The organism is Vibrio scophthalmi (assembly GCF_040869025.1).
GTDB lineage: Bacteria > Pseudomonadota > Gammaproteobacteria > Enterobacterales > Vibrionaceae > Vibrio > Vibrio scophthalmi.
This window is the reverse complement of the sequence record NZ_CP134271.1, coordinates 2939699-3170384: the sequence shown is the minus strand read 5'-3', so window position 1 is coordinate 3170384 and position 230686 is coordinate 2939699. Positions and strand designations below refer to the sequence as shown.

Below are 230686 nucleotides of genomic sequence, written 5' to 3'. Positions count from 1 at the left end.
GCGCCAGAAGATAATGAACTGCAATGGCAGGACGTCACTCTGAGTGCGCAGTTTGGAGCTCAAACCGCGAATGTGAGTGTTGATAGTAATAATGGCCAAGTGGGGATTGATAATGGCGCTCCGCACAATGGTCCTACGGGTCAAATTCAATATGACCGTGAAAGCGGCACATCCGAAAAATTAAGCGTTAAACTTGATGCGCCAGCTACCTCAGGCAGCTTTACCATTTCTCGTTTATTTGCCAATGAAGGTGAAGGGAATGACAACCATGAAGCAGGTAGCTGGATTGCGTATTTAGATGGTGTTGCCGTTGCTAGTGGTTACTTTGATGGTGCTGATTTAGGTCGAGGAAATAAAGGTGAATTCCAGATAGAGACGAATGGTTATGCGTTTGATGAAGTCGTGTTCTCTGCGACCGAATACAGCGAAGGTGTCCAAACTGAAAGCGCAGAAGGTAAACAGGATTCGTCAGATTACTTTTTGGCGGGCATTGAAGTTGAAGCTAAGGATGGCTTTACTATTATTCGTGGTACCACACTCACCATCCCAGCCGAGTTGTTGCTTAATAATGCACACGATCTTGAAGGGGACAAGCTTAGCATTGGTGACATTTCCGTTCCTTATGCGGCGGGCGGGGTAAAGATTGTCGATGGTAATATCGAGTTTTATTCTCGTAGTGCGTATAAGGGTGATACCGTAATTTCGGTCGAAATCGTTGATGAACATGGCGGTAGCACGGTTGCTGAGATTCCGGTAAGTCTTAAAGGGGCACCACATGCAGCGGAGGTTATATCCGAAGATCTAACTGCTATTGCGGTTAACGGGGATGAATACTCACAGCTTGAAGTTGCCTTCGACAAAGTGACTTTAGAGCCGAGTTTGTATCAATTGGATTTCTCTTTCATCAATGGCCAAATTGATGCTGCAAATGACCTTTTGTTTACTAATGGCGTCAAAGTGATCTCGCAAGACAGCTCAAGTTTTATTTTGGAGATCCCTGAAGGAATAAAAGATTTCGATATCTATGTCGATGTGGATAAATTGCCTGCAGGAAGTGATGCCACCATTGTTGCTGCAGAGACGTTAAGTTCAACAAAGAGCGCGACAGATGGCAATGATATTATTGTCGGAGAAGCGAGTGATGATCAACTAGAAGGTAAAGCAGGTGATGATTTGCTGGTTGCGCGCGCTGGTGATGACACTTTACAGGGCGGCCTTGGCGAAGATACTTTAATTGGCGGATTAGGTGCGGATATTTTAACCGGTGGCGATGAAGCAGATATTTTTAAATGGCTTGATTTTGAATCATCATCAACAACAAATATCGATACTGTTACTGATTTTGAGTTGGGCACTGACAAGTTAGATTTGACCGAATTACTTGGCAATGAACCTTCTATGCAAGATATGTTGGATAATATCGTGATTGAAAAGGGTAGTAATCTTGATATTACGCTTTCTGATGGTGATGGTAGTGCGATTAAGATCTCGCTTGAAAATAGTAACAATCAATTTGACTCTATCGATTCAGGCCCTATCACTGGCGATAATTTGAAAGTGTTAGTGGATTCATTATTCGTTAATCTACCCGATTAAACCTAAATTAAGCACTAAAGGGCCTTACGGCCCTTTTTTTATGGATGAATGTGAATTACAGGTATTAGAAAAGTGTGAGTGATCTTCTGCGAAATATGGTTAGGAATTATTCAAATTGTCTTAAATACGAGATGTTAAATTGGTTAATAATAGTGTGGTTAATAAGCTATGTAAGCCGACGAACGTAATAATTCAAAGCTTCCATATCATTCGAATAAGCACAAATTGCTAACATCGACTTGTCATGGATTAAGAACGATAGCGGATATACGTGCACTAGGTAATCAAAGGACGGCAAAGTGATTAGTCAATCAGATCAAAACAATGACCAACTCAACACCTTGGTAAAAACAGCCAGCAACAATAACGCGATGCAACAAAGTGCTGAGGGATCCCCTCATAATTTCCCCAAAGCACAACCATGTTTGAATAGATTTTGAGCAAGCAGGGTTGCAGCCGCGAGCAAGTCTTCCCTCGTTATTGTGTAGCCAGAATGCCGCAAAACTTCCATCCCTAAGCGCACTGTTGAGAGTACATTTCGATTTTTGACAGTGTTAGCTTGGAAGTGCTTATCCCAACCTTGTTTCTGACCATGAACTCCAGCAAGCCAAAATGTCAGTTGAAGCATTAGGGCGATTAGCAGCATGATATCAAAGCGCTCTGAGCTGCTAGTTCGGCTATGACGGAGGCCTAAACCGTAGGCTGGGCTTTTCAAGTCTCGGAAGGTTTCTTCAATTTGCATACGCTTCGAGTAGAGCCTAACAAGTTGCTTTGGTGTTCGGATTTCAACGGGCAAGTTAGTCGCTAAAACCCATGGTTCTTTTGTCGAAGCGGAGTAGATTTTAGGTGACGGATGATGACAATTAGTCCGTGTCGAACGCTGATTTTTTCGGCCTTTAGGACGTGATTTATACAGTGCAATTTGACATGAAATTGGGTTGCTCTTAGTCAACCTCTTATAGCCTAAAGTCTTTGAGCGACTTGAGGATATGCTATGTAAGTTGCTGATAGGTTGCCAGTTTTCCGCACCTAAATCTGCATATTGCACTTTCCCTCTGACTCGACTTAACCAGTACCAACCTAGCTTTTCAACGGATTTATACCATGGCACTTTAAAGCCAGCATCACTGACAATGAGCGGTGTAGTGTTACTCGGTAGAATGCTTGCAAGGTCGGCTAGAAATTGGTCATGAGCCTTCTTTGAACATTGCTCTGAAAGCGGAAAGGCTTTCTCATAAAGAGTAATAGAACGACCATGTAGTGCCACCGAAGCCCGCAATACCATAAGCCGTTTTTGCTCACGAATATCAGACCAGTCAACAAGAACAATGGGCATCGAATTACCTGAACAGATAAAGCTGGCATGCCAACGGTATACAGCGAGTCGCTCTTTGTGCAAGTGACGATTACCTAACAATCTGTCGATTCGTTTGATGTTATGTTTTGTTCTGGCTTTCGTTGGCAGGTTACGACCAAGTTCGGTAAGAGTGAGCGTTTTACATTCAAGTAATGCGTGGCAAGCCAGCGTTAAACTGTTGAGTCGTTTTAAGTGCAATTCAGGGCAGAATTGGTAAAGAGAGTCGTGTAAAATATCGAGTTCGCACATCTTGTTGTCTGGTTATTGATTTTTCTCAGAACCATTTGATCACATGACAAGATGTGCATCTACCTTAAATTTATGATTTTTATCAAAATCATTAGGGGATTCCTCAGAACAAAGTGTGAATCAGCCACCTATCGCAGTCAATGACCCAGTCAGTTATACCTTAGTTCAAGGTGATATGACGCTTGATTCAAGCATCAATGGTGCGGGTTGGGATGAAGTCACACTTTCTGGATCGTACAAAGGTGAGCAAGTCGAAATAAAGATTGATGATGAAGATCGCGTTGGCGTGACGGAAGGCGCTCCATGGGCGGGGCCATCTGGTCAAGTGCAGTATGATCGCGTTGAAGGTGAATCAGAAAAGCTAAGCGTCAAATTTGATAAACCAGCGACGAGCGGTAAATTTGCGACAACGAATTTGTATGAAAATGAAGGTGAAGGTCAGAACAACCACGAATTTGGCGTTTGGATTGCCTACTTAGATGGTAAACCCGTTGCAAGTGGTTCATTTGAAGGCTCATACAAAGGTGGAAAAACACTGTTTGAGATCGACACCGATGGTAAAGCGTTTGATGAAGTTGTATTTCAAGCAACAGAGTACACAAATGGTGTCCAGGGTGATACGACCAACGACTCTTCAGATTTCTTTTTAGCCGGTATAGAAGTTTCATCGGAAGGTGCCTATGCAGTCAATCAAGGGGATGTTCTCAAAATTCCGCTAAGCGAATTACTTGCTAATGACTACGACTTCGATGGTGATACATTGACGATTACTTACGTCAACGGTGAGCAGCACGGCGTTGCGACTATTGTCGGTGATATGGTTGAATTTGATTTAGACGATAGCTTTGTCGGTAAGACACAGTTCACTTATCAAATTGATGATGGCAATGGTGGTGTGGATTCGGCGAAGGTCAATGTGATTGTTAATCCGTTACCTGAGCCAGCAGAAGTGACCGGAATCGTGGGCTCTGCAGTCAATGAGGGTGAATCATTGGTCTACATGGTCGAGTTAGATAAAGTCACTCTCGAAGAAGCCATATTCAACTATTCATTTACCCCTGAAAATGGCGCAAGTATTTATGATGTTGACTTAACTAAAGTCACATTTTCTCATGGCGTGACAGTGAATGAGTTTGGTCAGCTTGTTGTTCCCGCAGGTGTGCCCCAGTTTGAAGTCTATTTACCGACAGTTGACGATATTGAATATGAGCCAACAGAGAGCTTCCGCCTAACTATTGAGAACGAAACAGCGCTGGGCGACATCCTTAATGATGGTGATACTGCTATTATTGACGTGGTTTCAGACGGTGATCGCGTTGATACCGTGCACTATATGCAAGGTCACGGTAAATACCTATGGTCAGGGTCTGCGGCTGAAATCGGTCAATCTCAAATTTATCAACTCGGTGAGTATGATCAACAGAATGGATTGATGATAGATGTCGGTGATGCCGGTGATGATGTCTTTATGGGCGCAGGTAATGACTACATTAAACTCGGTGATAGTCACGCACGTTTAGATGAAAATGCCCATTCGCAAGCAAATCAATTGGATGCACAAACTAAGATTGGTAACTTCATGTCTGGCTCTGATGATGATCAATTGTTAGCCGCGGCTTGGGGTGAAGATAGTGCTCTGAATACTTCAACGGTGAGCAACGCCTATATAGATGTTGCGCATGCTGGTGGCGGTGATGATTTCGTTCATGGCCAAAATGGCGCAGATGCGATATTTGGTGGTTCAGGTAATGACACTCTACTAGGTGGCGAGGGAGTCGATGGCCTACGTGGTGGTTCAGGAAACGATACGCTTGATGGTGGTATTGGTGAAGATATTCTGATCGGCGGTACTGGCAATGATATCCTAACTGGTGGACTGGATGCGGATATCTTTAAATGGGTAGATCAAGGAGCTGAGTCTCGCAATGACCAGGATCTCATCAAAGATTTTGAAGTGGGTACTGATAAGCTTGATATTTCAGAACTGCTGGGTGATGTGGATTCAATGCAAGATTTGCTGGAGAACATTTCAATCGAAAAAGTTTCTCGTCAAGATGTAGAGATCGTCATTAACAACGGCGACGACGTTGATATTTCCATTACCCTTGAAGGAGTCGGTTCAGAGTTTGGCGGGTACAACAAAGGACCACAAACCGGTGACGCCATCGCTCCTATTCTCGACAATTTGTTTATTAACCTGCCAGACTAACCTCGTTCAATACTCTTTTGGACAGGTTAATCCGCAATAAAAAAGGGCCGTTAGGCCCTTTTTTGTATCATGATTATGATCGTTATATTGCGTTCAACAACGCTCGACTACAGCACTTTACAGGCGAAACCTTTTAGGTAGAAACCTTCTGGGTACGCAGTGTCAGTAGGGTGGTCCGCAGCTTGTTCGAAACGCTCAACAAACTTAACTTGGCGGCCTGCATCAAGCGCGGCATCGGCGATAATTTTCTGAAATAGACCTTGGTCCATCAAACCTGAGCACGAATAAGTCAACAATGTGCCACCTGGATTTAGGATCTGCATGGCAAGCATATTGATATCTTTGTAACCACGACAAGCGCCATTTAGTTGCGCTTTGCTCTCTGCAAATTTCGGCGGGTCCATGATAACAACGTCAAACTTAGTACCTTGATCACGGTATTCGCGTAGTAGTTTAAATACATCAGCGTTTAGAAAAACAGCGCGCTTCTTAGAGATATCAAACTCGTTTAGCTCGGCATTGAACTTCGCAGTGTCAAGTGCTGGTTGTGAAACGTCAGCATTGATAACACGTTTTGCTCCGCCTTTTAGGGCGTATAAGCCAAAACCGCCAGTATAAGAAAAGCAGTTTAATACGTCCTTGTTCTTTACATATTTCATCGCTTGCTGGCGGCTATCTCGTTGGTCTAGGTAGAAACCTGTTTTATGACCACCAACGATATCAACACTGATCTTGACGCCATTTTCTTCAATAACAACGGACTTAGGAGGCTCTTGGCCGTGAAGTACACCTGTCGTCTCTGCTAAACCTTCTTTCTTACGAACGGCCACATCTGAACGCTCATAAATATTGATGTCTGGAAAAACTTCGAGGAGAGCTTCAACCAGTGTCGCTTTATTGTATTCCGCGCCAGCGCTTAATAGCTGGCAAACCAAATAGTCTTGGTAGCGGTCGATGGTAATGCCCGGTAGGCCGTCAGATTCAGCGGCGATTAAACGGTAACCCGTTAAACCATCACGTTCGATGATGTCTTCGCGAAGCAGTTGAGCGTCACGAATACGTTTAACAAAAAACGCTTTATCAATAGGGGTATTCTCAAAGCTCCATACACGAGCACGAATTTGAGAATTTGGTGAATATGCCGCTTTAGCTAGCCATTGGCCGTTGTCGGCAAATACATCTACCGTTTCACCAAGTTCAGGTGAACCTTCTACTTTGTTAATGCCACGGGAAAACACCCACGGGTGCATGCGACGAAGAGATTTGTCGCGGCCTTTAACGAGGTAAATTGCTGGGGTCATGGGTTCACTCAATTGGTTGTTCACAAAGGGGGAGTATTGTCGGGGAAGCGTCAGTGAAAAGCAAATAAAAGAGCCGCTTGAAGCGGCTCTTATTGGGTGGGTTTGCGTTAGGTTAGGCTTTTATGCCCCTAAGCATCTCTTCCATGGTGGTACTTTGGCTGCGCAGTTGTTCAATATGCGCTTTAGATGCGTTGATCATCCCACTCACCGTACTAGATTGATGTCTAATTTCATCCACACTGGCAGCAATATTATCAGCCACGACACCTTGTTGTTCGGCAGCGGTTGCAATTTGTGTTGAGCTATCGGAGATTGTTTGGTTTTTATCCGCTAATTCACCGATTTCGACGTTTACCTCAGCCATTAGTTGTTGACCTTGGTTCGCGCTCATCACGGTAGTTTCCATCAAACGAGTCAGTGATTGGCTATTACGTTGCAGAGCTTCAATCATTGATTGGATCTCAACCGTTGCTTGTTGTGTTCGGCCTGCTAGGGCGCGCACTTCATCAGCGACCACCGCAAAACCGCGACCTTGTTCACCAGCACGCGCAGCCTCGATGGCAGCATTAAGTGCCAGTAAGTTAGTCTGTTCTGAAATGCCATTGATAGCCGTGACCACTTCATCGATTTGAGCTGCATTTGCATCCAGTTCCGCAACAGCTTCAGAGGCCGATTGAATCTCGGATGATAAACTAGAGATAGAAGTCAGAGTGTTCGCAACCTTGACTTGGCCTTGCTGAGCGACGCTTTGGGCTTCACTAGTATTCGCACTAGAATTATGAGCTAAGCTGGCCACTTCACGAATAGTGGAAGCCATTTCTTCTGTCGCGCTCGCCAAGGAGTCTAGGTGCTCTTGTTGATTAGTGGAAACCTGAGAGCTTTCTTGCGTCGCTTGGTTTAATTCAGAGCTGATTTGCTGCATAAGTGCAATGGACTCTTGAATGGAAAGCACCATATTTTGTTCGCGTTCAGCGACTTTATCGATGGTGATGGCAATTTCGCTAAATTCGTCACGGACTTTAAAAAAGTTCATGCGATTTGTGAGTTCACCATCTGCCAGCGTATTTAGGGCTTTGTTCATGGTAAACATCGCACCACCGATAAAGGTCATGATGTAGTAAACCGATAGAGCCATAATTGAAAGCGTGGCGATGATAATGCCAATTTGCATTGATGAAAGAGCGGACCATACATTCTGCTCATGAGTTGCGATCAGGTTGAATTCGCCGCCGTTCACAGCAATGGAACCTTCACCGTAGCCAAATGCAATGTTGTTAGAGCCCGCGATCAGGTTAGCCACTTGCTCTTTTGTTAATTGGCCTGTTTCAATGATGTTTCCAATCAAAGTGAGCTCATCGTGATAAAGGTTATCAACCATTGACTGAGAGGCGCTATCAAGAACTAAAGTTAAGATGAGCAGGGCCGCGATAGGCAGCAAAAAGAGTAAGTAAAATTTTTCTTGAAGCTTTAGATGAATGAGATATTTATCAATCCAACGAAACGGTATTTCTTTCATAATTATAATTCCTTCGATAGACGCAAGGGGAGAGTTTGTAGAGTAATTGCACTATATCACTGTGACATAAAAGGAGGTACAAAAATGACAGTTAAATGTATGAAATTTAAGGTGTGTGGCAGAGTTCAGGGCGTAGGTTTTCGCTACCATACGGCCTATCAAGGTTTAAAGTTGGGGGTAACAGGCTACGCAAAGAATCTGAATGACGGTGATGTTGAAGTGGTGGTTTGTGGCAGTGAACAACAAATTGCAATGATGGAAAAATATCTTCAACAAGGGCCGAGAAGTGCACGTGTCGATTCGTTAGTCAAAGAAGAATTAGAATATAAACCGTATAACGGATTTGTAACCCTGTAGCCGACTTGCACGATTAGTCGAGCTACAGGAATGTTCGTATGACTAGAGAGCCGCTATTACAAACATTTTGCCGGTTTAGGCAAGCCAGCTAATTTTGTCGCTTGCTTTGCCGGGCCTTCTTTAAAGAGTTTAAATAGGTACTTACTGTTACCTTTCTCTTCTCCATGTGCCTTAGCCATCGCTTTAACCAGCATTCTTACCGCAGGAGAGGTATTAAATTCAAGGTAGAAACCTCGTACAAAGTGTACAACTTCAAGATGCTCGGCAGTCAGCGTTATGCCTTCTTGTTCTGCTAAGATCTCTATCATTCCTTCTTCCCATTGGTTGTGATCCAATAGGTAGCCTTGAGCATCTGTTTCAATTTGTATGCCGTTATATTCGAACATTTTAGAAATCCAGTCGATTAGGTCAGAAATAGGGTAGCTCAGCAGAAGAGTTTGCTCAATAAAAAAGCCCGATGGCAATACACCATCGGGCTTTTTTTAAACAACGGTGACTAATTAGTCGTCGTTCATGATGCCTAGGATGCTTAGTAGGCTGGTGAACAAGTTCAGAATGTTTAGGTACATTGAGATTGTTGCACTCACGTAGTTTGTCTCTTCACCGCGAACGATACGGCTTGTGTCAAACAAGATAAAACCAGAGAACACAAGAGCAGACATGCTGCTGATAGCCAGTTGACCCATGGTTGAACCAACGAAAATGTTGATGATTGCCGCCACGATGACAATGATAAGACCAGCCATTAGGAAGTTACGCATGAAAGAGAAGTCTTTCTTACTGGTGATGGTGTATGCCGATAGGCCTAGGAATACCATACCCGTTAAACCAAGTGCTTGTGCGATGATCGATGGGCCATTGGCAATTGATGCGTAGTAAGACAACATTGGACCTAGAGCACCACCCATTAGTGTGGTGAAGACGAATGTCCAAACGATGCCCATAGAAGAGTTGATGCTCTTAGGCAGAACAAAAAATAGAATACCGATCGCAGCGACTTGCATCACAATTGCCATGATTGGCGAAATGCCCATTGCCATGGTTGCCATCGCAGCAACAGCACTTGTTACTAATGTCATTGATAGCAAGAAGTAGGTGTTCTTGAGTGTTTTATTGATCTCAAGTGTATTGGTTGCACTTGTTGATCGGGTAAACATAGGGCTGTTCATAATCTTCCTCGATATGGGTTTTATGCTTATAGCTACATTTATGAGGGTGTTGGCCGAAAAGATCAAGCCTCAAGTGAGCTGCAATTAAAATAATAATAAAATTTAGGCGTTTATGTACGATTCAAGTTGTAACACAATTTAACTAACCTCTCGTCCAATAGCGAGAAAACACGATTGTAGCACACGATTTATATGAACTAGGGCATCTTTATAGGAAATGCCAACACAAGCAGGTGAGTATCAATACTCGGAAAAATAAAGACTCTAAGGGGAGCCCTTAGAGTCTGGTTAGTCTTATTGGTCGTGATAACGATGGTTTCGTAACAGTTTAATGATGGAGTATCTGCGCTAAGAAGTTCTGCGTTCGATCGGACTGCGGGTTTTCGAAGAAATCGATAGGGTTGTTCTCTTCGATAATTTCCCCTGCATCCATGAAGATCACTCGATCGGCGACCTCTTTAGCAAAGCCCATTTCGTGTGTAACACAAAGCATAGTCATCCCCTCATCGGCCAGCTCAACCATAACGTCTAGTACTTCACGTACCATCTCAGGATCAAGCGCTGAAGTCGGTTCATCAAATAGCATTACTTGTGGGTTCATACATAAAGAACGAGCAATCGCCACGCGTTGTTGTTGCCCACCTGAAAGTTGACCGGGATACTTGTCGGCTTGATCTGGGATCTTCACCCGTTCTAAGTATTGCATCGCGACTCTTTCCGCTTCTTCTTTCGGCATTTTTTTTACCCAGATAGGGGCCAAGGTGCAGTTTTCTAAGACCGTAAGGTGGGGGAACAAGTTAAAATGCTGAAAACACATGCCAACTTCACGGCGTACCGCTTCGATGTTTTTCAAGTCTTCGGTTAGTTCCGTCCCTGAAACGTAAATATGGCCGCGCTGGTGCTCTTCAAGGCGATTGATGCAGCGAATCATGGTCGACTTACCTGAGCCTGAGGGGCCACAGATTACGATTTTTTCACCTTTCTTGACCGTTAAATTGATATTTTTCAGAACGTGGAATTCACCGTACCATTTGTTCATGTCGTCAATTTCGATCATGTAATCTTGTTGTTGCGTCATATTACTTCCTTATTCGCTATCGTTTGTGGCCGGTGTGCAGTTTGTTTTCAAGCCATATCGAGTAACGAGACATGCCAAAACAAAATACCCAGAACACTAACGCGACAAAAACATAACTTTCGGTAGCAAAACCCAACCACTCGGGGTCGGTATTTGCGGCTTGGCCGATTCCTAGTACGTCGAACATACCGATGATTAACACCAAACTGGTGTCTTTAAATAGGCCAATAAATGTATTCACAATCGATGGGATAGTGATTTTCAGTGCTTGAGGCAGAATAATCAGCCCCATCTTCTTCCAATAAGACAGCCCAAGAGCATCGGCAGCTTCATACTGTCCTTTGGGAATCGCCTGCAAGCCGCCACGCACCACTTCGGCCATATAGGCAGAACTAAATAACACCACACCAATCAGTGCACGGATTAATTTATCCGTCTCAGAGCCTTCTGCGAGAAACAGCGGTAACATTACCGAAGCCATGAAAAGCACTGTGATGAGGGGTACACCACGCCAAACCTCGATATATACCGTACATATACTGCGAATGATCGGCATTTCCGAACGGCGACCTAAGGCGAGTGCAACACCAATAGGAAGCGATACCACAATACCCACCAAGGCAATGATGAGGGTGACCAGCAAGCCGCCCCATTTGTGCGTATCGACGACCTCTAGCCCAAATACGCCGCCATAAAGCAAGCCAGCGGCAAGGAACGGGTAAACGTTAACAAAAAATAGCCAAATCCAAGTGCGTTTCGGCGTTCGTTCATAAGCTAGCAGTGCGGTAAAGATCGCTAAAGTCGCGTAGAACAGCTGTGGTCGCCAGAGCTCAGCTTGTGGGTAAAAGCCAAACATGAACTGATCCCAGCGAACGCTGATAAAGACCCAACATGCGCCAACACGTGAGCAGTCGTCACGGGTGGACCCTAACCAATCGGCATCAATCAACGCCCATTGCACCGCAGACCAAATGCCGACAAAGGCAAAATAGCCAAGAATGATGGTGACAATGGAGTTGATAGGGCTGTTGAATAAGTTACGTCGTAACCAACCAACCACACCCACTGTGTTTGAGGGTGGCGGAAGGTCAGGTTGAAATTGATGTGTACTCATATTATCTCTCCACCAAAGCGACTTTACGGTTGTAGACATTCATCAGCGCAGAAGTAAGAAGACTGAGAGAGAGATAAACCGCCATCGTCATCGCGATAATTTCAATTGCTTGACCGGTTTGGTTGAGTGTTGTACCTGCAAAAACCGACACCAGATCTGGGTAACCGATCGCCATTGCTAACGATGAGTTCTTGGTCAAATTGAGGTATTGGCTGGTCAGTGGTGGAATAATAATCCGTAATGCCTGAGGAATGACGACCAGTTTTAATGTTTTAGAGCGGGGTAAACCGAGCGACATCGCAGCTTCCGTTTGCCCATGACTCACCGCATTGATACCTGAACGAACAATCTCGGCAATGAACGAAGCGGTATAGATACTTAGCGCGAGTAGCAGGGCGGCAAGTTCCGGAATAATACTGATGCCACCACGGAAGTTAAATCCTTTAAGTTCAGGGTATTCGGCTGAAATCGGTGTGCCACTCAAAAAATAGGCAACAATAGGCAATAGAACACACAGACCAAGGACAATTCGTACCATGGGAGTTTGACGACCAGTGAGCTTTTGGCGATTTTTGGCCCATGTATTGATAGCGATAGAAGCGACAATACCGATAACGAGTGTGACAAAAATAATCGATGATCCCGACTCAAAGATAGGAGAAGGGAGATATAGGCCACGAACATTAAGAAAGACCGCATCGGCAAGATTTAAACTCTGTCTCGGTGAGGGCAGTGCTTGTAGAACGGCAAAATACCAAAAGAAGATTTGTAGTAACAAGGGAATGTTACGGAATACTTCGATGTAAACAGCGGCTAAGCGGCTGACTAACCAGTTAGAAGAAAGTCGGGCAATACCAATAGCAAAACCAAGTATGGTCGCCAAGATTATACCAAGAACCGAGACCATTGCAGTGTTGAGCAGACCGATAATAAAGGTTCGGCCATAAGAGTAGGTTTCATCATATTCAATCAGTGTTAGGCCAATCCCAAAGCCTGCCTCTTGATTGAGGAAATCGAAACCAGTGGCGATACCACGTGATTCAAGATTACTTAGTGCATTGTTAACTATGGTGTAAAAGAAAAAGCCAAGTGCGCCTACAGCGATGATCTGAAACACGACCGAGCGAAAAGTGGGATTATAAATAAGGCTGGTAGCGGAGTGTTTTGCTTTTGGCGCCTCGATTTGTGTAGGTTTCATACAGCAGTAACCTCTAATCCATCGAATGTAATAAAAGGGCGGGAGACCCGCCCAATATCGTCATGCCTTTTAGATAAGTCTTTGCAAAGAAGTGCTTATCCGGTTTGGCATTGTTTGTTGTGACTATCGGATTGGTGGCGCGTACATGAAGCCGCCTGCATTCCATAGTGCGTTGACACCACGAGAGATTTGCAGTGGAGAGTCTTCACCCACTGAGCGTTCGAAGCTTTCACCGTAGTTACCCACTTGCTTGATAATTTGGTAACCCCAATCATCATTCAAGCCAAGGCCTTTACCTTTAGGGCCATCTACGCCAAGAATACGCTTAATGTTTGGATCAGAGGATTTCAGCATTTTGTCTGCGTTTTCAGAGGAAATGCCGTACTCTTCTGCGTTGATCATAGTATTTAGCGTCCATTTAGCGACGTTAAACCATTTGTCATCACCTTGACGAACCACAGGTCCTAGCGGTTCTTTAGAGATGATATCGGGTAGAACCACCGCTGAACTTGGGTCTGCTAAATTTAAGCGCAGTGCATAAAGACCAGATTGGTCTGTCGTGAGAACATCACAACGCCCAGCATCAAAACCTTTTGAGGTTTGAGCGGCGGTATCAAATACCACTGGGTTGTAGCTCATGCCATTATTACGGAAGTAATCGGCAAGATTTAACTCCGTGGTAGTACCGGATTGAACGCAGACAGCGGCCCCATCAAGCTCTTTGGCATTAGTGACGCCAAGATCTTTCTTCACCATGAAGCCTTGGCCATCGTAGTAGTTTACGCCGACAAAGTTGAGGCCGAGTGACGTGTCACGATGCAGAGTCCAAGTTGTGTTGCGTGATAGAACGTCAATTTCACCCGATTGGAGTGCAGTAAAACGCTCTTTGGCGGTTAATGGTACATATTTCACTTTTGTTTTATCACCCAGAACTGCAGCGGCAAGTGCTTGGCAGTATTCAACATCAATACCTTCCCATTCGCCTTTAGAGTTAGGGTTAGAAAAGCCCGGCAAGCCGGTACTTACGCCGCAAGTGAGAAATCCTTGCTTCTTAACTTTATCTAGTGTGCTATCTGCTGCAAGTGCTTGAGTTGACAGTAAAGCGGTAGATGCAACTGCGACTGAAGCAAGAAGGGTTAGTTTTTTAGCCATGTTTATACTTCCTGTATGTTCCATGTTAAACAGGCAATGCCTGAAATAACGTAAAAAACGTCATGTATTGTTATCAGTGTTATTGAAAATTGTGAAATTTCACAACATATCAATTCAACCAGTTATAAGCCTAGGTAAGGATTCGATGTTTCTCAAATGTATAATTTAAATAGTATTTTGACTAAAATCACAAACTAAGACATCTCTCATTATGTTTAAATGTTAAATTTATGTAAATTATACTTAAGTGTAATTTGACTAAAGTTGTCGTCAAGTTCGCGTGTAACTCGCAGTTGTTGCGTAAAATCAGTATGATATAACCGTCCTACTTGACGATATTGTGGTGTTGGCAAGCTTATTCTCTACAATCAACTTGCTTCTCTAGGCGGATGAGTGGTGATTACTTGTCATGAAGCTGAATCTTCAAACAGAATCTTTAAGTAGTTCTACGCCTGGTTCGAATGGGAGTCCCTAGCGTAATATGAGTCTTATTATTTCTATCGAGTAGATCAGGATCTGCTTAATGGGGAAGGTCACATTCGACATTGAGTGTCAGGGAGTCCGATGCAATATTTTCCAATTTTTTTAGATTTGAAAGCAAAGCCCGTATTGGTTGTGGGTGGTGGTGAGGTTGCGTGTCGCAAAGTGGATAGTTTGGTACGTGCCGGTGCAATGGTTACCATCGTTTCGCCAGCCATTGATGATTATTTGAAAAGCTTAGTCGCACAAGATGAGTGTCATTGGATTCAAAATTTCTATTCTAAAGATCAACTGAGCCGTCGCTATGTGCAAGTATGGGCGACGACAGACAACCCAGACCTTAATCACCAAGTTCATCATGATGCCAAGCAACTAGGCTTGCTAGTCAACGTGGTTGATGATCTACCGTATTGTGATTTTATTACGCCTTCGATGATCAATCGTGGTCGTATTCAAGTTGCAATTTCGAGCGGTGGTGCGTCGCCGGTTCTAGTTCGCAATATCCGTCAGAAACTAGAAGCGCAGTTGCCGCAAAACCTCAATGTCCAAGCGGATTTTGCCGCGTCAAAGCGCAATGACATCAAGCAAGCACTACCTGATGTTGAATCGAGAAGAAAGTTTTGGGAGCGTTTTTTTGAGCAGCCTGAAGTGGAAGTCGCGACCTCTTATCAAGCGCTTGAAGCTTGTTATCGCCAGCTGATTGACCAGCCTGTAACAGATGTTGGACAAGTCTCTTGGATTGAGTTTGGAAATGATGTTGAATTGTTATCGTTAAAAGCACTACGTTTGATGCAACAAGCGGAGTTGGTGCTGTATGCTCAAGAGTGCCCATTTGTTTTTGTCGACTCGGTACGACGTGACGCTGAGAGAGTCGCTTTTGATGATGAAGTGGCGTTATCTCCAATGCTTACTAAGGCGCAACAGCAACAGTTGCGAGTGGTGGTTCTGATCCCGCAGGCATCGACCAAGTTCAGTTTGCTAATAAAGCAAGCACTGCATTTAAAGCTCGCCAGCCAATAAAACAAAACCCGCCAAATGGCGGGTTTTTAAATCAAATACTGTTATCAAAGTCTACGACGAAGTTAGTCGCGGAAGTTCTCAAACTGGAATGGTTGACCAAGTTCTGCGCCACGGATGTGTGCAATAGCGGTTTGTAGGTCGTCACGCTTTTTGCCAGTAACACGTACTTTGTCACCTTGGATAGATGCTTGTACTTTTAACTTGGCGTCTTTCAACGACTTGACTACTTTTTTTGCTGTTGGTGTATCAATGCCTTGTTTGAACACGATAATTTGATGCCAGCGACGACCGGTTGCTTCAGGCTCTTTTGATTCTAGAGCACCCGCATCGATACCACGTTTAGCAAGGTGGCCGCGAAGCATTTCGCGCATTTGCTTAAGCTGAAAATCACCTTCAGCACTCAGTTTTACTGTTTCATCTTTTTGTAGCTCAAATTCAGCATCAACGTTTCTAAAATCAAAACGAGTCGTAAGCTCTCGTGATGCGTTGTCTACCGCATTACGTAATTCAACGGTATCAATCTCAGAAACAATATCAAAAGATGGCATGTAGATGTCCTCTAAGTAAATTTATGGGCGTGCTTTTACTGCGTTCGCCAATAGTTCCAACATGTTCGCTGTGTCTTCCCAACTTAAACATGGATCGGTAATAGACTTGCCGTAGGTAAGGGCAGTCAGGTCATCCATAGGTTGGTTGCCTTCGACAATAAAACTTTCCGCCATAATGCCGGCGATGAAAGTACTACCAGATTTGATTTGCTCGCAGATGTCTTTAGCGACATCGATTTGTTTGCGATGCTCTTTCTGGCAGTTTGCATGGCTGAAATCTACCACAAGTCGTTGTGGTAAATCGAATTCTTCTAGTTGTTTGCAAGCGGCTTCAACCGATTTTGCGTCAAAGTTCGTTCCTTGCTCACCACCACGTAAAATGACGTGTCCAAATGGATTACCGCTGGTGCGATAAACTGTCATTCGACCATTTTTATCAGGGGAATAGAAATAATGTGACGCTTTTGAAGCACGAATTGCATCTATGGCAATCTTAATATTACCATTCGTGCCATTTTTGAAGCCGACTGGGCAAGACAATGCCGATGCCATCTCTCGGTGGATTTGTGATTCCGTGGTACGTGCGCCAATGGCACCCCAAGTGATCAAATCAGAAATGTATTGGCCAGTGACCATATCAAGAAACTCGGTTGCGGTCGCTAAGCCAAGCTTGTTGATATCGAGCAATAGTTTACGAGCTTTGTGCAAACCAGTTTCTAACGCGTATGAACCATCTAAGTTAGGATCGGTAATCAGACCTTTCCAACCTACGACAGTGCGCGGCTTTTCAAAATACGTGCGCATCACAACAAAGAGTTCATCTTTGTATAGCTCTTGAATTGCTGCGAGTCGATTAGCGTAATCAAGCGCCGCTTCAGTATCGTGAACAGAACATGGGCCGACAATTACCAGCAAACGGTGTTTGTCTTGGCCATTAAGAATGCGTTCAATTTGGCGGCGAGAATGAGCTATGCGATCTGCAACGTCGTCCGTGATTGGGTAAGCGTTACTCAACTCTACTGGAGCTGGCATTGGTCCCAATGGTTGGGTTCTTAGTTCGTCGGTTTTAAGTGGCATACCACAGCCTATTCTTTTATTGCGAAGCGGTAAAGATAACGGAAACGCAATAAGGAATAAACCTATTATACAAATTCTTAAGCTTTAACTTATAACGAAGTAAATAAAGTAACCATAACGGGGTGACAATGTAACCTTTAAATGGTGGTAAATCTCATAATTGTTAATGCAATGTTGACTTTAAGCGGCGCTGACATTTAATTAAGACATATTGAAACACATCAGACCAGTCAGTTGTGAGGATTATGATGATTTCGCCACTACGTAAAGCGAACCTATATCTCAAATTATTTGGCTTTTTCAAAGTGCCGCTGATTTTCTATTGTAGGCCGAACATTATTAGCCTTGATGAGAACAGAGTTGAAGTTGTTATTCCGTTCAAAAGGCGTAACAAAAATCATCTCAATAGTCTTTATTTTGGTGTATTGGCGGTTGGGGCTGATGTGGCGGGTGGCTTTATGGCGATGAGCAAAAGTCAGGCTCGAGGGGAGCGAATATCATTGGCGTTTAAATCAGTACAAGCGGATTTTTTAAAGCGCCCAGAAGCCGACGTGCTGTTTACTTGTCAAGATGGTGCGCTGATAGATGAAATGTTGGATCAAGCGATTGCAACCGGAGAGCGAATCAATCAACCCGTTACGATTATCGCCACTTGCCCAACACTGCATGGTGATGAGCCAATGGCGATATTTCAATTAACACTGTCTATAAAAAAGAGCGCACGTTAAGGTAGCGGAATGTTCGGGTCGACGTCGATTTTTTCAATCGCCACGATTTTTGAACGATTCATAACGATTTTCCAACGGAAATAACGTGGTTTGCCGTCATAACGATTTTCTCGCGCGATTAGGTTGATCAGATGACGCTTCTCTACCGATTCACGGCTGACTTGTCCATTATTCAATAGATAGACTTTGTTTGAACCTTTATCCATTAAGCGGGTAAGAGGGCGCATACTGATCATCATAGATTCACGCGTTTCTTCATAACCACTCATGAACTTAGATGTGGCCATTTCGACATGTGAACGATAATGCAAAATCTGTTCTTCACGCTGTGCGGTACGCTTTTTACGGACAAATTGAATGCGATCAGGCAGTTTATTCAATTGAGTGTAATCGAGCCATTCGGTCTTTTGCCCAACCGTCTTATTGGTGGTTGGGTCGATGTAACGGCGACGCCATTTCGGTTTACCCTTACGGAACCAGCGCCATAAAACATCACGTAAGTCATCTTTAAAGATCTCGCGTAATGCATAAACAAAAGACATCGCGATGATAAATGACGCGGTGATCTCCCCCCAGTAATCACGAGCAAGAATTGCGGTGCTGGTAACGAAAACCATCACAAAGCCGGTTGCGATCCCTTTAACTACGCGCTTCATGTTTTTACCCAGTGACGTCGTGCGTTCTTTGAGAACGATCGGATGTTCGATCAAACGGCGTAGTAAGCGCATTTTATTACTCATTCGCGTGACATCGTCACGTGTGGTAGCAGAGTTATAATTATTAAGCTTACGGTGGGCTTTCTCTTTTTCGACGATGATAATTAAACGCTCTTTTAAGGTTTTATATTCACCATCACGAGACATGTGGGCAACCAGTGAGAGAAACTTTTGCTCGGTGTACCAAGAGAGATAGTTATCAATATTGGCGTAGTAGCGTTTTAAGTTCTCTTCATATGGAATGGCTCGGCGCAGTTTTTTTAATATGTCAATCGCCAGCTCGATAACCGCATCAATCTCTTCATCGGTGACGGATTCACGATCGTGTTTGTTGAGTTCGCTAACCGCTTTATCTAATGCAATCACATATTGATAGGCGAACAAACTCAAGCTGACACGATATTGTGTTGAAGATAGGCGACCACGTTTTGCTAAGCGACTGTGTACCAATGGCAACAGGGTTTTATCACTGTAGTACGCGCGTTTTTGCACAATCGATTCGTAGTAGAATTCGGTTTCTTTTAATACGTCAGGACTGAGTCCCAACTCACCAGGCACGAAAAAATAGAGGTCAAGATCGGCCTTCTTGCTGGACGCCATCGAGTGGGAAATCTTGAGGGTGATGCCGTCTAGCTTATCAACGGTAATCAAGAGAAAGCTCCGAGAGGAAAAAAGTTCTAATTATCTGGCGCAAGCATATCAGAGTTTCGCTATAATCGCCCCCAATTAAGTGTTACAGAGAAAAAATACGATGATTAATGTAGGTCAAATAAACCACCTAGAAGTTGTCAAAAAAGCAGAGTTTGGTGTCTTTCTTGATGCAGGTGAGTACGGCACCACTATGCTACCAAATCGCCTTGCGCCGGAAGGAATTGAAGTAGGTCAGTTTATTGATGCATTTTTGTATTTTGATTCTGACAACCATATCGCTGCGACGACTGAAACACCGATTGCTCAAGTGGGCCAGTGGGGTTTGATGAAAATCCAAGGTGTGAACAGCACCGGTGCTTTTGCAAGCTGGGGCGTAAAAGATAAAGATCTTCTTATCCCATACAGTGAGCAGCGTGGCCGTTTGGTTGAAGGTCAATCGATTTTGGTGTACGTCTACACAGACAAAGCGTCAGGCCGTATTGTTGGCACGACCAAATTTAACAAGTGGCTTGATAAAACACCGGCAAACTACGAAGCAAACCAGCAAGTTGACCTTCTGATTGCAGAACGTAGTGAGCTAGGTTACAAAGCGATTGTGAACGGTGAACACTGGGGCATGATCTTCAGTTCTGATGTGTTCGGCAAACTGTTTGTTGGCAAGGAATTAAAAGGTTACGTGAAAGCGGTTCGTGCAGACGGCAAAATCGATTTGTCTTTGCAAAAAATTGGTGTCGCTAAGATGGATGACTTGAGTACTCGTATTATCGAGCTACTTGAAAAGAAAGACGGCTTTCTTCCGCTTAATGATAAATCGACACCTGAAGCGATCTTTTCAGCGTTTCGTACCAGTAAAGGCACCTTTAAGAAAACCATCGGTGGTCTTTATAAAGCGGGTAAAATTATCATCGAAAAAGATGGCATTCGCTTAAGCTAAAGCATCCCTCTAAAAGAAAAGGCCCAGATCTTATCCCGATCCGGGCCTAGGGGAAGGGCTCTTTTCTGAGCCTGCGCTAACTGCTTGATATTAAATGTCTATTGATAGAGTTAATTGTAGTGCATTATTCCGTTTTAGCGAGTTTTGGCTGGAATTTGCTACTAACTTCACCCCAATTAAAACAGGTTTTTATCGCGCACTAATTCACGTGGTAAACCATTTTTCACGCGATTACCGACCCATTTTCCTAGTCCAATCACATCGTTAGCGTAAGTTACGATCACTTCGCCTTTACTAGGCTGTGCCTCTGGTCTCACATCACGTCCCATAAACCATTCACGAGCGTCATCAATCGAAAGTGCTACGCAATTAGCTTCACTGCCGGTTGCAAGCGTGGTGGCAACTTGATGCTGCCAGCGATAACCTTTTTTATGCGCTTCAGCGATTTTGATCCCCATTCGAGAGAATTTGAATTCACTTAGCATCGGTTCGAGTGCTGCTGGGAAAAGCCATACATCGTTGTCACGCAACCAAACCTGCGTTTGTGCTGGTAGTTCAATGTTTAAGGCGTCAAACAATTGAGTGGCAATATCTTGCCGAGTTTTGTCATTGGCTTTGCTAAATGGGAACTTACCAAGGCGCTTTTTAACTTCAGGTGCCGAAGCTGAGCCCAGTTTACGAATTCGGGCGACAAAGAAGCCTTCGCAGTCATAGACCTGTGGGAAAATATGCAGGAAGCCTTCTTCTGTGATGGCCTTTTCTGCCTCAGGGAAGAGATCTTTTAAGCTATCAAACGCAACTAAATCACCAAATGTGTCTTTGAGGTGGTGACAAACTTGTTGGTTCTCTTCGATACTCAGGGTACAAGTTGAGTAAACCATTACACCACCTGGTTTAAGGGCATGGAATGCACTTTCAATCAGGTCTTTCTGTGTATCAGAGATGGAAATGACAGACGCTTTGTTCCAGTTTTTCATTGCGTCAGCATCTTTACGTACCGTGCCTTCACCAGAACAAGGCGCGTCGATTAACACTGCGTCGAAGTGCTCTGGTAACCAAGCTCCAAATACACGACCATCATAATTGCTAAGTGCCGTATTTCTTACGCCACAACGTTCGATGTTGGCATGCAGTACTTTGACTCGGCTTGCTGAAAACTCGTTAGCAATCAATACACCATCGTTGTTCATACAGGCTGCAACTTGAGTGGTTTTTGATCCTGGCGCAGCCGCCATATCCAAAACGGCACTGTATGATGCTTCACCCATAAAAAGTGCAGAGACAGGCATCATTGAGCTGGCTTCTTGAATATAGAACAATCCTGTCATGTGTTCAGCGGTATTACCAAGTGGCACAACCGATTCATCGGCTTCAATCCAAAAACCTTCGTCACACCATGGCACCGGGTATAATTGCCAGCCTTTGCTCGCAGCGCGCTGTTTAAACTCTTCAACGGAGAGTTTCAACGTGTTTACGCGAACACTTTTGCGTAGTGGGCGTTGGCAAGCGGCGATAAAGTCTGCCATCGTTAGATGGCTAGGAAGAATCGCTGCCATTTCAGCAAGAAACTCTTCAGGTAGATATACGTTCTGATGCAATGTTCTATCTCGACGGGGAAAAATTAGCGCGATTATAACCTTTACTATATGGCTGCGCGAGCATCAGCGGGGGATAGCAACACAATTGCAGGTAGCGTGATGAAAAAAAACGCAGCGTAGGCTGCGTTTTAATCAAGTCGGGTTAGGGTTTAGGAATTGCAGTACGCCACTGCTTCCAGCCTTCTTCAGGTTGAGGATAGAGGTAGAAAGCTTGTCCTTGTTTCGCGATGGCTTGTAGTTGCTTTTGCTCAGGCGTCGCAAATGTGATGCCGCCGCGAACTAAACTATCAAATGTACCTGCTTTAATGTTCGCCCCGGTAATGCCGATTGATACATCGACCCCTGAGGTATTCCAAAATACGCTATTTTGACGAACCAAATAGGCATATTCTGCATCAATATTGATGGTGGTGATCACGCGATCAGCAAACTCGCCAAGCTCAACACTGACGACATGGCCAACTTCCATTTCGCGATAAAGCACCGGTGTACCTTCTGTGACAGAGCCACGAGTCTCGCTCTGTAGTGTAAAGCGAACACCATTGACGGTTTGCGCTTGCTGATGTAATTCAAACTGATCGGCCTGTGCACCTTTGCCAACCGAGACATTGATTGATTGGCTAAGAATGCTTTCAAGGTTTTTCACTCCAGCTAAGCCAAGCTCTGCTTGAGGTACCCAGAAATACGCGCCTTGGCGTGCGACTTGTAAAGCGTATTCAGGCAAGATACGAGCTTTGACTATCACATCATTCTGGTTGAAGTCGGGTAGCACATCGACGACTTCTCCGACTTTGATGCTGTTGTATTTGATCGCAGTACCAACTTTCACGTTGCTACTGCCTGAGGCTGTTAAAGTAATCGCGTAGCCAGATTTACGCGCGCTCTTAAAGTTCTTGTAGAGCAGCCATTGCTCATCGTGACGATTTTCAATTCCTGGCAGTGAATCAAAAGCAATGCCACCTTTGATCAGGGTTTTGATTGGGTCGGCCTTAATACTAACACCCGCTAAACTGGCATCGACTTCAATACCAGAGCGATTCCAAAAAACGGTTTGTGGTGTTAGCAGATGTTTGTATTGGTTTTCAATACTGACGGTCACGCGTACATGGTCATTATTGAGCTTAAAGTCTGACACACTACCCACTTGCAAGTTGCGGTAGAGTAGAGGGCTACCCTTTGAAATGGCGGGTAATTCATCAGCAACTAAAACTAACTTGTGTGACCCAGATAAGTTGTATTTGGCTAACTCCGCTAATGAGCGATTTTGATACAGCTTGTATTCAGAGTTGGTCTTTTGCTTACCTTCACTCACAAAGCTGATTGAACCTGCTAATAACTGCTTTGCTGGCGGAACGGTAATGTTCAAGCCAGACTCGGTTAACTCCGCGCTAGCACTGCCAGTGACGAAAAAGCGATTTTGCGACTTAATCAATGTTTCGTAACGCTTATCGACGAGGACATCAAATCGTACCAGTTCCTGATCAAGCTGCACGCGGGTAACCTCACCAACGGCAATGCCGCGATAAAGAACCTTAGCCCCTTGATCTAAACCATATGAGTTATCGGCGGTGAGTTGTATTGCTATAGATTTTGCTTGCTGTTTGTTGAATTCATTTTTACGGATGGCGGTAAAATCTCGCGCTTTGACCCCTTCACCCGGTACGATCGTTAAAAAGTTACCTTTCACTAAGTTACCGAGGTTTTCTACTCCAGACAGAGAGACTTCAGCTTCTTCAAGAATGAAACGGCTACCTTCGGTTAGCATATCGCTAAACGCAGGTTGGATTGCCGCCGAAGCGATGATCTGCTGTTGGTCTTTGTTAAGCTGCAAGTCGGTAATTTGACCAACTTCTAAGCCGCGGTACATGATAGGGGCGCCCGACGGGCTAATTTTATTGTCATCCGGTAACACGATATCAATCGGAATACCGCGACCAGCCGTTTTCAAATCTGGGTAAAGTTTAAATTGTTGATTGTTTTTTACTTGTTCGCCTCGATCTGGTGAATCCACCGCAATTGAGCCGCCAATGAGCGCAGCTAAGCTTTCTAAACGAACATCGACACCAGAGAATCCGATGCTGGCACCAATACCACTCACATTCCAAAAGCGACTTTCATCGGTGATGATGGTGCGGTATTCGTCTTTAATCGAAGCTTGAATAATGACGTTTTTGTTTTCTTTATCAAGCTGATAAGCGTACACCTCACCAATAGGGATCTTACGGTAGACGATTTGAGAGCCGATCGAAATACCACCTAAATCTCGAGCTTTTAACCGGATGTTTAACCCTTCACTGGCATAGAGATCTGCCGGAGCGCTGTCGAGCGCAACGAAGTCAGTCTCAAATTTTCCTTTCTGCTCACTCGGCTGAATCGCTATGTAGTTACCCGAAACCAAAGCGTCTAAACCTGAAATGCCAGAGAGAGTTGCCGTCGGTTTGACCATCCAAAAGCGGGTTTTATCAGAGAGCAACTTGGTCGCTTCTGGGTAAATATCCGCTTCCACATAGATACTTTGCAGATCTTCACTCAAATTGATTGAGCGAACCATACCCACTTCTAAGCCTTGATAACGAACCGTTGTACGGCCTGCAATCAGTCCTTGCGCATCAGAAAAGTGAATTTTCACCTTTTGCCCAGCATCGTGGACCGCCTTAAAGACCAACCATCCTGCTAATAACATGGTGATAATAGGCAAAATCCATAAGGGGGAAATACCCTTATTGCGCTTCACATCGGGAGAATAAGAAGGTTGCGAAGACGTAGAATTACTCATTCAAAGACTCTTGTTGTTTAGGCTCGTTTTGTAAAGAATCAGCGCGTGCACTGTCGTTAACAGTGCGTTGGTCGCGATAATTGTCCCATATAAATCTCGGGTCGAAGCTATCCGCTGCTAACATGGTTAGTACCACAACAAAACCAAAAGCAACAGCACCATAACCCGGTGTAAAGTCAAGGAGTTGACCTCGGTCAACTAAGGTCATCATGATCGAAATAACAAACAGGTCCATCATTGACCATTTACCAATCCACTTAACGATAAAATAGACCATCATGCGTTGGCGATGAAATATGCTGCGTTTAAACTTGATTGCCAGCAGTATGTAAGTAAGGCTCAAAATCTTTGCGACAGGAACGACGATACTGGCGATAAAGATAATCGCTGCGATCCCCGTCATACCATTTTTAATCAACGCCGCCACGCCAGAAAAGATCGTATCTTCTAAACGTTTACCATTGGTCAGCAGCACCGAAATTGGCATTAAGTTCGCAGGAAATATGGCAATGGATGCCGCGAGCAATAGCGCTGCCGTCTTTTGCAGTGAATCAGGTTTGCGATGATGTAGAGGGCTATGACAGCGAACACAGGATGCATTTTCAGGTTGCGAGAGGTGACAACTGGTGCAGTGAATCGTTTTGTGTTCGAAATTAAATTGCGCCTCTTGTTGATAGGCTTCCCAATAGCGACGGATGCTAACGCGGCTGACTAGGAGTACCGTCGACAGCTGCAATAAAATCAGACCGAATAGACCATAGCCAACGAAAATATCGGAATAATCTTGCAGTTTAAAACACGAGATAGCAACACTGATCAGAAAGACATCAATCATCACCCAGTGCTTAAGATGCTGAATAATCCATAGTGAATACTTGAGCAGTTTAAAATGATGGTATTTGAGCGCCACGTGAGCGAATACCACCGAGCTGCAAACCAATAGCGGTGCGATTGAACTACAGAAGAAGACTAGGGCAGAGAGAAAGATAAAGCCCTCGTTGAACAACGAGAATACCCCTGATGGTAAGGTCGCTGGGATCATTTGGCCAAAAAGGCGAATACTAATGAAGTTAAAGAAATGAGAAGGAATAAAAAGCAGCAAGCAGGTTATCGCCACCGCCAGATTCCCTGAAAGCGATGGTCGACCGCCACGATAAAGTTGAGTATGACAGCGAGGACAATAGGCACTTTTACCCAATTTTACGTCAACCACATCGACAGGTAGTTCACAGCCCTGACAAAGACGCACTTTATTCGGTGCGCATTGATGAGCGAGAGGGCTCATTTGAGCCCCCATAGGGAAAGTGTCGCGCGTTTAACCGTGCGACTGTATCGCGCCATAAAGGGTTTGATATAAGCCTTGTTGTTCAACTAACTCTCCGTGCGTCCCAAACTGGGTCACTTGACCATCTTCTAAAACGTAGATGAGATCTGCTTGTTTTACCGCGGATAAACGGTGCGCAACAATTAAGGTTGTGCGGCCGCTTAAAAATTCTGTTAAAGCTCGGTGTAATGCCGCTTCAGTCGCGGTATCCAACGCCGATGTTGCTTCATCAAGAATGACGAATTTAGGATCGCTCAGTACCATACGTGCAATCGCCAAACGTTGGCGTTGGCCGCCAGATAAACGAATACCGTTGCGACCCACTTGGGTTTCGAGCCCTTGGCTAAGTTGCGAGATGACATCTTGCATTTGTGCTATCTCGAGTGCTTGCCAAAGTTGAGTGTCACTATAGTGACCACCAAGCGTGAGATTATGCCTCAAGCTGTCATTAAATAGTATAGGTTGCTGTAAAACCACGGCTATTTGATCACGAATTACATCAAAACTAATGTCATCGGTGGTTCGATGATTAAATTTTATGTGACCGGAGTCTTGTCTATAAACACCAATCAGCAATTGTATCAAGGTGGATTTACCGCCACCACTTGCACCAACCAACGCGACTTTTTTGCCGGCTGGAATATGCAAAGAAAGATTATTGAGTACTTTTGTCTCTTCATTATAGGAGAAAGTTACGTCTTCTATTGATACGTCGACTTCTTGCCCTTCGACAAATGGATTGACCTTACTCACTGGGCGATATTCTTCTTCTAGTTGAAGCAGGGTATTGATGCGGGCCAATGCCGCTTTGGCGCTATACCAAGAGAACTGAATGCCAAGTAACTCTTGAACGGGGCCGAGCATAAACCACAGGTAACCGAATACCGCAAAAATCTGACCAATGGTTAAATCACTAAATAGCACCATTAGCATCGCGACGGCGCGAAATAGTTCGAAGCCGAGTAAGAATAATAAGAAGGAGAGTCGTCCTGCCGCTTCTGATTGCCATGCGTATTTGTCGGCGTCGAGGCGAACTTGATTTGCTTGCAGTTTAAGCTCGGTTAAAAATTCTCGTTCTTTGTTGGCCGCACGCAATTGATAGATTCCATCTAACGTTTCCACCAGACGATTCTGAAAACGCTCAAAAGATTGATTCTCACGTTTTTTGAGGTGTTTTACTTTGCTGCCTAGCTTACGTGAGAAGTAGATCACGATAGGATTGACCAACAGAATAAATAGCCCCAGACGCCAATCTAACCAAAGTAAAACGCCAGCGGTGCCGAGCACCGTTAACAAGCTAATAATAAATTTACTTAACGTCGAACCGATAAATTGATCGATGGTTTCTATATCGGTGACTAAGTGGGCATTGATGCCACCGCTGCCTTGCGTTTCGTATTGACGAATACTAATGCGACCAAGTTTATCAATCATCTTGCTGCGCATTTGATAAGTGATGGTTTTTGATACCAAGGTAAACTGACGGCTCTGCAGAATATTGAGCGCCTGGCTACCACTGCGCATTAGCACAATGAGAAATAGCGTAAAGAAGATATATCCGGTTGGCGTTTGAATAGCGGCGGGTAGCACCTCATTCATTAATGCCAAGCCTTCTCCTGGCTTGTTTAACAATACCTCATCAACCATCAAAGGCATAAGAAGCGGGATAGGAACACTAATGAGGGTAGCAATAATGGCGACAAGGTTCGCAACAAGCAATTTTGACTTGTTGTTTTTTACTTGAGTTATAAGCCAAGAACGGCTAATAGTGTTAGCGTCTGCTGTCATTTAAGTGATAATGCTTATTATTAATAGTTATGGCAATTGTACGTAGAATCGAAGTAGAAGTCTCATGTTTTCAAATAGAAAAAACACTCGGTAGATAATATGAAAATAGAACATTACCAGCGTCTAACCAAGCAAGCGTTGGCATTACTGGAAACAGAAAGCAATTTTATCGCGAATTTGTCGAATCTGAGTGCATTACTCAATATGGAATTGACCGATCTCAATTGGGTCGGCTTTTATCTTCTCGAACAAGACGAATTGGTTTTGGGACCATTTCAAGGAAAACCGGCTTGTGTGCGAATTCCACTTGGTCGAGGAGTGTGTGGTACCGCGGCGGCAACAAACACGGTGCAACGCGTTTATGATGTTCATCAATTCGACGGACACATCGCTTGTGATGCAGCAAGTAACTCAGAGATTGTGATTCCTTTCTCAATTAATGGTAAAATAGCCGGAGTTTTAGATATCGATAGTCCAAATATTGGTCGATTCAGCGAAGAAGACGAGCAAGGTTTGACATTTTTGATGGCTGAAGTAGAAAACCTGCTCAATTCACACGCTATCAAGGCATAAATTAGCGTTAGAGTGTGGTTTTTCGCTTTCAGGTCACTATAATACCTGAAATATTTATCTTAATGATGCTCGCGGAACGTCCGCATGAACCAGGAACCCCCATGGAAAACACTGAAAAGTTAAAAAACAGCAAAGAAATCATTGCATACGTTGCTGAATGTTTCCCTAAGTGCTTTACTTTAGAAGGTGAAGCAAAACCACTCAAAATTGGTATTTTTCAAGATCTTGCGGATCGTCTATCTGATGACCCGAAAGTAAGTAAAACTCAGCTTCGCGCAGCGTTAAGACAGTACACTTCATCATGGCGTTACCTGCACGGTGCTAAACCAGGTGCAGTACGCGTTGACCTAGATGGCAACCCATGTGGTGAGCTAGACGAAGAGCACGTTGAACACGCTAAAGCAGCGCTAGCTGAAAGCAAAGCAAAAGTGCAAGCTCGTAAGAAAGAGCAAGCGCAAAAAGCTCGTGAAGAAGCAAAAGCGAAAGCGAAGCCAGCAGGCAAGAAGCCTCAGCAAGCGCGTCGCCCACAAGCGAATAAAGCGCCAAAAGCTCAAGCACCAGTAGAAACACGTGCACTAAACGCTGACGAAGTACGCGTTGGTAATGAAGTAAACGTGAACATGGGCAAAGGAAACATGGCAGCGACTATCGTTGAAATCAATAAGGAAGATGTGCGAGTTCAACTGTCTAACGGCCTACAAATGGTTGTGAAAGCGGAGCACCTTCGCGCATAAAGGAGAGTCTCCTACGCATGAAATGCCGTTTAAATATTTCTCTGATTGCTGCTAGCTTATTGCTAGCAGCTAATCCAGCAGCCGCTCTCGAAGCGAATATCGAAATCACTGATTTACCTGTCCTTGTACCTGAAACTCAGCATAAGACGGCAAGTAAACGTGTTACTTCTCGATTTACTCGTTCTCATTACAAACATTTCACTCTTGACGACACATTCTCGCAAGCGATCTTCGATCGTTATCTAGAATTGCTCGACTACAACAAGAACATCTTCACTCAAGCGGATATTGATAAGTTCTCTGCTTGGGATAAATCTCTCGATGATCAATTGAAGTCTGGTGATAACCAGATTGCTTTCGATATTTACAATCAATCGATCAAGCGTCGTTATGAGCGTTTTGAATACGCATTATCACTGCTTGATAAAGAGATGGATTTTAATGTTGATGAATCAATCGAACTTGACCGTAGTGAGGCGACTTGGCCAAAAACCACGGCTGAGATTGATGAGTTGTGGCGTAAGCGCGTTAAGTACGATGCTTTGAACCTGAAGTTAACAGGTAAAAGCTGGGATGAGATCAAAGAGGTTTTAGGTAAACGTTATAACAACGCGCTCAAACGCCTAAGTCAAACTCACAACGAAGATGCATTTCAAATTTATATGAATGCCTTTGCGCGTGAAGTTGATCCCCATACCAGTTACTTGTCGCCTCGCAATGCCGATCAATTCCAACAGGAAATGAATTTATCCCTTGAAGGGATCGGTGCCGTTCTGCAAATGACAGATGACTACACCATTATTCGTTCTTTAGTGGCTGGTGGCCCAGCTGCGAAAAGTAAACAAATAGGTGAAGGTGATCGTATCGTCAGCGTTGGTCAAGACGGCGAAGAGATGGTAGATGTGATTGGTTGGCGTCTTGATGATGTCGTTCAGTTGATCAAAGGGCCGAAAGGTACGACGGTTAAACTGGAAGTCTTACCAGAAGGTAAAGATGCCAAGAGCCAAATTATCTCGATTGTTCGAGATAAAGTTCGCTTAGAAGATCGCGCGGTAAAATCTGAAATTATCGAGCAAGATGGTAAGAAAATTGGCGTGTTAGAAGTGCCAAGTTTCTACGTCGGCCTTGCGAAAGATACTGACAAGTTACTTGTGGATCTTAAAGCGAAGAAGGTTGACGGGATTATCGTTGATTTGCGCAATAACGGTGGTGGTGCATTAACGGAAGCCACGGCACTGTCTGGTTTATTTATTACCAGTGGTCCGGTGGTTCAAGTACGTGATAGCTACGGTCGTGTTAGTGTAAACAATGACACTGATGATGTGATCAGTTACGAAGGTCCATTAATGGTCTTAGTTAATCGCTATAGTGCATCGGCTTCTGAAATCTTTGCCGCCGCAATGCAAGATTATGGTCGAGGAATTGTGGTTGGAGAGAACTCTTTTGGTAAAGGTACTGTTCAACAACACCGTTCATTGAACCATATCTACGATCTGTTTGATAAAGAGTTGGGTTACGTTCAATACACCATACAAAAATTCTACCGAATTGATGGTGGTAGCACTCAGAACAAAGGTGTCGTTCCTGATATCGCATACCCAACGCCAATCGATCCGGCAGAAACGGGCGAGAGTGTCGAGGATAATGCTTTACCATGGGATAGCATCGACAAAGCGAATTATAAAAAGTTACAGAGTAACGAAAATATTATCGCTAAGTTAGATGCCCAACACCAAACCCGTATTGCCAATGATCTCGAGTTCGGATTTATTGCTCAAGACATCGAACGCTACAATGCTGAAAAAGAAGATAACGCCCTTTCTTTAAATGAGAAAGAACGTCAACGGATCAGTGATGAAGCAGATGTTTTACGCTTAACTCGAGTCAATGAGCGCCAAGCAGCCGCAGGCTTAAAGCCTTATAAGACTTTGGATGATATTCCGAAGGATTATGAAGCGCCAGACGCATATTTAGACGAATCTGTCGCGATTATGGTTGATATGATCCAATAATTAACGACATGAATATAAAAGCGAGCATTAAGCTCGCTTTTTTTGTGCCTATAAATAACGTGATCTAGATCAAAAAATTTAGCTTTATAGCTCAGTTGCTCCTACGCTTAAAATAAAAGCGAGGGGAAGCGTTATGAAATTATTAGGGATTTTACTTGCGTGTTTCAGTTTGACTGTATGGGGAGCTCCTGCGAAGGATAGTGATGCACTCAGTTATTTCGATCATCCATTTCTTCTCGGAGATTGGTACTTGGTTAATCCTAATCCTGAAGATTCACAAGAGAACTTTTTGGCGATTAAACTGACCCTCGATTCAAAATACAACTTCACAATTGATATTCAAAAAAGAGATTACAGTGTCGATCATTGGGAAGGGATGTACACCGCCAATGACGATACGATAATTCTTGGCCTTCATACTGACCAGCCTCAGGTTTATCAATACTCGGGAAACCACAATCTATTGAACCTCAACGGCGTCGTCTTTACCAAAGCGTTGTCCAATTCTCTTGCGGGGATGTGGTCGAGCGAGCATCTTGCGGGATACGATTTGGAAGAGAATGATGTTAACCGTATGGATTTAGTGCTGCAACCCGATTTCATTTTCCAGTTTAAAGTCAGTAATAAAGAGGGAGATGAAGCCATCCACCAAGGTGTTTATTATACCGAGGGTGAGAATCTCGTACTGCTTTATGAAAATGGTGAACATAGTACCCGTTATAAATTGAATCAAGATACCTTGACGATTGAAACTGAAGAAGGGGAAATGTTCGCGGTACTGAATCGGATTCGATAACTCTAGCGAGCGACCAGCGATTAGACAATCTGTTGGCATCGCAAACAAATTACAGTAAAAAAACGAGGCAATTATAGAGAATGCCTCGTTTTTTTGTTTTCAGAGTTGTAAGCTAACTGAACAAAAATATTCATTAGAAGGATTTAGTCATGGCTCATACTCCTCAAGCCAAATACCGTAAAGACTATCAGTCACCATCTCACACCATCACCGATATTGACCTGACTTTTGAGTTGCACGATACCGCAACGATTGTCACTGCCGTATCGCAAGTAAAACAACGAGCAGAGAGCACGACTCTTGAGTTGGATGGCGACGGTTTGGTTTTAAAGAGCCTAGAGGTTAATGGTCAAGTTTGGGATAAGTTCGAGCAAGTCGATGACGGACTGCATATCCATCAATTGCCAAGTGAGTTTACGTTAACGATCGTGACAGAAGTCAATCCTGAAGCGAACACCTTACTTGAGGGTTTATACAAATCGGGTGGCGCGTATTGCACTCAATGTGAAGCAGAAGGTTTCCGTCGTATTACATTCTACCTTGACCGTCCTGATGTTTTGGCGAAATACACCACCAAAGTAATCGCGGATAAAACTCAGTACCCATTCCTATTGAGTAATGGTAATCGTATCGCACAAGGTGACTTAGACGGTGGACGTCACTGGGTGCAATGGCAAGATCCACATCCGAAACCATCTTACTTATTTGCTTTAGTCGCCGGTGATTTTGATGTGTTGCGCGATCAATACAAAACACAATCAGGCCGACAAGTTGAGTTGGAAATTTTTGTCGACAAAGGCAACTTGGAACGTGCAAATCATGCAATGGTGTCATTAATCAATTCAATGAAGTGGGACGAGCAACGTTTCAATCTAGAGTACGATCTTGATATTTATATGATTGTTGCCGTTGATTTCTTCAACATGGGGGCAATGGAAAACAAAGGCTTGAACGTTTTCAACTCTAAATTCGTTTTAGCAAATGACCAAACAGCGACTGACACTGATTATCTTGGCATTGAAGCGGTCATCGGCCATGAATATTTCCACAACTGGACGGGTAACCGCGTGACTTGTCGCGATTGGTTCCAATTAAGTTTGAAAGAAGGCTTAACGGTTTTCCGTGACCAAGAGTTTTCGTCCGATCTTGGCTCGCGAGCGGTTAACCGCATTGGCAATGTGCGCATTATTCGTGGCCCTCAATTTGCCGAAGATGCGAGTCCAATGTCTCACCCGATCCGACCTGAGAAAGTGATCGAGATGAACAACTTCTACACCTTAACGGTATATGAAAAGGGCAGTGAAGTTATTCGCATGTACCATACCTTATTGGGTGAAGAAGGATTCCAAAAAGGGATGAAGCTTTACTTTGAGCGCCACGATGGCACGGCTGCAACTTGCGAAGATTTTGTTTCTGCTATGGAAGATGCAACAGGTGTTGACCTGACTCAATTCCGCCTGTGGTACAGTCAATCGGGTACGCCAACGGTTCGCGTTTCTAGCCAGTATGATCAATCAGCCAAAACCTATGCGTTAACGATTGAACAATCAACCGAAGCGACACAAGATCAAAAAGAGAAACAAGCGCTGCATATTCCTTTTGATATCGAGCTCTACACGCCACAAGGCGATGTGATTGAGTTACGCTGTAACGGTAAAAAAGTACATCATGTCTTGAACGTTACCCAAGATAAACAAACCTTTGTGTTTGAGAACGTATCAGAAAAACCAGTACCTTCATTACTGCGAGAGTTTTCAGCACCAGTGATATTGGAATACGATTATAGTGATGAAGAACTGACGTTCTTAATGGTTCATGCACGCAATGAGTTTGCCCGTTGGGATGCTGGCCAAATGTTGTTGGCAAAATATATTCGCCATAACGTTGAAGTCGTGCAGCAAGGCGGTGATGTTGAATTGCCTGAAGCCGTGATCGATGCCTTCCGTGGTGTACTACTCAGCCAAGAGTTAGAGCCAGCATTCATCGCTGAAGTGCTATCGTTGCCAAGTCATAACGAAGTTTCGGGTTGGTATAAAACTGTTGATGTTGATGCTATCGCTCACGTGTTAAAGGCCATCAAGCAGCAATTGGCGATTGCATTGCAAGATGAGCTCAGTGCGATTTACTTTAGCTTAGTTCAAGATGAATACACCATTGATCACGCTGCGATAGGTCAACGTGCATTGCGTAATACGGCTTTGTCCTACTTAGCGTTAACCGATCAAGGTAATACATTGGCTGAACAGCAATACACGAATGCAAATAACATGACAGATACCATGGCAGCGATGAGCGCGGCTAACTCTGCGCAACTTGCCTGTCGCGAAACTTTGATGGCGGATTACAGTGCGAAATGGAAACATGATGGCCTAGTGATGGACAAATGGTTTGCGCTACAAGGTACTAATCCAGCGGATGATGTACTCACTGTAATTAAGCAAACTATGAAACATGAAGCGTTTAGTTTGAAAAACCCTAACCGTACCCGTAGTTTAATCGGTTCATTTTTGAATATGAACCCGGTGCATTTTCACGCTAAAGATGGCTCTGGCTATCAGTTTGCTGGTGAGATTTTGCGTGAATTGAATAGTAGTAACCCACAAGTTGCTTCGCGATTAATTGATCCATTATTAAAACTGGGTAAGTATGACGAGCAAAGACAAGCGATGATTCGTGCCGAACTCGAACAACTCAAAGCGATGGATAATCTCGCCAAAGACTTGTTTGAAAAGGTAAGTAAAGCGCTTGATGCTTAGAATTTGTTCATGCATTAGCATTAATTGAATATTCCATAACCAAACAGTACCACTTTTACGTGGTACTGTTTATTTATACAGTTATATGAATTATTACCATTTCCGATTAGATATCCCATACCAAACTTATGTTGCCCATTATAGCGGAGCGGCAACCTCTATCTTAGTCGTAACGGAGACAGGATTACGTATCCAATTGCCAGCGTCTCGCTTTAGACCTTTCCTTACGCAATTAGGTCTTAAAGGTCGTTTTCGATTAACAACTGACCAAAATAATAAGTTTGTTAAGTTAGAAGTTCTGTGATGCACTGATTTATTAGAAGTTTAAACATAACTGCAATCACATTATTAAACATTTCCTCTATTGCTGAATACAAAACATTAACCTTCCCACAGCAATGTCGATACAATAAAACAGCATCAAACGTATAAAGCACTATGCTTAAACTAGCTATGCTCAACTAGCCAGTTATGAACTAGCAATGGTGCCTTATGACATCCCTACAAAATACAATTCTAATAGTGGAGTGTGATTATGACCGCGCGTGACACTTTAATGCCGGTGCTGCTTGAAAAAGTCTATCAACTGATTCAAGACAAACTCGACCTTGCTCAGCGACCTTTAGTAACCCAGCTTGCTCAACACTTTTTTAGTAATATTGCCCATGACGATTTGATAGAACGAAATGAATCAGATCTTTATGGTGCGGTTGTTAGCCTTTGGCACCATATCAATGATAAACAGGCGAATGAATTTTCGGTTCGCGTATTCAATCCAACTGTCAGTCGCCAAGGCTGGAAATCGACGCACACTATTGTGGAAATTGTGGTACACGATAGCCCATTTTTGGTTGATTCGGTAAAAATGGCATTGAACCGCCTCGATCTTGCATCACACTTAATGCTTCATGGACCAACTCAAGTACAACATTCTAAGCATGGTGATATCGTCGGGATCAATAATGGTGAGGGTGAAATGTACTCACTTTTCCATATCGAAGTTGACCGCTTAAGCGATAAGGAAGCAATGAGCTCATTAAAACAAGAGCTCATTAGTATCTTGAGCGATACCGAGTTGGTTGTCGCTGATTGGAAAAAGATGGTCGACAAACTTAAACAAGTGACGGATCAAGTAGAGAAGCAACAGGGCAAGTTTGAGATCGAACGTGATCATTATGATGAGACGATCAAATTTCTCCGCTGGTTAGGGGATCATAACTTTACCTTTATGGGGTACAAAGAATATGACCTTGTGAATGGCGAAAATGAGATTGAACTGTGCCCAACGCAAGAGAAAGGTCTCGGCTTATTTTCCAATCCTCGTCACGTACGCAGTGTTAAGCTTTCTGATTTTCCAGATTCCGCACGCTTAGAAGCTCAAAAGCCGTTTTTACTCATCATTACAAAAGGCAATACGCCTTCGCGTATACATCGACCGGCTTATACAGACTATATTGGCATTAAGAAATTTGATAAAGATGGCAAAGTGATTGGTGAACACCGCTTTACTGGTCTTTATACCTCTGCGGTTTATAACCAGAGTGTGGCTGGTATTCCGTTGATTAGAGAAAAAGTCGATCGCATCTTAACGGCTAGTCGTTACCGTCAAGGTTCATACTCCTACAAAGCACTACACAATATTCTAGAGAATTACCCGCGCGACGAATTGTTGCAAGCCCGCGAAGAAGAGTTACTCGAAGTCGGGATGGGCGTCGTACAGATGCAAGACCGAGATATGCTACGTCTGTTTGTTCGACGAGATCCTTTTGGTCGCTTTTTTAGCTGTATGGTGTATGTGGCAAAAGATCGATATAACACCGAGCTTCGTCGTCAGACTCAACGTATTTTCAAACAGTATTTTGGCTGTGAACAAGAAGTGGAATTTACCACTTACTTCTCAGAGAGCCCGTTGGCGAGAACTCACTATATCGTTCGGGTAGATAACAACAATATGGATATTGATGTCAAAGCAATAGAACGGAACTTGATGGAAGCCTCATCGACTTGGGATGACCGTTTGTCAGAAGCGATCATTGCTAACTACGGAGAGAGTAAAGGGCTGCCACTTTCCAAAGAATATATGCGAGCATTTCCACGTTCATATAAAGAAGATGTGATGCCGGGTTCGTCGGTGGCAGACATTGAACGTTTAGAGTCACTCAGTGATGATCATAAATTGGGTATGCTGTTTTACCGCCCACAAGAATTAACCAAAGATTCCAAAGCAGTACGCTTAAAACTCTATCATCGTGATGAACCAATCCATCTCTCTGATGTGATGCCGATGCTCGAAAATCTCGGTTTGCGGGTGATTGGTGAATCACCTTATGAAGTAAGAAAGGCCAATGGACAAGTCTACTGGATCTTAGATTTTTCGATGCTTCATAAGAGTGATAGGAGCGTTGATCTTCGTGAAGCGCGCGATCGTTTCCAACAAGCTTTCTCTGCTGTATGGCATGGCGACTTAGAGAGCGATGGATTTAACCATCTGGTACTGGGTGCATCATTAACCGGACGTGAAATCTCCATTCTCCGCGCTTATGCACGCTATATGCGTCAGGTCGGTTTTCCGTTCAGTCAACAATACATCGAAGATACACTGACTCATCATCCGGATCTTGCCAGTGATCTAGTGAAGTTATTCAAAAAACGCTTTGATCCAAAGGCGAAAAATAGTGGAAAAGCGCAAGCCGACATTATCGCAAAGATCACCGATAAGTTAGATTTGGTCGAAAGCTTAGATGACGATCGTATCATTCGTCGTTATATGGAAATGATCAGTGCCACACTACGAACTAACTATTATCAGCTCGATGAGAATAAGCAACCGAAACCATGGTTAGCATTGAAACTTAAACCGCGTGATATACCAGAGATCCCGCAGCCGGTGCCAGCATTTGAAATCTTTGTCTACGCGCCAGATATTGAAGGTGTGCACCTACGTGGTGGTAAAGTGGCCCGTGGTGGTTTGCGTTGGTCAGATCGACAAGAAGATTTTCGCACTGAAATTCTTGGCTTGGTAAAAGCACAACAAGTTAAAAATACGGTTATCGTCCCTGTGGGCGCTAAAGGTGGGTTTGTTTGTAAACGTCAGCCTAATCTCACTTCACGTGATGAAATTTTTGCTGAAGGTCAACGCTGCTATAAACGTTTTATCCGAGCACTATTAGATGTTTCCGATAACATCATTGAAGGAGAAGTGATTCCGCCAGCAAATGTCGTTCGTCATGATGAAGATGATCCCTATTTGGTTGTAGCAGCAGATAAAGGCACAGCGACGTTCTCGGATCTCGCAAACTCAGTCTCGGCAGAGTATAACTTCTGGTTAGGTGATGCCTTTGCTTCCGGCGGTTCAAATGGTTATGACCATAAAGCTATGGGGATTACTGCTAAAGGTGGCTGGGAATCGGTTAAGCGTCATTTCCGTGAAATGGGCATTAATTGTCAAACCACCGATTTTACGGCGATTGGTATTGGTGACATGGCGGGAGATGTTTTTGGTAATGGCATGCTGCTATCGAAACATACCCAAATGGTCGCAGCGTTTAACCATATGCACATCTTTATTGACCCAACACCCGATTCAGCAAGTAGTTGGCAAGAGCGCGAACGTCTATTTAATTTGCCGCGTTCGAGTTGGGAAGACTATAACCCGAAATTGATCTCTAAAGGTGGTGGCATTTTCTCTCGCCGAGCTAAATCCATTACGTTGACGCCGGAAATTCAAAAACTGCTTGGTACGAAGAAAGCATCATTGGCACCGAATGATCTGATTAAGATGATCTTGACGATGCAGGTTGATCTACTGTGGAACGGCGGAATAGGAACTTATGTCAAAGCCGCGACGGAAACCCATACCGATGTGGGTGATCGCGCCAATGACATGCTGCGTATCGATGGCCGCGATCTACGCGCCAAAATTGTTGGTGAAGGTGGTAACTTAGGTATGACTCAGTTAGGGCGAATTGAATTTGCTTTGGCTGGTGGGCGTGTGAATACCGATTTTGTTGATAATGTCGGTGGTGTAGATTGTTCCGATAACGAAGTGAACATAAAGATCTTTTTGAATGGTCTTGTCGCGAATGGCGATATGACGATCAAACAGCGCAATACGATCTTAGAATCGATGGAAGATGAGGTAGGAGAGATCGTATTAGAAGATGCTTATTGCCAAGCCGAAACGATTTCTGTGACCGAGCATCAAGGGGTTTCCTTAGTCAAAGAGCAGATACGTTTTATTCATACCTTAGAGAAAGCAGGACATTTGGATCGTGCACTCGAATACATTCCGGATGATGAAACGTTATTGGAGAGGGAAAAACAAGGTTTAGCCCTGACCAGACCTGAGATTTCCGTGCTTATTGCTTACGGTAAAATGGTGTTGAAAGAAGAATTGGTCCATGAAGATATCGCTAACGACCGTTATCATGCCGAACAGCTGGTTCAATACTTCCCAACTAAGTTACGACGTAACTATGAAAAAGCAATGGCCGATCACCCATTACGTCGTGAAATTATCGCCACTTCTTTAGCTAACCAAATGGTTAATGAAATGGGATGCAATTTTGCGACCCGCTTACAGGAAGAAACCGGGGCAAATGTTGTCGATATTGCTAATGCTTACGCCGCTTCCAGAGAAATCTTCGGTTTAGCGGAAGTCATGAAGCAATTACGTGAACTTGATAACACGGCATCCACATCAGCTCAGTATGAAATGATGTTTTATGTCCGTCGTACGCTACGTCGATTGTCTCGTTGGTTACTTCGCAATCGTAGTGGTAAACAATCAGTAACAGCGTTGATTGAGTTGTACCAAGCTGATGTATCAAAAGTGAAAGTCTCTCTAGATAGTTTACTGGTTGAAAATGAGGTTAGGGAACATAACGATGTTGCGGATGTCTGGGTTAAACAAGGCATTTGTTCAGAGTTAGCCAATTATGTGGCGCGTTTATCAAGCTTATACTCAGTACTGGATATATCCACAGTGTCTCGTGAAAAGGGCATTTCTATTGAGAAAACCGCGAAACTGTACTTTAACTTAGGTGATAGATTGTCATTGCATTGGTTCTTGAAACAAATCAATGGTCAAGCGGTAGACAATCATTGGCAAGCATTAGCACGAGCAGCCTTTAGGGAAGATCTCGATTGGCAGCAACGTCAACTTACCGGACAAGTTTTAAGTTGCGGTTGCCACCCCGAAGAGATCGACGAAATTCAAGCATTAGAAGATTGGATTAGCTCTAATGAAGTCTCTTTACATCGTTGGGAGAACATTCTGAATGAGTTTAAAGTGGGTTCAGTGCATGAATTTGCAAAATTCTCGGTCGCATTGCGGGAATTAATGCTTTTAAATTTGAATTGTTCTTCAAATGAGTAAATAATAAGTCCCCGTTTATACGGGGCTTTTTTCTTTCGGAGGCACAATGCTTTACCGTCTAGCCAGGACTGGCTTTTTTCAACTTGATGCCGAAAAGGCACATGATCTTGCAATCGAAAACTTCAAACGTTTCAACGGCACTCCACTCGATCTCTTCTATCGTCAACAACTTCCACACCGTCCAGTAGAATGTATGGGGCTTACTTTCCGTAACCCTGTTGGTCTTGCGGCTGGTCTGGATAAAAATGGCGAATGTATTGAAGCATTCGATGCAATGGGCTTTGGCTTCATTGAAGTGGGAACGGTCACTCCGCGTCCACAATCTGGTAATGATAAACCTCGTCTTTTCCGTCTGCTTGATGCAGAAGGTATTATCAACCGTATGGGTTTTAACAACCTAGGTGTTGATCATCTGATTGAGAATGTTAAGAAAGCAAAATTTGATTGCGTACTTGGCATCAACATCGGTAAGAACAAGGACACACCAATTGAAAAGGGCACAGAAGATTATTTGATCTGTATGGAGAAGGTTTACCAATATGCAGGCTATATCGCTGTAAACATCTCATCACCAAATACTCCGGGACTACGTTCTCTACAGTATGGTGAAGCTTTAGATGAACTACTTTCTTCATTAAAAGCAAAACAAGCTGAACTTGCTGAGAAACATAATAAGTACGTTCCGCTCGCTCTAAAAATTGCCCCAGATCTGAGCGATGATGAAATCAGTCAAATTTGTCAGTCATTGATTGCGAATGGTATTGATGGTGTCATTGCAACCAATACCACATTAGATCGTTCAATTGTTGAAGGCATGAAAAATGCCAATGAAGCAGGGGGCTTAAGTGGTCGTCCTGTACAATTGCGTAGTACCGAAGTTGTTCGTCGTCTTCATCAAGAGTTGGGCGATAAACTGCCAATTATTGGGGTGGGCGGTGTTGATTCTTTTGTCGCGGCGAAAGAGAAAATGATGGCGGGTGCAAAACTGGTGCAAGTTTACACTGGATTTATTTACCATGGTCCAGGTCTCGTTAAAGAGATCGTCAAAAATATCTAATCAGTCGTGACGCTGTCACAATAAATTACTGATTCACATAAGTTCTATCGAAGAGGAAGTGAGAAATCATTTCCTCTTTTTTTTTCTCTGTCTGAGCATACACTTTGGCTAAATGTTGGAAGGTAATTAAGCGTTTTACCTAAATTAACCCAAACATAGAGATTGGACGATGCTTAAACCCAGTGACAAATGGACTTGGTACTATGATGATGCTGATCAGCACTTGATGCTCGATCTCGGCAATGAAATGGTATTCAAAACAAACCTTTCTCGTAAGTTGATTGTTGAGTGTGCAGTAGGCGTCAATGAATTTTCGGTTGATGATGCTTCTGCTTACCAAACTTATAAAGAACAGATTGCTCACCTAGAACTCTCTGAACCAAGGCAAGCACAGTTGGCATTGTACTGTGTTGCAGCAAAACGCTTCCACAAACCGGTACAACCGAAAAGCTGGTTCTTTGACAGCTTGTCTGATGGCTCTTGTACTCCGGTTGAAGGTGACTTCGTTAGATTAGAAAATAGCCATGGCCACGGTGCTTTTATCGTTTTAGAAGTGGGTGAGTGCGCCAGTCTTTGTGCGTCAATTAATTTGGACGAATTCAACCTTAATGGTGTCAAATCGATTCAATATGGCGAAGCGATAAAAGTAATGCATGACCGTATGCAAATCATTAGTCATCAGTTCCTTACACAACCAATGAGATTAGTGGGGTAGCTTCCCTCAATACCATACGTTTTTCTCGTGTAGATAGTTCTCCTTAGAGATAGTTTCGTTCCTTTTAGTATCATTTCTCGTCGGCCAAGTGCCGACTTTTTTTGTTTCTATTGTGCGAACAATAGAGAACCCCCTCCATTTAATGCGCTAATTACCCTCCAATCGGGTTGATTTCGTTGTGATAAATCTTCCAAAAATTGCGCAAATTAGACATTTTTTGTGCAGCAATTATTTCCTCTTAAGTCATCGCTAAATAGAAAATTCCCCAATTAGGCGGTTTTAGTAACTAAATTACAGCTACAAATGACAGGTGGTATAGACCAGAATTGGTGTGAATAAGCATTCACTATCGCTGAGAGCGCTGACTGTTGGTCAAAGATTTTGAGAGGCTGTTGGTAGTGTAAAAATTCGGGATGTTTATTTACGGCTGGTGGAATGATGAGCGTCTGAAGGTTTTTGAGTGAGAAAAATGCGAATCAATTAACGAAATGTGCGCTGTGTCGGGTATAATGAGAGGTCATTTCAAACAAACATTAGAACACTATGCATCAATATCTTGCGGTAACTTCAAACGGGTTAGAGAACCTGTTGGTAGAAGAACTTACAAAACTAGGCATAACCAATGCAAAACCAGTGCAGGCTGGGGTGAGATTCAAAGCAACTAACGAACAGATCTATCGTTGTTGTTTATGGAGTCGCCTTGCATCACGTTTTGTCCGTATTTTGTCTGAATTTACCTGTCAGGATGACATGGACTTGTACCTAGCGGCTTCGGCTGTGAACTGGGTAAATCATTTCCATAGCTCCAAAAAATTGGTTGTTGATTTCAACGGTACCAACAATGAAATTCGTAACAGCCAATACGGCGCAATGAAAGTAAAAGATGCGATAGTGGATTGCTTTACTAAGAAGAGCCTTCCTAGACCGTCGATCAGTAAAGATCTTGCTGATCTTCGTATTCATGTTCGTCTTCATAAAGATAAAGCGATTCTTGGTATCGATATGGTTGGTCGCGGTTTGCACCAGCGTGGTTACCGTGAAGAAGCTGGTCGTGCGCCTTTGCGTGAAACCCTAGCGGCGGCGGTTATCCTGCGCAGTGGCTGGAATGCGAGTAAGAACTTCCTCGACCCAATGTGCGGTTCAGGTACGCTAGTGATTGAAGCGGCAATGATGGCGGCTAATATGGCGCCAGGTGTGAACCGTAAGACTTGGGGCTTTGAGTCACTAGAAGATTTTGATGCTGACACTTGGATGGAACTGAAGTCTGAAGCGAGTGTACAAGCACGTCGTGGCGTCAATAAACTTGACACTAAATTCTTTGGCTTCGACAACGATGAACGCGTATTAAAAACCGCACGTGATAACGCGCGCCGTGCTGGTGTTGCTGATATCGTGAGCTTTGAAGTAGGTGATGCTGCACTGCTTAAGAAACCACAAGAGTTTGGTGAGGGCGTGATTGTTTGTAACCCACCTTACGGTGAGCGTTTGGGCACTCATCCTGGTCTGATTGCACTGTACACCGCATTCGGTGCGCAGCTTAAATCTGAATTTGGCGGTTGCCAAGCATCAATCTTCTCTGGTTCTGATGAGTTGCTAAGTTGTTTGCGTATGCGTGCAGATAAGCAGTTCAAATTGAATAATGGTGCGTTACCGTGTCACCAAAAGAACTACCAAATCTCGGCTCGCGTAGTAGAAGCGGGTAGTGACAATGTCACTGAAACCGTGATTGCACCAGACTTTGCTAACCGCCTGAAAAAGAACATTGGCAAAATTGCTAAATGGGCACGCAAAGAAGAGTTAGATTGCTACCGTATTTATGATGCGGATCTGCCTGAATACAATGTCGCGATCGATGTTTACCTTGATCAACTGGTTATTCAAGAGTACGCAGCGCCAAAAGATGTTCCTGAAGAAAAAGCGAAACGTCGCCTGACGGATATCATCCGTGCATCTATCCAAGTGACCGGTACCAATGCGAACAAAGTGGTACTCAAAACACGTGAAAAGCAAAAAGGTCGTTCACAGTATCAAAAGCTGTCTCAACAGTCTGAAAAGCTGGAAGTAAACGAGTACGGTGCGAAGCTTATCGTTAACCTACACGATTACCTAGACACTGGCTTATTCTTGGATCATAAATTGACTCGTCGTCGCCTCGGGGAAATGGCAGCAGGTAAAGATTTCCTTAACCTGTTTGCTTACACTGGTTCGGCAACGGTACACGCAGCCAATGGCGGTGCGCGTTCAACGACTACTGTCGACATGTCTAATACCTACCTAGAGTGGGCAAAAGAGAACATGCAGCTAAACGGCCAAGTTGGCCGCCAGCATCAATATGTTCAAGCGGATTGCCTGCAGTGGTTAGAAAAAGCAACCACCAGTTACGATCTTATCTTCATTGATCCACCAACGTTTTCTAACTCAAAACGTATGGAACAATCGTTTGATGTTCAACGTGACCACATTCAGTTAATGAAAAACCTGAAGCGTTTGCTTAAACCACAAGGCACGATCGTATTCTCGAACAACAAACGTCAGTTCAAAATGGATCTTGAGCAACTTGAAGAACTGGGCTTACAAGCGAAGAACATTTCCGCACAGACGTTGCCTTTGGACTTCTCTCGTAACAAGCATATCCATAACTGCTGGCTTGTTACCCACAAAGACGTATAACACTATAAGGGCAAGGGATTGATTACACTTTATAGTACTGAAGGATGCCATCTCTGTGAGATGGCATTTGAGTTAACACAGCAACTTGATATTGAAGTTGCTGTTGTTGATATCGCCTTCGACGATGAGCTATTCTCTCGTTACGGGGTCACGATTCCCGTCCTCAATTATCAAGGCAATGAACTCAATTGGCCTTTCGATTCACCACAATTACAAATTTGGTTAGACAATAATGGCATTACTTACAATAAATAATGGCTCGCTAGCATTTGGCGACCACCCATTGCTCGACAAAGCAGATTTTGCCCTACAAGAAAACGAACGCGTCTGTCTTGTGGGTCGAAACGGTGCTGGTAAATCAACTCTAATGAAGGTGATTGCGGGCGATGTATTGATGGATGATGGCAAACTAACCATTACCCAAGATGTGGTTGTTTCACGCTTGGAACAAGATCCACCGCGTAATGAAGAAGGCACCGTATTCGATTACGTATCTGGTGGCTTAGCTGAAGTGGGTGAGTTCTTAAAAGAATACCACGACATTTTGGATTTGATCGCGGTTGATCCAAGCGAAAAGAACATTAATAAACTGTCTCGTGTTCAAGAGAAACTTGATCACTTAAACGCGTGGCGTTTTGAAGATCGTATTAACAATGTGCTTGAGTCCCTTAAGCTTGATGCTCACACGAAACTAACGGATTTGTCCGGTGGTTGGCAGCGTAAAGCGGCACTTGCGCGTGCGCTGGTTCGCGATCCTGATGTATTGCTACTCGACGAACCAACCAACCACTTAGATGTGACTACGATTGAATGGTTAGAGAACTTCCTCAAAGATTTCCGTGGTTCGATCATTTTCATTTCCCACGACCGTGCATTTATCAAGTCGATGGCGACTCGTATTATCGATCTCGATCGTGGTCAACTAGCCTCATTCCCAGGTAATTACGATCAGTATCTTGTCGATAAAGAAGAGATGCTGCGCGTACAAGAAATGCAAAATGCTGAATTTGATAAAAAGCTCGCTCAAGAAGAAGTGTGGATTCGTCAAGGCATCAAAGCTCGCCGTACTCGTAACGAAGGTCGTGTACGCGCCCTGAAAGCACTCCGTGAAGAGCGTTCAAACCGCCGTGAAGTGCAGGGCAAAGCGGTTATTCAAATCGACGACGCGAGCCGTTCAGGTAAGATCGTTTTCGAAGCGGAAAACTTGCATTATGCGATTGATGGTAAGCAGATCGTTTCAGATTTCTCTTTCAACATTATGCGCGGTGATCGCATTGCACTTATCGGCGCCAACGGTTGTGGTAAGAGTACACTGTTGAAACTGCTGCTTGGCAACCTTGAAGCCGACTCTGGTCGTCTGCACTGTGGCACCAAATTAGAAGTTGCGTACTTCGATCAATATCGCGAAATTCTGGACCCAGAAAAATCAGTGATCGATAACTTGGCCGACGGTAAGCAAGAAGTCACTGTTAATGGTAAACCTCGCCACGCATTAAGTTACTTACAAGATTTCCTATTTGCACCTCACCGTGCGCGTACCCCTGTTAAAGCGCTATCAGGCGGCGAGAAAAACCGTCTTTTATTGGCTCGTATCTTCCTTAAACCAAATAACTTGCTGATTCTTGATGAACCAACCAACGATTTAGATATCGAAACGTTGGAACTTTTAGAAGATTTGCTTGCCAACTATCAGGGTACATTGTTGTTGGTTAGCCACGATCGTCAGTTTGTGGACAACACGGTAATGACCAGTTGGATTTTTGAAGGCAACGGTAAAATTGAAGAATTTGTGGGTGGCTACCATGATGCGCAGCAACAACGTTCACAAGTTTTGAAATCACGAACGCCTGAAAAACCAGCAAAAGCAAAGCCGGTAGTTGAGGCAAGTCTCAAATCCGCTCCTGTAACGGCTAAGCCGAAGAAGTTATCCTATAAACTACAGCGCGAACTTGAAACTCTGCCAGCACAGCTTGAGCAGTTGGAAGAAGAGATTGAGCAGATGCAACAGACGGTGAACAGCAGTGACTTTTTCGCACAGCCCGTTGAGCAAACTCAAACAGTATTAGATAAGCTGGCTGCTTTAGAGCAGGAGCTTGAAATTGCTTTCGAACGATGGGAAGAGCTCGAAGCAATGCAACAGGAAAGTTAAGGTTTACATGAGAAGTAACGTATTTAAAATTTCAGCCATTGCCGCGACGATTGCGGCATCTTTCGGCGCACAGGCAGCTTTGTATAACGTCGTTGAGATTAACGAATCAGCAACAGACGCTTATGGATTGGGTGGGTATAAAACCGAGTATCATGGTACTTCCGTTGAATCTGTAACGGTTCCTGGTGGTAACCCTCTTGGTTGTTTCGATAATACTTATTCTTGTCCGGATTCTAAAATTTCTGCTGAAACGCGCAATTGGCCAGCAGGCCTTAGTTACCGTGAAGAAGTCCCTTTCGCGATGGACAATGGCTTTGATTATTCTATTTACGATCGAGATGATTTTGAAAATTACTGCGATGGTCAGTTAGGATACGCAACTTGTGATACGTGGGCTAATAAGCAGTCTGAAGGTTACGAGAAAGAACGTACAGATAGTCTATACACAAACTCGATTGCTTTTATTGAAGGACAAGATGCAGTTTCTGCTGAAAATGCGGTCATCAATAGCATTTCTTCGGATGGTTTGCCTGTTGGTAATAAACGTGTCGGCACGGTAAGGAATCAAGCATTTTCGAGTGTGGCGTTAACCGGTCTGGGAACCACTCCAGCTATTGTTGCGACTCATGCCTGGAAAACAGATGGCACCTATACAGTCGGAAGCGTTTCCAGAGAGAAAGGAAATGATGAAGGTACTTGGTTTTATTCAAAAGCCGTAATTTGGAATAACTCATTAGCCACGGAGTTGAATTTTGCTAATGGCGGGCATGATATCTCCGACAACCGTTTAAGTCAGGCAAGCATTCGAGACTTTACGATCGATAACGGTATGTTTTATGGCGTTGGTTATAATACTTATGGAGACCAACGTATGGATGCGACGATTTACTCTGTCGATGTGGCCAATATCGCCGATGCAGATAAAATAACAAGTACTCCAGTCTCTGGCGCAACGAGTGGTTCGGATTACATATTTACTAATTCAGTTGTGTCGTCAATCAACCAAAATAAGGTTGCCGTAGGGAGTGCTAAGTTATCTAAAGGAAACCCTTTAGATGGAGCTGCCGCCAACCGACTATTTTTTGTTGAGGATGTGACAGTTCCAACAGCGACTTATTTCGCGGGAGCATTATTTGCAAACAAAGGTGGTACCATCGGGGCTATCAATAATTTTAACGAAGTGGTTGGTAGTGTAGACATTACTTCTGGTCGTGAAATTGATGGTACACCACGTGTTCAGCGTGGATTTATTAACCCATATATCGCAGGTCTTACCGGAAACAATGAGCTTCGAGCGGATGTTTTTAAAAAGCAAGCTTGGTTACTTGATGATTTAACTAATGGTATTGACGAGAATAATGAGTTTCGCGTAATTAATGCGAGTGATATTAACGATGCCGGTGTTATCTCTGCAACGGCGTTGAAATGTGACGGTGGTTACGACACAACGGATATTGATTCATACTGTAAAAATGGTGAATTTGGTGTGGAGAAAGTGGTTGCTGTTAAATTGATTCCTATTGCAGAAGAGTCAGCACGAGATATTCAAGCTCGTGGCTTTAGAACGACAAAAGTAGAGCGCTCAGGCGCTTCACTAGGCTGGCTAGCGCTTGGTCTGTTAACTCTGCTTGGTTTCCGAAGAAAATAGTTTATCAAAATGTAAATGAGGGCACAGGTTCACACTTTTGGACCTGTGCTTTTTTTATACCTTGAGAAAGTGCCGTTTTTGATCGATTCTTTAATAGTGGTGTAATCAAAGCGCCACAATGTTAGTAGTAGTACGGTAGCAAAAACATATTGTATGAGGACGACACTATGAAGAGACAAAAGCGTGACCGCCTAGAACGAGCGCAATCTCAAGGATACAAAGCTGGCCTAAATGGCCGTTCAACGGAAAACTGTCCGTATCAACAGATGGATGCTCGATCTTACTGGCTTGGTGGTTGGCGTGACGCCAGAGATGATAAAATGTCTGGTTTGTATAAATAGACCCTCTCTTCACATACACTAAGGAACTGAGCCCCGAAAGGGGCTTTATAATATATGCTTAGCGCACTATAACTAAAGAGTTATTAAACAAAAAAGCGACTCAACTGAATCGCTTTAAAAACTTAATTACTTAGAATGCAGACGTATCTTGGAAAAGACCGACTTTTAAATCTTTCGCAACGTAAATCTCTTTACCATCAACAAGCACACGGCCATCCGCTAAACCCATCACCAAGCGACGGTTTACTACGCGTTTCATGTGAATTTCATAAGTCACTTTCTTCGCTGTTGGTAAGATCTGTCCCGTGAACTTAACTTCACCAACACCCAATGCACGGCCTTTGCCTTTGCCGCCAACCCAACCAAGGTAGAAACCAACCAACTGCCACATTGCATCCAAACCAAGACAGCCAGGCATTACAGGGTCACCAGGGAAGTGGCAATCAAAGAACCACAAATCTGGCGTGATATCGAGTTCTGCTAAGATCAGGCCTTTACCAAAATCACCTTCGGTTTCAGACATTTTGGCGATGCGATCCATCATTAGCATGTTTGGTGCAGGAAGTTGAGGATAGCCTTCACCAAATAGCGTACCTTGACTTGACGCTAGAAGATCTTCGCGATTGTACGATTCACGTTTGTTTTGCATTATCAATTACTCCAATTTTTGATACCTGCATATTAGAGAACACGTGTACGCCAAACAAGTCCGATCAGTACTAAGCAAACCAGTTCTTTACACGCTCTAACAGCGAAATAGGATGAACATCTCTTTCAAAGTTTTCAATACGTTGCGCAATCATGCTGATGACACTTTCCTCATCGTCACCGCGGAATGGTTTACCCATGATGATTGGAATCGCTTGATCAACAGTTTCGACAGACCATATATGAAATTCGTTATTCTTGATGCTCTCAACCACATCTTTGTGAAGTGCGAGATGTTTTAAATTGGTTTTCGGTAGGATCACACCTTGGCTACCCGTAAAACCTTGGTGTTTGCAGACGTGGTAGAAGCCTTCAATCTTCTCATTTAAACCGCCAACCGCTTGCACTTTACCAAACTGATCGACTGCGCCGGTGACGGCAATCTGCTGATTGATTGGGTACTCCGATAGCGCACTCACAAATGAACACAATTCAGCTAACGTTGCACTGTCACCATCAACTTCGCAGTAAGACTGTTCAAAAACAACCGAAGCAGAGTAGGGTAATGGTTCTTCTAATTTCAGAGCACTTGCCACGAATGCTTGCATGATCATCATGCCTTTTGCGTGAAGATTGCCACCGAGTTCCGCTTTACGTTCAACATCCGAAATATCGCCGTCACCGAAGTGAATGACACAGGAAATACGAGCCGGCTCACCGTAGGATTGCGGGTGTCCTGGGATATCAATCACGGTTAGGCCATTCACTTGACCAACACATTCACCTTGCGTTTCAATAATGACTTGCCCATCGAGAATATCCGAACGAGCACGTTCAGGTAGATAAGCTTCACGATAGTATTTGGCTTCGAATGCGCGATCGATATCAGACTCATCGAGTTGAGAGGTTGTGACGTCAAGACTCGCTTCATGGAACAAGCCTAAATACCACATAATATCCAGTGGCATATAACGCTGATCTTCAGTAAATCGTGCGCCAGCGGTCATTAAGCGATGAATCGCATCAGCCGTCAGCGTTGGAAAGTGAAATTTGTCGGCGATCCAGTTTAAGTGCCCAAGATAAGACTCAATGGTTTCTGTACTTAAACCAATTTCAAGCTCAAGTTCGCTGTATAAAGCTAAGCCTGAATACAGTTCAGGCTCTAGGTACTCAAAATCAGCAATCTGTGCGCGATCACCGGTTAGGATGATTTTACAGTGTGTCTCATATGCAGGTTCACTGATTGCAGGTTTTGATGGGTTGCTGTTAATGGTTTGAGCATGGTTTGCTAACAATGCAGATCGTAAAGCAGGCCAACAGGCAGGATTCGCGAGTAGTACATTGATTGGCATGACTAAAAAACCATCTGCGGCTTTTTCGAGTAATCCTTGTTTTTTTACGATGACATTACCGTCATGATCAGCACTGTAACTGCCAAACAAAGTTTTAGTATCCAGAGATTCTGTAACTAAAACCGATTTGTCCGTTTTGCTCATGACGATTTGTTGAATCTGCTCACGATAGAATGAATTATCAGGCACATTGAGGACTAACAATCGACTTAAGCCAGGTAACCGTGTGAATGTTTCGATAGTTTTCGAAAGTCTAGGCTGCACTTCACCAAGGTTAATGAGAGGTAGAGAAGGCATGTTCTCTATATAGGCGTTATATTCACTATACTGTGGCGTGACGGCTTGCCATTTTTCTTGGATCATTCGATACATTCAGTTACTTAGAAAGGAGACAAATTATATAGAAAAAGCGCATAAGGTTATAGCGAATCCTAATATTATTCCTGCTTATCGTTTCAAGATCTGAGTCGATATTTATACAGTTGGTGATTGAGTCTATCGCAGCTATGGGTTACGCTGTCACCCATATCGTGATTGGGTGATTAAAAATGAAATATCAACAACTTGAAAATTTAGAATGCGGATGGAAGTGGAAGTATCTCATTAAAAAATGGAAGGATGGGGATAAAATCACCCGCCACATCGATAGCAGTGAAGATAAGCACGCAGTGGAAGAATTGCGTCTACTAGAGCATGAACCAACCAAAGTGCTCGAATGGATTGAAGAGAACATGGCTCTTGATCTCGACAACAAGCTTAAACAAGCCATTCGTGCTAAGCGTAAACGTCACTTTAATGCAGAGCAGATCCACACCAAGAAAAAATCCATTGATCTTGATTATCGCGTTTGGGAAAAGCTTTCTTATCGCGCTGGAGAGTTAGGCTGTACGTTATCAGATGCGATTGAATATCTATTGTCAGAAGCATCACGTAGTGAAAAAGCATCTAAAACTGTTTCTAGTTTAAAACAAGATTTAAGCAAATTGTTGTCAGACTAAAGGAGTGTAGCCGATGGTATACGTTGTTATTATTGCCGCTGTTATCATTTTTTGGCTCGTCGCATTCGATAGACCGGTACTCAAAGTCACCTTTAAAGCGGGTCACATTGAGCAGTTTAAGGGCCATTTCCCAGCAAAGTTTCAACATAATGTCGTTGAAATTGCGGAAAAACAGCCATTTGATGGTGTACTTAAAGTATACCGCCAACGTGCCGGTCATAAATTAGCATTTTCTAAGTCAGTACCCAAAAAGGTACAACAGCGAATCCGCAATGTTTTTCCCCATCAAGGTTTTACATCAAAAGGGAATAAGAAAGCCTAATTTTCAATTTAGTACCGATATTTACCACGATAAAGAACGTAATTTGCGCACCATAGAAAAGCCTTATCATTTGGTTTTATGTTAAATATGGTGCGCGCGCATCTCCATTTTAACCCATCAAGATTGCCTCAACATTTCGTATAGCGGTAGAAGTGCTATCGCTATACATACTCTTTGAATAATCTGACACAAAATATCACGACGTGACCGTGTAACACTTTTATGTACCGAGAATAACAGGATGATTATATGCTCGTTATTTCCGTAGATTTGAACCGTAACAACAAGTTAAGCCATCAAGCGTAACTCATATGACGCGATGTAAGTACAAAGAACATAACGCAAACAGTAGATCAGTGTTAGTTCTACAAGCCATTTGTTAAGTGATGATAAAGGACACCGAAAGAAACCAAGATTAAAGCAAACACATGTGACGCTAATTGTCTAACAAGACATACAGATCCAATCAGAAGGAAAAGACGAATCACCATTTTTCGTTGTGCAATCAGCTTAGATGAACAGACGCAGCCATCAACACATAAATTAGAAACATCAAGCTTGTAGGCAGCAAGATCCAAAGTAGCCACCAGAAAATCAGATTGCCTCAAAGTTACATTTTTAAGCGCATAAAATTTAAATGCACAACAGTAGTCAGTAAAGTGATCTAAGGGATTGAAAATTAAGAAATACAGAAATGAAGAGGCATAGAATAAGCGTAATTTTCTTATTTCTAAGCAGACCGATATCTAATTTCTTGGCGCCGATACAGGCCACAAGAATGAATCAGAAGTTGTATTGTTAGGTTGTTATGTGGATTGCAACGATAATCCAAGCATATTGGAAAGCGTTGTAAAAAGTCTCACAGGCTTAAATTATCAAGCATGTCAATGGCTAGCGGCGCATTAGCTTTGGTGTTTTACACCCCTAAAGAAGCCCTAGCTCAGTGCGCATTATGTATATTATGTTAAATATGATGTTCAAGATACGAAATATATCATCACGATACCTCTCTTATTCCGCCTATTTCAGTCATTTGATTAAACATAATCTATTTACCATAAAATACTTAATAAACACATTTATTATCTATCGATATAAATGTGTCATTAAGATCAAAGCTTCGTATTTTCTATGATTTAGTGCTCTTTAGTTGCCTTGTACAACAAATTCTATATGCGTTGTTTCGTCATTCTCTTTGCTCCTGACTGTGATATTCCGCAGCAAACTGTTGTTGAGTTGCCAAGTATTTTTGGCCGCTTTTAGCGCTATTGCACCATCAATTTCCCAAGAGTCATTAGGCGTTACAATTTTAATTTCTTGCGGGCTAAATTGAGCGAAAAATTGGGCATCGTTAACATAAAATGCACACGGTTGTTGCAATTTACAACTCGTCTTTTTCTCCGCTTCATAATTAAAAGTTCTCCAAAAAAAAGCAACGATTAGCACCGTTAACATGATGATTATTTGAACAAAACGTCCTTTTGTCAGCTTTTGTGCAGCCATTATTGGGTCTTCTCCGTGTAACAAGCTTCAAAGTTTTTAAATAAATAAGCAAATCCAGACTGTGAGTAAGGTTACCCCTCTGTCATTAAAATGTTAATTGCAGTATAGTTTCCTCCTGAAAATGCCACTTTTTTTAAAAAGCGCAAAGATTATTTAACCACTTTAAGCAGTATGGTTTTTCTGAGTGGTTTGGGTGGCATTACGACATGAGTCGTGTTGGAAGTAAAGTGTAGTAATAATAGAATTGGAAGCATGCAAATATGAGCCAGGAAAAGCAGCTTGAACAAGCCTACAACTATACCGTCGTTCGTCAGTTTACCTTAGTGACCATTCTTTGGGGTATTGTCGGCATGGCAGTTGGGGTTTTGATTGCCGCTCAGTTAGTATGGCCACAGTTAAACTTTGATACACCGTGGCTGACGTATAGTCGATTACGTCCACTGCATACTAATGCGGTAATTTTTGCGTTTGGTACCAGCGCCCTTTTCGCAACGTCCTATTATGTTGTGCAGCGTACCTGTCAAACGCGTTTATTTGGAGGTCCTCTCGTTCCGTTCACCTTTTGGGGTTGGCAAGCTATTATTTTAGCCGCCGCGATCACTTTGCCTTTGGGTTATACCTCAGGTAAAGAGTACGCAGAACTTGAATGGCCTATTGATATTGCAATCGCTGTTGTATGGGTTTCATACGCGATTGTCTTTTTTGGTACGTTGATCAAACGTAATACCTCACATATTTATGTGGCAAACTGGTTTTTCGGTGCTTTCATTATCACTGTTGCCGTGCTGCACATTGTTAACAGTATGGCCATCCCAGTCTCGGCTGGTAAGTCATATTCGATTTATGCTGGAGCCGTCGATGCGATGATTCAGTGGTGGTATGGCCATAATGCGGTAGGTTTCCTCTTAACAGCAGGTTTCCTTGGCATGATGTACTACTTCGTGCCAAAACAAGCTGAGCGCCCTGTTTACTCTTACCGTTTATCGATCGTACACTTTTGGGCACTAGTTTCACTCTACATTTGGGCTGGCCCGCACCACCTTCACTATACCGCACTGCCTGACTGGACTCAGTCATTGGGTATGGTGATGTCATTGGTTCTGTTTGCTCCATCTTGGGGTGGCATGATCAACGGTATCATGACGCTATCTGGTGCATGGCATAAGCTTCGCTACGATCCAATTCTACGTTTCTTGATTGTCTCTCTCTCTTTCTATGGCATGTCGACTTTTGAAGGTCCGATGATGTCAATCAAGACGGTTAACGCATTATCGCACTATACCGACTGGACAATCGGCCACGTTCACTCAGGCGCTTTAGGTTGGGTTGCAATGGTATCAATCGGTTCGGTTTATCACTTGATCCCTCGCCTATTTAACCAAGAACGCATGTATTCAGTGAGCATGATTAATGCACACTTCTGGCTTGCAACCATTGGTACGGTACTTTATATCGTCGCCATGTGGATCTCTGGTGTGATGCAAGGTCTGATGTGGCGTGCAGTCAACTCTGACGGTACGTTGACCTACAGTTTTGTTGAGTCTGTTCAAGCGTCTTACCCGTTCTACGCGGTACGTTTCATTGGTGGTTTTATCTTCTTGGCGGGTATGTTCTTAATGGCATACAACACCTATAAGACTGTGACTGCACCAAACGATAGCCTCAAAGCTATCCCGCAACCGGCATAAGGAGATTTAGGAATGAGCAATAATTCTAACAATCGCCATGAAGTTGTTGAACGTAACGTCGGCTTGCTAGCGATTTTGATTGTTTTTGCTATCAGCTTAGGGGCTTTAGTAGAGATCACTCCGTTGATTTTCCAAAAGCAAACCACTGAACCAGTAGAAAATCTACGCGCCTATAGCGCGTTAGAAATGGAAGGACGTGATGTTTATATTCGTGAAGGTTGTAACGTATGTCACAGCCAAATGATTCGTCCTTTCCGTTCTGAAACCGAACGTTATGGTCACTACTCTGTTGCTGGTGAGAGCGTTTATGAGCATCCATTTTTGTGGGGTTCTAAGCGTACCGGCCCAGATCTTGCCCGCGTTGGTGGTCGTTATTCTGATGAATGGCACCGTGTTCACTTGATTGATCCGCGTGAATTGGTTCCTGAATCAAATATGCCAGGCTTCCCTTGGTTGGAAGAAAACGGTCTAGATGGCGAATTAACCAAGAAAAAACTTGAGTTATTCCGCAATCAGTTTGGCGTTCCTTACACCGATGAACAAATTGCTAACGCACCGAAAGATGTAGAAGGAAAAACAGAGATGGATGCCATCATTGCTTACCTTCAGTCTCTTGGTCATGCAATGAAGTAAGGAGCTGATCATGGAAATAGGTACTATTCACAGTATTTGGACCATCGTTCTTTTTGTGAGTTTTCTGGGTGTGGTTTGGTGGGCTTTCGGTAAAAAACGTAAAGCTCGCTTTGAGGAAGATGCCAACCTTGTATTCGCTGACGAAGAGCAAACGCCGACGAAAGGACAAGGAGAGACCAAATAATGGATACGTTTTGGAGTCTTTGGATAATCATAATCACAGTAGGCACTTTGCTTGGCTGTGCTGCACTACTCTATTGGTGTCTTAAAGACAAAATGGGGGTTGAAGAAGGTGCAGATATGGGCCATGAATACGATGGTATTCGTGAACTCAATAACCCGCTACCGAAATGGTGGACTTACCTTTTTGTAAGTACATTTGTTTTTGCCGCTATTTACTTAGCACTCTACCCAGGCTTAGGTAGCTATAAAGGTCTGTTAGGTTGGACTAGTTCAAACCAACTTGTTCAAAGTGTTGAACAATCAAAGCAATTGATTAAAGAAGCACAAGAAAACAAGCAGCTCGATCAGTATGCGAAAGAGCTTGGTGATGCTGACGAGTACTTTGGTGAAGCGTTTCGTGGCTTAGCTTATGTAGAAGGAACTGATGAACTCAAATCGATTCCTGATATCGCCGCCGATCCTGAAGCGGTTAAAGTTGGACAACGTTTGTTCTTACAAAACTGTTCTCAATGTCATGGTTCGGATGCTCGTGGCCAAAAAGGCTTTCCAAATCTGACTGACGGTGCTTGGCTATATGGTGGTGAACCGCATGCAATTGTGAACACCATTATGAATGGTCGTGTCGGTATGATGGCAGCTTGGAAAGATGTACTCGGTGATGACGGTGTTAAAGAAGTTGTCAGCTATACGTTGAGTCTATCTGGACGTTCGGTCAATGCGAAAGAAGCGGCAGCCGGTAAAGCACGTTTCGTCGTTTGTGCTGCGTGTCACGGTACCGATGGTAAGGGAAACCCTACTCTTGGCGCTCCTGACCTAACCGATCAATACTGGTTGTTTGGTGGTACTCGTGATGATGTCACGCAAACCGTTATGTATGGCCGCTCAGGTGTAATGCCTGCTTGGAAAGACATCCTTGGTGAAGATAAAGTTCAACTAGTCTCTGCCTATGTTTGGAGTCTATCTAACGGCGACAATAAGTAACATTTCAATAACAGCCCCTAGTCTTAGGGGCTGACTTTTCTTAAAGTAAAGACATTCCAATTTTTTGTGAGAACTTTTTTATGGTAAAGCCTTGGTATAAGCAGTTTTGGCCGTGGTTTCTAATCCTTCTTCCTCTAACCGTCATTATCTGGTCAGTGATTAGAATTGTCATATTGTCCAACCATTCAGTCTCTTTGGTTACTGAGGATTACTATAAAAAAGGCAAAGGTATCAATATCGACCTCTCCAAGATTAAAGTAGCAAAAAAATTAGCGATCAATGCCTCGGCTTTATCCGATGGTAATGCGATTGTGTTAACGCTGGACAAGGGGACGCTTGAGCATTTTCCGGCGATACATGCCACCTTTGCTCACCGCACTTTACCTGATCGCGACTTTAACCAAATGCTAACGGCGAATGCGAGTGGTGAATACCACATCCTGTTGGAAGAGCCGCTACAAGGCCCTTGGTTTATCGAGCTTACTCCGCACGATAAACAATGGCTGGTTCAAGGACGAGTTACCTTCCCTTCAGCTACTCCAACACAACTAATGAACTGATAAAATCTATGTGCCAATCGTGTTACCACTGCGGTGAAGAAGTACCAGTCAACACGGACTACAAAGTAGAGATTCTCGGACAAATACGTGATATGTGTTGTCCGGGCTGTGAGACTGTCGCCCAAACCATTATGGATAGTGGTTTGGTCTCTTATTATCAATATCGAACTGCCCCTGCAGAAAAAGCCAACTTGGTCCCAGAGCAATTACAGGCACTGGTGCATTATGATAACCAAGAAGTGCAAAACGAATTTGTCCGCAATAGCGATAAACACTCTGAAGTGACATTGTCACTCGATGGTATTTCTTGCGCGGCTTGTGCATGGTTGATTGAAAAGCAGCTTTCGCATACCGAAGGCGTTGTTCAAATACGCGTTAACACAACCACGAATCGAGCTATCCTCGCTTGGGATAACTCAAAAGCAAAACTCAGTGAATTGCTGGCAGTGATTCATCAACTAGGCTACAAAGCAGCGCCGTTTGAGGCGGATCAACAAGAAGCGGCTTATCACCGCATGATGAAGCAATACCTCTATCGATTGGGTATCGCAGGGCTTGCGACGATGCAAGTTATGATGCTGGCGGTTGCCCTTTATCTCGAAGTTTTTGGTGATTTAGACCCCGAATTTCGCAATTATTTTCGTTGGGTAAGCTTGATTTTTGCCACTCCGGTCATGCTCTACTCTGCGTTGCCTTTCTATCTTAATGCATGGCGCAGTATTAGAAGCAAAACGCTCGGAATGGATGTCCCTGTCTCCATTGCGATGATTTTTGCCTATGTAGCCAGCCTCGTCGCTACCGTAACCGAACAAGGTGAAGTGTTCTTCGAATCAATTTCAATGTTCGCGTTTTTCTTGCTCGTTGGTCGCTTCTTAGAGATGCGCGCACGCAGAAAAGCGGCAGCTGCAAGCGGAAACCTATTAAAACTTATCCCGGCGATGGCGACGACCCTTGAGGGTGAACAAACACCGGTAAAGACATTACAAGTAGGTGACAAAATTCGCGTCTTGCCCGGAGAGCATATCCCAGCGGATGGTATTATCACGCAAGGCCGTGTGCATATTGACGAATCGATGTTAACGGGAGAGTCTATCCCAGTGGTAAAAATCATCGGTGACCATGTTTATGCTGGCACGCTTAATGGCGAAGAAGCATTCGTCCTTGAAGTGCGCTCGAGCAAAGCCGATTCAATGATTTCAAACATTGTACGCCTGCAAGATGAAGCTCAGCTATCTAAACCTAAGATCGCTGAAATTGCCGATGTGGTGGCGCGTTACTTTGTCGCAGTTTTGCTTGTTATTGCTGCCGCGACTTGGTTCTACTGGCAACAAAACCAACCTGATGATGCGTTTTGGATCATGCTTGCAGTGCTTGTGGCTACCTGCCCTTGCGCTCTTTCTCTAGCGACACCTACCGCACTGACATGTGCGACATCACGAATGGGTAATCTTGGGATCTTACTGCGTAAAGGTCATGTCTTTGAGACCTTATGTAAGGTCAATCACCTTATCATTGATAAAACGGGCACATTGACCCATGGCGACATTGAAATCAATAGTGTGCGTGTGTTTGGGCAACAATCAAAAAGTACCACACTCTCTCTAGCCGCAGCACTTGAAGCACACGCCAATCATCCTCTTGCACGCGCGTTTCGTCCTTATCTTGATGCAAATGTCATAATCGACGAGATAGAAAATGTGATTGGTTTCGGTATTCAAGGTTGTTATCAGGGTAAATCGATCAAAATTGGCAGTGCTGAATTTGTCTTGTCATCTCAAGATAAAGCCGAGCCGAATGCTATATACCTCTCGATTGCCAACGAACATGTTGCCACTTTCTATTATCAAGACCCAATTCGCCAAGAAGCCGTTGCCTTTGTTAAGCAATTTAGATCTGCCGGCATCAAAGTGACGCTGCTCACGGGCGATTCGAAAGCCAATGCTGAGCTTGTTGCACAACAAATCGATATTGATGATGTAGTCTCGGAAGCAAAGCCTCAGGATAAACTTGATTACTTACACAGTTGTCGCGATGACGATATCACCATGATGGTGGGTGATGGTATTAACGATGCCCCGACTCTAGCGGGCGCTCATCTTTCTGTTGCGATGGGAGGCGGTACCGATGTTGCCAAAGCGTCTGCGGATATGGTGCTACTGGGTGACAAGCTCGACCGAATTTTGCAAGCGCGTGAGTTAGCTCTTAAAACCCGACGAATTATCGCAGAAAACCTCGCTTGGTCATTAGGATATAATTTATTAATCTTACCTCTCGCTGTTGCGGGGTTAGTTGCCCCCTATTTTGCCGTAGTCGGCATGTCGGCGAGTTCCATCATCGTTGTTTCTAATTCACTGCGATTACTAAAAGAGTCCCATAAGGAACAAGGTTAAGAACTATGGAAAGCCTCTATATATTAATTCCGATTGCGATCGTCTTGGTTTGTGTCGCGGTGGGTATATTTCTTTGGGCGGTTAAAAGTGAACAGTTCGAGGATTTAGAGCGTCAAGGACACAATATCCTTTTTGATGAAGATGAAAAGGATCAGCCTAAAAAATGAGTGCTGATTTCGTCGCCGCCTTTATGATTGGTCTAATTGGTTCCGGTCACTGCATGGGTATGTGTGGTGGTGTGGCATCCCTGCTGTCAATGGGAAATGGACAACCATCTAAGATCATTCCGCTGTTTTATAATTTGGGCCGAATCTCCAGTTACGCATTATTCGGTGGTTTAATCGGTGGCGCGGTTTCCACCATTGCAGAAGTGGCCAGCCTTAACCATAGCTTTGCGTGGTTACGTCTTCTTGCGGCACTATTTATGGTTTTGCTCGCTTGCTATATTGGTCGTTGGTGGCAAGGCCTACTCATCGTTGAGAATCTGGGGAAGAAGTTGTGGCAATACATCTCACCGATGAGTAAAAAACTGTTACCCATTAGCAATCCGTACCAAGCTGGCGCCTTTGGCTTTTTATGGGGATGGCTACCCTGTGGCTTAGTTTATTCCACTCTAACTTGGGCGGTGGTTTCTGGAAGTAGCCTTAATGGCGCGTTGATTATGGCGGCGTTTGGCTTGGGAACTTTACCCGCGATGCTGATGGTTGGTTATGGGTCAACGTATTTACACAAACTGCAACAATCTACGGTTTTTCGAAACATCGCCGCGATCACAATATTGGGTTATGGGCTATATACTGCATATGGTGCGATGCGTTTACTGGCTTAGAGTTGATAGATTACTGTTTTTAAGCATCTTTTTTCACTACCTTTTATCCTTTAGCGGTGATAAAATATTGATGTATATCAAATAGTGAAAGGTTGTTATGATTTCTGAAAAGCCTGCAAAACGCATTCAATCCGGTGGTTGTGCTATCCACTGTCAAGATTGCAGCATTAGTCAGCTATGCATTCCGTTTACGCTAAATGAGAGCGAGTTAGACCAACTTGATCAGATCATTGAGCGTAAAAAGCCAATTCAAAAAGGCCAAGAACTATTTAAAGCTGGCGACGAATTGAAGTCGCTGTATGCGATTCGTTCAGGAACCATTAAGAGCTACACCATTACAGAGCAAGGTGACGAGCAAATTACCGCCTTCCATTTGGCTGGTGATCTCGTTGGGTTTGATGCCATTACCGATGATAGCCACCCAAGCTTCGCACAAGCGCTTGAAACATCAATGGTTTGTGAGATCCCTTACGAAATTCTTGATGACTTGTCTGGTAAGATGCCAAAACTACGTCAACAAATCATGCGATTGATGAGTAGTGAAATAAAAGGCGATCAAGAAATGATCCTGTTACTTTCGAAGAAAAACGCGGAAGAACGATTGGCAGCATTTTTGTATAACCTTTCAACGCGCTTTTCACAGCGTGGCTTTAGTCCAAGAGAATTTCGCCTTACCATGACTCGTGGTGACATCGGTAACTATTTGGGTCTGACGGTAGAGACGATCAGTCGCCTACTTGGCCGATTCCAAAAGTCAGAAATCTTGAGCGTTAAAGGTAAATACATCACTATTCTTGATCACGACGCCCTAATGCAACTGGCTGGCGTTTCGACAGAATCGTAATAACTTCAATGATGTAGCTCTAAACTGAGCTACATCATAAAATCCCAATCTCGACACAACTTTTCCTAATAATTCCCTCTCAACTGCGCTAAAGTAATCTTGTCGGCCCAAGTGACTTAGGTATAAGTCTCCTCAGCTTTAAGGAGTTTGCTATGAGTATCTATAATAACATCCTAGTCGTTGCCAATATTAATAGCGATGATCAACCAGCGCTCGCGCGAGCAATGCAATTAGCTGCCAAAAGCCGCTCTCGCAGCCGTATTACGTTTTTCTTGTCAATCTACGACTTCTCTTACGACATGACTTCCATGCTCTCTATGGATGAGCGTGATGCTATGCGTCGTGGCGTAATCCATCAACGTGAACAGTGGATGCGTAGTGTTGCTGAACCATATATCAATGAAGATATTGATTTTGACGTGCGTGTGGTATGGCACAACCGCCCTTACGAAGCGATTATCGCGGAAGTTTATGCAGGCAGTCATGACATTGTGATCAAAGGTACGCGTAAACATGACGTGCTCGAGTCCGTGATCTTTACCCCAACTGATTGGCACTTATTGCGTAAATGCCCTGCTCCAGTTTTGCTGGTTAAAAATGCCGATTGGCCAGCGGATGCAAGTATTATTGCCTCTGTTCATGTTGGTTCAGAAAACGACACCCATTTAGGTCTCAATGATCTTATGGTTGAACAATTGACCTGTTTGACCGAGCGATTAGGCGCTAAACCTTATTTGATTAATGCCTACCCAGTCACGCCTGCCAATATTACCATTGAGCTACCAGAGTTTGATCCAACGACGTATACCGACGCTGTGCGCGGACATCACTTAACGGCGATGAAAGCATTGCGTCAAAAACATGGTTACGACGATGAACAAACGATAGTAGAGCAAGGCTTGCCTGAAGATATCATTCCGCAAGCTGCCAAAGAGCTTAATGCCGCAATGGTCATCATTGGCACAACTGGCCGTACCGGCCTTTCAGCGGTGTTCATTGGTAATACGGCTGAACATGTTATTGATAAAATTAATTGCGATGTTCTTGCGCTCAAACCTGAAGGTTACATCAGCCCTCTCGACCCTACGACCGCAATCTAAACACACCCATCCCCTCCAACGTGAGGGGATTTTTCTATCTTCACCAACAATAGCACTAGCATCTCAATTATTTATCCGTATCATACGCCCTTCATACCGATTTGAGCCTCATAGAGGCACAATGCAGGTATCGTTTTGTATTCAGATTACCGGATAAGACTGCGAACTAATGACCGAGCAAAATCAAGAGCGCACCAAGGCTCAACAATATAACTTCAACAAACTACAAAAGCGTATTCGCCGTAACACTGGCCAAGCGATCCAAGACTTCAACATGATTGAAGATGGCGACCGCATTATGGTTTGTCTATCAGGCGGTAAAGATAGCTTTACGATGTTGGAAATACTGATGAGCCTACAAAAAAGTGCTCCGATCTCGTTTTCGCTGGTAGCGGTTAACCTTGACCAAAAACAACCAGGTTTCCCAAGCCACATTTTACCTGAATACCTTGAATCACTAGGTGTTGAGTACAAAATTGTTGAAGAAGACACATACTCGATTGTTCAAGACAAGATCCCAGAAGGCAAGACCACTTGTTCTCTGTGTTCTCGTCTACGTCGTGGTATTTTGTATCGCACCGCGAAAGAGCTAGGTGCAACTAAGATTGCACTAGGTCATCACCGCGATGATATTCTGGAAACCTTGTTCTTAAACATGTTCCATGGCGGTAAATTAAAAGGTATGCCACCTAAGCTGGTATCAGATAACGGCGAGCACGTGGTTATTCGTCCATTGGCGTACTGTCGTGAAAAAGACATCATTAAGTATTCTGAGATGCGTGATTACCCAATCATTCCATGTAACTTGTGTGGTTCTCAGCCAAATCTACAGCGTCAAAACATTAAGCTCATGCTTAATGACTGGGATAAGCGTTTCCCTGGTCGCATCGAATCGATGTTCCGTGCGATGCAAAATGTGGTGCCAAGCCACCTTGCTGACTACAATCTATTTGATTTTAAAGCTATTGACCGTGATTCAGGCGTTATTAACGGCGGGGATATTGGCTTTGATAAAGAAGAGATGCCAGTACAAAACTTTGCTGACGAAGATAGCGTGCAGGAATTTGATCCTAGTTTGAAGTTAGATGTAACCAATATCTAAACTTTAAAAACTACGGGGTTAAAATTACAAAGGGTCGCTGATTGCGACCCTTTTTACGTTGTGACTATTGGTTTTGAATATCTTACTAGCCATGTAGGCCGCTGACGATAGAGTGATATTAGCTCTCTAGTTTGCTTTGGTGAGATAAGGTAAAACTCGTAAAGTTTCTTGCGGTAAGGTAAAGGAACCTCCTTCACCAATCTCATTCAATGTAATTTGAATTTTCCCATCGACCACTGGCTTTTGTTTGCCGTTGGAGAATTGAACTGTTGAATTCAAGTTGTTGGCGAATTCTAATGTGACTCCTTCGACCTCTGGGGTAAACCAACTTGCAAACATTCCGCCTAACTGTTCTAGGATGGATTGCATTTGTGGTAATAGCGCTTCAATTTGGCTGTATGCAACCTCACCAGAAAACGCCTGCTTGGTCATGACGACCATTGAAAAGTCACACTGTCTATCCTGAGGAGTGTCAACATAAACTAGTGGGTTAGCCTGACGTAAGTGACTATCGAGTGGTACCAATACTTCTTGAGCAGGTGAAATGACAAGATCTTCGTAATGTTCTTCTTTTTCCATCCAGGCTTTTTCGATTTTACATAGCTGCTTAGAAGCGGCATCGAGAAAAAAGAAGCCGACTTTGACATCCTCATGGCCTTCTTTGTCGTTTTGCTTCATGTGTGTATAAAGCTTTGAATAGGTAAATCGGTATTCTTGAGCTTGGCTTGGTAAAGATACAGCGCTAAACAGCGCTGCAGAAATCAGTGTGAGCGTTACTTTCTTCATTATTGTGTGAGATCGTTATAGTCTGTCCAGAACTCATCATTGTGACGGATCATCGTCTGTAAGTCCTTGACGTATGCCTCACCTCGCTCAGAGTATTTCAATAAACCGTTAGTCAAAGCAATCGCGGCCTGGGTATCAATCAAGCTCTGTTCGCCCTGTTGACGGTCAAAACGGATCTCACGCAGATCGTAATAGGCTCTATTGCGGTTAACGTTCATAAAATAGCGGTGAATCGATTCTTGTACCGAATCAAAACTAGCAACTTCATGTGACGCATCATCGTTACGTTGTAACGGAATGAGACCACAACCTTTGCTGTAACACCACTGGCCAAAATAATTATTTGCATTGGTTGCAAAACGCGAAGTGCCCCACGCTGATTCATTTGCCGCTTGAGTCATAACCAAAGATTCAGGTAACACATTAACACGGTGCAACATCTTATCGAGCCAAGCTACTGTAATGCCTTCCGTCGTTACCTCTACATCGTATAGCTTACCTAAACGCTTAGCGTAATTGTTGTCTTCGCTCGTTAACGAACCTTGCGCAAAGCGTTGAGCGACTCTCGTTAAACGGGCTCGCTCTTTTTGCACACGTTGGTTTTCAAGCTCAACGCCCGGTCTCAAGTAATCAAAAAAGGCTTGTTTCTTCTCGACAACATTGTCAAATGATGCAAAATTTGGTGCTGAGCCGACTGCTTGACCAACAAAAAGGATTTGGTTGGTCGTCCCTTGCTCAACGTCCACTGTCGGATATTCAAATCGAAACCAACCAAAGACTCCAAGACCAAAAGCCGCGGAAATTACGGCTATTTCTAACTTATGCATTAAACACCTGTGGATTGTTGTCATCATCATCTTTCGGGCGTTCAGTTGCAACTATCCTTAGCTTAATACCAAACATATTACGGTAGAGAATACCTTTCACATGGAAGAAAAATGGTAGAACGAAGATCAGCCCTAGCCCATAAAACATCGCACCTGCAATAAACATCAGCATCAACATAATGTAGATGCCTGCAAGAACGAAAATCTTCTTATTTACTGCGCGTAGTGATAGCAGCAATGATTGCATTGGTGGGATTTTCTTTTCACAAATCAGTAAAATAGAGTTACTAAACGCTAATGATAAGTAAAATGAAACAAACGGCAAAATCATGCTGGCAACGCCTTGCAGCATCAAGCTAAACAGCGTCGCTAAAATAACGGGAATAGTAAATTGTAACCCTTTCCCAATGTGACGAGGCTTGGTATTCAAGCCAGCAGAGTGGCTCATTGCCATTAAGCAAATGCCCGCGTAAATCGGCGCACTAATCACTTCATAACTAAAGTTTGCGATAAAAAGCGCTTGTACAATGTCGGGGCTAAACGCCGCTGGGTCAGCCATCGCTTTAAACAGCAATGATGGGTCACCTAGTTGCAGTTTCAGTGCGATGTAGAAAATCGCTAACTGTACAAACATCAAAATGATGATGGCTGGAGAGAACGATAAGAAGTTCTTAATCGTACACTCCCAAGCTTCACGAAATACTTCTCCGGCTTTCAAGTCGTACTGGCCGGTGATTGCGCGTTCTACGCTCCCGCCCAAGTTAAAGTCTTTCTCAATATCATTGTTCATTGTTTAATCCGGTGTTTTCTTCGTTATATCGGCTGACGATTGCTGAGCAAAATACCGCGGATACTGTTCTTGTAGCAAATATAACGCTGTAACCAAAAATTGCGGTGGTGGACATTATACGCAAAGCGGCCCAACACTCACATCGAATCTGCTTTCTACTCTTGCTTTATTGCCTATTTGGCTGATAATTAACCCGCAAAGCCAAAAAAAGCGCATCATTCGCTGGCGATCACGCCGCAAACTGCCGAATGCTTTAAATAAGCAAATCGTATAAAAACAGTATGGTAAATAATGTTTACTTTTACCTGTAAAATTTTTTAGGCCGTTAGGTAAGAAAATGCTTTGAATTCACACTTTTGGTGATTATGATGCGCGCCTCTATTTGTGTAACTACAGGCCATTGACGGAAATGAGTTTAAAATGGCCGATGTGGGAGAAAAACAGACGTTGAACAAACAAACAGCAGAGCAACCGGTTATCCGTTTAACTGGTATTAGTAAGAGTTTCGATGACAAGGAGATCATCGGTAATCTTAACCTTGATGTTAACCACGGTGAATTTTTAACAATTCTTGGTCCATCAGGTTGTGGTAAAACCACCGTTCTTAGGATGATCGCAGGTTTTGAAACCGCGGATAATGGTAGCATTATCTTAGATGGCCAGAACGTTACTGAAGTTCCTGCTGAGCAGAGACATGTCAACACTGTGTTCCAGAGTTACGCGCTATTCCCTCATATGACCGTATATGAGAATGTTGCGTTTGGCTTGCGCATGCAGAAAGTTCCTAATGCTGAGATTGAACCTCGCGTTATGGAAGCATTGCGTATGGTTCGCCTAGAAAAAATGGCGCAACGTAAGCCGCACCAACTCTCTGGTGGTCAACAACAACGTATTGCGATTGCGCGCGCTGTTGTGAACAAACCTAAAGTACTGCTTCTTGATGAATCGCTATCAGCACTGGATTACAAACTACGTAAACAGATGCAAATCGAACTTAAGCAGCTACAGCGTCAACTTGGTATTACCTTTATCTTCGTTACTCACGACCAAGAAGAAGCGTTGTCGATGTCTGACCGTATCATTGTGATGCGTGATGGCGTGATCGAACAAGACGGTTCTCCACGTGAAATTTATGAAGAGCCGAAGAACCTATTCGTTGCTCGCTTCATCGGTGAAATCAACGTATTCAACACTACGATGCTAGAACGCATCGACGACAAGCGTATTCGTGCGCAAATCGAAGGTGTTGAGTCTGTGGTTTACTACGAGAAAGAAGCAAACGCCGGTGACAAACTGCAAGTGCTACTCCGCCCAGAAGATCTTCGTATTGAAGAGATCAAAGAGTCTGAGCAAGAAGGCATTGTGGGTTATGTAACTGAACGTACCTACAAAGGTATGACGCTTGATTCTGTGATTGAACTTGAATCTGGCATGCGTGTAATGGTTAGTGAATTCTTCAACGAAGATGATCCAGATGTGGATCACTCACTAGGCCAAAAGGTGGCAATTACCTGGGTTGAAAGCTGGGAGGTGGTACTAAATGATGAGCAAGAAATTTAATCTTCAGAATGCGATCATCACACTGATTGTTACGTGGTTAGCACTGTTTGTACTAATCCCGAACTTAATGATCATTGGTACCAGTTTCCTAACCCGTGATGAAGCAAACCTAATCGACATGACGTTTACATTGGACAACTATATTCGTTTAGTTGACCCTCTGTATGCCAAAGTGCTGATGCACTCTTTTTACATGGCGATTGTTGCAACCCTATTGTGTTTAGTGATTGGTTACCCATTCGCTTATATCGTCGCGAAGATGCCACACAAATGGCGTCCGTTTATGTTGTTTCTGGTTATCGTACCGTTTTGGACTAACTCGCTGATCCGTACTTACGGCCTTAAAATCGTGTTAGGCACACAAGGTATCTTGAATAAGTCTCTGATGGCGATGGAAATCATCGATAAGCCATTACGACTTATGTATACAGAAACGGCTGTAATGATTGGCTTGGTGTACATCTTATTGCCATTTATGATTTTACCGCTTTACAGTGCGATCGAAAAACTCGACAACACTTACCTTGAAGCGGCAAAAGATTTAGGTGCTAACAAATTCCAAACTATCACTCGCGTGATTCTGCCACTTACGATGCCTGGCATCATCGGTGGTTGTTTATTGGTACTGCTCCCTGCCCTTGGTATGTTCTACATCTCAGATCTTTTGGGCGGTGCGAAGAACCTTCTAATTGGTAACGTGATTAAGAGCCAAGTACTGAACGCGCGTGATTGGCCATTTGGCGCAGCAACCAGTATTGCGTTAACTGTTGCAATGGCGATTATGCTTTATGCCTACTACAGAGCGGGTAAATTGTTGAACAAGAAAGTGGAGCTAGACTAATGGGACGTACAGTTAGATTTAGCTTTATGGCGCTGGTATATGCATTTCTATACTTGCCAATCATCGTTTTAATCGTTAACTCATTCAATGCTAACCGTTTTGGCATGAAATGGGGTGGATTCACCACTAAGTGGTACGAGACGTTAGTTAACAACGACAGTTTAATGCAGGCTGCTTGGCACTCTTTAAACGTGGCGGTGTTTTCTGCAACAGCTGCTACAATTATTGGTAGCTTAACGGCGGTTGCTCTATTCCGTTACTCTTTCAAGGGTAAAGGCCTAGTAAATGGCATGCTGTTCGTTGTGATGATGTCACCTGATATCGTTATGGCGATCTCGCTGCTGGCGTTGTTCCTCGTTATGGGCGCGCAACTTGGATTCTTAACCCTGCTTGTGGCACACATTACCTTCTGTTTGCCATTCGTAGTGGTTACGGTTTACAGCCGTCTTAACGGTTTCGATGTAAAAATGTTGGAAGCGGCAAAAGACTTGGGCGCAAGTGAATGGGTCATTCTAAAGCAGATCATCCTACCCCTTGCTAAGCCAGCGGTAGCAGCTGGTTGGTTGCTCAGTTTTACCTTGTCTCTTGATGACGTAATCATCAGTTCATTTGTAACTGGTCCAACATATGAAATTTTGCCATTGAAGATCTACTCAATGGTCAAAGTGGGCATCTCTCCAGAGGTGAATGCCCTAGCAACAGTCATGCTGATTGTCTCTTTAGCTCTTGTAGTAACTTCGCAGTTGCTTGCACGAGAAAAAGTAAAGTAGAATCGCAGGCTTTTCACGAAACAGAATGGCAAAGCCATTCTGTTTTTATATAGACGCTCGATATAACGAGCAACGTTTGGTTTGGAGACTAACGTCGATGAAAAAATGGGCTACTCTATTAGCTGGTAGTGCATGTGCGCTTTCACTGTTCTCTGGTTCAGTTGCAGCGGACGAAAACAAAGAATTGGTATTTATGAACTGGGGTCCTTACATTAATAGTAATATCCTAGAACAATTTACCGAAGAAACTGGCATCAAGGTTATCTACTCGACTTATGAGTCGAATGAAACTTTGTACGCGAAGCTAAAGACCCATAACCAAGGTTATGATCTTGTCGTTCCTTCTACGTATTTCGTTGCGAAAATGCGTGATGAAGGCATGCTACAAAAGATCGACAAGTCAAAGCTGACTAACTTGAAAAATCTAGATGCTAACTACCTAGATAAACCATTTGATCCAAACAACGACTACTCTATTCCACACGTTGTTGCGATCACAGGTCTTGCAGTTAATACCGATATGTACGATCCAAACGACTTCCAAAGCTGGGCTGATCTATGGAACCCTGAGCTTGAAGGTCAAGTAATGCTAATGGACGATACTCGTGAAGTATTCCACATTGCACTGCGCAAATTGGGCTACTCTGGTAACTCAACAGATCCAAAACAAATCGACGAAGCATACGCTGAACTTCAAAAGTTAATGCCAAACGTTCTACTGTTCAACTCTGACAACCCAGGCGCTCCTTACATGTCTGGTGAAGTTGGTGTTGGTATGCTTTGGAACGGGTCTGCTGCGGCGGCGCAAAAAGAAGGTCTACCACTTAAACTTGTGTTCCCTAAAGAAGGCGGTATCGGTTGGGTAGATAACTTTGCAATCTCTTCTGGTGCGAAAAACGTAGAAGCAGCTCATAAGATGATCGACTTCCTACTTCGTCCAGAAATCGCTGAGCAGATTTCTAGCGACACGGGTTACCTAACAGCTGTTAAAGCGTCTAACGACAAGTTCCAAGACGTTGCACCGCTGTTCCCATCTCAAGAAGATCTTGACCGCGTAGAATGGCAAGACTCTGTAGGTGATTTGACTGTGAAGTACGAAGATTACTTCCTTAAGCTTAAAGCTGGTCAATAATCCAGATTGAAACAATAAAATAGGCAGCATTCGCTGCCTATTTTTATTTTGTGCTGATATAATCACGCCTGCTAATTTTCTCATTTAGCAATAAACAACTTTTTATACTCAATACTACTCAGAGGATGTTATCAGGATTGATAATGTGCTGATTTAGTAGGATAAAACGGAAATATAATGAAAAGTAAAATCTATGCAGGCGCATTATGCGCAGCTAGCCTATTCGCCACCTCAGCGATGGCTGCTGATCAAGAACTTTACTTCTACAACTGGTCTGAATACATTCCAAACGAAGTTCTTGAAGACTTTACAAAAGAAACTGGTATCAAGGTAATCTACTCTACGTACGAATCTAACGAAAGTATGTACGCGAAGTTGAAAACTCAAGGTGCTGGCTATGACTTGGTAGTACCGTCTACTTATTTTGTATCAAAGATGCGCAAAGAAGGCATGTTACAAAAAATTGACCAGTCAAAGCTGTCACACTTCGCAGATCTAGATACAAACTTCTTAAACAAACCTTTTGACCCAAACAATAGCTACTCTATCCCTTACATCTGGGGGGCGACCGGTATTGGTATCAACTCAGACATGCTAGACAAATCATCTGTATCAAAATGGGGGGATTTCTGGGACAGCAAATGGGAAGGTCAATTAATGCTGATGGACGATTCACGTGAAGTGTTCCATATTGCATTAACTAAACTAGGTTACTCACCAAACACGACGAACCCTGACGAGATCAAAGCCGCTTACGAAGAGCTTAAAAAGCTAATGCCTAACGTATTAGTATTTAACTCAGACTTCCCTGCTAACCCATACCTTGCCGGTGAAGTTTCACTAGGCATGCTTTGGAATGGCTCTGCTTACATGGCTCGTCAAGAAGGTGGCAAGATCGACATCATTTGGCCAGAAAAAGGCGCTATCTTCTGGATGGACAGCCTAGCAATCCCAGCAGGTGCAAAAAACGCGGGCGCGGCACACAAGATGATCGACTTCCTACTACGTCCTGAGAATGCAGCTAAAATCGCACTAGAGATTGGTTACCCTACTCCAGTGAAAACAGCTCACCAGCTACTTCCAGAAGATTTTGCAAACGATCCAAGCATCTTCCCTCCACAAGAAGTAATGGATACCGGCGTATGGCAAGATGAAGTCGGTGAAGCAAGTGTGCTTTACGACGAATACTTCCAAAAACTAAAGGTTGATAACTAATCTTGTTTATTGGATAAAAAAGAAAAGCGGCTTGAAGCCGCTTTTTTTATTTGAATGCAAATCATCGATCTTAAGACATCGCTACACGATGCGAACAATACCTTATATCACGCTCTTAATATCTGAGACTGCAAGTAGCTCTTCAACTAAGCGCGGCACTTCCACACTCGCTTTACCATAACGCTTTTCTTCAAACTCACTTTCAACTGCACTGGGTTCTAAATTGATTTCGATGGTGTGTGCGCCATGCATACGTGCATCGTGAACAAAACCCGCAGCGGGATAGACAACACCGGATGTGCCAATTGAAATGAACAGATCAGCCTTTTCTATCGCCGCGTAAATGTCACCCATTCTTAACGGCATTTCACCAAACCAAACAATGTGAGGTCGCATCTGTGCTGGGATCTGGCAACAATGACACAGCTCGCCAGTTTCAATGTTGCCCGTATGCTCAATCACTTGATTCGATTCACTGCAGCGTGCCTTCAATAACTCGCCATGCATATGGATAATATTTTGGCTACCACCACGCTCATGCAAGTTATCAATATTTTGCGTAATCACCGTTACAGAGCCATCTAACTGTTGTTCTAACTGGCCTAAAGCGATATGAGCGGCGTTGGGTGTCACGCCCTCACCTTGCAGCTTTTTGCGGCGTTGATTATAGAAGTCCTGGACTAAATCAGGATCACGCTCAAACCCTTCCGGAGTCGCCACGTCTTCTATACGATGATTTTCCCATAGGCCATCTTGGGCACGAAACGTTTGAATTCCAGACTCGGCTGAGATACCTGCACCAGTTAGTACTACAATATTTCTATAAGGGAAATTCATAACCATTCCTTGTCATTCTTTTTCTTAAGCTTAACACTGAAAGAATAACTACAGTAGTAATATGGATTAGACCATGGTCGTATGAATTCAGGTTTGATTTGATTTTTGTGAGGATAAACAATGATAAAAGCATCTCTAGTGCTACTAATGCTGATTAGCTTAGCGGGCTGTCAACTGACCAAAGTTGAAGGTGAAATTGATGATGTTGAAGTAAAAGTAAGTACAAAAGACAGTGATAAGCGCCATGACGGCGACTACAAATTCTGCCCACCTGGACAAGCTAAAAAAGGCAATTGCTAAGAGTGGCATAATCTGACGTACTGCCACTCTTTTTAGACATATAACTAAGAGGTCAAAATTCGTTTAGTCTTCATTGGTAGACGAAATCTTATGAATCGATAGGTCGGCCCCATTAAACTCTTCTTCTTCCGACAATCGCAAACCAGTTACGGCGTTGATCGCACCATAAACTGCAAGTGCACCTAGTACAGCAACGCCGATGCCTAACGCCGTTCCTAACAGTTGTACTGTCAAGCTAACACCACCTAACCCTCCGAATGCCGTTTGGCCAAAGATGCCCGCAGCAATTCCACCCCACGCACCGCACACACCATGTAGGGGCCAAACACCAAGTACATCATCGATCTTGGTTTTATTCTGCAGGTAGGTAAATAGATAAACAAACAACACGCCAGCAACCATCCCCGTAGCCAAAGCACCAATAGGATGCATTAGATCTGAACCAGCACAGACTGCCACCAAGCCGGCTAGTGGGCCATTATGAATAAAGCCAGGGTCATTTTTACCCGCGATTAATGACGCAACGATACCGCCAACCATCGCCATTAATGAGTTCATCGCCACAAGTCCACTAATGCCTTCCAGCGTTTGCGCTGACATAACATTAAAGCCAAACCAGCCCACCGAAAGAATCCATGCACCTAGCGCCAAAAATGGGATATTTGAAGGTACGAAGTTGGTGTGCTTACCAGCGCGAATCCGGCCTTTACGCATGCCTAAGAAAATGACTGCAACGAGAGCAATCCAGCCACCGACCCCATGCACCACGACCGAGCCGGCAAAATCATGAAATGCAGCACTAAACTCAGCTTCAAACCAAGCCTGCACGCCAAAGTTACCATTCCAAATCATGCCTTCAAAGAATGGGTAAACCAATCCAACGGTAAAAAATGTCGCAATTAACACCGGATAAAAGCGCGCACGTTCAGCAATACCACCTGAAACGATCGCAGGAATAGCCGCGGCAAAGGTAAGTAAAAAGAAAAACTTAACCAACTCGTAACCGTTACCTTGAGATAACGTTTCTGCATCAGCAAAAAAAGTGCCTCCATAGGCGACCCAATAACCGATAAAGAAATAAGCGAGTGCGGAAATGCCGAAATCGGCGATAATTTTAACCAAGGCGTTGACCTGATTTTTTTGGCGCACCGTTCCCACTTCAAGAAACGCAAAGCCTGCATGCATCAAAAAAACCATAATCGCGCCAAGTAATAAAAATAGCGTATCAGAACTTTGAGTCAGTGTTTGTACAGCGCCATTTACTTGGCTGGCAGTTACACTCATTATTTTTCTCCATCATTTAATCACGCACTAATCCTGTGCAAACTAAACCTGTTTCACCAAACTGGTAACAATAGGTAGTTAGTGACAAACAGAGCAAATTGTATTCCAATTGTTAACAAGGATACCCTTAACTTAAATAATCCATTTATATCAAAGTATTAGCCTAGTTGGCGTAACAATACTGAACCTTTTAGAATACTATGCATGCACTGTTATGGTGAGATGACACTAAGATGGTGCACGTAGTTTGTGCATTGATGGAATGTTTTAGCATGGTTAAGATCATGAGAAGCATGTGAAACGTACTTAGACAAAGAGATAAAAAGATGAATAGCCACATGGACGAATTCAATATGTCGGCATAAAAAAAGCCAGTCTAATTAGACTGGCTTTTACTATTTACCGCTAGATCTATCGTTTACAGGTTTGGACCTGTTGATGGACGATGTAGCTGGTTATTTTTCAGTTGACGCATACCTTGTAGCATACGCTTAAACCAAACAAGAATCGCTAAGCCCGCCAATACCATGCCAATGATAGGGATTACGTAAGCAACCTTATCCAGCAAGTTACTGTGGTACCAGTAATCCTCAATACCCGCTAACACACCATTTGTCGTCGCCACGGTAACAATTAATACGACAAAGAACGTTAGGAAAAGAAAGAAGTTACGGATCAAACCATAGTAATGTGAATTAATCACTTCACCATCTTCATTTTTATCCAAACGATAACCTGCGTAAACAATCGCCATTACACCAGAAATCAAAAAGGTAAATGGTGTTAGAAAGCTAAGGAAATACGCGACCCAAATACCATTATGATGCTTGTTCATCGCTCTTCGCTCCTTTTGCTAGTCCATTGTCCTGCTGTGACGCTGCATCTGGCATCGCTTCGTTCGATTTCACTTCAGCATACCAAAGGTCATGGTGCTCTTTTGCCCACGTTTCATCAACTTCACCGGTTACCATACCTTCAAGTGCACCTTCCATACCGAATAGACCGATATAGATGTGGAAGATAAAGCCACAGATCAAGATAAGAGCCGATAGCATATGTACAAGGTTAGAAATTTCCATATCACGACGAGTTTGGTCGAAAATTGGGAAATCCAGCACCAAGCCACTTAATGCAACCGTTGCACCAAAGACAATCAACAACCAGTAAATCGCCTTCTCACCACCATTTGAGAAACCAGCAGATGGATGCGTACCTTTATGTTTACCAACCATGCCGCCCATTTTCATGAACCAACGCATGTCTGTCATATTCGGTATAGATTTACGCCACCATTTCAGCAGAACAAACGTCAACAGAATAAAGAACAGTGGACCAACATAGTTATGGTATTGTTTTGCCAACATAATGACAAAACCCCAGAACTCAGTAGGGACATATGGTTTGAGGAAGTGCTTACCGTATACCAGCATCAGACCGCTAAAGGCCAATGTTAAGAAGGTAAACGCCATACTCCAGTGCAATGCACGATCCCAGCGTGACCAACGCTTCATCTTTTTGCCAGTGCGCGGCTTGCTTAGCATCAATGGGCCAACGAAAACGTAAGCCATGATAACCATCATAATACTACCGAAGATGGCAACTGCGCCGGCTGGCGACATCCACTTCTCTTTCAGTACATACCATGTCGCACCCGGCGTACTGATCAGAACGCCATGCTCTGGTGATTTAGAGGTGGTATACCCTGCCTCACCCGCACGTACTTCCTTCCAAAAATCAGCGCCCGCAAGCTGTGTCATCTCTGTTTGATCTACTGGCGCTGACTCTTTCGCTGCCGCAGGCAGAGATAGAGCCAACGTCAGTGCTGCCAAAAATGGCAGCACAAAAAGAGATAGACGTTTAAATATAGGGGTCATATCTCTCTCCAGAGTTAACTTTTAGTCGCATCGTAAGAAAGATCGTTGCCGTCTGTCCAACCTGCGTTTTTCGCGCCACGTTCAACAACGCGCTGACGGAAGATGTCTGAAATTTTTTCAGCATCACCGGCAAGCAGTGCTTTCGTTGAACATAGTGAAGCACACATCGGTAATTTACCTTCTGCAATACGGTTAGAACCGTATAGCGCACGCTCTTTTTCAGAACCTGGTTCAGTGTTTGGACCACCGGCACAGAAAGTACACTTATCCATTTTACCACGCTCACCAAACGATTCTTGTTTAGGGAACTGAGGCGCGCCAAATGGGCAAGCAAATAGACAGTAACCACAACCGATACAAAGATCTTTATTGTGTAATACGATGCCATCTTCTGTGTGTTCGAAACAGTCCGCCGGACAAACTGCCATACAAGGCGCATCTGAACAGTGCATACATGCTACAGAGATAGAGTTTTCACCCGGCTCACCATCATTTAGGGTAACAACGCGACGGCGTTGGATACCCCATGGCACAGCTTCAGTATTTGCATTCTTACATGCAGTGACACAACCGTTACATTCGATACAGCGTTTGGTGTCACAAAGGAATTTCATTCTAGCCATTTTGGGAGTCCTTACGCTTTGCGAATATTACAGAGAGTCACTTTAGTTTCTTGCATCAAAGTGACAGGGTCATAACCGTAAGTGGTCGCCGTGTTGGCCGCCTCGCCAATTACGTAAGGAGCTGAACCTTCAGGATATTTATCAAGAAGACTCTCACCTTCGAATTTACCACCGAAGTGGAATGGCAAGAATGCAAGACCAGGCATAACACGAGGCGTTACCATCGCTTTCACCTTAATACGGCCTTTCTCTGCACCTTCAACCCAAACGTCATCGCCATCTTTGATGCCAAGGTCATTTGCGTCTTTAAGGTTAATTTCAACAAACATTTCTTGTTGAAGCTCTGCAAGCCATGGGTTAGAACGCGTTTCTTCACCACCACCTTCGTACTCAACCAAACGGCCAGAAGTTAGGATAATCGGGTATTCTTTCGATTTATCTTGTTCTTGGATTGATTTGAACAATGTTGGCAAGCGGAAAATCGCTTCTTTATCGTCCCACGTTGAATATTCAGCAAGAAGATCACGACGTGGCGTGTACAGTGGTTCACGGTGTAGAGGAACACGGTCCGGGAACGTCCATACGATTGCACGTGCTTTCGCGTTACCAAATGGGATACAACCGTGCTTAATCGCAACACGTTGAATACCACCTGAAAGATCGGTCTTCCAGTTTTTACCTTCAGCAGCGGCTTTCTCTTCTGCTGTTAGGTCATCCCACCAACCAAGCTGTTTTAGTAGCTTATCGGTAAATTCAGGGTAACCATCTTTGATTTCACAACCTTTTGAGTAGCTATCTACTGCAAGTAGGCTCTGACCTTCAAATTCAACACCAAAACGCGTACGGAAGTTACCGCCACCCTCTGCAACCGTCTTCGACGTATCGTAAAGAATGTGCGTACCAGGGTGTTTCATTTCAGGCGTACCCCAACATGGCCAAGGTAGACCGTAAGTCTCGCCATTTGCTGGGCCACCTACCGCTTCAAGCGTTGTGAAGTCGAAGGTGTGCCAGTTTTGTTGGTGCTCCTTCAAGCGTTCAGGGCTTTGACCTGTGTAACCAATTGTCCACATACCTTTGTTAAATTCGCGGGTAATGTCTTCAATAACAGGTTGATTTTTTTCAACTTTAATGTTCTTAAACAGCTGCTCAGAAATGCCTAGCTTTTGTGAAAGCAGGTACATAATTTCGTGGTCAGGTTTAGAATCAAACAATGGTTGGATCACTTGATCACGCCATTGGATTGAACGGTTTGACGCCGTCACACTACCGTGAGTTTCAAACTGAGTCGTCGCAGGAAGCAGGTAAACACCGTCAGTACGATCGTTCATTACTGCTGCTACTGTTGGATATGGGTCAACAACAACCATCATATCTAACTTCTGCATCGCTTTTTTCATCTCAGTACCACGGGTCTGAGAGTTAACAGCGTGGCCCCAGTAGAACATGGCACGAATGTTTTCGCGTTGACGGATCTTATCTTTATTCTCTAGAACGCCATCAACCCAACGAGAGACAGGAATACCTGCACTGTTCATTGGTTTTTGACCTGCGTAAGAGTTGTTGTCGAAGCGGCCGTGAACCCAGTTATAATCTAGATCCCACACTTTCGACCAGTGACGCCAAGCGCCTTCAGATAGACCGTAGTAACCTGGTAGCGTGTCAGATAGTACGCCAAGGTCAGTTGCGCCCTGTACGTTATCGTGACCACGGAAAATGTTTGCACCGCCACCTGATTTACCCATGTTACCCAGTGCAAGCTCAAGCACACAGTAAGCACGAGTGTTGTTGTTACCCGTGGTATGCTGAGTACCACCCATACACCAAACAACACAGCCAGGACGGTTTTCAGAAAGCAGTTTCGCCGTTTCGAATACTTGAGCTTCCGCTACGCCAGTAACACGCTCAACTTCTGCTGGAGTCCATTTCGCCACTTCTGCACGAATTTCATCCATACCGAATACACGTTGGTAGATAAACTCTTTATCTTCCCAATTATTCGCAAATACGTGCCATAGCACACCCCATACGAAGGCAACGTCAGTACCTGGACGAAGTGATACATAATGGTCAGCTTTCGCAGCTGTACGCGTGCGACGCGGATCAGCAACAACGATCTTACAGTTGTTCTTCTCTTTCGCGATTAAGATATGCTGCATGGCAACTGGGTGCGCTTCTGCTGGGTTTGAACCGATGAAAAGCATCGATTTACAGTTGTGCATATCATTGAATGAGTTTGTCATCGCACCGTAACCCCAAGTGTTTGCAACACCGGCTACTGTGGTTGAGTGACAAATACGCGCTTGGTGGTCAACGTTGTTGGTACCCCAAAGCGACGCCATTTTACGATACAGGTATGCCTGTTCGTTGTTGTGCTTTGCACTGCCCAAGAAGTAAACTGAGTCAGGGCCAGATTCTTCACGAATCTTAAGTGCCTGCTGGCTGATCTCTTCTAGTGCTTGTTCCCACGAAAGCTTCTTCCACTTACCGTTTTCAAGCTTCATTGGGTATTTAAGACGACGCTCACCATGGCCATGCTCGCGCAATGCTGCGCCTTTTGCACAGTGACCACCAGCGTTAAATGGGTGATCGAAGGCTGGCTCTTGGTCAGTCCATACGCCATTTTGAACTTCAGCGTAAACACCACAACCCACAGAACAGTGTGAACAGATAGTACGCTTCTGCTCTACTTTTGCTTCTGGATCGACAGTTTTCGCTTCTGCCTTTTTCATCATACCTGGTGCAAATAAACTTGCGCCAACTACCGCGCCACCAGCCGCTAATGAAGAATTTCTCATAAACGTACGGCGTGATACACCAAGTTGATTTTGCTCTTTGCTCACCGTATCGGAGCGTTTCACTAATTTCATGCGCTAAGCTCCAAATTACAGTGAGTCGTAATAATCGCGAACATGCTGAGTTTCACGATAACCGGTCTTCTTTTCGTCAGATTTAATTTCTACAGTTTCTGCTGCAGTTGCCACTTTGGTTGTACCAGCGACAACTGCACCAGCGACGGCAGCAGTCGTTAAGCCTTTCAGGAGATCCCTGCGGCTTGTATTAATATCATTATTATCTTTCATTATTGCTTCCTTACCCTCAGGTAGTTTTTTTGGGGGCTTACCGCCCCTCTTATCGATGGTATTACTCGTACTCAGTTACGTTTTTTACATCAATTTTTAAATGCTTGTTGCTCTTGGTATTCTTACTAAACTGCACTTGCTCTAGGGTGCCAAATGCACGCAGCAATGCCGCAACAGAACGATAAAAGTCTGCACTCTTTGCGCCTTCTATTTGCTGTGCGAACGCGTCATACCAAGCCGCGATATGTTTGTTAAAAAAGGCTTGCTGAAGTGCTAAGTCTTCTTCAGTCAGCATTGCCATGACTTCGCACAATGCTGAAATATGATCTTCTGGCTCTTTGATTTGATCTTCACGCTCAAAACCAAGCAACTCAAGATCGTGGCGGATATCAGCTAATGGTTTCTCCATTAATGACCCCGTCATATGCCAAGAACCGAATAGAACCGCTTCACCACGGCCAATGCCAATAAATAGATTTTGGTATTCATCGTCTAATGCTTCACGGTCAGCATTTTTCGCCGCTTCTTGGAGTGCCAACCACGCTTTTTGCATCGCACTTTCACTTTGCTCAACGTCTAAAGCAGCAAGAAACTCAATCAATTCTTCGCTTGGTGCTTGACGAAATAACGTAGCGAGCAAAAGATAAATATCGCTGCGTAGTGATTGTTGTTCGTTAGTGTTTTCCACGCACAGCTCCTAGTATTTCAATTGGTTAGTTGGATCTTTCGCCATGCTTTCAAACATGTCGATCACACGACAGTCTTCACACATAGCAATACGACCAATGGCCGCTTCGTTATCAAAATGTGAGTGACCGCGTAACTTTGATTGCAACATATCAATCATAGACTGAGGTGCAAACGGTTTGTGACAACGTGTACATTCCGCCGCTTTCTCTTGATGAATAATAGTCGCTTTTTGACGAGACTCTTTATCCCAGTTGAAGCGAGGGGTTAAAGTCAGAACGTTTTCAGGACATGCTTTTTCGCATAAACCACATTGAATACAGTCTTGCTCAACAAACTTAAGTGATGGCGATTGACCATCAGTATGCAATGCACGTGTTGGACAAACCGCCACGCAACTCATACAAAGCGTACAATCTTTACTTTCACATTCCACGCTACCGTATGGCGCGTTTGCTGAAAGCTCTACAACGTTCTCTACTGGAATACGAGAAATCGCTAAAGCATCAAGCGCTGTGAATAGACGTTGACGTTTATTCCCTTCCAAATCCCCTAATGCAAGATCAAATGAATCTGTACATAGTGTTGGAGGTCCTTCACGAAGTGATTCTAGATATAGGATATCGATACACTCTTTCTGAATACCAAGTTGACTCAGTAGCTCTTGAGCCATTGAGACTTCATTATTCAAAATACGAATGATGGTTGGCGGCATAAAACGACTCGCCGCAAACAGTACTTGGGTTGCACCATTAACAAGCGCCGCAAACCAAGTATCAATACCAATAGATGGCAACTCTTCAACTACGATTGGGATAACGTTATCTGGTAGCGCTCTAAGCGCCATGACGTTGTAACTTTCATGGCGAGAACTACAAATCAGAACGATCGGATCTTGACCGCCCGCTTTTTCATAATTCGCTAAGGTGCGCTCAATGAATTTTTGCGTGTCTTCAGGATTGGGTAGCGCGTAATGAATTGCTTCTGTTGGACAAGCTGTCGCACAAGTCCCCACACCTTGACAAAGGTATGGGTTAATCTCGATATGGTGACCGCTTTTATCATCGCCTTGACTGGTTAGAGCGCCAGCTGGACAAGCATCAACACAACGCTCACAACCTTTTACACCACGAGAGCTGTGTGCACATAGGTCAGTATCAAGACGGAAAAATTTTGGTTTATCGAAGGTGCCCATTAAGGTTGGGATCTCTTCAAGCGCATCAGCCAGTTTTGGATAGCCGCGACCAACTGGGTAATAGCCAGGAACAGGCACTTCTTCGTTCATACAACTATTTAGACAAAGGTCCAAAACCACATCAAAACAATCGTGACCAATAGCGACTTCCGCCAAGTTACTGCGAAGTAAGTTGTTCTCGATAATCACCTCAAAGGTGCCTAGAAAACCCATTACTTCAACTGAATTAGCATAATAAAGTTGGCTATGCGTTCCTTTTTCACCATCAGTAGAAAGAAGCGTCAGGCTTTTCATTTGCGACAACTGTTGCGCCGCACTTTCAATGATGGTCGTAGGACCAACGATAAGCGTATTACCACCACTTTCATAACTGACCGTTGGTGGGATCAGATTGGTTAACTCGACGGTGTTATCAAACGCATAAAGTCTCGCCTTACCGTTTGCAGTTGTTGCTTGTTCTAATAGTTGTTTTAGCATCGCTCAGTTCCAAGGTTTAAGCAGATGAATTTAACTTCGTTTATCACGACGAAATTTTTCTTTCTACTTAATAGCAAATGCCGTACCAACTTTTATTTTAATCAATATCAATAACTTAAAGATAAAAATGAGACATAAGCATACAAAAAAAGCCCAGTGAGACAATTTGTCCCACTGGGCTTTTTGTTCTGTTAGTCAAAATGTACCTATTTTCAGTGTGGTATATTTTGTCTCAACAGATAGAGGCCGTTTGTTTCGTCTCGCTTTTCATCTAGCGCAATGCTAACAGAATCCGATTATCTAATTGCTCTTATCTTCGGTTTCATTGTGAGCGCTCCAAGCGTGAGAGTGACTATCCCCATCTATAGAAGTATCCGGTCTATTCGCTGTTACGAGAGGATCTACCTCTTCTTTGTCTACGCCCTCATCCAGCGACTGTTCATGCTCGTCATTGTCTTCTGTCGCAAAGTCTTCTTTCTCTGTCGATTGAATAACGTCTGCTTCTTCTGTGTCTTCAGAATCTATTAACGCCGCTTCTTCCTCTTCCGGCTTCTCTTTTACCCAATCACGTAATGTCTCTGCAACACCCTGTGACAAGGCTTTTAGGTTACTGTAATCCTCATCATAGTCATCTAAACCATCACGAATATTAAACTCTTCAGACATAAACAACTTACGCATCGCAGCTTTCTTGGCGCTCTCTTCTACTTGAGAAACCAGCAAATTGGCCAGCGACATTTTCTCAGGATCTTGCTCCTCTGCTGAAGCGACCTCTTGCTCTACTTCGCTATTAGGCAAATCCTGTTCGGCTTCTGACGACAATGCTTCTGGTGCATCACCAACATCAACTGAAGAATCGTCTGCGGCAGGTTCAACCTCTAAGGCTGATGCTTCAATTGGTTCTTGTTCGCTTGGTTCATCGGTCTCTTTGTTGAGTTTACGTTGAGACCAACGGCTAAAAAAGTTAGTTGCCATTTGAACGTCCTGCACCTTTACGTTTCTTACGTCGTGTTTCTAGTAGTTCACCATGTCGACCAATAAAGGCCTCCATCCACGCTTGGATAGGTAAAGGCATGTCATTCGACAACACCAAATAGTCACCATCCATAAATTGCGCTGCGACGCTCTGAGACGCCGTTAACGTAACAACGTTCACTTCGTCATTACCGTTGAAGTTATCAAGTATTAAGAACAGTTTCGGCTGCTGTGAACTAAGGTTGAAACGGTAATCGGTGCGCTCATCGCGATGCAGTTGCAATAGCGTCAGGCGATCACTTTGTTGTTCAGGTTTAATATTAAACCCCACCAATTCTTGCTGTGTGGTGGTCCACATACCGGTTTTGATTTCACGAGCAACCAAATCGCATTCGACTGGCCAAATATCGTCAGTTTTCTCAAGCGTTAAAATGGACATAGTTCACCTTTGTTTATCGTTATACTGCCAACTCATGCGTTGCTTAAGCAATATTTGTTCCCGTTACCTCAAGATGAAACAACTAAATACCCTCTCGCTTTGATATTACGCCGTGTTGAGCGTCTTAGCGTAATGAAAATCCGCACAATTAGCATTAGAATAAATTCTAGCTGATGACGGCTTAACCTGACAATCTCACACAAATTGCCCTCATCGCATTCATTTAATCATAAATGGGGTACAGTAATTGCTTAAATGAAAGCATAAGTACGTCAAATTTACGCTTGTAATGACTTTTATCCACCTTGTCTGACATCAGTGTTCAGGCCAGTGATTAGCAATAGGAACTACCGTGGTTAAACCAAATATAATTAAAACCAGTGAAAATCCACTACAAACCATTGAAGTAGAAGTGTATGACGAATACGGTGAAAAACTGACTAAACAGATCGCCTGCGAGCGCCCTCTTACTGTAATGCTTAATTGGCGTGAAGTGGTTACGTTGATGACGCTTGGTTCGCGCCCAGAGTCTCTTGTGCTTGGTTACTTAAAGAATCAAAGTTTCCTGTCTGATCCTGCTGCTTTAGAGTCAGTGATCATTGATTGGGAAACCAATTCAGCCGCCGTGATCACCAAAGAAAATACCGAACATATTGAAAGCGCACTCAAGAAAAAAACCGTTACCTCAGGTTGTGGCCAGGGCACCATGTACGGCAACGTGATGAAGCAGCTTGAAAATTACCAAGTACCGCAAACGCCAATCAAACAGTCAGAGATCTATACTGCGCTAGAAGCCTTAACGCATTATAACGACACCTACAAAAAAGCCGGTGCCGTGCATGGTTGTGCTATTTGCCATGGCGATCAAGTCTTGTCGTTTGTTGAAGATGTAGGCCGTCATAACGCCGTTGATACCCTAGCGGGCGAAATGTGGATTAATCAAGACAATGGCGATGGTAAAATTTTCTATACCACCGGCCGTTTAACTTCTGAAATGGTGATCAAAGTGGCACAGATGGGGATTCCTGTGTTGTTGTCGCGTTCCGGTGTGACACAAATGGGACTCGATTTAGCACAAAAATTTGGTATCACCACCATTGCACGTGCGAAAGGCTTACGCTTCCAAGTCTTTACCGGTGCAGACAAAATTACCTTTGATGTCAAAGGTCAAAGCGACGAATAACCTCCCTATTTTGAACGTATTCCAACAAAAACCCCAGTAAAGCTGGGGCTTTTTGATTTCTCTTACGAGTTGCAAAACCTTTCTGCACTGCTATTAGTTTAATATCCGCTTAACACAAATTTCACTGCCACAGTGAGCCATAAAACAAAGCGGTCCTTAAACGTCATCAGCTAGGGAGGTGTCTATGTCTCACTCACCAAGTATTTTGCGCGCTCTAAATGGAATTAGCATTCGTGCTAAATTGATATTACTCAATGCCATATTGATTCTAGGGGTCATCAGCTATGGCCTATTCGAACAATACAGTCTCAACAACCTACATGAATTAGAACTTGCCTCGGTTGAAAACACTGCAGCTGAAGTGGATCTTCTCACTTTACGCCGCCACGAAAAGGATTTTCTCGCTCGTCACGAACTTAAATATCACACTCGCTTTAATGAGACATTTACTCGCCTAATGACACGTTTGAATGACCTCGAATCCCGCATCAAACAGCATGGCCTTCAACTCAACGACCGCATGACGGTTATTCGCGATACGCTTACCGGTTATCAAAGCAAATTTACTCAGTTGGTCAATCAAATTGAAGCTATCGATTCACAAAGTAATCCCAACTCGCTGATTGCTAAGTTGCAAACCGCCCGTGAGGCGCTCAAAAAGAGCGTTGTTTCACTCGATAACCTACAAGCTAAGGTTGCCCTATCATCAGTACTTGAGAATGACTTTAAGTATTTAGGAAAACCCAGTGAACAAGCCGAGTTAGATTTGTCGCAACATCTGCAACGTTTCCATCAAACTTATGCTCGTCATCCTTCTTTGAGCATTGCTTTTGATGACTATCAACAAGCATTGGTTAACTTGTTCAATAGTTACAATACGCTTGGCCTTACACCGAGTGAAGGCTTGAGAGGTGAACTACGTAGTAACATTCATCAAACAGAAGCAGAGATTCTCGCCTTGCAAACTGAAATTGAAATCGCAATTAACGAGGCTTCTGATAAAACAAAAATGCAATTACACCTTTTTGGTGCAGGTCTCGCCTTTGTCATTTCCGCTCTGCTAATGATGATTGGCCGCAGTGTGCTGAATCGGATACGAGACATTAATTTCATGATGCGTGATATCGCCAGTGGCAACGGTGACTTAACCGCGAGAATGAATGCTGAAGGCAACGATGAACTCGCGCAATTAGCCAACTCGTTTGACAGCTTTATTTCCAAATTACATGGGTTAATCAAAGATGTGGCGAACGTAAAGAATGTTCTTAACCAAAGCTCTCTTGAAAGTGAGCAAGCAGCGTCGAACAGCATTAATAATGCCGAGCAGCAGAAGGCTGAGTCTGAATCTGTCGCAACCGCGGTTAATGAACTAGTACAAACCAGCAATGAAATCACCAGTAATATAGAACACGCTGCCAGTAATGCCTCGCGCATGAAAGAAGAGTCACATCGAGCACTCGAAATCACCCACAATGCAAGTGGCAGTATGCAGAATCTCGCCAACGACATCGCCAACTCTCAAAGCTTGATTGAGCAGTTAGAAGAGCAAAGTCGCGAGATCAATTCAGTGATCTCGACCATTCAAGGCATTGCTGAACAAACCAACCTACTCGCGTTAAATGCTGCGATTGAAGCGGCACGTGCTGGTGAGTATGGACGTGGTTTTGCGGTGGTGGCCGATGAAGTTCGTGACCTTTCGATGAAGACGGATAACTCTACCCGCCAAATTGAATCGACCATCAGTAATCTTACCGACCGTATCCATAGTACAGTGCGCATCATGTCGGACAGCCAACTGCAAGCTGAGTCGACCAAGCAAGACACTTTATTGGTCGTCGACGCAATTGATAGCGTGAATCAGCAAATTGAAGATTTGTTTAATATGAATGCGCAAATCGCGACCGCCTCTGAAGAGCAATCGATGGTATCAGCTGAAATTGATCGTAACATCACTCAAATTGCCAACCTTGCCAATGATACGCACCGCGAAGTTCAAGGTTCGGTTACTTGTAGTAAACAGGTCAGTGAAGTGAGCTTAAAACTGGATGCGATTGTGGCTCAATTTCGCTATTAACCGAACCCTTTTGATGCGACATATTGGTTTTGATTAATCGCTTAGCTTATCTGCTAGGTAAAATTGGGTAATATTCACAAATTCACATAACTACGCAGCAAGTAAGCAAAAACCCCGGGTTAGTAATTCTAACTCGGGGTTTTTATGCATTTTTTTGTTTAGCCTTGCTAGACAGCAAGGCTAATAAAATGTCATTTATGCATCGATACCACGGTGTTTTTGGTATTCTGCATAAGTTCCACGGAAATCGTGGATCTTACCATCACGGATCTCAAGGATACGAGTTGCTAGTGAGTCTACGAAGATACGGTCGTGCGATACAAAGAACAAAGTGCCTTTGTATTCTTCAAGAGCCGTGTTTAGCGCTTCAATCGATTCCATATCCATGTGGTTGGTTGGTTCATCCATTAGCAGCATGTTCGGTTTGTGCATCATTAGCTTACCAAGCAGCATACGACCTTGCTCACCACCAGACAGTACTTTTACTGACTTCTTGATGTCATCTTGGCCAAACAACATACGACCTAGGAAACCACGAACGACTTGCTCGTCGTCGCCTTCTTGGCGCCATTGCCCCATCCAATCCGTTAGGTTTAGATCTTCTGCAAAATCATGAGCATGATCCTGCGCGTAGTAACCAATGTTGGCATTTTCAGACCATTTGAACTCACCGCTGCGTGGTTCTAATACACCAGCGAGTGTGTTCAATAGCGTTGTTTTACCCACGCCGTTCTCACCGATGATCGCAACACGCTCACCCACTTCGAAAATTGCATCAAAGTTGCTGAACAGATCTTCATCAAAGCCTTGTGTCAAACCTTCCACGTTCAGTGCGTTACGGAATAGTTCTTTAGACTGTTCAAAACGAATGAATGGGTTTTGACGGCTTGATGCTTTAACTTCATCAAGTTGAATCTTATCAATTTGTTTTGCACGTGATGTTGCTTGTTTTGCTTTCGATGCGTTTGCAGAGAAACGTGCAACGAACGTTTGCAGTTCAGCAATTTGTGCTTTTTTCTTCGCGTTGTCAGACAGTAGACGTGTACGTGCTTGCGTTGCCGCTGTCATGTACTCATCGTAGTTACCTGGGTAAACGCGCAATTCACCGTAATCCAAGTCAGCCATGTGGGTACATACTGAGTTTAGGAAGTGACGGTCATGCGAGATGATGATCATGGTGCAGTTACGTTGGTTTAGTGTATCTTCCAACCAACCGATTGTGTCCATGTCCAAGTTGTTCGTTGGTTCGTCTAGTAGCATGATGTGTGGGTCAGCAAATAGAACCTGAGCCAATAGTACACGCAGTTTCCAACCAGGAGCGACTTCGCTCATTAGGCCGAAATGTTGCTCTAGAGGAATACCTACTGCAAGAAGAAGTTCGCCTGCTTTAGACTCAGCCATGTAGCCGTCCATTTCAGCAAATTCAACTTCAAGATCGGCCACTTTCATACCGTCTTCTTCACTCATTTCTGGCAAAGAGTAGATACGGTCACGCTCTTGTTTTACTGCCCAAAGCTCTTTGTAGCCCATGATCACAGTGTCGATTACTGTGAATTCTTCATAAGCAAACTGATCCTGGTTTAGCTTTGCTACACGCTCGTTTGGATCGTAGCTTACGTTACCTGCGCTTTGCTCTAACTCGCCGCTCAGGATTTTCATAAAGGTCGATTTACCACAGCCGTTCGCGCCGATAAGACCGTAACGGTTCCCCTCGCCAAACTTAACCGAGATGTTTTCAAAAAGTGGCTTAGCGCCAAACTGCATGGTGATATTCGCTGTGGAGATCAAAACCTGTATCCTAATTCGTCAAAAAACCGCGCAACGTTACTTATAAAGTCCTCTAACTGCAAGTGTTGATTTCAGTTTCGCCTCATTTAAGAGCCGACCCGTTCTTCGAACCACACTTTAAAGAACTCAATAAACTTATGTACCTTTACTGGGGTATGTTCTCGCTCGGGATAAACAAGACTCACTGTAAGTGCACCATCATCATATTGTGGCAGCAAAACCTCGATTTGTGGCCAGTAGCGGTGCTTTTTTCTGACACTCCTCTGACATTTGTCATTAGTTAGCCAATAAACTTCGTTCCCCTCCTTTGTCTAGCGGAAGTACCTATTCCGTTAAAACAACTACAATAATTCCTAGATAATTAATTTAAGAGATAACTATGCGTTTTTATTTACGCTGTTTGTTGTTCATCAGTCTGGTAATGGCTTGGCCAGCGCTGGCGAACAATGACTATGGCTTTCAATCTCAACCTCAACGTTCGCCAGTAGCTGATGAGATTGCTCAACAAATTTCAGCCCTGCCAGAACCTTTGTTTATGTCAGGCAAAGACAAACGCCAAGTAAATATCTTGCTGGCGAAAGTATTGCGTGTCCAACGCGAGCAAATTGCAACTTTTGACAAGCAGTTGGTGGCTCACCGTAAAGACAGTTCTCCACAAACATGGTCTGATATTCAGAACAGTTACTTTACCTTGACTAGCTTAAACCAAAGTAAAGAAGCGTTGTTGGCGCTGACGAATCCTGCTAATCGAGATCGACTTACTGGTTTTGGCCCATACGGTGTGACGCAATTTAAACAAGAATGGCAACTGACAAAGCTCAATGCGGAATACATCGTTTATTTCCAAATTCGCAGTTTTAAAGCACTGATTAAAGACATCTTCATCTCGCCAATTCCTGTCATTTGGGCAGCATTCAAGGTCTTGTTTATCTACTTTGGCTTAGTATGGTGGTTGGCAAACAGCAAACGATTGATCGATCTCTTTCGCGTTAGCCAATTGGAGAACAATAATAAGCCGCCATTTTGGGTTCGAATTGTTTGGTACATTAGCCGCGCACATCGTGCGATCGCGTGGTTAATTGCGATTACGCTATCGTTACGCGTACTTTCACAGATCCCTAGCCTACAGCATTTGATCTTCCTTGAGATATTCACTTGGTGGGTGCTCGGTGGTTCCATCGCCATCAGCTTTATTTTGGAGTTTGCCTACCGCAACAGCCGCACCTCATCACGCGCGGTGATCGCTTTACGCCTGTCAACCATTCGTCGTTACGTGTGGAGCATCATCATTGCCGGTGTGATCATGCAGATTTCAATTCGCACCTTAGGTAAAGGCACCATTTATAGCTGGATCTACAGTGCGCTGTTTTTCTGGTTTGTATTAGTTACTATCTCAATTTTACGCTTATGGCGTGAAAAGGTATTTGAGTCACTCAACGACTATTCTGATCGCCCGGTTTGGGTTACTTGGGCGATCAATCGTCAACATACCGTGGTGGTCAATATTGCCGCAACGGCAATTGGGGTTGTTTGGCTGACGATAGAAAGTGCCAAACATCGTTTAATGTCATTGCTTTCACGCTCTACATTATTTAGCCAGGCTTTGGCTTACCTATTCCGTATCGAAGTAGCAAAACAGTCCGACATCGATAAATGTCAGCATCATCTTGTGCGTATTAAAGGTGAACAGGTATTCGAGTACGTACTGCCGGGTAGTATGGACAGCACACTCATCGATTATGCGACTGACGAAGTTAAACAGCTTTCCCGCTACCTGATGTCGGATAATCCGGCGATCTGTGTTGTTTCTGGAGAGCGCGGCATTGGTTCGACAACGCTGCTTAACAGCATGCTAAATAAAGTATCTAACGCAGAACCGATTTATTTAAGCTGCCCATATTCCGGTTATAGCGGCCTTCTAGCCCAGTTAGCGCTCAGTCTTGGCCTTGATGAAGAATCGAGTGAGATCCAGATCCTCGCTTATCTGCGTAAAAGTGAGACCACTTACCTCATTGCAATAGATAATGCCCATCGCCTCGTCAAACCAATGGTTGGCGGCTTGAGCGATTTGATCCGCGTGACGAACTTATTGCGTCGTTCAAAGAAGAATCACCGTGTGGTGCTATCGATTGTGAAATCAAGCTGGCGCTTTGTCGACCGCGCTCGTGGTGAACGATTATTGTTTGATTTGGTCTGCTTCCTTCCTCGCTGGAATGAAAAACAGATTGGTCAACTGCTTGATAGCCGCATCAACAAGGATCTTGAAAAGCCATTATCGTTTGAAGGGCTCGTCGTACCTAAGCAATGGGACCAAGACGAAATGAGTGAAGAAGAGCGTGCGAAACAAGGTTTCTACCGTATTCTTTGGCACTATTCAGATGGCAACCCAACGGTTGCATTGCGCTTCTTCCGTCTGTCTATCAATCGTAACAAAGAAACTGATCAAGCGGTCGTTCGTCTATTCCACGCGCCTGAATCACAAGAACTAGAGAACATGCCAAAGCCGATGCTCGCGGTTCTGCGATCTATAGTACAACTTGAAATCGCCTCGCCAGAAATCTTATCCGATTGTACTCAGCTGAGTATTGCTGAAATCACGGGTATTTTGCGCTACTTCCAAAGCCGTGGTTACATCGAGTGGAGTGAAGATCAAGCGCGAGTCTCGGATCACTGGTTCCGTCACATTACGAACGTTCTCGACCGTCAACATCTTTTGGTGAAGTAGTATGAAAAGATTAATAATCCTACTGTTTATTGGCTTTGCTGCCTTACCGTGTTTTGCAACGGAAGAAATCGCTAATGTAGAAAACATATCTAAGATCGCCAGCCTAGTACGTTGGAGTGGTGTGTTCTTCTCGTTGTTCGTGATTGCTGGTGCATGGCTATTGCTCAAATTCATGAGTTCAATGGTTGAAAGCTTCGGTAGTCAATTTGTTCAATACCGTATGTTGCTGCAAAAACTGCAATCCTTTACTCAGTTCTTTATCTACATGAGTACGGGTATTGTGGTGTTTATGATGAGCTTCCGCATCAACGACCAAATACTCGCATTGATTGGTGGTACGTTAGCCGTTTCGGTCGGTTTTGCATTAAAAGACCTGGCCGCTTCGTTCATCGCCGGTATCACAGTAATGGTTGATCGCCCATTCCAAGTTGGTGACCGCGTCACCTTTGAAGGCAATTACGGTGATATCATTACCATTGGTCTACGTTCAGTACGTATGCGCACATTAACCGATGACATCATCACCATTCCGAACAACAAATTCTTAAATGAAGTGGTGGTCAGCGGTAACTACGGCGCACTCGATATGCAAGTAGTGATCCCCTTCTACGTCGGTATGAATGAAGACATTACCCTCGCCCGTGATTTGATCCAAGAAGCGGCGTCGTCAAGTCGTTATATTCACCTACCTAAACCGGTGACCGTATTAGTGAAACAAACCATCACTGATAACTACTTAGCAATTCAGTTAACTTGTAAAGCATATGTCGTCGATACCGCATATGAGAAGTTGTTTGAAACCGACATTACTTTGCGCGTAATGAAAGAGTTTAGAAAACACAATATCAACCCACCGAAAATTGCCGTTAACGCCAGTTAATCTCGTTTTATTGGAATAAAAAAAGCGCCTAATTTGGCGCTTTTTTCTTATCATGATTTTATCTTACGGAACATTACAATCTTAGTGATTATGTTCACCGTCTGCGTGATCACATTGGGTTGGCTCGTAACGAGTTGCCAATACACGTTGAGAGAGTTTTTTCGCAGGCATCGCAAATGCTTGGGTTTTTGCTAACGCTGTATGCTCATCACCACCTTGAACGGTATAGACAGGTTCTTGTGTTGGCGCAGCAATGGTCAGGGTATCAAGTACTTCACCATCACAAACAACACTCGCGGCCTTCGGATTGTCAGAACGCGCTACGTTGACATGGAACTTATTCATATTGTCCGCATTACGGCGATTGTTCTTCAGAGCATACTTATCGACGTCGCCGTTGGCCATTTCGACCTCTAATGCACAGTTCGCAGTAAGGCTTGTGCTGTCAGCTGCGTAAACATAACCGTATGAACCATGAAGAGCTGGGAAGATAAAGCTTTCTAGTTGCTTCGACGGATCGTAATAACCCACTAATGTCGTCACAGGGACACCATATTGAGTTGGCTTGATCGCTTGATATTGTTCAAAGCTTGCATCTTTCACCCATGTTTGACCATCAGAGACAAACACCAAACGACTGCCGTAAGGAACAACCATCGACTCACCGTTAATGGTCAAGTTCGAGTGATAACCCGCATCTGAGTTAAAGGTAAAGATCTTACCTTTATTGATCGAACTGGCTTCAGGAACCGACATATCACGTGCCCAGTGCCCATTCCAAGTTGACAACTCAACTTTGTCAAAGTTACCGAATAGAGCGGCAATTCGCTCCGCGTTTGCTTCCCATGGCGCAACACTGGTGATTTCTAGAGTATCAACACGGTGTGTGTATTCCTCCATGCTCTCAGTCTCTTCATTCCACTTTTTAAAGCCCGTTGAAGACGTTTGATCAAACACGGCTTTGCTCTCTAAGTTCTTTTGAATAAAGAACATCGAGTAAGGCGTGTATAGGGTAAAGCGCTGTTGGTTATACATCGCCCAACCGCCCGCCATTGAGTCGCTACCAAAACGGAACATGTCATTAAAGGCAGGAACACATTGTCCATCTAGACAGCTTTCGCCACCGTTGTTTTGTGGTGCAAAGTTTGGAATAAACACATCACGAGAGGAATCCCAACCCCAAGTTGAGTTACTCATATTAGCTGGTTTATGAATTGACCCTTCAAAACCACCAGGATAATGACCTAAACCGTAGTTATGCCCAACTTCATGGCTGAACTCATTGCCAATTGAGCTGTCAAGCGTAACCATGCCGCCACCACCAGAGCCACCATGTGTCACTACACCATTGCTATAGACACCACGAGTATTATGAGCGGTTAGCTGAGCGGCAAAATAAGGATGTTCGCCCTCGCCTACACCAGCGGTAGAATTGATGCCGTAGTTTGCATTGTTAATACCAATTGAGAATAGCTCTTTACCAATGCGCTGACGCATGGTGCCACCATGCCAACCACCTTCGCTTGGATCATGGTCGGTCAGTAACGTACCATCTGGTAACATCACTTCCAGCAGATGAACCGGTTCATACTCACTCACCACCATTTTGCTCAACGGCGCGGTTTCAAAGTATTCACGTTGTGCTTGTTTGTCTTGTTGGAAATCAAAACGCTCACGAGGCTCAACCAACATGCCGACATCGATAGTATGGAGAAGTAGCTCGGTAGGTGCGCCGACTTTAATGCCCGTTAAACTGCCAGATTTACCATTATTCGCGAAGGTTAGATTCAGGCCTGGCGCAAGCCATTCTTTTGGTAGCTCTGCAGACCAATAACCATCAGCATAGCCAATTTCATTAAAGATCAAATCATCTTCGAGTACCCATGCACCGTTAACGTTCTTAAATACGGTCGTCGTACCATTTGTAATCGTGCGTGTACGGTCTTGGTAGTAACTTACATTCGAGTTGTAGCCAGCGCTTGATTGGAAGATAAATGTTTTACCATCCAGTTCTGGGTTGTTTTGTTCTAAAGCAATATCGCGGATCCAGTGACCATTCCACGTATTAAGTTTTACTACATCATGCTCAGCTAAAGCAGCAGAAATAGCCGCGCTAGAAACCTCACGAACCGCGAAGATCGCCGCTTCATCATAACTAAAGTCAATATCTGTCGAGCTCATTTCAGGAATCGCAAGCACGTTACGAGCCAGCAACTCAGGTGCGCGCATATCCAATGAACCTAAAACTTCACCCTGACGATTTTTCGCCGTAACAGTGACTTGAGAGCGAGACTCAAATGCCGTGTCTGGTTTGAACATTACTTTGGTATTTCGCTCACCCACCAGATGCATGCGTTTTTCATCACTTGCTGGTTTCGCTGGAATAATGTGTACTTGCGCGAATAAAACCGCACCGTTCAATTCACCGGTAAGCATGTTTTCAAGCTGATTATTATTGAAGAAGATTGACGGTTTTTGAACAACAGGAGTACATTCAGAATTATCAAGAATAGTGGTTAGAGGGCGTTCCCAAATGTAATTCCCTTCGTTATCTTTTGACCCACGACCTGCCGCATACAGAGCAAAAGTACATTTTTCCCAGTTTGGCGCGTCGTAGCCTTCCGGGAATAAGTCAAAACCACCCGCGTAACCCCAGTATTGCCAATGTTTAGGAATAAAGTCGAAAACCGTTTGGAACTCTGACTCAATATCAAACAGATCAAACATGACGTTACCATCAAAGTTGATGCGCAGGTTTTTGCCTTTGTATTGCAAGTACTGGTACTCGCCTTGTTGAATAACATTTTCTGGTTGAGCAGCCAATAGCGCTAACTCTTCCATTTTGGTCATAATTTTAACGCTGGCTTGCTCTAATGTTAACTCTGCCGCGTTCGCATTCGTCGCCAATATAGACGCAACCATAAGCCCTAATAGTCTTTTTTTCATATCTAGTCTCTGTTTTAATTATTGTTTACTTGTGAAAGTTGAGATTCACAATCAGATACGAAGAGGCCCCTTCGACTAGAATTTTAGAGCGTTTATTCCAAGACAAGCCAATGACAGTTTTGTTAACTTAGATCTCTATTCCAAATGATTCGTACTCAATGATTGAATAAGTGATTTATTGCCAAATTAAATGACTTTGTAATAATTCATATAAAATATAAATAAAAGTAGCCAAGGATTTAGACGATTGTTCTTTATACCGAATGCGAGCAATTTACAGCCAACAAAAAAATGACATAAAAAAAGCACCTAATTAAGGTGCTTTTCAATCAGTAACGATCTTTAACTGCGAGTGGAAATAAGCAAATGCGTTTCAGCTTTATTCGGTAAACGAATAGTAAATCGACTGCCTTCTCCCCACTCAGAGGTTGCCGTCAATTCGCCGCCTGTTTGGCTCAAAATACTCTGTGAGACTGAAAGTCCTAAGCCGGTGCCTTCACGTTTAGTGGTATAAAATGGCGAGAAAATACGCTTGAGATTTTCAGGCTTAATGCCGCAACCTTCATCTTCAATGTGAATCAAGGCACCTTTGGCGACACCCCCTTCACACCAATCTTCACTAATAACGGTTAAGCGACCTTTTCCTTGCATGGCATGAATCGCATTCATCTGCAGGTTAACTAAAATTTGCAACAGTTGATGGCGATTGATCTCAACCGAGGTGTGAGCGTGCAAGTCGGTGACAAATTCAATATCCCGTTTCTTACTGCCCGTTTTAACCAGCGTAATACTCTCTTCGATGATTGGATTCACATGCTGCCAAGTCACTTCATCTTGCACGCCACCTTGGCGACTATATTGCAGCAAGCTACGGGTAATGTTTCGAATACGGTCAATTTGCGCATGGATCGCTTCTAACTCATCTTTGACGCGTTCAGATTCTTCACCTAATTCAAATTGAATTAACTCCACGTTGCCGAGGATCACCGCGCTCGGATTATTAATCTCATGAGCAATACCTGCGGTTAACTCCCCTAACGCAGCCAGCTTTTCATGCACCACTAACTTATCGCGAGTCTGATGCAGCAGCTGAATATGCAATTCCAGTTCAGTGGTCTTCTCTTCCAAACTGGCCGTGCGTTGCTGAATTTTTTCTTCCAACTCAACGGCGGCATTTTTAAGTTCGTTTTTACGCTGACGTAGCAAATCCAACATATTATCGAACTGTTTCGCCAACTGTGCCAATTCATGCTCATCATCGAGACCGAGTGGCCCAATACGTGTGTCTTTGCCCAGTTGAATCATTTTCACTACACGGTGAATGTGCTCAATCGGGTTGAACAAATCTCGCGAGCCACGATAAACCATCAATCCTGACACCAGTAATAAGAATACCGTCGTAATGCTGATCTCGGCAATGTTGGTCATATAGGCTTTAAGAAATGGCCAAATCAGATAGCCGGTGTAGAGCATGCCGATGACATTGTCTTCACGATCAAGAATCGGTTCATAAGCGGTGATATACCAAGCATCATAAACATACGCTCGATTGACCCACTGGTCGCCATTAATCAACACGGCTTCACGCACAACATCAGAGACTGGAGTGCCGATAGCACGGCCTAATCCGCCATTGCTATCAAGCGGCACATTGGTACTGACACGAAGATCATCCAAAAACAGTGTCAGCGTACCAATTGGACGTAAGCTATCTTCACGACTGGAGTAAATCAGATCGCGAATTTGATCGACCAACACTGTGCTGTTGTTAAGCAGCAAGCCACCATCAAGAAAACCGACCAATTGACCGCTGTTATCTTCCACCGGGATCACTGTACGGCTCACCAATCCGCGATTCTCAATCTCCTGGCTGTCTAAAATCGGCACTTGTGCACGTTTAGCTAAATCGCTATCGAGCGCATTCAGTTCTTGCTCAGATAATAGGTCAAAGAAGGATTCACCTTGCGTCGTATCTAGGTAACGAAATTGATTGCTTAGATCATCAACCCTATGTAAACAAAGAAAATCTAAGCTGTAACGTTTCTTTTGTTCTGCAATCCATTGTTGCAGTTCATCTTCACTTACGTTGCTTTCTAACTTAATACGAAAATCGTAAGATTCTGCAAAAGCTTTAACATGATTCGCCTGTTTTTGCTGGATCAGCTCGATACTGTTATTTGCGACGCCCAAACGCTCGGAAACATCAAGCAAGGCACTTTGCCATGTATAATGAATCGACCAATAAATGGTGATACAAATTAACGCCAGCAGGGTGAGAAAGATGGGCGCGGAGGTGAGGATCATCAAGCGGTAGCGAACCATACTTTTAAAACGGTAGCGCCACTTTGCAATCAATCCCGTGCGCGAAGCACCGCCATTATTGGCCATAGCCCATATCCTCTGCTTCCCACTCTTTAAATTTGCGCTCTAAGGTTTTGCGTGCCACGCCTAAATCGCGTGACGCAGCCGACTTGTTACCATCATGAAAATCCACTAACTGTTGAATGTGTGATTTTTCAACTTCTTTAAGAGACCATGAGTTAGGGTAACCTTTGCCCTGCGCTTTTTGTGGCTCAGCCACTTCTATTAACTCTGAACCAGAAGATACCGTAACTGAAATACTCGGTTGAACTTGGCTGCCCGCCAGTTCTCGCCAGTAATGCGCGGGTGGCTTAGCCAGAAGAATACAGCGTTCAATCAGGTTTTTTAATTCACGAATATTGCCCGGCCAATCGTAATTTTGCATCGCCTCAATGTCTTCATGTGCCCACTTAGGATCAGCGATACCCAACTCCATAGAGAGCATTTTGGTAAAATGAGGCACCAATTCACACAAATCGGATTTACGCTCACGCAGTGGCGCAACATCAATTTTTAGCACATTAAGGCGATAAAACAGATCTTCACGGAAGCGTCCGCACTTCACTTCTTCTTGCAAGTTACGGTTAGTTGCCGCGACAACGCGTACATCAACACTGACTTCTTTCTCACCACCAACCGGACGAATCGTACGCTGTTCCAACACACGCAGCAGTGCCGATTGCATTGCCAGTGGCATTTCACCAATTTCATCCAAAAACAGCGTGCCGCCACTCGCGACACGGAACAAACCCTCACGGCTTTTCTTCGCGCCGGTAAAGGCGCCCATGGTATGACCGAACAGCTCACTTTCCAATAATTCAGGGGCAATTGCACCACAGTTAATAGGTACAAAAGGCCCTTTACGGCCACTGGCCTCATGAACGCCGCGTGCCACCAGTTCTTTACCAGTCCCCGACTCGCCTTCGATCAATACTGAAGCGCGTGAGGGTGCAAACTGGCTAATCAACTGCTTGAGTTGACGGGTTTTATCGGAAGTGCCTGCGATCTCAGTGGTGATATGACGTTTGACATCCCGATGCAGCGCATATTGCAAACGCTCATTCAAGCGCTTATCCATACAGCGTTGTACTGATTGCAGCATTTGGCTCAGATTAAAAGGCTTGAGGATGAAGTCGGTCGCCCCCAGTTTGAGTGCTGAGATCGCCGTTTCCAGATCGGCATAACCGGTCATGAAGATCACATCGGCTCTGCGCTCTTCATCATTAAACGCTTCTTCCCACTCAATACCTGAGCGTCCGGGTAAGTTAATGTCTAAAATAATAAGGTCATAGTGATTAGCAATACGTAAGGTTTCTGCTTGCTCGATGCTGCCAGCAGTATCCACTTTCGAAAACCATTTACTGAGCGCTTTTTGTAAAATCGCCTGCATACCAGCCTCGTCATCGACAACCAGAACTGAAAATGCTTGATATTGAGAGAGTTTGTTTGCATCTAAAGAAGTAGACATAGGTTTTCTCGGTTAAAATCACAGTCATTGGGACAGAGTGTACCAAGGTTTTATCACTGGGATCGAGCAATAGTGCGACAAATTGTCCCAAAGCCCCTTTTTGTCCACAAAATCAACCTAATCTGCTTGAAAAACAGGCTGAAATCTTGGCATTTAGTTTGCTTAAGGCATAGCAGCCAATTTTTGGCTATCGCCATTCGTAGGTAGTGAAATTGACGCCTAACGGCAAACAATATGGAAAACATTACAATGAAAGCAACAATCAGTTATACCTTAGCAGCAGCGTCACTTGTTTTATTTAGCCACACCGCAAGCGCAGCGGACGAACAACCACATATTCGTTTAGCAACCACCACCAGTACATACCATTCTGGCTTACTCGATTACATCTTGCCTGAGTTTGAAAAAGACACTGGCTACAAAGTGGATGTGATCGCGGCAGGCACCGGTAAATCCCTTAAAATGGGTGAAAACGGTGATGTTGATTTGGTGATGACTCACGCACCGAAAGCGGAAGCCAGCTTCGTTGATCATGGCTACGGTGTGTTACCGCGTAAATTGATGTACAACGACTTCGTGATTGTGGGCCCTGAAGCTGATCCTGCAAAAGTTGCACAGCAAAAAGATGTCTTCGACGTATTTAAAAACATTGCAAAAACCAACTCTACTTTCGTTTCTCGTGGCGATGACTCTGGTACGCACAAGAAAGAAAAAGGCATCTGGGAACAAACTAAAATTGAACCTAACTTTGGTGGTTACCGCTCGGTAGGTCAAGGCATGGGCCCAACACTAAACATGGCGTCAGAAATGCAAGGTTACACTATGACTGACCGTGGCACTTGGCTGGCTTACCAAAATAAATTGGCTCTTGATATCTTGTTCCAAGGTGACAAAAACCTATTTAACCCTTACCAAGTCATCCTTGTTAACCCTGAGCGCTATCCAACGATCAACTACCAAGGCGCGAAAGTATTCAGCGATTGGCTAGTCAACCCACGTGGCCAAGAGTTAATTAATAACTTTACCATCAATGGTAAGCACCTATTTGTCGCTAACGCGAACGAGAAATAATCATTCATGAGTCTCTGGCAAACTACACTAGACGCGCTGGCACTTTTGGTCGCCTTTGATCCTGACCTGCTAGCCATTGTTGCGGTCTCATTTAATGTCTCTTTGACTGCGATATCTCTGGTGTTGTTGCCAGCGATTCTGTTCTCGTTCATCCTTGCTTACACGGATTTTCGTGGCAAATGGTTCTTTCTATCGATTATCAATACTCTGCAAGCCGTCCCAACCGTGGTGATTGGCTTGCTGCTTTACATGTTGCTGTCTCGCGCAGGCCCACTTGGTGATTGGCAAATGCTCTTCACCCAAAAGGCGATGGTGTTCGGCCAAATGCTGATTTGCTTCCCTGTTTTGGTTGCCATGATGCATGGCTCACTTCAATCAAGTGACCGTCGTGCTGTAGAAACGGCGATCACACTGGGTGCCTCACCATGTCGCGTCGCGGCGACTATGATTTGGGAAACTCGCTTTCCTCTTCTTGCTGCAACAATTACGGCTTTTTCTCGCATCGTGACCGAGGTCGGTTGTTCGATGATGGTTGGTGGTAATATCATGGGCGTAACGCGCAACATTCCAACCGCAATCTCGATGGAAAGCCATAAAGGTGCATTCGCTCAGGGCGTTGCACTGGGAATAGTATTACTCTCGCTGGCACTGCTGCTAAACTTTATGTTAGGTAGCATGCGCGGTCGTGGCTATTTGAGAAACTAAGGGCGCTGTATGACAATAAAAATAACTGCACAACAGCTCTCAATGCGATTTAAGAATCGAGTGCTGTTTCATATTCCTGAATTATCGATTGGTCCAAATGACGCAATTTACTTAAAAGGTGATAACGGCGTAGGTAAAACCACTTTACTGAAAATTTTATCCGGCCTACTCAAGCCAACCACTGGAAAAGTCATCGCGCCACACGACAGTTTTATTCAACGTATATCGGCTCGAAGTGGCCGCCGTGACGTGGTGTATTTACACCAAGCCCCTTACCTTTTTGATGGTTCTGTCTATCAAAACGTCGCTTACGGTATTCGCTATCAAAAAATGTCATCGCAAGACAAACGTGCTGCGGTGATCTTTGCACTGCGCAAAGTCGGCTTAGAAACCCTTGCCGACGAACATATTTCTGTCCTTTCTGGCGGAGAAAAACAACGCGTCGCGATGGCGAGAGCGTGGATTCTTACCCCTTCAATCCTATTGATGGATGAACCGAGTGCCTCGTTAGATCAAGAATCCATTGACCGCTTAGTATTGTTGGCGAAAGATTTGCTCGAAAAAGGCTCCAGTATTGTCATCACCAGCCACCAAAAGAACGCCTTAACCGATTTATGCCGTAAACAGTGGTGGATAAAAGAATCAACTCTGATAGAGTCACCGCTGCTACAGATCATCACTGATGAAAAACAAGAGAGCGACTATGCTACATCCAACGCAAACTAGTTGGGTTATTTTGGCTGGCGGTCAAGCCAGCCGCATGGGTGGCAAAGATAAAGGTCTTATCGAACTAAATAATAAGCCGCTTATACAGCACGTTATTGAACGCTTGTCACCACAGACCCCTAGCATCTTAATTAACGCGAACCGCAATCAAAGCCAATATCAATGCTTTGGTCCCGTGTTTAGCGACCATTTTGCTGATTACCCAGGCCCAATGGGTGGTATTCATGCCGGCCTAGTGCACGCCGATACCGATTGGGTCGGTTTTGTCCCTTGCGACAGCCCACAAATCAACCATGATTTGGTGGCCCGTTTCTGCGCACAAGTGACACCAGAAAGCGACATCTTGGTCGCCCACGATGGTGACCATCAGCAACCGGTATTTACTCTCTATCATAAACGCGTATTACCTAAACTGACGGCGTTTTTAGAGCGTGGCGATCGTAAAATCATCCTACTCTACAAAGAATGCAACACCTCATATGTAGACTTTAGCGACTCGCCAAACTGTTTTGTTAATCTAAATACGCCGCAAGAACTGGCTCAATTTGGGACTCTAGAATCATGACAGCACGCCACTTAATTCCTGTAATTGGTTTTGCCGCCTACTCAGGCACAGGCAAAACGACCCTCATTGAAGCGCTTTTGCCTAAGTTGACCGAAGCCGGTTTACGTATTGGTATGCTCAAGCATGCTCACCATAATTTCGATGTTGATCAGCCGGGTAAAGATAGCTACCGCCTACGTAAAGCGGGCGCAAGCCAAATGCTCATCTCATCGCGTAATCGCTACGCATTGATGACAGAAACACCAGAAGAAGAATCAGAATTTCATTTTCTGCTTAGCCGTTTCGATCAACAAAAGCTTGATGTGATCCTAGTGGAGGGTTGCAAAAACATCGCCTTCCCAAAAATTGAACTGCACCGCGACGAAGTGGGCAAGCCATGGCTTTATCCAAGTGATGACAACATCATCGCCATCGCCGCAGACAGCAAAGTGACTGACAGCGAACTACCACAAATGGACATCAACGATCTTGATGCCATTACTCAGTTTATTCTCAACTTTGTTGCCTCAAATGGAAAATCATGTTGTGACAACGTATGCGACAAACAAATCGATAAGCCTGCGTCCTCATGCTGCGATATATTGTCCCCTGCTTTTCTTTCGGTAACTCAAGGCCAAGAGAAAATCTTATCGCTGGTCAATGAAGTCACAGAGGCTGAATCGTGCCCGATTGAAGCAAGTTACAACCGAGTGCTGGCTATCGATGTTGCCTCGCCAGTCAATGTGCCGCAATACACCAATTCAGCCATGGATGGTTTTGCCATTCGTGGCGATGATATTGTCAACGACGAGGCTGAAACTCCAAGCTATCACGTTGTTGCTGAAGTGATGGCAGGCCACGCATACCAAGGTGAATTGCAACCAGGCCAAGCAGTAAAAATTATGACTGGCGCCCCAATGCCAGCAGGTGCTGATACCGTTATTATGCGTGAACAAGCGCAAACCAACGGTGACCACGTCACGTTCCCTGAAGCATTCATCAAACGTGGACAAAATGTCCGTCAAGCGGGTGAAGACTTAGCGCAAGGTAGCGACGTGTTTAGCAAAGGCACGCGCATCGAATCCGCTGAAATGGGCATGCTCGCTTCCCTTGGTTTTGGTCAAGCTCAAGTAGCACGCCAATTAAAAGTTGGCTTGTTCTCCACCGGTGACGAAGTCCAAGCGCCGGGCACTGAACAAAAGCCCAATACGATTTACGATTCAAATCGTTTTACCATCATGGGTATGTTGCAAAAACTGGGTTGCGAAGTCATCGACTACGGTATCTTAGAAGATAACGAACAAGTGATGATTGATGCGATCGAAAAAGCCAGCCAGCAAACAGATGTGATCATTACATCAGGTGGTGTATCGGTGGGTGATGCAGACTACGTGAAACTGGCACTTGATAAACTTGGTCAAATCGATTTTTGGCGTATCAATATGCGTCCGGGCCGTCCACTCGCTTTTGGTCAGGTAAACGACAAACCTTTCTTTGGCTTGCCGGGTAACCCTGTTGCCGTGATGGTGTCGTTTATCAACTTTGTTGAGCCGGCTTTGCGTAAAATGCAAGGTGAGCGCAACTGGCAACCACTGAAAGTGAATGCGATCGCTACTGAGGATTTGCGCTCACGCCAAGGTCGTACTGAATATAGCCGCGGTGTATTCCAGATCGATCCAGCAGGTCGCCTAACAGTGCACACTACCGGTAAACAAGGTTCGGGTATTTTACGATCAATGAGTGAAGCAAATTGTCTTATCGAAATTTCACCGGCGGTTGATACAGTAAAAGTCGGAGAAAGCGTGACAATCATCCCACTTCAAGGCAGAATCTAGCCCATTCAAGGCCAGCCTACTCTGCTGGCCTTCCTATTTAGCGAATTAGAAGCAGTAACACTATGGCTCGTACAATTATTTATACTTACAAAGACGAAGAGAAAGAACTGCTTTTCTCTTATCAGCAACACCACAATATCCATGAAGCGGTTGCAGAGGCTGAAGGCATTGATATTACTGATTTCCTAAAAATGGAAATCCAACTTGAACTGATCTCTGATACCAAAGCGGTACGTAACTATCGTGACAACCACTTTAAGAAATTAGGCTTTGGTAAAATTACCCTCAAGCCAAAAGAAAACTTGGGTGTGGGTAAAAAGCACAAGTAATCACTCTGTGCGGATGCAAGAAAAGCACTAATGAAGAAAAGGGCTTCCAACTGGAAGCCCTTTTGCATTTTGATCAGCAGTAATTAGCAATTACTTGATGTTCAAGAATGCCGCGCCGCGAACGCCGCCTGAATCACCATGTTTCGCTTTTACAATCTTAGGACACTTCGCCACAGAAAGCAGATGTTTCGGAATACGCTTTGGCATTTCATCGTAGATCATATCGAAGTTTGATAGACCGCCACCAAGAACCACGACGTGTGGATCATTTGCAGTAAACAGGTTAGCAAAACAGATCGCCAAGAGCTCCATAAAGCGTTCAACGTGTTCAACGGCTTTAGGTTCGCCTTCTGCTTGTGCTTTAATGATCTCAATCGCTTTCTTCTCTTCACCAAAGTAGTGAGCGTACAGCAATTCAAAACCACGACCAGAAAGGTAATTATCGATACAACCTTTCTTGTCACAGCCACAATCAAGTAGTGGTGCATTCTCGCCAAGGTGGAACCATGCATCGATAGGTAGGCGCATATGGCCCATTTCACCTGCGACGTGGTTACGACCTGAGAATACTTGGCCATCGTAAATCAAACCACCGCCAAAACCAGTACCAAGGATCAACCCCATCACCGATGGCGAATCTTTTAATTCTTCATCCCACGCTTCAGAAAGCGCAAAACAGTTCGCGTCGTTGTCGACTTTAACAGTACGACCAATTTTCGCTTCAAGATCTTTACGCAGCAACTTACCTTTCGCTGCAGGAATATTTACCGTTAGGATCGCACCAGTATCAGCATCTTCCATGCCAGGCAAACCAAGGCCAATCTTACCTTCGCAGTTGAACTCTTGATCATATTTGTTTACCAAGCCCGCAATCGCGTCAAGTAGTGCTTGGTAATCGCTGGTTGGCGTAGGCACGCGCTCTGTCGCAACACGTTCTAATTTCTCATTGAATGCGCCAAACTCAATCTTGGTGCCACCCACGTCAAAGCCGTAGTACATTGTATTCACTCCCAGAATATAATTTATAAAATCCAAAACTTGGGTCATTATCCATAAGGCAGTAGTCACAATCCGTGACCTATGACCATTTATAAATCAATTGAACAGGGTTTAACCAACCAAATCAATTGTCTAACTCTGGATTTGCGGCAAGGTAGTGTTTTAAGGCAGGACGCGTTAAATCAGGCTTGATTCGCGTTTTGCTTAATAAATAGGTTTCTCGGAAGACCGCAAACCACTCATCGAGCATTTTTGATGCCTGTTGCTCACCCAGTTGTTCCAGTACTAATACCGCAACTTCTGCCGTCGAAAGATGCTGTTCATTTTCGGACTTACGCATCATATATTGCGATAACACTTGTGGCTGAATCGATAAAACTGGCAAATGCTGCAGGTAGGTCGACTTGCGGAATATTTTGCGTGCTTCACGCCAGCTACCATCTAGCAAAATCATCAACGGTTTCTTGCCTTGGCAAAACTGCTGTGCCGGTTGTTCAATCAAGCGCGATTTCACATCAACGTATTCGTCTGGAAAGACAATAAACGGCTGATAGTTTTCATCTTGCAACAACGCAATCATCTCAGGTGCCGGCTCGGTGCGATTCCATTGATATACATAGCCTTCTTTCACTGCGTCTAAGATCAAGCGGCCGGTGTTACTTGGCTTAAAGACTTCACTTTCCGAAACGATCAGCATCACCGCCACATCGGTGTCGATGTCTGGTTGATAGGCACAAACACAGTACTTAGTAGCCACTTGGCAGTAGTCACAACGGACCACTTTGCTGCCTCTGGCATTGAATACTCGTGTTGCTACTGCTTGTCTATGGAGGAAAAGACGATGAAATGCGTGGATTCTCATTCGGATTCATTGATAATAATATTCGGGCGACAAATTCTACTCGCCATGGCGTCAGTTGCAAGTTGAAAGCGTAAGGATACTTAATGCAAAACCCAGATATGATTCGGCTGAGCTTTTTTCTGTCCACTTTAGTACTGTGTGGTTTGTGGGAATGGCTTGTGCCACGCAAAGCGCTCACTCAAAGCAAAGGACAGCGTTGGCTTAACAATATTGGTCTAATCGGTTTTAACTCGCTCTGTTTGAACCTCTTTATGCCTCTGCTTGCGCTTGAGGCGGCTTTGTGGGCTCAGCAAGCCAACATAGGGCTATTTCATTGGCTGTCCCTACCCGCTTGGCTTGGGGTGGTAATTTCTGTCGTGCTACTGGATTTAGCCATTTATGTTCAACATGTCATTTTTCATGCTGTACCATGGTTATGGCGCTTGCATCGGATGCACCATGCCGATCAGGATATTGATGTCACCACCGGCGCCCGCTTTCACCCCATTGAAATGATCATCTCGATGTGGATAAAAATCGCCATCGTGGTTTCATTTGGCATTTCACCGCTGGCCGTATTGCTATTTGAGGTCATCCTCAACGTTAGCGCGATGTTTAATCACAGCAACGCCAAACTGCAACTCAATCTCGATAAGGTGTTACGCAAGGCGATCGTCACCCCAGATATGCACCGCGTACATCACTCTGTGATCGTTAAAGAAACGCACTCTAACTTCGGTTTTTTCTTGTCGATTTGGGATCGTCTTTTCGGTACTTATCGCGCCCAACCTGAATTAGGTCATGACAAGGTGAAAATTGGTGTACCCGAGTTCCGCACCTCACGGGAACAGTGGTTAGATAAGATGCTAACGCAGCCATTTCGTCGCCAATAGGGTTGAGAGTTGAGAGAAAGCGAGAGTGCGAGAATCGAGATTTTAGAAGCGAGAAGCGTAGCGGTCTCGCCTCTCGATTCAATCGCCGCTCTACCTTAAACGATATTTATGCAGCATCTGTTGTTGATCTTTGGCGATCTGTGCCACTTGCTGCGCGTTTTCTAACATCGCCTCTAGCTGAGTCTTAGTATCATCGCCTTGATGAGAAACTTGAGTGATTGCGCGGCTCACTTCTGCAGTTGCGCGTTGTTGCTGCTCGGTTGCCACTGAGATCTGTTCAAAACGAGAACGGATCAGTCCTACAGAATGTTCAATATCATTAAATGCACTTTTCACTTGCTGGCTTGATTCCAATGCAGACACCATCTCTTTGCGAGTACCCTCTACCGCAAGACGCGACTGATCTGCGGCTGCCACCAGCTCATTCATATTATGGCGAATATTGCTGGTTTGATCGGAGGTATCACGTGCCAACTTACGCACTTCATCAGCAACCACAGCAAAGCCTCGACCTTGCTCTCCCGCCCTCGCCGCTTCAATAGCCGCGTTGAGTGCCAGTAAGTTAGTATTTTCAGCGATGCCAGAAATCAAATCGACCATTTCGCAAATTCGCTTCACACGGCTATCAAGTGCAATCATTGATTGTTCATTAGTATCTAACGTTTGCTCTAAAGCCTTCAATCGTACACGGTTATCCTCTATCGCAACCACACCTTGCGTTGAATACTGTTCCGCAATTTTCGATTCATCGTGTGACTCATTGGTGACCGTCGCAATTTCTTTTATCGAAGCTTCTAGTTGAGTAATTGTGGTCACCATCTCTGTCAACGCATCGTTTTGGGCTTCTAAGCTATGATTAGATGAGTCTGCCGCATCGTGACTCAATTGAGCCGTTTGATACAGTATTTCACAGTTGCTCGTTACGGAGTTTAGCGATTCACTTGTTGTATCAATAAGGCGATTCAAGCGAGCGGATACCTGTTGTATTTCGTCAGGTCCTTGCTGATTCACGCGCTGACGAAAGTCTTGCTCTGAGACGCGGTTCAATTGTTCTAATACTTGGTTCAGACCGCCCTTTAACCATCGACGTAAAGCAATCCACAACGTCACTATCACCACAGCACTCACACTACAAGCAAGTAACAACGTATTGGATAACGAGGATATGGTGTTCTTAACCACAAACTGACTTTTTGCTATCAATGATTCTGCTGAAGAGGATATTTGATTAAGGGTGTCAATTATCTGTAGTGCCAAAGCTCTGAGGAATCCCCTAATGATTTTGATAAAAATCATAAATTTAAGGTAGATGCACATCTTGTCATGTGATCAAATGGTTCTGAGAAAAATCAATAACCAGACAACAAGATGTGCGAACTCGATATTTTACACGACTCTCTTTACCAATTCTGCCCTGAATTGCACTTAAAACGACTCAACAGTTTAACGCTGGCTTGCCACGCATTACTTGAATGTAAAACGCTCACTCTTACCGAACTTGGTCGTAACCTGCCAACGAAAGCCAGAACAAAACATAACATCAAACGAATCGACAGATTGTTAGGTAATCGTCACTTGCACAAAGAGCGACTCGCTGTATACCGTTGGCATGCCAGCTTTATCTGTTCAGGTAATTCGATGCCCATTGTTCTTGTTGACTGGTCTGATATTCGTGAGCAAAAACGGCTTATGGTATTGCGGGCTTCGGTGGCACTACATGGTCGTTCTATTACTCTTTATGAGAAAGCCTTTCCGCTTTCAGAGCAATGTTCAAAGAAGGCTCATGACCAATTTCTAGCCGACCTTGCAAGCATTCTACCGAGTAACACTACACCGCTCATTGTCAGTGATGCTGGCTTTAAAGTGCCATGGTATAAATCCGTTGAAAAGCTAGGTTGGTACTGGTTAAGTCGAGTCAGAGGGAAAGTGCAATATGCAGATTTAGGTGCGGAAAACTGGCAACCTATCAGCAACTTACATAGCATATCCTCAAGTCGCTCAAAGACTTTAGGCTATAAGAGGTTGACTAAGAGCAACCCAATTTCATGTCAAATTGCACTGTATAAATCACGTCCTAAAGGCCGAAAAAATCAGCGTTCGACACGGACTAATTGTCATCATCCGTCACCTAAAATCTACTCCGCTTCGACAAAAGAACCATGGGTTTTAGCGACTAACTTGCCCGTTGAAATCCGAACACCAAAGCAACTTGTTAGGCTCTACTCGAAGCGTATGCAAATTGAAGAAACCTTCCGAGACTTGAAAAGCCCAGCCTACGGTTTAGGCCTCCGTCATAGCCGAACTAGCAGCTCAGAGCGCTTTGATATCATGCTGCTAATCGCCCTAATGCTTCAACTGACATTTTGGCTTGCTGGAGTTCATGGTCAGAAACAAGGTTGGGATAAGCACTTCCAAGCTAACACTGTCAAAAATCGAAATGTACTCTCAACAGTGCGCTTAGGGATGGAAGTTTTGCGGCATTCTGGCTACACAATAACGAGGGAAGACTTGCTCGCGGCTGCAACCCTGCTTGCTCAAAATCTATTCAAACATGGTTGTGCTTTGGGGAAATTATGAGGGGATCCCTCAGGCCAAAGCTTGTGCTTGTGCGGTTTGCTTATTTTGCTGCTTAACCAGTTCTAACTTAGCTAAGATCTCTTTTAATACACCGTCGTCTCTGAAACCGGTATTCACCATATCGTAAGGCGCTGTCAGGCTTGCAAATTCGGCAATGTCCGGATGCCACTGTGCAAAATCATCATAAGCCAAATTGATACCCGCGATCCGATTACGCATCTCTTTGTATTCTTGCTCTGCTTTGGTTAAATCGGTTTGCATCATCAGCATCAAGAACGTTCCTTCCATCGAGCTTGCACTGGCAATGAAGCGATTCGCCGCATCGGTCGATTCTGGGTTATCGAGAGAGAGAAATGATGATATACGATTCATTTCAGGCCCAATCGAACTAAGCCCGTAACGAAACGCAGCAACATCGGCATCAATACCAACTTGCATTGCCAACAACTTTCGCTGCGTCGCGATCACCGACATGGTATGACGATTGAGCTTATCGAGCGAATCGCGCAGTAGAATTTTCTGTGACTCCGAAATAGCTTGATTAAAGTTGTGAGAAATATCAAAAACTTCTTTTCTTTGCTGCTGACTATAGTGGATTAATTGGCGAATTTTAGCTTCAATTGCAGCAAGTTGTTTTTCTGATGATGACTGCGTACTGAAGCTAAGCTGCTTCGTCTGTTCAAGGAGAGATTGGGTTAATTTCGCGTTTGCAGACGAGAGTGGAAGCGCTCGGTCTGATAAGGTTGTAAAGTGATGCTCCACTTCTTGCAAACCTTTGTTATTCACAATCGTTATGCCAATCATCAAAACCAAAAAGCCAACAAATAAGGCGGTGAGAGATTGAATTAGAGAAAGGGTCCATCGGGCGTTATTAAATAAAGTCATTGCATCCTAGCACTGGGTTGTTAATCAATTGTTCCAATGCAGTTTATGGCTTAACTATTACAGTAAAATTTCACTTTAAGGCGGATAAAACTCGCAATGATCAAATTAGTCTCTGTTATTCGCCACCACAGTATTAAGTTATTAGTTGCCTCCTCGGTGGCCTTGACGGGTTGCAGTTCTTCGCCATCACAATCTGAGCTAAGCCCCGATATCACGGCCTACCATCAGCAATTAAAAAGTGAATTCCTGGATGTATTTCAAATATGGAAAGGCACACCTTACCGCCTAGGAGGCAGTAGTTTAAAGGGCGTTGATTGCTCGGCCTTCGTGCAAACCGCCTATCAAAGAGCCGCGCAACTTAACTTGCCAAGAACCACAAAATATCAAGTTCAAGTGGGCGAAGAGATAGCATACGAACAAGCCAATATCGGTGATTTGGTGTTCTTTAAAACCTCACGAACAACACGTCATGTCGGTGTGTACTTAGGTCAAAACCAATTCATGCATGCATCGACTTCAAAAGGGGTGATTATTTCTCGGATGGATAACCCATATTGGGCGGGGAATTTTTGGCAATTCAGGCGAGTAACATCCCCGCCTGCACTTTAAATCAAATTGAATCTAATCTATCAGCGGCGTTAGTCGTATTTTGCGACGGCGCTGTCGAACAGGTTTTTAACCAATGCAACATACTCATCAAGGAAGGCAATCTGTTCATTTGTCGCGGCTTTGGTCCACATACCCGCTAACACTTCACCGAGATCTGCCACTACTGAATCAGCTTCTTTGAGCAACTTAAAGCGAACACTCGAATGCAATTCTGGGTTCTGTTCAAAGATCGCCATAATGTTACTCGCCACCATATCAGTCACGACATCTTCGACGCTCTCTTTGCCCGTATCGCCATCTTCTGTGGAAAATACGTCGAGATTGGATGCGAGATGCTCAACTAGGGCTAAATAACCATCAGTATCAACAACCATTTTATCTCCATCTAATTATTGTTTTCTATATCTATACTACGGGAATTAGGCGCACATTAACAATTATCGACGTAACGATATGATATTTAGAGCCCAAAACAACGATGCAACCTATTTGATTGATGATTTATTCCGCGATTTATCGCCATGTGATGACCTGGCTTCACGTAACATGGCTTTGTAAGCGGAATACCAGCGCATCTACAACATTGTAATCGTTCAGTTCCAGTAACATGTGAAGCTGGATCATAAATCGTACTTTTCATCTTGCCATCACAGTATCAGCCAAAGCGAAAACAAAAATTGCACTAACGAAACAGAATCTTGCTTAGCATTATAACAACGATACTGTTCACATTTTAGCAAGTAGGCTGCTTAATTCTCTTCAAATTATTGAATTCTTTGCTTTGTAAGTCGGAATTGATCACGTCAGTAACCTACACTGTAACCTGAAATTAGATGATTTAGGGGCAGGCTATGTGGCAAGCAATATCCGAGCAGTTATCTGAAACATTGATGTTTTCATTTGTAATTCGCGAAAAAACAAAGCTTTCCGGTGGCGATATCAGCGAAAGTTATATGATCAGTGACGGTGAGCAGCGTTACTTTATCAAAATCAATCAGCGTGAATTTTTAGCCAAGTACGAAGCTGAAGCAGAAAATATTCAATGCTTACGCGAAACCAGTACGGTATTTGCCCCTGAATTAGTTCATCTCGGCAAATCGAAACATCATGCCTTCTTAATCTTAAATTATCTCCCCACCAAACCGCTTGATAACGGCGAAGCGAGTTTCACTTTTGGGCAACAACTCGCGGCATTGCATCAATGGGGCGAGCAAAAAGAATATGGCTTTGATTCTGATAATTACCTTGGCAACACCCTACAACCCAATAAATGGGATCGTAAATGGTCACGATTTTTTGCCGAGCAGCGAATTGGTTGGCAATTGCAGCTGATCAAGGAAAAAGGCGTCTTACTGGTTGATATCGCTGAATTTACCCAAAAAATTCAAGCTATTCTGGCGCATCATCACCCTCGCCCTTCACTGCTTCATGGTGATCTTTGGAGTGGTAACGTCGCTAATTCAGCCGCAGGCCCAATTTGCTATGACCCTGCAAGCTATTGGGGTGATCGAGAATGTGATATCGCGATGACAGAGTTATTTGGTGGATTCAAACCCGAATTCTATCAAGGGTATCAAAGTGTTATGCCTTTAGATCAACACTATGCCGAGCGAAAACCCATTTATAACCTTTACCATGTACTCAACCACTACAATTTGTTTGGTGGTCATTACCTCGATGAAGCACAACAACTCATTGACCAGGTGAATGATTATTAGCTTTATTATACAAGGAGTTACATTTGTGTGGTGTGCGTGATTGCAAGTATTTAGATCACAGCTATCGAAATAAAGAACGGTTATCTGTGATTTTTATGCCAACAATCAAATTTTGCACTTAATTCACGCCCATTACTAACTTATCGCCGTAGTATTAATTTATGGCAATGATTCGTGATAGCCATATCGTCACAAGTGGTAATGAAGAGGTAAGTCTATGCGTAATTTCACCGAGAAACAGGTTGTCTGCCCACACTGTGGCCACTCAATTGGCATTACTCTCGACGCATCAAATGGTAATCAGGATTTCTTCGATGATTGCTCGGCATGCTGTAATGCTATTCATTTCAATCTCACCGTTAACGAACAGATGGATCGCATCGACTTAACCGTTGATGCTGACGACGAACAGATATTCTAGCCCAATCAAAAAAGAGCGCAGATGCGCTCTTTTTTGATCAATGCGTTTATCTCGCATGGGCTGATTTCATATTAATTAATCGCCCCAATCTAAACTTCAGTTGCGAGACGAGCGGCCAATACGCGCTCAACGGTATCAACAATCGCTTGAGTTTGTGGGTCAACTTCTACGTTAATGCTATCCCCCACTTTACGCGAACCAAATAAGGTACGTTGTAACGTTTCTGGAATGAGGTGAACGCTAAAGCGATTCTCCTCTACCTCGCCAATAGTCAACGAGCAACCATCCAAACCAATATAACCTTTCGGTAGGACATATTTCATCGCCTCACTTGGCATGTCGAACCATACAGTGCGGTTATTCGGTGTATCAATCACTTCACTCACCTTAGCGGTCAATGCAATATGGCCAGACATACTGTGCCCACCGATTTCATCACCAAACTTAGCCGCGCGTTCTACGTTGACGTAATCACCGACATTGAGTAAGCCCAAATTGGTCAGTTGCAACGTTGCCTGCATTAAGTCAAAGCTAACATTCGCCCCATCAATATTCGTCACGGTAAGGCAACAACCGTTGTGAGCCACTGAAGCACCAATTGACAGGTTTGCACCAAGTACATGCTCAAGCTCTATTACGTGCGTTTGAAAATCTTGTTTCTTCTCGATCGAAACCACTTTTGCCATGCCTTGTACTATACCGGTAAACATGGTTATCTCCTTGGTCGGTAACAATTTTAAATCTCGCGAATCTATACACTCTAAAGCAAGCTCGTGCATTGGTAAATCTGCACACGCAATGAAGCAATTACCGCCAACCAAGCTTGAGCCATCGATCGTGTATTTATCGCGCTTTATACCCGTGAACATTGCTTAATTGACGTAAAAACCCCAACAGAGAAATAACACCTATGTTATTGAGTTTAATTGGGTTTAAATTAACTACTCCATCCTCAATATAACTCTGAATTGTTATTTACTAAAAACTAATTAAAAAGCCGCGACGAATCGCTTAGTTTCGGTATAATGCGCGTGATTTTTAAGCACAACAACGCCCATACCAGTCTGACAAATCGCGGTATATAAAGCGCACTCATACCTAGGCTGTTTATTTACTTTTTCTGTAAAAAACCGCCAGTGACGCCCGAAACCCGACTTAGCACCGCCTGCAGTCTCAAGCGCAATTTGGCAGATTCGTATCAAAACCCACTCGTTGGGGGATGAGTTGTGTACCCCCTTTTGGAGTTCTTTTCGTGCATCGTTATAAACAAGAAGCTAACACACTGATTAAGTTAGCAACCCCGGTATTGATCGCCTCTGTTGCACAAACTGGGATGGGTTTCGTCGACACTGTAATGGCTGGTGGCGTCAGTGCTATCGATATGGCTGCAGTTTCTATCGCCTCAAGTATTTGGCTTCCGTCTATTTTATTCGGTGTTGGCTTACTGATGGCCTTGGTGCCTATCGTCGCGCAATTAAATGGTTCAGGAAAAGTCGATCAAATCCCATTCCAAATCCAACACGGTTTTGTCATGGCGCTATTGATCTCAATCCCGATTATTGGTGTGTTATTCCAAACGCAGTCAATTCTGGATCTCATGGACGTTGATGTCACCATGTCAGTAAAAACGGTTGGCTACATGCATGCGGTGATGTTTGCAGTTCCCGCGTTCTTAATGTTTCAAGCATTACGTAGCCTAACCGATGGTTTATCACTCACTAAACCAGCGATGTTTATCGGATTTGTTGGCTTACTGTGTAACATTCCACTGAACTGGATTTTCGTATACGGCAAATTTGGCGCGCCGGAACTGGGCGGTGTAGGCTGTGGTGTGGCAACCGCTATTGTATATTGGATTATGTTTGGCTTAATGCTGCTTTATGTTTTGACGGCAAAACGCGTCGCTTACATAAAGCTGTTTAAGCAGTTCCACAAACCGGAACTAAAGGCGCTTATTCGTCTATTTAAACTCGGTTTTCCTGTTGCAGCTGCGTTATTTTTTGAAGTGACTCTGTTTGCTATTGTCGCATTGCTTGTTGCCCCACTAGGGCCAATGATTGTTGCTGCTCACCAAGTGGCAATCAACTTCTCATCACTGATCTTTATGTTACCGATGAGTGTGGGCGCTGCAACGAGTATTCGTGTCGGCTACCGCCTTGGCGAACGCAGTACCGATGGTGCAAAAGTCGCATCACGAGTTGGTTTATTGGTCGCGCTAGCGATGTCGTTAACCACGGCACTACTTACGGTTCTATTCCGTGAACAAATAGCGCTGCTCTACACAGATAACCGTCAAGTTATTGATCTAGCGATGCAATTATTGCTACTGGCGGCGATTTATCAATGTATGGACGCAATCCAAGTCGTTGCTGCAGGTGCATTGCGTGGCTACAAAGATATGGCAGCGATCTTTAACCGTACCTTTATCGCGTATTGGATTATCGGCTTACCATCGGGCTACATCTTAGGTATGACCGATTGGATCGTCGAACCAATGGGCGCTCATGGATTCTGGATTGGCTTTATTATTGGCCTTTCTTCTGGTGCGCTTATGCTGGGTTCTCGACTACGCTGGATGCACAAGCAAACAGACGACGTTCAATTGAGTTTCTCTGAGCGTTAATCCGGATTTTTGCTCCAGAATACAAAAGGTCAGCTTATGCTGACCTTTTTCATATTGATAAACGAAACGTTAGTCGTCAGCACCACATTTAGCACACTGATCATAGGTACGCTCACCTTCACTGATCACGATATAACCGCTCACGCAGCTTTCGCATAGCGCCAACTTTGGATAGGCATCTTTGGCTTTTTTAGCATTGATATCGCCTTCAACTGTGTAGTGTTTTCTCATTTTATACCCAAGCAATATATCGAAACTTTATCCCATTATACCGCTTGATGTTGCACATCGAAAATAACCATTTCACTCTCGATCATTACAAAGCCCGTTCACATAGCAACAGCTAATTAAAACAATACAAATCAATCACACTGATTATCTTTCAACTAACAAATAGAAATTTAAAAGTGATAAAACCTACATAAGCACCAATTAGCCTATCATTTATCAATGGTAGCGCTGTTTCTCATAGTGGTTTTAAGCTACTGTATTTGCAGTTAATAAACAGCACATTACGCCTCATGAACCAATTCGATAAAAATAAAATTATCACCCTCGATATCCAAGAACCTCAGCAAATCAAAGCGGCACTCATCCAATATCAAGCGATGCTGATCAGCGGCGAAGCCTTTAAAGAAGAGCAGTTTGATGTCGAGTTTAGACACAGCAACGCAGGTAAAGTGCGTCGTTTACAAACCAGTGATGCCGGTAGCAACTTTGGTTTATTAAAATCGGCCTTAATTAAAGGCCAAGGCGGTAGCGAAAGGTATCTAAACGAAGAGATCACCGATCAATCCGAAGTTTACATTTCAGAGCCTATTCTTTTTGCGGCCGCATTGCAGTACCCAGAACTTAAAGAGACCATCGTTGCAACGGTCAAAGCCATCGTGGATTACAGCCGTCGCGTTAACGACACAGACGAGATCTGGATTGACGACACGGACGTATTCGGTGTTGAAGCCGTTTATATGCTGGCAAAAACAGATCTACAATACCTCTACCTACTCGGACAGTTTTTCTTCCCGTACTGGGATGAAGACCATACCGGTGATTGCATTAACTATTTAGCGGAATTTTTGGCTGAACTTGGCTGGCACCCTGAAGTAATCAAAGCCTATATATGGTGTGACAACGCAAGCTTTCGCTTAGGCATGTTTATGAACAACCCCTATAGCGATACCCCAACCCACCAATCGCTAGGCGAATACCTAACTGAAAACCCATGCCAATATGGCACTTTTAAACAAAGTGTCATCGAACGTTTTCAAGCGGAACTGGTACTGCTGTATTCCTACGATGAACATAGTGATGAGGAAGAAGATCTCAGCGGTTGCAATCCCGTCGTGTGGCTATATGAAACGCTCTTTCCACGCCGTCGTCATTTTTACGATGACGATCTTGAAGATGCCTTTATGCAACAGCCCTTTATGGGCAGTACGTTAGAAAATGAGGCCTATGATCTACAAGGAATGGTAAAAGGGCAAGTTGACGGTCTACTAGTCAAACCCGCTGAAAGTGCACTAAGAAAACGTGCCCGTTATAAAGCCTATCAAGAGCGAGACGAACATCGTTATGACCTCAACTACGGCACTGAAGTACTAAAACCACTGATTCTTGCGATGCCGCAAGGTGATCGCTTATGGCTCTATATCGAAAGCGGCACCGAGCGCGATGCGCTTGATGCTATCAATGAAATTGAATTGATCCCTCTGGCTAAAGCACATGCGCCGCTCATGTTTGAACACATTGACGATCAGCTCTGTTCATGGCAGTACAACAACCGCGGAATTCTTGATGAAATAGAGAATATTCTCGATTTGGCTCGCGACGATCTACTCACCGACCACTTTGGGGATGAATCAACGATTGAACTCGCTAACGGCCTAACCACGACTCTAACGGTGACACTCGATAGCGATATCACACTGCTTGCTGCGCGCCGAGAACAATATCTTCGCATCATCGATGTCTTCTACCGCGCGCTCGGTAAACGTGAATTCAACGAATATATGATGGAATCACTCACCGAAGAAGACGAGCCACTGCTGTCACGCCAAGATTATTATCGTCGCTATAGCCAACTTGACGAGGCTGTCATCAACGGTTCAGTCAATGAAACAACAACCGCCACAACGACTGCCACGAACAGAATACTGAGTGCACTTGAAGGATTAGACCCCGCGCTCGCGCGTGACGTGCAATCTATTTTTGGCACTTTTATCGATCGAGACGAAATTCTCTACAAACTTCACTTTCAACGTGTAGATGGCGTGCTGCGCACCTCCCGAGAACTGTGCCATCCCAAACTTTGGGCAGACTGTGAGCTCGCTGATATGGGGTTTTTCGCTCTCGCAAGCTATCAGTTATTCAACGATTTCAACCAGCGTATTGGGGATGACGTTACTGAAGCACTATTCAATTTCCTCAACGAGCAACACATTTGGCAGATGGCGGCGGCGAAAATCATAAGATCATGCCGAGTTCGCGATGATCACCACTTTCCTAACTCTGGTTTAGTCGATGCTGATATCACGCGTATTAAAGCGTATTTCACCGCCGATAAACCAGAAGATGATCAAGCCGAGCTACTTGCTCTAATAACCCCTCACTTATACCGTGATGATGTCAATCGTGGTGAGCTTCACGTCAACAAATTCAGTGAGTATCAACCTGGCTACACGTTATTTCATGATCGCGATGACGATTTCCAACGCTTTACTCTGATTGCCTTCTGGTTGCGACAACTACCACTTCCGTTGCGCGTTCAAGCGGATCGCCTATGGCGATTCTTGATCGCTCTCGCGCCAGTACGCGTTGCGCGTAACATCATGCGTGCTCACTCTGATGAGCCGTGGGACGTCACCATCAACAACCCCCTTGATGAAATTGACGTAACAGAGCGGTTAGAAAAAGCGGGCATCAAGTCAGGTCAATTAAATGCCTACGAAATGAGCCGTCACTTCCACGATAACAAGTGCTATCAGCAATGGTTGGATGCTTATAGTGAGATAACCAGCACCGCAACCGGTATGTTTGGCAGTATTGATCGTAAAAAAGCTGAAGCGATGTGTGAAGGCCTAAAGTACATTAATGAACATACTAAAATCGGCTTTCTGCATGATGTATCACTCAAATACCCTGAGGTTAGTTTAGATATTGAGCATGATTTCAAACGTGCATTAAAATTGATGGTGCGTTTGAATATTCGATCATGGGAAAACGCGCTAGCATATGAATATGGTCAAGCTTGCCTCTACGTTGGCGATGGCGATGACGCGCCGGAAAATCTACTCAAACCTATCGCGTCAGATCAGCATACAGTGCACGACAAACCTTGCTATGTCGACGGTTGCTCTTGGTTAAAGAGCACAGTACTGCAACAATGTGGTGAGCAAAATATCATTCTAATGGCCGATCATGAAGTGCCACTAGACAGCTACCAACACTCATTGCCGCGCGGTACGTTACTGATTTTCAATTCAGAAGTAGAAAATAAAACTCTACTGGCACGCATTGCTGAACTGCAAGATACCACTGCGCGTATCGAGCATTTATGCGAACAAACATGGGCCTACCTGGAAGGCGAGATCGACTATGACAGTATCGCTAATTTGTATAATGCTCACCTCGCAATGGATGGTTTCCGCCCTAGCCTAGACGAATATCGTTTATACAGTATGAACCAGTTTATTTGGACGCTAGATAAACCGCGCCGTAATAGATTGGCTAAACTACTGCTTAACCAAGATTGCCACGGCTTTAAAGTGCTGGATGAAAACTATGAAAAGTGTTGGTTACTACACAGGCTCGAACAAGGTGAAATCGATTTTAATGAGTACTTTGAAAAAGTACGTGAAAGCCAACGCTTAAGAGAAACCAGCGAAGAAGCCATGCAGTTTATGTTGAATTGGCTAATCGAAATTGGCGTGAACCTAGCTCATATTACACGTTTCTGTATCAAACATACTCAGTTTGATGTGTGTTGCGAGTTTATTCAAAACCACGCGCGCGGCATTTACGACCACAAAGATCAAGGTAGTTTTGCCCAAACCTTAGCTTATCTTTACGCCGGACGTCGCGCGCAGTTGCCTGAGATATTAAGTCGCGCCAATGACGCCTCTCAATTGATTGAGCCCCTCACGAAAGATAAGTCACGCTTAGTAAAAGAAGCGGTGATGAAATTTATGGTTCATTAATCAACGCTTATAGCCCCACTCTAGGGTAACTAAGAGTGGGGATTATAGGCTTAATAATCATAGTATTATCGTTTCTAACGCGAGCAAGGACATTCATTCATGCCTATTGAACAGTACTCTTTTTGGGACTATTTCATCTTGATCGTAGGTGGAGTCTTGGTTCTCTTTTACCTTATTTACCTACCTTACAGTGTAATTAAAAGCAAAAAAGCCATTAATCAATTAGCCGAGACAAAACCAAATCGGCAGTTGACGTTAAAAGAACAACAAGTCTTATACTTAATCTATGGTAAGAAGCTACCCATAGGCCCCGTCTTCAACATCGAAGGTTATAGCTCCGTATTGATGAGTAAAAAATGGGATGATTATCGTGAATTTCTCATCGGGCCATATCGAGTTTTTGGATCTCACCTAAAACCATTTTTACAAGATCAGGGCAATGTAAAAGCCGAAATCTATATTCACCAAAAAAAATCCTATTTACTCAGCGCCAATGATAAAACCATCATCGAGCACTTTGCTGCGCAATGGCAAGTACGATTCGCCCCTACCGGAGTTGCGGATAAACTCGATATTGAGATTGTTGGTAGCCGAGCGAGCACAACAGAAGAGCGACAACAACTCAAGATCCTCGCAATAAAACCTAAGCGTTTATTCAGGTCATTGGGCGTGTTTTTCTTCTCTTTTTTTTCCTTTGTCATCTTTTGTTTTGGACTACAAACAACACCCTATTTTTCAAGTATCTTGCCTGTATGCGCACTGCCCGTTTTACTCTTCGTGTACCGATATTATAGAAAATGTCCGTTTGACCACTCTGATGAGAAAACCGTTAGATTGGCGCAAGGTATTGTTGTTGGAAATGAAGGCAGAAAAGTTTGGTTTAGTGGCAGTGCGGAGCACGCGCCTGAAGATCCGGCGCTTTGCTTTATCATTCCAACGGAAAGAGAGCGAATCTCTTTAGCGTCAGGACAACGTGTTCAATTTGGCTTTATTCCTAGCCCAGCGGTCACACCATATTTACACGTTGAAACCACAGAGGAAGATTACCATCCACGTATCGTCTTTATTGATGGTGCGTTTGACGCTGGCAAAGAATTTAATGAAACGCCTTTTATTGCATGGCGCTATCCCTATTTCGCGCTATTGCTGGGTTTGAATCCGTTACTAGTAAGCGTGCCGATATTGCTCAATAGTGAACGATCTGCGGATTACTTTGCACACTGGGCTTTCTACCTTCATTTAGCCTTAGGCTTTTTCTGGCTAATGATCGGCTGTGGCATGTTGCTATATCGTTATTGGATTTACCGACGATCTAAACATCACCTATAGCTTATGACCTGCCACCATAAACGAATTACTTTATTCATCATGGCGCAACAGAAGACGTTAAAGAAGAGTAGAAAGACAAGAGAAGAATTGTCTCAGCTAACTCTATTAGCTCGAAAATCAAGATGATACGCTAAGCCTATTAAGTCGTAATTGAACTGCTGATCTCGTTACGCTATAGTCATCGCGATCTAACGTGGCTTATAGCTGACACACTGACATTATCAATAATAAGTGTCTTATTTTCAGTTGGTTATCTTCTGTTCGCTCTGCTGTTTTCGATAACAACACGGCGTTATTCTTTGCAGTGTATTGCTAATCACTGTGATATTTTTGGTATTTAAAACATGACGATTGATACGCTCGTTGCCTTTGCTGGCATCGTTTTCTTATTGGCAATAATCCCAGGCCCCAACGCGCTTCTTATTTTGTACACATCTCTGACGCAAGGTAAACGCTTCGCTGTTGTCAATACATTAGGCGTAAGCGTGGGATTCTTAATTCATGCGTTTATTTCAGCACAAGGCCTAAGCCTGTTGTTATCACAATCCGCAATGGCCTTTAGCATTTTCAAGTGGCTAGGTGTTGCCTATTTATTTTGGCTGGGTATCAACAATGTCAAAGCGGCCTTAAACCAGTCAGAGCTTAAAATTGACCCAAAAAAAGCGACATTAACCCCTTCATTATCAAGCAGTTTTATCAAGGGTCTATTAACCAATTTACTCAACCCAAAGATTGTGTTGTTCTATTTATCCATCTTTCCTCAGTTTGTGTCACCACAACATCTCTTAGAGCAAAGTATGCTGTTAGGTCTCACTCAAGCGATGGTTGTTTCTAGTTGGTTCTTAGTTGTAATTCTGTTTGCGAGTAAACTGAAAGCGATGCTTACCACACCGAAAGTAACCAAATGGCTTAACTATGTCAGCGGCGGGCTTTTTGTGAGTTTTGGTGTGAGTTTGGCAAGCGCTAGATTGTAGTATTTGGTTATTTGTTCAGGCTAACAATAAGTGTAGGAAAAATGGTTCAGCGACGGCTTTAAGAGCGAGTAATGTTAGTCGTCGGTGAGCTTGCGGCCGCTGAGTTTTTGATTCAATACTTGTATCAACAGTCCTGTGAAGAAAAAGCCTGAGGCTGTAAGCGACATCAGGCGTAAACTATTGTTTCCTTTTGCTCTGCTGAACCAATATTTCATGCCACGCGGTATTACCATCTCGCTTGCTCACATCATACTCTGAGCAGAATTGTGAGATAGTCATATTGTTGTCACCTGTTGCCAGCTTTAGCGCTAACTCCACTTGCTGAAGTTTACTTTGAAGACGCAAAATCTGTCCTGCATTCGGGCTTTTTTCTTTCGCGTACTTTAATGCTGCATGCTTACGCTCTGCCGCCCCAGCTCGACGATCGGCCTCTCCAAGGAGAAACTTGAGTTGAGCGATACTTTTTCCCTTTTTGAACGCTGGGCTGATTAACTCCACACACTCATCAAAGGATGGGTCATAAACGTACGGATCAATTTTATGAGCTTGTTGGCGCATCCACTCTAGCGCGAGTTTTTCATCTGACATAATGTAATCTTAACGAAAAAAAATCGTCCTTATACTATCGCTTATTGGCAAACGGCTGCAATACCAGATTGTTGATACCGTCACCTCTACCAAAGAGATTGACTCTTTCGCTGACATCGTTTTTGCTGAGATTACTCTATTTCGCTCATAGCGAATTTAATCTCTTCTGATGAAAAGCCTTTACGAGATAACATTGCATAGGCTTTGCTGCGCTCTTTATGACAAGTTAAATCGTAGGATTTCTTTTCAAGTTGTTCTAAACATGCAGAGTAAAAATCGATCTGTTCCGAGCTAATCAGTTTTTCTACCAACGCATCAAGCGCCGTGATATCTATTTTACGCTGACGCAACTCCTGACGAATCACCGTCATCCCCTTACCTTTTCGCGCGTACTTCAACACTTCTTTCTCTAAATCGGCCTTTTCCGCTTTGATCTCAAGGTTAGTTTGCAACTGTTCAAAACAAGCGTGTTGCTTTATCGCCTCGTTGACTTGAGCGTAGCTAAAGCCCCTTTTTTGCAGCGCTGCGCTAAGCTTTTCTTTGCTGATGCTAAATTCTTGGTAGTAACTATTGATGCGTTCATTCAAAATCGCTTGCTCATCAATATTGAGGTCTTCTTTTACCTTGGTAATCATGGCCTTGATAAGGGTATCGTTGAGCCCTTTCTTTTTCAGCTTTTCAAGAATATATCCGCTGCCATATTCACTCGAAAATGCTCGTTCGGCGAATTTTATCGCAAACTCATTGTCGGATTTTAGGTAACCAAAACCACGTAGTTTCTCTAACGTATCGGCAATCCAATCTTCGTTATCGGTTTTTACTCGCAGTTTTGCCAATAATTCACTTTCGGTCAGATCCTTTTGTCCCAAGTGCCATAGCGCGGAATTCATTACGCTTTCTACGCGAGTCGCTTTTCTTATCTTCTTTTCTTCTGGATACACTTGCAGCCTCTTTTTCTTGGTATGACTAAATGAATCGCAATGGCAATCGCCATTACAATTCGCGCAGCTACAATGGAATACGTACTCACTCTTAGACCGTCAAGCACGAGATTTGTAAAACGATAGTGCAATCTTTCAGTGGTACATGCAACTAAAGCAATAACGTTTACTCTGCATCCATAGCTTTTCGTTACTTTTCTTGATTCTCTTTGTTTTTATTGTCAAATTTTAGTTCCATCACTCGGTAAACTGTATTAACCTTTTTCCGTCCATCTTGATGGGCAAAAATCATAACTGTAATTCTCAGGGCAGGGTGAAAGTCCCTACCGGCGGTATATCTTTTTTAGATGAGCCCGCGAGCGCTCGATGTTTCGAGGTCAGCAGATCTGGTGAGATGCCAGAGCCGACGGTCATAGTCCGGATGAGAGAGAATAAGAGACACACTAGATCGCCAGCAGGTTTCCCCCTGTTGCGAACTGGTGCATTTTGCATTGTGTTCTATCCCTCCAAATTAGCCCTGATTCTGGTATCAATATAGGAATTAACCATGAATCAGACATCACTACTCGCCGAATTTGGCAACCCAATTACTCGTGTAAATAAAGCGATTCAAGCACTTAAAAATGGCCAAGGTGTCATGCTACTGGATGATGAAGATCGTGAGAATGAAGGCGACATCATTTATTCAGCTGAGCATTTAACCCCGCAACAAATGGCATTAATGATCCGTGAATGTAGCGGTATTGTTTGCCTATGTTTGACCGAAGAGCACGCCAATCAGTTAGAATTGCCGCCGATGGTGATCAACAATGATAGTGCGAACCAAACTGCCTTTACAGTTTCCATTGAAGCCAAACTAGGCGTGACCACCGGTGTTTCAGCGCAAGATCGCACCACCACGGTGAAAACGGCCATAGCAGCCAATGCCAAAGCCAGCGATCTCGCTCGCCCCGGCCATGTTTTCCCTCTTCGCGCACGTGATGGCGGTGTATTAACTCGCCGTGGCCATACCGAAGGCACCATTGACTTGATGAAACTGGCCGATCTCCAGCCTGCCGGTCTGTTGTGCGAATTAACCAATCCAGATGGTACTATGGCGAAAACACCAGAAATCGTTACGTTCGCTAAGGCGCACGGCATGCCAGTGTTAACGATTGAAGATATCGTTCAATATCGCAGCCAGAACCTGAAAATGTCTGCGTAATCGAAGCTTATTTTTGTGAGGGCAGGTTCGCCCCTGCCCTCTAGTGAAGCAACAAGCAATACATAGAACAAACACTTACTGCTCATTCTTTACCTAAAAATAATTTAAAATAACGCTGGCTATTTAAATTTAAAGATGTATATTAGCCGCTGCTCTGAACATAGAGTTGTTAACGTATAGTAAGACTTCCAGCGACATCCCTAGCAAGATTCTCCTGTATCTCCTTAGTTCTATCCAATAATAGCTACAACCAGTGCACAAATTTCGTATAGAAATTTCCGGGACAATATAACCATTAAACTTGATCGACTCTTGGTATCAATCATGTAATTTCATGATGACAAGTCTTGGTTTAATAACATTGTTGTTCGCGAAGGTTTAAAGGGCCACTTTAAGGCCAGATAGCATCTTTTTATATCAGCCAGACTAACACTCTTAACTGACATGTGACTGCAATCCAGTCGATGCATTAGATCCTCAACCCTGTCATCAAATGACGGGTTCAGCAAACCTTTCTAAAAATTTCTTATTGAACAATTTTTATTTATTTCTCTTGGGTAATCTCAAGCGAAAACTCATTACATATAAGGTATATATTATGGCTCGTTCTCTTGGACGTAAAAGATTTTGGTTTCAACAAAAACGCTCTGACTCAACTTTAAAAACAGGTACTCATATTGCTAATTACATTTAATATATTTGAAAATAACACATCATGGAATGCGACAATTCATCAACTCAATAGTGATATTTTGAAGCGCCATGTACTCACGAACGGAAAAGTAAATGATTTAAATCTTAACTTTTCTTATTGCGAAGAGTCTTCTATGGGTAGCATTACCAATAAAGATGATATTCAACTTGGGGAATTTATTGTATTTTCCTGATAGGTTAAGCATTCACACTTCAACTTATCGACTCCTTCTTCAGACCATCCTCTCGTCTGTAGAACTTAGGTAAACACTGACTTATCATTGCTTTTTTCATTAATAAAGCACTGAGAGAACAAGGGCAAAGCCACAAAGCGTTACAATAAACACGAAGACGACGCTGCTAGATCTACGGATTATATGACTTAGCCCTTAACCCTTTCTCTATTCTCTATTCTCTATTCTCTATTCTCTATTCTCCCAACAAATAAAAAAGCCGACCATTTCTGATCAGCTTCTGTCATTTTCTACTATTTGTAACTGTAATGATTAACGTACAATCATTTGCTCGCGACCAGGGCCAACAGAAACCATTTTCACTGGTACACCCATTAACTCTTCAATACGCAATACATATTTTTGTGCTGCAATTGGTAACTGTTCAAATTGGCGACAACCGGTAATATCTTCACTCCAGCTTTCCATTTTCTCGTAAATTGGAGCGAGCGCTGCAGTTTGAGGCCAAATTGGATTCTCACTGTGATCACCTTCATAAGCCACACAGATCTTAAGATCGTTAAGGCCAGTTAGACAGTCCACTTTAGTCAATGCAATTTCAGTTGCCGCTTGTAACTCAACGCCGTTTTTCGTTGCCACGGCATCAAAGTAACCCATATCACGTGGGCGACCTGTTGTTGCACCAAACTCACCGGCTAGTTCACGGAATGCATCTTGCTCTTCCATTGCGGTAATTAGCGTACCAGTGCCGACAGATGAGCTAAATGCTTTAGCAACCGCGATAACGCGTTCAGGGCGAAGAGCTGGCAAACCGCCGCCAATACCTGCATACATAGATACGCAGTTAGATGATGTTGTCCATGGGTACTCGCCGTAAACAAGGTCACGACCAGCACCAAGCTGAGCTTCAAACAATAGCGTTTTGTCTTCAGCTTGCAAATCTTTAAGTGGTAGCGTTACGTTGCAGATAGAATCACGCCAAGGAGCAGACACGTCTAGCAACCAATCCGCCATTTCTTGAGCCGTTTGCTCAAATTTGAAAGTTGGGTATAGAGCGCGTAGTTGAGGCAGTTTCCAATCCAGCATAAATTGGATGCGTTCTACCAAAACTTCTGGTTGTTTCAACCAACCAACTAAGATGCCCTTCTTCATCACACGGTCACCGTAGCAAGGAGCAATACCTTGGCGAGTAGAACCGTATGCACCGTCACCTAGGCGAAGCTCTTCTAAAGTATCTTCTTCTGCGTGTAGTGGTAGACATAGCGTTGCACGATCTGAAATGCACAGATTTACTTTTACGCCAGATTGCTCAACTTCTGCGATTTCAGCAGATAACAATGCCGGACTAATAACCATACCAGGGCCTAAAACGCCGATACAGTCTGGGTTAAATACGCCACTTGGTAGCTGATGCAGTTTGAATGTACCAAAGTCATTAACCACAGTGTGACCTGCGTTATTACCACCTTGGAAACGAATGCTTGCGGATGCTTGGTCTGCCAAATAATCCACGATTCGGCCTTTACCTTCATCACCCCAGTTTGCACCAACAACAACAATAGACGACATAATTAACTCTCCTTAAAAGCGATGTACTTATCCTAATCTGCGACTAAAAATAAGAAAAATTAATAATCGTTATAACCTTAATAAGAATCTCATATGGGGTTATACTCATCGCTCTAAATCAGTTTCTCTTCACCAGGTAACTATTTCAACTTAAACGAGGCTCGCGATGTTAGATCTCAATTGGCTCAATACCTTTGTAACTTTGGCTCGTTTAGAGCACTTTGGCAAAACAGCCACTGAGCTGCATATGACCCAACCCAACGTCAGTCTGCACATCAAGCAACTAGAGCAAACAACTCGCGTTAAGTTAATAGAACGTAATCCTTTTCGACTGACACAAGCAGGAGAGCGCTTGCTCAATAGCGCACAAAACACCTTAATGGAATTGCAGGTGTGTCAGGCAGATCTCAATGCGATCAATGATTTATGCCAAGGGACATTAACGATTGCCGCCAGTGATATTATCTCGCGATTGTTACTTATCTCCCCTTTCCAGTCGTTCAAAAAAGAGTTTCCCGGCATCGATCTTTCCTTGTTAAATACCACCTCTTCTCAAGCCGCAGAGCTGGTGAAAAGCGCCAAAGCGGATTTAGGTTTTGTGATGGCACAAAAAGAGAGCCAACCTCTACATTTTACCGAGCTACAGCAAGTGAAATGGTGCGCGCTTGGTGATGGACTGCAAGCATGGCAACAAGGTTTAGTATCAGCGAATCTTGAAGAACCTACACTGATTCTGCTCGGTCATGATACCCGTACGCGCGATCTACTCGACCTTGCGTTACCAACGTTAAACCTACCAAATTATCGGGTAATGGAAGTGGGCAGCGTTGATGCACAAATCGATTGGGCAGAAGCTGGCTTTGGTGTCGCGATTGTTCCGGAGTTTTCACTGCATCCGAAACTGAACCTAAAAACCACCGTTACGCCACTACCTCAATTTCCGACGACCAGCCTTGGCTATATCGTGCGCCAAAATCAGGTATTATCGCGAGCAATCAAACAGCTGTTAAATTGGGTGAGTGAAGAAATTGTTAGGGCGCAGAACGTAAAATAGCCGCACCATTTAACGAAAATGGCACATTTTTCAGGCTATGGTTGCCCATAATAAGTTTGTGACATGAGCGATTTTGTTACCAAAGTTGTCACTTTGTCGCGCCCTAGCGCGTCGCAAGATTGGCAAGATGACTGATTTAATTACAGTTTATCATTTATATGTACCGCACAGTTCTCACCCAAGGCAGGTTAACGACAAAAACAATTACCCTGCTCCAACCACTTCCCCCTCGAAGTTAGTTAGAATGGCGCGTTGCTAAGCGCAGCCCGTTTAAGATCCTTGATTGTTTAAATCGCAGCCCTTTCGGTTAATTGGTTCAAACAGTTCAACGCACAGCGTATGCGTTGTATTGATATCTAGCCTGCCTAGATCTCTAACTCGGTATCACGTCCATTTTGTCAAAGCGAAAAAAGAAATTCTTGAATGCCGAAACTAAATCTAAACCGCGTGAAAAATTGCTCTGTTTTCTCTGATATCGAACGCTACCAAAAAGTACCATTCGCATTAGAGCCTAAATTCGATAAGCCAACCAAGAAACTCTGCCTCAGTGCAGGCCTATCGGATAAGCATCTTGTGCGCCGCTGGCAAGTGTTAGAGTCAATGACCGATAAAACACTGCTGCTTGATCCTTTCACGCAAAGTCACTATCAAGAATACTCACACAATATCGAGCACTTTATTGGCACCGTAAATATTCCGGTGGGCATTGCAGGGCCTCTGCGTATTAATGGTTTACATGCCAATGATGACTTTTTAATCCCTCTCGCAACCACAGAAGCGGCCTTAGTTGCCTCATATAATCGAGGCGCCAATCTGATCACGGCGGCTGGCGGCGTCAGTACACTGCTGATTAATGAAGGGGTGAGCCGCACACCTGTATTTGCTTTTCAATCTTTGTCCCAAGCCGCGCAATTTGTTAGTTGGGTGGTTACTCAGTACGATATTTTTCGTAACGTGGCACAATCAACCACGACGCATGGCAAGCTAAAAGACATCAACGTCAACATTGAAGGCAACCACGTTTATTTGCTGTTTGAGTTTCTTACCGGTGACGCTTCTGGCCAAAACATGGTAACGATTGCTACACATAAAGTGTTTCGTTACATTCTCGATCAAAGCCCTATCACGCCTGTTGAAGCGTTTTTGGATGGCAATTTATCGGGCGATAAAAAGGCCAATGCTTACACCTTGCGCTCTGTGCGTGGTAAGAAAGTCTCCGCCGATATTACTATTCCAGCGGAATTGATTAAAAAGCATCTCAGCACAACCCCAGAAAGCATGGTCAAATTTGGCAAGATGAACACCGTTGGCGGCTTGTTAAGTGGCGCCATAGGCATCAACGCTCATTACGCCAACGCATTAAGTGCGCTTTATATTGCGTGCGGTCAAGATGCCGCCTGCGTTGCTGAATCCGCGATTGGAATTACCCGTTTTGATGTTGATCCTAACGGTGATCTTTATGCTTCCGTTACCTTGCCGAACATCATGGTGGGTACGGTTGGTGGAGGAACCGGCTTACCAACACAAAAAGCCTGTCTTGATATATTAGGCTTATACGGTAATGGCAAAGCCAAGGCACTAGCCGAAGTCGCTGCCGCGTTATGTTTAGCGGGTGAACTTTCGATTGTCGGGGCTTTTTGTGCAGACCATTTTTGCCGAGCGCACCACAAACTGGCACGTAAAGCTTCTGCATAATCCCCGATTGTTAAGCGTCCTACCGACGCCACGCACTGTTGCTTATCAAAGCCGCAAGTGATTTCAGACTCGATGCTGAAATCCTATTGCTCAGTTTTGATAAGCAAGTTCCCAGCGCAAAACTGCCTTGTTTTCGATACACTAAACTCAATACCTGATGTTCATCTTTTGGCTAGAGCCAATAAGGTACAAGCCGTGCTCACTGATAAAACCCTTACCTTTGCCACCGCCAATCTATTCAACTTCATTGAACCGCCTGGGGCATTTTATGATTTTGAAAATATTTACGAACGTGACGCATGGCGAGAAAAGTGCCGATGGACGCTCGATCAAATCAAGCAGTTAGATGCTGACATTATCGGCCTACAAGAAGTGTTCAGTATTGACGCAGCTAAATCCTTACTGGCTGAAATCGGTTATCAATACTTTGCCTCTGTCGATCACCCTCATATTGAAAGTGATTATATTTACTCTAAACCTGTTGTGGCATTGGCGTCTCGATACCCTATAAGCAAAGTATTTGCCGCAACGCCACCAACGTTTATCGAACATAGCTACCTCACCCAAATACCGGAATTTAGCCGTAAGCCACTCTGTACTGTCGTTGATGTACCTGATATTGGTGAAGTGGCGGTGTATGTTTGTCATTTAAAATCACAGCGACCAACAGATAGCTCTGACAGTGACAATGCTCACTTGCTGGTTGGTCGTTGGCTATCAAGTCAACAACGCGGCTGGGAAGCGGTAATGCTGCGCCTTTTCATTGAGCAGCAGTATAAACAACACCCTATCCCAACGGTATTAATGGGCGATATGAACCAACCATTAGACAGTGATATCACTGGGTTGCTCACCAGTAAAGTTGACCAAAACAGTGAACGTTTGTATTTGCAAGATAGTTGGTTCATCTACCAAGATGCCGCCGTCAAAAAAATACTTACCGACGTTAACGAATTATCAAGTGAGCAGTCGTCCGAGCAAGATCTCCCGACGCTCGAACGTGCCCCAACACACTATCATTTCGCTAAAGGCAATGTATTAGATTACATTTTGCTTTCACAAGAGTTCCAGCAAGATTCACCCTATTCACTCGCCGATGTGAACGACTATAAAGTACTCAACTCGCATCTGATTAATCCAATCTATGAGAATGACAAACAAGCCAGTGACCACGCCTTTGTCGCCATCACGGTGCGTTTTGTGCTGTGACAAGTACCATTTTCTCATATAAGCCGTGATAGGCATTTTTCGTTGTCACACCATACTCATCTTAAAATTTGCTTACAATATGACACAGCTGTAATACATGTTACTTGCGCTACTGAGAGATCGCTCTCCTTTATTCCTCATGATGTTGCGAATGGTCAACAAGATGCGTAGCGTTCGGCCATAAATTGGCCACTCAGCAAGGAACGAACATGAGAATATATGCGATAGGACTAATCACACCATTTGTACTGTCCGGCTGTGGTGGAGATAGCGCCAGCGATGACACTTCCGTAGTGAGTTCAACTTCTAATTTAACTAATTCATCGGCTTGTTTTAATAGCGAGCTTCATCAAATCGATACTGAAGTCATTACAACATATGCCGAAGAAATCGGGCATAGCTCCACAAATGTCACCGAACATACCCGAGTGGCTGGTCCAGTCAGCTACAACGGACACAACAATGTCATTACCATCGAAGAGGTTGGTACGAACAACACCACATATCTAATATTCGATGATTCCGTCAAATCAGTACGAACCCTTGCCCAAAGAGAAAATGGCACTGAAACAAAATACTTGCCCGATGGCATTGTGCTCGAATATGCACTGGACAAGAATGAAACTCGTACCTACCCAACGGTTTCTGTAACCGAAAGCGGTGTCAATGCTGGTACGAAAGACATGACTTTGACGTTTATTAAAAGCGAATCAATTACCGTTCCTGCTGGTACATTTGATACATGCAAATTTCAGTTAACCATCAACGGGACGGAAGCTGATGGCAGTTCATACGAAACCGTTTTTGATCAAAACATTGGCATTGGAAGCGGTATCACCATTCGTGACACATGGACAACTACAACAGATAGCGGTGCGTCATTTTCAGGATCAGACACGCTCATTTCCGCAACTGTAAATGGCAACGCCATTTGATCCCTACAACGCTTTGCTAGTCTTCTTCATAATAGATAAAAGCCGCCTACCAAAATCGGTGGCTTTGCAGCAAAACTTAAATATCGAACCATTTTCACCAAGCGGCTTGCGGTGTAGCTAAACTATTATTCAAATTACATAAATTTCTCTTTTTGATAATAAAAACGATTTCTGTGAATCACTATCCGTTTCTAGGTTGCACTCTTTTCTGTTGCTGGCAAAATAACTTCCACTCTCTGCAGGCCTCATCAGCGCCAAAGAAAAAATAATTCAAAACCTTGTAGATGAAAGGATTTCAAATTATGCCTAGGCTTAACGTAACGACTGTCGCAGCTCACACCTTGTTGGCTTTATCTCCACTAGGCATACTAGCCTCAAATTCGGTCCAAGCAGATGTTGGCAATACGCCAATTATTGGCGGGTTATTTAATTCAGCAGAAGTATTGCAAAATAACATTATCTCAACGCTGTCTTACTCGACACGCTTAACTCGGGACATGACGTTATTCACAGTGGGCGGGGTCACACTAGAAACCTATTTACTCACCTTACCGTTAGATACTAAAACCAAAGCACGCGTGATGGCCCAGCTTGCAAATCCTGCTTATTCGATTCCATTGGGTTATTTTCTCTATCAATTTTATGACCGTTATACTGGCATCGGCAATGAAGATGCTTTTAAAGCCTATCTCCAAACTGTGTATGACGATCGTGCTTTAAAAGGGTTTGAGCATTCTCTCTTTCAAGTCAATGCAGCAGCGGATAAAAACGCAGAGAATAATGTGCTCGCTGAAGCAACCGAGCACAAAAAAGACCAAGCGCACCAAGAAGGCATCAAAGTTGATGGCGATTTTATGGCTGCAATGGTCACGGTTTATGATGCCTTGGTGCAGATTGGCGAATGGCAAGATTTAGATCAACTGCCCGCACAGTACACCTATCTAACCAATAGTGAGCAAGACCTAGCGTTAGTTGCTCAAATTCAACCTATCGTTGTCGGGATTTTGAGCCAAACTTCTAGCACGATGGAAGATGGCGAAATGAAAAATGCACTATTAGCCATCATTGCAGATAATCAACCGGATCAACAAGATAAAACCAACAATAAAGCTCAAGCACTTACCATTACGCTGGTTGATTTTGTCCGTTTAAATGTTCTAAAAGCGTACCGCCAGTTTGTCTATCAAGATGAACGAGCCATCGCGCTCAATCATTGGCTGCAAGATGCCTTTGATCGCCAGCCAAGCAATGCCATCGATTTTTTGCAATCGCAACAGCAGCGCCGTTTAGCGGTACAAATTACCGTAGATGGTTTACAGCAAGGACTGATCGAAGGCTTAGTCGACCCGCAAAAGCCATTTGTTGATGTGGCTTATAAGAACCATATTGAGCACCAAAAGTATGATGCGCCACAAACCGTTTCTAGCCCTGAGCATCAACAAGATATGCGTTTCCTACAAACGCTGGCAGAGCAAACTTACCAAGATCCACACTACCTACCCTTTTTTAAACGCTTATATGCCGACAACTATGCATCGATTGCGCGCGTTGGTATTTCATCAACCCCAACGATAAGTGTGCGTAACTTACCCATCATAAAAACGGGGGCAAAAGTCTCGGGCGAGCAAGGAACCGGTATTCCTAACTTCCATTTTGTTGATAGAGAAGAAGACCGCGCTTATTACTTTTTTGGCAATGATGCGCTGCAGCTTGATCGATTAATGCAAGCAAACAAAGTAAAGACCATGTTTGACCGCCTTAATTATCTAAAAACCCTCAATTGCAACGCGCAATATGATTGGAATGCTCACACCAGCTACGATGCGCTGGTCAATCTTGGTGCAGGTGAAGCTCTGCGTGATTTTGGTGAAAAACGTTGCGTACGTGAACTGCAAGAAAGAGCCAAAGTCGAGCAAAAGTTGACTGAAATACGGACTCAATTGATCAACGATATCAACGACTATCAAGCGATTCCAGTGTGGAGTTTCTACACCAAGCTTTCACGGAAATGGGCGATTGAAAACAGCATAGAGCAGTATGCCAAACTTGATGGTAAAGGGATGCCCGACTACACGTTGATTTACAATCCTTGGCCAGATCATTTCGCTCATTTTGTTGGCCCATTCAGTGATGAAATTATTATGCCAACAGGGGAATTAAACCGACTTGATTATTGGATCACTCAAGTTGAGCAAACATATCAAACGGCCGGCGTTTACTCACGAACATTGTGGGGAATGGCCGGTGATCACGGCCTTGCGCCGGTTTACTACACACTTAATCCAGAAAAAGTGATCTTCCAACCATTAGAGAAGAAGCTTGGCTACGCACTCAATATTGAAAAAATATCGTCTGATGAAGGTGAAGGACCAAAAATCACCAATGCACTCAATTATCCAAGTAACAAAGGGGCTGATGTTGTGGTTGCTTCCACCGCTGGAGGGAACTTTATGCTTGATTTATTTAATTCGCAGCAAGGCTGGAAAACACAGCCCCACTATCGTGAATTAACCCAATGGCAGCCAATTAACCATCAATCGCAAGCAAGTATCGATCTCATCGCAGAAACATTAAACGCATTAGGTGATACGCTTGATTACATGGTGATTCGAGAAAACCAGTGCAACGAAGAGACTTGCGAAGTCAGACTCATCGGAGAGCGCGACGGTGAGCGTGTTGATGAGTTTATTACCAAACAAGGCGACCGCTATTTCTACTCAGCACAGGATACGCAAGCCAGTTTACTCAATGTCCACCAGCTAAACCCTTACCTTGCATTACCGAATTCGCCTGATAAAAGCAAAGCGGAGTTTGAAACCTTTGCTGGTTACTATGGGCAATGTGTTCTGCAGGCAAAAGAAAACGATCCAAGCACATGGTGTAATGAAAGCCAGTGGCGCGAACTGACACGCTACACACCGCGCCCCGACTCAGTAGTGCAATTGGCCAAACTCTATGCAGAATCAAGAGCGGGCACGATCAACCTTTTCCCTAGAGATGGTATAGGTTACAACACCAAAGTTCCCGGCCGTCATGCTGGTGAAAGTTATTTAGAAAAAGATGCGTTTATTGGTTTTTGGGGAACGCCAATTGGTGACAATGTCACGCCACTAATGACCGAAGAGAATGGCTCACTGGCACCCACCCTATTTGAATATCTCACTGGTGAAAAGGTTATCATCAATCAAAATGGCTGGGGGTATCCATCCCTGTTAAACCGTTTGGATATCCAACCGCAGTAAACAGATAGCACTTAGCTGATACCGCAAAGGAATAAACCTGTCCGCTAAAGTAACGCGTGAGATAAGATCTCACGCGTTACTATTCACTATCTATATTAATTTCAACCAACCGCATTTAATCAAAAACGTCCAAGGTATGCCTTGCCAATCAACTGGCTGTCTTGATTACGTAAAAGCCCTGAAATGTGTTCTAATACATCGGTTTTCACACTCTTCAGTGTCCCTTTCATTGCCAATAAATTTGAGCCATGCGTACTATCGATCAATAAATCTTCTAAGTGTAAACTTTCCAGTAACACTTTGATCTCTTGTAGCACCTCATAAGGATTGAGCAAAGTGAACTCACGCTTAGTCACTTGTCTAAACAGCGCCGTGCCTTCCATGGGTACCGTGGTTAAAATTCCCAACAAGTATGGATTCATTTGGTTAATCAACTGCGCTGTTTGTTGTGCATGCTGGCGTGACATATCGCCACTACCACCCAAGCCAATCATCACCATGGCAACCAGTTTGATGCCAGATTCAACGATGTTTTTCCCAGCACACAGCATCTCTTCAGCACTCACTCCCTTACGTACAGATTTTAGAACCTCATCAGAGCCGGATTCAACACCAAGATAGGTCATGGTCAACCCTGCAGCTCTAAGCTGTTTAAACTCTTCTAGTGATTTATCAAGCGTGCTTTGAGGACCGGCATAAGTGCTCACATGGGTTAGTTTTGGGAAAGCGCCATAAAGCTCCGCTAAGATCTCCAACAGCATCTCTGTTGGTAGAGATATCGCATCCCCATCACTTAAAAATACCTTCTCAACATTTTGCCCAAACGCGGCTTTTGCCATTGCAATATCTTGTTTTAAGTCTTCCAATGGCCTCACCCGATAACGGACGTTCTTGTACATAGAGCAGTAGGTGCATTTATTGTATGAACATCCAATCGTGCATTGCAAAATATACGCATCAGCCTCTGGCGGTGGACGGTATATATCACCTTCGTATCTCATCTATTACCTCACGTGAAATCAACTAACACCAACAAAAAAGCCGCCATGATGACGGCTGTTTCATTCATCTTTTAATCGTGTTTATTTCGATAGTTCAACCGCTGTATCAGCAAATATACCCGGCATATCATTCGCTTCACGTTCTGTCTGTCCACCATTTTTTAAAAACGCTGCAATGATCGCCGCTGTTTTTTGCTCTTTCGCTCGCTCTAGGAAATAGCGAAGTTCAAGCTCTGCGCCCGCCTCTTCATCAATAATGGAAGCGGCAATGATTTCTTTATACATCACAATATCACGCACTTCTAAGCGGCTAATTACCCCAAGAGTCGCGGCTAAAAACGCGTCCATTTCTGAGCTGTGTACATATTTAGTAATGATATTCAAATTCTCCGCTTCTTGAGCGGTAAAATCATTGCCTAATAACAGTGCTTGCAGCGCTTTGTTTTTACCCATTCTTCTTGCGTATTGCACAGCCCCTTGTCCACCCGTCGGAATATTGACGTGAATTTCAGGTTGAGCAAACGCGGCATTCTCTGTTCCATAAGCAAGATCACAAGCCATAACAAACTCATCACCGCCCCCACGAGCTACGCCATCAATGACGGCTACAGAGACCTGCTTCATCGCCTTAATGTTTGCGATCATGTGATTAAATTCAATTGAAGCAGCTTGGCCACCTTGTGTTCCGTTAATCACATTCAAATCAAGATGAGCCAAGAAGAAAGAGCTATTCAATGACTTAAATACCACTACCTTTGTTTCTCGGTCGTCTTTTAGTGCCAGTACAAACTCGTTAACTTCATTAATAAGATCAATCGTCAACACGTTTACTGGTGGGTTATCGATCGCGACTGTCGCGATACCATCGTTGTTTGTAATAGTGAGTTTTTTCATCATTATTTCCTCTAAAATAGGTCACCAACGCTTTGTGTTTAGAAGCGTCTAACGGGCTTTACAGCTCGCCTTGTCTCTCTAAGTGCTGCTACTATAACCCGCCTATTTGATGAGAAAAATAAACACAAAAGCACAACATTGGTGCTAAAATTGCACCAGTAATTGCATTTATTCTAGGAGTTTGTGGTGGATATCTCTCATCGTTTGTTGCTACTACTTGACGTAACGGAGCAAGGTTCTTTTACCAATGTAGCCGATAAAAAAAATGTCGACCGCTCTGTCATATCAAAGCAAATAAGTCGTTTAGAGGATGAATTAGGCGTTCGATTACTAAACCGCACTACGCGGTCTTTATCATTAACCGCCGCGGGAAATGAAATGGTTAATCAAGCCAAACAGTTACGGGATCTACTTAATAACACACACCGGTTAGCGCAGAATTATCACTCAGAACCAAGGGGGATCTTACGCATCACCAGCTCTACTATGTTCGGCCGTCAATACGTGCAGGAGGCTATCTCTGCTTTTCAAAAACAGTACCCAGAGGTGAGCTGTGAGTTACGTTTAGAAGATAAGGTTGTCGATATTGTTCAAGAGGGTTTCGATATTGGCTTTCGCATCGGTAAGCCAAAAAACTCGAGTTTAGTATCAAGAAAAATTGCTCGTAGTCGATTGCTGATCGTGGCATCACCCGCGTTTATTCAGCAGCATGGGACGATTGAAACAATAGAAAAACTCGAAGCCCTTCCTGCGACTGTTTATTCTGCGCCTGGATTACACATCGATAAATTTACGTATTTAGACGACAAAGGACGTGAACAACATTTCCAACTTAATGCTGCCTATAAGGTCAATGATGTTGAAATGGTGGTAAAGAGTGCCCTCGCAGGTAATACACTCGCGGTCGTCACTGCGCAGATGATTGAAAACGAAGTGCTTGACGGTAAGCTCATCCCAATCATGACCCATTTAAACATCGAAGACTTTGGGTCATTTTATGCCGTCTACCCGCACCGAGATGCCCCAATAAAAACAAAGCTCTTTATTGATGCTCTCAAGTCAATCGTCGGTGAAGATATTCCCGTTTGGGAACGCAACATTCCTAATTTTGAACATTTATATGGCCGGAAAAGTAGCTGAACAACGAGTAATACAAATCTAAATCAATCATCATCGAGTTCTGATGTATAGATTTGATATTGCTGGTTAACTAAGTGGTAAGCAAAGGTAAGTACTGAGGATTATAAACCCCATGTCTATTACACTCCTCAAATGTCAGTGTTGAGTGAACGACATTTGAGGACAAACTTTAGAATTAATCGTTACTGTTGTCATGACCGCTGTGATCGAAACACTGCCTTGTCACTAACCCCCACTTTTCATCCTGATAAGCGTCTTCAGCATAGTGGCCTGATGTGTAGTCTGTCACCACATCTCGCCAAAATTTAACGGCATGATCTGCGCCAGCAACTTGTTTGATTTCCCATGAACCTTGCAGTTGCGAGAACAGAGTTGAAATAAACTGTTTACCCACTTTGTTCTTTCTAAAATAGGGTACGACATAAAAATCACAAATCTCGAATTCTTGTGGCGACTTATCTTCAATTGCTGTCAGTGCAGCAGGAACGCCGTCAAGATACAGTAAATAGCCGGTTACTTTGCCGCCCAATTGTGGGTATATTTCAAACACACCATTTTCATCCGGTTTATCACCGATAATTTTAGAAAACTCCGCGGCGTAACCTTGATATAGGTTGGCATACACGTGGGTATTGTGACTATCGACTTTGACTATGTTCATCAATAAACCTCTAATTTGATTAAGTGTTACCTACCTCTTCATGCTAGCATGTCTTGTCAGTTTCGATGATGAAAATCCCTGCGATCACAACGCAAATGGTCAATTATTGGCCCTGTAGAACAGGACGATCTATGCACCCTTGGGTTCGAGAAACAATTGCACGGCTCACGCCGATGGCGGATCCTGAAACCGCCTCTGCCATGCAAGCGTATATGCGCAATCAATTTGAATTTCTTGGCATTCAATCCGTACCAAGACGCGCCGCAATGAAAGCGCTATTAAGCTCCTCGCAACGCCCCTCGATTAATGAATTATCGACAGTCATCAATCAACTTTGGCAATTACCAGAGCGAGAGTACCAGATGGTTGCGCTAGATTTACTGATCGCCTCCAAGAAGCGGTTACCCGCCACCATGCTAAACGATTTGCAACGATGGCTAACCACTCAATCATGGTGGGATACGGTCGATCTATTAGCTACGCATATTGCAGGAGAGTTGTTTACTCGTTATCCAGTTGAATCCGCGCCATTTTTGCTGCATTGGCGCGGGTCAGATAACATCTGGTTACGCAGAACGACCTTACTCTTCCAATTAAAATACAAAGCACGTACCGACGATGCTTTGTTATTTTCACTCATCACCGATAACCAAAGTGACACTGAATTTTTCATTCAAAAAGCGATTGGCTGGGCATTGCGTGAATATTCCAAAACCAATCCAGAAGCAGTCACCCATTTTATCGAACAGCAAAACATTCAGGGCCTTGCAAAGCGCGAAGCTCTCAAGTGGTTATCTAAACAAACAAATAGTGATGCCTAATAAGAACCAGCGTTGGCACTGATTAACGTTCACATAGTGGCTATAGCCACTCATAAAGCGCCCCATAAAAGAAAAAGGCGCATCCGTTTTATCTTAACGATGCGCCTTTATATTGTTTCACGATGATAAATTAAGCTTAATTCGCTTCTAATGTAAGAGAAACACTGCTGCTGTCTTGATCGATATTAAAACGGCTATCGAGCAAGAAGACTCTTGATGCATCCACTTTCACCACATCAACCAAATACGCTTTTACCGCTTGAGCACGCTGCTGGGCTAATTTACCAAGCTCACCTTGTTCAACTTCTTGCTTGTTCAACACCAAGTTGTACAAGGCAATATGCCAACGCTGGTTAAGATCTGCATCGGTGAGTTCGACACCCTTCTCATGTTGCTCATCTTCAATACTCTCACGGACATTCTCAGCTTCGTCGCCATATTGAGCTTGATAAAGCGCTTTGAGTGCATCAGAAAGCACGCCTGAAACAGGCATGGTGCTCGCACTCAATTGAGCTGGAAGTTCAGCAACCTCCATTTTTGCCGTATCAGCGAGCAATTGGTTAAACTGCGCTAACTCAAGCGCTTGAGTATCTTTTGCCGCGTCAACAGCACCATCAACACTTAAGGTCAATTTTGGACGTGTTTCTAGCGCTTTACCTAACGTTTGTAACTTCTCCTGCTCTTCAGCAGATAATGAATTTACGCCATAATCAAATACGATAATGTTCAGCTCGTCATCAGAGCCCGCCAGATTGGAGATAAACGAAAATGGCGCTGTCACCGCTTTCGTAATGATGTTGGAAATCGTATTCCAAATAATCGCACCGAGACTAAACTCTGGGTCATCAACATCACCCGAGACTTCTACACCCAAATCAATTACGCCATCGCTGTCTTGTAGCAAAGCAATCGCAAGCTTAATTGGTAGAGAGGTAGCTAAATCACTATCACTTTCTTGACCTAATTGAAGCTGGTCAATCACAACATGATTTGAGCCTTTCAGCTGGTTGTTTTCCAGTTGGTAATTAAGCATCAAAGTCAATTGACCTTTATCGATGTAATGCCCGGCGTACGTGCCTGAATATGGGTTTACGGTCGTGAGTTCGACACTTTTAAAAATGACATCAAGATCAAGGTATGGCTGTGCAAGTAATGGGTTGATTTCCCCCTTCACTTTAACCGGCGCGTACTTGTCAATGTTGCCACTAATATCCACGGTCGCTTTAGTACCCGGCACACTTGATACATGCCCGATCGTACCTTTAAGCTGTTCAATACCCGAAGAAAAGTTAGGCGTTAACGAGTTGTCAGCAAAGAATGCCGAGCCATCACTAAAAGCAATTTTACGTATGGTTAATGCAAAAGGCTTTTGCTGCGAAGTCGTTGTCGATGATGCCTTCGCTTTTGGCTTGTTAACAGGCTTTGATGGCGCTTTCGCGCTAGGCTGATTCGCCGCGGGCACCTGCATTAAGTCGCCAATGTTGGTGCTTCGATCCTTGTTAATCACCACACGAGCATAAGGCTGACTGATACTCAAAGTATCGATATCGAGTTTAGATTGCTGCAAATCAAATTTAAATTTATTGACTGCCAATGCACGCCATTTAACAAACGGCTTTCTTAACTTGTTATCACGAATCGATAGTTGATTAACCTGCACTCCTCCGCTCACCGCCACTTTGCCTGTCGAGTTGGCATTGATTTGCGCTTGAGTGCTGATTTCTCCCTTGGTCAAGGTCGCATTCACGGTGCTAGCTAAATACGGCTGAAACTGAGCCAATTGTAATGATTTGACATTAAGATCCGCCAATACTGCTTGTTGTTTGGCATCCGCCTGACCTTTAAGTGAGATATCGCCTTTGCCATTAACCGATGTGAAGAAATCAAAATCGATCGGCTTAGAGAAATCACTAACAATTTTGCTGGTGGTCAAATTGATCGGTGACAGTACCCATTGGTTGGCTTTCGACGTCGCGATGTTTTCCGTCAGCTTAAGCTGATAATCTTTGAGCTCGACACCGCCTATAGTAACAAGCCAAGCGCTGTTGGCTTCTTGGTTCGTTTTTAGGTTCGCTTCTGACTCAATTGACTGTGGTTTATCGGCACTCTGCTCAGCTTTAATTTGTGAACCTGATTTCTCACTAACTTGCGCAAGTGAATTAGGCATAAACAGCGGAACAAGATCCACGCCTTTTTGATCGACATTCGCCACCACATTCAGACCATCAGATGTAATAGCGCCAATCTCTACAGTTTGCGCGTCGAGGTTCGTCGCAATATCGCTCACCGTGAACTGGTTCAGTGCCACAATCGACTTATCACCCGCGTTAAAGTTGACTTGCTCTAGAGCCAATAAACCTTTGCTGGTCGAGATACTCATCGCATCGTCTGCTTCCGTTTCACCAATGATTTGAGCGATATGATACTGGGATGCAAAGCTCACCTGACCTGATGTCAACTTCGCCGCGAGATCGTTTTCAATAAAGCCCCACAAACGCGGCAATTGAATATGATTGATCGCCACATCACCAACCACTTTGAGCGGTTTTAATTGAACTTGCCCATTAAGCGCTAACGTCGCGGAATCGGCATCAGTAATCCGCAGCTTGTATTGGTTGATTGGTGCCGAATCACTCAACAAACTTTGAGTAGAGAATTCACCGACAGTGACGTCGATATTAGGGTAATGAAGTTGTGTTCCGCTAACTTCATCAAGGAAACGAACATCACCACCAGTCAGTTTAGTTTGCTTAATCTGTACTGGGAATAATGGTGCGTGACGATCAACGACTTCGTCCCCACTCTGTTGTTCTGCTTGCGCTAAATCCGTTGCGCTATCTTTTGCTTCACGATTAGTTGTTGCATCGTTACGCGCAATGGCCGTTAACATATCACTAAAATTAAACAGCAACTCATTTTGATTATCGCGGCGTTCGATGTTGATAAAAGGTTTATCCAGCGTGATATATTCAACCGACACCACGCCATTTAATAGCGACTGCCACATATTGACTTGGCTGCTGGCGTGGTCAAATTTGATAAACGGTGTTTGATCGTGCTCTAAGATAGCAAAGCCTGTGATATCAACCTGCAACGTAAATGGGTTGATAGTAACGTCGGTTAATGTCACCGGACGATCGACCAACTTAGACAACTGTTCAGGTATTTGCTGTTTAGCCACATATGGAACAAGTAAACCAAGGAAAGCGGCATAACATAGGTAAGCACTTAACGTGTACGTACTCCAACGAACAACCCATGGCAAGGTACGAAACTTTGCCAACGCTGCTTTTATTTTGATCGACACGATGACTACTACTCCTACGTCTATATCGACTATTCCCCACACGACTCATTGCGTGAATTCGCACAGACGCACTCACGTATTTCTCGGCATGAGGATTTAGATTTATCTATTGGGCAACACCACCCACTACAATGAGGATGGCATTTTGCAAAATTTTATTCTCCGCCAGTAGGTATGTCTAGAGCGCAACGAAAATACCCATTGGAAAGCCGTGTCGTTTGTCGCAAACATGAGCAGTTTGCAAATACAAAAAAACCACTGCATAACGAGGTTGCAGTGGTTCATAAGTAGCACTTTATCTATCTAGCTGTTTTAAATGAACATTAGTCAAATTAAGACAGATCGATGTCCTTGCTACCAAAAAGCAAGGTAGCAATAAAACCAACTGCATAAGAAATCAGTAGGCCGATGACAAAAATTGCCATACCCGCAAAAATGCCTTCATTCGACGTCATCAGAGGAATAGCGACAATCCCTGATGGTCCGAACACGGTATTCAAACCAACGGGTAAGCCAAAGTACGAAACCAAACCGATGAAAAATCCACCCGCGGCACCACCAATACAGGCCGTCACAAACGGTTTTACACGTGGCAAAGTTACACCGTAAATAAGAGGTTCACCGATACCTAGGATACCCGGAATAATTGCACCACGGATTTGTGTACGCAGTGTTGATTCCTTTTTCGCTTTCCAATACAGCGCCAAAGAGGCACCAACTTGGCCTGCGCCTGCCATAGCAAGAATTGGGAATAGCGAGTTGAAACCTTGAACTTCCATTAAGGCAAAGTAAACCGGAACAAAACCTTGATGGATACCAAACACCACGGAGATAAGGAATAAACCAGCTAACACAGCAGCGCCAAATGGATTATCGTTCAAGTTCAAAAACAGCCACGACATCCCTTTAAATAGCACTCCGCCCACCGGCATGATCACGATAAAGGTAATCGCGCCCATAATAAGTAAAGTCACCACTGATGTCAGGATCATATCCAAATCATCTGGCATAAATCGACGAACCATGCGCTCAACTTGTGCACCAAGAATCGCAGCTAACAACACTCCAATAATGTTACCGCGCGGGTCGATTGCAAAACCAAAGAAATCACTCATGCCCGAGTAGATACCAGAGGTCGCATCTGGGTTATACCCCAATACAAATAGCGAGGCTAAAATTGCGCCATTGACTCCAGAACCGCCAAACGCTTGCTGGGCGTTATAACCAATCAAAATACTTAAGAACGCGAACAAGCCTTTGCCGAAGACCTTCATATAAGAAACAAGGCTTACAATGAATTCACTCGGGTCTTGGCCGATGATCATTGTCTGCTCTATCAGAGTGGCAAAACCGAGCAATAAGCCCGCAGCGATAAAACCTGGGATCAACGGGGTAAAAATGGTGGCGAACTTACTTAAAAAGCGTTGAACCGCACTGGTTTGCTTACTCTTCATTTGCGACTTTTGTTGCTTAGCGATGCTATTGAGATCGTCGTTTTTTATCGACGCTGTCGACGCATTGCTTGAACCACCAAGCGTTAAACTATCCAATATTTCATTGAGCATTTCTGCCGCTTGCTGTGCTTTTCCTGGGCCAAGAATGACTTGTAATTGTTGGTCTGATTCAACCACACCCAAAACACCAGGGATGGCTTTTAAGGTTGATTCATCAACTGCACCGGTGTCCGCTAATGACAGGCGCAAGCGCGTCATGCAGTTGCCGCCTTTTTCAATATTTGCACCGCCGCCGACCGCAGCAATAATGCTTTCTATGGTATTCATTGTAATTTTGGCCATTACAGTATTCCTCACGAACTTCTCAAATCAATCAATGCCGAGAAGCTCAATAGCAAGTAGATAATTTATGTTTTTCAGTTATTGGCTATGCTGTTTGATTAACAAAATACTTAGTTGGATGAGTTGTGACACTCCAATGCAAGACGAATAAATCCATCATTTTGCTCAAGAAGCGTTTTCGCTTGTGCAGCGTCCAGACCGGTTAGAATCATCAGGATGGCGGTTTTGCAATGACGCTGGCACTGCGACAAGGCCAACTCAGCTTCTTGTTCATCAGCCCCCGTCGCTTCCATCACGATATTGGCTTGGCGTTGGATCAATTTGGCGTTGGTCGCTTCAACATCCACCATCAAATTGCCAAACACCTTGCCACTGCGAATCATCGCGCCAGTTGTGATCATATTGAGTACCAACTTCTGCGCTGTCCCCGCTTTCATACGTGACGATCCCGTTACAATTTCAGCGCCAACGACAGGCACGATCGCCACATCAGCAGCCTCAATCATTGGACAAGTTGGATTGCAAACAAGCGATGCAACAAAAGCGCCGACATTTCGAGCGTATTCCATTCCGCCAAGGACATACGGCGTGCGACCGCTGGCAGCAATACCAACAACAACATCTCTTTCAGTCAGGTTTAAATTACGAAGATCGTCGACTGCAAGCTGCGGTGAATCTTCTGCATTCTCTACCGCTTTTAAAATCGCTTTATGACCACCAGCAATGAGGCCCACTACTTGCTCTGCCGGTGTTCCGTAAGTCGGCGGACATTCACTCGCATCAAGAATACCTAAGCGGCCTGATGTACCTGCACCCATGTAAATCAAGCGGCCGCCCACGGTAAATGCGGCTTTCACCGCATCAACCACTTGGGCGATCTCCGGCAAGACTTTTTCCACCGCGAGTGCCACTTTCTGGTCTTCGTTATTGATGACTTTCAGCATCTCTATGGTTGATAACGTATCAATGTTCTGACTACTTTGATTACGGCTTTCCGTGACTAGGTGGCTTAGGTCAATTTTCATATCGTGCTCTTGCGTGTTGGCTTATCAATTTATGCGCTGGATGTTAGTGAATTAATTATTCAAAAACGACGTGCTACGTCACATAATTATTTATTCCAAAATTAGCCATCTGATGGAATAATTTGATAAACCATTCTTAACCACCGTTGTTACAGACGACCAAGACCACAAAATAGAAGGCACTTCAAAAGAAATAACCGTTAGGATTTTTGGAATAATTTATTTCAACCAAATACAGGTAAAGTGATGAGCATCACAAACAAATTGGTATCAAAAAGAACGCAACTCTCGACAAACGGCGTGAAGATTGCTGATTGGGTATTGGCAAATACCGAACAGGCGATGGCATTAACCAGCCAAGAGATCGCTAACGTGATTGGGGTGAGTCAATCGAGCATCGTGAAGTTCACCCAACGTATTGGCTTTAAAGGTTATAGCCAATTCAAACTGGCGTTAGCAGAAGAAGTCAGCCGAAAGCAGACATTACAGGCGGCCCCTCTGCATACCAACATTTCCGTCAATGACTCAACCCGTACCATCATCCAAAAACTGGTTAAAGCCAAAACCGAGGCGATTTTCAAAACCAGCGATGCCCTTGATTGTGAACGCTTTGATGATGCTATTACGCAAATAAACAGCGCGAACAAGGTGCAAATTGTTGGCATGGGCGCATCTGCATTATCGGCAAAGGATCTTGGTTACAAGTTGCTAAAATTAGGTATTTTGGCCATCACCGAAATGGATAGCCACGTACAAATAGGCATGGCAAGAACACTAACGAGCAACGATGTACAAATTGTCTTTTCTTTCCAAGGCAACACCAAAGAGATCAACCTTGCGGCAGAAACCGCCAAGGAAAAAGGCGCAACGGTAATAGCGCTGACGTCACCGCAAAAAAGTGTACTACGCAATATCGCCGATATCTGCCTCGATACTGTGGCTGATGAATCAGCACACCGCGCTTCTTCAATGGCAGCCAGAACCGCTCAACAAGTCATTGCGGATGCGATTTTTATCACCTTAGTCAAACTGCGCGGAGATGATGGTCAAGATATGATTAATGAGATTGCTTCGCAGATTAAGCGACTTTAAATCAAGATTACTCGATGCGAACCCGAACAAAACGGGCAAACTTGGGAATATCATTGCTGGTGTATCCGTTGTGGCGGAAGGTTATTCGGCTGCCCAGCGGTGGTGGCGATTTTCGTAGCTCATCACTAAATCCACTGCCGATATAGAAACGCACACCGGGTTTCCACTCAACCAATACCGCACCCATTTGGCCTTTATACTTCCCCTTCCCCAACTTATAGCCCACCACGATTGCTTCATCGTCTTGATGTAATTTCAATTTGAGCAAATCCGAACTTCTACCCGCTTGGTAACGACTATCGATTCGGCGTAGCATGATCCCTTCACCTTGACGGTTATTAACATTATCAAGGTGACGAAACAGCTCTCGCTCAGAAGAAATCGGCGTATGCTCAACATAATCTACATGCTTCGCCTTCATTTTTTTCACTAGATAGAGAATGTTGTAATAACGCTTTTCGTAATCTCCTGCTGCTTGTGGCATATCAAACAACATAAACTCAATTTTTTGCCATCCTTGCTCAACAGGTTGATGATCAAGCACCGTTTGCTGCACAATATGAAAATTACCACGACCTGCCCACAACTCCCCTTCGAGAGGATAATCAGGCAATGGTTTGGTGAACCAAGCTGGAGCAACGATAGCTCTGCCACTGCGCGTTCTTAGTTGACTCCCATCCCAGAGCGCTCGTATCCCATCCAATTTTTCACTTTGCCAATATTGCGTAATATCGATGCCCTGTTCATAACTCGTAGCCAACAATACAGGCATCATCGACGATGGTTCTAGTGGCGTAATGGCGGCGTGTTCACTCGCGTGACTGCTTAATGAGAACAATAATCCGCTTGCGACGGCGCTCAGAGTGCGTTGCATGTTTTTCTCCGGTTAAGACTATTACTCTCTCACGCTAACGCAAAATATTTGAGACAGAGTATGAATTTAGCGCGCCATTGGTCGCAAACCTATCAGATGATTTTACCCTTGTTGTCACTGCTTCAAACTAATTCTTAATTTGAGAAAACCTCTTTCCAATTTAAGAACTCTCTCAGCACCACTACATAATACCTTGTTTTTATTGAAAATAATTATTGGCACATTCCATGCTCAACTCTACTTAAACCACGAGGAGTACAGCTATGGAACTACGTAAAATTGAAACCAACAACGAGCTTCTAACTTTGGTGATTGACGGCAATTTAGACGCTGATGGTAGCCGTAGTGCCCAACCGCATTTAGATGAAATTATCTCAGATCTTTCTCATCCCGAAGTTGAAATTGACCTCGCTCGCGTAGGCTTTCTCGATTCTTCTGGCGTAGGTGCTATCGTTTACCTATATAAGCGCTTGGTTGAACGTCGTCGCAATATGCGGATTGAAAACGCTACAGGACAACCATTAGAAATCATCAATCTGCTCCGAATCGATCAAGCAATACCGGTAAATTCACAAAAACACTAATAATAATAGGCGGTTGGCATGGTTACTTTTCGTAGATACATAGCCCTAGCTATGTCAATAATCTTGCTAGGTTGCACCAGTTACCCTGAAGATGGACGCGGTGGCCTAGCAGAAAATCATATCGATAATAGTTTCTCGCCGGTCATGCCCGACGAACCGCTTGGCCCTGAACATGGTCTGCGCTTCGATTGGCAGCTGACCAAGCTTCATTTGGATGCATTGATCCGAGAAGGCGCTCGCTGGTGCTTCCCCGCAGCCGTCGTGCAAGCAATCGAAAAACAGAACCGCATCGCTCGTGAGCTCGAGGGTGGCCTGATGCTGGACGCGGCAAACGACATTGTCATTCAACGCAAACGCCTCGGTGAATTAGAACGCCAGCTCGACTATGTTACCTCTCAAGCCAATTGCGTACCTCCAATCAACGAAGATGCATTTCGACTGCAACTTGCCGTCGTCGATGAATTGTTCAACCTACTCAACGTCGACAATCAGTTTGCGTTTAACTCGACAGAAGTAAACCCAAAATACATGGGGCATCTCGCCAGAGCCGCGAACATCTTACGTGAGAATCCAAGCCTAAACCTTTCCGTGACTGGCCATGCTGATGCAACCGGAGACGATCTCTACAACAAAAAACTGGCCATGGACCGCGCACAGCAAGTGAAGCGTTACCTGATTATTTTTGGCCTTAATCCAACCCGAATTACCACCCACTCATTAGGCGACTCGCTCCCTCTATACGACGGCACCACGGAAGGCGTCAAATTAACCAACCGCCGCGTCAGTATTGAAGTTATTGCCACCAAAGAGCTAGCAGAGCAAAATCCACAAGGAGATTATTATGCGTTGGATTAACACCCTGTTTCTCACCCTGAGCCTATTGGCTGGTAATGCATTCGCGAACCAATCCGGTGATCAAGTGGCGCAAGAAAAAGTGCAAATTGGCGACATGATCCAGATAAATTTGCCGGGAGAGAGCTCGTTAAATCGTGGCTTTCAAGTGGATAAACGTGGTCGAATTGATCTACCGGAAGTCGGTACTCTCTACGTGGCAGGTTACAGCGAGAAGCAGCTGTCCGACTCGGTTTTAACCGCGCTGAACGAAGTCTATCGCGATGTTTCTTCCGCCAGCGTTTATATTTCGCAACAACAAATCCTGATTTCAGTGCAAGGCTATGTCACCTCGCCCGGTGAATATACTTTACCCAAGAATGCTAATATTCAAATGGCACTTCACGCTGCGGGGGGTCTCCGTTCCGGCGCTCAACTGGATAACATGCTGCTCAAAAGAGGCAAAGGTAAGCAGAGCTTCAACTACAAAGCCTTCCTCGATTCTGGTGATGAATCGCTGCTACCTCGTCTCAAATCGCTCGATAGCCTTTTTGTCCCGGCCTCACCACTTGTTGGTAACATCGAACAACAGTTTGATGCAGCAAAGCAAGCCAATGCGGGAGACAGTGCCGATAACCGTACCGCAATTAAAGTATTTGGCGAGGTCAATGCGCCAGGTTCGTTTTCTTTCAAACCCAATACCGATTTGGTCGATATTTTAATGCGTGCTGGCGGTGTAACCCGTTATGCCTCGGTAGAGCAAATCCGTGTAATCACCAACAACACACCACAAATGTTTAACCTAAAACGTTATCTCGACAGCGGTGACGAATCACTGCTGCCCAATTTAGCTGAAGGGACGACTATTTTCGTCCCTAAACAAGAAGAAGAGATTAAAGCCGGGGCAAATGTTGTCTACATCATGGGGGAAGTAGCGCATCCCGGCGCCTATGAGGGAAAATCGGGGGCCTCCTTTATGGATATTCTCGCCAACGCTGGTGGCCCAACCCGTTTTGCCGAATCACGTCAAATCCGTCTTATCAAAGCCAACGGTCGCGTGATTAAATTCGACTTAACCGCCTACACCGAAGGATTAAGTGGCCAAGGTCCCCCACCTATTGGTCCTGGTGATGCGATTTTTGTTCCTGAAAAGACCGACATGAATGAAAAATCATGGTTAAAAATCGCTCCTGACCGCGCGGTCAGTGTCATTGGCGAAGTTGTCCGTCCAGGCCGTATTGAGTGGTCAGATGAAATGGACTTAATGGATCTGCTTGCTCACGTTGGCGGCCCCACATTAAGAGCCGACACAACGAAAATCGAGGTGGTTAATGGTGATGGCAAGCTGCACACATTTAATCTCGACGAATTTATTTTAAATGGTGCCCCACCGTATGACCTACCCGTAATTAGTGCGGGTTCTATCGTGCGAATCCACGATTTACCGCAAGATCCCTCTGACAACAAATCCCAATGGGTTCGCCAGAGCTCCGACGCCTCAATTTACGTCTTTGGTCAAGTGAATTCACCGGGCCGCTACCGTTTTACCAAAGAGATGCATTTTCTCGATATTCTTTCAGCTGCCGACGGGCCAACCAAAGATGCCGATATTCACAATATTCGCGTCACACACCGTGACAAAAGCTATTCAAAAGTCAGCAAACTCAATCTATCACTTTATTTTGAAACCGGTGATGAATCGCTGCTCCCCAACATTGTTATGGGTGACACTATTTATATTCCTGAAAAAGACAAAAATTGGCTCGATCAAAGTAAAGAATCAACCGTGCGCATTTTGGGAGCAGTCAACAAACCCGGTCGCTATGTATTTAACGACAACATGACCATCTTGGATGTGCTCGCAGAAGCTGGCGGACCAAATGATAACGCCTATGTAGAAAAAATCTCAGTGGTCAATATGTCTTGCTGCCAACAGCAAGCCCGCACCTTCAACCTGATTGAATTCAGTAAAACTGCGAACATCTATCAGCTGCCTGTTATTCGTGCTGGCGACACTATTTTTGTGCCCGACCGCCGAGATACCTTTCTTGAGAAAGCACGAGTCGGCTTAGAAGATATTCTTCGACTGACCACCACGATTGTACTGATTGGAGCCTTGTAATGATTCCAGCCACACACAATGAAATTGAACAAATCTACTTAGCGGCAGAACAGCAGCAATCTAGGTCAATTTGTGTTACGGCCTGCCATTCTGGTGACGGTGTAACCTCAGTTGCAACCGCATTGGCAGAGCGTTATCTTCTTGCCGGACAATCCACTCTGCTTGTCGATCTAAATTTATTTCGTTCGAATTTCCAGTCTTCACTATTGCCAGGCCAACCAAGTGATAACCCCATCAGTTGGTTAGAACAACTCGACAGCAGGCGTGTGTTTACCGGCATCGTTAAACCCACCCTGCAATCTGATATCGTTAATTATCGTAATCCTCTCTATCTCGAAAAAAAGATCGAAACGTGGTTGCTTGAGTTCGATCGTGTCATCGTCGACACCTCGCCACTATTACAAGTCAATCGCGGCAATATCTCGGCGCAATGTGTCGCACAAGCCTGTCAACATACTTTGCTGGTTGTTCTTGGCGCGCGCACCAGAGAAAACCAACTCAGCATGGCAATGGAGCTGTTGAATCGTAGTGAAAGTACGTTGATTGGTTGCGTGATCAACAGTAAATATCAACCCACTCTTGCACAAGAAATGGTGCGTGAACTCAATCGCTTTAAATGGATACCAAAACGATGGCGGGATAACTGGATCACAAAGTTATTAAACCATGAACTACTCACCTTAATCGCGTAAATTCACGGAGGATAATCACTATGTCATTTCGCTCCAAAACCATTGTCGGCATCGCACTGATCGAGGTGGTATTACTGGTTATCTTGGTGTTCAGCTCGATGCGTTTCCTGTCTCAATCCAACGAACAGCAACTATTACAGCGCGTTACCACCACTTCGCAAATGTTTGCTATTGTGGCAGCGAAACCGTTGATGAATAAGGACATTAACGAGCTTGAGGAGCTCGCTAATCAATTTTTCCTGGTTGAAGATCTCGCCTATATACGCATTGCCGACAACGGCGACGATCTTGTTTGTATAGGGGATAAAACTCTACTTAAACGAGCGATGTCGATCGATTCCAATTTAAACAGCAGCAACGATGGTATTTTTGATACCCGAGTCCCAATAGGTAACGGCAGCGCTTATATCGACATGGGGTTTCGTACCGATGCCATCAGCGCCATGTTGCAACACGCCCGTCAAGCAATCATCTCAATCGCCATTATTGAGGTTATCCTCGTTGCCTTCTTCTCTTACATCTTAGGCAGTTACCTTACTCGCGGGTTAACCCGATTAACCAAAGCGGCAAATACCGTATGTCGCAATGGCCCCGGCTTCCAACTTAACGAACACTCTAAAGATGAACTGGGCGATGTCGCTAGAGCCTTCGATGCCATGTCGACCAAACTTGAACAGAGTTACGGCTCATTGCAACAAGCCCGAGCGGAAGCCGAGCAAGCTTGTGAATCTAAAGGGCGCTTCTTGGCATCAATGTCTCATGAAATTCGCACTCCCATGAATGGAGTACTGGGGGTATTGAACGTATTGGAAGAAACAAAACTCAGTAAAGACCAACGTAAGTTAATCACCACCGCCACGGATTCAGGTCACTTTTTATTGTCAGTGATTAATGACATTCTCGATTTTACCCGCATGGAGTCAAACACTCTGATTCTCGACAACTCACCTTTTGATTTCCGCCGTTGTGTAGAAAGTGTGGTTGACAGTTTTATGCCCTCAGCCAAAAACAATGACCTAATTCTACACTGTTATATTCCCGCTCAAGTGCCTGCAAAGGTTCGAGGCGATGAAAATCGCATTAAGCAGATCTTGCACAACCTAATTGGCAACGCGATTAAATTTACCAAACAAGGGAGTGTCTCGATCAAAATTGATGCGCAATCACTAAATGACGAACGAGTCACTCTGATGTGCAGTGTCACCGACACCGGTATTGGCATCAAAGCCAGTGCGCTGGACTACTTATTTGAAGAGTTCACCATGGTCGATCAAAGCTATTCGCGTATCCATGAAGGCTCAGGGCTAGGATTAGCGATTTGTAAACGCTTAACCCAAATGATGGATGGTCATATGGAGGTCAGCAGTGAGCCCGGTGTAGGTAGCACCTTTACCTTCACTATCGTACTAGAACTTGCTGATGAATTGATTGGCGATGTGGTTCCCACCCAAATAAAAACCACCCCACTTGACCCAAATTTGCGTATTTTGGTCGCGGAAGACAACCGTGCCAATCAACTGGTCATTAAGAGTATGTTTAGCCATGCCGGACTAAATCTTGATATGGTCGAAAATGGCAATCAGGCCGTTGAACAAGTACAAAAGTATCAATACGACCTGATCTTTATGGACATTTCCATGCCAGAAATGGACGGAATGCAAGCCTGCAAAGCCATACGAGCGCTTGATGACCCACATAGCGCTAATATCCCAATTATCGCGCTTACTGCACATGCGCTTACTGGTGACAAAGAAAAATTCTTAGAAGTGGGAATGAACGATTACTTATCAAAACCGGTACGATTATCACAACTAATTGAAAAAATTAATCTATTCTTAAATAGTGAAGATGAAAAATGCGCCGACAAGGAAGTGTTCGCCGCGACAGAAATTGTCGATGAATCATCCCTATCCGCCAGCGATGATAGAAATAAAGGAAACAACGAGGAGAGCCCTGTGAACGAAGAACTCGTGGATGAAGAAATTTTGCAGCAAATGATTCAAGACACCAGCGCTGACGTCTTACCTCTATTGATAGATCATTATGTGGAAGAATCTAAAAAGCGCATCGACACCTTAAACAACGCTTTTATCGAAAGGAATACAGAAGTGATTGAGTTTGAAAGCCACACTTTGGGCAGTTCATCCTTAGCACTTGGCAATCGTGTATTATCGGATCTAGCGCGGAAAATTGAGCGCTTGTGCCTTGAAGGCCATCCCGAACAAGTTTTCGACTATCACCAAGAGTTAATTGAGCTTGCTCAACACTCTTTCGAAGCCATCATTCATAGAAAAACGCTAGGGTTCACCCAAACCGCTGAATAAATCATCGGTTGTGACGTGACAACAAGGAAGTGCCAATGAAATCAAAAGTACTTTTAATCGAAGATTCGACCTCACTGGCAGTGTTGTATCAGCAGTATGTCAAAGACGAGCCTTTTGACCTTTTTCACGTTGAAACAGGCCGTGAAGCGATCGCATTTATTGAGCGCAACGTCCCTCAGTTGGTGATCCTTGATCTCAAGTTACCTGATATGGATGGCCAAGACATTCTCGACTGGATTGTTGAAAATCAAGTGCCAACGTCTGTGATTGTCGCGACCGCGCACGGTTCGGTTGATGTTGCCGTCAACTTGCTACAGAAAGGCGCTAAAGATTTTATAGAAAAACCAATCAAAGCCGACCGTTTGAAAACATCGATTAATCTGCACCTTCAACGTGCCAAACTCGAAGATTTGGTTGAAAACATTGAGAGCAAATTTGATCGCCAACGCTTCCATGGTTTTATTGGTAGTAGCCTACCGATGCAAGGTGTTTATAAAATAATCGACTCTGTAGCCCCAACCACCGCCAGCGTGTTTATTATCGGCGAAAGTGGTACCGGTAAAGAAGTGTGCGCTGAAGCGATTCATAAAGAGAGTAAGCGCCGTGATAAGCCGTTTATCGCAATCAACTGTGGCGCAATTCCTAAAGACTTGATGGAAAGTGAGATTTTTGGTCATCTAAAAGGGGCATTTACCGGTGCAACAACCGATAGAAAAGGTGCAGCGACAGCAGCCAATGGCGGCACGATGTTCCTTGATGAACTATGCGAAATGGACTTGGAAATGCAGAAAAAATTGCTGCGTTTTCTCCAAACAGGCACGTTCACTCCTCTGGGTGCCAACAAGGAACAAAAGGTTGATGTTCGCATTATTTGTGCGACCAACCGCGATCCTCTAGTGGAGGTTGAAGAAGGCCGATTTAGAGAAGATTTATATTACCGCGTACATGTTGTGCCGATTGAAATGCCCCCACTACGCGAGCGCGGTGGTGACATTGCCACGCTTGCCACCCATTTTCTAAAACTGTACGCGAAGCAAGACCAGAAAAAATTCCGCACTATCAATAAAGACGCAGAAGCGATCTTAAAACGTTACGCATGGCCAGGTAACGTGCGTCAATTACAGAACATACTGCGTAATATTGTCGTGCTCAATAACGATGAGCGTTTAGCGGTGGAGCACTTACCGACACAAGTGGTGCAATTACGAAAAGCTGCCAGCGTAACGCGAACGGCCAGTATCGATAATCACCCTTCCCCTGCCGCTCAAGAGCATATTGTGAATGAAACGAATCACACCGCCACGTCACAAAGCGAGAGTTCCAATGTCAGTGAGTCGACCATTCGCCCTATGTGGCAGATTGAACGTGAAGCCATTCAGCAAGCGATTGAACTGTGTGATGGCAACGTGCTCAATGCAGCAGTACTACTCGAACTGAGCCCTTCTACGGTTTACCGTAAAAAACAGGCTTGGGAAACAGAAGATGAACAAAACTTCGTCCAATGAGATTTGGTTAATAGTCGATAGCCGCCAGTTTGGCGGCATCGAAACCCACGTTTTGCAACTGGCTCAAGGGCTAATCGCCCATCAACAAGCGGTAAAAGTTTGGCTGGTGAGCCGCTATTCATCGCCGTCACCTATCTGCACAAAGCTAAAAACACTAGGAATAGACTATGATTATCTCGGCGGTGATGATGCCCCAGCAAGTCATCTAAGCGCGCTTTCCAATCTTATTCACCTACTCAAACAACAACGCCCATTACTGGTTCATGCCCATGGTTATCGTGCGAGTATCCTAAGCAAAATCGCTAAGTTACTCACTCGCAGCCCTCAAATATCCACCTACCATGCCGGTGAAAACCCAAGCGGCCGAGTCAAACTCTATGATTGGCTCGATCGCATCAGTGCCTTTGTATCTGACCAATCGTTAGTCGTTAGCCACGCCATCGCCAATAAAATTCCGACTAGCAGCCACTACCTCAATAACTTTATTGACTGCCAATCCATCTCTTTTCAACATGGCCAATCCATCGCTTTCGTTGGCCGATTAAGTTCAGAAAAAGCACCCGACCGATTTTGTCGTTTGGCCACTAATTTCCCTTCACTCCACTTTGATATTTATGGCACCGGCCCTCTCAAACAACAAATCGACACCATTGCAGGTAAAAACGTTCACTGCCACGGCCATCAAAGTGAAATGGATACTGTCTGGCCAACCATCTCTGTATTGGTGATTTGCTCTGAATTTGAAGGATTACCTATGGTCGCTCTAGAAGCAATGGCTCGCGGTATTGTCATCATCGCTAGCCGAGTAGGTGAACTGCCTAACTTAATTATTAATGGCGAAAACGGCTGGTTAGCCTACGAAGAAGCCACTTTCAGCCAGCAATTGCAGCAGTGGCAATCTCTTAGCGATGAGGGACAGTTAGCAATGCGTGTCAATGCCACCAACACCATTCATCAACATTACTCTCAGCAAGCGGTCATTCCCAAATTGCTAAAAATCTACCATGCTGTTTCAACTCAGTTTGATTCTCAAATTGCGAACTAAACGTTTAATATCGCACCACTCCATTTATTTGAACTAAATTTCAAGCACTTACACTGACAAAGCTATTGGCATCTAGATTGCTCTATTACCACTATGATAACAACAATGTGGCGGGCTAGCGGATGACTGATATAACAAAAATCTTATATGTTCATTATGGTGATAACTGGATTCGAGGCAGTGAGCAGTGTCTGCTCGACCTTATTCTCAATCTCGATCGCCAGCGCTTTGAACCCATCGTGTGGACAAATAACCCGGCACTGTTGCCCTTTCTAGATGCGCAAAACATTGAATACCAATTGGATGATTTTACTTTGCTACTCGGGTGGCAGGAGCCAACCTTTGACTTAAAAAGCTGGGCGTCGTTGGTCAAAAAAGGACAGCGAATGGTCAAGCAGCGCAATATCGCGTTGGTACACATCAATAGTGGCGCGCCGTGCCAGTGGATGGCTGTCGCAGCGCGGTTATGCCATTGCCCAATGGTCACCCATTTACACAGTGACTACTTAAGCCGTGACCGCGTCACGCTCGGCCTGCACATGTCACCCCATATCATCACCGCCAGCAATGCCATATCTCAAAATTTACGCCTTGACGGTTACCCAACCGATCAATTGTCGGTCATACACAACGGCATCAACATCGGCGCCTTACAGCAGCAAAAGACGGTGGATATTCATCAACATCTTAGTTTAAATCCAGACACAAAAATTTTTACCACGGTCGGTTCGCTCATTGAGCGAAAAGGCGTCGACCGTATCATTCAAGCACTCCGTTACCTCACCTTAGAATATCCGAATAGCCATCTGGTCGTGATTGGTGAAGGTGAGCAAAAGCAGCAACTGATTCAACTAACCCATGACATGCATTTAACCGCGCATGTCCATTTCGTTGGCGAACAACACAATGTGGTTGGTTGGCTAAAGGGATCTGATGCGTTTGTTAGTGGTGCCCGCCAAGAAGCCTTTGGTTTGGTTGTCACTGAAGCGGCTATTGCTAAAACCCCTATTATCGCCCCATATGAAGGTGGGATACCCGAGATAGTTCAACATGGCGAAACGGCGCTGCTTTACGTCAATAATGGTTACGCGCCATTACTCAATATGATGCGTTGTATTCACTCTCATCCCACTGAGTGTCTTGAACTAACTAAACGAGCTTATCAAGTCGTCTGCGACCATTTTAATCATCAGCGTTATGTCGATGATATTTGTGCGCTCTATCAGAGCTTGCTTGAGCAGCAACAACCTAGCCGACCTTCTCTACTGAATAGCTTTAAGCCTTTGAAAACGGCGTTTTCTAATCGTCACAAGTCACTTTCTAGCCGCAATAAATAGGAGTTATCTATGACTATGATTCATAACGTGATATTTGACCCTATTCCGTTTAAGGGCGGTTCAAAAATCGCCACGAGTGAAGCCTTAAGGCAATGTGATCGCCAACAAGTCACTTTTACGGTTCTGACCGTTGATCGCGACTTCTGGCAAAACAGCATGTTTGCGAATCAACATCGCGTTAACGTGCTACCTTTGATCGCACTTCCATGGGTAAGTAGACAATATTCAGGTCTATTCTATTGGCTCAATCAATTTTACTTCGCTTTAGCACTGCTCTGTTATTGCATTCGACTGCCTAAAGTCGACCATGTTATAGGGGCGTCAGGTCCCGGCATTGATATGGCGATTTATCTTACGCAATTAGTGCATCGTTTTTCGATTGTTCAACTCATCCATGGCAACGTAGCCACTTCACGCTCAATTGGTTGGTGCTTAACGCGAGCACAACAGATTTTCTATTTACCCTCAGCGCATCAAAGCATGGTGAACGCCTTGCAATGTTATATCCGTCATCATACAAATATCGAAGATGTCGATGCCGTAACGCTATTTCACATCAAGTCGAATCATTTCCACACTTTCGTCAACGGTCTTGCCAAAGAGAATTGGCCTTCCAAAACGATGGCTCAGATCCCAACCTGCTTCTGGTGCGCTTCAACGCTAAAATGGAAAGGGCTCGATCTATTTGTCGATACACTCCGTCAATTGCATGCCACTCATGCCGTGAAAAGCCATATCTGTTTTATCCAACCTAAAGAGATCATGTTGGAGGTCTCGAGTGCCCCCATCGCTCTAAGGCATACAAAATGGTATCAAGACCCCAACAATCTCGATGACATTCGTCGCGGATGTAATATTTTCATTTCGACCAGCACCAAAGAGCCCTTTGGCCTATCGATTTTGGAATCGCTTGCAGCGGGAATGTGCGTCATCATCCCCCAAGACGGTAGCTATTGGGATTTACAGTTAACCGATAAGGTTAACTGCATCAAATACAAAGCTGGCGATCCGTTTGCGCTAAGGCAAGCCATTCTCTCGGTCTATGCAGACCAACACTTATTGCAGGCAACCCAACAAAATGGCATTCAAGTCGCCCAACGCTATCGCGCCCATAAGACCTATTCACAGATCGTTGCAGGCGTGAGTGGTCAGTTAGCCGACAACGAATTAGCCGAGTCCGCATGGCTAGATTATGAGTAGCCCACGTGTGACACCACCATCAGGACAACACGCTAACAAAACAACGAGAATGGGTGCATGGAAAGAAATGCTCCTTTACGGTTCAGCACTACTGATGATGAAAGGCGCCTCACTCATCACTCTGCCATTTATGACCCACTACTTATCGGTTGAACAAATTGGCCAACTTGAGTTACTTGCCACCAGCACAGTGTTGTTTACTTTGCTCGCTTCGCTCTCCATGCATGAAAGTTTGTATCGATTCATCGCGACGGCGGAAGACAAACATCAGCAACGTGAACAAACCAATCGGCTCTACATAACGGCGATTTGCATCTCGTTGCTCGTCGTGACGATATTATTTGGCCTCTATAAAGGGCTCCAACTGTTTGCGCCCTCACTCACCCTCTTTCAATCTTTCACACCGATGCAATGGATATTGATTGCAACTGCGGTGGTATTGGAAAGCGCTCTAGCCATCAGTTTGGCGTGGTTAAGATTACAGGGTCGAGCCGAGGTATTTTTCAAACTTAGCGTGGTTAGTGTAACCTGCCAAGTCAGCTTAATTTTATTGGTCGTCCGTTTTTATCCAAGTGTCACCGCCGTCTTTTGTGTCGGTGTTGCAACGGCATTACTGCAGTGTCTTCTTTTGCACTGCTACCATCGTTTCCACTTTAAACTGCTCACACCCGCACAAATTGCTCATTACTTACGCTATTGCTTGCCAATTATGGGCTCCGCTTTGATTGCCTTCGGTCTAAACGGTGGTGAACGATGGATTGTGGCACAAACACTCAATCTGGAGTTGCTGGGGCAATATGCCATTGCACTTAAATTTGCCCTGGCCGTTGGAATTTTGTTGCAGCCGTTTCATATGTGGTGGATGCCAAAACGGTTTGAGTGCTGGCAAACACAAGGCGCAAAAAAAACAGCACGAAATAGTCAGGCCGGGATTGTTTATGCCTGCTTAGTGTCACTTGGCATAGTGTGGCTAGCAAAATGTTTTATCACTCTCTATTTGCCTAGCCAATATTCACTGGCGGTCTATTTAATCGTGATGACTGTCGCGGCCATGTTGTATAAAGAGTTAGTTGAAATCGTCAATATCGGCTTACTTAAAAGCCAGCAAACTCGCCGTTTACTGCTCATTAATCTCATCATCACCGTGACTACATTGCTGATACTTTTTGTCATCATGTTCGTATTGGACTATCGTTCAATTTGGCTCATTGTCACAATGGTCACACTCGCGCAACTGAGTCGTTTTATCGCTGTTTTTCTCCTCAGTCAATACTGCGCACCACTGCCTTATCATCCCGCGCTAAGTATCGTAATTCTAATTACTTCATTTTTTCTGATTAGCGCCTTTGCTGATATTCCAACGACATTGATGTTTATCCTTGCCTTGGTTCAACCCGCAATTTTATTGCTCGCCGTGCAGCAACTCGGTGTCATTAATCTACCCTATCACGCGGTAAAACTTGCGTGGCAGAGATTTCGCGTATGAATAAAACCCTACCGATGCCTAATTTGGTCACCTTATTGGTTGTTTGCCTGATCTTATCAATCGCGTGGCTGACCAATCCGAGTCCTGCCTTTATTATTGCGCTAGGGCTACTGCCCCTTGGCGCTTTATTTGTCCTCAACCAAACCTTTTGGATGGTGAGCTTGTTTGTGCTGTTCTCTTTTTTTCGCATTCATGAGGCATTCCCAGTAATCTATAACTTACGCGTCCCGCTACTGCTCTCTTTGGGCGCACTAGGTGCACTGTGTTTTCACATTTTCGTCAGCAAACAAATCAAACCTTTTTGGCACCCTTGCCTTGGGTGGTTAATCGCCTTCTGGGCACTCATTTTTATTGGTATCGTCTTCGCTTCAAATCGCGGAGTTGCCTTTGAATATTTCAAAAATGTTTATTGGAAAATCATTGTCATGACGCTGGCTATTTCATGGCTAATCTCCAGTGAATTAAGCCTGAAGCGCATGGCCATCATGATAGTATTAGCAGGTTTGATGATTGCCGGCGTTGCTATTAATAACGCCTTTGGTGGCGTTGGTCTGGTTGAAGGCACTCGAGTCACTATTGGTCGAGATTTAGGATCTATGTTGGGTGATCCTAATGACCTTTCATTGGTATTAATGTTTCCTTTAGCGTTTTCTCTAAGTCTAATGATGACTAAAAATCTCGGCTGGGTTCGACTGCTTGGTGCGTTGTGTACGGTGGCAGCTTTTTACGCTGTGATTGAGACCCAAAGTCGTGGCGGTTTGCTTGGGTGTATCTCAATTTTGGGCGTTTTCGGTTTAAAACATATACGCTCCAAGTTCTTACTTGCATTACTTGGCGTCATCGCCTTCATCGCACTTTTTTACATGGCGGGGATTTCCGACAGAAAATCAGGTGGTAGTGCTGAAGTAGGTGTGGATGAGTCCGCAATGGGTCGCCTATATGCCTGGGAAGCCGCATTTAAGATGGCGTTAGATCGACCATTAACCGGAGTTGGCATCGACAATTTTTATTTCAATTACTTTTATTACTCCTCACACTGGGATGGGTTAAATCATGCCGTGCACAGTACTTGGTTTGGTGTTCTTGCGGAATCTGGCTTCGTGGGATTATTCGTGTTTATCGGTATCATTGTCACAGTAATCAATACCAGCCGAAAAAATTTAAAAGCACTAAAAGAAAGCCAACATACCTTCTCTCCTTATGTGTACGCATCCGCCTTTGCCGTCTATGCCAGCTTAGTCGGCACCATCGTTTCGGGAACCTTTTTAACCCAGGGCTTCAATTGGCCAATCTATATCCTAGCGGGTCTATCTATTGCGTGTCATCGTATTATTCAAAATGATTTTCAAAATGAAAATCAAATCACGACAAAGCACAACAACAATTCAACATGATGATTTATAAGCAATTAATCTTTGGCACATAATATGAATTGTTAATGAAAGCAATGTTTTATAACGAGGTGCTTATGTCAGTTGCGTCACTCAAAATTTGGCTACAAACTCACCCAAACCCACGCTATCAAAGACTGTTTGAGTGGCTAAAACAGGCTCGCGCAACCGGCGTTCCTACGCCACGTTGGTTTAATGTAGCTATGTTTCATTTAGTGCAATTCTTTTCCTTAGTCAGCCAAACCATATTGCGTCTGTTTGTTTATACGCCAGCATTCAAAGGCCGAACCACACAATGTGGTAAACAGCTTTATCTCTACGGCGGAATACCTTTTGTTTCAGGCCCCCTCACGTTACGGATTGGCCATCAGTGTCGAATTTCCGGCCACACAACATTCTCTGGCCGAGTACAAAGCGGTCAACCCGAACTACTGATTGGTAACAATGTCGATGTGGGGTGGCAAAGCACAATAGCGGTCGGAAAAACAATCGTCATTGAAGACAACGTACGCATTGCCTCAGGTGCATTCATCTTCGGCTATTCAGGTCATTCTCTTAATCCCCGACTGCGCGCTCAAGGATCCCCTGATGATGACGCTAACGTTGGCGATATCCTCATCAAACAGAATGCATGGATTGGCACCAATGTGACCATCTGCCCCAATGTCACCATCGGCGAAGGCACGATAGTCGGAACCGGCAGTGTCGTGACCCATGATCTCCCAGATTTTGTTGTTGCTGTCGGTAATCCGGCGCGAGTCGTCCGCCATTTAAAGGAGCAAGACTATGCGTGATATGATTGTTTTTGGTGAAGATTTTGGTGGTCTGCCATCAAGCACTCAACACTTAATCCGACACCTACCTAAAATGAGAAAGATCATCTGGGTCAATTCAATAGGCTTACGTCAACCTAAACTAAACGCCAATGATTGCCGTCGTGCAGTATCTAAGCTGATTGGACAGCCCAAACAAGGCTTTAGTACCCCTTCTCAAGTGCCTGATAATGTTCATATTGTAAACTTGCGTACCATACCTGCTCCCAGCAGTCATATTAGTCGCCAGCTCGCGAAGACGATGATGTTGAATCAACTTCTTCCGATCTTAGCTGAACATCATATTGAGAAACCGATTTTATGGAGTTCATTACCCACCGCAGCCGATCTTTGCGGGCATCTCAATGAATCAGGGGTGATCTACTACTGTGGTGATGATTTTTCAGCGTTGTCAGGTGTTGACCATCACGTGGTTGCCGAACATGAAGAGAAGATGGTTAAAAAAGCCAACCTTGTTCTGGGGGCAAGTGAAGCAATCTGCGCGAAGTTTCCGCATAACAAAACCTTGTTGCTGCCACACGGAGTGGATGTCGACCTATTTAGCCAACCAGCGCCAATTGCGGTGGACTTTCCGCAAAACGGCAAACCTATCGCAGGCTTTTATGGCAGCCTATCAAACTGGTTAGATTATGATTTGATCAATTTTGTCGCATTAAATCTGCCGGGCTGGGACTTTCTTTTTATTGGACCAAATGAAATGCCTTATAACCCACTACCAAAGTTGGCCAATATCCATTATTTAGGTCCTAGACCACACAACCAACTCCCTTGCTACAGCCAGCACTGGCAGGCCAGCTTGTTACCCTTCAAATCTAATAAGCAAATCCAAGCATGTAATCCTCTAAAACTGCTTGAATACCTCGCCGCTGGTGCACCTATTGTCGCTACACCTTTTCCTGCATTAGAGCGATATAGTAAGTACGTCAACGTTGTCGAGAGCGCGCATGAAATGAGCGAAGCGCTTAAAATGACCAACTATGAACCCAAGCATTCAGCAGACATTGTCGCCGATGATAGTTGGCAAGCACGTAGTCAATTTGTTCGCTCACTACTGGATACGCTATGAGCAGCATAACGCTACGTATTGCGGAGATATTAAATGCAGCGTGGCGGCAACGTTACGTTATCGTGTTACCGACATTAATCTTACCTTTTGTTGGTTTAATGGTCGCTAAACTTGCCCCAACGGTGTATGTCTCACACACCAGTATGCTTATCCAAGAAACGGCAAAAATGAACCCATTTTTGGAGGATATTGCTGTTTCAACCATGTTGAAAGAAAGATTAAATGCGCTAAGCACCCTGTTAAAAAGTCGCCACGTTCTCCAATCCGTCGCGGCTGATCAAGGCCTGATCACTCCTGATATGAGTACATTACAACAAGAACGCATTATCCAGCGTTTATCCGCCAACCTCTCTGTCAATCAACCTGGCAAAGATTTCTTGCAGATAGAGTTAACAGCCGAGAAACCAGATGGTATGGCTTCCTTGTTAACCTCAATCAGTGAGCACTTTATTGAACAGCTGCTCGCGCCTGAGCGCTCTTCTATTCGTGACTCAAGTGAGTTCTTAACCATTCACATTGAAAAACGCCGTAGTGAGTTGGACCAAGCCGAAAATGCACTGGCCGAGTACCGAAACAAAAACCTTGCTGTAACTCCTGAAATGCAAAACCAAAGCCTCACCCAGCTGGCGACGCTCAAACAAAACCTAGCGGAGAAGCAAGCTGAACTGGCAGGGGTGGAAAAAAGCTTAGGCTCGCTCGATCAGCAGTTGTCCAAGACAAATCCTGTTATTGGCCGCATTGAAGATCAAATCATCGAAATTCGCAGCGCACTGACTTTACTCCAAGCTAAGTACACCGATAACCACAGCTCCGTACAAGCCAAAAAAAGAGAACTAAAGCGCTTGGAGAGTGAACGCAACTTATTGTTAGAAGTTGAACAACCCAATGTCACCAGTGATCAACTTTGGGATATCGCCAGCAGCAACACCCTCTCTGATATTAATAACATTCAACCCTTATTGGTCACCCAACTTCATAGCTTACAACTTGTACGCAGTCGCTATGAGTCTTTGACAGAAGAAACCAAAAGTCTTGAGTCAATGATTACAGCCATTGAAGAACAAGCCCAAAACTTTGGGGACACAGCACAACAGATGTACCGTTTGAAACGGGATGCTCAGATCAAGCGCCAACTGTATGACGAGTTATTGCAACGTTATGAAATGGCGCAATTAACAGGCTCTCTTGGGGTATTTGAGGAAAACAAACGTGTCAAAATTATCGACCTACCCTATACCCCAAGCGCTCCTGCGAATTTACCGACTCTGATTTACATTCTTGCTGGCTTGATAGCTGGTATCGGGCTTGGTGTAGGGATGGCTTACCTTTTCGAATTATTTGATTCATCTCTGCGTAGATCTGAGCAAGTAGAGGCGATAACGCATGCACCAGTACTGACAACCATTCCTAAAATTGCATTACGATTCTCAAAATAACACCACCGATAAACACCCTACAATAAATTACATAAATAATTGTTTTTATTGACGTTAAATTATGGCACAGAAGATGCAGCAACCATATACGTTGATTAATACGGTGGTAAAACATGAATAAGAATGATGCAAAACAAGCACAGCCAAAATTAACTGTTCATGTCGTGCAACATCTTGCGCCCGGTGGTATTGAGACGTTAGTTCTTGAAATGTTACGCCATGCCGACAAGCAACATCGCATTTTGATTGTTAGCTTGGAAGGTAGCCTTTCCAGAGCAATTCAACGCTGGCCAAGACTAATGCCATTTAAGAATCACCTTATTTTTCTCAATAAACCTCATGGCGTGCAACTGTCAACACTGCTCGTACTGGCGAAACTATTGAAGTTATTGAAACCACAGGTGCTCCACACCCATCATATTGGCCCGTTACTGTATGGTGGCGCAGCAGCAAAAATCGCTCGCATCTCTTGCCATATTCATACCGAGCATGACATATGGCATCTATCAAATCGTAGCAGCGCTCGCCTACAGCGCCTCGCCTTAAATATGGCAAAACCACGTTTAGTTGCCGATGCAGACCGTGTTAGTGCAGGCCTAAGCCGTCAATTCAATTACCCCGATATTACCGTGATCAAAAATGGGATTGATTGCCAGCGCTTCAAACCCGCAAGCCTGACTTTAGCGCGACAAAAATTGGGGCTACCTTTGGCAGATACGATTATTGGCAGCGCAGGACGATTGGAATACGTCAAAGGACACGACATATTGATAAAGGCACTCACCCTTCTGCCGCGAAACATCTCTATCGCCATTGCCGGTATAGGCTCTCAAGCTGAAAAACTCAAAAACCTTGCCCAGCAACTCAATGTGGCAGATCGCATACATTGGCTAGGTTTGGTAGAGGATATGCCACGTTTCTATCAATCACTCGATATGTTCTGCTTACCATCACGTCACGAAGGCTTCCCACTTTCCACTTTAGAAGCACAAGCATGTGACATTGTCACGATTGCAAGCCAAGTCGGGTCAGTCGAAGAAACCATTTGTCCTCACAGCGGCGCTTTATTTGAGGTCGAAAAACCACAAGCGCTCGCAAGACAAACGTTGTCTACCTTAGCCGACATAAAATCTGTGAGCCCTCGTCGATTTGTACTCAATAATAATAATATTCAAACGATGGTCGCGGCTTATCAAAACTTGTCAGTGGAGGTTCGTTAATATGCTCAATACTCTACTCATTGCGCTATTTTTTCTCAGTGCGAGCTTAGTGATTTATCATCACTTCGGCTATCCGCTATTGCTGCGTTGGTATGCCAGAAATGAAACCGCTCGTCAGTTCAACACCCCATTACGTTACTATCAACCTTCGCGTGCCGATCGCGCTCGAGCGACCATTACCATAATTGTACCCGCTTATAATGAACAACACTGGATTGCCGATAAAATTCGCAACCTTGCCTGTCTCGACTATCCACGTGAGCGCTATAACGTCATCATCGCTTGTGACGGCTGCACAGACAACACCGTAGCTATTGCCGAAGAAACCATTCAAGAAGCCATCTGTAGCGAAACGCACTTTGAAATCATCAACTTCACACACAACCGCGGTAAAGTGGCCCTCATCAATCACCTAATGCCGAACATAATCAGTGATATCACCGCGCTAAGCGATGTTTCTGCGTTAATCTCGATTGACGCGCTCCTGCTGGCCGATCATCATTTTCACGATACGAATGTCGGCGTGCTCAATAGCCAATATCAGCTGCTCGCTTCAATCAATCCCAGTGAAGATAAATATTGGCGCTACCAAAGTATGGTTCAGCTTGGTGAAGCCAACCTAGGCGCGAACATTGGTGCACACGGTGCATTTTATTTATTCCGAACTCATCTATTTCAACCACTCGCCGATAACACCATCAATGATGATTTTATTCTGCCAATGGAAATTGTTCGCTTAGGGTACAAAGCGATCTATGAGCCTAACGTGGTAGCGATTGAGCAAGAGACCTCGAGTGCGAATAAAGACTACCAACGTCGCCTGCGTATTTCGGCGGGCAACATGCAACAAGCCATTCATCTCGCGGGGCTATTTATGCCACGCTATCGCGCCATTGCATTTGCGTTTGCCTCAGGAAAAGGACTGAGATTACTGACTCCTTACTTAATGATCACTTGCTTCGTTACCTCGGTATTGCTCGCTACACAACCTATGTTTGCCTTATTCGCCCTCGCACAGATACTGCTCTATGCCATTGCGCTATTTGGTATCCGTTTTCCTCAGCATATATCCAACAAATACTGCCAATTTCTCGCCTATTTTGTCGCGGGGCACTTTGCCAATCTCTATGGTGGACTGCGCTACATCTTCGGACTAGAAAATGGACGCTGGAAACGAGTATAAGGAGTCTGACATGCCGCACATCACTGCTAATTACCCAACTTGGCTCGCTAAGCGCTTGTTTGACCTCTTCGGTGCTTGTTTTGCGTTGTTGCTCCTTGCACCTATACTGCCGTTTATTGCATTGGCGATTAAACTCACTTCCACTGGGCCCGTGTTTTATCACCAACTGCGGGTCGGCAAATCGACACCAGCACAAATGGAGTTGTTCTACATTATTAAGTTTCGCACCATGTATCAAGATGCTGAAACTCGAACTGGCGCAGTATGGGCAACCAAGAATGATCCGAGAATCACCCCTATTGGACGCTTTTTACGTAAAACACGACTGGATGAGATACCGCAACTGTTCAATGTACTACGCGGAGAAATGTCACTTATTGGTCCGCGCCCTGAGCGACCAACTTTTTACAACGAGCTGGAAACTGCGATTCCCTATTTCGCCGACCGTACTTACGGGGTCATGCCGGGTATAACCGGCTTAGCGCAAGTCAACCAAGGCTACGACACTTGCATTGATGATGTCAGACGCAAAGTAGGCTTTGATCACAGCTATGCGTTATCACTGCGTTCAACAAAATCGTGGTTTATGATGGATAGCAAAATTATTTTTAGTACCTTCATCGTGATGTTTAATGGTCGTGGCCAATAAAATCAGCCATATTTTCCTTACTTATGAACACTAATATCTATAAACCGACTCGGCTCGTTCAATTTACTGAGTGAGCTAGCGCACACTTTTCCGCCTTACAAGAATAAAACGCAACCAATCTGCACATAACTCCGCCAAACAGTTCAATTTACTCAAAATTACCCTTGCACCGCCCCAAAACAGTGGGTAATATTCGTCTCGTTCCACAGGAATGCCCGCTTAGCTCAGTTGGTTAGAGTACTTGCATGACATGCAAGGTGTCACTGGTTCGAGTCCAGTAGCGGGCACCATTCTTGTCTTAAACAAGAAAGTTGAACAATACAATTTGCCCGCTTAGCTCAGTTGGTTAGAGTACTTGCATGACATGCAAGGTGTCACTGGTTCGAGTCCAGTAGCGGGCACCAAATTCGTTCTTATGAACAAACAACAAAGCCCACTTCATGTGGGCTTTGTTGTTTCTGCCCTACACTCACTAATCACTTTCTAAACACGCTTTGAGTCACGGACTGATACCTACCACAATAAGTAGTCAAAAATTTGCGCAAGAAACATTGCGAGTGCTAAACACTGACGTCTGGTTATTCTAGTTATCAAATTTTGACAATATTATAAACGAATCAGCCATCGTTTCCTGAATCACTCATTGCGTAAATTTATAGTGATAACAAGACGTTCTATCTTTGATTAATAAAACAAGCAATGTTTATCGTGTCGATTAAGATGTATACTTGAATAAATAATCTTAACAACTACACTTCGGCCTCAATTCTTGATTAAGAACGCAAATGCATAAAAGCTTATCTGACCTATTTCGCAACCACATTAACCCTATCGCTAAACTATTCATGGCGACGATCATTCTTGTGGGCACTGCGTATGCGATTTTTAATGCCGTTCACCTCAAGCAATTGTCAAAGTCTGTAATTACAGACTTTAACCAGATTTATTCTGTCAGTCGTCGTTTCGCCCAGTACTATAACAATACCGATACCATCAATTTGGCCAAAGGTATATACGAGCGTAACGGCGTCAATATCATGGTCAGTAAAGCCGGTGACGTTAAAGTACTTTCAACGGGGATCAATAAGCTTCGCTCGCAACTCGACCCGATCACGCACGACAATATTTGGACTATTGCGATTTTTGAGCATCCCGCTAACTACGGGCACTTCTCACCATTACGTAAAGAGTACCAAGAACGATTTGGCTCGTACCAATCTGACGACGTGATGAAGCGTATTGTTAAACTTGAGCGATTAGAGAACACCTTTGACCAGTTTTATGGTTGTAACATCAAGCTCTCTGAACCTTATCAAGAAGAGGGCACTGAACAGTGGGTACGCACTGTCTATTATCCGGTCTACAACGCACAAAAACTTAATGCACTCTTAGCTATCGATCTCAAAAACGACTATATCGATCTAGTTATCAATCGGTTTAACCAAGAACATTTTACGGTCGCCAATACCAGTGCGGCTTTAACAGCCTACCAACAGCCGATCGAGATTCCATGTACCGATGCTGAACCGATTATGGTTGGATTCAGTGCATGGGATATTCTTCAGCGTACCCTTGCACCCTCACTGCTAATCGCCTTTTTAGTGCACTTTATTGTGGTTTATATTAAAGGCCGTCAACGCCGTATTACACGCGACAAAATGACGGGATTTTATCGCCGAGATTTTTACGAGCCAAGACTCAATAGAGCCCATAACTTCTCAATGCTCATTATTGATATCGACTTTTTTAAGATCATCAATGACACCCACGGTCACAAAAAAGGTGATGAAGTCATTAGTGAAGTGACTCGCCGTATTGCCAGCCAAATTCGCAGTACAGATGCGGCTGTGCGCTGGGGGGGCGAAGAGTTTGTGGTGCTATTTAAAGATATGACCGATGACATGCTTTACGATAAAGCTGAACTTATTCGCGAGCATGTAGCGGATAGCGCGATTTCTGGTATCGATGTAACCATCTCCGTCGGGGGTGTTACGCTTCGTGATAGTGAGTTTAATGAAGCCTATAAACGTGCCGATCACGCCTTATACCAATCAAAACGTGATGGTCGAAATCGTGTCACCATTTACGACGAGAATGCGACTATCCTATAACCTGCCGTCTTACGACACCGGATTGGTTACTATTTAACTGATCAATCCGGCGTTTCTTTCTCCACTTCCGCCAAAGTACAGAAATAGTGCCAATGTCTTGGTTTTATCTTGGTTTTTGACCGCTAGTCTGTACAATCAAAGCACCTTCCTCATAAATGATGATTTACTATGAAATTACTCGTTCGTAACCTCGCTCGTGCGACGACTGAACAAGACATTCGCAAACTGTTTGCTCAGTTTGGCGAAGTTCGTGAATGTACTTTGGTGTTAGACCAAGTATCAGGCCAATCAAAGGGTTTTGCCTTTGTTGAGATGCCAAATGATGAAGAAGCAAACGAAGCACTTGAGAAGCTAAACTTAAAAGAAGTTGCTAAGAGCAAGATTCGTGTAAAAGCCGCACAAAACTAATAAAGAGCCGACAATCAATGTCGGCTTTTTTGACTGCTACTCTCGACTATTAGTATCACTATAAAACGCACTCCCCTACACTTCCCTACTAGATTAGGCACTTCCGATATATTGATTTTGACTAAATCGACCACCTTGTCGTTGAGAAAAATGCACCATGGCGCCGATCAAATTAGCATCATTACCAAATGGTGATGCGATAACATTTGGTTTAACATGGCAATAAGGCATCGCTTGAAGATATTCGTCAAATTTCCGCTCAAGCAGCACCACCAAATCTTCTCGTTGACTGATCGCTCCGCCCAATACAATATATTCTGGGTCGACAGTGTAATGTAAATTATAGAGTCCCATCGCCAAATAATTGATCCAATCAGATACCACCGATCGAATCACTTCATTATCTTGATCATACAACTCAAACACTTTAATACCACTTAGTGAATGACGTGGTAACGATAACGCCTTTTCCGCTTTCACCACCAAAGCATATGTCGATGCTAGATGAGATAAGATCTGTGGACGGCCATTTTCAAAGCCCATAATGGCATAACCAAACTCCCCACCGTGTAACCTGTGCCCTTTTTGAATCTCCCCTTTGGTGACGATCGCCCCACCGACGCCCGAACCAATCACCACTAAACAAAAATGTTCAGAATCTCGACATACCCCAAGCAACTTCTCCGCTAGTGCCGCACAACACGCATCATTTTCCAACTCAACGGGAACGTGATATCGGCGGGTAAACAGCGAAATTACGTCCACACCATGCAGATAGTAAAGTGAGCTTTTGCCATGAATGAAACCCGTTTCAACATCCACTGCGCCACATGCACTCATCGCAATTCCGACGATCGAGTACTTGTCTTGATAATGATGGAAATATGGGTCAAAGTGTTCAAACCATTGCTCGAAGCTAGCAACACGACTTGGTAAGTGAAATTGTTCAATTATCGTCGCGCAGTGATCCATCACAGCACATTTAACTGAACTGCCGCCAAAATCCAACGCGATATAGAATGACAAAGTAAGCTCCTTGAACAACGAATCATCACAACAGTGGCAGGAAAATATCCTATTTACGATATGATGCTCATAATATGAAGATTTCCAATTCAACCGATAGAATATAAACACCACCATACAGTGAACATTAATTTTGATTCTTAATCAAAGCAGAAAAACAATAATTCCTTTTTGTCTACACTCTATTTCTGACCTATTGCAAAGCATCGCAATAAAAAAAATATAAGCGTGATATGCGTAACGTTATAATCTTTGCTCGATAGAAAGCTCACTAAAACTATGAAAAATTAGTAAAAATATTATTATATCTGCGACTCGTTATTCATTGATACGTTTGAAGATATAGAGTGTTCAAAGGGAGTGATCACTGCAATGAATGCGCTTACGGATAGAAAACTACTCTACACAATCAAAACGGTCCCTTTCGCACTTATTATCCTATTTATTATTCTGCTCCTTTCATTGGTAGTTAACGACAGCCAAAAAACCGCACTGCAGTTAGAACAAAACCCTGAGGGATCCCCTCATAATTTCCCCAAAGCACAACCATGTTTGAATAGATTTTGAGCAAGCAGGGTTGCAGCCGCGAGCAAGTCTTCCCTCGTTATTGTGTAGCCAGAATGCCGCAAAACTTCCATCCCTAAGCGCACTGTTGAGAGTACATTTCGATTTTTGACAGTGTTAGCTTGGAAGTGCTTATCCCAACCTTGTTTCTGACCATGAACTCCAGCAAGCCAAAATGTCAGTTGAAGCATTAGGGCGATTAGCAGCATGATATCAAAGCGCTCTGAGCTGCTAGTTCGGCTATGACGGAGGCCTAAACCGTAGGCTGGGCTTTTCAAGTCTCGGAAGGTTTCTTCAATTTGCATACGCTTCGAGTAGAGCCTAACAAGTTGCTTTGGTGTTCGGATTTCAACGGGCAAGTTAGTCGCTAAAACCCATGGTTCTTTTGTCGAAGCGGAGTAGATTTTAGGTGACGGATGATGACAATTAGTCCGTGTCGAACGCTGATTTTTTCGGCCTTTAGGACGTGATTTATACAGTGCAATTTGACATGAAATTGGGTTGCTCTTAGTCAACCTCTTATAGCCTAAAGTCTTTGAGCGACTTGAGGATATGCTATGTAAGTTGCTGATAGGTTGCCAGTTTTCCGCACCTAAATCTGCATATTGCACTTTCCCTCTGACTCGACTTAACCAGTACCAACCTAGCTTTTCAACGGATTTATACCATGGCACTTTAAAGCCAGCATCACTGACAATGAGCGGTGTAGTGTTACTCGGTAGAATGCTTGCAAGGTCGGCTAGAAATTGGTCATGAGCCTTCTTTGAACATTGCTCTGAAAGCGGAAAGGCTTTCTCATAAAGAGTAATAGAACGACCATGTAGTGCCACCGAAGCCCGCAATACCATAAGCCGTTTTTGCTCACGAATATCAGACCAGTCAACAAGAACAATGGGCATCGAATTACCTGAACAGATAAAGCTGGCATGCCAACGGTATACAGCGAGTCGCTCTTTGTGCAAGTGACGATTACCTAACAATCTGTCGATTCGTTTGATGTTATGTTTTGTTCTGGCTTTCGTTGGCAGGTTACGACCAAGTTCGGTAAGAGTGAGCGTTTTACATTCAAGTAATGCGTGGCAAGCCAGCGTTAAACTGTTGAGTCGTTTTAAGTGCAATTCAGGGCAGAATTGGTAAAGAGAGTCGTGTAAAATATCGAGTTCGCACATCTTGTTGTCTGGTTATTGATTTTTCTCAGAACCATTTGATCACATGACAAGATGTGCATCTACCTTAAATTTATGATTTTTATCAAAATCATTAGGGGATTCCTCAGAACAAAACCTCATTGCCACGAACCTACTGAAGCAAAAAGAGACCATTGCCCAACGAGTAGAAAGCACTTATGACCAAGTGCGTTACGAGCGCAGGAAAATAATCACGTCACTCAAATCTCAAGTCAAACATCATGTTGATATCGCCTATCAAGTGGCGATGACCATTTATCAGGAAAACCAAGACAAACCTGAGCAAGACGTTAAGCGAATGATTTCCGAGGCGCTACGCAATGTGCGTTACGACGATGGCAACGGTTACTTTTTTATTTTCCAGACAGATGGTCTCTTTGTCATGCACGCCACAAACCCTAAGCAAGAAGGAAAGCAAGGGTTAGAGATGAGCGATTCTCAAGGCGTTCCATACATTAAAAATTTCATCAATAAATTTACCTCCTCAAACCGCTTGGATGCTTATTATCGTTGGTGGTTTAAAAAGCCAAACCAACCGGATGAATATGAAAAAATTGGTTATGGACGCCTATTTGAACCCTACGGCTGGGTGATTGCTTCAGGGGAATATTTGCAAGATGCTGAATCTCAAGTAAAAGAGAAACTATTGGATTCTATTGCCAATTACCGGTTCGATAGCGATGGTTATTTGTTTGTTCTTAATAAACAAGGAAAAGTGCTCGCACACAAGGACGATAGTTTAATCGGCACTCATCTCGAAAGCGTTGCAGAGCAAGCACAAAGTGTTTTTCAATCAAGCAACACTAATCAAGGTTATCTTGAGTATAAAGCGCCTTACCACCCTAGCGGCCAATTGGAGATGGATAAAGTAAGCTATGTACAATATGACCACGAATGGCAATGGTTGATTGGTACTGGTGTTTATATTGAAGACATTCATCTCAGCATTGCAGACCAACTCAGCCAAATGCGCGAACAAAATGAAAACGAACAGATCAAAGTACTGCTACTTTGCTTAACCCTCGCCCTGGTTCTCATTTTAATGTCGATGTTGTTAAGTAATTATTTAGGCCGACGTTTCAACCAATTTCAGAGCAGAATTGAAAAAGACTTTGCCAAGCTCGCGCAGGGTAAAGAGCAGTTGCGCCATCAAGCCCAACACGATGTGCTCACACACCTCCCTAATCGAGTATTACTAGAACGGAATACTCAGCGAGGCATCGCCTTTAGCCGTTTGCAAGGTAAGATGTTAGCGGTGATGTTTGTCGACCTCGACAACTTCAAACGCGTCAATGATAAATATGGTCATGAAGTGGGTGATGAACTGCTTGTTCAAACAGCAAAGCGTTTCGCTCAACTGGCCGGTAATAATGGTACCGTCGCCCGATTTGGTGGCGATGAGTTTGTATTCAGCATTTCAGCGCTCAATGACCAAGCACAAGCTCTAGCCTTCGCCCAGGACATTCAACAAACGTTAACCTCACCATTTGTTATACACGGCATAGCTCTAGAGTTAAGTGCGTCCATTGGTGTTTCTCTATACCCAAATGATGGTGATCAGCCCCGCGATCTTCTATCCAAAGCCGATATTGTTCTGACTCGTTCTAAAAAACAAGGCAAAGGCAAAATCACCTTCTTTGATGAGAAAATTAGGGCTGAACTGCAAAATCACTTCTTGCTTGAAGATGAATTTCACTCGGCGCTAAAACGTGGGGAATTAGACGTTCATTACCAACCTCAAGTTGACTCTCGTAGTGGAGAGATTATCGGTGCTGAAGCACTATGTCGTTGGTACAGCCCTACTCTTGGCCCTATATCACCACTGGTTTTCATTGATATTGCAGAAAAGAATGACGCCATTATTGAACTGGGTGCATTTGTACTTGATAGAGCGTGTCGTGATGCGAAACAACTTAATCAGCACGCAGAAAGACCGATTACTGTCTCTGTGAATGTTTCACCTAAGCAGCTTCTTCACCCGGGATTTGTTGATTTGGTTTTGGCGACGACTGAGCGCTACCAGGTTAGCAATCATCTGATGGTGTTAGAGTTGACGGAAAATGTCTTTATCGAAGATCTGCAAGCCGTTCAACCGACCTTAAGTGCTTTGCAACAAAAAGGATTTAGCATTGCACTTGATGACTTTGGCACAGGCTTTTCTTCTCTCAGTTATCTCAATGCCCTGTCAATCACCGAGATTAAGATCGACCGCTCATTCATCATTAAAATGATCGACGATCAATCGAGCCTCAACATCGTCAAAACCATCATCGCAATAGCTCGATCAAATGAAATCAACATTGTTGCTGAAGGGGTAGAAACCCTCGCGCAACAAACACTGTTACAACAACTTGGCTGCACCACAATTCAAGGGTACTTCTACTCGAAACCACAACCTTTCGAGCGACTAGTAACCATGACTCAAGCCACCTTGTATACCGAATAGAAACACGACATGCATTGAACATTCGCCGGTATGAAGATCAAGCTACCAATAAAAAACAATTAAATTTCGTCTCATTTATCAGACAAGCGAACAGTGTAGAATTGGCTCTCAATGAATTTATGTCATTTGAAATAGCCGTACAGATGAAAACTTATATACCTTGTACGCGTAACACTCGTGCTCACCATAATAAGCCACATGAGCAAGATAGATAGACACTAGAGACGTGAAACAAGGATGTTAAGTTTTATATTATGAGTTCTTTCGCTAAATTGTTTTTTGGAACCGCAAGCCTTCAATTGCTCAGTCGTGGTTTATCTGTCATTTCCGGGGTTATTTTTGCCCGTTTTCTTGGTGCTGAACAATACGGATTATACACCTACGTATTCTCTATTATTACCGTTGCCGCTTTACCTGTTTTAGCTGGTATACCCAACTTAATGGTTCGCGAAGTCGCCAATTTTCATTTAGAGAAAAATTGGCCACAACTGAATGGCATATTTTGGTGGTCGCGTGGATATGTTTTATCAATCTCCGCGGTTATTTTAGCAGTCATGTCGAGCTTGGTTTATTTCGATTATTTTCAGCCACACGTTGCAGCACTCATTGTAATTGCCATGTGGGCGATTCCACTACGCGGTATTGCAAGCCAACAAGATGCGGTTCTCAATGGTTTTCAAAAACCTATTTTGGCGCAACTGCCCTCCAAATTGCTCGCGCCCTTTTTTACTCTTGCCGTCCTATTGTATTACGTTTTCTTCGATAAACCTTTGTCCTCGATGACACTGGTCACGATAACCATTTTCGCCTCGCTACTCACCTGCACATTGAGCTATCTTTTAGTCCGCTATGTGATTAAAAAATACAGTGAACCTGCTCGCCCTGACTACCTAACCAGATCCTGGTTACGCTCTTTAGTTCCGTTTGCATTGATTACTTTTGTCGTTACCCTAAACGCTGAACTGGCTATTGTCTTACTTGGGTGGTTAGGCGACTTAGAGTCCGTCGCCTATTTTCGTGTTGGGATGCAAGCCGTCACTTTAATCACCATCGTTCTCTCATCGATTAGTGCCGTGTTGATGCCTAACATTGCTCGCTTATACAAAAGTGGCGATATGGAAAACGCGCAGGCGCTGCTTAGCCGTGCAGTAAGACTAACGGTCCTTGTATCACTGCCAATTTTCTTAGTCTTAGTTTTTGCTGGTGATTTACTCATCGAATGGCTATTTGGCGCAGAATACCTCGATGCCTACCCAGCGTTAATTATTCTTTGCGTTGGCCATTTTGTCAGCATGCAACTTGGCCCAGTGGGTTTAGTCTTAAACATGACTCATAACGAAGGCAAAACCGTTCGGTCACTGATCATTACATTAATCATCAACCTTGTACTGCTCTTCAGCCTTGTCCCTCTCTACCAAGAGATCGGTGCTGCCATCGCGATTGCCGCCAGTTTGATAATTTGTAATCTATTGATGACACGTGAAGTTTGGGCGTTAACCAAACTAAAAACTTGGATCAGTTTTTCTCATACTAGAAAATTAGCGGTCGACACTCACTAAATTGGATTGAAAGATCGCTCTACGTTGTCAGTTGCATACACAACGTCAAAAGTGTGATCTTGGTTCAAAACTTCGCTTGCTTCAAATCAGTAAATGAATACCATTGTCGTTGCAATCAAATCAGCCGCATATGTTGGCTAAGGAAATAGACAATGGAAGCGGACATATTTAATCCTTCGCAACAGATCCGCCGTGCAGTTCTTTTCTGGCTGAGCTTACTCTTAACGTTCGCTGCGATTGTTATCGCCTATCTAAACATCACCTTGGGCTCCCCCCAACTCATGTGGGGCTATGACACTTTATTTGCGTTGTTCTCTGGCTACGTTTGTTTCCAAACCTATTACAACCATTGTCGCCAATTGGTGATTGAAATTTACGCCTATGCTCTGATTGGGGCGATAGCACTTGGCGTTGCTCTCCACTCTATCCATCACGGCATGTTGATTTGGGCGTCACTATTTCCTTTGATGTTCTATCTACTGTTGGGCACAAAGAAAGGCGCGATAGCTACGACGATTGGCATCGTACTTGTTTTGTCAGCGGCGGTATTTAAGATGCTGCAATATCACGGTGTTTTTCATCCATACATTTTAGTCAATTTCATACTGTGCTATCTGTGTATTTGGGTAGTTTCACACATTCTTGAAGTGAAACGGGCACACTCTGATAGTTCATTGCAGCAACTCGCCTCACGCGATTCATTAACGGGTGTCTATAATCGTCACGCTTTAGTGCATAACTTTGAACGCTACCGCCGTAACAACATCCAACAGCCAATGGCATTACTGATCCTCGATCTGGATTTTTTTAAACAAGTTAATGACCAATATGGCCATGATGTTGGCGACAAAGTGTTGATACAAGCCGCGGCATTAATTGACAAACACAGTGACGAAAATCCCGTCTATCGTATTGGTGGTGAAGAGTTTTGTGTCGCTCTGCGTAATACGTCGAGCAAAGAAGCTCTATACAAGGCAGAACGAATCAGAAAGGCAATTGAGGACTATCATTTCTTCTCTGCAGAGAAGCCGATTGCTTTGACCGCCAGTATTGGCGTTTATCAATGCGATCCGTTTAATAGCCTAGAAAACGTGCTACATATTGCAGATATGGAACTGTATAAAGCGAAGAAAAATGGACGCAATCAGGTGATGGCATATCAAGACAATGAGCAAGCCATTGCAGAGTCATAATGGCTTGCTCTTCCCGTTCCAGCACAAAGTCAGAACCCGTGTTCAATTTAATCTAGGTCTTCAAACACCACATTGTAGTTTTCGGTATAGGTACAATGAGGCTGGCGACTGCAGGTAAAAAATCGGCGGCCTTTAAAATCACCTTGCGCGGCCGTTTTGATCACCATTGGACTGCCGCAACGTTTACAAAAACGCACTTCTTTATCGGGTTCGATTAAATCAATATGTGCCGCCAACAAACGACGTAACCTACCCACTTGATAACTGTGTTTGACGCTGGTACCAATCAAAGGAATGCCCGCTGATTTACACACATGCATTAAGAGTTTCTGGCGCTCTGCCTTACCCTTACTCAAGGGACTACCATCATCAAGTTCAATCGCTACACGCACCTCTAAACTACGAGGATCACAGACGACATAATCAAAATAGCTCTTGGCAATACGGTTGTTAGCAATAAACCAACTCTTCTTGTCGGTAGCTTTGGGTGCAACCACTTTCGACATCGCGACTTTAGACATCACGACACCATGCTGACCAACCGCAGAAATAAGAGCAGTATAAAATGCAGACTCTTTGCCGTTGAGTAGTGGTCCATTTTTTTTATACGTACTGTCTTTTAACTCATTGGTGTTCAAATAACGTTTCTGGACGAAAAGATAGAAAGCGACAAAAATTAGGACAATAACAGCAACATATTCCATTGCGCGAGCCAAGCTCCAAATAGATTCATTTATGACTTAATTCTAACCCTAAAGCGACTCAGTCAAAATGCTTTATTCGCAGTGGCTTAAATGAGGGTGTGCCAATGATCACAGACAGCGGTTATGAACTATACAAATCCAGTGTAAATCGCCGAATATGCACGCTTTCAATTCATTTGCCAGTGCAAAATCGTTAATTAGTTGTTATTGTCTAACGACAATAAAAAATAAAAATGTGACCTTGATGACTCAAACACCCATCATTGAATTTAGCAACGTTAATAAATGGTTCGGCGAATTCCAAGCGCTAAAAGATATTAATCTCACGGTTGCACCTGGGGAAATTGTCGTCATTTGTGGCCCTTCTGGCTCTGGCAAGTCTACCCTAATTCGCTGTATCAATAACTTAGAGCAGTTTCAGCAAGGCGAAATCCAAGTATTTGGTGAGCACACCATAAGTAAAACCATTAAGCCCGGCAAGATTGGCATGGTCTTTCAACACTTTCATCTTTTCCCGCACTTGACCGTGCTGGAAAACCTGACCCTATCTCCGATTCGCACTCTAAAGCTTTCCAAACCAGCAGCACAACAGCGCGCGCTAAAATATCTCAAGCGAGTCAACATCGAGGAACAAGCCAACAAATACCCTGTTCAGCTTTCCGGCGGACAACAACAACGTGTGGCGATAGCTCGTTCGTTATGTATGGAACCAGATTTACTCTTATTTGATGAACCCACTTCTGCGCTCGATCCTGAAATGATCAATGAAGTGCTCGATGTGATGGTGGAATTAGCACAAAGCGGCATGACCATGATTTGCGTAACCCATGAGATGGGCTTTGCTAAAAAAGTCGCTAATCGAGTGGTGTTTATGGATGAAGGCGAGATCGTTGAAATGAATTCGCCCGTCGCTTTGTTTGAAAATCCACAACATCCACGCACCAAAACCTTCTTAAACCAAATTTTAAGCTACTAAATGATCGTACGAATCGTTAAACCCGTCCTACAAGCCTTGGTGCAAATAGCCTTGATTACGCTGGCGATTGTCTGGCTATTGGATTCAGGTGCGCAAGCAATGGGTTATCAGTGGCAATGGCATCGCGTCCCCGATTACATCATCTTCTATGAAGATGGTGAGTGGTGGCCCGCTGAATTGATTGACGGCTTAGTCGTCACAATCAAAATCTCAGCGATAAGTTTGTGCTTTACCCTTTTAATCGGGCTTTCAACCGCATTATTAAGGTTAAGTGATTCAATTATTGGCCGAGCGATCGCGACTGGCTATGTCGAATTGATCCGCAACACGCCGCTATTGGTGCAAATCTACCTACTTTATTTTGTTTTTGGCCCCGTTATCGGCTTAGACCGCTTTAGCACCGCTGTATTAGCTCTTTCCTTATTTCAAGGCGCGTACACGGCAGAAATCCTCCGCGCGGGGCTAAATAGCATTCCTAAAGGACAGTTTGAGGCAGCCAAAACACTCGGCTTATCACCATTCAACAGTTACAAAGATGTGATTTTGCCGCAGGTGTTACAACGTACCTTGCCTCCGCTGACCAACGAAGTGGTCTCGCTAATCAAAAACTCATCGATTGTCAGTGTGATGGCGATTTTTGATTTGACCACTGAAGCGAGAAACATCGTTTCTGAAACCGCGATGCCGTTTGAAATTTGGTTCTCAGTCGCCGCTATTTATCTTGCTTTAACATTATCACTTTCCGGCTTATCCGCATGGCTAGAAAGTAGACTAGGAGCCAGTTGGCGTAAAATATAAGGAGATAACATGAAGTTATTCAAAGCAACCATCACAGCGTTATTAGGGGTAGCCATCGCGATCCCTTCGTTAGTGAGCGCACAAGAGCAAGCAAATGCGACCTCTAATCTGGAAGCCATCAATGAGCGCGGCACACTACGCGTAGGCATGTCGACCTTTGTCCCTTGGGCAATGCGTAATAAACAAGGTGAATTGATTGGTTTTGAGATTGATGTCGCCAAGCGACTTGCGGCAGATTCTGGCTGGAAAGTGGAATTTGTTCCCACCGCATGGGATGGCATTATTCCCGCGTTGTTAGCCAAAAAATTTGACGTCATCATTGGCGGAATGTCTGTGACACCTGAACGTTCTAAAAGTGTGTTGTTCACTGCACCTTATTCACACTCAGGGGTACAAGTTGCAGCCAATAAAGAACTCGCGGAAGGCTTTACTAAACTTGAAGATTTCGACTCGCGTCGAGTAAAAATTGCCGCTCGTCGCGGTGCTTACACGGTCCAAGTGGCTCGCGAAACGTTTCCTAAAGCGAAAATCCTTCAGTTTGATGACGACTCTCAAGCCTTCCAAGAAGTGCTGAATGGTAATGCGCATGCCGTTATTGCTTCGAGCCCAAAACCGGAACATGAAACAATTAAGCATGCTGACAAACTGTTCTTACCGTTTAGCGAACGCTTATCTCAAGGCAATGAAGCCTTTGCAGTACGTTTAGGCGAAGATGACAAACAAGCCTTTTTCGACCAATGGATTGAGCAACGTACGCAAGATGGTTGGTTAAAAGAGCGTTATGAATATTGGTTCTCAACCTTAGATTGGCAAGATCAAATTGCCCAAGGACAGTAAATCATTGCCATTAAAGGCAACGAACACGGGAAAACAACGCCAATTGAACATCGCGTTCAATTGGCAATCTCAAGCTTGGAGTATATGAGTGAGCAAGCCCCTTCCATCCAAAACCTTATCCACCAAAATCCCTAACGCCATATCGCCTTGGCGCTTTAAGCCATTGGATTGGGTATTGCTGGCACTCTGCTTTGCACTGTTTGCTTGGTTATATCATCGCTCTACCGTCGGGGTTAATTACATTTGGCACTGGCAGAAAGCACTGGATTTACTGTTTACTCCGCGTGCAGATGGCAGCTTACCCTATTTCTTTCAGGGGTTATTCGCGACGTTGCGCCTGAGTTTATGGGGGATTGTTTTTACGGTCGTGGTCGGCGTTGGGTTAGGTTTAGCTAAGTTTTCACAATCCACATGGCTTAATGTGCCAGCGAATGCTTTTATCCAGTTGGTACGTAATATCCCACCGCTGGTTTTTGTCTTCATATTTTACTTTTTTATCTCTAATCAACTTATCCCATTGTTGGGGTTGGAAAACCTGCTACGTAACTATTCAGATGAACTTAATCCTTTTCAGCAGTTTTTCTTTGGCCCTGCCAATCTATGGGAAAACCTCGCCTCTGGTGTGTTATGTATTGGCTTACTCTCTTCCGCTTATATTGGCGAGATAGTACGTGCCGGTTTGCAAGGCGTTGATCAGGGCCAATGGGAAGCCGCCGATTCTCTTGGCATGTCTCGTTGGGCCAAATATCGATATGTTATCGCACCCCAAGTGCTCAAAGCGATTACACCTGCGCTGGCTGGACAAACCATTTCTTTAGTCAAGGATACTTCTATCGTGTCACTCATTTCGATTCAAGAAATGACCTTTGTTGGCACCGAAATGGCTAATTCTTCGGGCTATATTTTTGAGATCTGGCTGATTGTCGGATTGGTCTATTTTCTTATTTGTTTTGGCTTATCGATGTTTTTCCGCTTTGTTGAGCATCGTAGTCGCGCGGGCGAATAAGCCCTACAGACAAGCGTAAAGCAACAGATTGACGAGTTCGATATGACAAAAAGGGAGCCGAAGCTCCCTTTTACTTTTCTAATTCGAATTACGATACCGTTTGATTCGCTCGGCGTAATTGCGAAAGATATTTTATCCAGCTTTTTGACTGACTGCTCGGCTCAATATTATCGGCTTGCTTAGCATGAATCAGAGCTTGCTCTAATTGATTTAACTTGTAGTAAGCACGTGTTTTAGCCAAAGCGACATCCGCCTTACGCCCCTGAACACGATCAAGTACCGTTAATGCTTGCTGATATTGCCCTTCTTGCACCAATAACTGAGCAACATTCCAATGGTATTTCGCGGCTTGTTTGGCTGCCAATTGCCATTGCTTGGTCGCCTTCTGCCATTCTCGTGCTTGTTGCCAGTAACTGGCTTGAGAAACAATCAGATCAAGATCGGTGGTCGCACCTTCTAATTGGGATAGCTCCATAGCCGCTCTCTCAGGAATGCCTCTTTGCGCGTACAGTTGGGCAAGCAAAACACGGTCTTGTTGCGACAATGCTACACCTTGCCCTTTTGCCAACGCTAACGTACTTAATGCTTGTTTGTTCTGGCCTTGCTGCAACTGCAAACTCACTAGTTGACGCCACCAGTTCACTTTGTCCGGTTGCAGTGAGACCAATTTTTCAAGTGTCGGGATAGCGTCATTCCAACGCTTCAGTTGCAGTTGTGCCCCCAACTTTAATGACAGGGGTTGCAGCTCATCTTTGGCTTGGAAACGACGATACTTGTCAATCGCAGGGATAACCGCTTTCCACTGTTCAATCTGGTAATGAGCTTGCGCAATACGCAACCAAATTTGGTCTTCTGTCTGACTCTCAGGAACCTGCTTTGCTAACTGATAGTAATGAGGTAATGAAGCACTAAACTGTTGATCACTGAGCAGTAAATCCGCCAACATTTTCTCAGTTACCCAGGCCTGCTCGTCTTCAAGTTTTTTGCTCTCGACAGCCAACTTAAGCTGCTTAATTGCGGGTTTCGTCTGACCATCTTGCCAGTAAAACACACCAAGCATCCGAGCGACGAACGCTCGATCATAGCTTTTAGACGTTTCAATCTTTCGCAGAGCTTGAATCGCTTCAGCAAACTTCTCGTCTTGCGCCAATTGATTCGCTTTTTGCACTCGGATGGCCGTGTACTGGCTAAGCTCAGCAGCATTGACAACAGACACGCCAACAACACTACTACCGGCCGAAATCGCGATAAAACCTAGCACAGCCGTGAATAATTTACGTATTATCATTTGGCTAACTTAAACTCCAATCGAACAGCTTGACCTAGTTGCGCTAACGCATTGCCATCTTCAACCTTAGGTTGATACTTCCATTTTTTCAGCGCACGAATGGCTTCTTTCTCAAACATACGCTTAGGATTGGCTTCTAACACTTCGATGTCCTGTGGGCGTCCTGTTGGATCAATGGTGAATTTAAGCACCACATAACCTTGAGCCCCGCGTTTAAGCGCGCGCGCAGGATAACGAGGCTCAACACGGTAGAGCGGCATGGCTTGCTGATTGACGCCAAAGTCCCCAAAGGTAGGCGCATTGATCGCTAAACCGTCTATGGTGGTGCTCAGCCCTAACATCGGTTGCATGGCCATTGGTGACACGTTGGTCACTTGATTCTTGGCCTGTGAAACAGGTGCCTGATCTGGGACTTCCGGGGCTTTAGGCTGCTCAGGAACACTACGCTGACGGCGTTGTACGTCTTGTTCGTTTTCCACCATAACCATATTAAAACTTAACGCTTCACTAGGCTCGGGCGCACGGCGATGACCACCATCGACCATCCATGCCATAAAACTAAACAGCGCTAATGCAATCACACCTGCAATGGGTAAAGCAAAAAGAACACGCAACACTACTTTTTCTCCGCCGCTAGCGCGATATTTTTCACGCCCGCGCCTTTCGCTGCATCCATCACTTTAACAACAGTACCGCTATAAGCATGCTCATCGGCTTGGATCACCAATGATGCATCAGGCTTATCGAGTAAAAGATGCTCTAACGTTGCTTGCACACGCTCTACATCCACCACTCGTTTATCAATATAGATATCGTTCGCTGAAGTAATCGCGACAAAAATGCCCGCGTCTTTTTGGCTCACTACATTTGAAGCCTGAGGACGATTCACTTCCACACCAGACTCTCGTACAAACGAGCTGGTGACAATAAAGAAGATCAACATGATAAAGACAATATCGAGCATCGAAGTAAGGTCGATTTGCGCCTCTTCTTGTTTATGTTGGCGTCTACCGAGTCTCATCGCTGACTCCTTAATGATTTTTCTAATTTAATTTCTCGAAGTTGACAAGCTTTCGCCAAACGAGCATGAACAAACATGCCGGCTAGCGCTGCAACCATACCCGCCATGGTAGGTAACGTTGCTAATGAAATACCTGACGCCATCAATTTGGGATTACTGCTGCCTTGCGTCGCCATGACATCAAACACTGAAATCATACCCGTCACAGTGCCAAGCAAACCTAACATTGGGCAAATCGCCACCAGCACTTTGATCATATTAAGGTTTTGATGCAAAGCCATATGTGCTTGTGCAATCCAACTGTCGCGTATGGCATGCGCATACCAAGAACTCTGCTCTTGGCGTTGATGCCATTGATTGAGCCAGTCTTGACGTAATTTTGGGTAATGGACAAGCAAAAAGATCACTCGCTCTACAATCAAAACCCAGCATATCAATACGACCAGCCCTAACCACCAGAGTACCTGACCACCCTGCTCCATAAAGCTTTGCAACGACATAACCCAATCACTGGTTTGAATACCACTGGGCAACCATGAGATTGAAAACAGTTCCATTACGCAGCATTCTCTACAGTGCGTACTGGTGCGCTTGGCAACGCTTTTTCTGCTTGTTCAGCCACAATACCAATACCTTGCTTTTCAAGAATATTACGAATGCTTTCCGCTTGTGAGCTCAACACATTGTGTGCCAGTAACAGAGGCATTGCGGCAATCAGGCCAAGCACTGTCGTCACAAGCGCCATTGAAATACCACCCGCCATGACTTTAGGATCACCGTTACCAAACTGGGTAATGACTTGGAAAGTCTCAATCATACCCGTTACCGTACCTAACAGGCCCAACATTGGCGCCAAAGCAGCCAACAGTTTCAACATTGAAAGGCCCTTTTCAAGTTGCGCTTGTTCATCAACCACAACCTCAAGCAAACGCAATTCAAGTGCTTCAACACTACGATTTTGTTCTTTGTTGTAGACCGCTAAAATTCGGCCTAATGGGTTGTTGCCCGGTACATTTGGCGTTTTTAGTTGCGCACGAATTTTTTGACGAGCCATAGCCAAACTCACACCACGGAATACCGCAATGATCACACCAATAGCCAACAGACCAAGAATGATTTGACCTACTACACCGCCCGCTTGCAGACGATCTTTCAGGCTTGGTTCCAAAGCCAATTGCTCAAGCATGATGCCACGCGACGGGTCAACCACGACATTTTGTAACGCGCCGTTTTGCAGATCACTCACTAACGATAATGTCGGGCCCTTTTCGGGTTGTTTTAAGTACGCTTTAGCTTCTGCTTTTTGACCATTCCATGCCAAGTAGCCGTTGTTACCAACCAAACCAATCGCTCCTAGACGAGCAACATCGACTTGATTCGTTTTACCTTCACCGTCAACAAAGTTCACTTGGCTAAAGCTAATCATGCCACCCGCTTGAACTTGTTCATCTAACGCTTTCCACAAAGCAGTTAATTGAGGCATCGAAGGTAAGCTTGTCGCCGCAATAATTTGTTCAATTTGGGCATTATAAGACTGCGCATCAACACCGGTGACGGATTGATTTAACTCGGTTTGTAGCTCTTTTGCATTTTGACGAACGACACCAAAGACTTCACCAAGGCTGCCAGTTTCAAGGCGTAACTGTTCTTCAAGGCGTGCTAACGCATCCTCGTTTTTGCCAAACGTTTCCGCTAATTTGTCGTTTTGTGTTTGTAGTTGATTGCGCTTAGCATCCAACTTCGCTTTAAGCTCTGCCAGTTCTTTCTCTGTGGCTTTAAAACCCGATTCACGGCTTTGGTTATGTTTAGCTTGTTGACTGTTTTCCACTTTCGCTTGGGTGGCAAAATCACTACTCGCAGAAGTAGTAAAAGAAAGCACGCTCAATGCACAAGCTGAAACGAGTAATTTAAGTTTCATTATTTCGTCTCCGCTAGCAGTGAAACTGGAATGGTAATAAGGCTTGGCGCGGTTTGTTTCGCCGCCATTGCATACGCTTTATCAAGATCAGATTTTGCCGAACTATCAACGATCACCCAATCATTAGCCTGCTTATCCCATGCCCAGAATGTATTGCCGTTTAAGCTTCTGGCGATAAGAGCGATACGCCCAAGGTGTAAAATATCCGCTTCACGCTGTTCACCCGCTAACGTAATTTTCCCTTGGTATAAACCCAGCTTAGTGCCGTAATCCATTTCAATTTGGTACGCTTCCAAAATACGACGATATTTTTCTGCATCACTAATATCAGCACGTGTCATTAAAGTTTGTAGCTTCTCAATTCGCTCAAAACGTTGTTGTTTTTTGATTGGTGCATCGGCTTCAATACGTTGTTGTAATGCCTCTACCATTTGGTACATCAAAGGCACAACACCTTGGCGCGTCACTTTAATTTCTTGTACTTGGGCATCGATGTTCGCCATCTCTTGCTCTTGATTAATAATCAAAGCTGAAAGATGCTTTTGATACACTTCTAAGTTTTTGACTTCTTCTTCAAGCTGTTCAATCTCAGCTTGCAATCTAAGCGTGGTATCAGCGCTGTTATCAATGCGCTTTTGGCTTGCAACAGAGGCAGAGTTAGTTTTATTTTGGATCGCTTGCGCGCTGTCGAGGCTTGAGGCTGAGACTGGGCTAATTGCCGCTGAAATTACAATCGCTAAACTGGTTTTAAATAAGTTCATAGTCTTAAAATGTTCGAGAAATCAACAATCAAGCAAATTTGCTTGACACTTAAATTTTCAAATTCTATTTGATAAATATTATCATTAATATTTGCCAACGGGTAGCCATAATCTGTTGTAAACATTAAACACGTTCTGATTTGAGGCTTACGAAAGACAACGGAAAACACCGCTCAAGCTCGAGCGGTGTTTATTTACATTTCGTTTAATACACGAGGTTTAGAATGTCGCATTTACTGAGACCTTAAAGCGACGTTCGTTGCCATAATGGACGTCAGTCACAACACCATTACTTGTACTCCCCCCCGTTCCCGCAACGTAATCGGTATCAAATAGGTTTTCGATATTGAATCGGAAATCCCAATTGACGTAATCACTATTGATTGAGTGCGAAGCACCAGTATCTACACGAGTGTACCCGTCTAGCTTAACGGTGTTTGCATTATCAGCCCAACGTTCGCCTTGATAGAACAAACCGAAGTTAAAGGCAGTCGCTTCTGTCATTGAATAACGAGTCCATACTGAACCAGACCATTCTGGTACGTTCGCTGGTGCTTTGTCTTGGTACTTATCATGCTTGTCGTAGTTAGCATTTAGATACATACCAGACATCATCAGGAACCAGTTATCCGAGATTTGACCTTGTGACCCAATTTCTGCACCAATATGACGTTGAATACCATTTTGGGTAGTAATGCCGCCTTCAGTAATACTGATGTTGCGTTTTTCAATATCAAACACCGCACCAGTCAGTAATAAACGGCTGTCCATTAACTCCCATTTGGTGCCCATTTCATATTGGCGGCTTTCTTCTGGCTTGCGCTCTGTGATACTTCTGTCGTCGTTAACCACATTACTTACTGGGTTAAAGCTCTCAGAGTAGTTCGCGTAAATGCTACCATTGTATGTTGGGTGATAAATGATGCCCGCTTTTGGCGAGAATGACTCACTGTCATTAGCCCCTTTCACAACTTGGTCTGTGCTCGTTGTGCCATCGGCAAAGTACATGTCGTAACGACCACCAATCAGCGCTTGCCATTGGTCATTGAAAGTGATCAAATCTTGTACATAGAAGCCGTAATAGTTGTTATCACTCTTATATGTAGAGTTATCATTATGGTAATCAAGACCTGGGTTGGCTGGATTATCACCAGCATTTACACCCACAGTGCTGCCTTTCACTCGAAGCTGAGCATAGTCATAGAACTGACCATTCATGCCCATCAACACTTGGTGGTCCACATCTAGTGCCGTAAATTCACCGTGTAGATCAGCATGGAACGCTTTGGTTTTCCATGTGTCATGACGGTCAAATGGGCTCAGCGTGTAGCTACCATCAACCAGAGTCTGATCTGTCGGCTTCGGAGAAGAATCATAACGGTGACGCTTCATTTCTTGCGAGTTGAAGCTAAAGTTTGCACGCCATTGACTGCTTAGGTACACATCTAAATCTGCGCCCCAGTTTTCAACATCGTTATCAATAAATGACCAGTTCGCATCACGAATCATGTCACGACTGCCAATAACATTGCCATTTAGATCTAACCAAGTACCAGTATCCAGAGGTGCTCTGTCACTGGTTTTTTCGTAGTTAAACGACAGTAAGCCCCAGTCTGACAGATCGGCTTCAATCACACCGTAACCGAGGAAGCGATCACGTTCGCGTTCATCACCCGTTGCGTATTTACGGCTTTCAACCGAGTCTTGTTTTACCAACACTGTGCGACCGCGAAGTGAGCCTGACTCGTTGAGCTTACCTGACGCATCAATATGATGGTGAGTACTGCCCAAGTCGTCAAAGTTGGTACCAACATTCACTCGTGGAGCTTCCGTTGGTTTCTTAGAGACCATGTTGATCAAACCGCCCGGAGCGGCACGGCCGTAAAGCAAACTTGAAGGGCCTTTGATCACTTCAATGCTTTCAAGTGTTTCAATCGGCAACATGTAATGAGTAAACAAAGAATGACCATTTCTTAAATAGCCATTGCTTGAAGAAAGTTCAAAGCCACGAAGATAAAACACTTCACGGTTCCATTTTTGTGTACCCGCACTTACACTCGCGTCGTTTTGTAGCGCTTCACCTAAGGTTGTCGCTAATTGCTCATCAAGAACAATCTCAGGGATAACATTAATGGATTGCGCTGTATCAAGCATGCTGGTATCCGTACGCATTGCTCCAGTCGCACTATCCACTTTGTAGTCGTTAAAACTCTGAGCATGAACAACAATCGTTTCGTCTACGGGTGTGTTGCTCTCTTGTGCTAAAACAACGGGGGTATTTAGCGCGAATAATACAGCGCTACAAATGGATGTTACTTTGAAATTCATTTTTATTTCCCTACTCATTTTTATATTTACCGTGACATGAATTAATCACCGTAAATAACAATGATTTTACGAGTCGAAATGTACTGGTAATGATTGGCAACCGTCGTAGGTCTGTTCCTACAACTGATCACTGAAACTATGCGCTACGCGCAAGTTCGACTTGTGCCCTTAAAGCCCGGCTTGAAACGCGGTTTCCTCTACTGGGCACCCTAGTTTCAAGATGTCATTCATTCCAAATCGTTCTAACTCTTAGTAAGTCGATCGGTTTATTTACAGCCCACTGCGACTGCCCTATTGAACGAAAGAGAATATAATTGATAATCACTATCATTTGCATTGAAATTTACATTCTTTGCATTTGTCAGGCAAATATTACATTTCTCCCAAGGGACTGTTAGTTGGTACTTTTCTTTAAGAAACGAACTTTAAGGCAAAAAAAACACGCCGATTGGCGTGCTCTTTTGTGTAGAAATGAACTAATTGGGGAAGAGAAGCTCGATGCGTAAGCCACCATCACTACGATTGGATGCTTGTACTTGGCCATGCATTAAATGCATCGCTTCTTTGACAATGGCAAGGCCAAGCCCATAGCCTCCCGACTTCTTATCACGTGCCGATTCTAACCGCGTAAAAGGTTGAAATATCTCATCCAGCCGGCTGGTCGGAATACCTTTACCATCATCCTGCACCGCCACCACACTGTACTCTTTCTCATCTTGAGTAAGGCTGTAAAGCAATACTTCGATATTGGCTTGCTCGCCCGCATATTTTCCAGCATTGGTGATCAAATTACGCACACAACGTACAACCAAGCGCTCGTCAGCCAACACCTGGCTCTGTGCTTGGCTCGGAATAAAACTCAAACGTTGTTGCGGCCCAATATCGAACTGACTTTGATTTACTTGTGATGCCACATAGCTTTCTAAATCGACCGATTTTAGTTTCACTTCATAGCGCGAGTTTTCAAGTTGACTAAACGTGAGGATCTCGGCGACTAGAGAGTCCATCTCTTCCACTTCCCTTTCCACTCGCTCGACTAAACTGCGATCCTTCTCTGATACTTTGTATTTTAGCAGATGCAAGGCTAGGTTTTGTCGCGCCAGTGGCGTGCGCAGCTCGTGGGATACATCACGTATCAAGCGCTTTTGCTTTTCCGCTAACGAGTGAATTTGAATACTCATCTGATCGAAATCTTCCGCCAGTTCGTTAAACTCACGTGTATTCGATTTTAACTCCGCCACCACATTGACGTTAAAATCCCCTCGAGCAAGACGATGACTCGCCTCTCTTAATCGATCGAGTGGCTGTTGTAACTTACGCGCCAAAATCAGAGAAAAGAGTGCCAAAATAAAGAAAGCGATGACAAATTTACTGATCGCTAAGTAACTAAGAAAGCGATGTGCGGGGTGCAGATGACTTGGTAACTGAACCACCAAGGTATGATCATCAATCAATGGTTGACCAATCAATGGCTTGGCAACTCTATCACCCATCATCTGATCTAACTGACGCAAAAACTTCAGTTTAAAGGCGAAATGGGGATGCATTTTACGGTGCGTGATCGGCTGGTTATTTTTATCCAACACAAACAGATAGTAAGGCTGAGCGCTGAGGAATCCCCTAATGATTTTGATAAAAATCATAAATTTAAGGTAGATGCACATCTTGTCATGTGATCAAATGGTTCTGAGAAAAATCAATAACCAGACAACAAGATGTGCGAACTCGATATTTTACACGACTCTCTTTACCAATTCTGCCCTGAATTGCACTTAAAACGACTCAACAGTTTAACGCTGGCTTGCCACGCATTACTTGAATGTAAAACGCTCACTCTTACCGAACTTGGTCGTAACCTGCCAACGAAAGCCAGAACAAAACATAACATCAAACGAATCGACAGATTGTTAGGTAATCGTCACTTGCACAAAGAGCGACTCGCTGTATACCGTTGGCATGCCAGCTTTATCTGTTCAGGTAATTCGATGCCCATTGTTCTTGTTGACTGGTCTGATATTCGTGAGCAAAAACGGCTTATGGTATTGCGGGCTTCGGTGGCACTACATGGTCGTTCTATTACTCTTTATGAGAAAGCCTTTCCGCTTTCAGAGCAATGTTCAAAGAAGGCTCATGACCAATTTCTAGCCGACCTTGCAAGCATTCTACCGAGTAACACTACACCGCTCATTGTCAGTGATGCTGGCTTTAAAGTGCCATGGTATAAATCCGTTGAAAAGCTAGGTTGGTACTGGTTAAGTCGAGTCAGAGGGAAAGTGCAATATGCAGATTTAGGTGCGGAAAACTGGCAACCTATCAGCAACTTACATAGCATATCCTCAAGTCGCTCAAAGACTTTAGGCTATAAGAGGTTGACTAAGAGCAACCCAATTTCATGTCAAATTGCACTGTATAAATCACGTCCTAAAGGCCGAAAAAATCAGCGTTCGACACGGACTAATTGTCATCATCCGTCACCTAAAATCTACTCCGCTTCGACAAAAGAACCATGGGTTTTAGCGACTAACTTGCCCGTTGAAATCCGAACACCAAAGCAACTTGTTAGGCTCTACTCGAAGCGTATGCAAATTGAAGAAACCTTCCGAGACTTGAAAAGCCCAGCCTACGGTTTAGGCCTCCGTCATAGCCGAACTAGCAGCTCAGAGCGCTTTGATATCATGCTGCTAATCGCCCTAATGCTTCAACTGACATTTTGGCTTGCTGGAGTTCATGGTCAGAAACAAGGTTGGGATAAGCACTTCCAAGCTAACACTGTCAAAAATCGAAATGTACTCTCAACAGTGCGCTTAGGGATGGAAGTTTTGCGGCATTCTGGCTACACAATAACGAGGGAAGACTTGCTCGCGGCTGCAACCCTGCTTGCTCAAAATCTATTCAAACATGGTTGTGCTTTGGGGAAATTATGAGGGGATCCCTCAGGGCTGAGCGTTGGCCCAATCGGCCAACTCGTCCATATCACCATCTTCAATCATTACATTGGCTTGAGCGGCAAGATCGCGTAATTCACTTTTGACCGAATCAGGTAAAACCAATACGGTACGAATCAAAGCCTGCTCTGTGATCCCTTGCAGCAATAAGATGCTCAAGACCACCACTGACATATAACTAAATAGCTGAAATGCCAAACTGCCTTTACGTTTGCCAATCACACGGGCAGATAGCCGACTAAAAAAGGCAGATAGGGTTGAATTCACCATGGGCTCCCGATGACTTACTCAAGAACGCTGGCAACAAAGCTATAGCCTCGCCCACGCACGGTTTTAATATGCTGCTTAGACATCCCCGCTTCGACCAATTTGCGGCGAACATTACTGATGTGCATATCGAGGTTACGATCAAAAGGACTGAGCTCTTTTTTTAGCACTTCGATTTGCAATTGCGCCTTGGAAATCACAACACCTTCGTTTCGCATCAAATAATTAAGTAGATCTGCTTCTGTCCCGGTAAAAGGTAAACCAGAAACAGACTCTGAAAATCCATTTTGATCGGAACAGTAACTTTGACGCTGCTTTTCTAAGCCAACTCGACGAAAAATCGCTTTAATCCGAGTCAACAACTCTGGCACTTTAAACGGTTTAGCGACGTATTGATCCGCCCCCGCTTGGTAACCGTCTAACATTGAAGATTCATCATTAAGCGCTGTAAGCATCAAGATAGGCGTCGCAAAGCGCTGGCAAATTCGGCGCGCCACTTGTAAACCACTTAATTTAGGCAGCATGACATCCAGCAACACCAGATCGACCGGATGCTTTTCAATATATTGCAACGCGCTTTCACCACAGTGAACACACTCTACCTGATAGCCTTCTAACGTGAGAACTTCTGATATCAACTGACACAGTTCAATATCATCATCAACGACCAAAATTTTCGACATTTTTCTTTTTTCGCAGCACTGAAGGATGCGATTCTAAATCGCAACCATTATCAGTACAAGTAATAGTCTCTAAATACTCCGTATTGATATTGCAGAGAAAAGAAAACCCAGCATAGCTGGGTTTTAACTCATTGTTCTAAAATGAATATTTTGAGAAACAAAATGAAGGGTTATGCGCTCGCGAGCCTCAACTCTTTCGCTACTCTTCGTCGTTGCATTGCCACGACCAAGCCAAATAATAGCAAGGCAGGAATCCACATCCACTCTTTGCGAACACGTTCAACGGTAATTCGAACGTCGATGATTTGCTGGTCAAACTGCAAACCGGCCGCTTCAGCAGGGCTAGCAAAGGCCACAATATCGATGAATGTCTTCTCGTCTTGTTGGTAGGTTTCAAGACCTAAAGCATCCAACCGGTCTTGACCACTCTGCCCTTCTGGCACTTCTAGCAGCACCGAGAATTCACGCATTTTACCTACGCTATCTTCACCACTAATGCGCATTCTCAGAACATCACCAGGCTCTAAAGACTCTAACGTTTGTGTCATCACTTTCGGGTTGGTTGATTGGTAAGGATCGACAACTAAATCAACCCAATATCCCGGTCTAAATAAGGTAAAGGCCACCAACAGCAGTAATACGCCTTCATACCATTTGTTACGAGTTAAGAACCATCCCTGCGTGGCAGCGGCAAAAATTAACATCGCCACCGTCGAGACAATAAAGATTGCGATACCATGGGCCCAATCCACATCAATCAATAACAAATCGGTATTAAAGATAAATAGGAATGGCAGCGCAGCAGTTCGTAAGCTGTAATAAAACGCGGTTAAACCGGTTTTGATCGGATCGCCTTTCGAAACCGCAGCCGCCGCAAAGGAAGCTAAGCCAACCGGTGGCGTCACATCAGCCATAATGCCGAAATAAAACACGAATAAGTGCACCGCAATTAACGGAACAATCAGGCCATGTTGTTCACCCAGAGTGACGATCACCGGCGCTAATAGGCTCGAAACGACAATATAGTTCGCTGTTGTTGGCAAGCCCATACCAAGGATCAAGCTAAGTACTGCCGTTAATAGCAACATCAGTAGCAGATTGCCCATCGACAGCATTTCAACCAAGTCAGCCAGTACTAAGCCAACACCGGTTTGAGAGACTGCACCAACAATAATACCGGCAGTCGCGGTAGCGATACCGATACCAATCATATTGCGCGCACCCGCTACCAAGCCTTCACGTAAATCAATACAACCCTCTTTGAAAGAGCCGTAGTTGTGTTTACCGTCTTTGCGCATCCAGTTAAGCAGTGGACGTTGAGTCAAAACGATAACCACCAGAATTACCGATCCCCAAAATGCCGATAAGCCCGGTGACAAACGTTCCACCATCAAACACCAAACAAGCACCACTACAGGTAACAAATAATGCAGCCCCGACAATAGCACTTGACGAGTATTGGGTAATTGGTCCAGCGGCTGGTTTGGATCTTCTGGCGGTAATGGCTCATTATTGGCCGCAATACGCAAGAGTCCTAAATAGGCAATAGCAAGCAACAACGCGACACCTTGCAATGCATACTCACCCAGCGCGGGTTTTAGCCAGCCAAGGCCATAGTAGACCGCCATCGATAAACCGCTGACTAAGGTTACGCCGAACGCAAAGCCCGTCAAACGAGTAAGCCAAGGTTTGGATTGTGCCGTTTCAAGCGGCTGCATGCCCAACTTTAATGCTTCTAGATGAACGATATAGAGCAGTGCAATATAAGAAATCGCCGCTGGAAGAAATGCATGTTTGATGATTTCAACATAAGGAATACCAACGTATTCCACCATCAAAAATGCGGCAGCCCCCATCACTGGCGGCATGATCTGCCCATTGACCGACGAAGCCACTTCCACCGCGCCGGCTTTTTCTGCGCTAAATCCGACTTTTCGCATCATCGGAATGGTAAAGGTGCCTGTCGTCACTACGTTGGCAATTGATGAGCCGGAGATAAGACCCGTAAGACCTGATGCAACGACAGCAGCCTTTGCTGGCCCACCGCGCAAATGGCCCAGCATACTAAAGGCCAGTTGAATAAAGTAATGCCCCGCCCCTGCCCGCTCAAGCAGTGCACCAAAGAGTACAAACAAGAAGACGAAGCTGGTTGAAACGCCAAGCGCAATCCCAAATACACCTTCGGTGGTAATCCATTGGTGGTTCGCCAACGCATCAAGTTGAACACCACGGTGGGATAAGATGCCCGGCATCCAAGGTCCAGCAAGGCTGTAGATGATAAATACGATCGCAATAATAGGCAGAGCTGGACCAAGAACGCGACGCGCCGCTTCTAACAATAAAGGTAAACCAATCAGCGCGGTGACAAAATCACCCGTGGTCAATGTTCCTGGGCGCTGCGCTAAGGCTTCATACATCACAAATAAATAGAGTGACGAAGCGCAGGCAATGAGTCCGAACATGATGTCGGTAACAGGAACACGATCGCGCGGGGAGCGTTTAAACGCGGGGAAAACAAGGAAGGCAAGCAGTAAAGCAAAACCCAAATGGATCGCGCGGGTTTCGGTGTCATTCATCACACCAAAGCCGACAATGAAAGGTAACGGAGACGCAATCCAAAGTTGAAATAGTGACCAAAGCAGTGCCAATGAAGCAATGGATTTTTCCATTATGCCGCCTGGCAGTCGCGCCCCTACATCTTGGGCGATCAACTCTTCAGCCGACGTCGCATCATGTGCTGCGGTAGACATCGGTTTATCCATAGTTATTCTCTAGTTATTTTCAGTACAAAGTAAAAAGACTAAGCCTTACGAAAATCACCGAAGTAAGGCTTAGTTAAAAAGGGGAAACGCTTTTCCATCATGATGCTTGCTCATCAGCATCATGAGGAAGTTTATTGTTGTAGTAATATTTACAGCCAGCCGCGTTCTTTGTAGTAACGCACTGCTCCTTCATGAAGTGGCGCAGAGAGACCAACTTCAATCATTTCACTCTCTTGCAGATCTTTAAATGCTGGATGAAGACGTTTGAAACGGTCGATATTGGAGAAAACCGATTTAACCAGTTGGTAAACGAGTTCAGGATCGGTTTCGGCTGTGGTTGAAAGCACTGCTTTACCACCGATAGAAGGGGTATCATCTGGATTACCACGGTACATGCCACCTGGGATCACCGCTTTTGTAAAGTACGCTTTTTCAGCAAGCAGTTTATCAATTTCAGGCCCAGTCACTGCGACTAATACAGCATCAGTGGTGGTTGAGGCTTCTTGAATCGCGCCATTTGGGTGACCAACAAAGTAGCTCATTGCATCAATGTTGTTATCGCTCATCGCAGACGCTTGCTCAGCAGGTTTTAGATCCGCAACCAAACTAAACACCGACGGCTGCCAACCTTTCACTTCCATTACTTGTTCAAAAGTATCGCGCTGTCCAGAACCAGGGTTACCGATATTGACGCGCTTACCTTTAAGGTCATCTAGTTTGACGATGTCAGCATCTTTGCGCGCTAAAATGGTAAACACTTCACTTTGAAGAGAAAAGACTGCGCGAATATCTTCCATCGGTTGACTATTTTGGAATGGAGCGACACCTTCTAGCGCTTTGTATTGATGGTCAGACTGCATAATACCGAAGTTATATTCACCACTACGCAAGCCATTAACGTTCGCAACACCGCCGCCACTTGCTGGCGCATTACACTTAATGTTGTGATCGTCACCACCTCTGTTTACGAAGCGACAAATAGATTGCCCAGCTACGTAATAAACACCTGTCTGACCACCAGTACCTATGGTGATATATTGTTCTGCCGCTTGAGCATTCCCAATAAATGAGAAACCACTTATTGCCAGCGCACATGTAGAGACAAGAGTTAATCCTTTCATTCGAAAATTCCTTCTAAAGTCCTACTGAAAAATTATGCATCTGCACACATTCCAGTAGTCTTATCAATGACGACTCCGAATCATCTAACCACCCTATAAAATCAAGGTTAAACAACTCAATTAACCGAGCAAGGCAGACTTAAATTATGCAATATGGCCATATAAATAAAATTTAACCCTAACTTACCAAGTCAGTTTGAAACCATTGCACATCACCTTGCCAACAAAAAATTAACACACACCAACACAAAGTTAATCACTCAAAAAAACACCAATTCTCAACAGGCGATAATTTGGAAAATTTAACTGACCACAAATAAAGCTAATTTGGAGAAATAGTAAGCTTAAACACCTGTTTTAAAGGAAGAATTAATAACTAAGCAGTGGATGTCGTACTCTCATTGGTAGAGAAAGTGAACTTTGAACTGGATCATACTTTTTTACACCATTACGGCCTATCTTGACGCTCAATCAGCATCTAGAGTCAACCTAGTGACGTTCTTCACTTCGTGTAGATGAGAAACAGAGTGAATATAATTCAATCTCTGTGATAGACGATTTTTTCTAAGGAAAAGCATATCGACGCTAGTACATTCGATCTAAAATAGAACCAGAATAAAAACAGACAGTAAGGCTATTCTATGACGCTTACCATCGTTGGCCACCGAGGCGTCGCCGGCCAATACCCTGAAAATACGCTTGTGAGTATTCAAGCTGCGATAGACATGGGTCTAGAATGGATTGAAGTGGACATTCAACCGACTAAGGACCATCAATTAGTGGTTTGCCACGATCATACTATTGACCGTTGCAGTAACGGCCATGGGCGTGTAGACAGTTATTCACTAGAGCAGATCCAGCAGTTTGATTTTGGCGCTTGGTTCTCACCTCAGTTTAACTATCAACCGATCCTCACTCTTGAGCAATTATTGCGTTTGATTCAGCCTCTCAATATTGGTTTGAATATCGAGATTAAAGTCGACACGCAAAATTACGCCCCCGTTGTACAAGAATTAAAACGCCAACTAGAGCATTTTTCTTTACCTACCGAACGAGTATTAATCTCTAGCTTTGATCATCAAACGCTAAGAGAAGTACATAAAGCCCAACTCGGTTATCCCATAGCAGTGTTAAGTGAAAAACTATCACAGCGTGATTGGGCACTACTCGAAGAAGTCGATGCTGTCGCGTGTAACCTCAATGCTAAAACCACTAATAAACAGCAAATTGCGACATTACAGCAAGCTGGGTACCAAGTATGGTGTTTCACGGTAAACAACCCAAATCAGCTTAAACATCTACAAAACGTGAATGCCATTTTTAGCGATTTTCCGCAGCGCTTTCTCACTCCTATACAGTAAACCGATTCAAACCACTGTATAAACACCAGTCCCCACTTCCCATCGAAATGTGTTTTTCATCACATTTCGATGGGAACAGACTCTTAGCTAAAAACAAAATAAACCACATAGATTCAATCATTTAAACTCAACTCACCTCTAAACAGAACAATTTCTCTGTATATAAATCAAACATAAGGCTTGACCAATACATGCAAAATTACTACTGTATAAGCATACAGCATGTATATAAGGACAGTTAATATGATTCATACACAAGCTCACAGTCACTCTTACTCGAAGTACAATGTATTGGCGCAACCAACACAGCCAATGAACATCGCTGACTCTGTCTTGAATCGTTTAGCGGGTCTTTCTATGCAACAGCAATGGATATTTTTCACCGCTGAATGCCCTCGCCCAGATCACGCACAGTTCGCGGCATCGAATGTGGTCTGTCAAAAGATCATTCAGTTGAAGTCCTCTAATACTCAGTCTGAGCTAGAGATTGTGATTAAAGCCATTCAATCGGGTAATGCCAGCGCTGTGGTTGCTTCAAATCAAATCGACAGCGTAAATAAATCACTCCTTAAAGATTTAGCACTATCCCATGGCTGTGAAGTCTTTTTCGTCGAGGGCAGAGTAAACCAGTATCACTAATAAGCTTGACGATTTGCAGCATTGCCTTTCGCCTCTCCATGAGAGGCTTTTTCTTTTCCCCAATCACACCCACGCTACTGACATTCAAACCGCGCAATAATGCACAGACAAATTTAGCGATCATTTAGCTCTGGTAGAGATAGAATTTACCCGGTGCAAACTTTTTACGCAAACGATTGCTTTTTATCTGGCGGCCTATGTTAAATGTGGGTATGATGCCAATCAATCGGATAAACTCTCTTTCATGTAAACGATAGGAATGTCTCATGAGCCTCGCAGATCAAGTCCTCGCCGTAAACGACGATCTCCCTATTCGCACTCACAAGCCTGTTCACAGTGGTAAAGTTCGCTCGGTATATTGGTTAACCGAAGCAGACAGCCAACGTCTTATTAAAGAAAAAGGCTATGATGTTGCCCCAGATGCCCCTCTTGCCATTATGGTGATCAGCGATCGCATCTCAGCGTTCGATTGCATTTGGCATGGAGAAGGTGGCCTAAAAGGTGTGCCGGGTAAAGGCGCAGCACTAAACGCCATTTCTAATCATTGGTTTAAGCTGTTTAAAGATAATGGTTTGGCAGACAGTCATATTCTTGATATTCCACATCCATTGGTTTGGATTGTGCAAAAAGCCAAGCCGATCATGATCGAAGCGATTTGTCGTCAATACATCACTGGCTCCATGTGGCGTGCATATAGCAAAGGTGAACGTGAGTTCTGTGGTATTGAGCTTCCTGATGGATTAGAAAAAGACAAAGCCCTGCCAGAATTACTGATGACCCCTTCAACCAAAGGTATTCTTAAAGGTATACCTGGTGTACCTGAAGCCGATGACGTCAACATTACTCGCAAAAACATCGAAGAAAACTTTGCAGCATTTAACTTTAGCAAAGCTGATGACATCGCTTTGTATGAGAAACTGTTGAGCGAAGGTTTTGGGGTGATTAGCAACGCTCTGGCTGAAGTGGAACAAATCTTTGTCGATACAAAGTTCGAGTTTGGCTATGTGCACGATGCCAAAGGCAATGAAAAACTGATCTATATGGATGAAGTCGGTACGCCCGATTCCTCGCGCATTTGGGATAAACAAGCGTATCAACAAGGCAACATTGTCGAGAACTCTAAAGAAGGTTTCCGTCAATTCCTATTGAACCACTTCCCTGACCCAGACATCTTGTTGAATAAAGATCGTATGCCGGAACGTGAAGCATTGGCGCGTAACAATATACTGCCACTTGAGGCTTTAATGGATATCTCAACGACCTACACTGCGATTGCTGAAAAGATTACCGGCAAAGCCATCACGTTAAGTGATAATCCGAAGCAAGAAATTATCGATATTCTTGGCTCTCAGTACGGTTTAATCGATTAGTTCTGTGCTGATGACTCTTCATCATCAAGTTCACTAAGTCGAACCACAACTGAATGATAAACGCGCTGACACTTAAAGCGCGTTTTTTATTGCTCACCGTTTAGCACTTCCCGCGCGAAAGCATTTGAACACACCACGCTTTAAGCGATTGCGTTAAACCTTCTGCCTTCGCTTAAGTTCAGTCTATAATAGCCACTTGTACCGCCTATTTACTGCCCCTTATGGATTTCATTGCCCTTTCTCGTATTAGCCTTAAGCACTTAACCGTGTTGCATGTCATGCTAACCACTCACAGTGTTACTAGCACCGCTAATACGTTATGCGTCACACCATCAAGTGTAAGTAAAACCATGGCGCAATTGCGAGAGCAGTTGAATGACGAACTGTTTTATCGCGATGGTTCGCAGCTCGTCCCAACGCCATTTGCGCTGGGTATTGCCGCACAAATTCATAAAATTTTGGCCAGTATGAATGGCATACTGCATCAAGGCGAATTTAATCCTGCACAGTTCAATGGCTCAATAGCGCTTTCGATGCGTGAAAGCACCTTTGAACTCTTTGCGGGTAAAATCAGCCTGATACGTGAGCAGCTGCCGCAGGCGAATCAAATCAATGTTTATGCTAAAGAACAAATGAGCTTCGATTCGCTGATTCGCGGTCAAGTGGACTTTATGATCTTGCCTCATGATATCAGTCAACCACCGACGACAAGCCGTGAATTGGTATGGCAGCAATTACTCAGTGATGAAATGGTCTGCTTAATGAACCCCGCTCACCCGCTGGTCGAAAAAACATTAACCACCGAAGACTATCTTGCCTACCAACATATTGGCATTCAAGATCGCGATTTGTCTGAGCCTTACTTTGAGCAAAACCTCAAGCAGCAACACGGCACACGAAGAGTCGCGATGTCGGTGGCTGACTTTGGCGCTGCGGCTGTTATGTGTCATCACTCCATGTATCTATTGACGTGCTCTAAAATGTGGGCGCAACATGCGTTTCAAGCAAAGGGATTGGTACAAAAACCACTTCCTTTTGAATATGGTAAAGTTGCTTATAGTTTGGTGTGGAATGAGGTCAGTTTGAACGATCCTGCACTACAATGGTTGCACGCAATATTAGTGGATTAGTCGGGAAGCGATAGGAGTAGTGTGAATAAAAATACGGCATGGTCAGCACCATTCCGCATTTATTCAGTTCGATTGTAGCAGCGTAGCGGTTCAACTAGCTGAAGCTTCTACATATAGATACTTGGCAGTTGTAAGGTATGCGGTACGCGAGATTGCAACGCATGATGAAAACACTCCATCTGCTGCTTACTGCACTTCTCCCACGTCAATGCTTCACCTATCACGCCATGATGTTGGAAAGCATTGAGGCGAATAGTCACTTCCAGCGGCAAGCGATTAATCAACTCGGACACCGCATCAACTTCGCTATCTAAATCGCTTTTACCCGGAATATGCAGTAGACGTAGTTCGTGTAACTTTCCTGCTTCTGCGAGCAACTGAATCGAAGCCATGACCTTGTGATTATCACGTCCAATCAACCACAAATGCGTGTCATTCTGCCACGCTTTAAGATCGATCATCGCGCCATCTAAATAAGGCATGACCCGTTGCCAACCCGTCGCACTCAAATGACCATTGCTATCAATAAAACAACTGAGGTGCTGTAACGTCACATCGGCTTTTATCGCTTTAAAAAGCTCAATGATAAACGGTAATTGTACCGTTGCCTCTCCACCCGAAATCGTAATACCACTGATAAAAAATTGCTGTTTGCGAATGATCGCGAGCATCTGCTCAACAGTGTAATGCTTAACTTTCGGATTCGACTTATTGCCGCAGACATCGACGCATTGATCGCAATGAGTACACTTAGCTTCATCCCAAATCACTTTAGGTTTTAAGCCGTGCAGTTCACTTGTGCTAAACGTCAGCGCCCCTGTAGGGCAACCATCAACGCAGTCACCGCAATGATTGCAGTAATTGATCGTATGAGGGTTATGACAATTGAGGCAATTGAAATTGCAACCTTGAAGGAAAATGACCAGGCGATTGCCTGGTCCATCCACACAAGAGAAATTCAAAATTCGGCTGACTACCGCCTGTTTTTCCATTGCGTCACTCATAAAATCACGAAAGAAATCAACGGTAAGTTGGTGACATTTCCATGCTTACCACACGTGGTGCGCGATCTAAGATACCGGTTCTTTCTGACGCTTCTGCGCCCAACCAAGTGGTGTTGGTACGTGAACCACATTCAGAAAATTTTGCAATGTCAGACAGCTTCACCATATACCCCGTAACACGAATCAAATCATTTGATGCTACGTTAGCAGTGAACTCGCGGTAGCCAAGTGCTAGCGCACCTTTACATAGATTAAACATCGCTTCTGGGTTTGATTTAACCGTTTCATCGATGGTTAAAATATCGCTGATGCCAGAAGTGTAGTATTGGTGATGACCAACCGTTGCTTGCACGTAGCTCACTGGATCTGGCTCAGTACCGTAAGGAATACGTACGCCCGGAGTCACACCTTCATCTAGGCTAATACCGCCTTGTGCGTGTAGTAATGCACGACCTTCTAAGCCAAATTTCACCGGTGAGTTTTCAACAATCTGTGCTAGCTTAGCCGAAATGCGGTGACCCAGTTGGTTTGCAATCTCATCTTGACCATAACGCGCTGAGGTCTCTTCTTTCGTCAGCAGTGCATCCACCGCTTCTGCCATGCCATAAATACCAAACATTGGCGCAAAACGTGACTCTTCAATCAAACCTTCTTTGGTTAGGAAACCTTCGAAGAAGTTAGATTGCTCATGCAGGTAGCTACTACGTGCATCCATCAGTTCAATCATCAAAGCACAGTAGCTTGGTAATACGTTCTCAATAAAGTCATCACTGTCATTCGCTTTCGCTGCAGCTTGTTTTAAGTTCATACGCACTAGCGTATTTGAACCACCAGCAAGTGGTAGTGAGTTGTAGCAACTCACAATGCCGAATTTCTTGTCGCCATACGCTTGAGCGTGCATCGGGTAGTTTGCAATGTGCGGTTTGCTGCACTCACAGATATTTGATGCGGCTTGGCGTAACAAATCATCAGGAGTAATCGCAGGATCGTACATAAAAGTCAGGTTTGGTGCGATTTGCTTTAGCTCTGCGTCTACTTTAAGAATGGTACGACAAATAATATTGTCCGCAGGGCCAATATTCACGTGCATAAACGCATCTGGCAAAGTGCGATCCAGCATGATCCAGAAGCGCTTAAGCTTGGTGTAGATTTGCTCGTCAGTTAGATCGCCTACAAATGGCATCAGTACATCATCAAGCTGACCAAGATATACAGGAATGTTAGTCACTGACGGTACGTGGTGATAGATAATCGTCAGCAGGTTCAGTGCGTCATCAAAATCTTCTGCCGCCGATAGTTCAAGGTATTCAGAACCATTTTGCAAGAACTTCGCGTAATCAGGCAGTACATAACGAGGCTTAAATGGCGCATGACCTTCAAACATGTCACATAAAACACCCTCTTCCATTGCTTTAGCAATTTCATTTGAAATTGGCATATAAGGCAAGTTTGCTTCTGCTTCTAAAGCTAAAAACTGATTCTTTTGCTTAGGGTTAAGGTTCGCATCCGTCACGATTGCGTGAATACGTTGTTGAAAAGCGTTAAGAGAGTTGGACATGGTGTATTCCTTATAATTTTCATGGATTTTAAGTCACGCAGATAATGTCCACAATTGAAATTAAAAGAAAGGAACTTTTCCATTTTGGAAATCAACCTATTGCTTCATCTCTTTAAGCAATCAATAAAAAGCCCGGTGATTAAACCGGGCTTGATTGGTTATAGAATATCTCTTAATTACAACTTAAAGCGGCGAATCTCACTTTCTAGCTCATGAGACAGTTCAGACAATTTCACGGCTTGCTCTGCCGCGATATTGGCCTCTTCCGCCAACTCAAACGAGACGTCACGAATACCAACCGTATTACGAGTAATTTCTGAGGTCACTGATGCTTGCTCTTCAGCCGCTGACGCAATCTGCGTTGCCATATCACTGATAGATTCCACAGTGGTGTGAATTTGCGCCAAACTCACTGCCGCTGCATCCGCATCTGTCACGCTGGTATCAGCCAGCATACGGCTATCACCCATGATATTCACCGCGCGCGCCGTTGTGGCTTGCAGTGTTTCAATCATTTGTTGAATTTCTTGCGTTGAAGAGTGAGTGCGCTGACTCAACACTCGCACTTCATCTGCAACCACTGCAAAACCGCGACCTTGCTCACCCGCGCGCGCCGCTTCAATGGCGGCATTTAATGCCAACAGATTGGTTTGTTCTGCAATTCCTTGAATCGTCGCAAGAATTGAATTAATGCTGTTGCCATGGCTTTCAAGTTCTTGAATAACTTGTGTCGCCACCACCACTTCTTGCGCGAGATTTTGAATCGAACTTTGCGTTTGCGTTACTTGTGTCGAGCCATGCGTACATGCGCCCACAGCTTGCGTAGCATTTTGCGCCGTGTTTTCAGCATTACCGGCAATCTCTTGTGTCGCGGCAGCCATTTCGTTGATTGCCGTCGCGACCATATTGATCTCATCTTGTTGGGTACGAATGCGAATACGACGATCTTCAGCTTGCTTTGCTGTATCGCTCGCTTGACCATTTAGCGCCGTTGAAACACTGCTCAATGTTGTCACCATTTGGTGCATATTGCCGACGAAAGTATTGAAGCTTATCGCCAAACGACCCACTTCATCTTGGCTATGTGGTACAAGACGCTGAGTGAGATCGGCATCACCAGAGGCAATTTCATCTAAGGCTTTGGATACACGCAGAAGATCACGGAATAGGAAGCTAACTAACCATGATACAGCAAAAGCAACAAAGGCAGTGATCACTAGCGCCGTCAAGATAAGCTCTTGCAGCAATTCACTGTGCCCCGCTTGTTCAGTCTCGCGATCCATTTCAATCGCGAACATCCAATCCGTATCTGGAACATTTTTAAAGTAATAGAGCTTCTCTACACCATTTTGTTCGACGATCTCAATATCACCTGCATTCGCTAAGGCTTCGATCGCTGACAACGTTAACTGAGGATCTAAAGAAGTAACCGGTTTAAGCAGCAAGTTCTTGTTCGGGTGGGCCAAAAAGGTGCCATCTTGTTTATCAATCAGCATCGCATGGGCATTTTTACCCGCATCTAAACTAATCACATCATTGATAAGTTGATCGAGCAATACATCTGAAGCGACAACACCAATCTGTTTACCATCAATACGCACAGGCTCTGCGATAGACACCAACAATGCACCGGTAATGGCATCTTGGTATGCCGTGGTGATAATCTGGCGTCCTGCATTATTAGCGTCAATATACCAAGGACGAGTACGTGGATCGTAATCAGCACGATTGCGTTCAGGATGCGAGCGATACATATCTCCAGCAGGCGTACCTAAGAAAATGTCATCAAAACCGCCTGCGATACGTGCTTGTTGCAAAAAGGGAACCACATCCGCTTCAGTACTATAAGCATTAAACGCCGATGTAATATCGCGACGAATACTGATCCAATCGGAAATACCAATTGCGGCGGTATTTGCGAGGCTCTCAGCTCGAGAATACATGCCATTGCGCGTTTGTTGATAAAGTTGGTCAGCAGAAAGCCAAGTCAGTGCACTCGCCATTAGCATGACCGCTAATAGGCTCGCACCAATCAATTTTTGTTTTAGTGACAGGTTCATATGATTTTGCTTCTATTGATGAAAATTTGCGAGGAAGGTAACAGAAAGTCGACATTTGGAATTTTAGACGCAAAAACAGGTAGTTGCACGGAGTATTACAACAAATTGTTTCTATCAACAATTCTGTGAGTTGCTACGCAACCATATCAATATGATAAAACAGGGGGAGAATAAAGAAGAGAGTACAACGCACTGAAATATAGGTTAAAATCCAAAAAACAACTCACTACTACAAGCTGTACGCCTAAGCAGCTAATTTGCGCTGGTGTTTAACCAATCTAACATCTCTTTGCCATAAATAACTTCTGTTTGTAGATGGAGTACTAAAAGAATCGCAAAAGCAGCCGCACACAAAACATTAACTCGCTTAGTGTAGCGTTTTTTATTGTATTCCCCATAAGCAACAATCTGTACCACCACCAGTACAAATGGGTAGGCAATAACGAAAATAATCAGCCATCCCAAATAGATCGACATGGCCATTTCAGTTAGCTGTCCATTAGGCATTATGCTTTCCTGCTAAAAAGTCGCTCATGACAGCGTAACAAATTCAATCCACCCGCGTTGCGAGTCACTTACGCTTTTGACGCTGTCGATAACAAGGTACCCGCGCCGATAAAAACACCACCGGTCACGCGATTAAACAGTTTTGCCCTACCCTTTGCAAACAGCCAATTAGAGGATTTAGCCCCCAACAGGGCATAGATAGCAAGCCAGGAAAATTCCATGACCATAAAGGTGGCGGTAAAAATTATGTATTGAGCCAAAAGTGGTGCGTTTGGGTCGATAAACTGGGGAAACAAAGCAGTAAAAAATAGAATCGCTTTGGGATTACTGCTGCCCACTATAAAGCCGGAAATATAGTGTTTAACTGGCGCTTGCTCTGGCGCCTCTTGCTCTTCACCCAATTGGTACTCTTGCTCTTTGGACAAAATCGCTTTAATACCTAGATATATCAAATACGCAGCCCCGGTGTATTTAATGATGTTAAACGTCAACTCTGATGAGGCGATAACTAAGCCAAGCCCAGTAAATGATAAGGTTAAGATAATCGTGATGGCCGTTAAGCTGCCAAGCGCGGTATAAACACCAATGCGAAAACCTTGCGTGACACCTTTAGTCATGCAAAGTAATGAACTTGGGCCCGGAGAAGCCGTCAAAATAAGAATAGCGACCAGATATAGTGTCCAAGTCTCCAAGCTCATCGACGAACCGAGTTGCAGAAAACTGTTCGATAATGTAAATGATGACATAACTCTCTCCCTGTGAGTTTCCGCATTACTTCCTGTAATACTGATAATCCCTAAATTCAACAAATTTTACCGCGCTTGTCTATAAGACGTAGGTCTATAAACACCCGCCATAAAACGGCTTCATCGAGGCTCTTTCATAATGCTTCTGTCATAGCGTTTCTTTCATAAACGCACACTAAGATATTCCAGACATAAAAAAACCGAGCCCTTGAGCTCGGTTCTTATTTATGCTTTTCAATTACGCTTCAGAATCATCTTCTGCAGTGTCATCTTCAGCTGAATCGTTTAATTCGGTGTTCGTCACTTGCGGTGCTTCTTCCGATGCTGTTGCTTCTACAACTTCACCTTCTTCGCCCTCAAGCAATTCAACTTCGTCAATTTCATCAATGCGTTGCAGACCAACTACATTTTCATCAGCTGCAGTACGGATCAGAGTCACACCTTGGGTATTTCGGCCAACTTGGCTTACTTCCGCAACGCGTGTACGAACCAGCGTACCTGCGTCAGTGATCATCATCATCTCATCGCCTTCCTCAACTTGAACAGCACCAACTACAGGGCCATTACGTTCAGAAACTTTGATAGAAACAACACCTTGCGTTGCACGACCTTTGGTTGGGTACTCAGCAAGTTCCGTACGTTTACCGTAACCATTTTGCGTCACTGTTAGGATGTCACCTTCATTTGAAGGAACAATCAACGACACTACTTGGTCTTCGTCAGCCAGTCTCATACCGCGAACACCCGCAGCAGTACGACCCATAGCACGTACTTTATCTTCGCTAAAGCGAACAACTTTACCTGCTTTCGAGAACAGCATAATGTCGCTTTGACCATCCGTAATATCTACGCCAATCAAAGAGTCATCATCACGTAGGTTCACTGCGATCAAACCATTTGAACGTACGTTAGCGAACTGGTTCAGAGGTGTCTTCTTAACCGTACCGTCACCAGTAGCCATGAAGATAAACTTATCAGCACTGAATTCAGACACAGGTAGAATTGCCGTAATACGTTCACCTTCTTCTAGAGGAAGAATGTTAACGATAGGCTTACCACGAGCAGTACGACTCGCTAGAGGCAATTGGTATACTTTCAGACGGTACGTTTTACCACGAGTAGAGAAACATAGGATGTTATCGTGAGTATTGGCAACAAGCAGACGCTCGATGTAATCCTCTTCCTTCATCTTCGTTGCACTCTTACCTTTACCACCACGACGTTGAGCTTCGTAGTCACTTAGGATTTGGTACTTAACGTAACCTTCATGAGATAGCGTAACCACAACGTCTTCACGTGCAATCAGCTCTTCCATGTCGATGTCATGACTCGCGGCGGTGATTTCTGTACGACGAGCATCGCCGTAAGCTTCACGTACCAACTCAAGCTCTTCACGAATCACTTCCATCAAACGCTCAGTGCTTGCAAGGATATGCATTAGCTCAGCGATTTCTTCTAGTAGTGCTTTGTATTCATCTAGAATCTTCTCGTGCTCTAGACCGGTTAGACGGTGTAGACGAAGTTCTAGAATGGCTTGTGCTTGAGTCTCAGTTAAGAAGTATTGGCCATCACGAATACCGAACTCTGGCTCTAACCAATCTGGACGCGCTGCGTCGTTGCCAGCACTTTCAAGCATCGCTGCTACGTTGCCAAGGTCCCAACCACGAGCAATTAGCCCTGCTTTCGCTTCCGCTGGTGTTGCTGCGTTACGAATCAGCTCGATGATTTCATCGATATTCGCCAGAGCAAGCGCAAGCGCTTCAAGGATATGTGCGCGTTCGCGTGCTTTCTTCAATTCAAAGATAGTACGGCGAGTCACCACTTCACGGCGGTGGTCAACGAAGCACTTCAACATCTCTTTTAGGTTGAATAGCTTAGGCTGACCATGGTCTAGCGCAACCATGTTGATACCGAAAGTCGTTTGCAGCTGAGTTTGAGCGTAAAGGTTGTTTAGAACCACTTCACCGACTGCATCACGCTTACATTCAATAACAATACGCATACCATCTTTATCAGATTCGTCACGTAGTGCACTGATGCCTTCTACTTTCTTGTCTTTAACCAGCTCCGCGATTTTTTCAATCAAGCGAGCTTTGTTCACTTGGTACGGGATTTCACTAACAATAATGGTTTCGCGACCATTTTTCTCAGTTTCGATCTCCGCTTTTGAGCGCATGTAGATCTTACCGCGACCCGTTTTGTATGCATCGACGATGCCTTTACGGCCGCTGATCAAAGCTGCAGTTGGGAAGTCTGGGCCTGGGATGTAATCCATCAGCTCATCAATCGTAATTTCTTCGTTATTGATGTATGCCAAACAGCCGTCAATCACTTCCGTCAGGTTATGCGGAGGAATGTTTGTAGCCATACCTACTGCGATACCGGATGAACCGTTTACCAATAGGTTAGGAATTTTTGTCGGTAGAACCGCTGGGATCTGTTCCGTGCCGTCATAGTTCGGTACGAAATCGACAGTTTCTTTCTCAAGATCCGTCAACAACTCACCGGCGATTTTTGACATACGAACTTCGGTGTAACGCATTGCCGCTGCTGAATCGCCATCGACTGAACCAAAGTTGCCTTGACCGTCAACTAGCATATAGCGTAGTGAGAACGGCTGCGCCATACGAACAATCGATTCGTATACTGCAATATCACCGTGTGGGTGATATTTACCGATTACGTCGCCAACAACACGGGCAGATTTTTTATATGGTTTATTCCAATCGTTGCCTAGTACATTCATCGCGAATAGAACGCGGCGGTGTACTGGTTTTAGGCCATCACGCACATCAGGAAGAGCACGACCCACGATGACTGACATCGCGTAGTCGAGGTATGAACCTCTAAGCTCATCTTCAATGTTTACGGGCGTGATCTCTTTAGCTAAATCGCTCATAGAGCCATTATCCCTCTATTTTCAGATCGTAAATACGATTCGTGTAAGGTGCAAAAATATAACATATAAATCGTCACTTCGGCATCACTTTCCCTCTCCTTTTATCAGGTTGTGAGCTTTGTTGTGATTCAACTGCTGAGAATTTGCACACAGTGCATATATGCCGCTGATTAGTGGTTACATTTTCAGCAGTTTTGGAGAAAACTTGCTTTGACTATGGAGAGGAAGCATTTTGTCGCTATAATGCCAAACGAAGTTTGCCAAATAGATAGATGGATTATGACAAAAACACAAAACGTAGATCCGAGCGAGATCAAAAAGTTTGAAGAGATGGCGTCACGCTGGTGGGATTTAGAGGGGGAATTCAAACCTCTGCACCAAATCAACCCTTTGCGTTTGAACTACGTAATGGAATGCGCAGATGGTCTATTTGGTAAGAAAGTACTTGATGTTGGTTGTGGCGGCGGCATCCTCGCTGAAAGCATGGCGCGTGAAGGTGCTATCGTTACCGGTTTAGATATGGGTAAAGAGCCACTTGAAGTCGCTCGTCTTCACGCGCTTGAAACCGGCACTAAATTAGATTACATCCGTAGCACAATCGAAGACCACGCGGTTGAACATGCCGGTACATACGATGTAGTGACCTGTATGGAAATGCTTGAGCACGTACCAGACCCACTTTCAGTGATTCGATCTTGTGCTGCATTGGTTAAGCCTAACGGCCACGTTTTTTTCTCCACACTAAACCGCAATATCAAATCGTACCTATTCGCGATCGTCGGTGCAGAAAAACTATTGAAAATCGTGCCTGATGGTACTCATGACCACGAAAAATTCATTCGTCCATCTGAGATGATCAAAATGATCGATCAAACGGATCTTATTGAATTAGGCATTACTGGCTTACATTATAACCCAATCACGGGTCGTTATAAGTTAGGCAAGAACGTCGACGTTAATTATATCGTCCACACCTGCAAAACAGACGCTTGATGAACGTTTAACCAATTTGAGGCGGTCGCACAAAATGTCCGCCTTTTTTGAGTTTTTTTGCATGTTTTTCGTGCGATCGATTCCACTTTGTACAGCAACAAAATCACACTCAATTTTTCTCGAAGATCAAGATATTTATTTTTGTTTACGGTTAAGTTTAAACCGATTCAAAAACGGTATTTTTATACCTTCAAATCCGGCCTTATTTCGTGAGTTAGTATCCACTTACTGTTTTTTTTGTTTTTGTCAGTTATCCACAAGTCATCCAAGATCTTCAACTTGAAAATCGTCCCCGATAGCACTATCTTGTAACCCGCAGACAAGATTACCCCTATATCTTGTGTTTGCACTACAATATATAGATAGATTTTGCTCGCAAAGCCGAACACGATTTTACAACAATTACACGAAAATTCGGCTTTAATCAGTTTTGTTAGGGAAAAGAATCAGAATGAACCAACAACTCACCGTCACCAAGCGCGATGGCCGCAAAGAAAATATTGATCTAGAAAAACTTCACCGTGTAATTACATGGGCAGCCGAAGGTCTAGATAACGTTTCAGTTTCACAGGTAGAACTAAAAGCTCACATTCAGTTCTACGACGGCATCACGACCTCTGACATTCACGAGACCATCATTAAGTCTGCAGCCGACTTAATCTCTGAAGAAACGCCAGACTATCAATACCTAGCCGCTCGTCTTGCCGTATTCCACCTACGTAAAAAAGCGTATGGTCAATATGAGCCACCAGCGCTATTCGATCACGTTTCTCGTCTGGTAGAAATGGGCAAGTACGATAGCCACATTCTGGAAGATTACACCAAAGCAGAACTTAATGAGCTTGGTGCTTACCTGCAGCATACACGCGATCTTGACTTTTCATACGCGGCGGTAAAACAGCTCGAAGGTAAATACTTCGTGCAAAACCGTGTCTCTGGCGAAATTTATGAAAGTGCTCAGTTCCTTTATATCTTGGTGTCTGCTTGTTTATTCGCTAATTATCCAAAAGAAACTCGTCTTGACTACGTTAAGCGTTTCTACGATGCGACTTCAACATTCAAAATTTCTTTACCTACACCGATCATGTCTGGTGTACGTACCCCTACTCGTCAGTTCAGCTCATGTGTTCTTATCGAGTGTGGTGATAGCTTAGATTCAATCAACGCAACGGCAAGCTCAATTGTTCGTTACGTTTCTCAACGTGCTGGTATTGGTATCAACGCGGGTCGTATTCGTGCGCTCGGTTCTGAAATCCGTGGCGGTGAAGCATTCCACACTGGTTGTATCCCGTTCTACAAATACTTCCAAACGGCAGTTAAATGCTGTTCTCAAGGTGGTGTTCGTGGTGGTGCTGCGACTGTGTTCTACCCAATGTGGCACGGCGAAGCGCGTTCTTTGATGATTCTAAAGAACAACCGTGGCGTTGAAGAGAACCGTGTTCGTCATATGGACTACGGTGTACAGCTGAACAAGCTGATGTACCAACGTTTAGTTCAAGGCGGCAACATTACCCTATTCTCGCCATCTGACGTTCCGGGCCTATATGATGCGTTCTTCGAAAACCAAGCGGAATTCGAGCGTCTATACGTACAGTACGAAAATGATCCAGCGATCAAAAAAGAGAGCGTAAAAGCGATCGAAATGTTCTCTTTGCTAATGCAAGAGCGTGCATCAACGGGTCGTATCTACATTCAAAACGTAGACCACTGTAATACTCACAGCCCGTTTGATTCAGAAGTCGCACCAATTCGCCAATCAAACCTATGTTTGGAGATTGCACTACCAACCAAACCTTTGGTTAACGTTGAAGATGACTCTGGCGAAATCGCCCTTTGTACTCTTTCAGCCTTCAACCTGGGCAAAATCAACGAACTGGATGATCTGAAAGAATTGTCTGAGCTTGTGGTTCGTGCCCTAGATGCTCTGCTGGATTACCAAGACTACCCGCTACCAGCGGCGTACAAGTCAACCATGAACCGTCGTACCTTAGGTGTGGGTGTTATCAACTACGCATACTACCTAGCGAAAAACGGTGTGAAATACTCAGACGGCAGCGCGAACGGTCTTACTCACCGTACGTTCGAAGCGATTCAATACTACCTATTGAAAGCGTCTGTTGAGCTGGCTAAAGAGCAAGGCAAGTGCCCACTGTTTGATGAAACAAACTATGCGAAAGGCCTATTGCCTATCGACACTTACAAGAAAGATATCGACCTTATCTGTGATGAAGCACTGCATTACGATTGGGATGAACTTCGCCAAGAAATTATGACTCACGGTCTGCGTAACTCTACCCTAACCGCGCTAATGCCATCTGAGACCTCTTCTCAGATCTCTAACGCGACCAACGGTATCGAGCCACCACGTGGTTATGTTTCGGTTAAAGCTTCTAAAGACGGTATCTTGAAGCAGGTTGTACCTGACTTCGTTAACCTAAAAGACAATTACGAGCTACTTTGGAACATCGGTTCTAACGATGGTTACTTACACCTAGTCGGTATCATGCAAAAATTCGTAGACCAAGCGATCTCTGCCAATACCAACTACGACCCAAGCCGTTTTGAAAGCGGTAAAGTGCCGATGACTAAGTTGCTACAAGATTTGCTGACCGCATACAAATATGGTGTGAAGACGCTTTACTACCATAACACTCGCGATGGCGCTAAAGACGATCAGAAAGATGCAGTTCAACCTGTAGAAGAAGATTGTGAAGGCGGCGGCTGTAAGATCTAATCTCAGCTCAGTAACTCTATAGAACATTTATTAATAACGAACATACGCCCCTTGAGATTCGAGGGGCTTAAAAGGAATTGAGGCATCATGGCTTACAGTACTTTTAACCATACAAAAAACGACCAACTAAAAGAACCTATGTTTCTTGGTCAATCGGTTAACGTTGCACGCTACGACCAACAAAAATTTGAAATTTTCGAAAAACTGATCGAAAAACAACTTTCTTTCTTCTGGCGTCCAGAAGAAGTTGATGTATCGAGCGACCGTATTGACTACAACAAGTTACCCGATCATGAAAAACACATTTTCATCTCTAACTTGAAGTACCAAACACTGTTGGATTCGATCCAAGGCCGTAGTCCGAACGTTGCCCTACTCCCGCTGGTATCTTTACCAGAGCTAGAAACTTGGATTGAAACATGGTCGTTCTCTGAAACGATCCACTCACGTTCATACACACATATCATTCGTAACATCGTTAACGATCCAGGTCTTATCTTCGATGACATCGTTGAGAATGAGCACATTCTGAAACGCGCAAAAGACATCGCTCGTTACTACGATGACTTGATCGAAATGACCAATGATTACCACCGTTACGGCGAAGGGACTCATCAAATCAACGGCGAAGAAGTAAAAATCAGCAAGTACGAGCTGAAGAAGAAACTTTACGTTTGTTTGATGTCCGTGAACGCACTAGAAGCGATTCGTTTCTACGTTAGCTTTGCTTGTTCGTTTGCCTTTGCAGAACGTGAACTGATGGAAGGTAACGCAAAAATCATCAAGCTCATTGCTCGTGATGAAGCATTGCACCTAACTGGCACACAGCACATGATTAACATCTTGCGTAATGGCCAAGATGACTTCTCATTCATGCAAGTGGCTGAAGAGTGTAAACAAGAATGTTTTGACTTGTTTAAAGAAGCGGCTGAGCAAGAAAAAGAGTGGGCTGAATACCTATTCAAAGACGGTTCAATGATCGGTTTGAACAAAGACATTCTATGTCAATACGTTGAGTACATCACTAACGTACGCATGAATGCTGTTGGTCTACCAACGGCTTACCCAGAAGCAACCTCTAACCCAATTCCATGGATTAATGCTTGGTTGTCTTCAGATAACGTACAGGTTGCACCACAAGAAGCTGAGATTTCATCTTACCTTGTTGGCCAAATTGAAAGCGATGCGAAAGCTGACGACTTTAAGGATTTCGAACTGTAATGGCTAAAGTCAAAATCAACGGACTGCATACCATCACGACCAACGCATCTAATACTTTATTAGAAACAATGGAAGCGGCTGGCATGGAAGTCGAATACAACTGCCGAGATGGCCATTGCGGTGCTTGCCGCTGCAAGCTAAGCTCAGGTGAAGTTGAATATGTTGGTTTTGCTATGGCTTATACGCAAGAAGATGAAATCTTACCTTGTGTGACAAGAGCCAAAAGTGATGTGGCCTTAGAAGCGGTTGCTTACAAGCTCAAAGAGAAACGTGCTTAACGTTGTTTCTGTTCGACATTATCAATAACAAGGCCAGCGACTGCTGGCCTTGTTATTAATCAAATTTATTATCAATCTATAATCGCTGTATACAGCGTATTGCCAATAGTTCCCACAACGACACCAATTAATCGATATCGACACCTAATAGAAGCTGATCTGCCGTTCCCATTGAGATTGCTTTTCCGGCCACTTCTCGACCGCCATCATCAAATAGCGACAAACGATACCCCATCTCTTGCTGATGCTCGTCTTCCTCAGGAGCACGACGCCAAATCGAATGAGCATCATGATATTTGCGGCTCGATGCCTCTCCTAAGATAACTTTTTGACTTGCCACTTGGTACCACACTAAGATCTTCGACTGTTGATACATGCCACCCTCCTTGTGCATTTTGGCAGAAGAACATTCAGTTTAAGATCAAATGAAAACTTTGCCTGTCGCAAAAAGAAGAATTATTAAATTATCTTTTAAATTCAGACAATTAGAGCTTAGATGATTTTCTTCTAAGCTCTACACAATTGAGGCAGTTTTAGACTGGATTCAACATTGGATCACGTTAGAAACGTGAGTTTAAAACGCTTTGAGGGATATACATTTCTTTTTCACGCGTCAAAGAACTGTATTGGGCAAACATGGTTTTACTCGATAAATAGCGACGCAACATATCAGCGGCGATCGTCGTGATCAGTAAAGCTTGGTCATCACGATTATAAACACGGTTAAACGACAAAGTTTGTCCCCACTCGCCTTCTGGGGTTGCTAAGGCCAAAGTAAAGGTTTTTTCTATCAACTGCCCCGTTACAATCGCAATGTCAGTGGCGCATTTATCTTTGGTTGCTCCTGCCAGAGCGAGAGTTTCCGCTAAAACATCACTTTCATTACCGCCCACGGAAACCTGACCACCCAGCACCCAACCATGGCCACAATACTCAGCGGCTTTTTCATTAGAGTGTAACCAGGTTGCTAAACGGCCCTGCGTTGAACGCTCAGCAACTGAAATAGAAAACTTCTTATCGCTGATCAAATTGCCTACGTGAGCATGCATGGGTTCATCTACGCTCACCACGCTGCCATCAATCAATTTGAAAATCAGCTGCATCAATTTTAGGCGCGTATCCAACTCCCCTTTAGGGCCAAACAATTTGACTTCGATAAACGGTAAATATGAGCGATAACCAAGACTATAACCGGATGGTAATTGCACTTTATCCAGCTTGTCAGATAAAGCAGATTCCGACGTGCCTAAGGTATACAAACGACTGCAATCAAGACCAAGTACATCACGATGCTGTAACTTCATATCTGGGATGATTTGCTCAAGAGTCATACGCTTAAATTCGCTTGGCACACCCGGTGTAAAGTAAAAGTCGCATTCATTGATGCGCATTTTAAAGCCACATGCCGTTCCTATCGGGTTGTCGAGAAGCGTCGAGCCGACTGGCAGCATAGCTTGTTTACGATTGCTTTCTGGCATGCTCATACCACGAGAAGCGAAAAAAGCTTCTAGACGCTCTAACCATTGCGGATAGAGTTCAAGATCCACCTCAGCGGCAACCGCAGCGGCTTCCGTACTGACATCATCACAAGTTGGTCCTAAACCACCATTGACCACTACAATATCGCTGTTAAAACTCAGCATTAACAGTTCTTCCGCAAGTGATCCAAGCGAGTCTCCCACTGTAGAGCGCTTTGTTAATGCGAAACCTTTTTGAAAAAACTGCTCAGACAGCCAAGCTGCGTTGGTATCGACAATATCGCCGTGTAATACCTCTTCGCCGGTGCTTAGCATTGCTATTTTTAACATAACTTTCCTTAAAATAAGAAAATTTAACGACTATCTATTTATATTTTGACAAAAAACCACTATTTTCTATAACGGTATCGTTCAGTAAAATTTCGCTAAATTATTGTTTCTAAGTAGGCGAAATTATTAGATAATTGTGACGATAATCACTAAATATAATAGACGTGGAGTCGTTACGTGCTAAATAAAAACCTCGGTGCTTTGATGTTATCGCTTTCAGCTTGTGCCAATGCTAATGACATAAATGGACACTATGAGTTTTCATATACCGTTGACTCTCAACTCAATGAGCATCTTTATAGCAATAGCTATGGTTATTCACAACCTACAGATGCATTTTCATTAAGTTATGACGACTCACAATTAGATCTCAGTGACCCAGAATTACCAAGATACCTGCAAGTTTCAGATGGCCGTGACTGGCAATACCTTAAAGAACAGACTTATACCGTATTAGGTTTGAGCGTCGTTACCGTCGGTTTGATGACCATGCTACCTGAATCAATCACCAAATGGGATGAAGAAGATCGCGACATCGCCAATCTCGGTAAAAAATGGGCTGATAACGTCAGTGCCGGCCCAGTTTGGGATCGTGATGAGCACGTCCTGAATTATGTGATGCATCCGTATTTTGGTGGCGTCTACTACACCGCTGCGCGACATGCCGGTTTTAACGAGTTTGATTCCTTCCTCTATTCTGCCGTTTTATCGACTTTTTTCTGGGAATACGGTGTCGAAGCATTTGCTGAAGTCCCATCGTGGCAAGATCTCTTTATCACTCCATTTTTTGGTGCTGTAGTCGGCGAATTGATGTTTGAAACTGAGCAAGATATTGTCGCATCCGGTGGCGAAGTGCTTGGTTCCGAAACCATGGGCGACGTAACCCTATTTTTCCTCAATCCTGTCGGCCATATTCATGGTTGGGTTTCTGGTGCTTGGGGTGGCAGTGCTGACTTTCAATTTAGCAGCAAACCTTGGTTTGGTAATCAAGACGCGGCCAAGTTTGCCCTAGATGCCGGTGCCAACTACGACAGTCAGTTCTATGGAATGGAACTCAAGGTGACTTTCTAACTCGTCACTCGAGACAATGATTTTCATATCAAGCGGTTCTACGAACCGCTTTTTTTGTGCTTGATATTTGATATTGGTAAGCCAGATCTCAAATTAGGGCAAAAAATTGACCTAAATCAAACGCTAGAGCGTGTTGGCTTCTACACTGAATATATCGGCAATACGCTCTGTAAGCACAATTTAGAGCGATTGCGCCCCGCTCCGCACAAGCATTTTGGAGGTAAATTATGACGACAACTTTCATTGCTAACTTCGTCGGTAAAGCGACGCCTGCAACGATTAAACAGCTCGCAGCTGTCACACATGAAAATGGCGGCAAGTGGTTAATAAGCAAAGTAAACTTTATTGAAGAGCAAGTCGCAGCTGTGATTAAAGTTGAGCTCCCTACTGAAAATGCACAGATCGTTCAAGATGCGTTCAAGCAACAACCTGATTTACTCGTACAAATTGTTGAGGCAGACAACCTAAAACACAGCGCTGAGCGTATTTTCCAATTGAGACTCGATGCCAATGACCGCGCCGGTATCGTCAATGAGATAACCCAAGTGCTAGATGGCCAAGGGATTAACATTCTCGATATGGATTGCCAACGCGTATTCATCGCCGGTGGTGGCGGTATTAGCTCTAGCCTATTCACCTCAACCATCGCATTGCGCTTGCCAAGTGATGTTGAAATAGCCGATGTCGCCAAAGAGCTCGAATCTCTAAGTGAGGATACTCGAGTCATAGTTGAGCAGTAACTGCCTTCAAACCCAGTGAACAAACCGAGCCAGCAAGTGCTTTACTAATAAAAAACTCAGTAAAATCCGTACCAATTCTATGAAAGGAAGCTATCAGCTTCCTTTTTTTTGCTTAAAATTTGCACTAGATAACACTCCTCTCTTTTTCTGCCCAATATCACATTTTTCCAGCCACTATTTACCTAGAACCTACATTAATAACACTAAAGTGGTAGTTAATTTGCAGTATACGACCCAACAGCCAAAGGAGCGCGCTATGATATCGAAGCTCAATAACATTAAAGTTAGCCATAAACTGACCATCATTATTATTGCCAGTATTATCGGCTCTCTTTGCTTATTATTTATCGCGAGTAAAAGCCTGAAGGACAATTTAATCTCAGAGCGAGAGGCAAGACTCAGTGCCGTAATCGACAGTACTCTCTCACAAATCCGCCACCTAGAACAAACCTTACCTAAAACGACCGCCCAGCGAGAAGCAAAAAACCTGATTCGTGCATTACGCTTTGATGGCAATAATTATCTATTCGTGATGAACGAGCAAAGAAAAGTTCTCGCTCATCCTATTCGGCCCGATCTTGAGGGCCAGCAAATGGGAAATCAGCGTAACGAACGCGAACAGTTCTGGTTTGAAATGGTTGATACTGCGCGAAATGGTGGTTCTGGAGCTGTTACTTACCCTTGGCAAAATCAATCAGGGGCGTCTGCCGACAAACTCTCAATAGTAAAAGGCTACCCTTCTTGGGGATGGATACTTGGCTCAGGAATGCTGCTTGATGACATCAACACTTCTATTCTCTCCCAACTTATCAAGATGGCCATCGCATCACTAACGGTCATCTTCGTCATGGCGACTCTCGGTCTCCTCATTACACGCTCGATTGTTGGGCCAATGGCTAAAATCAATCAAACGATGGCACTGGTTGCAAAAGGAGATTTGACTGCAAAGGTGCCTGTCATTGGCAAGGATGAAATTGGTAAGGTCGCAGAACATATCAACGCCAGTGTTAACGCAGTCAACCACGCACTGGCAGAGTCTGCACAAGGTTCACAAAACGTAGCTCATGTTGCTGCTCAAATAGCGTCTTCTGCCGAGGAAACCAGCCATGCCGTATCAGCACAACAAGATCAACTCACCCAACTCGCCACCGCGATGAATCAAATGAGTGCGACCGTGGCTGACGTTGCGAGCCATGCTGAAGAGACTGCTCATGACACGCGAGATGCGACCTATGAAGCCGGCATGGGTGATAAAGATGTTCACTCCAGCGTCGATTGTATTAAGTCTTTGTCTGATGAGTTGGTACACGCTTCCGATCAAGTCAGCAAACTCAAACGAGGGGTGATGGAAATTGGCGATGTGACTGCTGTGATTAGCGGCATCTCTGAGCAAACCAACTTACTAGCGTTAAACGCGGCGATTGAGGCTGCTCGAGCAGGTGATCAAGGACGTGGCTTTGCTGTTGTTGCCGATGAAGTACGCAATCTAGCCAGCCGAACCCATGATTCGACGAAGGAAATACAAACAACCATCGACCAGCTGCAACAACTGGCTATTTCCACCGTTTCAGCAATGGAAACCAGCCAGTCATTGGCACAAAATAGCGTTGAGTTAGCGGAGAAAGCTGGCAGCGATCTCGATATGATCGTGAGCCATATACAACATGTCAGCGATAAAGCAATGCAAATTGCTACCGCTGCGGAAGAGCAAAGTTCCGTCGCAGAAGATATGAACCGCAATGTTACTGGAATTAATGATTCCGCGGTCGAAATGTCCCACGCCGCCAACTATTTAGCTCAAGAGAGTGAAAGTTTAGCCGATCTTTCTCACCAACTAGACCAAACTCTTGCTCGCTTTAAAATCGCCTAAATTCTCACGAGCATTAGCAAACTCACATATATCTGGCCTAACAACTTAACCATAGTCAGATTCAAAAAAGCCCGCAAATGCGGGCTAAATCTCTAGTTAACGCTCCACAGGCTGAGTGTGCGTTTAAAATCTGAATAATCGAATTGATTGATTTTCTCTACTTCGCCATTACTACGTTGGCAATAGACACTAGGCATACGTAAGCCATTAAACCAATTGAGCTTAACCATGGTGTAACCCGCACTGTCTAAGATATGAAGCCGTTGTCCGATCTCAAGTGGAGCGGCAAAACGTGCCACACAAAACTGATCACCCGCCAAACAAGAACAAGAACCAATAATGTACTCATGCGCCCCAGATTCATCGGCTTCAAGTAGCGAGGCTGGCTCATTGTAGATCAGCGTATCTAAGCGGTGCGCTTCGGTTGCCGAGTCGACAATCGCGGTTTTCTTGCCGTTGTCGACAATATCCACCACAGTGACAACTAAGTCTGTTGTTTGGGTAATGATTGCCTCACCCGGCTCCAAATAAAGTTGCACACCATGTTTGGTTGAGAACGATTTCAATGCCAAGGCTAACTTATCGATATCATAGCCCGGCCATGTGAAGAAGACCCCACCGCCTAAGCTAACCCAGTCCAATTTGTCTAAATACGTACCGAAATTAAGTGATATTGCATCTAAAAGCGCGATAAACGCATCTACATCTTTGTTCTCACAGTTCATGTGGAACATCACGCCATTGATTGAATCAAACACCAAAGGGTCGATATGATCAGTTTGTACACCTAAGCGAGAATACTGACGAGCCGGGTTCGCCAGATCTTGACCAGCATAACTAACACCGGGATTCAAACGTAAACCAAGTGACGCTTTACCCTCGACAATATGGCGATAGGCGGCAAGTTGAGACTGTGAATTAAAAATCATCTTATCGCAGATATCCGCCACATCACGCACATCATCTTCACTGTAACCAACACTATAGGCGTGCGTTTCACCCCCAAAAGTTTCATAACCTAACTTCACTTCGTAAGGCCCAGAGCTTGTCGTGCCATCAAGATAAGGTTTGATAATGTCAAATACGCCCCACGTTGAAAAACACTTCAACGCCAAGACTAGCTTTACGCCGGACGCTTCTTTTAGGCGCTTCGCTTTTTCAAGGTTTTCTATCAACTTATCTTCATTAATCATGAAGTAAGGGGTTTTAAATTCGTTCTGCTGCATATAAACCTTTCTCGCCTTCTGTCTGTATGAAGGCGCTATATGTGATTTTTGTTATTCCAGATCATCTCTCAAACATAAGTGCGAACCTCGCCCCCTAAGGCAAGACCCCGTATCACGCTCGTGCCTCGCTACACGGAATGACCAATGACATAGAAATATTCAATCTAACCACCGTCGTCATTTCAGATTGTGCTCTAAGTACAAGTCCGGGATCTTGCCCCTTGAGGCAAGATCCCGTATCACGCTCGTGCCTCGCTACACGGAATGACCAATGCCAGAGTAATATTCAATCTAACCACCGTCATCACCCCAGATTTTGCTCTAAGTACAAGTCCGGAACCTTGCCCCCTGAGGCAAGATCCCGTATCACGCTCGTGCCTCGCTGCACGGGATGACCAATGACATAGAAATATTCAATCTAACCACCGTCGTCATTCTCAGATTGTGCTCTAAGTACAAGTCCGGAACCTCGCCCCCTAAGGCAAGACCCCGTATCACGCTCGTGCCTCGCTACACGGAATGACCAATGACATAGAAATATTCAATCTAACCACCGTCGTCATTCCGGATTGTGCTCTAAGTACAAGTCCGGAATCTTAGCCCTTAAAGGCAAGATCCCGTATCATGTTGAGTACCTAACACTCACAAGAGCAATATCAACGCTTATTTCAGCGTATGAATCTCAGGCTGACCTGGTTCTAACTCTTGCACACCCCACGTCAAACCAATTGATGGCATGGTTTCAAGAAACGGATCCGGGTCAAGCTGTTCCATATTAAACACGCCGGCGTCTGCCCACTCACCACGGAAGTATTGCAGCGCAGCAGTAATGGCAGGTACGCCCGTTGTGTAGGCGATCGCTTGATGCTCTACGTCGTCATACGCCACTTCATGATCGGCATTGTTATAAATGAACACACTACGAGGTTTACCGTCTTTACGCCCTTGAACCCAAGTTCCAATGCACGTTAGTCCCGTGTACCCTGGAGCCAACGAGGTTGGATCCGGCAATAGCGCCTTGAGAACATGCAAAGGTTGAACAACCGTACCATCATGCAGAGTGAGCGGTTCTGGGCTTAGCAGGCCAATATCACGCATACAGTTAAAGTAGTTGAGGTATCGGTCGCCAAAACCCATCCAAAACTCAATACGTTTAGCCGGGATAAACTCCTTCATGGAGCGAACTTCATCGTGCGCCATTGAGTAAACTTTATGCGTTCCACAGTTAGGGAAATCAAACTCCAACATGCGCGAATGACAGGGAACTTGCTTCCATTCTTCATTCTCCCAATAAAAGGAGTCACCCTGAATTTCTAACATGTTGGTTTCAGGATCGAAGTTAGTCGCAAATTTTTTACCATGGTCACCAGCATTCACATCCATTACATCGATGGTGTCAATTTCATCAAACAGGTGCTTCACAGCATAAGCCGCAAAAACGGAAACCACACCAGGATCGAAACCTGCCCCCAAAATACCGGTGATACCTGCTTGAGCGAACTTTTCACGGTAGTCCCATTGCCAATCATAGGCTTCTGGTACTTGCTGCCCTTCGCTGCATAGATCCACCGCAACAGAAGTATCAAGATACGAGACTTTCGCTCGATAACACGCTTCCATGATTGCCATGTTGACCCAAGGAGGGCCGGCATTGATTACCAAGTCAGGCTCAACCTCTTTAATCAATGCAACCAATGCATCAACATCATCCGCGTTCACCGCGCGTGCTTGCAGCAACTTGCTTGAGTCTTTGGCATTGTTTTTAGCTTTAATTGACTCAATGATTTTTTCACATTTCGCTACGGTGCGAGAAGCAATCGTAATATCACCTAATACATCGTTATTTTGCGCCGCTTTATGTGCAATTACCCAACCAACGCCACCAGCTCCAATTTGTAGAATAGCCATCGTTTTCCATTACCTCTTGTTGACTAGCTCGCTTGCTAGTGTGTTGATTTTTCCAAGTAAAGCTTCAAAGTCCGCCATGGTTAAGCACGGATTTAATAACGTGAATTTTAATGCGGATTTCCCCTCCACCACGGTTTCACCAAGCACGGCAATACCTCGTGTGAGGGCTTCTAATCGCAGGGTTTGGTTGAGCTGATCAAGATCGGTGACATCGTCACTCACCACTCGGAACAACACCGTTGATAGTGACGGCTCAGCCAAAAGCTCTAAACTCGCATCATGTCTAATTCGATCTGCCACCTGTTGAGTTTGTACAATCAAATGATCGACCATTTGCCCCAGCGCCGTAGGCCCGACACTTTGCATGGTCATGAACACTTTCAGCGCATCAAATCGCTTGGTGGTTGCGATCGATTTATCGACCAAATTAGGTAACTCATCATGTTCACGATTGAGATAATCCGCGTGGTGTAGCAGGTACTTAAAGTTGGCTTTATCTTTAAGTAACACCGCGCCACAACTGATGGTTTGATAGAACAATTTATGGAAATCGACACTGACAGAATCGGCTAATTCGATACCCGCTAAGCGCGCTTTATGACTGCTTAAAATAAGCGCCCCACCATAAGCACTATCAACATGGAACCAAAGTTGATGTTGTGCGGCGAGTTGAGCAATGGCAGTAAGATCATCAATCGCGCCATGATCGGTTGTACCGGCAGTGCCCACTACGCAGAATGGCATCAAACCTTGTTGGTTCAATTGCTCAAGCTCGGCTACCAATGAATCGATTTTCATGGTGCCATTAGGATGGGCATCAACACAGCAAACACTCTGCTCTCCTAACCCCAGTAACGAAGCAGATTTTTGCACCGTAAAATGGGATTTTTTCGAGCACAGAATGCGAAGTTTGTTGGCAAATGAAGGTAAACCTTGTCTCTGAATAGAATGCTCTGCGAGCTTATCGGCAATGCGATCGCGAGCAAGCAGTAAGCCCATTAAGTTGCTCTGCGTGCCACCACTGGTAAAAATGCCATCCGCTTGAGCGCCAAGTTGGAACTTGCCACACATCCAGTCTACGACTTTCTGCTCAACATAAGTTGCAGCAGAGGCTTGATCCCATGAATCCATTGATTGATTGAGCGCGGCGATCATCGCTTCTGCAATCACTGATGGCATTAATGGGGGCGTATGCAGATGTGCAATGCAGTTGGGATGCTGCAACATGATTGAGTTTTTACCCACCAGTTCAGCGGTTTCACTGATGATTTGCTGCAATGAGCCATGGGCATTATCAAGATCGACTGCATTGATCGCTTGCTCCAATTGCTTAGGATGCAAACCAGAATACGGCGCATTAACCTGCTCAAACACCGCCTTCATTTGCGCCGTCGTGTGATTCATCGCGGCGGCGAAGACATCACTTCCCTGTTCACCGACTTGAATAAAGTGTTGTCGCCACTGCTGTTGAAAGTGATTGGGTGAATCGTACTCAAGCTCAGTGACATACTCACCACCAGCAACGAGCATTGCTTGCTCAAGCACACGTAATGCAAAATCGATTTGCTCTAAAGAAATGATTAACGGAGGTAAAAAACGGATTACCGATCCATCACGGCCGCCCTTTTCAATCATTAAACCGCGCTCAAGCGCCGCTCTTTGGATTCGTAACGTGAGTTCACCATCAGCAACTGGCTCACCAAATCGATTAAGCTCGCTACCAGGCTTACAAATTTCAACCCCAAGCATTAATCCCTTGCCACGCACTTCCGCGATACAGTTGATGCGCTTTTGCAGCGCTTCCAAGCCGTGACGTAAATATTGCCCAGCAATATTGGCATGCTCAACTAAGCCGTCTCGCTCGATGATCTCTAACGCTTTTGCACCTGATACCATCGCCAATTGGTTACCGCGAAATGTCCCCGTATGTTCTCCGGGCAGCCAAGTATCATATTGCTTATTAATAACCAGCAATGACATCGGTAACCCGCCGCCAATAGCTTTAGAAAGACATAGAATATCAGGCTGAATACCTGATTCTTCATAAGCAAAGTGGTATCCGGTTTTACCCACACCGCATTGAATTTCATCGAAAATCAACAAAATCCCATGCTCATCACAAATACGGCGCAGCTCTTTTAACCAGAATGCAGGAGCAGGGATCACACCACCTTCGCCTTGCACCGGTTCAACCACCATCGCTGCTGGCTTCATGATGCCCGCTTCATCGTCGGCTAGTAAGCGTTCAATATAACCAATGCTCGCTTTTGCCCCCTCCTCGCCGCCAAGACCAAATGGACAGCGCAAATGATAAGGAAACGGCATAAAGTGCACATCAGACATCAATCCTGTACGACGGGCTTTAGTGTTCAAGTTGCCCATCATTCCCATCGTGCCATTGGTCATACCATGATAGGCACCACGGAAGGCAAACATGGTATTTCTGCCCGTAACTTGTTTCGCCAGTTTAATTGCCGCTTCCACCGCATCAGCGCCTGATGGACCGCAAAATTGCAATACTGAATTTTGCGCCAATTCGGGAGATAAAAAACGCTTCACCGCTTGAATAAAGCCGTTCTTCGCCTCGGTAGTGATATCGAGCGTTTGATACGGAAGCCCTGAATCTAACTGAGCTTTCAACGCTTGATTGATCTCTGGATGGTTATATCCCAGCGCGAGTGTGCCGGCTCCAGCAAGACAATCGAGAAAGATTTGCCCTCTAGTGTCTTCAACTAACACGCCGTAAGCCTGCTTGATAGCTATCGGTAGACGTCTTGGATAAGAGCGGACAGCGGATTCGTGAGCAGCCTGATCAAGCAATGCTTGGTCGGGCGTAAGATCGTAAACGCCATCAACAAATGGCACCTGTTTTGAAAAATAAGTCGCGATATCTCGGGTATCGACTTCAAAGGCTGTACTCATGAAAATTCCCTTGAATGTAATCATCCTATTTTGGCGAGGTCGACGCCAAACATTAGGTACAACAATTCCCTTCGCAGCCTATAGGCGTGCAAAGACCAACCCGTCAAAGAGACGGATTACAATTTAGAAAGGAAGTTCAAGGTTCAGTGATGCAGCTGTTTTGTAAAACAGGACATTTTGGCAGAATAAAGCTGATTGGTGCTTGGAGTATTGAAGCTTGGATCAATACTTGTTGGTTAAATAATTTCAATGTTGGGTTTCCCATTAACATGCCGCACTTACGACATTAGTATCCCGTCTATCGATAATCGGATTATCGATACCTACCCTACGTATCAGCACTCAACTTGAATGCGAGCTACGCGTCTCCCCCAGAGTATCAATATAAATAACTACCGAGATTGCGCGCGAAATTAACATAACTCCATATTATCTGGCAATGTTTTTTCACAATCTGCTGCATTTGCATCTACATTAAAAATGTAAATGTCGATTACAAATAACAGAACATGACAAATAAGTATTAGACTTTTGATCTAACGAACTATTTTTACAAACAAAAGTTCTACTTTTATCAAAAGCTAAACTAACATTTAGTTAATCTTTTAAACCACATTATTCGTTTAAAAGCTCCATAGTGGTATTGAGTCCATGGATTAGGGAGAGAACTGTGAAAACTAAAAATGCGCTAATTTTAACGGCCATGCTCGTTAGTAGTAGCCAACTGAGCGCTCAAACTCTTGAGCAGGCAGTTGCGATTACGATGAAGACAAACCCTGAGATCAAGCAAGCGTTTAATGAGTACCAAAGTGCGGTAAAAGAGCACGACGCCTCCGGTGGTGCTTATTTACCGAGTATTGATCTTGATGCGGGTATTGGTTATGAAGGTCTTGACCCTGCAGCGTCTACGGGCAGAGAAGACACCGACCTCACCCGTAAAGAAGCCACTCTCAGTCTAACTCAACTTTTGTGGGATGGTAACGCAACCATCAACGATATTAATCGTACTGGAGCCGATGCTGAGTCGGTTCGACTGCAACTAATGTCGAACGCGTCTGATTTAGCATTAAAAGTCACTGAAATCTACTTAGATGCCGTGAAAGCTACTGAAGTACTGGCCTTATCAGAAAGTAATCTGGCAGTGCATAAAGAGATATATCGCGATATTAAAAAACGGGCCGACTCAGGTATTGGTTCAACCGCCGATGTTTCTCAGGTTGAAGCTCGTATCGCAAAAGCGCACGGTAACTTGCTGGCTGCACAAAATAACCTCATCGATACACATACTCAATTTCTTCGTGTGGTTGGGCAGCAGCCTTTAGGGCTTATTTACCCACGCGCAGATGAGAGTAAATTGCCTTTATCGTTACCTGAGGCCATCGATACCGCCTATGAACGTCACCCAGTCATTATGATTTCCAAGATCGATGTGGATGCCGCTCGCTACCAATACAAACAATCGAAAGGCAACTATTACCCAACCTTTTCCATTGAGGCGAGTCAATCATGGCGAGATGATGCTGGTGGTGATGTGGGCCGCAGTGAAGAAACACTTGCCATGCTAAGAATGCGATACAACCTCTACAACGGGGGCAGTGATAGTG

184 protein-coding genes, 2 tRNA genes, 2 pseudogenes and 1 riboswitch (2 of these 189 cut by a window edge) are annotated in these 230686 nt (G+C 44.2%); of the genes and pseudogenes, 108 read left to right on the top strand and 80 right to left on the bottom strand.

What is annotated here, in order from left to right; all coding sequences use genetic code 11:
• Positions 1 to 1596, top strand: the 3' portion of a protein-coding gene (locus RJD38_RS14355; RefSeq protein WP_367971372.1) for a cadherin-like domain-containing protein. 1272 nt of this gene lie to the left of the window's left edge; 1596 of the gene's 2868 nt are visible here — the last part of the coding sequence; its start codon lies off the left edge, out of view; it ends in the stop codon at positions 1594 to 1596.
• A 397-nt stretch (positions 1597 to 1993) separates the two neighbouring features.
• Here the strand turns inward: RJD38_RS14355 and RJD38_RS14350 are convergent, their stop codons facing one another.
• The gene (locus tag RJD38_RS14350) at positions 1994 to 3202 is read right to left on the bottom strand and encodes an IS4 family transposase (protein ID WP_032073033.1); all 1209 of its coding nucleotides are present in this window, start codon (positions 3200 to 3202) and stop codon (positions 1994 to 1996) included.
• Positions 3203 to 3317: 115 nt separating this feature from the next.
• On the opposite strand from RJD38_RS14350, the gene RJD38_RS14345 reads away from it, so the two are divergent.
• On the top strand, positions 3318 to 5411 hold the full coding sequence (locus RJD38_RS14345; protein WP_367971371.1) for an Ig-like domain-containing protein: 2094 nt from the start codon (positions 3318 to 3320) through the stop codon (positions 5409 to 5411).
• 107 nt (positions 5412 to 5518) lie between these two features.
• Here the strand turns inward: RJD38_RS14345 and RJD38_RS14340 are convergent, their stop codons facing one another.
• Entirely contained in the window at positions 5519 to 6712 is a 1194-nt protein-coding gene (locus RJD38_RS14340) for a class I SAM-dependent methyltransferase (RefSeq protein WP_005597472.1), read from the bottom strand.
• Between the two features lie 112 nt (positions 6713 to 6824).
• Positions 6825 to 8228, bottom strand: coding sequence for a methyl-accepting chemotaxis protein (locus RJD38_RS14335; protein WP_005597470.1), 1404 nt, complete (start codon positions 8226 to 8228; stop codon positions 6825 to 6827).
• Positions 8229 to 8312: 84 nt separating this feature from the next.
• Between RJD38_RS14335 and yccX the strand changes: the two genes are divergently transcribed.
• Positions 8313 to 8585: an acylphosphatase gene (gene yccX / locus RJD38_RS14330; RefSeq protein ID WP_065430353.1), complete on the top strand. Its 273-nt coding sequence runs from the start codon at positions 8313 to 8315 to the stop codon at positions 8583 to 8585.
• Between the two features lie 56 nt (positions 8586 to 8641).
• On the opposite strand, the gene RJD38_RS14325 is transcribed toward yccX, so the two are convergent.
• From RJD38_RS14325 to RJD38_RS14300, 6 genes are all read right to left on the bottom strand, one after another.
• Positions 8642 to 8971, bottom strand: a complete 330-nt coding sequence (locus RJD38_RS14325; protein WP_005597466.1) for a TusE/DsrC/DsvC family sulfur relay protein — start codon at positions 8969 to 8971, stop codon at positions 8642 to 8644.
• Between the two features lie 114 nt (positions 8972 to 9085).
• Positions 9086 to 9754 (bottom strand): Bax inhibitor-1/YccA family membrane protein, encoded by a 669-nt coding sequence (locus RJD38_RS14320; protein WP_005597465.1) that lies wholly within the window; start codon positions 9752 to 9754, stop codon positions 9086 to 9088.
• Between the two features lie 328 nt (positions 9755 to 10082).
• Complete coding sequence (locus RJD38_RS14315; protein ID WP_005597464.1) at positions 10083 to 10832, bottom strand: amino acid ABC transporter ATP-binding protein; 750 nt, start codon at positions 10830 to 10832, stop codon at positions 10083 to 10085.
• Positions 10833 to 10848: 16 nt separating this feature from the next.
• Entirely contained in the window at positions 10849 to 11946 is a 1098-nt protein-coding gene (locus RJD38_RS14310; protein WP_065430354.1) for an amino acid ABC transporter permease, read from the bottom strand.
• A gap of 1 nt (position 11947) precedes the next feature.
• On the bottom strand, positions 11948 to 13144 hold the full coding sequence (locus RJD38_RS14305) for an amino acid ABC transporter permease (protein ID WP_065430355.1): 1197 nt from the start codon (positions 13142 to 13144) through the stop codon (positions 11948 to 11950).
• Positions 13145 to 13267: 123 nt separating this feature from the next.
• Positions 13268 to 14296 (bottom strand): amino acid ABC transporter substrate-binding protein, encoded by a 1029-nt coding sequence (locus tag RJD38_RS14300; protein WP_005597459.1) that lies wholly within the window; start codon positions 14294 to 14296, stop codon positions 13268 to 13270.
• Between the two features lie 564 nt (positions 14297 to 14860).
• Here RJD38_RS14300 and RJD38_RS14295 point away from each other — a divergent pair.
• Positions 14861 to 15796: a precorrin-2 dehydrogenase/sirohydrochlorin ferrochelatase family protein gene (locus RJD38_RS14295; RefSeq protein ID WP_065430356.1), complete on the top strand. Its 936-nt coding sequence runs from the start codon at positions 14861 to 14863 to the stop codon at positions 15794 to 15796.
• 62 nt (positions 15797 to 15858) lie between these two features.
• On the opposite strand, the gene RJD38_RS14290 is transcribed toward RJD38_RS14295, so the two are convergent.
• The gene (locus tag RJD38_RS14290) at positions 15859 to 16344 is read right to left on the bottom strand and encodes a YajQ family cyclic di-GMP-binding protein (RefSeq protein ID WP_005597455.1); all 486 of its coding nucleotides are present in this window, start codon (positions 16342 to 16344) and stop codon (positions 15859 to 15861) included.
• A gap of 21 nt (positions 16345 to 16365) precedes the next feature.
• The gene (locus tag RJD38_RS14285; RefSeq protein WP_009385362.1) at positions 16366 to 17421 is read right to left on the bottom strand and encodes a 3-deoxy-7-phosphoheptulonate synthase; all 1056 of its coding nucleotides are present in this window, start codon (positions 17419 to 17421) and stop codon (positions 16366 to 16368) included.
• 248 nt (positions 17422 to 17669) lie between these two features.
• On the opposite strand from RJD38_RS14285, the gene RJD38_RS14280 reads away from it, so the two are divergent.
• Positions 17670 to 18149, top strand: coding sequence for a PaaI family thioesterase (locus RJD38_RS14280; protein ID WP_065431092.1), 480 nt, complete (start codon positions 17670 to 17672; stop codon positions 18147 to 18149).
• On the opposite strand, the gene RJD38_RS14275 is transcribed toward RJD38_RS14280, so the two are convergent.
• On the bottom strand, positions 18146 to 19516 hold the full coding sequence (locus tag RJD38_RS14275; protein ID WP_005597448.1) for a hypothetical protein: 1371 nt from the start codon (positions 19514 to 19516) through the stop codon (positions 18146 to 18148). The two genes, RJD38_RS14280 and RJD38_RS14275, sit on opposite strands and share 4 nt — an antisense overlap.
• Before the next feature lie 100 nt (positions 19517 to 19616).
• Between RJD38_RS14275 and RJD38_RS14270 the strand changes: the two genes are divergently transcribed.
• Positions 19617 to 20450, top strand: coding sequence for a S1 RNA-binding domain-containing protein (locus RJD38_RS14270; protein WP_005597447.1), 834 nt, complete (start codon positions 19617 to 19619; stop codon positions 20448 to 20450).
• 176 nt (positions 20451 to 20626) lie between these two features.
• On the opposite strand, the gene rsmF is transcribed toward RJD38_RS14270, so the two are convergent.
• The 4 genes from rsmF to RJD38_RS14250 all read right to left on the bottom strand — a co-directional run bounded on the left by rsmF (position 20627) and on the right by RJD38_RS14250 (position 27936).
• Positions 20627 to 22048: a 16S rRNA (cytosine(1407)-C(5))-methyltransferase RsmF gene (rsmF, locus tag RJD38_RS14265; RefSeq protein WP_083163369.1), complete on the bottom strand. Its 1422-nt coding sequence runs from the start codon at positions 22046 to 22048 to the stop codon at positions 20627 to 20629.
• 142 nt (positions 22049 to 22190) lie between these two features.
• On the bottom strand, positions 22191 to 24824 hold the full coding sequence (locus RJD38_RS14260) for an MlaD family protein (RefSeq protein ID WP_065430358.1): 2634 nt from the start codon (positions 24822 to 24824) through the stop codon (positions 22191 to 22193).
• Positions 24817 to 26109, bottom strand: coding sequence for a paraquat-inducible protein A (locus RJD38_RS14255; protein WP_065430359.1), 1293 nt, complete (start codon positions 26107 to 26109; stop codon positions 24817 to 24819). Before RJD38_RS14255 ends, RJD38_RS14260 begins: the two co-directional genes overlap by 8 nt.
• A gap of 30 nt (positions 26110 to 26139) precedes the next feature.
• On the bottom strand, positions 26140 to 27936 hold the full coding sequence (locus tag RJD38_RS14250) for an ABC transporter ATP-binding protein (RefSeq protein WP_065430360.1): 1797 nt from the start codon (positions 27934 to 27936) through the stop codon (positions 26140 to 26142).
• Positions 27937 to 28035: 99 nt separating this feature from the next.
• Between RJD38_RS14250 and RJD38_RS14245 the strand changes: the two genes are divergently transcribed.
• The 14 genes from RJD38_RS14245 (at position 28036) to rmf (ending at position 48764) form a co-directional block, all read left to right on the top strand.
• Positions 28036 to 28509, top strand: a complete 474-nt coding sequence (locus RJD38_RS14245; RefSeq protein ID WP_065545286.1) for a GAF domain-containing protein — start codon at positions 28036 to 28038, stop codon at positions 28507 to 28509.
• A 101-nt stretch (positions 28510 to 28610) separates the two neighbouring features.
• Positions 28611 to 29243: an RNA chaperone ProQ gene (proQ, locus tag RJD38_RS14240; protein ID WP_005597436.1), complete on the top strand. Its 633-nt coding sequence runs from the start codon at positions 28611 to 28613 to the stop codon at positions 29241 to 29243.
• Between the two features lie 17 nt (positions 29244 to 29260).
• Complete coding sequence (gene prc / locus RJD38_RS14235; RefSeq protein WP_005597434.1) at positions 29261 to 31255, top strand: carboxy terminal-processing peptidase; 1995 nt, start codon at positions 29261 to 29263, stop codon at positions 31253 to 31255.
• A 133-nt stretch (positions 31256 to 31388) separates the two neighbouring features.
• Complete coding sequence (locus RJD38_RS14230; protein ID WP_065430362.1) at positions 31389 to 32051, top strand: hypothetical protein; 663 nt, start codon at positions 31389 to 31391, stop codon at positions 32049 to 32051.
• 149 nt (positions 32052 to 32200) lie between these two features.
• A complete protein-coding gene (pepN, locus tag RJD38_RS14225; protein WP_065430363.1) occupies positions 32201 to 34807 on the top strand; it encodes an aminopeptidase N in 2607 nt (868 codons plus the stop codon).
• Positions 34808 to 34892: 85 nt separating this feature from the next.
• The gene (locus RJD38_RS14220; protein WP_005597429.1) at positions 34893 to 35111 is read left to right on the top strand and encodes a DUF2835 domain-containing protein; all 219 of its coding nucleotides are present in this window, start codon (positions 34893 to 34895) and stop codon (positions 35109 to 35111) included.
• Positions 35112 to 35342: 231 nt separating this feature from the next.
• On the top strand, positions 35343 to 40184 hold the full coding sequence (locus RJD38_RS14215; RefSeq protein WP_065430364.1) for an NAD-glutamate dehydrogenase: 4842 nt from the start codon (positions 35343 to 35345) through the stop codon (positions 40182 to 40184).
• Positions 40185 to 40230: 46 nt separating this feature from the next.
• The gene (pyrD, locus tag RJD38_RS14210; protein ID WP_005597423.1) at positions 40231 to 41241 is read left to right on the top strand and encodes a quinone-dependent dihydroorotate dehydrogenase; all 1011 of its coding nucleotides are present in this window, start codon (positions 40231 to 40233) and stop codon (positions 41239 to 41241) included.
• Between the two features lie 169 nt (positions 41242 to 41410).
• The gene (locus RJD38_RS14205; protein ID WP_005597422.1) at positions 41411 to 41956 is read left to right on the top strand and encodes a cell division protein ZapC; all 546 of its coding nucleotides are present in this window, start codon (positions 41411 to 41413) and stop codon (positions 41954 to 41956) included.
• Between the two features lie 543 nt (positions 41957 to 42499).
• Positions 42500 to 44626 carry a bifunctional 23S rRNA (guanine(2069)-N(7))-methyltransferase RlmK/23S rRNA (guanine(2445)-N(2))-methyltransferase RlmL gene (gene rlmKL, locus RJD38_RS14200; protein ID WP_065430365.1) on the top strand — a complete coding sequence of 709 codons (2127 nt, stop codon included), beginning with the start codon at positions 42500 to 42502 and terminating at the stop codon, positions 44624 to 44626.
• Between the two features lie 18 nt (positions 44627 to 44644).
• A complete protein-coding gene (locus tag RJD38_RS14195) occupies positions 44645 to 44881 on the top strand; it encodes a glutaredoxin family protein (RefSeq protein ID WP_081467382.1) in 237 nt (78 codons plus the stop codon).
• Positions 44859 to 46775 (top strand): ABC transporter ATP-binding protein, encoded by a 1917-nt coding sequence (locus RJD38_RS14190; protein WP_005597417.1) that lies wholly within the window; start codon positions 44859 to 44861, stop codon positions 46773 to 46775. Before RJD38_RS14195 ends, RJD38_RS14190 begins: the two co-directional genes overlap by 23 nt.
• A 7-nt stretch (positions 46776 to 46782) precedes the next feature.
• Complete coding sequence (locus RJD38_RS14185) at positions 46783 to 48423, top strand: DUF3466 family protein (RefSeq protein ID WP_065430366.1); 1641 nt, start codon at positions 46783 to 46785, stop codon at positions 48421 to 48423.
• Between the two features lie 167 nt (positions 48424 to 48590).
• Complete coding sequence (gene rmf / locus RJD38_RS14180) at positions 48591 to 48764, top strand: ribosome modulation factor (protein WP_005597413.1); 174 nt, start codon at positions 48591 to 48593, stop codon at positions 48762 to 48764.
• Between the two features lie 130 nt (positions 48765 to 48894).
• On the opposite strand, the gene fabA is transcribed toward rmf, so the two are convergent.
• Together fabA and RJD38_RS14170 are read right to left on the bottom strand one after the other, a co-directional pair.
• Positions 48895 to 49413, bottom strand: coding sequence for a bifunctional 3-hydroxydecanoyl-ACP dehydratase/trans-2-decenoyl-ACP isomerase (gene fabA / locus RJD38_RS14175; RefSeq protein WP_005597411.1), 519 nt, complete (start codon positions 49411 to 49413; stop codon positions 48895 to 48897).
• 70 nt (positions 49414 to 49483) lie between these two features.
• Complete coding sequence (locus RJD38_RS14170; RefSeq protein WP_065430367.1) at positions 49484 to 51127, bottom strand: S16 family serine protease; 1644 nt, start codon at positions 51125 to 51127, stop codon at positions 49484 to 49486.
• A 185-nt stretch (positions 51128 to 51312) separates the two neighbouring features.
• On the opposite strand from RJD38_RS14170, the gene matP reads away from it, so the two are divergent.
• Positions 51313 to 51762: a macrodomain Ter protein MatP gene (gene matP / locus RJD38_RS14165; protein ID WP_009385344.1), complete on the top strand. Its 450-nt coding sequence runs from the start codon at positions 51313 to 51315 to the stop codon at positions 51760 to 51762.
• Positions 51763 to 51775: 13 nt separating this feature from the next.
• Positions 51776 to 52084, top strand: coding sequence for a DUF3634 family protein (locus RJD38_RS14160; RefSeq protein WP_065430368.1), 309 nt, complete (start codon positions 51776 to 51778; stop codon positions 52082 to 52084).
• A 1146-nt stretch (positions 52085 to 53230) separates the two neighbouring features.
• On the opposite strand, the gene RJD38_RS14155 is transcribed toward RJD38_RS14160, so the two are convergent.
• Positions 53231 to 53587: a hypothetical protein gene (locus RJD38_RS14155; protein WP_065545287.1), complete on the bottom strand. Its 357-nt coding sequence runs from the start codon at positions 53585 to 53587 to the stop codon at positions 53231 to 53233.
• Positions 53588 to 53847: 260 nt separating this feature from the next.
• Here RJD38_RS14155 and ccoN point away from each other — a divergent pair, with 260 nt between their 5' ends.
• From ccoN to ttcA, 11 genes are all read left to right on the top strand, one after another.
• Entirely contained in the window at positions 53848 to 55275 is a 1428-nt protein-coding gene (gene ccoN / locus RJD38_RS14150; protein ID WP_005597947.1) for a cytochrome-c oxidase, cbb3-type subunit I, read from the top strand.
• A 12-nt stretch (positions 55276 to 55287) separates the two neighbouring features.
• Positions 55288 to 55908, top strand: coding sequence for a cytochrome-c oxidase, cbb3-type subunit II (gene ccoO / locus RJD38_RS14145; protein WP_005597949.1), 621 nt, complete (start codon positions 55288 to 55290; stop codon positions 55906 to 55908).
• Positions 55909 to 55918: 10 nt separating this feature from the next.
• Entirely contained in the window at positions 55919 to 56092 is a 174-nt protein-coding gene (locus RJD38_RS14140) for a cbb3-type cytochrome oxidase subunit 3 (RefSeq protein WP_005597951.1), read from the top strand.
• Positions 56092 to 57072 (top strand): cytochrome-c oxidase, cbb3-type subunit III, encoded by a 981-nt coding sequence (ccoP, locus tag RJD38_RS14135; RefSeq protein WP_005597953.1) that lies wholly within the window; start codon positions 56092 to 56094, stop codon positions 57070 to 57072. Before RJD38_RS14140 ends, ccoP begins: the two co-directional genes overlap by 1 nt.
• A gap of 80 nt (positions 57073 to 57152) precedes the next feature.
• Positions 57153 to 57632 carry a FixH family protein gene (locus tag RJD38_RS14130; RefSeq protein WP_065545288.1) on the top strand — a complete coding sequence of 160 codons (480 nt, stop codon included), beginning with the start codon at positions 57153 to 57155 and terminating at the stop codon, positions 57630 to 57632.
• A gap of 8 nt (positions 57633 to 57640) precedes the next feature.
• Positions 57641 to 60022, top strand: coding sequence for a heavy metal translocating P-type ATPase (locus RJD38_RS14125; RefSeq protein ID WP_065545289.1), 2382 nt, complete (start codon positions 57641 to 57643; stop codon positions 60020 to 60022).
• Between the two features lie 5 nt (positions 60023 to 60027).
• A complete protein-coding gene (gene ccoS / locus RJD38_RS14120; protein ID WP_005597959.1) occupies positions 60028 to 60189 on the top strand; it encodes a cbb3-type cytochrome oxidase assembly protein CcoS in 162 nt (53 codons plus the stop codon).
• Positions 60186 to 60851, top strand: coding sequence for a sulfite exporter TauE/SafE family protein (locus tag RJD38_RS14115; RefSeq protein WP_367971370.1), 666 nt, complete (start codon positions 60186 to 60188; stop codon positions 60849 to 60851). The genes ccoS and RJD38_RS14115 overlap by 4 nt, the downstream gene beginning before the upstream one ends.
• Before the next feature lie 97 nt (positions 60852 to 60948).
• On the top strand, positions 60949 to 61695 hold the full coding sequence (locus RJD38_RS14110) for an FNR family transcription factor (RefSeq protein WP_005597962.1): 747 nt from the start codon (positions 60949 to 60951) through the stop codon (positions 61693 to 61695).
• A 152-nt stretch (positions 61696 to 61847) separates the two neighbouring features.
• Entirely contained in the window at positions 61848 to 62795 is a 948-nt protein-coding gene (gene uspE / locus RJD38_RS14105) for a universal stress protein UspE (RefSeq protein WP_005597964.1), read from the top strand.
• Between the two features lie 169 nt (positions 62796 to 62964).
• Positions 62965 to 63897 (top strand): tRNA 2-thiocytidine(32) synthetase TtcA, encoded by a 933-nt coding sequence (ttcA, locus tag RJD38_RS14100; protein WP_005597965.1) that lies wholly within the window; start codon positions 62965 to 62967, stop codon positions 63895 to 63897.
• A 126-nt stretch (positions 63898 to 64023) separates the two neighbouring features.
• Here the strand turns inward: ttcA and RJD38_RS14095 are convergent, their stop codons facing one another.
• Genes RJD38_RS14095 through RJD38_RS14085 form a run of 3 tightly spaced genes read right to left on the bottom strand, consistent with a single transcriptional unit; the run spans position 64024 to position 66300 of the window.
• Complete coding sequence (locus tag RJD38_RS14095) at positions 64024 to 64683, bottom strand: DUF2987 domain-containing protein (protein ID WP_065545290.1); 660 nt, start codon at positions 64681 to 64683, stop codon at positions 64024 to 64026.
• Entirely contained in the window at positions 64683 to 65510 is an 828-nt protein-coding gene (locus RJD38_RS14090; protein WP_065545291.1) for a glucosaminidase domain-containing protein, read from the bottom strand. The genes RJD38_RS14095 and RJD38_RS14090 overlap by 1 nt, the downstream gene beginning before the upstream one ends.
• Positions 65503 to 66300 (bottom strand): hypothetical protein, encoded by a 798-nt coding sequence (locus tag RJD38_RS14085; RefSeq protein WP_005597971.1) that lies wholly within the window; start codon positions 66298 to 66300, stop codon positions 65503 to 65505. The genes RJD38_RS14090 and RJD38_RS14085 overlap by 8 nt, the downstream gene beginning before the upstream one ends.
• Before the next feature lie 429 nt (positions 66301 to 66729).
• On the opposite strand from RJD38_RS14085, the gene potA reads away from it, so the two are divergent.
• The 5 genes from potA to RJD38_RS14060 all read left to right on the top strand — a co-directional run bounded on the left by potA (position 66730) and on the right by RJD38_RS14060 (position 71818).
• Positions 66730 to 67860 (top strand): spermidine/putrescine ABC transporter ATP-binding protein PotA, encoded by a 1131-nt coding sequence (potA, locus tag RJD38_RS14080; protein ID WP_005597973.1) that lies wholly within the window; start codon positions 66730 to 66732, stop codon positions 67858 to 67860.
• Entirely contained in the window at positions 67844 to 68701 is an 858-nt protein-coding gene (gene potB / locus RJD38_RS14075; RefSeq protein ID WP_174269661.1) for a spermidine/putrescine ABC transporter permease PotB, read from the top strand. The genes potA and potB overlap by 17 nt, the downstream gene beginning before the upstream one ends.
• Complete coding sequence (gene potC, locus RJD38_RS14070) at positions 68701 to 69471, top strand: spermidine/putrescine ABC transporter permease PotC (RefSeq protein WP_005597977.1); 771 nt, start codon at positions 68701 to 68703, stop codon at positions 69469 to 69471. The genes potB and potC overlap by 1 nt, the downstream gene beginning before the upstream one ends.
• A gap of 97 nt (positions 69472 to 69568) precedes the next feature.
• Positions 69569 to 70603 carry an extracellular solute-binding protein gene (locus RJD38_RS14065; RefSeq protein WP_005597979.1) on the top strand — a complete coding sequence of 345 codons (1035 nt, stop codon included), beginning with the start codon at positions 69569 to 69571 and terminating at the stop codon, positions 70601 to 70603.
• 177 nt (positions 70604 to 70780) lie between these two features.
• Positions 70781 to 71818 (top strand): extracellular solute-binding protein, encoded by a 1038-nt coding sequence (locus RJD38_RS14060; protein WP_005597982.1) that lies wholly within the window; start codon positions 70781 to 70783, stop codon positions 71816 to 71818.
• Positions 71819 to 71920: 102 nt separating this feature from the next.
• Here the strand turns inward: RJD38_RS14060 and cobB are convergent, their stop codons facing one another.
• Positions 71921 to 72655 (bottom strand): Sir2 family NAD+-dependent deacetylase, encoded by a 735-nt coding sequence (gene cobB, locus RJD38_RS14055; protein ID WP_005597984.1) that lies wholly within the window; start codon positions 72653 to 72655, stop codon positions 71921 to 71923.
• Positions 72656 to 72775: 120 nt separating this feature from the next.
• Here cobB and RJD38_RS14050 point away from each other — a divergent pair, with 120 nt between their 5' ends.
• Positions 72776 to 72955, top strand: coding sequence for a hypothetical protein (locus tag RJD38_RS14050; protein ID WP_005597986.1), 180 nt, complete (start codon positions 72776 to 72778; stop codon positions 72953 to 72955).
• Positions 72956 to 73018: 63 nt separating this feature from the next.
• Here the strand turns inward: RJD38_RS14050 and RJD38_RS14045 are convergent, their stop codons facing one another.
• The 10 genes from RJD38_RS14045 to RJD38_RS14000 form a co-directional block, all read right to left on the bottom strand.
• Positions 73019 to 74239, bottom strand: a complete 1221-nt coding sequence (locus tag RJD38_RS14045; RefSeq protein ID WP_065545292.1) for an ammonium transporter — start codon at positions 74237 to 74239, stop codon at positions 73019 to 73021.
• Positions 74240 to 74657: 418 nt separating this feature from the next.
• Positions 74658 to 75074: a hypothetical protein gene (locus RJD38_RS14040; protein WP_005599029.1), complete on the bottom strand. Its 417-nt coding sequence runs from the start codon at positions 75072 to 75074 to the stop codon at positions 74658 to 74660.
• Complete coding sequence (locus RJD38_RS14035; RefSeq protein WP_005599031.1) at positions 75058 to 76113, bottom strand: formate dehydrogenase subunit gamma; 1056 nt, start codon at positions 76111 to 76113, stop codon at positions 75058 to 75060. The genes RJD38_RS14040 and RJD38_RS14035 overlap by 17 nt, the downstream gene beginning before the upstream one ends.
• Before the next feature lie 14 nt (positions 76114 to 76127).
• Positions 76128 to 76736: a formate dehydrogenase FDH3 subunit beta gene (fdh3B, locus tag RJD38_RS14030; protein WP_005599033.1), complete on the bottom strand. Its 609-nt coding sequence runs from the start codon at positions 76734 to 76736 to the stop codon at positions 76128 to 76130.
• An 11-nt stretch (positions 76737 to 76747) separates the two neighbouring features.
• The gene (locus RJD38_RS14025; protein WP_065545293.1) at positions 76748 to 79603 is read right to left on the bottom strand and encodes a formate dehydrogenase subunit alpha; all 2856 of its coding nucleotides are present in this window, start codon (positions 79601 to 79603) and stop codon (positions 76748 to 76750) included.
• Positions 79604 to 79618: 15 nt separating this feature from the next.
• Positions 79619 to 79816 carry a twin-arginine translocation signal domain-containing protein gene (locus RJD38_RS14020; protein WP_005599038.1) on the bottom strand — a complete coding sequence of 66 codons (198 nt, stop codon included), beginning with the start codon at positions 79814 to 79816 and terminating at the stop codon, positions 79619 to 79621.
• 61 nt (positions 79817 to 79877) lie between these two features.
• The gene (locus RJD38_RS14015; RefSeq protein WP_005599040.1) at positions 79878 to 80504 is read right to left on the bottom strand and encodes a TorD/DmsD family molecular chaperone; all 627 of its coding nucleotides are present in this window, start codon (positions 80502 to 80504) and stop codon (positions 79878 to 79880) included.
• Between the two features lie 9 nt (positions 80505 to 80513).
• Positions 80514 to 82175 carry a 4Fe-4S dicluster domain-containing protein gene (locus RJD38_RS14010; RefSeq protein ID WP_065545294.1) on the bottom strand — a complete coding sequence of 554 codons (1662 nt, stop codon included), beginning with the start codon at positions 82173 to 82175 and terminating at the stop codon, positions 80514 to 80516.
• 300 nt (positions 82176 to 82475) lie between these two features.
• Positions 82476 to 83150, bottom strand: coding sequence for a DUF3306 domain-containing protein (locus tag RJD38_RS14005; RefSeq protein ID WP_065545295.1), 675 nt, complete (start codon positions 83148 to 83150; stop codon positions 82476 to 82478).
• Positions 83140 to 83589: a DUF3305 domain-containing protein gene (locus RJD38_RS14000; RefSeq protein WP_005599046.1), complete on the bottom strand. Its 450-nt coding sequence runs from the start codon at positions 83587 to 83589 to the stop codon at positions 83140 to 83142. The genes RJD38_RS14005 and RJD38_RS14000 overlap by 11 nt, the downstream gene beginning before the upstream one ends.
• 352 nt (positions 83590 to 83941) lie before the next feature.
• Here RJD38_RS14000 and RJD38_RS13995 point away from each other — a divergent pair, with 352 nt between their 5' ends.
• A complete protein-coding gene (locus RJD38_RS13995; RefSeq protein ID WP_005599049.1) occupies positions 83942 to 84772 on the top strand; it encodes a formate dehydrogenase accessory sulfurtransferase FdhD in 831 nt (276 codons plus the stop codon).
• A gap of 184 nt (positions 84773 to 84956) precedes the next feature.
• Positions 84957 to 86846, top strand: a complete 1890-nt coding sequence (locus RJD38_RS13990) for a methyl-accepting chemotaxis protein (protein WP_065545296.1) — start codon at positions 84957 to 84959, stop codon at positions 86844 to 86846.
• Positions 86847 to 87041: 195 nt separating this feature from the next.
• On the opposite strand, the gene RJD38_RS13985 is transcribed toward RJD38_RS13990, so the two are convergent.
• Positions 87042 to 88634, bottom strand: a complete 1593-nt coding sequence (locus RJD38_RS13985) for an ABC-F family ATPase (RefSeq protein WP_005599051.1) — start codon at positions 88632 to 88634, stop codon at positions 87042 to 87044.
• A 379-nt stretch (positions 88635 to 89013) separates the two neighbouring features.
• Between RJD38_RS13985 and RJD38_RS13980 the strand changes: the two genes are divergently transcribed.
• Positions 89014 to 91359 (top strand): ATP-binding protein, encoded by a 2346-nt coding sequence (locus tag RJD38_RS13980; protein ID WP_065545297.1) that lies wholly within the window; start codon positions 89014 to 89016, stop codon positions 91357 to 91359.
• Between the two features lies 1 nt (position 91360).
• A complete protein-coding gene (locus tag RJD38_RS13975; protein WP_005599053.1) occupies positions 91361 to 92239 on the top strand; it encodes a mechanosensitive ion channel family protein in 879 nt (292 codons plus the stop codon).
• A gap of 81 nt (positions 92240 to 92320) precedes the next feature.
• Here RJD38_RS13975 and RJD38_RS13970 read toward each other — a convergent pair whose 3' ends face one another.
• The 3 genes from RJD38_RS13970 to RJD38_RS13960 all read right to left on the bottom strand — a co-directional run bounded on the left by RJD38_RS13970 (position 92321) and on the right by RJD38_RS13960 (position 99014).
• Positions 92321 to 95185 (bottom strand): M66 family metalloprotease, encoded by a 2865-nt coding sequence (locus tag RJD38_RS13970; RefSeq protein ID WP_367971369.1) that lies wholly within the window; start codon positions 95183 to 95185, stop codon positions 92321 to 92323.
• Between the two features lie 342 nt (positions 95186 to 95527).
• Positions 95528 to 97573, bottom strand: coding sequence for a sensor histidine kinase (locus tag RJD38_RS13965; protein WP_065545299.1), 2046 nt, complete (start codon positions 97571 to 97573; stop codon positions 95528 to 95530).
• Complete coding sequence (locus RJD38_RS13960; protein WP_005599056.1) at positions 97563 to 99014, bottom strand: sigma-54-dependent transcriptional regulator; 1452 nt, start codon at positions 99012 to 99014, stop codon at positions 97563 to 97565. Before RJD38_RS13960 ends, RJD38_RS13965 begins: the two co-directional genes overlap by 11 nt.
• Positions 99015 to 99263: 249 nt before the next feature.
• Between RJD38_RS13960 and RJD38_RS13955 the strand changes: the two genes are divergently transcribed.
• The 6 genes from RJD38_RS13955 to RJD38_RS13930 all read left to right on the top strand — a co-directional run bounded on the left by RJD38_RS13955 (position 99264) and on the right by RJD38_RS13930 (position 104224).
• Positions 99264 to 100085 (top strand): substrate-binding domain-containing protein, encoded by an 822-nt coding sequence (locus tag RJD38_RS13955; protein WP_005599057.1) that lies wholly within the window; start codon positions 99264 to 99266, stop codon positions 100083 to 100085.
• Positions 100086 to 100091: 6 nt separating this feature from the next.
• The gene (locus RJD38_RS13950; protein WP_005599059.1) at positions 100092 to 100790 is read left to right on the top strand and encodes an ABC transporter permease; all 699 of its coding nucleotides are present in this window, start codon (positions 100092 to 100094) and stop codon (positions 100788 to 100790) included.
• A gap of 9 nt (positions 100791 to 100799) precedes the next feature.
• Entirely contained in the window at positions 100800 to 101516 is a 717-nt protein-coding gene (locus tag RJD38_RS13945; protein WP_005599060.1) for an energy-coupling factor ABC transporter ATP-binding protein, read from the top strand.
• Positions 101494 to 102081, top strand: a complete 588-nt coding sequence (mobA, locus tag RJD38_RS13940; RefSeq protein ID WP_005599062.1) for a molybdenum cofactor guanylyltransferase MobA — start codon at positions 101494 to 101496, stop codon at positions 102079 to 102081. Before RJD38_RS13945 ends, mobA begins: the two co-directional genes overlap by 23 nt.
• A complete protein-coding gene (locus RJD38_RS13935; protein WP_065545300.1) occupies positions 102078 to 103895 on the top strand; it encodes a bifunctional molybdopterin-guanine dinucleotide biosynthesis adaptor protein MobB/molybdopterin molybdotransferase MoeA in 1818 nt (605 codons plus the stop codon). Before mobA ends, RJD38_RS13935 begins: the two co-directional genes overlap by 4 nt.
• A gap of 62 nt (positions 103896 to 103957) precedes the next feature.
• Positions 103958 to 104224, top strand: a complete 267-nt coding sequence (locus RJD38_RS13930) for a DUF2960 domain-containing protein (protein WP_005599066.1) — start codon at positions 103958 to 103960, stop codon at positions 104222 to 104224.
• Between the two features lie 90 nt (positions 104225 to 104314).
• On the opposite strand, the gene nagK is transcribed toward RJD38_RS13930, so the two are convergent.
• The gene (gene nagK / locus RJD38_RS13925) at positions 104315 to 105223 is read right to left on the bottom strand and encodes an N-acetylglucosamine kinase (protein WP_005599068.1); all 909 of its coding nucleotides are present in this window, start codon (positions 105221 to 105223) and stop codon (positions 104315 to 104317) included.
• A gap of 124 nt (positions 105224 to 105347) precedes the next feature.
• A complete protein-coding gene (locus RJD38_RS13920) occupies positions 105348 to 106085 on the bottom strand; it encodes a tRNA-uridine aminocarboxypropyltransferase (RefSeq protein WP_065545301.1) in 738 nt (245 codons plus the stop codon).
• An 83-nt stretch (positions 106086 to 106168) separates the two neighbouring features.
• Here RJD38_RS13920 and RJD38_RS13915 point away from each other — a divergent pair, with 83 nt between their 5' ends.
• Positions 106169 to 106957, top strand: coding sequence for a sterol desaturase family protein (locus RJD38_RS13915; RefSeq protein ID WP_065545302.1), 789 nt, complete (start codon positions 106169 to 106171; stop codon positions 106955 to 106957).
• Between the two features lie 90 nt (positions 106958 to 107047).
• Here the strand turns inward: RJD38_RS13915 and RJD38_RS13910 are convergent, their stop codons facing one another.
• Positions 107048 to 108274, bottom strand: coding sequence for a methyl-accepting chemotaxis protein (locus RJD38_RS13910; RefSeq protein WP_367971368.1), 1227 nt, complete (start codon positions 108272 to 108274; stop codon positions 107048 to 107050).
• A gap of 51 nt (positions 108275 to 108325) precedes the next feature.
• Between RJD38_RS13910 and RJD38_RS13905 the strand changes: the two genes are divergently transcribed.
• Positions 108326 to 109534, top strand: a complete 1209-nt coding sequence (locus RJD38_RS13905) for an IS4 family transposase (RefSeq protein ID WP_032073033.1) — start codon at positions 108326 to 108328, stop codon at positions 109532 to 109534.
• A gap of 9 nt (positions 109535 to 109543) precedes the next feature.
• Here RJD38_RS13905 and RJD38_RS13900 read toward each other — a convergent pair whose 3' ends face one another.
• Positions 109544 to 110419 (bottom strand): hypothetical protein, encoded by an 876-nt coding sequence (locus RJD38_RS13900; protein ID WP_367971367.1) that lies wholly within the window; start codon positions 110417 to 110419, stop codon positions 109544 to 109546.
• Positions 110420 to 110515: 96 nt separating this feature from the next.
• Between RJD38_RS13900 and RJD38_RS13895 the strand changes: the two genes are divergently transcribed.
• Complete coding sequence (locus RJD38_RS13895; RefSeq protein ID WP_065545304.1) at positions 110516 to 111028, top strand: NlpC/P60 family protein; 513 nt, start codon at positions 110516 to 110518, stop codon at positions 111026 to 111028.
• Between the two features lie 29 nt (positions 111029 to 111057).
• Here the strand turns inward: RJD38_RS13895 and RJD38_RS13890 are convergent, their stop codons facing one another.
• Positions 111058 to 111402, bottom strand: coding sequence for a DUF3802 family protein (locus tag RJD38_RS13890; RefSeq protein ID WP_005599076.1), 345 nt, complete (start codon positions 111400 to 111402; stop codon positions 111058 to 111060).
• A gap of 477 nt (positions 111403 to 111879) precedes the next feature.
• Between RJD38_RS13890 and RJD38_RS13885 the strand changes: the two genes are divergently transcribed.
• Positions 111880 to 112746, top strand: a complete 867-nt coding sequence (locus RJD38_RS13885) for a fructosamine kinase family protein (RefSeq protein ID WP_005599079.1) — start codon at positions 111880 to 111882, stop codon at positions 112744 to 112746.
• Positions 112747 to 112963: 217 nt separating this feature from the next.
• The gene (locus RJD38_RS13880) at positions 112964 to 113167 is read left to right on the top strand and encodes a CPXCG motif-containing cysteine-rich protein (RefSeq protein WP_005599081.1); all 204 of its coding nucleotides are present in this window, start codon (positions 112964 to 112966) and stop codon (positions 113165 to 113167) included.
• A gap of 89 nt (positions 113168 to 113256) precedes the next feature.
• Here RJD38_RS13880 and RJD38_RS13875 read toward each other — a convergent pair whose 3' ends face one another.
• A complete protein-coding gene (locus RJD38_RS13875; protein WP_367971366.1) occupies positions 113257 to 113877 on the bottom strand; it encodes a riboflavin synthase subunit alpha in 621 nt (206 codons plus the stop codon).
• A 542-nt stretch (positions 113878 to 114419) separates the two neighbouring features.
• Between RJD38_RS13875 and RJD38_RS13870 the strand changes: the two genes are divergently transcribed.
• Positions 114420 to 115790: an MATE family efflux transporter gene (locus RJD38_RS13870; RefSeq protein WP_005599086.1), complete on the top strand. Its 1371-nt coding sequence runs from the start codon at positions 114420 to 114422 to the stop codon at positions 115788 to 115790.
• 69 nt (positions 115791 to 115859) lie between these two features.
• On the opposite strand, the gene RJD38_RS13865 is transcribed toward RJD38_RS13870, so the two are convergent.
• Complete coding sequence (locus RJD38_RS13865; protein WP_175422466.1) at positions 115860 to 116021, bottom strand: hypothetical protein; 162 nt, start codon at positions 116019 to 116021, stop codon at positions 115860 to 115862.
• Between the two features lie 290 nt (positions 116022 to 116311).
• Here RJD38_RS13865 and RJD38_RS13860 point away from each other — a divergent pair, with 290 nt between their 5' ends.
• The 3 genes from RJD38_RS13860 to RJD38_RS13850 all read left to right on the top strand — a co-directional run bounded on the left by RJD38_RS13860 (position 116312) and on the right by RJD38_RS13850 (position 122289).
• Entirely contained in the window at positions 116312 to 119986 is a 3675-nt protein-coding gene (locus RJD38_RS13860) for a hypothetical protein (RefSeq protein WP_065545305.1), read from the top strand.
• A 99-nt stretch (positions 119987 to 120085) separates the two neighbouring features.
• Positions 120086 to 121315, top strand: a complete 1230-nt coding sequence (locus tag RJD38_RS13855; RefSeq protein WP_065545306.1) for a hypothetical protein — start codon at positions 120086 to 120088, stop codon at positions 121313 to 121315.
• A 344-nt stretch (positions 121316 to 121659) separates the two neighbouring features.
• Entirely contained in the window at positions 121660 to 122289 is a 630-nt protein-coding gene (locus RJD38_RS13850) for a LysE family translocator (protein ID WP_065545307.1), read from the top strand.
• Between the two features lie 177 nt (positions 122290 to 122466).
• On the opposite strand, the gene RJD38_RS13845 is transcribed toward RJD38_RS13850, so the two are convergent.
• Both RJD38_RS13845 and RJD38_RS13840 read right to left on the bottom strand, forming a co-directional pair.
• Positions 122467 to 122877 carry a hypothetical protein gene (locus RJD38_RS13845; RefSeq protein ID WP_005599097.1) on the bottom strand — a complete coding sequence of 137 codons (411 nt, stop codon included), beginning with the start codon at positions 122875 to 122877 and terminating at the stop codon, positions 122467 to 122469.
• Between the two features lie 131 nt (positions 122878 to 123008).
• Positions 123009 to 123767, bottom strand: coding sequence for a RecX family transcriptional regulator (locus RJD38_RS13840; protein WP_065545308.1), 759 nt, complete (start codon positions 123765 to 123767; stop codon positions 123009 to 123011).
• Positions 123768 to 124113: 346 nt separating this feature from the next.
• A riboswitch (FMN riboswitch) is annotated at positions 124114 to 124255 on the top strand.
• 110 nt (positions 124256 to 124365) lie between these two features.
• Between RJD38_RS13840 and ribB the strand changes: the two genes are divergently transcribed.
• Positions 124366 to 125022 (top strand): 3,4-dihydroxy-2-butanone-4-phosphate synthase, encoded by a 657-nt coding sequence (gene ribB / locus RJD38_RS13835; RefSeq protein WP_005599103.1) that lies wholly within the window; start codon positions 124366 to 124368, stop codon positions 125020 to 125022.
• Positions 125023 to 126221: 1199 nt separating this feature from the next.
• Here the strand turns inward: ribB and RJD38_RS13830 are convergent.
• Positions 126222 to 127478: an adenylosuccinate synthetase gene (locus tag RJD38_RS13830; protein ID WP_065545309.1), complete on the bottom strand. Its 1257-nt coding sequence runs from the start codon at positions 127476 to 127478 to the stop codon at positions 126222 to 126224.
• A 166-nt stretch (positions 127479 to 127644) separates the two neighbouring features.
• Here RJD38_RS13830 and RJD38_RS13825 point away from each other — a divergent pair, with 166 nt between their 5' ends.
• The 5 genes from RJD38_RS13825 (at position 127645) to RJD38_RS13805 (ending at position 135613) form a co-directional block, all read left to right on the top strand.
• Positions 127645 to 128532: a LysR family transcriptional regulator gene (locus RJD38_RS13825; RefSeq protein WP_065545310.1), complete on the top strand. Its 888-nt coding sequence runs from the start codon at positions 127645 to 127647 to the stop codon at positions 128530 to 128532.
• A gap of 423 nt (positions 128533 to 128955) precedes the next feature.
• Positions 128956 to 130227 carry a hydroxymethylglutaryl-CoA reductase gene (locus RJD38_RS13820; protein WP_065545311.1) on the top strand — a complete coding sequence of 424 codons (1272 nt, stop codon included), beginning with the start codon at positions 128956 to 128958 and terminating at the stop codon, positions 130225 to 130227.
• Between the two features lie 195 nt (positions 130228 to 130422).
• Complete coding sequence (locus RJD38_RS13815) at positions 130423 to 131436, top strand: endonuclease/exonuclease/phosphatase family protein (protein WP_367971365.1); 1014 nt, start codon at positions 130423 to 130425, stop codon at positions 131434 to 131436.
• Positions 131437 to 131645: 209 nt separating this feature from the next.
• A complete protein-coding gene (locus RJD38_RS13810; RefSeq protein WP_065545312.1) occupies positions 131646 to 132371 on the top strand; it encodes a hypothetical protein in 726 nt (241 codons plus the stop codon).
• Between the two features lie 302 nt (positions 132372 to 132673).
• On the top strand, positions 132674 to 135613 hold the full coding sequence (locus tag RJD38_RS13805) for an alkaline phosphatase family protein (protein ID WP_367971364.1): 2940 nt from the start codon (positions 132674 to 132676) through the stop codon (positions 135611 to 135613).
• A 119-nt stretch (positions 135614 to 135732) separates the two neighbouring features.
• Here RJD38_RS13805 and RJD38_RS13800 read toward each other — a convergent pair whose 3' ends face one another.
• Together RJD38_RS13800 and RJD38_RS13795 are read right to left on the bottom strand one after the other, a co-directional pair.
• Entirely contained in the window at positions 135733 to 136614 is an 882-nt protein-coding gene (locus tag RJD38_RS13800) for a radical SAM protein (protein ID WP_065545313.1), read from the bottom strand.
• A gap of 81 nt (positions 136615 to 136695) precedes the next feature.
• Positions 136696 to 137508, bottom strand: a complete 813-nt coding sequence (locus RJD38_RS13795) for an enoyl-CoA hydratase/isomerase family protein (protein WP_065545314.1) — start codon at positions 137506 to 137508, stop codon at positions 136696 to 136698.
• 186 nt (positions 137509 to 137694) lie between these two features.
• On the opposite strand from RJD38_RS13795, the gene RJD38_RS13790 reads away from it, so the two are divergent.
• Positions 137695 to 138648 carry a LysR family transcriptional regulator gene (locus tag RJD38_RS13790; protein ID WP_065545315.1) on the top strand — a complete coding sequence of 318 codons (954 nt, stop codon included), beginning with the start codon at positions 137695 to 137697 and terminating at the stop codon, positions 138646 to 138648.
• Between the two features lie 175 nt (positions 138649 to 138823).
• Here RJD38_RS13790 and RJD38_RS13785 read toward each other — a convergent pair whose 3' ends face one another.
• Positions 138824 to 139309 carry a GNAT family N-acetyltransferase gene (locus RJD38_RS13785; protein ID WP_065545316.1) on the bottom strand — a complete coding sequence of 162 codons (486 nt, stop codon included), beginning with the start codon at positions 139307 to 139309 and terminating at the stop codon, positions 138824 to 138826.
• A 131-nt stretch (positions 139310 to 139440) separates the two neighbouring features.
• Here RJD38_RS13785 and RJD38_RS13780 point away from each other — a divergent pair, with 131 nt between their 5' ends.
• Positions 139441 to 140130, top strand: a complete 690-nt coding sequence (locus RJD38_RS13780) for a DNA alkylation repair protein (RefSeq protein ID WP_065545317.1) — start codon at positions 139441 to 139443, stop codon at positions 140128 to 140130.
• Positions 140131 to 140266: 136 nt separating this feature from the next.
• On the opposite strand, the gene RJD38_RS13775 is transcribed toward RJD38_RS13780, so the two are convergent.
• The 3 genes from RJD38_RS13775 to murQ form a co-directional block, all read right to left on the bottom strand.
• On the bottom strand, positions 140267 to 143437 hold the full coding sequence (locus RJD38_RS13775; RefSeq protein WP_065545318.1) for a DUF748 domain-containing protein: 3171 nt from the start codon (positions 143435 to 143437) through the stop codon (positions 140267 to 140269).
• A gap of 332 nt (positions 143438 to 143769) precedes the next feature.
• Entirely contained in the window at positions 143770 to 145233 is a 1464-nt protein-coding gene (murP, locus tag RJD38_RS13770; RefSeq protein ID WP_005599126.1) for a PTS N-acetylmuramic acid transporter subunit IIBC, read from the bottom strand.
• 110 nt (positions 145234 to 145343) lie between these two features.
• Positions 145344 to 146258, bottom strand: a complete 915-nt coding sequence (gene murQ / locus RJD38_RS13765) for an N-acetylmuramic acid 6-phosphate etherase (protein ID WP_065545319.1) — start codon at positions 146256 to 146258, stop codon at positions 145344 to 145346.
• Between the two features lie 246 nt (positions 146259 to 146504).
• On the opposite strand from murQ, the gene RJD38_RS13760 reads away from it, so the two are divergent.
• Positions 146505 to 147350 (top strand): MurR/RpiR family transcriptional regulator, encoded by an 846-nt coding sequence (locus RJD38_RS13760; RefSeq protein ID WP_005599129.1) that lies wholly within the window; start codon positions 146505 to 146507, stop codon positions 147348 to 147350.
• Positions 147351 to 147357: 7 nt separating this feature from the next.
• Here the strand turns inward: RJD38_RS13760 and RJD38_RS13755 are convergent, their stop codons facing one another.
• On the bottom strand, positions 147358 to 148224 hold the full coding sequence (locus RJD38_RS13755) for a DNA ligase (RefSeq protein ID WP_065545320.1): 867 nt from the start codon (positions 148222 to 148224) through the stop codon (positions 147358 to 147360).
• Between the two features lie 263 nt (positions 148225 to 148487).
• Between RJD38_RS13755 and RJD38_RS13750 the strand changes: the two genes are divergently transcribed.
• The 21 genes and pseudogenes from RJD38_RS13750 to RJD38_RS13650 all read left to right on the top strand — a co-directional run bounded on the left by RJD38_RS13750 (position 148488) and on the right by RJD38_RS13650 (position 171647).
• On the top strand, positions 148488 to 148808 hold the full coding sequence (locus RJD38_RS13750; protein WP_005599133.1) for an STAS domain-containing protein: 321 nt from the start codon (positions 148488 to 148490) through the stop codon (positions 148806 to 148808).
• An 18-nt stretch (positions 148809 to 148826) separates the two neighbouring features.
• Positions 148827 to 149663: an OmpA family protein gene (locus tag RJD38_RS13745; protein ID WP_065430411.1), complete on the top strand. Its 837-nt coding sequence runs from the start codon at positions 148827 to 148829 to the stop codon at positions 149661 to 149663.
• Positions 149664 to 149736: 73 nt separating this feature from the next.
• Positions 149737 to 151761 (top strand): annotated as a pseudogene (locus tag RJD38_RS13740) (SLBB domain-containing protein); the annotation flags it as partial.
• Positions 151761 to 152453 carry a hypothetical protein gene (locus RJD38_RS13735; protein ID WP_005599138.1) on the top strand — a complete coding sequence of 231 codons (693 nt, stop codon included), beginning with the start codon at positions 151761 to 151763 and terminating at the stop codon, positions 152451 to 152453. The pseudogene RJD38_RS13740 and the gene RJD38_RS13735, both read left to right, overlap by 1 nt.
• 20 nt (positions 152454 to 152473) lie before the next feature.
• On the top strand, positions 152474 to 154777 hold the full coding sequence (locus RJD38_RS13730; RefSeq protein ID WP_065545322.1) for a response regulator: 2304 nt from the start codon (positions 152474 to 152476) through the stop codon (positions 154775 to 154777).
• Between the two features lie 35 nt (positions 154778 to 154812).
• A complete protein-coding gene (locus RJD38_RS13725) occupies positions 154813 to 156282 on the top strand; it encodes a sigma-54-dependent transcriptional regulator (RefSeq protein WP_065545323.1) in 1470 nt (489 codons plus the stop codon).
• A complete protein-coding gene (locus RJD38_RS13720; RefSeq protein ID WP_065545324.1) occupies positions 156260 to 157327 on the top strand; it encodes a glycosyltransferase family 4 protein in 1068 nt (355 codons plus the stop codon). The genes RJD38_RS13725 and RJD38_RS13720 overlap by 23 nt, the downstream gene beginning before the upstream one ends.
• Positions 157328 to 157449: 122 nt before the next feature.
• Complete coding sequence (locus RJD38_RS13715) at positions 157450 to 158664, top strand: glycosyltransferase (RefSeq protein WP_005599145.1); 1215 nt, start codon at positions 157450 to 157452, stop codon at positions 158662 to 158664.
• 9 nt (positions 158665 to 158673) lie between these two features.
• Positions 158674 to 159864 carry a glycosyltransferase family 4 protein gene (locus tag RJD38_RS13710; protein ID WP_065545325.1) on the top strand — a complete coding sequence of 397 codons (1191 nt, stop codon included), beginning with the start codon at positions 158674 to 158676 and terminating at the stop codon, positions 159862 to 159864.
• A complete protein-coding gene (locus RJD38_RS13705) occupies positions 159857 to 161350 on the top strand; it encodes a lipopolysaccharide biosynthesis protein (RefSeq protein ID WP_367971363.1) in 1494 nt (497 codons plus the stop codon). Before RJD38_RS13710 ends, RJD38_RS13705 begins: the two co-directional genes overlap by 8 nt.
• Positions 161347 to 162744: an O-antigen ligase family protein gene (locus RJD38_RS13700; protein WP_065545326.1), complete on the top strand. Its 1398-nt coding sequence runs from the start codon at positions 161347 to 161349 to the stop codon at positions 162742 to 162744. The genes RJD38_RS13705 and RJD38_RS13700 overlap by 4 nt, the downstream gene beginning before the upstream one ends.
• Positions 162745 to 162818: 74 nt before the next feature.
• Positions 162819 to 163535 carry an acyltransferase gene (locus RJD38_RS13695; protein WP_065545967.1) on the top strand — a complete coding sequence of 239 codons (717 nt, stop codon included), beginning with the start codon at positions 162819 to 162821 and terminating at the stop codon, positions 163533 to 163535.
• Complete coding sequence (locus RJD38_RS13690; protein WP_065545327.1) at positions 163528 to 164640, top strand: glycosyltransferase family protein; 1113 nt, start codon at positions 163528 to 163530, stop codon at positions 164638 to 164640. The genes RJD38_RS13695 and RJD38_RS13690 overlap by 8 nt, the downstream gene beginning before the upstream one ends.
• Positions 164637 to 166076: a GumC family protein gene (locus RJD38_RS13685; protein ID WP_065545328.1), complete on the top strand. Its 1440-nt coding sequence runs from the start codon at positions 164637 to 164639 to the stop codon at positions 166074 to 166076. Before RJD38_RS13690 ends, RJD38_RS13685 begins: the two co-directional genes overlap by 4 nt.
• Before the next feature lie 113 nt (positions 166077 to 166189).
• On the top strand, positions 166190 to 167296 hold the full coding sequence (locus RJD38_RS13680; RefSeq protein WP_065545329.1) for a glycosyltransferase: 1107 nt from the start codon (positions 166190 to 166192) through the stop codon (positions 167294 to 167296).
• Position 167297: 1 nt separating this feature from the next.
• The gene (locus RJD38_RS13675; protein ID WP_065545330.1) at positions 167298 to 168479 is read left to right on the top strand and encodes a glycosyltransferase family 2 protein; all 1182 of its coding nucleotides are present in this window, start codon (positions 167298 to 167300) and stop codon (positions 168477 to 168479) included.
• Positions 168480 to 168489: 10 nt separating this feature from the next.
• A complete protein-coding gene (locus RJD38_RS13670; protein WP_005599163.1) occupies positions 168490 to 169128 on the top strand; it encodes a sugar transferase in 639 nt (212 codons plus the stop codon).
• A gap of 213 nt (positions 169129 to 169341) precedes the next feature.
• Positions 169342 to 169418, top strand: a tRNA-Val gene (locus tag RJD38_RS13665).
• Between the two features lie 37 nt (positions 169419 to 169455).
• Positions 169456 to 169532: transfer RNA gene (locus tag RJD38_RS13660), tRNA-Val, on the top strand.
• Positions 169533 to 169913: 381 nt separating this feature from the next.
• On the top strand, positions 169914 to 171239 hold the full coding sequence (locus RJD38_RS13655) for a GGDEF domain-containing protein (protein ID WP_005599165.1): 1326 nt from the start codon (positions 169914 to 169916) through the stop codon (positions 171237 to 171239).
• 168 nt (positions 171240 to 171407) lie between these two features.
• The gene (locus RJD38_RS13650) at positions 171408 to 171647 is read left to right on the top strand and encodes an RNA recognition motif domain-containing protein (RefSeq protein ID WP_005599167.1); all 240 of its coding nucleotides are present in this window, start codon (positions 171408 to 171410) and stop codon (positions 171645 to 171647) included.
• 93 nt (positions 171648 to 171740) lie between these two features.
• On the opposite strand, the gene RJD38_RS13645 is transcribed toward RJD38_RS13650, so the two are convergent.
• Both RJD38_RS13645 and RJD38_RS13640 read right to left on the bottom strand, forming a co-directional pair.
• Complete coding sequence (locus tag RJD38_RS13645) at positions 171741 to 172673, bottom strand: ROK family protein (protein WP_065545331.1); 933 nt, start codon at positions 172671 to 172673, stop codon at positions 171741 to 171743.
• A gap of 524 nt (positions 172674 to 173197) precedes the next feature.
• Positions 173198 to 174406, bottom strand: a complete 1209-nt coding sequence (locus tag RJD38_RS13640; RefSeq protein ID WP_032073033.1) for an IS4 family transposase — start codon at positions 174404 to 174406, stop codon at positions 173198 to 173200.
• A 118-nt stretch (positions 174407 to 174524) separates the two neighbouring features.
• On the opposite strand from RJD38_RS13640, the gene RJD38_RS13635 reads away from it, so the two are divergent.
• The 3 genes from RJD38_RS13635 (at position 174525) to RJD38_RS13625 (ending at position 179622) form a co-directional block, all read left to right on the top strand.
• On the top strand, positions 174525 to 176870 hold the full coding sequence (locus RJD38_RS13635; protein WP_367971453.1) for a cache domain-containing protein: 2346 nt from the start codon (positions 174525 to 174527) through the stop codon (positions 176868 to 176870).
• Between the two features lie 254 nt (positions 176871 to 177124).
• Positions 177125 to 178429, top strand: coding sequence for a flippase (locus RJD38_RS13630; RefSeq protein WP_065545333.1), 1305 nt, complete (start codon positions 177125 to 177127; stop codon positions 178427 to 178429).
• Between the two features lie 152 nt (positions 178430 to 178581).
• Positions 178582 to 179622: a GGDEF domain-containing protein gene (locus RJD38_RS13625; RefSeq protein WP_005599175.1), complete on the top strand. Its 1041-nt coding sequence runs from the start codon at positions 178582 to 178584 to the stop codon at positions 179620 to 179622.
• Positions 179623 to 179669: 47 nt separating this feature from the next.
• On the opposite strand, the gene RJD38_RS13620 is transcribed toward RJD38_RS13625, so the two are convergent.
• On the bottom strand, positions 179670 to 180326 hold the full coding sequence (locus RJD38_RS13620; RefSeq protein ID WP_005599177.1) for a DUF2726 domain-containing protein: 657 nt from the start codon (positions 180324 to 180326) through the stop codon (positions 179670 to 179672).
• A 244-nt stretch (positions 180327 to 180570) separates the two neighbouring features.
• Between RJD38_RS13620 and RJD38_RS13615 the strand changes: the two genes are divergently transcribed.
• The 4 genes from RJD38_RS13615 (at position 180571) to RJD38_RS13600 (ending at position 183943) form a co-directional block, all read left to right on the top strand.
• Positions 180571 to 181302 (top strand): amino acid ABC transporter ATP-binding protein, encoded by a 732-nt coding sequence (locus RJD38_RS13615; RefSeq protein WP_065545334.1) that lies wholly within the window; start codon positions 180571 to 180573, stop codon positions 181300 to 181302.
• Positions 181303 to 182100 (top strand): amino acid ABC transporter permease, encoded by a 798-nt coding sequence (locus RJD38_RS13610; RefSeq protein ID WP_065545335.1) that lies wholly within the window; start codon positions 181303 to 181305, stop codon positions 182098 to 182100. It abuts the gene before it with no gap.
• A 9-nt stretch (positions 182101 to 182109) separates the two neighbouring features.
• Entirely contained in the window at positions 182110 to 182937 is an 828-nt protein-coding gene (locus RJD38_RS13605; protein ID WP_065545336.1) for a transporter substrate-binding domain-containing protein, read from the top strand.
• A gap of 127 nt (positions 182938 to 183064) precedes the next feature.
• Complete coding sequence (locus RJD38_RS13600) at positions 183065 to 183943, top strand: amino acid ABC transporter permease (RefSeq protein WP_367971452.1); 879 nt, start codon at positions 183065 to 183067, stop codon at positions 183941 to 183943.
• Between the two features lie 88 nt (positions 183944 to 184031).
• Here RJD38_RS13600 and RJD38_RS13595 read toward each other — a convergent pair whose 3' ends face one another.
• The 8 genes from RJD38_RS13595 to RJD38_RS13560 form a co-directional block, all read right to left on the bottom strand.
• Entirely contained in the window at positions 184032 to 185231 is a 1200-nt protein-coding gene (locus RJD38_RS13595) for a tetratricopeptide repeat protein (protein ID WP_156785337.1), read from the bottom strand.
• Positions 185228 to 185848, bottom strand: coding sequence for an energy transducer TonB (locus RJD38_RS13590; RefSeq protein WP_065545337.1), 621 nt, complete (start codon positions 185846 to 185848; stop codon positions 185228 to 185230). Before RJD38_RS13590 ends, RJD38_RS13595 begins: the two co-directional genes overlap by 4 nt.
• Entirely contained in the window at positions 185848 to 186252 is a 405-nt protein-coding gene (locus tag RJD38_RS13585; protein ID WP_005599193.1) for an ExbD/TolR family protein, read from the bottom strand. The genes RJD38_RS13590 and RJD38_RS13585 overlap by 1 nt, the downstream gene beginning before the upstream one ends.
• Positions 186249 to 186809 (bottom strand): MotA/TolQ/ExbB proton channel family protein, encoded by a 561-nt coding sequence (locus tag RJD38_RS13580; RefSeq protein WP_005599194.1) that lies wholly within the window; start codon positions 186807 to 186809, stop codon positions 186249 to 186251. The genes RJD38_RS13585 and RJD38_RS13580 overlap by 4 nt, the downstream gene beginning before the upstream one ends.
• Entirely contained in the window at positions 186809 to 188170 is a 1362-nt protein-coding gene (locus tag RJD38_RS13575) for a MotA/TolQ/ExbB proton channel family protein (protein WP_065545338.1), read from the bottom strand. Before RJD38_RS13575 ends, RJD38_RS13580 begins: the two co-directional genes overlap by 1 nt.
• Positions 188170 to 188931: a DUF3450 domain-containing protein gene (locus RJD38_RS13570; RefSeq protein WP_065545339.1), complete on the bottom strand. Its 762-nt coding sequence runs from the start codon at positions 188929 to 188931 to the stop codon at positions 188170 to 188172. The genes RJD38_RS13575 and RJD38_RS13570 overlap by 1 nt, the downstream gene beginning before the upstream one ends.
• Before the next feature lie 219 nt (positions 188932 to 189150).
• A complete protein-coding gene (locus RJD38_RS13565) occupies positions 189151 to 191259 on the bottom strand; it encodes a TonB-dependent siderophore receptor (RefSeq protein WP_065545340.1) in 2109 nt (702 codons plus the stop codon).
• 476 nt (positions 191260 to 191735) lie between these two features.
• Positions 191736 to 192923, bottom strand: coding sequence for a sensor histidine kinase (locus tag RJD38_RS13560; RefSeq protein ID WP_367971362.1), 1188 nt, complete (start codon positions 192921 to 192923; stop codon positions 191736 to 191738).
• A 51-nt stretch (positions 192924 to 192974) separates the two neighbouring features.
• Between RJD38_RS13560 and RJD38_RS13555 the strand changes: the two genes are divergently transcribed.
• Complete coding sequence (locus RJD38_RS13555; protein ID WP_032073033.1) at positions 192975 to 194183, top strand: IS4 family transposase; 1209 nt, start codon at positions 192975 to 192977, stop codon at positions 194181 to 194183.
• A gap of 15 nt (positions 194184 to 194198) precedes the next feature.
• Here RJD38_RS13555 and RJD38_RS13550 read toward each other — a convergent pair.
• The 4 genes and pseudogenes from RJD38_RS13550 to RJD38_RS13535 all read right to left on the bottom strand — a co-directional run.
• A pseudogene (locus RJD38_RS13550) lies at positions 194199 to 194474 on the bottom strand (two-component sensor histidine kinase); the annotation flags it as partial.
• 14 nt (positions 194475 to 194488) lie between these two features.
• Positions 194489 to 195154, bottom strand: a complete 666-nt coding sequence (locus RJD38_RS13545; protein ID WP_005599205.1) for a response regulator transcription factor — start codon at positions 195152 to 195154, stop codon at positions 194489 to 194491.
• Positions 195155 to 195324: 170 nt separating this feature from the next.
• Positions 195325 to 197916, bottom strand: coding sequence for a TRAP transporter permease (locus RJD38_RS13540; protein WP_065545342.1), 2592 nt, complete (start codon positions 197914 to 197916; stop codon positions 195325 to 195327).
• Between the two features lie 149 nt (positions 197917 to 198065).
• Complete coding sequence (locus RJD38_RS13535) at positions 198066 to 199037, bottom strand: TAXI family TRAP transporter solute-binding subunit (RefSeq protein WP_005598638.1); 972 nt, start codon at positions 199035 to 199037, stop codon at positions 198066 to 198068.
• Between the two features lie 641 nt (positions 199038 to 199678).
• Between RJD38_RS13535 and RJD38_RS13530 the strand changes: the two genes are divergently transcribed.
• The 4 genes from RJD38_RS13530 to RJD38_RS13515 all read left to right on the top strand — a co-directional run bounded on the left by RJD38_RS13530 (position 199679) and on the right by RJD38_RS13515 (position 203537).
• Positions 199679 to 200398, top strand: coding sequence for a glycerophosphodiester phosphodiesterase family protein (locus RJD38_RS13530; RefSeq protein ID WP_005598636.1), 720 nt, complete (start codon positions 199679 to 199681; stop codon positions 200396 to 200398).
• A gap of 243 nt (positions 200399 to 200641) precedes the next feature.
• Positions 200642 to 201037, top strand: a complete 396-nt coding sequence (locus tag RJD38_RS13525) for a SulA-like leucine-rich domain-containing protein (RefSeq protein ID WP_005598635.1) — start codon at positions 200642 to 200644, stop codon at positions 201035 to 201037.
• Between the two features lie 266 nt (positions 201038 to 201303).
• The gene (locus RJD38_RS13520; protein ID WP_005598633.1) at positions 201304 to 202407 is read left to right on the top strand and encodes a phosphoribosylaminoimidazolesuccinocarboxamide synthase; all 1104 of its coding nucleotides are present in this window, start codon (positions 201304 to 201306) and stop codon (positions 202405 to 202407) included.
• Between the two features lie 221 nt (positions 202408 to 202628).
• Positions 202629 to 203537, top strand: coding sequence for a LysR family transcriptional regulator (locus RJD38_RS13515; RefSeq protein WP_083163375.1), 909 nt, complete (start codon positions 202629 to 202631; stop codon positions 203535 to 203537).
• Between the two features lie 107 nt (positions 203538 to 203644).
• On the opposite strand, the gene RJD38_RS13510 is transcribed toward RJD38_RS13515, so the two are convergent.
• The 6 genes from RJD38_RS13510 to gyrA form a co-directional block, all read right to left on the bottom strand.
• Positions 203645 to 204529, bottom strand: coding sequence for a YjjW family glycine radical enzyme activase (locus tag RJD38_RS13510; RefSeq protein ID WP_005598629.1), 885 nt, complete (start codon positions 204527 to 204529; stop codon positions 203645 to 203647).
• Positions 204530 to 204557: 28 nt separating this feature from the next.
• Positions 204558 to 206099, bottom strand: a complete 1542-nt coding sequence (locus RJD38_RS13505) for a YjjI family glycine radical enzyme (RefSeq protein WP_005598627.1) — start codon at positions 206097 to 206099, stop codon at positions 204558 to 204560.
• A 176-nt stretch (positions 206100 to 206275) separates the two neighbouring features.
• On the bottom strand, positions 206276 to 208159 hold the full coding sequence (locus RJD38_RS13500; protein ID WP_367971361.1) for a methyl-accepting chemotaxis protein: 1884 nt from the start codon (positions 208157 to 208159) through the stop codon (positions 206276 to 206278).
• Between the two features lie 252 nt (positions 208160 to 208411).
• Positions 208412 to 208666, bottom strand: a complete 255-nt coding sequence (locus tag RJD38_RS13495) for a hypothetical protein (RefSeq protein ID WP_065545343.1) — start codon at positions 208664 to 208666, stop codon at positions 208412 to 208414.
• 68 nt (positions 208667 to 208734) lie between these two features.
• On the bottom strand, positions 208735 to 209364 hold the full coding sequence (locus RJD38_RS13490; RefSeq protein ID WP_065545969.1) for a LysE family translocator: 630 nt from the start codon (positions 209362 to 209364) through the stop codon (positions 208735 to 208737).
• 286 nt (positions 209365 to 209650) lie between these two features.
• Positions 209651 to 212311: a DNA topoisomerase (ATP-hydrolyzing) subunit A gene (gyrA, locus tag RJD38_RS13485; RefSeq protein ID WP_005598620.1), complete on the bottom strand. Its 2661-nt coding sequence runs from the start codon at positions 212309 to 212311 to the stop codon at positions 209651 to 209653.
• Positions 212312 to 212590: 279 nt separating this feature from the next.
• On the opposite strand from gyrA, the gene ubiG reads away from it, so the two are divergent.
• From ubiG to yfaE, 4 genes are all read left to right on the top strand, one after another.
• Positions 212591 to 213304: a bifunctional 2-polyprenyl-6-hydroxyphenol methylase/3-demethylubiquinol 3-O-methyltransferase UbiG gene (gene ubiG, locus RJD38_RS13480; protein ID WP_005598618.1), complete on the top strand. Its 714-nt coding sequence runs from the start codon at positions 212591 to 212593 to the stop codon at positions 213302 to 213304.
• Between the two features lie 451 nt (positions 213305 to 213755).
• Positions 213756 to 216038, top strand: coding sequence for a class 1a ribonucleoside-diphosphate reductase subunit alpha (gene nrdA, locus RJD38_RS13475; protein ID WP_009386019.1), 2283 nt, complete (start codon positions 213756 to 213758; stop codon positions 216036 to 216038).
• Positions 216039 to 216125: 87 nt separating this feature from the next.
• On the top strand, positions 216126 to 217259 hold the full coding sequence (gene nrdB / locus RJD38_RS13470) for a class Ia ribonucleoside-diphosphate reductase subunit beta (protein ID WP_005598612.1): 1134 nt from the start codon (positions 216126 to 216128) through the stop codon (positions 217257 to 217259).
• Positions 217259 to 217537 carry a class I ribonucleotide reductase maintenance protein YfaE gene (gene yfaE, locus RJD38_RS13465; protein ID WP_005598610.1) on the top strand — a complete coding sequence of 93 codons (279 nt, stop codon included), beginning with the start codon at positions 217259 to 217261 and terminating at the stop codon, positions 217535 to 217537. Before nrdB ends, yfaE begins: the two co-directional genes overlap by 1 nt.
• A gap of 127 nt (positions 217538 to 217664) precedes the next feature.
• On the opposite strand, the gene RJD38_RS13460 is transcribed toward yfaE, so the two are convergent.
• A complete protein-coding gene (locus tag RJD38_RS13460) occupies positions 217665 to 217913 on the bottom strand; it encodes a hypothetical protein (protein ID WP_005598609.1) in 249 nt (82 codons plus the stop codon).
• 184 nt (positions 217914 to 218097) lie between these two features.
• On the bottom strand, positions 218098 to 219345 hold the full coding sequence (locus tag RJD38_RS13455; RefSeq protein WP_005598607.1) for a CinA family nicotinamide mononucleotide deamidase-related protein: 1248 nt from the start codon (positions 219343 to 219345) through the stop codon (positions 218098 to 218100).
• Positions 219346 to 219522: 177 nt separating this feature from the next.
• On the opposite strand from RJD38_RS13455, the gene RJD38_RS13450 reads away from it, so the two are divergent.
• The 3 genes from RJD38_RS13450 (at position 219523) to RJD38_RS13440 (ending at position 223026) form a co-directional block, all read left to right on the top strand.
• Positions 219523 to 220416 (top strand): DUF3943 domain-containing protein, encoded by an 894-nt coding sequence (locus tag RJD38_RS13450; protein WP_005598605.1) that lies wholly within the window; start codon positions 219523 to 219525, stop codon positions 220414 to 220416.
• A 227-nt stretch (positions 220417 to 220643) separates the two neighbouring features.
• Positions 220644 to 221156, top strand: coding sequence for a glycine cleavage system protein R (locus RJD38_RS13445; RefSeq protein ID WP_005598602.1), 513 nt, complete (start codon positions 220644 to 220646; stop codon positions 221154 to 221156).
• Positions 221157 to 221415: 259 nt separating this feature from the next.
• Positions 221416 to 223026: a methyl-accepting chemotaxis protein gene (locus RJD38_RS13440; RefSeq protein ID WP_065545970.1), complete on the top strand. Its 1611-nt coding sequence runs from the start codon at positions 221416 to 221418 to the stop codon at positions 223024 to 223026.
• A gap of 92 nt (positions 223027 to 223118) precedes the next feature.
• Here the strand turns inward: RJD38_RS13440 and nspC are convergent, their stop codons facing one another.
• From nspC to RJD38_RS13425, 3 genes are all read right to left on the bottom strand, one after another.
• Positions 223119 to 224252 (bottom strand): carboxynorspermidine decarboxylase, encoded by a 1134-nt coding sequence (nspC, locus tag RJD38_RS13435; RefSeq protein WP_065545344.1) that lies wholly within the window; start codon positions 224250 to 224252, stop codon positions 223119 to 223121.
• Positions 224253 to 224915: 663 nt separating this feature from the next.
• Entirely contained in the window at positions 224916 to 226160 is a 1245-nt protein-coding gene (locus RJD38_RS13430) for a carboxynorspermidine synthase (RefSeq protein WP_065545345.1), read from the bottom strand.
• Between the two features lie 9 nt (positions 226161 to 226169).
• On the bottom strand, positions 226170 to 229082 hold the full coding sequence (locus tag RJD38_RS13425; protein ID WP_065545346.1) for a pyridoxal phosphate-dependent class III aminotransferase: 2913 nt from the start codon (positions 229080 to 229082) through the stop codon (positions 226170 to 226172).
• A gap of 703 nt (positions 229083 to 229785) precedes the next feature.
• On the opposite strand from RJD38_RS13425, the gene RJD38_RS13420 reads away from it, so the two are divergent.
• On the top strand, positions 229786 to 230686 hold the 5' portion of the coding sequence (locus tag RJD38_RS13420; protein ID WP_406853133.1) for a TolC family outer membrane protein. Its footprint extends 380 nt past the window's final position; 901 of the gene's 1281 nt are visible here — the first part of the coding sequence; its start codon is at positions 229786 to 229788; its stop codon lies beyond the right edge, outside the window.

What these genes read in the sequence shown, in the direction of transcription:
- RJD38_RS14350 (WP_032073033.1), bottom strand. Translation starts at nt 3,202, where the DNA reads ATGTGCGAACTCGATATTTTACACGACTCTCTTTACCAATTCTGCCCT.
- RJD38_RS14340 (WP_005597472.1), bottom strand. Translation starts at nt 6,712, where the DNA reads ATGACCCCAGCAATTTACCTCGTTAAAGGCCGCGACAAATCTCTTCGT.
- RJD38_RS14335 (WP_005597470.1), bottom strand. Translation starts at nt 8,228, where the DNA reads ATGAAAGAAATACCGTTTCGTTGGATTGATAAATATCTCATTCATCTA.
- yccX (WP_065430353.1), top strand. Translation starts at nt 8,313, where the DNA reads ATGACAGTTAAATGTATGAAATTTAAGGTGTGTGGCAGAGTTCAGGGC.
- RJD38_RS14325 (WP_005597466.1), bottom strand. Translation starts at nt 8,971, where the DNA reads ATGTTCGAATATAACGGCATACAAATTGAAACAGATGCTCAAGGCTAC.
- RJD38_RS14320 (WP_005597465.1), bottom strand. Translation starts at nt 9,754, where the DNA reads ATGAACAGCCCTATGTTTACCCGATCAACAAGTGCAACCAATACACTT.
- RJD38_RS14315 (WP_005597464.1), bottom strand. Translation starts at nt 10,832, where the DNA reads ATGACGCAACAACAAGATTACATGATCGAAATTGACGACATGAACAAA.
- RJD38_RS14310 (WP_065430354.1), bottom strand. Translation starts at nt 11,946, where the DNA reads ATGAGTACACATCAATTTCAACCTGACCTTCCGCCACCCTCAAACACA.
- RJD38_RS14305 (WP_065430355.1), bottom strand. Translation starts at nt 13,144, where the DNA reads ATGAAACCTACACAAATCGAGGCGCCAAAAGCAAAACACTCCGCTACC.
- RJD38_RS14300 (WP_005597459.1), bottom strand. Translation starts at nt 14,296, where the DNA reads ATGGCTAAAAAACTAACCCTTCTTGCTTCAGTCGCAGTTGCATCTACC.
- RJD38_RS14295 (WP_065430356.1), top strand. Translation starts at nt 14,861, where the DNA reads ATGCAATATTTTCCAATTTTTTTAGATTTGAAAGCAAAGCCCGTATTG.
- RJD38_RS14290 (WP_005597455.1), bottom strand. Translation starts at nt 16,344, where the DNA reads ATGCCATCTTTTGATATTGTTTCTGAGATTGATACCGTTGAATTACGT.
- RJD38_RS14285 (WP_009385362.1), bottom strand. Translation starts at nt 17,421, where the DNA reads ATGCCACTTAAAACCGACGAACTAAGAACCCAACCATTGGGACCAATG.
- RJD38_RS14280 (WP_065431092.1), top strand. Translation starts at nt 17,670, where the DNA reads ATGATTTCGCCACTACGTAAAGCGAACCTATATCTCAAATTATTTGGC.
- RJD38_RS14270 (WP_005597447.1), top strand. Translation starts at nt 19,617, where the DNA reads ATGATTAATGTAGGTCAAATAAACCACCTAGAAGTTGTCAAAAAAGCA.
- RJD38_RS14260 (WP_065430358.1), bottom strand. Translation starts at nt 24,824, where the DNA reads ATGAGTAATTCTACGTCTTCGCAACCTTCTTATTCTCCCGATGTGAAG.
- RJD38_RS14255 (WP_065430359.1), bottom strand. Translation starts at nt 26,109, where the DNA reads ATGAGCCCTCTCGCTCATCAATGCGCACCGAATAAAGTGCGTCTTTGT.
- RJD38_RS14250 (WP_065430360.1), bottom strand. Translation starts at nt 27,936, where the DNA reads ATGACAGCAGACGCTAACACTATTAGCCGTTCTTGGCTTATAACTCAA.
- RJD38_RS14245 (WP_065545286.1), top strand. Translation starts at nt 28,036, where the DNA reads ATGAAAATAGAACATTACCAGCGTCTAACCAAGCAAGCGTTGGCATTA.
- proQ (WP_005597436.1), top strand. Translation starts at nt 28,611, where the DNA reads ATGGAAAACACTGAAAAGTTAAAAAACAGCAAAGAAATCATTGCATAC.
- prc (WP_005597434.1), top strand. Translation starts at nt 29,261, where the DNA reads ATGAAATGCCGTTTAAATATTTCTCTGATTGCTGCTAGCTTATTGCTA.
- RJD38_RS14230 (WP_065430362.1), top strand. Translation starts at nt 31,389, where the DNA reads ATGAAATTATTAGGGATTTTACTTGCGTGTTTCAGTTTGACTGTATGG.
- pepN (WP_065430363.1), top strand. Translation starts at nt 32,201, where the DNA reads ATGGCTCATACTCCTCAAGCCAAATACCGTAAAGACTATCAGTCACCA.
- RJD38_RS14220 (WP_005597429.1), top strand. Translation starts at nt 34,893, where the DNA reads ATGAATTATTACCATTTCCGATTAGATATCCCATACCAAACTTATGTT.
- RJD38_RS14215 (WP_065430364.1), top strand. Translation starts at nt 35,343, where the DNA reads ATGACCGCGCGTGACACTTTAATGCCGGTGCTGCTTGAAAAAGTCTAT.
- pyrD (WP_005597423.1), top strand. Translation starts at nt 40,231, where the DNA reads ATGCTTTACCGTCTAGCCAGGACTGGCTTTTTTCAACTTGATGCCGAA.
- RJD38_RS14205 (WP_005597422.1), top strand. Translation starts at nt 41,411, where the DNA reads ATGCTTAAACCCAGTGACAAATGGACTTGGTACTATGATGATGCTGAT.
- rlmKL (WP_065430365.1), top strand. Translation starts at nt 42,500, where the DNA reads ATGCATCAATATCTTGCGGTAACTTCAAACGGGTTAGAGAACCTGTTG.
- RJD38_RS14190 (WP_005597417.1), top strand. Translation starts at nt 44,859, where the DNA reads ATGGCATTACTTACAATAAATAATGGCTCGCTAGCATTTGGCGACCAC.
- RJD38_RS14185 (WP_065430366.1), top strand. Translation starts at nt 46,783, where the DNA reads ATGAGAAGTAACGTATTTAAAATTTCAGCCATTGCCGCGACGATTGCG.
- rmf (WP_005597413.1), top strand. Translation starts at nt 48,591, where the DNA reads ATGAAGAGACAAAAGCGTGACCGCCTAGAACGAGCGCAATCTCAAGGA.
- fabA (WP_005597411.1), bottom strand. Translation starts at nt 49,413, where the DNA reads ATGCAAAACAAACGTGAATCGTACAATCGCGAAGATCTTCTAGCGTCA.
- RJD38_RS14170 (WP_065430367.1), bottom strand. Translation starts at nt 51,127, where the DNA reads ATGATCCAAGAAAAATGGCAAGCCGTCACGCCACAGTATAGTGAATAT.
- matP (WP_009385344.1), top strand. Translation starts at nt 51,313, where the DNA reads ATGAAATATCAACAACTTGAAAATTTAGAATGCGGATGGAAGTGGAAG.
- RJD38_RS14160 (WP_065430368.1), top strand. Translation starts at nt 51,776, where the DNA reads ATGGTATACGTTGTTATTATTGCCGCTGTTATCATTTTTTGGCTCGTC.
- RJD38_RS14155 (WP_065545287.1), bottom strand. Translation starts at nt 53,587, where the DNA reads ATGGCTGCACAAAAGCTGACAAAAGGACGTTTTGTTCAAATAATCATC.
- ccoN (WP_005597947.1), top strand. Translation starts at nt 53,848, where the DNA reads ATGAGCCAGGAAAAGCAGCTTGAACAAGCCTACAACTATACCGTCGTT.
- ccoO (WP_005597949.1), top strand. Translation starts at nt 55,288, where the DNA reads ATGAGCAATAATTCTAACAATCGCCATGAAGTTGTTGAACGTAACGTC.
- RJD38_RS14140 (WP_005597951.1), top strand. Translation starts at nt 55,919, where the DNA reads ATGGAAATAGGTACTATTCACAGTATTTGGACCATCGTTCTTTTTGTG.
- ccoP (WP_005597953.1), top strand. Translation starts at nt 56,092, where the DNA reads ATGGATACGTTTTGGAGTCTTTGGATAATCATAATCACAGTAGGCACT.
- RJD38_RS14130 (WP_065545288.1), top strand. Translation starts at nt 57,153, where the DNA reads ATGGTAAAGCCTTGGTATAAGCAGTTTTGGCCGTGGTTTCTAATCCTT.
- RJD38_RS14125 (WP_065545289.1), top strand. Translation starts at nt 57,641, where the DNA reads ATGTGCCAATCGTGTTACCACTGCGGTGAAGAAGTACCAGTCAACACG.
- ccoS (WP_005597959.1), top strand. Translation starts at nt 60,028, where the DNA reads ATGGAAAGCCTCTATATATTAATTCCGATTGCGATCGTCTTGGTTTGT.
- RJD38_RS14115 (WP_367971370.1), top strand. Translation starts at nt 60,186, where the DNA reads ATGAGTGCTGATTTCGTCGCCGCCTTTATGATTGGTCTAATTGGTTCC.
- RJD38_RS14110 (WP_005597962.1), top strand. Translation starts at nt 60,949, where the DNA reads ATGATTTCTGAAAAGCCTGCAAAACGCATTCAATCCGGTGGTTGTGCT.
- uspE (WP_005597964.1), top strand. Translation starts at nt 61,848, where the DNA reads ATGAGTATCTATAATAACATCCTAGTCGTTGCCAATATTAATAGCGAT.
- ttcA (WP_005597965.1), top strand. Translation starts at nt 62,965, where the DNA reads ATGACCGAGCAAAATCAAGAGCGCACCAAGGCTCAACAATATAACTTC.
- RJD38_RS14095 (WP_065545290.1), bottom strand. Translation starts at nt 64,683, where the DNA reads ATGAAGAAAGTAACGCTCACACTGATTTCTGCAGCGCTGTTTAGCGCT.
- RJD38_RS14090 (WP_065545291.1), bottom strand. Translation starts at nt 65,510, where the DNA reads ATGCATAAGTTAGAAATAGCCGTAATTTCCGCGGCTTTTGGTCTTGGA.
- RJD38_RS14085 (WP_005597971.1), bottom strand. Translation starts at nt 66,300, where the DNA reads ATGAACAATGATATTGAGAAAGACTTTAACTTGGGCGGGAGCGTAGAA.
- potB (WP_174269661.1), top strand. Translation starts at nt 67,844, where the DNA reads ATGAGCAAGAAATTTAATCTTCAGAATGCGATCATCACACTGATTGTT.
- potC (WP_005597977.1), top strand. Translation starts at nt 68,701, where the DNA reads ATGGGACGTACAGTTAGATTTAGCTTTATGGCGCTGGTATATGCATTT.
- RJD38_RS14065 (WP_005597979.1), top strand. Translation starts at nt 69,569, where the DNA reads ATGAAAAAATGGGCTACTCTATTAGCTGGTAGTGCATGTGCGCTTTCA.
- RJD38_RS14060 (WP_005597982.1), top strand. Translation starts at nt 70,781, where the DNA reads ATGAAAAGTAAAATCTATGCAGGCGCATTATGCGCAGCTAGCCTATTC.
- cobB (WP_005597984.1), bottom strand. Translation starts at nt 72,655, where the DNA reads ATGAATTTCCCTTATAGAAATATTGTAGTACTAACTGGTGCAGGTATC.
- RJD38_RS14050 (WP_005597986.1), top strand. Translation starts at nt 72,776, where the DNA reads ATGATAAAAGCATCTCTAGTGCTACTAATGCTGATTAGCTTAGCGGGC.
- RJD38_RS14045 (WP_065545292.1), bottom strand. Translation starts at nt 74,239, where the DNA reads ATGAGTGTAACTGCCAGCCAAGTAAATGGCGCTGTACAAACACTGACT.
- RJD38_RS14040 (WP_005599029.1), bottom strand. Translation starts at nt 75,074, where the DNA reads ATGAACAAGCATCATAATGGTATTTGGGTCGCGTATTTCCTTAGCTTT.
- RJD38_RS14035 (WP_005599031.1), bottom strand. Translation starts at nt 76,113, where the DNA reads ATGACCCCTATATTTAAACGTCTATCTCTTTTTGTGCTGCCATTTTTG.
- fdh3B (WP_005599033.1), bottom strand. Translation starts at nt 76,736, where the DNA reads ATGGCTAGAATGAAATTCCTTTGTGACACCAAACGCTGTATCGAATGT.
- RJD38_RS14025 (WP_065545293.1), bottom strand. Translation starts at nt 79,603, where the DNA reads ATGAAATTAGTGAAACGCTCCGATACGGTGAGCAAAGAGCAAAATCAA.
- RJD38_RS14020 (WP_005599038.1), bottom strand. Translation starts at nt 79,816, where the DNA reads ATGAAAGATAATAATGATATTAATACAAGCCGCAGGGATCTCCTGAAA.
- RJD38_RS14010 (WP_065545294.1), bottom strand. Translation starts at nt 82,175, where the DNA reads ATGCTAAAACAACTATTAGAACAAGCAACAACTGCAAACGGTAAGGCG.
- RJD38_RS14005 (WP_065545295.1), bottom strand. Translation starts at nt 83,150, where the DNA reads ATGGCAACTAACTTTTTTAGCCGTTGGTCTCAACGTAAACTCAACAAA.
- RJD38_RS14000 (WP_005599046.1), bottom strand. Translation starts at nt 83,589, where the DNA reads ATGTCCATTTTAACGCTTGAGAAAACTGACGATATTTGGCCAGTCGAA.
- RJD38_RS13990 (WP_065545296.1), top strand. Translation starts at nt 84,957, where the DNA reads ATGTCTCACTCACCAAGTATTTTGCGCGCTCTAAATGGAATTAGCATT.
- RJD38_RS13980 (WP_065545297.1), top strand. Translation starts at nt 89,014, where the DNA reads ATGCGTTTTTATTTACGCTGTTTGTTGTTCATCAGTCTGGTAATGGCT.
- RJD38_RS13975 (WP_005599053.1), top strand. Translation starts at nt 91,361, where the DNA reads ATGAAAAGATTAATAATCCTACTGTTTATTGGCTTTGCTGCCTTACCG.
- RJD38_RS13970 (WP_367971369.1), bottom strand. Translation starts at nt 95,185, where the DNA reads ATGAAAAAAAGACTATTAGGGCTTATGGTTGCGTCTATATTGGCGACG.
- RJD38_RS13965 (WP_065545299.1), bottom strand. Translation starts at nt 97,573, where the DNA reads ATGGCCAATAATGGCGGTGCTTCGCGCACGGGATTGATTGCAAAGTGG.
- RJD38_RS13960 (WP_005599056.1), bottom strand. Translation starts at nt 99,014, where the DNA reads ATGTCTACTTCTTTAGATGCAAACAAACTCTCTCAATATCAAGCATTT.
- RJD38_RS13955 (WP_005599057.1), top strand. Translation starts at nt 99,264, where the DNA reads ATGAAAGCAACAATCAGTTATACCTTAGCAGCAGCGTCACTTGTTTTA.
- RJD38_RS13950 (WP_005599059.1), top strand. Translation starts at nt 100,092, where the DNA reads ATGAGTCTCTGGCAAACTACACTAGACGCGCTGGCACTTTTGGTCGCC.
- RJD38_RS13945 (WP_005599060.1), top strand. Translation starts at nt 100,800, where the DNA reads ATGACAATAAAAATAACTGCACAACAGCTCTCAATGCGATTTAAGAAT.
- mobA (WP_005599062.1), top strand. Translation starts at nt 101,494, where the DNA reads ATGCTACATCCAACGCAAACTAGTTGGGTTATTTTGGCTGGCGGTCAA.
- RJD38_RS13935 (WP_065545300.1), top strand. Translation starts at nt 102,078, where the DNA reads ATGACAGCACGCCACTTAATTCCTGTAATTGGTTTTGCCGCCTACTCA.
- RJD38_RS13930 (WP_005599066.1), top strand. Translation starts at nt 103,958, where the DNA reads ATGGCTCGTACAATTATTTATACTTACAAAGACGAAGAGAAAGAACTG.
- nagK (WP_005599068.1), bottom strand. Translation starts at nt 105,223, where the DNA reads ATGTACTACGGCTTTGACGTGGGTGGCACCAAGATTGAGTTTGGCGCA.
- RJD38_RS13920 (WP_065545301.1), bottom strand. Translation starts at nt 106,085, where the DNA reads ATGAGAATCCACGCATTTCATCGTCTTTTCCTCCATAGACAAGCAGTA.
- RJD38_RS13915 (WP_065545302.1), top strand. Translation starts at nt 106,169, where the DNA reads ATGCAAAACCCAGATATGATTCGGCTGAGCTTTTTTCTGTCCACTTTA.
- RJD38_RS13910 (WP_367971368.1), bottom strand. Translation starts at nt 108,274, where the DNA reads ATGTGCATCTACCTTAAATTTATGATTTTTATCAAAATCATTAGGGGA.
- RJD38_RS13905 (WP_032073033.1), top strand. Translation starts at nt 108,326, where the DNA reads ATGTGCGAACTCGATATTTTACACGACTCTCTTTACCAATTCTGCCCT.
- RJD38_RS13900 (WP_367971367.1), bottom strand. Translation starts at nt 110,419, where the DNA reads ATGACTTTATTTAATAACGCCCGATGGACCCTTTCTCTAATTCAATCT.
- RJD38_RS13895 (WP_065545304.1), top strand. Translation starts at nt 110,516, where the DNA reads ATGATCAAATTAGTCTCTGTTATTCGCCACCACAGTATTAAGTTATTA.
- RJD38_RS13890 (WP_005599076.1), bottom strand. Translation starts at nt 111,402, where the DNA reads ATGGTTGTTGATACTGATGGTTATTTAGCCCTAGTTGAGCATCTCGCA.
- RJD38_RS13885 (WP_005599079.1), top strand. Translation starts at nt 111,880, where the DNA reads ATGTGGCAAGCAATATCCGAGCAGTTATCTGAAACATTGATGTTTTCA.
- RJD38_RS13880 (WP_005599081.1), top strand. Translation starts at nt 112,964, where the DNA reads ATGCGTAATTTCACCGAGAAACAGGTTGTCTGCCCACACTGTGGCCAC.
- RJD38_RS13875 (WP_367971366.1), bottom strand. Translation starts at nt 113,877, where the DNA reads ATGTTTACCGGTATAGTACAAGGCATGGCAAAAGTGGTTTCGATCGAG.
- RJD38_RS13865 (WP_175422466.1), bottom strand. Translation starts at nt 116,021, where the DNA reads ATGAGAAAACACTACACAGTTGAAGGCGATATCAATGCTAAAAAAGCC.
- RJD38_RS13860 (WP_065545305.1), top strand. Translation starts at nt 116,312, where the DNA reads ATGAACCAATTCGATAAAAATAAAATTATCACCCTCGATATCCAAGAA.
- RJD38_RS13855 (WP_065545306.1), top strand. Translation starts at nt 120,086, where the DNA reads ATGCCTATTGAACAGTACTCTTTTTGGGACTATTTCATCTTGATCGTA.
- RJD38_RS13850 (WP_065545307.1), top strand. Translation starts at nt 121,660, where the DNA reads ATGACGATTGATACGCTCGTTGCCTTTGCTGGCATCGTTTTCTTATTG.
- RJD38_RS13845 (WP_005599097.1), bottom strand. Translation starts at nt 122,877, where the DNA reads ATGTCAGATGAAAAACTCGCGCTAGAGTGGATGCGCCAACAAGCTCAT.
- RJD38_RS13840 (WP_065545308.1), bottom strand. Translation starts at nt 123,767, where the DNA reads ATGAATTCCGCGCTATGGCACTTGGGACAAAAGGATCTGACCGAAAGT.
- ribB (WP_005599103.1), top strand. Translation starts at nt 124,366, where the DNA reads ATGAATCAGACATCACTACTCGCCGAATTTGGCAACCCAATTACTCGT.
- RJD38_RS13830 (WP_065545309.1), bottom strand. Translation starts at nt 127,478, where the DNA reads ATGTCGTCTATTGTTGTTGTTGGTGCAAACTGGGGTGATGAAGGTAAA.
- RJD38_RS13825 (WP_065545310.1), top strand. Translation starts at nt 127,645, where the DNA reads ATGTTAGATCTCAATTGGCTCAATACCTTTGTAACTTTGGCTCGTTTA.
- RJD38_RS13820 (WP_065545311.1), top strand. Translation starts at nt 128,956, where the DNA reads ATGCCGAAACTAAATCTAAACCGCGTGAAAAATTGCTCTGTTTTCTCT.
- RJD38_RS13810 (WP_065545312.1), top strand. Translation starts at nt 131,646, where the DNA reads ATGAGAATATATGCGATAGGACTAATCACACCATTTGTACTGTCCGGC.
- RJD38_RS13805 (WP_367971364.1), top strand. Translation starts at nt 132,674, where the DNA reads ATGCCTAGGCTTAACGTAACGACTGTCGCAGCTCACACCTTGTTGGCT.
- RJD38_RS13800 (WP_065545313.1), bottom strand. Translation starts at nt 136,614, where the DNA reads ATGAGATACGAAGGTGATATATACCGTCCACCGCCAGAGGCTGATGCG.
- RJD38_RS13795 (WP_065545314.1), bottom strand. Translation starts at nt 137,508, where the DNA reads ATGAAAAAACTCACTATTACAAACAACGATGGTATCGCGACAGTCGCG.
- RJD38_RS13785 (WP_065545316.1), bottom strand. Translation starts at nt 139,309, where the DNA reads ATGAACATAGTCAAAGTCGATAGTCACAATACCCACGTGTATGCCAAC.
- RJD38_RS13780 (WP_065545317.1), top strand. Translation starts at nt 139,441, where the DNA reads ATGCACCCTTGGGTTCGAGAAACAATTGCACGGCTCACGCCGATGGCG.
- murP (WP_005599126.1), bottom strand. Translation starts at nt 145,233, where the DNA reads ATGGCCAAAATTACAATGAATACCATAGAAAGCATTATTGCTGCGGTC.
- murQ (WP_065545319.1), bottom strand. Translation starts at nt 146,258, where the DNA reads ATGAAAATTGACCTAAGCCACCTAGTCACGGAAAGCCGTAATCAAAGT.
- RJD38_RS13760 (WP_005599129.1), top strand. Translation starts at nt 146,505, where the DNA reads ATGAGCATCACAAACAAATTGGTATCAAAAAGAACGCAACTCTCGACA.
- RJD38_RS13755 (WP_065545320.1), bottom strand. Translation starts at nt 148,224, where the DNA reads ATGCAACGCACTCTGAGCGCCGTCGCAAGCGGATTATTGTTCTCATTA.
- RJD38_RS13750 (WP_005599133.1), top strand. Translation starts at nt 148,488, where the DNA reads ATGGAACTACGTAAAATTGAAACCAACAACGAGCTTCTAACTTTGGTG.
- RJD38_RS13745 (WP_065430411.1), top strand. Translation starts at nt 148,827, where the DNA reads ATGGTTACTTTTCGTAGATACATAGCCCTAGCTATGTCAATAATCTTG.
- RJD38_RS13735 (WP_005599138.1), top strand. Translation starts at nt 151,761, where the DNA reads ATGATTCCAGCCACACACAATGAAATTGAACAAATCTACTTAGCGGCA.
- RJD38_RS13730 (WP_065545322.1), top strand. Translation starts at nt 152,474, where the DNA reads ATGTCATTTCGCTCCAAAACCATTGTCGGCATCGCACTGATCGAGGTG.
- RJD38_RS13725 (WP_065545323.1), top strand. Translation starts at nt 154,813, where the DNA reads ATGAAATCAAAAGTACTTTTAATCGAAGATTCGACCTCACTGGCAGTG.
- RJD38_RS13720 (WP_065545324.1), top strand. Translation starts at nt 156,260, where the DNA reads ATGAACAAAACTTCGTCCAATGAGATTTGGTTAATAGTCGATAGCCGC.
- RJD38_RS13715 (WP_005599145.1), top strand. Translation starts at nt 157,450, where the DNA reads ATGACTGATATAACAAAAATCTTATATGTTCATTATGGTGATAACTGG.
- RJD38_RS13710 (WP_065545325.1), top strand. Translation starts at nt 158,674, where the DNA reads ATGACTATGATTCATAACGTGATATTTGACCCTATTCCGTTTAAGGGC.
- RJD38_RS13705 (WP_367971363.1), top strand. Translation starts at nt 159,857, where the DNA reads ATGAGTAGCCCACGTGTGACACCACCATCAGGACAACACGCTAACAAA.
- RJD38_RS13700 (WP_065545326.1), top strand. Translation starts at nt 161,347, where the DNA reads ATGAATAAAACCCTACCGATGCCTAATTTGGTCACCTTATTGGTTGTT.
- RJD38_RS13695 (WP_065545967.1), top strand. Translation starts at nt 162,819, where the DNA reads ATGTCAGTTGCGTCACTCAAAATTTGGCTACAAACTCACCCAAACCCA.
- RJD38_RS13690 (WP_065545327.1), top strand. Translation starts at nt 163,528, where the DNA reads ATGCGTGATATGATTGTTTTTGGTGAAGATTTTGGTGGTCTGCCATCA.
- RJD38_RS13685 (WP_065545328.1), top strand. Translation starts at nt 164,637, where the DNA reads ATGAGCAGCATAACGCTACGTATTGCGGAGATATTAAATGCAGCGTGG.
- RJD38_RS13680 (WP_065545329.1), top strand. Translation starts at nt 166,190, where the DNA reads ATGAATAAGAATGATGCAAAACAAGCACAGCCAAAATTAACTGTTCAT.
- RJD38_RS13675 (WP_065545330.1), top strand. Translation starts at nt 167,298, where the DNA reads ATGCTCAATACTCTACTCATTGCGCTATTTTTTCTCAGTGCGAGCTTA.
- RJD38_RS13670 (WP_005599163.1), top strand. Translation starts at nt 168,490, where the DNA reads ATGCCGCACATCACTGCTAATTACCCAACTTGGCTCGCTAAGCGCTTG.
- RJD38_RS13655 (WP_005599165.1), top strand. Translation starts at nt 169,914, where the DNA reads ATGCATAAAAGCTTATCTGACCTATTTCGCAACCACATTAACCCTATC.
- RJD38_RS13650 (WP_005599167.1), top strand. Translation starts at nt 171,408, where the DNA reads ATGAAATTACTCGTTCGTAACCTCGCTCGTGCGACGACTGAACAAGAC.
- RJD38_RS13640 (WP_032073033.1), bottom strand. Translation starts at nt 174,406, where the DNA reads ATGTGCGAACTCGATATTTTACACGACTCTCTTTACCAATTCTGCCCT.
- RJD38_RS13630 (WP_065545333.1), top strand. Translation starts at nt 177,125, where the DNA reads ATGAGTTCTTTCGCTAAATTGTTTTTTGGAACCGCAAGCCTTCAATTG.
- RJD38_RS13625 (WP_005599175.1), top strand. Translation starts at nt 178,582, where the DNA reads ATGGAAGCGGACATATTTAATCCTTCGCAACAGATCCGCCGTGCAGTT.
- RJD38_RS13620 (WP_005599177.1), bottom strand. Translation starts at nt 180,326, where the DNA reads ATGGAATATGTTGCTGTTATTGTCCTAATTTTTGTCGCTTTCTATCTT.
- RJD38_RS13615 (WP_065545334.1), top strand. Translation starts at nt 180,571, where the DNA reads ATGACTCAAACACCCATCATTGAATTTAGCAACGTTAATAAATGGTTC.
- RJD38_RS13610 (WP_065545335.1), top strand. Translation starts at nt 181,303, where the DNA reads ATGATCGTACGAATCGTTAAACCCGTCCTACAAGCCTTGGTGCAAATA.
- RJD38_RS13605 (WP_065545336.1), top strand. Translation starts at nt 182,110, where the DNA reads ATGAAGTTATTCAAAGCAACCATCACAGCGTTATTAGGGGTAGCCATC.
- RJD38_RS13595 (WP_156785337.1), bottom strand. Translation starts at nt 185,231, where the DNA reads ATGATAATACGTAAATTATTCACGGCTGTGCTAGGTTTTATCGCGATT.
- RJD38_RS13585 (WP_005599193.1), bottom strand. Translation starts at nt 186,252, where the DNA reads ATGAGACTCGGTAGACGCCAACATAAACAAGAAGAGGCGCAAATCGAC.
- RJD38_RS13580 (WP_005599194.1), bottom strand. Translation starts at nt 186,809, where the DNA reads ATGGAACTGTTTTCAATCTCATGGTTGCCCAGTGGTATTCAAACCAGT.
- RJD38_RS13575 (WP_065545338.1), bottom strand. Translation starts at nt 188,170, where the DNA reads ATGAAACTTAAATTACTCGTTTCAGCTTGTGCATTGAGCGTGCTTTCT.
- RJD38_RS13570 (WP_065545339.1), bottom strand. Translation starts at nt 188,931, where the DNA reads ATGAACTTATTTAAAACCAGTTTAGCGATTGTAATTTCAGCGGCAATT.
- RJD38_RS13565 (WP_065545340.1), bottom strand. Translation starts at nt 191,259, where the DNA reads ATGAATTTCAAAGTAACATCCATTTGTAGCGCTGTATTATTCGCGCTA.
- RJD38_RS13560 (WP_367971362.1), bottom strand. Translation starts at nt 192,923, where the DNA reads ATGTGCATCTACCTTAAATTTATGATTTTTATCAAAATCATTAGGGGA.
- RJD38_RS13555 (WP_032073033.1), top strand. Translation starts at nt 192,975, where the DNA reads ATGTGCGAACTCGATATTTTACACGACTCTCTTTACCAATTCTGCCCT.
- RJD38_RS13545 (WP_005599205.1), bottom strand. Translation starts at nt 195,154, where the DNA reads ATGTCGAAAATTTTGGTCGTTGATGATGATATTGAACTGTGTCAGTTG.
- RJD38_RS13540 (WP_065545342.1), bottom strand. Translation starts at nt 197,916, where the DNA reads ATGGATAAACCGATGTCTACCGCAGCACATGATGCGACGTCGGCTGAA.
- RJD38_RS13535 (WP_005598638.1), bottom strand. Translation starts at nt 199,037, where the DNA reads ATGAAAGGATTAACTCTTGTCTCTACATGTGCGCTGGCAATAAGTGGT.
- RJD38_RS13530 (WP_005598636.1), top strand. Translation starts at nt 199,679, where the DNA reads ATGACGCTTACCATCGTTGGCCACCGAGGCGTCGCCGGCCAATACCCT.
- RJD38_RS13525 (WP_005598635.1), top strand. Translation starts at nt 200,642, where the DNA reads ATGATTCATACACAAGCTCACAGTCACTCTTACTCGAAGTACAATGTA.
- RJD38_RS13520 (WP_005598633.1), top strand. Translation starts at nt 201,304, where the DNA reads ATGAGCCTCGCAGATCAAGTCCTCGCCGTAAACGACGATCTCCCTATT.
- RJD38_RS13515 (WP_083163375.1), top strand. Translation starts at nt 202,629, where the DNA reads ATGGATTTCATTGCCCTTTCTCGTATTAGCCTTAAGCACTTAACCGTG.
- RJD38_RS13510 (WP_005598629.1), bottom strand. Translation starts at nt 204,529, where the DNA reads ATGGAAAAACAGGCGGTAGTCAGCCGAATTTTGAATTTCTCTTGTGTG.
- RJD38_RS13505 (WP_005598627.1), bottom strand. Translation starts at nt 206,099, where the DNA reads ATGTCCAACTCTCTTAACGCTTTTCAACAACGTATTCACGCAATCGTG.
- RJD38_RS13500 (WP_367971361.1), bottom strand. Translation starts at nt 208,159, where the DNA reads ATGAACCTGTCACTAAAACAAAAATTGATTGGTGCGAGCCTATTAGCG.
- RJD38_RS13495 (WP_065545343.1), bottom strand. Translation starts at nt 208,666, where the DNA reads ATGCCTAATGGACAGCTAACTGAAATGGCCATGTCGATCTATTTGGGA.
- RJD38_RS13490 (WP_065545969.1), bottom strand. Translation starts at nt 209,364, where the DNA reads ATGAGCTTGGAGACTTGGACACTATATCTGGTCGCTATTCTTATTTTG.
- gyrA (WP_005598620.1), bottom strand. Translation starts at nt 212,311, where the DNA reads ATGAGCGATTTAGCTAAAGAGATCACGCCCGTAAACATTGAAGATGAG.
- ubiG (WP_005598618.1), top strand. Translation starts at nt 212,591, where the DNA reads ATGACAAAAACACAAAACGTAGATCCGAGCGAGATCAAAAAGTTTGAA.
- nrdA (WP_009386019.1), top strand. Translation starts at nt 213,756, where the DNA reads ATGAACCAACAACTCACCGTCACCAAGCGCGATGGCCGCAAAGAAAAT.
- nrdB (WP_005598612.1), top strand. Translation starts at nt 216,126, where the DNA reads ATGGCTTACAGTACTTTTAACCATACAAAAAACGACCAACTAAAAGAA.
- yfaE (WP_005598610.1), top strand. Translation starts at nt 217,259, where the DNA reads ATGGCTAAAGTCAAAATCAACGGACTGCATACCATCACGACCAACGCA.
- RJD38_RS13460 (WP_005598609.1), bottom strand. Translation starts at nt 217,913, where the DNA reads ATGTATCAACAGTCGAAGATCTTAGTGTGGTACCAAGTGGCAAGTCAA.
- RJD38_RS13455 (WP_005598607.1), bottom strand. Translation starts at nt 219,345, where the DNA reads ATGTTAAAAATAGCAATGCTAAGCACCGGCGAAGAGGTATTACACGGC.
- RJD38_RS13445 (WP_005598602.1), top strand. Translation starts at nt 220,644, where the DNA reads ATGACGACAACTTTCATTGCTAACTTCGTCGGTAAAGCGACGCCTGCA.
- nspC (WP_065545344.1), bottom strand. Translation starts at nt 224,252, where the DNA reads ATGCAGCAGAACGAATTTAAAACCCCTTACTTCATGATTAATGAAGAT.
- RJD38_RS13430 (WP_065545345.1), bottom strand. Translation starts at nt 226,160, where the DNA reads ATGGCTATTCTACAAATTGGAGCTGGTGGCGTTGGTTGGGTAATTGCA.
- RJD38_RS13425 (WP_065545346.1), bottom strand. Translation starts at nt 229,082, where the DNA reads ATGAGTACAGCCTTTGAAGTCGATACCCGAGATATCGCGACTTATTTT.